Source organism: Dictyobacter kobayashii (assembly GCF_003967555.1).
GTDB classification, from domain to species: Bacteria; Chloroflexota; Ktedonobacteria; order Ktedonobacterales; family Ktedonobacteraceae; genus Dictyobacter; species Dictyobacter kobayashii.
Genome location: NZ_BIFS01000001.1, coordinates 3,861,317 through 4,092,002, shown reverse-complemented (window position 1 = coordinate 4,092,002; position 230,686 = coordinate 3,861,317). Strand labels below are relative to the sequence as shown.

The following is a 230,686-nucleotide window of genomic DNA, read 5'->3' as shown; positions in this document are numbered from 1 at the left end:
CAAAATGAAGGGCTATGGCGATGATCTGCAGGTCACCCATTTCTGGTATCATGACATCCAGGGTCGCTACCTGCTACTAGAATGGTTCGCCCGCCATATCGATCATGTTAAAACTATTGAGATCACCCTGCCATCATTTGAGCAGCCCGAAACCTGGTGGACCGATCTAAATATCACGGCAACCTCCATTGGCGCTCCGATGGGCCGCGTCGTTGATATTAGTCGACTCAATGGTATGCACACCGGCCCCGGTAGCTTTACAGCCTATGTACATGATGAGCATTGTCCCTGGAACAGTGGCAACTACCGCTTTGAGAGCAATGATGGTCTCCTGCAGATCAGTAGTAGCGCTACCGCAGAGTGTGAGCTCACTATCCAGGCCATCTCAGCCCTCATTTATGGTACCCATGAGCCCGCGACCTTCGCGTTCCGCGACTGGGGCAACCCATCGGCGCAACTACAAACAACCATGCAGAGCATGTTCCCACCACAGCAGCCTTTCCTGCACGAGGTATTTTAGCCTGCTCCCCAGGAAAAAAGCCCGGCGGCCTTGAATTTAGCTTTTAAGGCCGCCGGGCTTTTTTCCTGGGGATTACCTATTTCTGGTCAACTGGTTCTTCCAGAGCACGTTTGGCGAGGCCGGACAGCGCAACGTCATCCATGGGAGGATTGTGCAGACCAGCTCGGATGTCGCGATAATAGCGCTGTAGGGGCGAGCTAAGGATAAGCTGCACTCGCTACCGCAGGATAAGCTGGCAGCTCCGGCTACCCGCATGGATAGATCGATGATCTCAATAGCATTGTTGGTAGACAGATATTTAACGGCTCCAACCAGGCAGACTCGACATTATCACTGTTTTCAGTGTAGTGTTCGGCCAGACCAAAGAGAGAAGCCTTGCTTTCCAGGAGCAGGACCTCGATTTTGCCGATCTTGTCCTGGATATGGGGAACGGTGGCAATGGATTGCTTGAGCGAGTTGGGGCGACGAGTGCGGGCAAAACGCACCGCTTCATCACGGGCAGCCTGCGCGATGCCCAGATAAACAGCTGCCAGGACCAGACCCCATACTCCCTGTTTGGTCTGGATACTGGGGATAACCGGCACCTGTTCATCGAGGTAAGCTTCAGAACCAAGATGGACATCTTCCAGGATCAAATCGTTACTGCCAGTCTCACGCATCCCGACTGTGTTCCAGGTGTCTTCAATGCGGACCCCTTCGGCGCTTTTGGGTACCAGGAAGTTACCGCGCTCAGACTTCAATGGTGGTAGTCCAGCTTCTACGCCGCCGGCGTCTTCAATGCTACAGCCGACAATAAAATAACTGAGGGCATGGCTACCAGTGGTAAAGGTTTTGCGGCCACTGATACGCCAGCTGCCATCTGGCTGCCGGCGAGCAGTAGTCTGTGGGCGGCCACCACGACTCGGGCTACCAGTTGCCGGCTCGCTCACCGCGCTATTGATCATCGCTCCGTGTTCAACTATATCCTGACACAACTTCTTGATAACCGGCGGCAGCTCCTGGCGTCCCTCAACCAGGCGACCACTATGCATCAGATGCATCGTCACGACCAGCGCCGTTGAGGCATCCCCTGAGCCAGGCGATACTGGGCGTGCACGAGATCCAGTAGCGAAGCCCCCTGTCCACCCAACTCCCGTGGCAACGAGAGTGTGAGATAGCCCGCCTCATGTAAATCTTTAAAGTTCTCTATTGGGAAATGGCCTTCCCAATCATAGCGGGCCGCTCGCTCCGCAAAACGATCAGCCAATTCGGCAGCGGTAGTGAGCAGTTTTTCTTGTTCGGCAGTGGTTGGATACGAGAGGAAGCTCATGGATACTCCTTTAATTTAAATGGCCTTCAATGGTTCAGGGAATGCTCAATCCCTCGGGAACAGATAGATGACAGGAGATTGAGACATAACGACATAGCGGCATTCCTCGCGGAGACCACCTGAGCCTTGTTAATGGCCAACTGATAGGTGGTTGAGAGGGTCCCCGCGAGGGGCGCCGCTATGCAGATTCCATCAATCGAGGGAACGTTCCCTCTATGATAGAGACTTCTACGAATATCATATCATACACGAAACAAAACGTTGGTGCCTTCTCACATTCCCTTTAAAGAAACACAGAAACGTCTCAGTCCATGAGGGTCCCACCATTGACAGAGGCGGTGGTTCCAGTCATGAAGCCACTGTCGTCACTGGAATAAAAGGCAATCACACGGGCGATATCAGTGGGTCGAGCCACGCGCTTGAGGGAGTCATGGCCGCAATTTGTTGTCGCATCTGTGGTGGAGTCTGAGCGCTCAAATCAGTTTCAACCAGGGATGGCGAGACCAGGTTGGCAGTGATGCCCTGGGACCCAGTTCCTGCGCCACATATTTAACAAAGGCAATCAGACCCGCCTTCGCCGTACCAACGGCACAGCCACCCGGAAAACTCGGTTGTCTGGCCATGTTACTGGCAGTATAGATTAAACGGCCATAATGCTGCGCAATCATCGAAGGGACAACGGCCTTTGTCAGCTCAAAGGCGGCTTTCAATTCGCCCTCAACTGGTTGGAAAAACTCATCCCAACTCATCTGAAGGATAGGCTTGGGATGAAAGCTCGTAGGCGCATTGCTCACCAGAATATCAATGTGCCCATAAGCTTCCTGGGCGCGAGCAATGAGTTGCTGAATCTGCTCTCTATCCTGGACATCGGCCTGCAGGGCAATAGCATTGCCATTGGCCACACGAATCTCAGCCACCAGTTGTTCCGCAGCCTCATGGTTGCGCAGATAGTTAATCACCACATGCACGCCACGCGTCGCCAGAATTTTCGCGGTCGCCGCGCCAATACCACGGCTCACACCAGTAATTAAGGCCACTCGCTCCGCAGAAATTTTCATAACCTTCAATGCTCCTGTTGGCCTTCAAGTGAAACACACGTCTCATCCATAAAAACTGTATGTAATCCATGCCATCGCTAGTCGGCCCTCAACTCTAGCAATGAATAAGGTACATCAGATTAAAGCAATGGGGGCTAAGGGATCGAGGTATGGTCACCCTCTACAGCACCCGGTAAGAGAGTCGCAATGAGATTAGGAACAAACTGTTCCTCGCTAAACGGGAGCGGATTGCCCCGATAAAATGCTTTAAGAAGACATATTGGAAACAGGCACCCAGTAAGAGCACTGCCACACTCTGTGCATCCACATCGGCACGGATAGTTCCCAGTGCCTGCTCCTCCTCGATATACAGTGCAACACGCTCATAGATGCGCTGAGGTCCCCCCTGACCTTGTTTCACCACCAGTTGGAAACGAGCCAGTAATTCAGTATCAGCAAAAAAAGACGCCGCCAGCGGAATGATATGTTCATAATATTTGATCGAAGCATTAGCAATCGCACCTAACCGGACAGCCAGAGATTGATCGCGATTAGCCTCCCCAGTTCCTCGATCAACGTCGGCAGGTGTTCCTGAATAATTGTCAAGAACAGATCTTCTTTATGTTCAAAATGCTTATAGAGGGTTCCTTCAGCACAGCCAGCTTCGCGCGCAATTTCTTTGGTTGTGGCACGAGATAGACCCTTGAGACGAATGAGCCGTTCAGTCGCCTCTAAAATTAACCTTCGCGTATTCATAAACAGTGGAACTCCTGTGGGCCGGTTGTCCCATTGCGCGAATGCAGTGGGACAACATATTCACATCGATAAAGATAAAGAGCCACGTCACAAGCAGTTGGGGAAGAGTGGCAACGAACAACAAGAGAAGATTATGCTTCCTCATGCTTCAATTGCTCTAGAATTTTAAGGGCCTCTTCAATATGTTTTTCGGCCGCCAGTAAGGCCGAGAAGATATGGCGCACGACACCTTTTTTATCAATAATATACGTAACACGGCCAGGAATCAGACCCAGCGTGGCCGGAACGCCATAAAGCTTTCTGACGGCACTATTCTCATCGCTGAGGAGCGGAAAAGGCAAACGATTTTTACTGGCAAACTGCTGGTGCGATGCAACAGAGCCTGAATTAATCCCGATGACCGCAGCCCCCGCATCGGAAAAGACTTCATAGCTATCCCGGAACGCACAGGCTTCAGCCGTACAGGCAGGAGAGTTATCGCGCGGATAAAAGTACAGGACAACGTTTTTTTTGCCCAGATACGTCCCCAGTTGAACCGATTTACCATCCTGTGAAGGTAGGGTAAAATCAGGAGCTTTATCCCCAACCTGCACTTTACCTTTGACTTGCTGATTTCCACTTTGTACACTCATGAAAGGATCCTCCTTATAATAGATAAGCACAAAGAAAAACGCATCCTGAACCAGCGCTACCTTTATTTATAGATCCACAAATGCGTTCCTGGTGAGTGAGTACCCACATATTTATTATAGTGAGCACTCACTCATTTGTCAAGCCAAAGCTGAGATAGTGATGGTCATCTCCACCATACTAAGGCAGAATCTTGCTTGAGCTTGATGCAGCTAATTTATTATCTTCTCAACATAAGCAATAAAAAAACATGATATAGTAGCAAGAGAAAATTATATATATATCTATGCAAATGTAAGGAGATTGACTGGTGAAGGCAATTGCAATCTTTCCAGCAACAAAAGAGATACAACTAATCGAGCATCCAGAGCCCCACATTGAGCATCCCGAACAGGTAAAGCTGCGGCTGCTGGAAGTGGGCGTGTGCGGCACCGATCGACATATCTGTGCCCTGGCCTTTGGCAATCCACCTGCAAACTACAACTATCTCATTCTGGGACATGAAGCGCTGGCTGAAGTGGCCGCCGTGGGATCGGCGGTCACCCATCTACAACCTGGAGACCTGGTCGTACCAGAGGTACGCCGTCCCTGTACTGACTCTACCTGTCGAGCCTGCCAGGCAGCTCACCAAGATTTTTGCCAGACAGGCAACTATACAGAGCGGGGCATTCAGGGGTTACATGGATATATGGCTGAATATGTGGTGGATGATGCTCGCTTCCTACACCCTGCTCCAGCGGCACTACGCCAGGTAGCGGTATTAACCGAGCCACTAACAATTGCCGAAAAAGCTCTGGTGCAGGCTTTACAGATTCAGCAGCGTCTACCCTGGCAGACCAGTGCCGCGACCATTGAGGAACCTGGCCGTGGCTTGACAGCAGTCGTGCTGGGGGCTGGACCAATCGGGCTGCTGGGTGCCATGCTTTTTGTCACACAGGGCTTCGATACCTATGTCTATTCCCGCGCCCAAACACCCAACGATAAAGCTGACATCGTTGAAGCTATTGGCGCCACTTATATTTCGGCTGAGACTACCCCTATCGCGAAATTCAAAGAGCGTGTGGGTCAGATCGACCTGGTTTATGAGGCCATGGATGCCGCTCCTCTGGCGATTGAAGTACTACAGAACCTCAGTCGCAACGGCATCTTTATCTTTACCAGCGGCACCAATCCCAGCCAACCGTTTGGTATCGATAGCGCGGCCTCCTTCCATAACCTGACATCTCAGAATCAGGTGGTTATTGGTACCGTCAATGCCGGACCAGCTACCTTTCAATCTGCCATTGAGCATCTGGAGGTCTTCCAGCAACGCTGGCCTACAGTCTTACCGAAACTCATTACTGAGCGTTATCCCATGAAGCGTGCGGCAGAGGTTCTGCTACACAAACCTGGTGGCATTAAACATATCGTGACTATCGCCTAGTGTGGCCCAATGACCTGGCAGCAGGTTTACTGCTGCCGGGCCGCCACCAGTTCACTGGCCTCCATACAAAGCCGCAGGAGCTGTGCCATGCCTTTGCCAAGGGGGGAAACATGCATACATTCCTCGGTGGTATGGGCTTTCTCACCTTTTGTGACGCCAATACAGACGGATGGAATATTCAGGCTAATAGGAATATTAGCATCCGTACTCGAGGCCACACAGCGCGGCTGATAACCAACCCAGCGCAGTGTTTCCTTTGATAATTGCACCAGGGGATCATTCTCGCTACGACTTCCAGCAGGTCGATCGCCAAGCACCTCGATCTCAACCTTCAAACCGGCTCCCGCCTGGTGCAGCACTACCGCGCGCGCCTGCTCCATCAGATTATCTAACGCATCCACATCTGTGGAGCGCATATCCAGGAGCGCCGAGGCCTGGGCAGCAATAGTATTCACCGATGTTCCACCCTCGATAACCCCGACGTTAAAGGTGGTTTTCGGCTCTTTTGGCACCTGGAGAGCCGCCAGACCCGCGATAATCCGACCCAGCCCATGGATGGCACTGGGCACACCAAAAGAGCCGAAGGAATGGCCGCCAGGCCCCTTGACGGTAATCTTCCAGCGCTTTGAGCCGACTGCCACATTTACAATACTTCCCAGGCTACCATCCACTACCAGTACCGCCCCTAAATCTTCACTATAGCGCTCTACGGCAGCCCTGGCTCCACGCAAGTCTCCTAAGCCCTCTTCACCCACATTGGCCACTGCCAGCAAATCTACGGCCGTCTCCCAGCCATAGGCATCCAACATCTCAAACGCTGTCAACACGGCCGCTACACTGACGCTGTTATCTCCAATACCCGGACCATACACCATGTCTCCTTCTCGACGAATGGTCAAAGGAGTCGTCACGGGGAAAACGGTATCGATATGCGACAACAACATCAGCAATGGCTTCTGCGCTCCCTGTTTGCCACGCCGTACATACACATTCCCGATCTCGTCAATCTCAGGGGTATAGCCACGCTCCCGCCAGAGCTCTGCCACAAATTCAGCCCGCCGCCGCTCATCACCGGTAGGAGCCGCTACGGCACAAATACGCTGTGCCAGCGCTGCAACATCCTCAGTCCGCGCTACTGCATCCTTTAACAGGTGGTTCAAATCCTCAGTGGAAAGCGCCATTGATCACTCCTTTTACCGTCTCAAAAAATAATAGCGGGCATAGTCAGATACAGTTCTATGCACCCTCTACAATGTATTGATGTTATTTTAAAATAAGCGGAAACATTGCTGGCTCACGGATTGCTTCGTTGCTACAACTCAGCAGTTATTACGTCATAGCATGGAAGAAACCTCTCAACCGTCCAGATGGTTGTGCGCATCCCATTGAGTGACATCCCGTTCAAGCGCATGAGCACAGCTGCCTGACAGGCGCACCCTCTTGCTCGCCACTGATCAAGTTGAATTGCTAAGCCAGTGGCAGTGGAGCTAGCCGCGTCCAAGCGGCGTTTACGATTGCTTTTAAATAGCATATTATAAAAAGCATTATAATACGTTAAGAGATCCATCACAAAACTGATGGACGCATTCATCCGTATCACCTCTATAGATGGGTGCCAGCATGAAGAACATTGACGAACATTCATGCGACGTGAACAATCGATTGTATGTCTCTCAAAGTCTCTCTATGCAGCCCTCACCGCGACACACTACATTGGCTGGCCCTGGATTTCATGTGCGAAATAAGGCATAATCGAAGGGGCAAAACAATCTTTGGCCATTCAGACCAATGCAATGTATGTGCCACATTCGTCTTCTTATTGAAAAAGCATAGAAGCAGGAGAATGTATTTATGACTATCGCAAAGCAGCCTTTTGGTCGTACAGGGCACAACAGTACCCGCACACTATTTGGTGCCGCCGCGCTGGGATCTGTAACACAGGCGGAAGCAGATCAGACGCTGGAGGTACTGCTAAAATACGGAGTAAACCACATCGATGTGGCGGCCAGCTATGGTGATGCTGAATTGCGCATCGCTCCCTGGATGGCTCAGCATCGTTCTGATTTCTTTGTGGCAACTAAGACGGGCGAGCGCACCGCACCTAAAGCGATGGAAGAGCTACAACGCTCACTGGAACGGATGAAGATTGATCATGTCGATCTCTGGCAATTCCATAACCTGGCCGATCCTATCGAGTGGGATATCGCGCTCAGCCCGGGCGGAGTAATCGAGGCAGCCATCGAGGCCAAAAAGCAGGGCCTGGTCCGTGCAATCGGTGTAACCGGCCATGGACTCCAGATCGCCGCGACCCATCGACGCAGCCTGGAACGCTATGATTTCGATTCGGTGCTTCTGCCCTGTAACTATGTTACATTGCAAAATCCCTATTATGCTGAAAACTTCAATGCGCTGGTAGAAACCTGCAAACAGCGCAATATAGCGGTTCAGACCATTAAATCAATCGCCTATAAACCCTGGCTGGGCGATGAACATACTCATAGCACCTGGTATGCTCCTCTGGAAGATCAAGCCGACATTGATCGTGCTGTCCATTGGGTCCTGGGCCATGAAGGAGTCTTCTTGAATACCGTTGGCGATATCCATCTATTACCAAAAGTATTAGATGCCGCCAGCCGCTTTGAAAAGAAAACTCCTGATGAAGAAATGGCGAAAATGGTTGCTGGCCTCGGTATGCAGCCACTCTTTGTCTAATAAGGGCAAAAGCTTTTTCTCAGTATAAAAGACATAGAGAAACCGCGGCGCTGATCCTTAATTATTCTATTCATAGGATCAGCGCCGCGGCTTCTTTAGCAATATCACCGGGCATCTAGAAGATAAACGAACCTCATAGAAGAGTTGGACTACTAGAGACCAGCGTAGTTGCTATGGGCTTCTTTCTCGTTCATGTAAAGAGCTTCGTTGATACCATCACTATTGCGGCTCAACAGCTCCAACAGTCCACGCGTCTCTTCAGCGCTCAGCGTGCAATACATGCCGCTGGGATTGCCAAACTCATGGTAGTACAGTTTCAGCTTGCCATCCTCTAACCAGGACTGGTAACGGCCGATTTTCATGTGATCTTTGTGATTATGTGGTGTGTTCATGTTTGCTCCTCCTTGAGGTTATCTCTGGCTTACAACTTTACGTGAAATTTTTATATTTTTTGGCTAACTGAGAAGAAGACTCAGCGTAGAATCTTCACACCCCAGTGATGATTTTTGCTGTGTGTTTCGCTCTCGCTCACATAGATATAATACGGCATAATCCAGCGTTTGGGGGCCAAAAAACGACCAAAAAAAGAGGCCCAAAAAATCTTTATGCACTTCTATACATAGGCCCCAGATAAACCCAACCATTCAACCCGTTCATCACATCTTTACGAACAAAAAAAGCCTTTGATTTGTGCATATTGCACAAAAAATTATGGTATTTTATTTGTACAAAGTGACAAAATGCCATAAGTCTTTATAGGTATACTGGTTCCTCCTCACATTCTTTCCCTTTAGTACCTGCGAAGGCAAACAAAAAAGGGCCACCCTCATGTATGAAGGTGGCCCGGCTGAATTGAACTTTAGAGCTGCGCTAACAGACTGTTTAGGCGGTTGACAAAGGTAACTGGATTATCCAGTTGCTCGCCACTGCTCAGAACCGATTGATCAAAAAGCACATGGGCCCAATCGGAGAAGAGCTGTTCGTCCGCTTCATTCTTGATACGCACTACAATCGGATGCTGGGGGTTGATCTCCAGAATCGGTTTGTCGTTAGGAATCTTCTGTCCAGCAGACTGCAGCAGGCGTTTCAGGCTGGGGTCAATACCATATTCGTCGACCACCAGACAGGCTGGCGAAGTCGTCAGACGGTTAGTGGTACGCACCTCTTTAACCTGCTCGCCCAGGACCTTCTTGAGGCGCTCCAGCAGATCTTTGGCCTCGTCGGCGCTCTTCTGCTGTTCCGCTTTCTCTTCCTGATCCTCCAGGTTGCTCAGGTCAACCTCACCCTTGGAGACCGACTGCAGTTGCTTGCCATCGAACTCACGCAGCTCTGGTATTGCCAGGTGGTCCACCGGATCAGACAGCAAGAGGACCTCGATACCCTTCTTTTTGAAGATCTCCAGTAGAGGGCTATCCTTGGCCGCCGCATAGCTATCAGCCACGATATAGTAAATCTTGTCCTGTCCCTCTTTCATGCGTCCCACGTATTCTTCCAATGAGACGTTCTGGGTCTCGCTGCCAGAGGTAGAGGTAGCAAAACGTAAGAGTTTTGCCAGGGTGTCACGGTTGTTTTGATCTTCCAGCAGGCCTTCTTTGACGACGCGCCCAAACTCTGTCCAGAAGGTAGCGTACTTCTCCGGCGAGTTTTTGGCCAGGTCGGTGAACAGCCCCAACACCTTCTTGGTCGAGTTGGCGCGAATAGCGTCGATCATGCGGTTCTGCTGGAGAATCTCACGCGAGACATTCAAAGGCAGATCGTTGGAGTCAATGACACCACGGATGAAGCGCAGGTAGCGCGGCATCAGTTTCTCGGCATCGTCCATGATAAAGACGCGGCGCACATACAGCTTGACGCCATGGTGGACCTCGCGTGTATACAGATCGAAGGGGGCCTGCGCTGGTACATAGAGCAGCAGTGTATATTCCTGCGTCCCCTCCATACGACTGTGTACATAGGCCAGGGGATCACTGAAATCATGCGAGATATGTTTGTAGAATTCGTTGTATTCTTCCTCGCTGATCTCATTGCGTGAACGCGTCCACAGTGCGGACGCCGTGTTCACAACCTCCCATTCATCTTCTTTATCTTTTTCTTCTGACTTCATCACAATCGGCAATGTAACATGGTCAGAGTATTTGCGAATAATTGAGCGTAAGCGATAGCCACTCAGTAGCTCATCTTCGTCTTCACGCAGGTGCAGGATAACTTCGGTACCACGGGTAGGTCTCTCAATTGGCTCCACTGAGTACTCACCCTGGCCCTCTGACTCCCAGCGCACACCATGATCTTCTGGCGAGCCAGCATGGCGCGTCAGCACCGTCACACGGTCAGCGACCACAAATGAAGAGTAAAAACCGACACCGAACTGACCGATCAGATTAGCGTCCTTCTGCTGATCCCCGGTCAGGGCCTGGAAAAACTCACGGGTACCCGATTTAGCAATGGTACCCAGATGCTCAATGACCTCTTCGCGGTTCATGCCAATACCATTATCCGCGACGGTGATCGTACGAGCATCTTTATCAAATGAGACACGGATCTTGAAATCAGTATCATGCTCATACAATGATGCATCTGAAAGTGCATCAAAGCGCAGGCGATCAATCGCATCCGATGCATTCGAAATTAATTCACGAAGAAATATTTCTTTGTTACTGTACAGCGAATGGATCATCAGATCCAGTAGCTGCTTTACTTCAGCCTGGAAACCAAGCGTTTCCTTATGTGTATCTGTCGACATAAACCAAACCTCACTAGCAACAGGTATTTAAGAGAGAAGAATAGCGCGCAAAGAGGCATTTATTTCAATTGTTACTGTACCAAAACTCACCCGGTTTTTCAACCGATCCCGCCCTCTAAATAGACCTTGTTAAACATTTCTGCCAACAAATTACCACAAAATCAATAATAAAGTGAAGGAAGAGTGCAGCTAATCTCTGGGATCATCTGCTGACTCTTCCTTCACTATTGATCTTTTCAACGATCTTGCTCGTTTAGAAATCTTTTAAGCGATACATCACTCCCCAGACAGCCAGGAGGCCCAGGCTGATAAAAAGAAAAAGGCTGAGCAAGCTGTATAGACTGAGGGTATTTTGTGTGGCCTGCACTGTGGTGGTGTAGTGACCAGCGTTGGCTTGCCGCAAATGATCGACGGCAGTAGTGAAATTGCTAAAAGTAGCATTGGAATCACCGGTACTTATCTGCTCCGCTTGCAATAGATGGGTGGGACTGGCAATGCCGTCAGTGACCTGGGCAGTACTACGCATCGAGCCATCGATACTATAATATTTTGCCCACTGCGTATGCATATCTTGCAGAGGTTGGTCTTCCTCAGGCCAGGTACGATTGGCCTGGGCATGGTCTATCAGACTTTGTACCTGTTGCGTGCTGGTCTGCCAATCTGCCTGCCAGTGCGCGATCCCAGCCTGATCATGAAAGGTCAGGGCAACTAACCAGCGCGACTCATCGGCATTAGCGTTAGTGGCATTGCGCTTAAGCTGGGCTGCATAGTATATGCTATCATAATCATCCTGCACGATTTGCCCATAGGCCCCATGCCGACCAGAGAAGTTCAAGAAATTACCAATCACAGTCAGGCTAAACACGATACCTACCACCAGCGCCAGTGAGAGGCCAATATTGATGATACGATGGGTTATACGCGCCATACGCCAGGTGGTAAAGGCTAGCAAGGCACAAAAGGCTAGACAAAGCAAAATCGCCAGTATCACATCGCGTGTCAGAGAACCACTGACATTAGTGTAGGCATCATCCAGATGTTGCTTATTGATGGTATTTAAACAATCAACATTGGTTTCGATGCCAGCAAAGACCCATTCGTTTGGGGAGAGGTTACGTGAGCCAATTGTACAATTGGGCAAATTCGACTCATCCAGTGCATAGGTTCCATCTGCGTTACGTTGCGGTACCCGTTGAATTCTGGTATGCAAGATATTCCCGGCGGCCTGATAAGCTGCATAGGCCCGGGCCAGGTGTTCATCCTGCGGATCAGTCATGCTCTTCGCTAAACTAAATTCGTGCTGCATAATAGCGATGTTAGAGCTATATTCTTCAGCTCCGGCAATGATACGCTCAATAGAGGTCTGCTCGCCAGGATAGGTGACATTGTGCGCGGCCAGGTAGATCTGCTGGTTCATCAAGATGAGCTCAGCATTGATATTTTTAGCATCACAATCATGCACGGTCAGGGTACCGCCGTCAATCGTGGTGTTGCCTGCACCTACTACCGAACAGGGAACCGTCTCTTTCAACGCGGCTGTCGCTAGATAATCAGCGGATTTAGCATCGATATCTCCGCTATATTGCGCGATCGCCTGCGCGGCATTGACACTGGGCACACTCCCGCTGACGATGGTGTTGAGGTCGTCGTTGGCCTGGCGAAATTGTTGCGTAATCAAGAGTGACAGGATCAGGGCCGCCAGCATACAGCCAGCGGCCAGCAGCACAAATTGCCCTTTAAGGGTTTGATAGGCCTGCCGCACCAACCTATGCCATATACTAACCACCGGGGCAGATTGTTGTTTCGCAGCCATAACCTGCAGAGGGCTGCTGGGTGCTACCTGTTTCCCTATCTGTTTAGCCATACGAAAGTCTCTTCTTTCACTCACGCCTATTTCAATTTTGAGGTTCGGCCTGTATTGATTGCCAGTGTCTTGCGCGCGACTGCATCGGCACGCTGGCTCAAATGAATAGTCCCCCTGGCATCGCGTTCAACAATATCATTGAGCAGGCGCGTAATACGCTCATTATTTGTACTCTCACTGATCTCTAGCGCCCGTCCCAGGAGTCGAGTAGCTTTTTCGCTATCACCAGCCGCCAGGGCTTCCTGTCCCTCTTTAATGCTGCGTGACAGTTCTTCCTGGTTAGTGTAATGCGCGATATGCTCCTCGATCTGGGCTGCCTGCGCCGCGTTCTCGGTCCATTGCACAAAGACCCAGCCGCTACGCGCACTCTTCTCTTCGAGCTCCTGCATTCCTCCGGCTTGAAAACGCAGGGTCGGTCGGATCAGCATAAACTGCTGCCCAATCGGATAAGCAGGCATCTCTAGATGTAGCAGGTAATCGCGCTGATCTCCAGCCGCCAACGAACCCAGCGAGGCCACAACCTGGCGCGGGTTGCCAGCATCAGGCTCTAATCCCAGGGGCACGATAGATGGATAGACCTGCTCAATACGTGTGATGCGTACTCCATTGGGGCTCCAGAGCAAGAGCCGTGCGTTGGAGATGGCTGTTTTGCGCATCTCCTGGAATGCTTGCGTAAAGGCGGCTTCAACCTGCCTGGGAGTGGGAATGATATCTGCGCTACCATGTGTGGCATCGGCAATATGGCGCAGTTCGGCGGCGTCCCAATCCGTACCAACTCCCCATGCACTGATACTGATATGCACCTCTGCACAACGGGCCACAGCCTTGTTTAATTGCGCCCGTGTTTCTCCTTCGTTCCTGCCATCGGTTAGAAAGAGGATCTTGAGGGCACGTGCTTGCTCGTGCTGTAGTTTGTCGGCAATCAGATTGAGGGCCGCACTCATACGCGTTCCACCAGCCGGTCGGACCCTTTGTAGAGCGGCAATGGCCTGTTTTTTATTCTCAGTGGTTGCCAGTACAGGACCAGCCAGGACGCTCCCAGAATCATTGAAAGTTACGACCATGAATAGCATACTCTCATCCAGGGCCTGCACGATCTTTATCGCACCTTCACGGGCCGCGCTGATCTTGGCACCATCCATTGAGCCAGATCGATCCAGGGCAATCGCCAGGGCCTGGGGGGTGGGGCCCACCGCCAATTGCTCATCTACTTTTACCGAGAGGACCGCTTGCATGGCGGTTTGATTGACGCGTAGAAAAGGATTGTGATAGGCAGTGATTGTAAACATAGCTTTGCGCTTCTTTCTTTAAAGAGATTTGATAATATCGCTTTACTCAGGGGTAGAACAATAACGCATACATTTTTAGGGATAATGATGGAACCTCAGACCCAATGCCAGGGTGCTACCTCAAAACGACGTCGTACCACTGCTTCACGCTGGATAGGATGTCGCTCGCGACGCAGGTATTCGCTATAGCTCTCTTCGGCTGCCTGACCCAGGCTACGGGGCTCGATTTTGGAGATACCGGCAATACTGATATTCGAGGGGAGTTGTTTGTTCCTGGCCATCAACCAGGCTGCCCGGTAAATGTCTCCGCGCATCAGGTAGTAACGTGGATCTTCGGTACGTCCCAATAAGCCCTGGATGGCTTCGGCTGCGTTCTGTACATTTTGTGGAGTTAAGGGTACCATGCGTTGCAAATAGAGTTCGCACAGTAGCAGTTGGGCATCCACATACCTGGCCGCCGCTTCGTTGACTCCACGCAGAATAACGGCCGCTTCATTCCAGCGTTGCAGCTGAATCAACGCATCTGTAACACCCAGGATGACTTCGGTATTGCCCGGATCGGCTTTTAGGACCCTGGTGTAGAGCTCGACCGCGCTGACCGTATCACCCATACGCGCACACACCCTGGCCAGAGACTGCTGGGGTGGTAACTCACCAGGTAGATCCGCCATTAGTTCACGATACTGATCAGCGGCCTCTTGATATTTTCCCTGCGCCTCTAATAAGCGCCCGGTGTACCAGGCCACCTTCCAATGTCCAGGAGATCTACGCTGTACCTGCGTGATTTCAGCCAGGGCCTGGGTATACTCTCCCTGGTCCATCGCGATTTCCGCCAGGCGTAGGTGTGCATCGACACTGTTGGGATTAACCTTAACGGCCTGCTGATAAAAGTTGCGCGCACTGCTGTAGCTACCAGCTCGTAAGGCCTGATCACCATAGCGCAACATATCAATGGCCTTATCCGCTTCGTCCAGAATAGCCTCGCCTCGTAGTCCGAGCTTGCCTGTTGTCGTCAGAATACCAGCGACAAACATATTTGAGCCTGTGGGAACCCCTGGTCGACCACCAACGATCTGCCGCAAGACTCCTGTCAATTGGTCGCGTAACTCTTCAGCGTTTTGAAAGCGCAGAGCGGCCCTGGTATTCGTCCCTTTGGTCAATAGCCGATAGAGGCCGGGATGGTCCCGAAATACTTTGTAGTACTCAGATGAAGGCATTCCAAAGATGGGGTTGGCCAGATCCATTCGCGTTACCAGGTATGCCAGGGTGCGGCAAATAGAATAAAGATCTGTCGCTGGTGAGGGATTCTTAACCGCTTCTGGTGCATAAAAACCATGCGTGCCATAAACATCCTTTGGATGCGGCTCATACTTGATGACCGTTCCCAGGTCGATCAGCTTGACGATCTTTGTGCCGTCTTTAAGTTGCTCCAACATGACATTCTGAGGCTTAAAATCACAATAGACCAGGCCCAGTTTGGCGAGATATGAGAAGGCAGGTAAAATCCCTAGCACATAACCGATTGCTTCCTCTACGCCAAGCGGCTCCCTGCGCTCTTCAAGCAGATCTTCCAGCGTTTTACCATGCACATACTCCATTACAATATAGCCTTGCGTTCCGACAGTGATAAAGTCATAGATCGAAACGATATTGGCATGTTTGACGGCAGCCAGGAACTCACGTTCTTTGACACTTTGTTCCACCAGATCTGGATCATCTTCACTGAGAAGAGCCTTTATTACCACCTGGCGCTTTAAGACCTGGTCATCAGCCAGGTAGACGGCACCCATACCACCCGCACCAATAGTTCGTGTCACTTTATATTTAGAGTTGAGCAGACTACCAATCTGCAAACTTGCTGGTACCGCGGCTGGCTCCCGTACGGCAGGGCTGCTGGCTGGTCCGGTGGTGGTTGCTGTAAAGTTGTAGCCGCAGCGCCCGCAAAACTTTACCCCAGAAGTCCTTTTATTACCGCAATTAGGACAGCTATCCCCATTAGTGACCGCCTGCGCCTGGTTTACCGCTGCTGAAGCTGGCACGGATGAGACCTGTACATCAACTACCATGCCGCACTGTTCACAGATATCATCGCCTGCATGCAGGGGCTGATGGCAATTTGGACAGGTTTGAGGTAAAGACTGCCCGGGAAGATTACTTGGCTGGGGTACAATGGATGCCTCCACAAAGGTGGCCGGGGCAAGCAGTGAAGAGAGGACGGCACCGCAGTTCTCGCAAATATCATCATCCTTTCCTACTGGCTGATGACAATTTGGGCAGGAAGACATTTATTTCCTCCATGAAAAAACTGAATATAAAGCCCGATCACAGGCTATTTCGCATTCATTATTTACAATATCAATAGAATTTTTTCATTCATTATTCGCTATTATATGCCTGAAAACCTCAAAAAACGCTCAAGAATTTGGCCTTTATTGATTTGCAGCTTGCATCCAATCACATACCTCCTATATAGAGAGCAATCTCTAATATACCATCCCAAATTGGCTATCTTTTTCACTTATTTCGGTTGATATGTATCCTGGGGCAAACAACATTCGTATCAACTTGTAACACCCGTAGTTACTATAGAGATCAATAAATGTCAGTGACATCTGTTTTTCCTGAGCATCTCAAGAAAAGCTTTTAGATAATACCGCTTATTTGAACTTTTGTCCTTCAGAAAGCTAGCAAAAAATTATTCGTTTTAACTGCTATAGAATCTAAAAAATAGCAAAAACACAATGGAATAGCCAGATAGTTCTATCTATTCTTTACTTAGGCGCGTATTTGTAACAAAGTTGTTGGGAGCTATACAAGCAAAAAACTTTGTTGGCCGCTACACTCCTTGTATTACTAAAAGTTACTCCCCTCTTTACTTAGCTGATACATTGTTGTACAATGCACATACAATGTTTTCTTGTGTATTTCTACGTCGCAGTGAGCACACGCCGGGCGTTGGGCATATTTAGCACACAGATTACTGGCATAAGTGTATCAGTAGAAATTGCACATATATCCAAACTAACTTTAAAGAGGAGATATATCACATGAGCGAGCTATTAACCGTATCCGAAGTTGCAGACATCCTACGTGTAGATGACACCACCGTTCGTCGCTGGGTGAAACAAGGTGCCCTGGAAGCTGTCATCCTGCCTCACGTCAATGAGCGTCAGGCCTATCGCATTAAACGCGAGACCCTTGATCGTGTTCTGGGTGACGCAGCTAATCAACTGGGTGCGGAATAAGGAATAAGGCGCATATAGTATTCATCACATGCTTCTATTCCAATATATAATGGATACTATTGCATGAGTGTGATGGTACTGAACAAATATTTGCGCTTTCCAATTTTGCTACGATCTAATGATGAATAAAAGAGAGGTTGGCTTCTTTTAGCTTATAAGAAGTCAGCCTCTCTTTTATTCTGCTATAATGAAGTACATACGCTACCCATAGCGACCAGGGGCATTTGCTTCTCTTCTTTGCCGCCTGCGGCGGCGAGGGGAGGGATTTAGTGGGGAACACCCCACACCCCGGCAGGAGGACTAGCCGTCCTCCTGCACCTCCTGCCTGTTAGAACTTGCTGGAGCGGTACGCGAAAAAATGTAGAATGACAAAATTCATGGGACAAGCTCATCTAGAATGGAGCAAAGATTCTCTCGCGGAAAACGGTTGACAGCCTATTGACTTAAATGTATTATCAATAACAGACGCATAAATAAATATGTAACTCGATTGCTTTTTGCTCTAATACTAGCAATTTGCTTTCGATATTTCCCGACCAGGAATAGTAAAATTGAAAACACGTATTTTGCCACCCTCGCGTGAGTTTTCTACTCTGGTCAATCTCCTTCGTTGGAGGGCAGTCCAACAGCCCGAACAGCGCATCTACACTTTTTTGACTGATGGAGACAAAGAAAAAGATGCCCTCACATTCGCGGAGCTTGATCACCAAGCAAGAATTATCGGTGCCTCTTTGCAAGAGCGCATCCCTCGCGGAAGCCGCGCCTTGCTCATCTACCCATCCGGGTTAGACTTTATCGTCGCATTCTTTGGTTGCTTATACAGTGGAATTATTGCAGTCCCGGTGTACCCACCTTCTGCGGTTCGCTCTGATCGTACACTGACAAAATTTCGAGCGATAGCGCAAAATGTTGATGCACAGGTCGTTATGACTTCTACTGCACTTTCTTCAAAAGTTTCTAGTCTACTTAACCAAACTCCTGAACTTCAATCTGCACCTGTTCTCGTCACTGACACCCTCACCGACATTGCTTCCCAATGGCAGATGCCTGAGGTTGCCAGTGAAACATTGGCATTTTTGCAGTATACTTCAGGCTCAACCGGGGTTCCTAAAGGAGTAATGGTGACCCATGGCAATTTATTACATAATTTATCTTTAGTAGAACGCTATTGCCAGCATCCCGAGAACGCCCATGGTGTAACCTGGTTGCCACTTTATCACGATCTTGGTCTTATTGGTGGTGTTCTTCAACCACTCTATGCGGGCTACGAATCTACGATTATGGCCCCCACTACATTTTTACAACGCCCTTATCGTTGGCTACAGGCAGTCTCGCGTACCCAGGCTACTATCAGTGGTGCCCCTAATTTCGCGTATGATCTCTGTGTACGCAAGGTTACAGCTGAGCAAAAAGAAACTCTTGATTTGAGTCATTGGGAGATCGTTGCCAATGGTGCGGAACCGGTGCGCGCTGATACGATGGAGCGCTTTGCGGAGGCTTTTGCTTCCTGTGGTTTCCGCCGCAATTATTTCTATCCTTGCTATGGTCTGGCCGAGGCTACGTTGGTAGTGAGTGCCGGGACCAAAGGTGTCTTCCCAACCGTACGTTCATTCCAGGGCGAGGCCCTGAAACAAAATCTGGCTCAGGAAGTTGCTGCCGCTGATGATGCCAGGACGCTGGTGAGTATCGGGCACAGCCACGACGATCAAACTGTCTTGATTGTAGACCCTGAAACCAATACGCCATGTGCCCCTGATCACGTTGGAGAGATCTGGGTGGCGGGACCCAGTGTCGCTCAGGGCTACTGGCAGCGGCCTGTGGAGACGGCTGAGACTTTTCAAGCATATCTGTCCAATGGAGAGGGTCCTTTCCTGCGTACCGGGGATCTGGGCTTCTCAGATCATGATGAGCTCTTTATTACGGGCCGCCTCAAGGATCTGATTATTATTCGCGGTAGCAATCATTATCCTCAAGATATTGAGAAGACGGTAGAATCCTGCCATGCCGCCCTGCGCTTAAATGGTGGGGCTGCATTTTCAATTGAGGCTGACGGCGAGGAGCGCCTGGTGATTGTGCATGAGGTAGAGCGTACCGCCCTGTCCTCAAATCTGGATCTGGTGATTGCCGCTATTCGGCAGGCCATCGCCCTGCAGCATGAGGTCCAGGTTTCCGCGATTGCCCTGATTAAGCCTGGCAGCCTGCCTAAAACATCGAGTGGCAAGGTGCAACGCCGGGGTAGTAAAGAACATTATTTAGATGGCACCCTCGATGTGGTTCTTGCCTGGCAACAAGATGCCAGTGAAAATATTATTTCTCAATCCGTTCCTGAGATACCTCCAACCGAACAGTCACAACGAGTACAGGAAGAACAACCTGTTGAACCAGCGGTGGATGTGGCGATGCTGCGCTCGTGGCTGGTAGAACATGTGGCTGAGGCGCTAAAGGTCGCACCAGGTGCAGTCAATATAAACACGCCCTTTGCTTACTATGGTATGGATTCAGCCCAGGCGGTTAGCCTTTCAGCCGATCTGGAAGATTTGCTGCATCGTTCGCTGGCACCCACGCTGGCCTATGATTATCCAACCATCGATGCCCTGGCCCGCTATCTAGCTAATGGGGAACAAGTAGCCGAAGAGGTTGCTGAGACACCAGGACAAAGTTCTTTTGACCAGGATGCTATTGCGATCATCGGTCTGGGCTGCCGCTTTCCAGGCGCCAGAAATCCCGATGAGTTCTGGCATCTATTGCGCAATGGTATTGATGGTATCTCTGAAGTGCCGGCCGAGCGCTGGAATAGCCAGGATTACTACGCTGAGGCACCAGCCACTCCCGGCAAAATGAATACGCGCTGGGGCGGTTTCCTGCCCGAGGTGGACAAATTTGATCCAAGCTTCTTTGGCATCTCACCCCGTGAGGCCGATGGTATGGACCCACAGCAGCGTCTGTTACTGGAAGTGGCCTGGGAGACTTTAGAATATGCTGGCGTGGCCCCGAGAAACTGGCCGGAAGCCAGACCGGGGTCTTTGTTGGGATCAGCAGTGACGATTATTCACGCCTACAGTTTCGCCGTCCAGAGGATGCTGATGCCTATGCCGGTACAGGCAATGCCCATAGTATCGCGGCCAATCGTATCTCGTATGTGCTGGATCTGCGCGGACCGAGTATGGCAATGGATACCGCATGCTCTTCGTCTTTGCTGGCCGTACATCAGGCCTGTCAGAGTCTGCGCAACCATGAATCTACACTGGCCCTGGCTGGTGGCGTCAATCTGATCCTGACCCCCGAGTTGACGATTACTTTTTCCCAGGCTCGCATGATGTCTTCGGACGGTCGCTGCAAGACGTTTGATGATAGCGCCGATGGCTATGTGCGCGGCGAGGGCTGCGGGCTGGTTCTGCTCAAGCCGCTATCAGAAGCTCAGCGCGATGGAGACACGGTGCTGGCAGTCATTCGCGGCTCAGCGGTGAACCAGGATGGGCGCAGTAATGGGCTAACGGCCCCCAATGGTCCATCCCAGGAGGCGGTTATTCGCCAGGCTCTGAGTAATGCGAAAGTACATCCCAGCCTGGTTAGCTATGTCGAGACCCATGGTTCCAGCACCCCGCTGGGTGATCCCATCGAGGTGGCCTCGCTCAAATCTGTTTTGATGTCACAACGCACACCGGAGCAGAGCTGTCTATTAGGTGCGGTCAAAACGAATGTCGGACACCTGGAATCGGCCGCTGGTATCGCTGGTCTGATGAAGACGGTGCTCAGCCTGCAAAAGGGTGAGATCGTTCCTAACCTGCATTTCCAGAAGCTGAATTCGCATATCTCTTTCGAGGATACAACCTTCGCGATTCCAACCCGGCCCCAGCCCTGGCCCGCCGAACGACGGATCGCCGGTGTGAGTGCCTTTGGTTTCGGTGGCACGAATGTCCATATGATCCTTGAAGCGGCCCCTGCCACCCGCACTGTGACCAATGAGGCCGAGCGTTCACAGCATCTGCTCACGCTGTCAGCACATAGTGACGAGGCATTGCTGCAACTGGTACGCCAGTATCAAGCTTTCTTAAAAGAATATCCAGCTACAACTGTCGCCGATCTCTGCTATACAGCCAACACTGGTCGCACGCATTTTGCGTCACGATTGGCCATTACAACGACGACTACAGAGCGGCTACGTGGACAACTGGCGACCTTTATGCAAGGTAAAGCCGCCCCGACCATTCAGCAGGGACGTAAAACAGCTAACACACAGCATAAAATCGCCTTCCTGTTTACCGGTCAGGGCTCACAATATATAGGTATGGCCCGGCAACTCTATGATACCCAGCCCACCTTCCGCCAGGCCCTTGACCGTTGCGAGCAGATCCTACAAAACTATCTGGAGCAACCGTTAATCTCGGTCCTCTATCCTTCTCTGGAGAATCCTTCTCTGGATGAGACCGCCTATACCCAACCAGCCCTGTTCGCCCTGGAGTATGCACTGGCCGAACTCTGGAAATCCTGGGGCATTACGCCAGATGTTGTGCTGGGACACAGCGTTGGCGAGTATGTGGCGGCCTGTGTGGCCGGGATGCTTAGCCTGGAAGATGGCTTGAAACTGATCAGTGCCCGTGGACGGCTGATGCAGGCGTTACAGCAACAGGGTAGTATGATAGTAGCCTTTGCCACCCCTGAACAATTGCAACCATTCATTGAACCGGTACAACATTTGGTATCAGTGGCCGCTATTAATGGTCCTCAGAATACGGTACTCTCGGGGGATGCGGCGGCGGTGCAGGAAATTGTTAAGCAGTTGGAGGCGGCGGGTATCAATACCCATCCGATGACGGTCTCCCATGCCTTCCATTCGCCGTTAATTGAGCCGATGCTGGATGACTTTGAACAGGTAGCCAGCGAGGTCGCGCTTGCGCCACTTCGCTTACCCCTGGTCAGCAATGTTACTGGCCAGTTGCTGAGCGTTGGTGAAACGGTGGATGCCCATTATTGGCGCACCCAGACACGCGGTGCGGTCCAGTTCGTCAGGGGTATGACCACTCTGGCGGAGCAAGGCTGCGATATCTTTATTGAGGTAGGCCCTGCGGCCACCTTGATCAATATGGGGAAACGCTGTCTGCCTGCAACAGATAATTACTGGTTGCCTTCCCTGCACAAAGAACATGGCAACTGGCAAACATTGCTGGAAGATATGGGTAAACTCTTTACGCTGGGCATCAATATTGACTGGGCTGGTTTTGAGCATGATTATCAACGTCAGGTGATAGCCTTGCCGACCTATCCATTTGAACGCCAGCGATGCTGGTTCAAGCCAAAGGATAGCCCTGGAGTCCAACAGGTAGCGAAACATCCGGTAGCAACACCACCAGTAGAGCGTTCAGCGCAACGCCATCCTTTACTGGATACCCATGTCGCCCTGGTTCATCCAGTGCGTATGCATGTATGGGAGAGCACATTAGATGTACAACGCTTGCCCTATCTAAAAGGCCATCGCATCCAGGGCTCGACCGCCCTTTCGATGTCGGCTTATATTGAGATGGCCCAGGCGGCAACTAGAGAAGCTCTGGGTACTCAAACATATAGCCTGAAAGAGATAGAGCTCAAGAAACTTCTTCTCTTACCTGAGGAGGGTTCCCAGAAGGTTCAAGTTGTTCTTTCTGCCGACGCCCAGGATCAGGCAACATTTAACATTTATAGCCATGCTGTCGGTGCACCAGATCAACCACACGACCACTGGACGCTCCATGCAACTGGTAAAATTCAAACTCATTGAGGAACTAGTCTGGAGGATATTGTGGCATCACCAACGACATCCAGAGGTGGCCAGAACATTGACTTTGGTCTGATATTCTTTTCGAGCAGTGAGACTCCATTTCACTCCGACAAGTATCGTCTGGTAATCGAGAGCACAAAGTTTGCTGATCAACATGCGTTTTCATCGGTCTGGATTCCTGAGCGCCATTTTACCAAGGATGGCTGGCTTTATCCGAATCCAGCTATTTTACAGGCCGCTCTGGCGCGAGAGACACACCAGATACAGCTACGTGCGGGTAGCGTGGTTCTACCCCTGCACAATCCTATTCGCGTCGCTGAAGAATGGGCCATGGTCGATAATCTATCGGGCGGCCGCGTAGGGATCGCGTTTGCTTCCGGCTGGCATCCCAATGATTTCTCGCTGGCACCTGAGAACTATCAGCAGCGTCATGAGGTAATGTATCGGGGTATTGAAACCGTTAAACAACTCTGGCGCGGCGAGAAGATCCAGGTCAAAAGTGGCGATGGCAATCTTACTGAGATTCAAACCTATCCTCCTCCGATCCAGCGCGAGCTACCTTATTGGGTTACGGCAGCGGGTAATCCTAATACATTCGCGAAGGCGGGTGAGATCGGCGCCAACCTGCTGACCCATATGTATAATCAGAGTGTCTCTGAACTGGCGGAGAAGATAAGTATCTATCGCAGTGCACGCGCAGAACATGGCTATGATCCAGCGACCGGACTGGTTTCGGTTATGTTACATACCTTTATCGGCAAAGATGAAGCGACGGTGCGCGAGCAGATTCAGGGACCTTTCAGCGAGTATTTGAAGTCCGCATCCTACCTGGTCAATGCCATTGCCTACAGCCGTGGCCAGCAGGTTGATCTAAAGACACTTTCAGAGCAAGATCTCCATGATTACCTGCTCTTTGTGACCGATCGCTTGATCACTACCCGGCGTGTCCTCTTTGGTACACCAGAACAATGCGTGGATCTAATTGTTCAGCTTAAAGAGGCTGGCGTCAGCGAGATCGCCTGTCAGATGGATTTTGGTGTCCCGGTCGATCTGGTGCTGGATAGTATGCCTTACCTGAATCAGTTAAAAGATCTGGCCAATACGCGGCTCCAGGCCCGTACGCCAGTCACGCTAGAGAGGGTTTCGGCCGTCACCGAGTTGCATCAGACCAATGGACATACACCAGAAAAGGGACCGGCTACCCTGGCTACGGCAACTACGACGGAAGTCGCGCCCACTGACCTATCGTTGGGAGCCATCCGTCAGCGTTGTCGCCAGCAGTTAGATACAACCGATTTTTATCAGCAGCTCCAGCAGCATGGCATCCAATTGGAGGAGGGATTTCAGGGCATTGGCCGCCTCTGGAAACGCGATGGCGAGGCCCTGGGACAAATCAATCTATCGGCGGAACTGGTACAAGAGGCCGGTGACTATGTGATCCACCCGACCTTGCTGGATGCCGCGCTACAGGTTTTGATTGCTACGCTGCCACAGGAACTGCTTACCAGTGCAACCGATCTTTATTTACCGACCGGCATCCGTAGTTTCCAGGCCTATCGGCCGCTCGGCACATCGGTCTGGAGCCACGCGCAGCTGACGACCGAGGCCACACAAAGCATTGACGTCATTGAGGGTACGGTCCGTATCCTCGACGACCAGGGCAACTTATTGGCCGAGGCCAGCGGGCTGCAATTGCAACATACGGTACTGGCGCCGTCTGAGTCAGCACCATCTGCCCGACCTACGACAGAGCCGACGGCGTTACAGGATTGGCTATATGAGTTACGCTGGGAGCCAAACGCGCTCCAGCCAGCAAAAACCACTACCCTGACGGGTCGCTGGCTGGTCTTCACCGATAAAAGTAGTGTCGGACAGAAGTTGATTACACAATTGGAGCAACAGGGCGCCAGTTGTATCCGGGTGGTGGCTGGCAGCCGCTACCGTGTCCTCTCTCCTGGACACTATCAGATCGATCCATCTCAGAGCGATGATACACGGCGCGTCGTCCAGGAAGCGTTGCAGGATCAAGCACTCACTGGTGTGATCCATCTGTGGAGTCTGGATACGACTCCCGCCGCAGCAACCAGTGTAGCTTCACTAGAAGAAGACCAGCAGATCAGCACCGGCCATGCGCTGCAACTTATTCAATCCCTGGTCGAATATGGTGGGACACAGCCACCCCAGTTGTGGTTTGTGACGCGCGGTGCTCAGGCAGTGAACGCCGAGCAGGAGGCACAACTTGAAATTAGCCAGGCTCCCCTCTGGGGACTGGGCAAGACCTGCGCCATGGAGCATCCAGAACTCTGGGGCGGCTTGATCGATCTGGACCCCGAAGAGACGGGCCGCACTTCAGCCACCCAGCTTTTCAATGCCTTGCTCAAGCATAGCGTTGAAGATCAGATCGCCTTCCGGGGTGGTCAGGGCTATGTCGCGCGTATGCTACATAGCCAGTCTACCGCCGCTAAATCCTTGACCCTTTATAAGGAAGGGAGTTATTTGATCACAGGCGGCCTATGGGGATTGGGCCTGGAGGTTGCCCGGCATTTCGCCGAGCGGGGAGCCGGACATTTGATCCTGCTGGGGCGTAGCACACTACCCGCACGTGAAAAGTGGGATGGGCTGCCAGCTGGTAGTCGCCAGGCGTATCAAGTCGCCGGTATACGCGAGCTGGAACGCCTGGGAGCACATGTCCACTACGCAGCAGTCGATGTGACTGATGAGACCCAGCTCACCAATTTCTTAACCACCTATTCACAACAGGGTCATCCCTCCCTTAAAGGTGTCATCCATGCCGCATCGGTCTGGCAGGACGCTCAGGGGAAATCCCTGGTACGGCCACTGATCCAGTTAACACCTGAAGACCTGACGGCCGTCTTCCGACCCAAAGTCATTGGGAGCTGGCTACTCTATAGCCTGCTCAAGCATCAAACACTGGACTTCTTTGTTTCTTTCTCGTCAGGCGCTTCACTCTTTGGCTCAGCGGCCCAGGGCAACTATGCCGCGGCCGGTGAATTTCTGGATATCCTGGCGCATTACCAACGCGCCCATGGCCAGCCTGCCCTGAGTATCGACTGGGGAGCGATTTCGGAGATTGGCTTCGGAGCGACCAGCGAGGGGTTACGGGTGCATGAGTATTGGGAGTCACGCGGCATTCAACGCATCACCCCACAACAGGTGTTGGCGGCGCTGGAACTGCTCATCCCACAGCAGGTTGCTCGAATCGGCGTGCTTAAGTTGGACTGGCAACTGTTGGCCCAATATTATCCACAGATTACCAGTCTACCATTGGTACGCCAGCTAATTGAAAAGGCTCCAGACACTGCTTCGAACAATGGTTCCACCACAACGTCCAGTTCCATTCTGGATACTATCCGTACCACACATGGTGAGCAGTGGCAGGCCATTCTTGAAGATTATTTAAGTACCCAGGTAGCCAATGTGCTCCGGCTCCCGGTTGAAAGACTGGATCGCGAGCAGCCGTTGACGACCCTTGGATTGGACTCTTTGATGGCCATCGAGCTCAAAAACCGCCTTGAGGGTGAACTGGCCATCCGCATTCCGATCGTGACCTTCTTACAAGGTCCCAGTATTGTACAATTTGCCTATCAGGTACGTCAGCAATTGGCGGAAACGATTGTGGTTCCACCTGCTGCTATCAATGCCACGGTGCCTGTACCAGCCGAGCGTTATACAGAGGCAGTCGTACCGGCCCATGAGGCGGCACACCTGTTGGCCCAACTGGATCAACTCTCAGATCAAGACGTCGATGCCCTCCTCGCACAAATGATGCCCGAGGAACATAAGCAGGAGCCCAATGGACATGCCGAGGAACGCCCGAACCTCAACGCCCAGGATGCTGCAGCATTGTTGGCACAAATCGACCAACTCTCTGATGAGCAGGTAGATGCATTGCTCAACGAAATAGCACAGAAAGAGGATTTAAATCGATGAGCGATTCCTCAAAAAATATTTCTAATCTGTCGCCCGAGGCCAAACGCGCGCTACTGGCTCGCCTGTTGCGCGAAAAGGCCAAAGGCCAGGAAACCTGGGTGCCTATCTCGCATAATCAGAAGGCACTCTGGTTTCTCTCGCGTTTAGCTCCCGATAGTGCCGCCTATAATCTTTTGTATGCGGCACATATCAGTTCGAGCTTGAATGTGCAGGCGCTGCAAAGCGCCCTGCGCACCCTGGCCCAGCGCTATCCCATACTCACGGCTACCTACGCTCTCCATGACGGTGAGCCAGCCCAGCAGAGCGCCAGCGGCCACACACTGCCATTCGAACAGGTCGCTGCCACGCATTTGGGCCTGGAAGAGATCAAACAGCAACTACAAAGGGAAAGTAATCAGCCAATCAACCTGGGTACCGGGCCGGTGTTACGCGTGAAACTTTATCAGCGCTCACCTACCGATTATGTGCTGGCCCTGATCGCGCATCATATCGCCGTTGATTTCTGGGCCCTCGATATCTTTGTCGATGAACTCTTTCTGCTCTACGCGGCCGAGCAGGCGGGACTTCCCAATCCGCTCGTGGCACCAGGGCCACAACATACAGAGTATGTCCAATGGCAGCAGGCGATGCTGAACAGTCCTGAGGGTGAGGCTCACTGGCACTACTGGCAACAAACCCTACAAGGGGAGTTGCCAGTCTTAAATCTACCCCTGGACCATAGCCGCCCACCGGTACAAACATATAAAGGGGCCTCCCATAGTTTTGCGCTTCCAGGTGAGCTGACCAGAAAACTGCGCGCACTGGCCAGCTCTGAAAAAGTGACCCTGTTCACCTTGATGCTGACTGCATATCAGACCTTGCTCTATCGCTATACCAGCCAGGAAGATATCATTGTGGGTACACCAGCCCTGGGTCGCACCCGGTCCGAGTGGGAGCGGGTAGTGGATTATCTGGCCAATCCAATCCTGGTGCGCGCCAATCTGGCCAATAACCCTACCTTTAAAGAGCTACTAAGCCAGACACGTCTGTGTGTGTTGAATGGACTGGAGCATCAGGATTTCCCTTTTCCTTTGCTGGTTGAACGCCTGCAGCCGAAACGAGATCCCAGTTATTCACCCCTTTATCAGACCTTATTTATCTGGGATCGCCCGCGCACACGCAGCCCCCAGGACCTAGAGCGCCTGGGCCAGGATGCCCTGGCTCAACAGCTTGGGCAAACGGGCCTCTCCTTTGAGCCTTTCGCCTATGGGCAACAGGGCGCTCCTTTTGATCTGACACTGACCGTCTTTGAAATCGATGGCGCCCTGAGCGCTGATTTCCGCTATAATAGTGACCTGTTTGAGCCCTCAACGATTGCGCGCATGGAACAGCACTTCCAGACCTTATTGAGCGCGCTAGTTGAGTATCCCGACCAGAGGTTGCTGCAATTGCCTCTGCTTACCGCTGCCGAACGCCAGCAAATACTGGTCGATTGGAATGCAACCGCGCAAAGCTATCCAGACCAGGCTACACTGCAAGAATTGATTGAGGCCCAGGTCGAGCGGACACCCGATGCGGTGGCCTTAATCTTTGAGGGCCAGAGCAAAACCTATCGGGAGATCAACTATGCCGCCAATCACCTGGCTTATCGCCTGCAAGAGCTTGGCGTAACACAAAATGTGCTGGTTGGGGTCAGCATGGAACGCTCTTTTGAGATGGTCATGGCGTTGCTGGCTATTCTTAAAGCTGGCGGTGCTTATGTTCCCCTGGACCCCAGCTATCCAGCTGAGCGCCTGGCTTATATGCTGGAAGATGCACAGGTACCCGTACTCATAACCCAGACCCATCTCAAGGAACAGCTACCAGCCACTCAGGCCCAGTTGATCTGTCTCGATCCCGATTGGAATAGTGCTCAGACCGAAGCAGTGGCAAATCCTATCAGTTGGAGCGGACCAGCCGACCTGGCCTATATGATCTACACGTCGGGCTCGACGGGCAAACCCAAGGGCGTAATGAATACCCAGCAGGGTATCTGTAACCGACTGAACTGGATGCAACAGACCTATCAGCTCACAGCAAGCGATCGCGTCCTGCAAAAAACGCCTTTTAGCTTTGATGTCTCGGTCTGGGAGTTCTTCTGGCCCTTGCTCACAGGGGCTGGCCTGGTCATTGCGCGACCAGGTGGACATCAGGACCCGGCCTACCTGGCTCGCTTGATTGGGGAGCAGCAGATAACGACCTTGCATTTTGTGCCTTCAATGCTCCAGGCCTTCCTTTCAGAACCAGACCTGAGCCACTGTCGGCAACTTCGCCATGTAATCTGCAGTGGTGAAGCCCTGGCACCTGAATTGCAAGAACGCTTTTTCGAGCGCTTCCCCAACAATGTTCGCCTGCATAATCTCTATGGACCAACTGAGGCGGCTATCGATGTTACTTCCTGGGAATGTCAGCGCGGCGACAAAGCAACCAACGTCCCGATTGGACGCCCGATTGCCAACACACAGATCTATATCTTGAATCCAGCCCTGCAGCCGGTACCAGTTAATCTTCCGGGAGAACTGCACATTGGTGGCATTGGCCTGGCCAGCGGCTATTACCAGCGTCCAGAACTGACCGCCGAAAGATTCATTGAAGACCCTTTTAGCACGCAAGCAGGTGCACGCCTCTTTAAGACTGGCGACCTGGCCCGCTATCGCGCGGATGGGGCTATTGAATTCCTGGGCCGTATCGATTACCAGGTCAAAATCCGTGGCTTCCGCATTGAGCTGGGTGAGATCGAGACCACGCTCAATCAGCACGCCGCGCTTGCAGAGTCAGTTGTGACCGCCCGCGAAGATACACCGGGCAACAAACGTCTGGTTGCCTATCTGGTACCCGAACAAAGCGGTATCCGGCCCTCGATTGAGGAATTGCGTAGCTTCTTGAAAGAACAACTGCCCGATTATATGGTGCCAGCGGCGTTCGTTTTTATGGATGCCCTGCCACTCTCGCCCAATGGGAAGGTCAATCGCAATGAGCTTCCCGAGCCAGATAATAGCCGTCCCGATCTTGAGGTGGCTTATGTGGCGCCCCGCACCACAACTGAGCAGTACCTGGCGGATATCTGGATGCAGATCCTGGGTATTTCCCGCGTCGGCATTCACGATAATTATTTTGACCTGGGAGGAGCCTCCATCCAGAGCCTGGAAATTGTGGCTAAAGCCAATGCGGCTGGCTTGCCGCTGGTACTGGAGATGCTCTTTGAATTTCAAACGGTCGCCGAGCTGGCCTCTGCTATCGATGCCAGGCTGGCCGCACCAGAAGTGGTTGAGCAAACACAACCAGCAAAAACCATGTCACAAACGCCGGTCGCGACAATTGCCCCTGCCACTACCCAGTCCGCGGCACTTGAGCTAGACAATACGCTGATTGAGAGCCTGGGGACCTATCTACCGCCAAAGGTTGTCAGCAGTGAGGAGATTCTCGCGGGCTGTGCCCGGCCGATTCGCTTCCCGCTGGCGAAGCTCACTGGCATCAAAACGCGGCGTATGGCGGGCGAGAGCGAGTTCTCGCTAGAAATTGCCATTCAGGCGGTGGCTGATTGTCTGGCCAATTCCAAATATCAACCAGGTGATATCGATCTTATCGTCTGCGGCAATATTTCACGCTGTAATGCCCCGCTCCAGTTCGCCTTTGAGCCCAGCACCTCAGTTCAGATCAAGCAACACTTTGGCTTTACCAATGCCGTCGTGCTGGATGTCTCAAATGCCTGCACAGGACTTTTTACCGCCGCCTATGTCGTGGATGCCTTTATCCGCACCGGCCTGATCCGGCGTGGTATGGCGGTCAGTGGCGAATATATCAGCCACCTATCATTAACGGCCCAGAAAGAGATCGAGAGCTACATGGATTCGCGCCTGGCCTGTCTGACGGTGGGCGATGGCGGCGCGGCCTTGATCCTGGAGCGATCACCCAATCAAAAGTTGGGCTTCCATGAATTTGAAATGTATACCCTGGGTCACTATAGTGAGGCCTGTATCGGCAAAGCCACAGACCAGGCCCACGGCGGCGCCATTATGTATACAGATGCCGTTACGGTCTCGGCAGTTAATCTGAAGCAGGCAGTTTCGCACGCTGGCATGATTATGGAGCGCACCCAATGGCCGAAAGATTCCTTCCAGCATATCATTGTGCACCAGACCTCTAATACCACCATCAATGATGTGCCACGCGAGATCAATAAATACTTCGGTGAGGAGATCTGTAAGCAGGATAGCGTGATCAACAATATTGCTGAACGTGGCAATACGGCCACCACTACGCATATGATCGCGCTGATGGATAGCATTCGCTCCAACCGTATCCAGTCAGGGGATAATGCGATCTTCGGCATCACCGGTTCGGGCGCCACCATCGGTACGGCGATCTATACATTCGATGATCTACCTGATCGCATCCGTCAGCGCGAAGCAGGCACCTACACACCGACCAAAATTGCACCAGAAGCTCCTTTTGTTTCTCGCCTACCAGCGAACAGGCGTGTACAGATTGCCCGCGTCGGCACCATCCCGCCAACCAGCCGCGTAGAGAAGAAGACATTGGAACTGATTCAGGTCGCGGCCGAGCGCTGCCTGGCCGATATTCCCTACGACCGCAGCGAGATCGACCTGTTGATCTACTCAGGCGTCTATCGGGATGACTTTTTGTGTGAGCCAGCAGTAGCTGCCCTGGTTGAGGGGAGACTCGGTATTAATGCTGATATCGAGACCCAGCAGGACAAAAAGACCTTTGCCCTGGATGTTTTAAACGGCGGTCTGGGTACTTTAAATGCCTGCCATGCATCTATCGGCTTGATCCAGGCCCGGCGGGCTCATAAAGCCTTGATCGTGGCCTCCGAAGTAGAAAACAATCGTGAAAGTGATCCTGCTGAACTGGCAGGAGTTGAAGAAACGGGTTCGGCCCTCTTACTCGAAGAGAGTCCTGATGGCACAACCGGCTTTGGCCATTTTGTCTTCAAGTCCTTTACAGAACATCTGGATGCCTTGAAGTCGCACTCACTGGTACGCAATGGCAAAACTATGATGCACTTTGAGCGCGATCCGCAGCTAGAGCAGTACTACCAACACTGCATCCATGAGACGGTGAGCGAGCTGCTACAACAGGAGCAGTTATCACTATCTCAGATCCAGCTCATCTTGCCGCCTCAAATCTCAGCGGACTTCATTGGTCGCCTGAGCGCTACCCTTGAGGTTGATCCTAAAAAAGTAGTCGCAGTGTCAGCCCAGCATGATCTCTTTACATCATCGTTAGCTTACACATTGCAACAAGCCTATGATCAACACCTGGTCTCGCGAGGAGATATTGGCTTAATTATTCAGGTTGGCTCGGGCCTCCAGGTTGGTTGTGCCACCTATTACTTCTAGTTAGAACAGGTTCAAGAAACATGTTACATTCGTCCTGGATCGTGTCTAAGCAGGCACATCCCAAAAACAGGCTCTTCTGCTTTCCTTATGCAGGCGGAGGAGCCAGTATCTACCGCCTCTGGTCGCAAACCTTGCCACCAGAGGTGGTAGAGGTCTGTCCCATCTATCTCCCTGGCCGCGAAACGAGAATCCGTGAAGAACCATTCTATAGTCTGGACGCCTTAATACCTCCATTGGTTCAGGCACTCAACCCATATCTGCATGAACCATTTCAAATCTTTGGGCATAGCATGGGAGCATTGATCGGATTTGAGCTTACCCGGCAACTGCGACGTCAGCAATTGCCCACTCCGACGCATCTCTTCGTCTCGGGTCATCGCGCGCCCCAAATACCGCGCCCGGGTAGCCAGACCTGGCAAAAACCAGACCCGGAATTCATCGAGTCGCTCAAAACCCTGGGAGGCACCCCTGATGCCGTGCTACAAAACGCAGAGCTCATGCAACTACTCCTCCCCACCCTACGCGCCGACTTTGCCCTCAACGAAACCTACCAATACCAACCAGAGCCACCGCTCAAAATCCTCATGACAGTTTTCGGAGGCAGCGAAGACAAAGAGGTCGACCCAACCAAACTACAAGAGTGGCAAAAGCAAACCCACTATCCCATCACAAAAAAAATCTTCCCCGGAGGACACTTCTACCTGCACACCCACCAACCCCTCCTCACCCAGGCCATCGCCTCACACTACATCTAAAAAAGCGGGGATGCAAAGGGGCCGCAGCCCCTCGCTTGGAGACCTGACGTGTAGCATCGCCACCTTCTCAAGCGAGGATGCAAGAGGCAGCCAGCTCCTCGCTCGAGGGCCTAGCGCACAGCATCGCCACCTTCTCAAGCGAGGATGCAAGGGTAGCAGCCTCTTGACTGGGGTTCGCATGTAGCATCGCCACCTTCTCAAGCAGGGACGCAAAACGCGGCAGCCTCTTGACTGGGGGTTCGCATGTAGCATCGCCACCTTCTCAAGCAGGGATGCAAGGGGCGGCGAGCCCCTTGACTGGGGTTCGCATGTAGCATCGCCACCTTCTCAAGCAGGGATGCAAGGGGCGGCGAGCCCCTTGACTGGGGGTTTGGGGGCTGTGCCCCCAACATCTTCCTCCTCCCCCGTGCCGCCGTCAGGCGGCACACCACAAAAAAGCACAAAACTTAGAGGCTAAACTCAGCCTCTAAGTTTTGACAACAACCCTTTGGCCTGGACCAAAGCCTGATCACTTTTACAAAAAGAGAAACGCACATAATTTTTACCGATATGTACATGCCCCTTACTATACATACTTTCCGGAGGGATACAGGCCACACCAATCTCCTTGATCAGGTAGCGCGTAAAATCCCGCGGCATCCCATCAAAAACAGCCGAGAAATCAGCCATAATAAAGTAAGTGCCTTCAGGAGCACGATAAGTAAGGCCGCTACCATCCAAAGCATCCATCAACAAGTGCAGCTTGGATTGGTACATAGTACGAAAATTGTTATAATAACTATCTGGCTGATTTAAAGCGTAGGCCACCGCTTCTTGAGTAGGATGATGAACCGCAAAGATAGTAAATTGATGGGCCCGCGCCACGCCATCTAAAACGTCTGGATGCCCATAAGCCCAACCTATCTTCCAGCCGGTAGCACTAAAGGTCTTACCGGCACTGCTCACAGTCACAGTGCGCTCAAACATACCCGGTAAAGTAGCGATTGGAATATAGGTCGAGCCACCCAGCGTCAGGTGCTCATAGACCTCATCATTAATCACAATGACATTGTGCTCTATACACAGTTCAGCCACCAGAGACAATTCTTCGCGCGAGAAGACACGCCCGCTAGGATTATGGGGAGAATTTAAAATCAAAACCCGCGTCCGGGGTGTGAAGGCCGCCCGTAACTCATCAGGATCAAAAGTCCAGGTTGGAGGATGCAAAGGAACAAAAACGGGGGTAGCACCCGCCATCAAGATATTCGGCACATACGAATCGTAAAAAGGCTCGATAACAATTACTTCATCTCCCGGATCAACCAGGCCAAGCACACATGAAAGGATACCTTCGGTCGCGCCGGCAGTGACAATTACCCCTTGATCGGGATCGATATCCAATCCATAGAAACGGGCTGCATGATTGGCTACAGCATGGCGCAAAGAAGCGATCCCGGGTCCAGGAGCATACTGATTGTGCTGTCCTGATTGCGCAGCTTTAATCATTTCCGCCACAATATCGGCGGGCGTATCAAAATCAGGTTTTCCCTGCCCCAGGTTCAAGGCGCTATATTGTTGCGCCAACTGGTTAATTTCCGTAAAAATAGTGGTGCCAAAGGTTTCAACACGGCGAGCAGAAATAGACATGCAACATACTCCCATCAGATTGGATATAGTGCGCTCTGATACGCCTTTCTGGACTTCAAAGACGACTCTCCCAACGCATCAGAATACTTTCTTATCGACGCAATCTTCATTTTGCTTATTATATACACATCGTAGATGTCGAGCAATAAAAGCCATGCAGCCTCAGAGCTTTTTCATGTTCCTCTTTGGCGCCTGCGGTGCCGGGTTGGGAGTGTGGAGTGTGTGGTGAGCGGTTTGCCCACCACACACTCCACCTCTGAAAGAATGGACATCGTATCGCTTGCTCGTGATCTCCATATTTGCAGGTAGGAGGAGGCTGCGGCCGCCCACCACACACACTTCACCTCTGAAAGAATAGACATCGTATCGCTTGCTCGTGATCTCTGGACGAACATGAAAAAGCCCTGATGTACTTGCATGAAAATCCCAATACAGTGCACATGCGCTATACGCTAAAACTGATCACAAAAAGCCGCAGTATGGAACTTATTGACATAATATGGAACACAAAGACATACAATCCTGGCTTCCAAAATGGTATACTAGTAGTGAATTCAGCTCAACAATACAAAAGATGTCTAATATTTGCATACAACAAAGGAGGGGATAGAAAAGAGGCATTCTACAACCAAAACATTTCAGGGAATATGAGTCAAGCAAAATTATCGATCCTGTCCATATCCCTGGGGCATAATGAGCAAAAAAACTTCCAACTCCTGCTTGTAAGGACGCAAGCGATCAAGCAATTTCGGCACGGCATCATTTTTAATATACAAGTATCGTGGAACATAGGCCGCAGGTCATTCGTGCTACTTGTATTAAAAAAAACCAGACGTTGACACTGTAGTACAACGTTTTAGAGGAGGAATTTTCAATGGCTCGCTTTGTGCTAAGTTTAGATCAAGGTACCACCAGCTCCCGGGCAATCCTCTTCAACCATGACGGCAATATTGTAAGTGTAGCGCAACAAGAATTTCCTCAAATCTATCCAGCACCTGGATTGGTCGAGCACAATCCCGAGGACATCTGGTCAAGCCAGCTTAAAGTGGCGAAAGAAGCCTTAAAAAAGGCAGGTGCCTCGGCCTCAGATGTCGTAGCGTTGGGTATTACTAATCAACGCGAAACGACGATTGTCTGGGAAAAAAGCACGGGCCGACCGGTGTTTAATGCCATTGTCTGGCAAAGCCGCTTAACTGTACCAATTTGTGATGCCTTGAAGAACAAAGGCTTCGACAAAGTTATCCGTGAACGTACGGGTCTGGTGACCGATGCCTACTTCTCTGGCACCAAAGTCAAATGGATTCTTGATAATGTTGAAGGTGCACGCCAGAAAGCTGAGCGGGGCGAACTGCTTTTTGGCACTATCGATACCTTCCTCATCTGGCGCCTGACTAAAGGCAAGATCCATGTCACTGACTATACCAATGCTTCTCGTACTCTCCTCTTTAATATCTATGAGGGAAAGTGGGATGATGTGATCCTGAAGGAGTTGGGGATTCCTCATTCTATGTTACCGCAGGTCATGCCTTCCAGTGCTGTCTATGGCGAAACCGCCACAGAGTTCTTCAACACCCCCATCCGTATTGCTGGCATCGCAGGTGATCAGCAGGCAGCGACCTTTGGACAGGTCTGTTACCAGATTGGTATGGCTAAAAACACATATGGTACAGGCTGTTTTATGCTTATGAATACGGGAGAGAAAGCTATAGCCTCTCAACACGGTCTCCTCACCACTATTGCCTGGGGACTGGGCACTAAAGAGAAGCCAAAGCTCACATATGCGCTTGAAGGCAGTATCTTTGTGACCGGGGCCGCGGTCCAGTGGCTACGCGACGGCTTAAAGGCCATTAGTTCAAGCATTGAGGTAGAAAGTCTGGCCCGGACAGTGACCGATAATGGTGGCGTCTATATGGTTCCGGCCTTTGTGGGCCTGGGTGCTCCCCATTGGGACCCGTATGCCCGTGGGATCATTGTGGGACTGACGCGTGGCTCTACGATTGGACATATCGCTCGGGCAACCCTCGAGAGTATGTGCTATCAAACACGCGAGGTTCTGGAGGCAATGACTGCTGATAGCAACATCACTGCCACTACGTTGCGTGTCGATGGTGGCGCGGTCGTCAATAATCTCTTGATGCAATTCCAGGCTGATATTCTGGGCATACCAGTCCAACGACCCAGCATCGCAGAGACTACTGCTCTGGGTGCTGCCTATCTGGCAGGGTTGGCTGTCGGCTTCTGGAAAGATCAACACGAGCTGAGCGGTCTGTGGTCCATCGATCGTACCTTTGAGCCAAAGATGAACAAGGATCAACGTGAAAGCCTGTACGCTAACTGGAAGCGCGCAGTGGAGCGTTCTCTCGGCTGGGCAAAAGAATAATCTTCATCCAACAGTACAAAACATTCATAGCATGCTGTTGAGCTATTTCTCTGGGACCATCAGGGAATACAGCTCAACCATATATGCGGTTGTCGGTATAAATATGTAATAGGATTGGAGAAAAATTCATGGAAAGGCCCGTTGTTAGTCAGACACCAGCGCTAGCTGGTACCCTGGGTGAGTGCGTTGCTGAATTTTTCGGCACTATGGTTCTTTTGCTTTTTGGCGATGGTTGCGTTGCTTCATTCGCGCTTTTCAACAATCTCGGTCCTAATGGCGGCCCAACGCTTCCTACTCCATTCGCGAATCAATGGATTCTGATTGTCTTTGGTTGGGGCTTCGCCGTTATGCTTGGTATCTATGTAGCGGGTGCCATTAGTGGTGCGCATCTCAATCCAGCGGTGACACTAGGATTTGCATCCAGAGGCAAGTTCCCCTGGAACAAGGTTCTTCCCTATATGGGCTCACAAGTGTTGGGAGCATTTATAGCCGCCGCCATCCTTTTCTTCGTGTATAAAGGAGCGATTGATCACGCAGTCGGCCTGGCAGCAGCAAAAGGTGGTACAATTACCAGTGAAGTGGGTGGTGTCTTCTACACCAGTCCCAAAGCTTTTGTTGGAACCTTCGGCGCCTTCTGCGATGAGTTCGTAGGCACTGCTCTGCTGGTTGGTTTGATCTTTGCGATTGTTGATGCACGCAACCAGCCAGTACAGGCCAATCTAAACCCAATGATCATTGGCTTCCTGATTGTAGCAATCGGTGCTTCATTCGGACTCAACACGGGGTATGCAATCAATCCAGCGCGTGACTTTGGTCCTCGCCTGTGGATTGCCCTGGTCGATGGTGGAAGAAGCCTGAATTCCTATACCTGGATTCCAATTGTTGCTCCACTCCTGGGAGGTGTCGCAGGAGCCTATATCTATGACTTTACAATTGGCAAAGTCATAGAAGCTAGAAAGCTCCATCAATCTGGCGCAGCAATCTCTCGTGGTGAAGCTGTTCGTGAACCGGCAGTAGATTAGCGCTTTATCATAGTTTTTGGATGAAAGGACGAAAATGCAGCATGTGATCGAAAAAACAAAATAACAAAATCACTGATCTCTTGCTGCATTTTCGTAAAATAGCACTTATGCAACCCCTATCCTCACGCGAACGTGCGTACAATTTTAACGAACTTGCGAATAATTCTTTCGATATCCTGGTCATTGGCGGCGGTATCACCGGCGCGGGCGTCGCTCTGGATGCCGTCTCACGCGGCTACTCGGTCGCCCTGGTCGAGAAGGCAGATTTTGCCAGCGGCACCAGTAGTAAATCAACCAAGCTTGTTCATGGCGGAATTCGCTATCTGCCAAACTTTGATATCGCACTGGTCCATGAAGCCCTGGTTGAACGCGGCCTGCTGCTACAGAATGCGCCATTTCTGGTTAATCCAGTTGCCTTTGTTTTGCCTATCTATGAGGGAGATAAGCATCCGGTTGGCATGCCTTTCACGACCCCAAAGGGTATCGGCCTCAATCGTCTATTAGATGCTGGCCTCTGGATGTATGATGGCCTGGCCGGGCGACGCAATATCTCTCGCCACCACCATATTAGCCGTCAGGAAGTCTTAGAACGAGCTCCAACGCTGATTTCAGAGGGGCTTAAAGAAGGCTTCATTTATTACGATGGTCAGACAAATGATGTGCGTCTGACGATGACTGTTCTACGTACAGCGGCACGCTCTGGGGCGGTGATTGCTAATTACGCTGAGGTGACCGGCTTTGAGATGTCGCATGACCATATTACAGGCGCGGTGGTACACGATAACATTGGCGATCAACAGTTCACGGTACGAGCCCGTCATGTTGTCAATGCCACAGGCGTCTTCTCTGAGCAGGTTGAGTCTTTAACCGGGCACACACCAGAAATTCAGGTTGAGCCCAGTAAAGGAGTCCACCTGGTCCTATCGCGCGAACAACTGCAACTGGGTGATGATGCGATTGTCCTGCCCGAGACCGAGGATAAACGTATCCTGTTTATTGTCCCCTGGGAGTCACGGGCCATCTATGGCACAACCGATACTGGTACAGGCGATCTCAACCATCCAAATGCTTCTCAGGATGATATTACATACCTGTTGAAATATTTGAATCGCTATCTCTCGGTTAATGTGACTGAGGATGATATTATCAGTACTTATGCTGGCTATCGACCGTTGGTCAAACCACGGCAAAAGAATGCCTCAACCGCCAAACTGTCACGTACCCATGCTGTTATTGAGAGTCCGTCAGGCCTGGTGACCATTACAGGTGGCAAGTTAACCACCTACCGTCGTATGGCACAGGATACACTCGATCTCATTAGCCGCCGCGATAGTATGAAACCAGTTCATCCAACTGAGTCGCTCCCACTACAGGGTAGCGCGGCCTGGCCACTTACCCAGCATGAGCTGCAGAAGCGCGGTACCAGCCTGGGCCTGAGCTCGAGTATTATTCAACATCTTGGTGGAGCCTATGGTTCTAATGCCAATGCGGTCTTTGACTTGATAGAACAGGATGCTTCGCTGGGCCAGCAACTCATCAGTGACCTGCCCTATATTAAGGCAGAGGTGATTTATGCCTGCCGCTATGAAATGGCAATGAAGCCCTCCGATATTCTGGCACGACGCACATCAATTGTGCTGGAAGATCGCGAGCGTGGTCAGGGTGTAGTTGATGAGGTTACACGGTTGATGGCTCAGGAATTTCACTGGCCGTCAACAGAGCAGCAAGCATTGATGCAGACGTATCGCTCAAATATCCAGAATCAAGTGCTGGCAGAGAAACACTAAGCTCAAGGAGCGCTCATTCAAACTCTTTCGCAATTATAAGGAAGAAACGCGATAGGAGTCTTTCCTATCTGCTCACATGCACGAGAGGAAACGCGATGAAAAAGCTCATTAATAAACCGGAAGATGTGGTGCGAGAAGCCCTGGCGGGTATGGCTGCGGTCCACGCCGATCTGATCAATGTCGATATTGAGCAACAAATTATTGTGCGCAGGGATGCGCCGATAAAAAATAAGGTTGGCGTTATTTCTGGCGGCGGCAGTGGGCATGAGCCTATGCATGGAGGCTATGTCGGATATGGTATGCTCGATGCTGCCTGTCCAGGTGCGGTGTTTACCTCTCCTGTCCCAGATCAGATGCTGGCCGCGACCCGGGCCGTCAATGGGGGCGCCGGAGTTTTACATATTGTCAAAAACTATACTGGCGATGTGATGAACTTTGAGATGGCGGCTGAGCTGGCGGCGGCTGAAGATATTGAGGTGGTCAGCGTTGTCACTAATGATGATGTGGCGGTACAGGATAGCCTGTACACTGCCGGTCGTCGTGGTGTTGGTGTGACGGTGTTGCTCGAAAAGATTGTCGGCGCACTGGCGGAGACGGGAGCTCCTCTGGCCCAGGTGGCCGAGCTGGCCCGGCAGGTTAATAATCAGGGGCGCAGCATGGGGATGGCCCTGACCTCCTGCACCGTACCGGCCGCCGGTAAACCAACGTTTGAGCTGGGCGAGGACGAGATGGAGATCGGCATCGGCATCCATGGTGAACCGGGTCGGCGCCGCGCTAAGCTGGCTACCGCTGCGGAGATCACTGAGACGCTAACCAATCCTATCGTTGATGATCTGAGACTTAAAGCGGGTGAACAGGTTCTGGCCATGGTCAATGGCATGGGCGGTACACCTCTGATTGAGCTCTATATCGTTTTTAACGAGCTGGAACGTATCCTTAAAGGAAAGTCGATTTCTATTACTCGTTCCCTGGTCGGGAATTATATTACGTCTCTAGAGATGGCTGGCTGTTCTATTACCCTGGTGCGCCTCAATGATGAATTCGTTAAGTACTGGGATGCGCCAGTCCATACGCCTGCATTGCGCTGGGGTCGTTAGTCAAAAACTGCCGGTAAGATTGGGAGGAGACCATGCCTGTCACACATGAGGATATCCTGCATTGGTTGCAGCGGTCAGCACAGGTATTGCATGAGAACAGTGCATTCCTGACAGAACTGGACTCCGCGATCGGGGATGCCGATCATGGCATCAATATGGATCGTGGCTTTACCGCTGTAAGCACAAAAATCGCAGGTGTAAGCGATGCTGATATTGGGGCGCTGCTTAAAACCGTTGGTAGCACCCTGGTCTCTACGGTTGGCGGGGCCAGCGGTCCCCTGTATGGAACCGCATTCCTACGGGCAGGCATGGCAACCTCCGGCAAGCAAGTTCTGGAAACGCCTGAGCTGATCGCTATGTTTGATGCTGCGCTTGAGGGCATTAAAGCTCGGGGCAAGGCTCAGGCTGGTGAGAAGACGATGTTAGACGCATTTATACCTGCTGTCGATGCCGCTCAACAAGCAGCAAAAGATCAGTTGCCTGTACCGCAGTTACTGCAAAGCATGGCTGCGGCCGCCGAAGTTGGTATGAATGCCACCATCGAAATGATCGCGACCAAAGGGCGAGCCAGTTATCTGGGTGAACGTAGCGTGGGACACCAGGACCCGGGGGCAACCTCTTGCTGGCTGATCTTGCAGGCTCTCTCAGATACCGTATCACCAGAAATACCACACGAAGAGTAATACTTATTGTAAGCTTCCGCTATCTGCGTGGATCTTGCTGCGGGATGAAGTTCCCTGGAAAGAAGAGGAAATATTTTGTCTGTTGGCATTGTAATTGTTTCGCATAGTGCTCGCCTGGCAGAAGGCGTTGCTGAACTGGCCGAACAGATGTCGATGGGAGAAGTAACTATTGCCGTCGCCGGAGGCACTGACGATGGCTCTATTGGTACCTCCATTGATAAAGTGATCGCCGCCCTCCAGAAGGCTTCCAATCCCGAAGGGACACTGGTTTTGCTTGATCTGGGTAGCGCGGTGATGGTTACAGAGATGGCGCTGGAGCAATTGGATCCGATTGAACGGGAACGGGTCATTATTAGCACGGCTCCGCTTGTCGAGGGAGCCGTGCTGGCAGCGGTTGAGGCCTCCGCCGGCAGTACACTGGCAGAAGTCGCGGAAGCCGCGAATAATGGCCATGAGATGCCAAAGGGACAGCAGGCATAATACCTGCTGCTATTTCTTATTCCTGTTGCTTGTTTGCCTCACGGAACTGCTTAATCTGTTCGCAGTGCTGTTGCATATGCTGTGATAAACGCTCTACCAGGTCAGCAATGCTTGCCTCACCTGAACGATACCAGGATATAGCCCCTTTTTTTTCTACCAGTTCGGCAGGTAAAGATGACAGGGCATCTGCCGATCTGACCTGGGCATCCTGGTACTCGTTCATCACCTGCTGCGCCGTTTGATAACGCCTGGCTTCGACAGCTTCAGTATTAAATGCTTGTAGATCACTTCTCCACCTCATCAGATAAGGGGATGGCGTTTCTCCGTGCACCGTTTGAAAGGCGTCGATCAATAGCAACTCATAGGAGGTCAGATGGGCGACAATATCTTTAGCAGACCATTCTCCACTGACACCCGGCATATCCCACATTGGCTCCGGTAGATCATCAAGCGCTTGAATAACCATTAGATGGCTATTCTCCAACATTTCAGTCGCTGACATAAGACATTCTCCAATCTTTACAATAGCTATCCTATGTTCATATTACTGATCTACCGGTAGTTTCGTTTCTAATTCAACCTTATCCATGCTGCCCTAATCAGAGATGTTTTCTAGGAAGATGACTTTTGTGGGCGTGAGCCTTACCAGCATCTCACCCTCAACACCGTTGCGGGCTCCGTACTCTTCGGCCCGGTCCTCACCCATATAACGAGCGGCAATCCTGGTCGCCCAGTATCTGACATCTGTCAGATTTTCGGAACATTCAGTCGTTCCTTCAATCATAGCATAGGCATATGGGACGGTCTCTTCATCGACACAGATAGCTGCCTTCCCAGTACGCAACAGGTTGGCACCTTTAACGGTTGCACGCCCGGTATTGAACACCAGCGTATCTCCATCCAGCACAAACCAGATGGGGGCGACATGTGGACGCCCATCGGCCCGCACAGTAGCGAGTTTGCCGGTACGAGTATCTTTGAGCAAAAATGCACGACATTCTGCTGTTAATGAAGCAACCATGATTCTACCTTCTTTCATAGGCTCTGACAATATTCAAGGGATATATAACTCGCTTTCATTTTATCATCAGTTACATGTCGCCCATACCTGTACTCAGCTTCTCTATTGAGGCTGAGTACAGGTATACCTGAAAATTGATTTCCTCAAGGTAGAACAGAGCTTACTTGCACCGCGTTAATAGCAGCGCGAATAACTATTACTTGCTGCGTTACACTTGGAGCATTGAATCCCTGGCAGGCATAATGAATTGTGGTTGGCACCGCAGTAGTCAGGGTGGCTATGACCACCAACGGAGCGTCCTCGACTGAACCAGCAGTAGTACCCTCATTAGCGAGCCTACCATCCAGAGCGGTGGTGGGATTGATCTGGCAAATGATTATTTGGCCAGAATACAATTGTACATCTGCCAACGCAGTGATACTATAACTGCCTGCTGGAACATCTACAGTTGAAACATCTACAGCAGAACCATCGAGTGGTAAGAAGGTTCCATCTCCAATTGGTCCACCTGCATACACAGGTCCCTCCGGCCCCGGGTTCCCCTGCGGCCCTGGATTGCCTATCGGACCCTGGGGTCCCGGAGGTCCTGACGGCCCTTGGGGTCCCGTATTGCCTATTGGACCACGCGGCCCTGGATTCCCCTTCGGCCCTTGTGGTCCCGTATTGCCTATTGGACCGCGCGGCCCCGGATTCCCTTTCGGCCCCTGGGGTCCCGGAGGTCCTGGAGGCCCTTGCTGTCCTCTAGAGCCACTGTGACCTGTATAAATCTGGTTACACCCCCCATAGTGACAACGATAGGCCAATGGAGTGATCAAGCCCGACTGAGCTTCCACTCCAGTGGAAAACATTGACATGCAAACAATCACGCAAAGAATAAAAGTTGGGCCACCACACTTCAGCCACTTTATCATATGCTATAACCTCTATTTCATAATATGATGCGCAATATGTAGACGGAAATCTACTTATAGCACACCACAAGCTTTATGATGTTTCCCTCACACATACCTATTCGTCGAAAAGATTTATACGCTGAGGCATCAGGAATACATAGATATTTTCGATCATATCAACGTTTAATAGGTCACGCAACCTGAAGTTTTCTACATTTTTTTGATGTTCTTCGCTCATACAGGTGCGTGATATGCACACATCTGTATGAGCGTCACCCGGGGAGTACCAATCCTGCGGGCCCTCATCCAAAACCATCAGGACGCCCCGACCCATCTAGACTGGTCCCCAGGATGATCTGTTATATCCCCTGGAAAGCGCTGACATTGCCATCAATCTGCTGGCGGGCAGGGGGGACATGGCCAGCACCAAAGGGCGGATGCTCCAACCACAGATTGCCATCGCTGCCCAGCACTTTTCCTCTCTCCATTTTTCTCATTCCACCCGCAAAAATAGAAGATCAGCCATGCTTCTGCGACAAAAATTACGCGCTGCTATAATGATGAAAGTATAACTATGCTCTCTTCCAAAATTAATTTGGATAGTAAAGAAGGAAATGTCTTATGATTACAAGGAAAGTTGGACGCACAGAACTACAAGTATCGGCACTATGTTTTGGTGGCAATGTGTTTGGCTGGACCTGTGATGAACCGACCTCGTTCAGCGTGCTGGATACCTTTGTGGAAGGCGGCGGAAACTTTGTTGATACAGCTGATGTCTATTCCGCCTGGGTAGCTGGCCATAGCGGTGGAGAATCCGAGACGATCCTGGGCAAGTGGCTCAACCAGCGCAAGAATCGCGAACAGATAATTATCGCCACCAAAGTTGGTAGCCGCATGGGCAACGGTGCACAGGGTCTCTCCCGGCATAATATTACGAAAGGTGTAGAAGATTCGCTGCGCCGCTTACAAACAGATTATATCGATCTCTATCAGGCCCATATTGATGATCAAGATGTCCCCCTGGAAGAGACACTGGAAGCCTTTAATTCATTAATCAAGGCTGGCAAAGTACGCTATATCGGCGCCTCGAACTATACCGCGGAGCGCCTTACTGAAGCGCTAAAAGTTAGCTTACAACAGGGTTATGGCCGCTATGAATGTATTCAACCTCCCTATCATCTACTTAATCGAGCGACCTATGAGCGCGAGCTTGAGCCTTTATGTCTAGAGCAAGAAATTGGTGTGATTACTTACTCATCACTGGCCAGCGGCTTTCTAACTGGTAAATATCGGGCCAACCAGGATCTACCTTCCAGCCCGCGACAAAACATTCAAAAAAATTATATGAATGAGAAGGGTTTCGCAATAATTGATCAGCTTGATCGCATTGCACAGGCGCACGAGGCTACCATTGCACAGGTTGCCCTCGCCTGGACTATTGCTCGACCTGGCATTACCGCTCCTATCGTTAGTGCCACCTCGGTAGAACAAACGCAGGAGCTACTCCAATCAGTCTCTCTACGACTCACCCAGGAAGAAGGAGAAACCCTGGACCAGATCAGTAGCTGGCAATAACACAACAAGATGTAAGAAGGCCTAAAGTTGCAGGAGGGGCGGCCAGCCCCTCCTGCCGGGGTGTGGGGTGTTCCCCACCAACCCTCCACCCGACCGCCACCGAAAGCAGGGAGGTGCAGGAGGGCGGCCAGCCCCTCCTGCCGGGGTGTGGGGTGTTCCCCACCAACCCTCCACCCAACCGCCACCGAAAGCAGGGAGGTGCAGGAGGGCGGCCAGCCCCTCCTGCCGGGGTGTGGGGTGTTCCCCACCAACCCTCCACCCAACCGCCGCCGTAGGCGGCAAAAGCAAAGAATTGAAAATAACACAAAAAGGTGCAGCAAAGCCTGGCCGTATGGTACGATAGCAGATAGATGAGATCCAGGCAATGAATTATTGCCTGGATCTCACAATATCTTCTTTTTTGTGACTCATGAAACTCTTCTGTCTGGACAGTATTGATAAGAAAGAAAGGATATCACGATGAGGAGTAAAAAACAGATTGGCATGTATTCGATCAGCATCGATGACGATGGCGCACTACAGATCCAGGCTCCAACCCTGTTGCGCCCTTTACAGTTGGATGCACAGCAGGCACAAGAACTACAACATTGGCTCAATGGCATTAACCCCTCAGCTGGCACTCAAGCTGCCTCCAGTTCTGTAACCGCTCCAGTTGAGGCCCCAACTAATGCCGCTTCCCCGTCGCTCCTGCGGCCACGCCTGCAGTCACCACCCCACCGATTGCGCCAGAGCCTGTCGCTACTCCCGCTGATGTAGCTCCTGAAGCTATTGCACAACAGATTATCCAGGAAATGATCGCCAATGCCAGTGCCCAGTATCCAGCCAGTCTGGCACCAGAGAATCGTGACCGCTTTATTGACCAGATAACACGCCATCCAGCCATCAGACCATTGGTGTCTCAGGGCAAGGTTTCATTTAAGCAGATCATGCTCTGGGTTGAACAGGATATTGCCTCAGAACAATAAGTGCCAGGGATGGTCGGAGAGATACAGTAAAAGGCAAAGAGCGGGAAATATTCCCCGCTCTCGCGCTATTTAAATGATACTGCATCCACACCTTCATTGGTTCCAATAAACAGGCTACGCCCTGAAAGTGTTGGGGTGGTAAAATGGGGCACACCTTCTGATAAACTGATACTGGTACGAAGCTTCCCGGTTGCCAGATCAACCGCGTACAGGGTGCCACCGGTATCCAGTCCATACACCGTATGCCCACCAACGATGGCTGGCAGTTTCATATCGGCCATATGCCAATCGATGGATAAATGGCCATCCGAACCAACCGTGAGCAGGCGAACTCCATCGTTACACGGGACCAGGATTTGCGAGCCGACCAGTGAGCCTCCCCCCATAGCCTGGCCGTCACAGATGTTTGTTTCAGAAATCTGTCCACCAACACCGCCTAATGCATTAGCATGCAACACATATCCATTGCCCGATTTGCCAGCTATAAATACCTGATTGTTGGGTAGTAGCATCGGTCCCATAGAACCAAGATCGGCATCACTGCTATTCTCTTGCTGCCAGTTTGACGGCGCAAAGGCATCTTCTAACTTTAATTGTGGCGAGAGACGCAACACAGAGTCGCTGTGATCCCAATCACCACTGGTTGCGGCGCCATTACCGACTGAGACAAACACATTGCCCGCTGCATCAATAGAGGGACCCGGCGTTGTCCAGATGCCACCTTCACGAGCGGTAGGTACACGGTATGAGAGGAGGCTACCATGTCCATCCGTGCGTGCAGCAACCACCGTACCACGGTAATTGCCACAATCTCCTGCCAGTCCTCCATAAGCGATATATACCAGGCCATTGGAAACCGCTAAGGCTGAGCGCTGCTGATGGACAGTTGGGTCCATCCCATCTACATCCACCACGCGCCGCATCTGTACTTTTCCGGAATCGGCATTAATTCCGACCAGAATATGCTGCGGGCCACTGATCTCGGCAACCGCAAAAATAATACCAGTTGCCGGGTCATATACTGGCGTGCCAGTGATTCCCAATGGATCAATATCTCCACAGGGTAGGGTAGAGCGTTGTACAGGTGTTCCGGCATTGGTTTGCCAGTTAACCTTACCAGTTTGGGGATCGAGTGAATAAAGGGTGTCGCCCTCAGTAGCCACAATAAGGTGACCTTTAACGACCAGTGGTTCCGCATAGACCGCGCCATCCAGTTTTGTTTTCCAGGCCTGGACCAGTTGTTGCGGATCAGGAGTCCCCGGCAAATAGCCACTATGGGTTGCATCATGATGATATGTAAACCAATCATCCCAGGTATGGGATGCAGAGGATAATGCATCAGAAGTTTTAGTGGTGGCAGGGGTAGAATTCGAACTGACTGGGGGCGTAGCTACGCCCCCTCGATCACAGCCAGCCAACACCAGGGCCAGCAGGCATACCAGACTAATACACCAGTAGTGAAGAGGATAAAAACGATAATGATGGGTAGTTCCCCAGGCCGCACGCAATAGAATTAATCCTGCGCCTGAGGCACAAACAAATACAATCGCCCCGAACATTATAAAATAACTCCCTCAGTCATCTTAACTGAACTACTACATTGAACGGAGTTGCCATACCTGGGATTTAATCATGAAGAGGATGTGAACGCAATTGTTTGCGCTGGCTATGCAAGCGTTTGGCCCCCAATCGTCTCTCACGACTGGCTGTGGTAGGACGTGTAGCCTTACGTATAATACGAGGCCGCTGCAAATCTTGTAAGCGCAAAGCCATACGTTCAAAGGCGATATCGCGATTTGTATGCTGTGAACGGCGTTCCGTCGCTGTCACAACCAGCCCGGTGGGACGATGGGTTAGCCGTACACCTGACTCAACTTTGTTGCGATGTTGCCCCCGGGACCACTGCCAATAAAAAACTCTAAGTCGCAATCGCGTTCCAGAGATTCTCGATCAGTCGGATACACTTTGAATATTCTCCACTCTCATCTTTATTTTGCGAAGGTTTTCTTTCTCTATCATATTCTAAATAAGCCCACTTTGCATGCTTTAATTTGTATACTTTTTAAATAAATAGCGACCCTCCAACGGATAAAAATGTGGAGGATCGCTGAAAAGAGTCTTTATGCTCTACGATACTGCGTCTGGTTTTGTTAGAGCGTGCTGCGGCGCGTACCACCGGAAACAGCACGCAAGATGGCGATAAAAACACAAGCGCCAATAAATGCGATGATGATTGAGCCGACAAAACCATTGGCACCCAGACCAATCAGGCCAGCTACAAAACCACCAACTAACGCACCAACTAAACCAACTATGATGTCACCAACGATACCATAACCGCCACCCCGCATGACCAGCCCTGCCAGTGCACCAGCAATCAAGCCAACTACTAACCACCAGATGATGGCACCAAGTTGTACGGCTGCGAATGTCGTCAAACTTGCAAACAACATAACACTCACTCCTTCCATGTAACAACCAGCATATAACACCAAAATGTTTCGTTACGAAAAAATTAGTCAGCGTGGAGAGTTGTTTTTTTGCGTTCTCTCCGTTCTGATCTTATATACGATTTCGATAGCAAGGGAGGATACACTTTCGGGGTTTTGCCAGCATAGTTAAGCATTTTGGAAAATCTTCCTCAGGATTCTCAAGCGAATTTCCCACTTAAGCTGGTGGCCTTTTATTTTTAGCCGAACCCGTTTATACTCTTCTTAAAGATTTATTCACACCGGAAGAAAAGATGAAAAGCCACCTTGACAGTTATATTCTGCACTTCTAAAATTAGAATGAGGAGTGTACAGAGATAATGTTGAAGAACAAGGGAGTTGTTCGTCCTGGGAAGTTTTTGTATGCCTGACCGGAGCGGTCAACAAATTGGCCATTATCGCCTCACCCGTTTACTCGGGCATGGGGGCTTTGCTGATGTCTATTTAGGCGAACATATTTATTTAGGGACACGCGCCGCCATTAAGATTCTCGATACACAGCTCTCACACGATGAGATTGAGCATTTTCGCCACGAGGCGCGTATCATTGCGCAATTAGAACATCCACACATTGTGCGTGTGCTCGATTTTGGCGTCGAGGACGATGTGCCGTTTCTGGTGATGAGCTACGCCCCCCACGGCTCGCTCCGGCAACATTATCCCAGAGGCACTAAATTACCACCTGGCCTGGTCGTTTCTTTTGTGAAACAGATCGCCAGTGCGTTACATTTCGCTCATAGCGCAAAACTTATTCATCGCGATATTAAACCCGAAAATATCTTGCTCGATCGCAATGATGAGATTCTATTGAGTGATTTCGGCCTGGCGGTTGTCACACAGAGTTCATCGCGCAATCAGTTACGTGATGTGTCGGGGACGATCGCATATATGGCTCCCGAACAGGCCAGAGGTAAACCACTACCGGCCAGCGACCAGTACGCCCTGGCTATCATGGCCTATGAATGGCTCAGCAGTAAACGCCCATTTAATGGTACCTACGAGGAGCTGGTGGTGCAGCATGCCTTCACGCGTCCCGCCTCTCTGACAGAATGTCTCCCTACGATTACGCCTGCACTTGAAGCGGTAATTATGCGCGCGCTGGAAAAGGAACCACATTTGCGCTATAGCAGTGTATTGGACTTCGCGCGCACGCTTGAAGAAACCTATCTTTCAGAGCAAGGTATTACGATGCTACCATCACCGGTAGCCTCCAAACCAGCAATATCAGTGGCTCCAAATACAAGTCCTTTACCAGCTGAGCACACCCACACTACAGCCGAGCAGAGTAATGGCGATGTAATCTACACCGTCGCCTGGTCCCCTGATAAGCGACGCATCGCCTATGGCGGTCGCGAGCGCGTCATTCAAGTGCGTGGTGCAACGACGGGGGATAGTACACTCCTCTATAAAGAGCATACCAGCAGCGTTACAAGCATTGTCTGGTCACCCGATGGCCGCTGGATCGCTTCTGCCAGCCTGGATCGAACAATTCATATCTGGAATACCACCACGGGTCAATGTAAAGCTATTTATAGTGGCCATCCCGGTATGGTGCTTGCTCTGGCCTGGTCGCCTGATAGCCAGTATCTGGCCTCGGCTAGTAATGGGCCAGATAACCATGTTCATATTTGGGATGCCAGCACGGGACAACTCAAGCTCCTTTATCCAGGTCATTCTCACTGGGTACGCGCGCTTGCCTGGTCTCCCAATGGTAAAGCCATGGCCTCAGGTGCCTGGCATGATATCCATATCTGGGATTGCCAGCAAGGCAAAAAATATTTTAGCTATCGCGGCCATCCTAGCTGGGTACGCGCTATTCATTGGTCCACCCATGGTACCCGCATCGCGTCGGCTGGCGAGGATAATACAGTTCAGGTCTGGGAACCACTAAATAAAGGGCACCAGATCTGCCAGTATCGTGGTCATAGTAGCTGGATCGGCAGTATTCTCTGGTCACCAGATAGTGCCTGGATCGCCTCGGCCAGCAAGGATCAACAGGTACATATCTGGGATGCGAATAGCGCTTGCAACGCTTCTATCCACCATGTTCGCTCTACCCCTACCTATGCCATTACCTGGCTATCTGACAGCACACACATGGTATCCGTCAATGGCAATGGCTCAGTTCAAGTCTGGCAAGTTAAAAACGATCAGCCATAAATAATAAAGGCATTAATATTGAGGTGCTGCAAGGAGCCGTGCATTGCGCGGCTCCTTGCAGCACCTCAATAAGTTCGGGCGCGTCAGCGCACATACATAAGAACTTACTTAGATGGCTGCGCTAACAACGGTATCAGGAAATCAGTCTTAGGTGTTCCCCAACCCGTTACAGCATCCCAACCAACCATCGCACTATAACCACTGACATTCCCTTGCTTGTTATCACCAGTGGTAATATCATGGAATGCCTGGCTATAGAGGAGCGGATTGGAACCAATTTTGTACAGGGCATCGTTCAGAAAGCCCAGTGGATGGCCCGCCATCTGGTTAGCGTCGGCAATCAGGCCCGCCCATTGTGGAGCACCGGCACTGGTGCCGCCAAACATAAAGTATCCTGGCTGCGGCATAAAGCCCAGGTAGACAGGTACACTGGTTACTGGATCACCATTGAAGGCGACATCGGGCACGCCACGATAACCATGCGATTGGCTATACAATGAGGATGGCAAATACCGCTTCTGGTATGCAGGCTCTCTATAATATTGACTATATCCCCCACCAGTCGCATTGCCAGCTCCTTCATTCCAGACTGTTTCAGACTGATAGTTACCAGAGACATCAGCATTGAGGGTAGTGCCACCGATAGAGGTTACCCATGGAGAATCAGCTGGAAAACCAACGGTAGGAAAAGTATAGTTGTTGCCATTGACATCTGGATTGGCTGAGCCGCTATCACCAGCCGAGGCGAGCAAAGTAACATGCTGCCTGGTAGCCTCACGATAAAAGTTGTCAAAATCACTCAGCACTTTTTTGCCAGCTGGCATAAACAGGGTCTCTTCTGTAGCTCCCCAGCTCTGAGAGAAGATTTTGCCCAGGTGATGATCCAGCGCATATTGTTCCAACTTCAGGAACTCAGGCAGTCCCTGGACGCCCTGCGTCTCAGATACCGGGCTGGTGAGTAAAACGATATTGGCACCAGGTGCCAGGGCATGGGCCCATTGCACATCGAGGTTGGTTTCCTGTTCCCAGCCTACTTGATCGCTATTGTTCTGATCTAATTTGACTGTACCCAATGGATGGAGGACCTTAAAGGATGGAGGATCGGGCAGGCCATAGTCTGCATCAAATTGTTGTAAATCCTTAAAGGGGTCCGGGCTTCCGAAAGAGTCAATTATGACAATCGTTTGACCTGTACCAGTAAAACCTGCATTTAAAATTGGATTTAAACCATACGCTGTGCGAATTTCGTTTGGACTAAAGCAGGACAACTGCATCTCTGATCGGCAATCTGCATCCGCCGGTGGGCTTTTTAATTTCCAGCGTATTACCTGCCTGCCTCTAGCAACATGGGTCAGTGCTCCTAATGAAGCATGCCTCTGAATAGCGACACTCATTAATGGCGCTGCGCAACATAGCAGTATCAATAAAAACACCAAAGATCGACTTAGACGCGAAATATATTGCATGGATTCACTCACTACATACATCCTTTCAACCATACGACACACCCTATCGGGCGCTTACATATCATCCATCCCAATTTCCCTTAAGGTCATTATATAGACTGCCCTTTTACACTTCATTACCCTTTTCTTGTTTTTCAATCTTTTCACATTCTTATTGAACAAGCACAGAGTGATGGGGATAGCAGGTCAATAGAATACCAGTTGCTCACGACAAAGGAGACAAAAGTCCTGCTATTCCAGAGCCATCTGGCACAGAAACAAGACCAATAGTCGCCCATAAAACCGGAATTGCCCGCAAGTGAGGCTGGGAGATTTTGAGAACAGATGCATTGACAGTACAAAGGGAGATATGCTAGAGTTCCATTCGGCTCCTTTTCTTTCTATAAGTCAAAGTAATAGTTATGTTACGTTATACACTAACCCGATTAGGATGGAAAACACCAATGATTGCAGATCAAACCCTCGTTTCAAATTGGCATGTACAGGAAGACGAACTCGTACAGACAGAGCTCTCTCATGGCGAGCATACAATGCTGAAAGGTTCTGCACTGGAACAGTTCGAGTTTGGAGCCACCTTGCGCCTGAGCAAGCATAATGCGGAGGCATTGCCCTCCCTGGGTATCCTGGTCCAATATAGTGAACAGGAAAAACTCTATGTGTTCCTGTTCAAACAGCAGGAGCGCTGGGCCCTGGCCGTAGAGACCACAGGCGTTGCTCCGGTCGTCAATCGTGTCATCGCCTTGCCTGAGACCTTTGATCCTGCTGAATGGCATACCTTACACCTGATTCAAGACCAGGAGCAGTCCCATATTCACCTGGATGGTACAAAGGTATTAATGATCAGTGAGGCAAACCGGGCCGCTCAACCTGGCCTTATAACCGTCAATGCCGCGGCAGAGTTCTCTCGTGTCTGGCAAAAAGGCAGCAATGCCTAACAAAATATATAAAAAATAACGCCACAAGACAAAGTAACTCCAGTCTCCCTATACAAAGATGAGAGACTGGAGTTATTTTGTCCTGTGGGCATATAGTCGATACCTATTTGTTAGTAAACATTAGCATTATTATTTCACTGTTCCCTGCATATTGTTATTAGCAAAACGTTCGGCCCAGTCTCCTACGAATGGCAATTTTACGTATTTACCGCTCAGGGCACCGATTACCCCTACAAACCAGCCAATGGCAGCAATAATATGCATTAATACAAAAGCAAAGATGGCGAAGCCGCTCAAGAAGAAGATGTGCGCATGAATGATATTAAGAAAAGCAATAAAAAAGACTGTGTAGCCTCCAAAGAAGAGCAGAGACTGCATGGCATGAAAACGAATAAAGCGATTCTGTTTGATGAAGAGGAGCAATAACATTCCAGTTAACCAACCGGCTACGTAAGAGAGTACAGCCACCAGCTTAGACTCACCCGTTGGTTCCAGGGATATGAATGCAAAGTTGGGGGAAAACAAAGGAGTTCCAGCGCTAAAGGGTTGCTGTGGCGGATAAGGTTGTGAAGTTGCGCCACTCTGATTGCCTGGCTGCCGGGTGTAAAATTGCTGCTCATAGCGCTGGGGATCAGGCTGTGGAGCGGCATAATCAGTTGTATAGTATTGCTCCTGCTGCCCGCCTTCGTGCAGAGGATGATAAGGTTGCTGCATGGGACTGATTCCTTTCTCACTTGTTTTTATAGATCCGATAGTGAGAGTATAGAAGCAAGATGTGGAGAAATTATCGCAAATTTGTCACAAATTTGTCGCAATTAAAGTGCTTCTCCCAATAAACGGCATCATAATACAAAAAGCCGCCAGCTTCTCGGCTGGCGGCCAAATGTTGAGCTCGGATCAGGAATTGAGGCGACCCAGGCGTGGACGCTCACCGGGTTTGGGTTCGAGCGTCGGATACTCGTCCGCCAGGCGCAATGCCTCCGCAATCGCCCGCTCCAATTGCGGGTCCGTATCCTGGACAAAATCCTGGGGCGCAATATCTACTTCAATATCTGGATCGGTACCATAGTTCTCAACATTCCAGCCCACATCTTTGAACCAGAAAGAGAACTCTGGCTGGGTAGTAACCGTTCCATCTACCAGTTTATGCCGTGGATGGATGCCGATAACTCCACCCCAGGTACGTTTGCCGATCAAGGGACCCAGGCCCATCAGTTTAAAACTATGGCTAAAGATATCGCCGTCTGAACCAGCATGCTCATTGGTTAAGGCTACCATCGGCCCCGAGGCGATCCACCAGGATATGGCTCTGGCTGACCCCAGCGCGGGAAGTCGTAACCGATGCGTCGACGCGCCAGTTTCTCAAGCAACAACCCCGATACATTACCCCCGCCATTCCAACGTACATCTACCAGCAAAGCAGGATAATCATACTCGGCCAGGTAGCCACGATGGAACTCGGCATATCCATTGCCTCCCATGTCAGGGATATGGATATAGCCTACGCGGTTATTGGATACTTCATGGACAGTACGGCGATTGCTCTCGACCCACTCACGATAGCGAGCGGGGGTCTCACTGGCCAGTGCCTTTACGACCACAATACGAGTCTCTTTGGTCTCAGCATCCTCAATCGTCAACTGTACCTCATTGCCAGCCTGGTTCACCAGCAATTCCTGGGGGCCTCGATCTGGTCCAACCCGTTGACCATTGATGGCCAGGACGGCATCATTAACCTTGACGTTCAATCCAGGACCAGTAAATGGAGAGGTTGCCTGGCTCTCTGAGGGATCTCCCTTTACGATGCGCGCGATGCGATATCGCTCCTGCTCCCCATCATAGGCCCAATCAACGCCCAGGAAACCCTGGCGATAGTGGGGGCCGTTTCGCACATCACCGCCCATTTCGTACGCATGTGAGGTACCCAGTTCGCCATGCAGCTCCCATAAGAGATCGGATAATTCTGAACGTGAACTAATACGCTCAATGAGTGGGGCATATTGTTGATAGATAGCCTCCCAATCAATGCCGGACATATCTTCAGCCCAGAACTGCTCTCGCTGCAAGCGCCAGGCCTCGGCAAACATTTGTTTCCATTCAGCCGACGGCTGGACCGAAATCTTGACGCGTTGCAGGTCAAGCCAGCCACTATCACGATTAGGACGCTCATTGTTATTGTGCTCAGGCTTCAACTTCTCGCCAGCTTTGACCACGCGGAGCCGATGGTGATTATTATAGATCAGGAACTTGTTATCGCGCGAAAGGTCAAAATCGCTCACGCCATCGAACAATTTCTCGGTTTTATAATTCTCAAAATCATAGTATTCTAGCGTGCCTTTTCCGTGCACTGTATGCTGCAACACCCCTTCAACAGGATAAGACAGGAAGAGGGCCTTGCCTTTGATGCCACGAACTCGGGCATAGCGCCCTTCAGCCACCGGGAATGGCAAGATGCGCTCTCTGATACCGTCCAGGTCAATACTAATGGCAGCGACCTTCCTGGTCCCCTCGTCTTTCTTCTCTTTGTTCTCCTGATTGCCATCTTTGGGGGTCTCAGCTTCGGCCTGAGCTTTTTTCTCGCTACTATCTTCTTTCTCTTTTTCCTTTTCTTTTTCGTCAGGAACTTTCGCTTCAGGAATAAAAGGAGAGCGTAGATCTTTGCGTAAGAGAATCACATATGGCTTGACGCCACGTGGAAAACTCAGATCAAAATGCAGATTATCATGCACAGGATTGAAGATACGATGGCCCAGGAAATAGATATATTTGCCCTCTGGATCAAAGGCGGGCTCGCTATCCTCCAGAATAGGATCGGTTATCTGATGCGTCTCGCCCGTCTCAATTTTGCACAGTTTGATGGCGGTCTTATTCGGTGAGATCGCAAAGCCATAGGCGATCCAGGCGCCATCTGGCGACCAGGCCAGCCCTTCAATGCGCCCCGAGTCACTGCGATCCAGTACCTGCGAAGTGCCTTTATCCAGGTTCGCCAGGATTAATTCATTGCGATGATTAGCAATGGCGACCGCATTCTCTGTGGGGGAAACTTCGAGCCTGGTAACACGCCCGAACTCAATATCAGGAAAGGTTCTGGGCTCAACCGAGGCATCAGGCGTAAAAATGATCAATTCTTCGCGGCCAGGGGCATCGTGAATGGCTACGAGACGCTTTCCGTCAGCAAGCCATTCTAAGTAGCGATAGCGTACGCCATCGGCCTCTCCATACTGTAAAACAGGGCCTTCCCAGTTACCAAATGTAAAAGCTTTACCACGAGAGGTCAGACCTACCATGTGCCCCTGGGGATGCAGGGCATAGGTGTCAACGTAATTGGCTGCCTGCACAAATTTGCGGCTGCGTTGGGTACGAATACTGGGTAAGGTAATTTCTAAATGCTGCAGCTCTTCATTGCCTGGATCAAACAGGTAGAGGTCAGCCGCCGCATGATAGACAAGGCGTTTACCATCGGTTGAAAGATGGCGAGCATAGAAATCAGTATGCCGTGTATGCTGGCGCAAATCTTCGCCTTCAGGTGTACAGGAGTAGATATTTCCAACGCCTTCATGATCAGACAAGAAGTAGATACGCTCACCAATCCAACAGGGGTCGGCTACATTACCATTCAACTGTAACAGGCGCTTAAAATTGCCATCACCCTGGCGGTCACACCATAAATGCCCGGCCGTACCACCACGATAGCGCTTCCAGTGCGAGAATTCACGAATATTAATATTGCGACCAATGACCACACCACCATTACGACTATAAGATATATCATTAGCCATGCCCAGCGGGAGTTGGCGCGGCATACCACCAGTTGGCTTGATGGCATAGATCACTTCAAAGCGTCCCGCGAACTGGGCCGAATTACTGGAATAGAGGATCTCTTCTCCATCAGGTGACCAGCCAAGCACACGACAATTGCCAGCCTGGAAAGTTAAGCGCTGTGCTGGCCCTCCCTGGGCCGGCATAACATAGACCTCACTGGGACCCTCTTCACGCCCAACAAAGGCTAATAGAGCGCCATCAGGAGAAAAATGGGGATATCTCACTTCTCCAACGCCCGCAGTTAAACGCTCGGCTCGCCCTCCTTCGGTCGAAACTAACCAGAGATCATCCTCAGCAACGAAGACAATCTGGTCCTGGAAAATGTTTGGAAAACGTACGTAACCCTGTGATGGCATGCTGACTCCTTACCTGAAGTGTACGTGAAGACATAAGTACACGGCTTTGCTATTCATCAATCATGTGAGACGCTAACCTGGAGGCCTGCGCCTTTTCAATTAACTGAAAATTATGAATAGGTGGAACATAGTAGCACCAGTTACGGTATCTCTTGGATGAACTATATTGTAGCATAGCAATAGCCAGATCGTCTAAGAATGTGTCTTATCCTCATGATCTCCGCGATCTTCACACCTGAGTTTGAGCGCCAAAGGCGCCCGAGCTTTTTTCTTGTGTGGTGCAAAAGTGCGCCCATCGCACTTTTTGCACCACACAAGAAAAAAGCTCGGGCGCACCAGCGCACGTCCGTACAAGGGCGGAACGTTTCCCATGCTGATAAGAGTAAGACACATGCTAAATATGTGCCTCGATGAGTATATAAACGGAGATAGCAGCATTTCTCTACGAATTATGACAACGATAAACAGCAATCTTGCTATCTAGCTACCACTGGCATAGAATAAAATCTGATAGGAAAAAGAGCCATGAGAGCTACTTTCATATGGAGAGACAGCGATGACTATTAATACACAGCATGGAAGCCCGCAATTTCCTTCTCCCAGCAGTACCATAGCTTCATCCAGCCGTGAAATTATGGATGCCTCTATCCAGACACTAGTTGAGCAAAAAGAAAACTGGATACACACTCCCGTAGCAACACGGATAGCAATCGTAGATGCGTTAATTGCAGATTTTTCCGCGCTAGCACCCCGCTGGGTAGCGGCCAGTCTGGAGGCGAAGGGACTTGAGGAGGATTCTCCGTACGCCGGCGACGAGTGGGTAGCCGGCACCTGGACCTTATTACATAGTTTGCGTCAATTGCGCCAGGCCCTGGTCGATATCCAAAAAGATGGGCATCCTCATATTCCTGGTCCCGTGCGTACACGCCCCGATGGCCAGGTTACAGCCCAGGTCTTCCCATTTCGCTCCTATGACCGGGTCCTCTTCCCTGGTATCAGGGCCGAGGTCTGGATGCAACCAGGAGTAACCGCGGAGACGCTAGCTTCAACCCAGGCGATCAACTATCAGTCACAGACATCAGAGGGTAAGGTGGCGCTGGTGCTTGGCGCTGGCAATGTCGCCAGTATCGGCCCGATGGATGTACTCTATAAGCTCTTTACAGATAACCAGGTCGTCCTCTTCAAAGCAAATCCTGTCAATGCATATCTGGGTCCTTTGCTGGAAGAAAGTTTTCGCTCCCTGATCCAACCAGGCTATTTAAGGATCGTTTATGGTGGGGCGACAGAAGGTAGCTATCTCTGCCAGCATCCTGACATCGACGAGATCCATATTACAGGTTCAGACAAAACCTTTGATGCCATTGTCTTTGGCCCAGGAGCTGAAGGCGCGGCCCGTAAAGCAGCGCGGCAGCCGCTGGTAACCAAACGTGTTACCGGCGAACTGGGCAATGTCAGCCCCGTTATCGTTGTGCCTGGTCCCTGGACTGAGCAAGATCTTGCTTATCAGGCCGAGCATATCGCTTCGATGCTGGCCAATAATGCTGGCTACAATTGTAACGCAACCCGTGTGATCATCCAGCAGAAAAGCTGGTCTCAGCGCCAGGCTTTGCTCCAGCAGATCCGAGACGTCCTTTCACACCTGTCTACACGCACAGCCTATTATCCGGGTGCTCGTGAGCGCTATCAAGCCTTTCTGGATGCACATCCAGAGGCAGAACAGTTCGGTACCAGTAATCCACAACATCTCCCCTGGACCCTGATTGCGGATGTCGACTCTACCAATGCAGATGATATTTGCTTTACCACCGAGGCTTTCTGCAGCTTATTCTCAGAAACAGCCCTCGAAGCCACCAGTGTGGTCGAGTATATAGAGCGCGCCGTACAGTTCGCCAATGAACAACTCTGGGGGACCCTCAATATTACCTTGCTGGTACATCCTGGCTCCTTAAAAGATCCGGCTATCGCGGCGGCTGTCGATAAAGCTGTCGCGCAACTCCGCTATGGCAGTATTGGTATCAATTATTGGGCCGGCACCAGTTTTGTACTTGGATCAACAACCTGGGGGGCCTTCCCCGGCCACGAGATCTATGACATCCAGTCTGGCAATGATGTTGTGCATAATTCTTTGATGTTCTCTCAACCCCAGAAAAGCGTGCTCTACGCCCCATTCAGGAGCAAGCCCGCCCCACCCTGGTTTACCAACCAGTCCCGTATCTCACGCAAGCTCTTCAAACAGATGGTGCAGTTTGAGACGGCTCCCTCCTGGTGGAAAATTCCGGCCATCATTAAAACAGCGTTGTCTGGCTAAAACCTCACTAGAGCAACCCACATAACTACATACAACCATAAGAATAATAAGGAGGCCTGGCGTACGTACGTTGGACCTCCTTATTATTCTGCGGTCAAAAGTGGATTGGAATAATACACAGCAGTACAGATGTTTGTTTGTATGTAAGAAATTAATCAGTGGTCCATCAGAGCCAGTGGATATATGGCTCCCTGGTGGTATCTAATAAAAAATCTTTTCACAAATAACATTCAAATAACAAGGAGTGTTTCAATATGACCACCCTCCCTATGAGCAATTCTCAAAATGCTTCATTAGGTGAGCAGATAAATACTGTTCCTTTGTTTCAACCATATACATTACGCGGCCTGACCTTACGCAACCGTATCGCGGTAGCACCAATGTGTCAGTATTCTTCGACCGATGGTTTTGCGACTGATTGGCACCTGGTCCATTTAGGCTCATTTGCCGTTGGAGGCGCAGCCCTCGTCATGACCGAGGCCACCGCAGTGGAGGCCCGGGGACGCATTTCTCCCAGGATCTAGGCATCTATCGCGATGAGCATATAGAGATGCTGTCCCGCATTACCGCTTTCATTAAGTCCCAGGGCGCAATTCCAGCCATACAGTTGGCGCATGCAGGCAGAAAAGCCAGCACCTTTAGACCCTGGAGTGGTAATGGCGAGGTTGCTCGTGAAGACGGCGGTTGGGAAACAGTTGCGCCAAGCGCGATCCGCTTTGCTCAGAACTATCCTTTGCCTGTTGAACTTTCCAGCAGCGAGATCGCGAAAGTGGTACACAGCTTCCAGGAAGGGGCCCGTAGGGCGCTCAAGGCAGGTTTCCAGGTGCTTGAAATTCATGCCGCTCACGGTTACCTAGTCCATGAGTTCCTCTCACCTTACTCTAACCACCGCACCGATGAATATGGTGGCTCGCTCCAGAATCGTATGCGTTTCCTCCTGGAGGTTACAGATGCTATCCGCCAGGTCATGCCTGCCGAATTGCCTTTGTTGGTGCGTATATCGGCTAGCGATTGGATCGAGGGAGGATTGACCATCGAAGAGAGCGTTGAGATAGGCCGTGCGCTCAAAGAACATGGGGTAGACCTGGTCGATGTTTCCTCAGGAGGTAACGTTGAGAAAGTGAAAATCCCTGTTGCTCCTGGTTATCAGGTGCCTTTCGCCGAAGCTATTCGTCAACAGGCAGATATTGCGACGGGTGCAGTTGGTTTGATTACCGAAGCGACACAGGCCAATCAGATTGTAAGTCAACACCAGGCAGATATGGTCTTCCTGGCACGTGAGCTCTTACGCGATCCACATTGGCCATTAAGAGCCGCCCGAGAACTGTCACAGGATGTTACCTGGCCGAAACAGTACGAGCGGGCTAAGCTCTAAAAGCGCTTAAGGGGTTTACTTCTTTCAAAAAATGATCAGTCAGGACCATATCCAATGCTGCTCTCCCGTTATTGCTGAACATGATCCTGGCTGGTATAACGCCGTTGGTGCTCCTGCCTTGCTTCACGCAAGAGCGTCAGCGGCTTCACCAGAAAACCTACACATGCACCGTATTCATGCAGGATTGTCACCGTTTCGTGGGTCATAAAGTATTTACCATTCCCCACTACGCAATCGTTGATCACTAGCAACACACTAAAGCTGGTCTCGGCAGGCATCGAGACTAACACCTCCAGTAATTCTTGCGTCCCTACGACATCTATGCGCTGTGGTGACGAGATCCGATCATGCGGCGTCACCTTTTCTGGATAGATATATAGTTCTGCATGTCCAATAGCCATCGCATTCATAAACCAATCCTCCAACACAAACAATAATGTTCTTTGTATGTAATAGGCTTCACCAGCTTGTTTCGCTTCACTCTGTTACTCAGACAGGACAGCTTACCTATGCGGATAGAGTAAAAACGAGGCGGCACGTTCATAATCGAAGAGTAAACGCTGCATATCAACCAACAATTGTGTCACATTTGTAAGTTGTATGGCGATCTCATCACCTTTACTTGTACCAGTACCAATGTTTTCTTTTAAAAATTCCAGAAAGGCGGTACTATCTGCAACACGACTGGTGAGATGCTTTTTGACTTTATCCAGTTGCTGATGGCTGGCATAAACTTGTGCCAGAGGCGTAAAGTTATGCTGCTCCTCCATGCTCTCATCTTCAAAGATCTCGCGATAGGGATTTAATAATTGCACATCAGCTTCTCCTTGCATTGAAGAAAGCTTTTCGGTATCCAGGTGTACATTGTTCTGCTGCAATACCTCGGAAAGCAGGCGCACAAATTCCATGAAAATATAGTAGAGATCCGCGATGAATACACGGACACGTTGTAGAGGATCATCAGGCGAAATCTGATGCACAAAGGCCTCATAGGACCCATAGCTCGTCTCAATCAAGCGTTGTAGATTGTTAATAATCGTCATGATATCGTTAAAACGATTCACAAAGGTACCGATATTGGTTGCCTGCTGAGTATCCAGATAGACGTGGTACATGCGGTAGAGTGCCTGTAATGTTTGATCGACACTGCTAATTTCTTTTTGCTGGGCAACCGGTTCTGTACCGGTTATAGGTACCAGGATACCTTTGCTCTGCACTTTGGGAACCACCACGTTTTCGATCTCAGGAGATGTATTGGTAATCAATTGCGTCCGTAATGCCTCCAGTGCAGTGTCAATATCGTCTAACAATTCACCCTTTTGCGCTTCACTTAAGGTCAGGTTATACTTGACAACACTGCGACAGGTAAAGATGGTCGCAATGATATGTTCAAACTGATGCGATTGATGCCTTGATGCATCGTACGACATACGGGTTCCTTTCCCTCACTACCTATGCCACCTATCCAAAAACATTCAACGTTACAGTAACGGTCTGGGGAATAGCTTGTAATGTATTTTTGCTGGTATCACTGGCTGTAAACGTAATTTGACTATGATAAACATTCAAGAGCATGCCGTCTGCGTTTGCACTGACAAAGATCATACATCCATTAGCGTCGACGCTACCTGCAGAAGTTGAGAGTGAAAGCCAGTTGCTCGTATGGGCATCAATTTGTGCGCTCCAATTGATAGCTTGCCCATTACAGTCGCCAGTAGCACGTAAGGTGATGGCCTGAGCAGGAGGGGCAGTTTGCAGCAAGGACGCATCAAATGATAGAGATGAAGGAGCTACTTGCAATGTACAAGGCTGCACCACATTTATGACAACAGGAATGGTTTGAGGGCTCCCCGCCACAGCGCTACCTGCCGTGGTGGCCAAAGTAATTAAGATATGGGCACTGTAATTTCCAGCAGGCAGAAAATCTGTGCTGCTATGCACGACCAGGCCAATCGTCTGCCCCCCCTCAACAGTTCCTTGAGCAGGGCTAATAGCTACCAGGTTAGCATTATCACTGTTTGCTTGCCAGGATAGGGTTTGATCACTCATATTGGTCAGGTTGAGTAGCTGGTCATTAGGATCTCCATTCCCCTGAAAAGATTGGAAGCTCAACTGAGATGGAGAGAGCCGGAATTGCATATTCGACATACTCGTCCTGCTGCTTGCGCCACCAGAATTCGTATTAGTACTGGTCTCATTTGTCTTCTGCACCTGGCTATTTCTGACGGTAGGTGCAGTACTTTCATTACCCTGTATTGAAATGGGCGTATTTATAGCTGCGCTTTCAGAGGAGAGAACCGAAAGCTGTACATAGACGGTTTGTGTGCGACGTTCAGTAAAAAATATAATATATCCGTCATAAGTGCCCGGCTGTAAGGCAGTTGCAGCCACTGACACAGTCAGAGTCGCCGCTTGATTGATCGAGACCTGACCATGATCTGGGAAAACTTTGAGCCATGACGTCTGCGAAAATGCCTGCCAGGCCAACGGCCCTGGACAGTCCGCGGATAGACTCAGGCTGACATCCTGTTGGAGAGCGTTAGTCTGTCCTGAGACGCCGGAAAAGGCCAGATTCCCTACACTCGGAGTCACACCACAACGAGGTTGAATAGTTAAAGAAATCGCCACAGGCTGAGGGTTCTTGATTGTGTCTTGCCCTCCCACAAATGAGAGCACGCTACTATAAACACCTGGCAACAGGGTATTGGTATGGACAATTAAGCGAAGATTAGTTGTCTCTCTGGGCGCAAGTTCACCAGCAGAGGCATTGGTAGTTAGCCAGTTCATATTGGAGGATGATAGCATATTCTGATCGTCGCTGGTCATAGGAATCATGTTATTCAATGACCAGTGTAAAGGTACTGTACCGGGATTACTGATTGTAATTTGTTGTTCAGTTGGATTGGCTCCTCCGTCAATGGCAACGAATGAACGAACCGCGGGAGTTACAACCAGAGAAGACATGCCTTTTCCAGGCGCGGCTTGTACTTCCATTCTGACATGTATATTTACCGATTTTCCAGTGTTAGAAACAATCGTTACATTCCCCTGATAAGCACCTGGCAACAGATTAGCACGGCTGACGGCAAGAATAATACGTTGATGGTTACTGAACGTCCCTTGCATCGGTGTCAGGGTCAACCAGGATTGATCACTATTAGCCGTCCAACTCACAAATCCTCCGCCAGTGTTGGTGAATTGGATGGGTTGCAGGGCATTGGTATCAGGAATATCTTTTCCCATATCAAACCGGGTCTGCATGACATTTAAATGCGCTGACAATTCCTGGCCGGTCCCAATTACCTGCACCATAGTGGTCGCTACATAGTGCTCTCTCAGTTCTTCAGCTCCAAAGTAATGGGTACCAGCCCCCCAGTTATCCTCGACTAGAACATGCACATCAGCCATCCCTGAGGCTCCTACCACAATAAGGGACGATGGAGTATCCAGGCGGACCGCATCGGCCAGGTCGCGCGTTAGTAAAACGTGGGAGGCGGCTGGAAAATTACTTAAATGCAATAAAGCTACCTGGCCAGGATAGACCACGCCTGGTGAGATGGTCAGGACGGGCATGCTCGGGTAGGCGACTGGTGAGCAACATGAGAGGTAAAGACAAAAGAAAATAATAGGCTATCCAGCAGGAAAACGAACAGCGAGATTATAGTCAAGGTAATAAATAAGTGTCGTGAGTGGGTGAAGATATAAGAGCTATACCAGCGCAAAAAATGTTTCGCGCGTGAGCCTGGTCGCTTCGATGGCTGTGCATGCAAGGGCAGCAGACGCTGATTGCCCTCCATTTCCTCCTGATCCTGTACTACTAATTCAGCGCTTATAGATATTTCTATGTCATTTACTTGTTGAAATGCTAGCAAAGGTACAGAATCTACAGTAGGAGCAGAAATAGAGCGCGCGGGAGATTGTACACGCGAGAAAAAATCATTCTCAGCATCCAGTGAAACGCGATGGATTAATGATAATTGGCAAGCATCACAAAATACGGCACTTCCACAGCTTTTACCACATCGTAGGCATTCTTTCATGCTTATATATCCTGCACTCTCTACTTTATTCGCCACACCCGTGAAAACCTATGACTATATTTTAAATGTCCTGTATAAGGATAGCACTTAATCGCCATTTTATGCACCATATTCTATTCAAAATAGCCTATTTGTCTCGTAAATACATATCGATGTTTCACCAATATTTTCTTGTGCAAAACGCAAGCAACCGTTATACTTGAAAAAAGAAAAAAGGGAGGCGCAACCTGAAGGATCAGGTTGCGCCTCCCTTTTTGTTGCACTGCATGTGCGGACGTGCGCTGACGCGCCCGAATCTGTTTTATTATGAGTTGTAGGACATGTGCATCGCACATGTCCTACAACTCATAATAAAATATTATAAGCTTTCACGCATAGGAACTCATATGAATTTTCTTATGTGGTGCACATGTGCACATGTCCTATAACTCATAATAAAATATTATAAGCTTTCACGCATAGGAACTCATATGAATTTTCTTATGTGGTGCACATGTGCACATGTCCTATAACTCATAATAAAGTATTATGAGCTTTCACGCATAGGAACTCATATGAATTTTCTTATGTGGTGCACATGTGCACCACATAAGATGACCGTTTGAGTGCCGGAGGTGTAAGAGCTCAGGCATGGAGAGCGCGGCGATCACGAGGATCAGCTACACTCTCACATATGTAGTGCGGTGATCTTGAAGATCAGCTACACGCTTACATATGTCAGGGAAAAGAATATTAACCCAGCAACAGGTAGATATTCTGCAATAAACGCTTGACCTCTTGTAGGAAACGCGCCACAGTCGCACCGTATAGAATACGATGATCGGCTGACAATGTGACGTGCATGATATCCCGAATGACCGGCTGATTATCGATCGGAACAAAAGTTTTGCGCGCTGCTGCCACAGCCAGGATCGCAGATTGTGGAGGATTAATTACTGCCGCAAAGTCGGTAACATCCATCATGCCCAGATTTGAAATTGAGAATGTGCCGCCATCAAGGTCAGCTGGAGTGAGCTTGCCTGCCTGGGCTTTTGCCACCAGAGCTTTAGCTTCACGCGCAATGGTGCGCAACCCCTTGATATTGGCATCGCGAATGACTGGAACAACCAGGCCAGCTGGCACATCAACGGCAATACCGATATTGACATGTTTATGCAATATAAACTGTCCATCGCGATATGAGCCATTAACTTCAGGGAACTTTTCCAGGGCCAGGGCACAGGCTTTAATGATCAAATCATTCACACTGACCTTGACACCGCCTTCACCAGCATTCGCGTTGAGCTTCTGGCGCATTTCAAGCGCATCCGTCAGATCGATATCATTCCCAATATAGAAATGAGGCACACTCTGCTTAGACTCAGTCAGACGGCGTGCGATGGTTTTCTGCATAGTGGAAAGTGTGACGACCTCGGCATCCTCTGTAGATACCGGTGGTAGGCTGGTCACGGCAGGCGCAACCTGTGAAACCGTTGCGGCTGGAGCAACCTGTGGTGCAGTTCCCCCTGATGTGCGCTGCTGCTCGATATAATCTTCAATATCATCACGCACAATGCGACCACCAGGGCCAGTGCCTTTAATCTGCTGCAGATCGATTCCATGCTCTTCAGCCATGCGCCGCGCGAGTGGTGAGGACTTAATGGGTCCACCATTAACACGAGCATTCTGCACCAGATTAGGCTCAGCAGTAAGAGGCGCCTGGACGTTACTACTGCTTGCCTCACTCACAGCTGCAACCTTCTGCGAAGGCGCGAACACGGTCTGAGAGGCCGGAGACTGCTGCTGTGACTGTACGTTCGCGCCAGTCCCTAAGATCGCAATTGGCTGTCCAATAGGAGCCGTCTCGCCCTCAGAAACCAGAATCTGTTCCAATACGCCAGCATTAAATGACTCGATCTCCATATTGGCTTTATCGGTCTCAACCTCAGCAACCACCTCGCCCTTTTTTACCTCATCGCCAGGCTTCTTCAGCCAACGCGTGATTGTGCCTTCCTGCATAGTGTCACTGAGTCGGGGCATATTCACTTCGGGCATAATTATTTATCTCCTCCGGCGGGGCGCAAGTTCGTTGATGGCGTCTATTAGCTGCTTGGCGCCAGTCAGGGCAGCTGACTCCAGGGGCTTGGAATATGGCAAAGGTACTTCAACATTAGCTACGCGCTTGACAGGAGCATCCAAATAATCAAAGGCATCTTCCTGGATAGTCGCTGCGATTTCAGCACCAATACCATATGAGCGCCAATCTTCTTCAAAGATGATAGCTCGCCCGGTCTTTTTAACTGAATTAACAATAGTTTCTTTATCCAATGGGCGCAGTGAGCGAAGGTCAACCACCTCAACGCTCCATTTATTTTCCTGCTCCAGGCGGCGTGCTACATCTAAAGCCATAGATGCCATACGTGAGTAACTAATCACAGTCAGGTCTTTACCCTCTTTAGCAATTTTTGCTTTGCCAAAGGGAACCAGATAATCTTCTTCGGGGACATCGCCTTTTGTATTATAGAGCCCCAGGTGTTCAATAAAAATAACTGGATTGTTGTTACGAATCGCCGTCTTTAACATGCCTTTGGCATCCGCGGGCGTAGATGGTGCTACAACGTGCAAGCCAGGAATGTGGGCAAACCAGGTTTCAAGGTTCTGCGAGTGGGTCGCCGATAGCTGTTGGCCACCACCACCAGGAGTACGAATAACCATGGGGACCGGGGTTTGGCCGCCAAACATGTAGTGGATTTTGGCTGCGTGGTTCAGGATCTCGTCCATGGCCAGTACGATAAAATTAAAGGTCATGATCTCGACAACGGGGCGCAGGCCTAACATGGCTGCGCCTACAGCCATCCCAACAAATCCATTCTCGGCAATCGGGGTGTCTACGATACGCCTGGGCCCAAATTCTTTGAGCAAGCCAGCCGTGATTTTATATGAACCCTCAAAAACACCAATCTCTTCACCCATTAAAAAGACATTTTCGTCGCGCTTGAGTTCCTCACGCAATGTATCATTCAGGGCCTGTCGAAAACTTATTTCGGCCATTATTACTTACTCTCCTGTAGATGTTCGTCAGATGCATAGATATGGTCAAAGAGGGTCTCAACCGCTGGGAAGGGGCTTTCTTCGGCAAATCTGACGGATTCAGTTACCACTTGCTCAACCTGCTCTTCGATCGCGCTTAAACCCTGTTCGTCGATCAGGTGCGCATCTAACAGGCGCTTCGCAAAGGCTGGCACGGGATCGAAGGAGCGGCCACGCTTAACCAGTTCTTCGTCACGATAGCGATCCGGATCAATGACCGAGTGTCCACGATGGCGGAAGCTCACAGCCTCCACGATGTATGGCTCGTGCTCCTCACGGGCGGCACGGGCGGCACGGCGTACTGCATCGCGAACTGCGATGACATCGTTACCATCTACGCGCTCTCCACGCACATCAAAGGCACAACCCTTGCGATACAGTTCGGCCACCGCCGAGCCTTTTTCTACAGGTAGGCCCATGCCATACTGGTTGTTGACGATAAAGAAAATAACCGGTAGCTTGTAAATCTTAGCCAGGTTCAATGACTCATAGAACGGACCACCATTGGTTGCACCATCACCCATCTGAACGGCAACAACTTCATCTGATCCACGATATGCTACCGCGAACGCTGCTCCTACCGCTAACGGTACCTGCCCACCAACAATGCCATATCCACCCAACAAGCGATGTTCGAGGCTAAACATGTGCATAGAACCGCCACGACCATAGGAACAACCTGTCTCTTTGCCAAACAATTCAGCCATCACAGCATTTGCTGAGATGCCGCGGCCCAGTGCATATCCATGCTCTCGATAATTTGTATAGAGGTAATCTTTCTCTTCCAAGCCTGCACAGAATCCGACAACAGTGGCCTCTTCACCCAGGTTCAGATGACAATAGCCGCCAATACGGGCCATCTTGTACATCTCATCCGATTTTTCCTCAAAGCGACGGACAAGTAACATCTGGTGATAGTAGTTTACCAACGTCTCTCGATTTTCGTCTTCAGGCAGCGTGACGACACGAGGCTTATCTGTAGTGGTGGCGTCGCGTCCATCCGGTCGCTTTTGCTGCTCAGTACTCATGATGTCTCCTGATTTTTTTTTACTATTTGCTGGAGTTGGAGAATGTTCGTTTGTCTTAGGATAATTCTGACTCGTCTGGTGTGTGTACCCAAATACTCAGTGTTTTAACAGTCATATCCCACATAATTGTAACACGTATTGAAAAGTTTACCATGCTGTTTGTGGGTAAGTGACCTTCCAATAGGTAGAAGATACTGTTAGCTAGCTATCAAATCTTACACATGTTGGCTTTCACTAACAGGACAAACCATTCGTTATCATATCACAAGGCCAATTTCTCTGCCTATATGTCTTTTGTCTGTGTTCTTAGTTTTAAGGTAGACACTACAATATAGCAGGAAGCGATAAAAAAACAGCAGCACCGGATATCCCGGTGCTGCTGTTTTTTTATCGCTTCTTCAGTTCACGCCAATCGTTCTCTTGTACATCTACATCAAACTTTTTGGCCGCACGCTTGATACGTTTCCAGGCTTCGTCCTTCTCTGCATCGCTGACCCCTTCCACCTGGTCGAAGCGAGCCACTGCGTTGCGCACATGCGAGGCATCATTTAATGGCTCTTTGCGCTCCTTAGGGAAGGCAAAATCGCTATCAGAGAGCGTATCTCGTTTATGTGTATTTAAGTCTGCCATAGTGTCTTTCCTTTCGTGTAGAAGAGAAAGTAATCTCGCTTTTATGTTACACGAATGAGCGTTGAGACGAGATGAACCACCTTATGGCTGCATGGTGACCGCTTCTCTGGTCGCCGTATCCTTCACTGGCTGCATAGCTTTCTTGGATCTGGTATAGTACGCCCCCAGCTTTACACCAGGCAATTCGATACAGCGATAGAAGAGATAACACAAGGGTACCAGCAGACCAAATACGCAGAGCCAGTATAGTCCATAGCGCGCGCCAGCCGACCAGGAGACGAAATGTTGAAAGACATTATCCATCAACCAGAACAACGCTGGCTCATGCCAGATATAAAGCCCATAGGATAACATGCCCATCTTACACAGTGGAGCGCTTTCCCATAACCAGGTAATCACAGGAGGTCCAAAGAGCACACCAAGGATACATAGGCCAAAACTGATGGAGAAGCCAAGCTCACAGAGCCAGTTATGCGCTCCAATATAGGGCACCAAAGCTGAATACAAAGGAGTAATATACCAGAATGTCATGAAACAGAAACAGATTACACCGCTTAACCAGATACACCAGCTATAGCGCTTGATGAGCAGACTCATCGTTAACTCTGGCCGCCTCTGGGTCAGCAGGTAGCAGGAGCAGATGATCATTCCGATGGCAAAGTCCTCGAGATACTTTCCACTCTGTCCATAAATCACAAATCTGATGGCAGAATGCACATAAGATGGTACCCATAACTGCTGCTGAGGATTTATGTCCCAGGAATGTCCCCAGGCTCGCGTTGTGAGACCCCATAGTATCATTGCCAGCAAGCAGGTAAATAGCGTGGGCACCCTCCACTTATCATCACTTCTCGATACAAACCAGCGCATACCCAGAGCAATAAATGGTAAGAGCATATAATATTGCCACTCGACCGCCAGGGTCCAGAAAGGACCGTTGATAGCTTGATATGTATGGCTAGAGGAATCCATTAAAAAGGTAAGGAAGAAAGCAAGCTGTGGCCAATGATCGATATGTAAATAGATTGGCGCAGCAAATATGATCAGGAAAAAGAGCGCGAAATAATAACCCGGCCAGATGCGGCAGATACGCCGTATGTAAAAAGTACGCATTGAGGGCCAGGGCTCTTGAAAAATCATTGCTTTGGCATAGGGCAAAAAGAGCAGGAAACCGGACAACACAAAAAAGAGTGTTACACCATAACTACCAACCAGGGTTATGGCGCTAACAATATTCCCGACATCATTAAAGCTCCAGATGTGTTTCACACGAGTAAAGGTATTAACATGATAGAAAATCACCAGTAAACAGGCAAAACCACGCACACCATCTAACACAGTAATCGTGTTTTTTTTCGGGATAACTTTTGACGAAGCGATCAAGGCCATATATTCAATCCATATTATTATCTGATAGAACGATCATTCATTCACCTCCATTTATTGGCTCGTCACAATCTTTGTTGGAGGCATTTAAGCAACCCTAGCATACTTTTACGGCACTCGTCAAATTTCACAGACAAATTTCGCATCCCGGATACCCTATAGCTGCGCATGAGCCATTCCAGCAGCAAGCAAGGGTGGTACAATATAAATGTTTACAATCAATGTATTTTTCTATCTTGCCAGGCGGCACAAAGGGGTTGACGCATGAAAGATGATCAGAAAAGTATTCCATCCTATGGCCTCGGGCGGCAGATGCAGGTCTATACGCAAGGGCTGCAGGGACAACTTCCCTCGCTTCCCGTCTCTCCAGAGGCGTTGGAGCAACAGGCGATCGCGCATCTGAGCCAGCAAGCCAGTGGATATCTGGCGGGCATGGATGATACGATGCAAGCCAATCTGAGAGCATTTCAGCATTGGAGCATTCTTCCACGCATGCTGCGCGATGTCTCACAGCGCCAATTAAGCACCTCTATTCTGGGCATGAAGCTCCCTGTACCACTCTTGCTGGCCCCCATCGGCGTACAGTCCATTATCCATCCGGAAGCCGAGGTTGCGGTTGCCAGGGCGGCCCATGCAATGGGCGTACCAATGATTCTCAGTACCGCTTCATCGCGTAGTATCGAGGTTGTGGCACAAGCGCTTGGAGAGACTCCACGCTGGTTTCAGCTGTATTGGAGTAAGAACCCAGAGCTCAATGCCAGCTTTGTACGCCGGGCTGAACAGGCGGGCTATAGTGCTATTGTGGTGACTCTGGATACGCGGCTCCTCAGCTGGCGTGAACAAGATATCCAAAATGCCTACCTGCCCTTTTTATTAGGTGAAGGATTGGCTAATTACTTTAGCGATCCGGTCTTTCGCCAGGCCCTGGCCCAACCACCCGAGGAAAATCCAGCGGCCGCTATTCGCTATTTTATCGATATCTTCCTGAATCCCTCCTTGACCTGGGATCAGCTCAGCTTCTTAAGGCAACACACCAGCCTCCCTATCTTCCTCAAGGGCATTCTACATCCAGATGATGCACGCCAGACTATCGATGCCGGTATGGATGGCATTATCGTTTCCAACCATGGGGGACGCCAGGTGGGAGGGTCGCGAGCCGCATTAGATGCCTTGCCAGCTGTGGTCAGCGCGGTCAATGCACAGCTACCAATCCTCTTTGATAGTGGCATACGCCGGGGATCAGATATCCTGAAGGCGCTAGCATTGGGAGCACAGGCGGTACTCCTCGGTCGACCATATATCTGGGGATTGGCCCTGGACGGAGAAGCGGGCGTCCAGCAGGTATTGCAGAATCTGCTCGCCGATCTGGATCTGACGCTGGCAGTGAGTGGCTATTCCTCGCTGAGCGAACTGGATACTTCAAGCCTGGTCAATGAACAGACAGGCAGATAAATGTTATAAGATTAAAGCCTATCATTGTTGTGTAACCCAGGGAGAAAACACTGTATGTCTCAGCTTGAGTTGACACCTGATCAACTATTGACAACGACACGCACTGTGCGTAAACGTTTGGATCTCTCACGTCCGGTTGAACCCGATATCGTGAAAGAGTGCATCGAGATTGCTGTTCAGGCACCCAGTGGCAGCAATAGTCAGCAGTGGCATTTCGTGGTGGTAACAGACGCCGAGAAGCGCCAGGGACTGGCTGACCTATATCGTAAGAGCTTTAATCAGTATCGCGTTGGCTCTAACGAGGGTATTGAAAAGCTCAAAACTTTCAATCCTGAGGCCGCCTTGATCCAACAGCGGGTTGCCACTTCCGCCGACTACTTATCTGAACATATGCAAGAAGTGCCCGTTCACGTTGTTCCTTGCATACAAGGTCGCTTAGAGGGGGCTTCTAACCAGCAACAAGCAGGTGCATGGGGCTCAATCTTGCCTGCCGTCTGGAGCTTTATGCTAGCCGCCAGGGCGCGCGGGCTGGGAACCGCCTGGACCACTCTGCACCTGGCTTATGAAAAAGAGGCCGCTGAATTGCTCGGCATTCCTTTTGAGAAGATTACCCAGACCTCGTTGATTCCTGTCGCCTATACACTTGGTACCGATTTTAAGCCCGGTCCTCGCAAATCATTAGAGAAAGTTATTCACTGGAATAACTGGTAAGAATCAGGATAGCTACTGTGGTACTCGCTCCTTACTACTAGTACTACAGTAGCTATTTTATCCCCTCATGCAACAAATAATCATCTCCAGCGTATTCCTATAGATGTATACCTTTTTATATCTTTTTATGCCTTTCTAGAAACTATCCACCCTACTAAAAGAGGAGATTTGCATGTTTTACCCTTTCAGTGGCTTAATGTATCTCATCGGTATCGGCTCCCCTGGCTTGATTACACTGGCTGCGATCTTTTGGATCTGGGTCATCGTGGACTGTATTACTAAAGAGCCTTCCAACACGAACGACAAGGTTGCCTGGCTGAGCTTTATTCTGTGCGTCCCCTTCTTTGGGGCCCTGCTCTACTATTTCATTCGTCGCCCGGAGCGCATCAAAGCTGTCGGACGTTAATTGGACGTTAAATAGTGAAGAGCGAGGGCCGGGTAAGCGTTGTGCCCTCGCTCAACCTGTAATACTTCTCATACTATCTTTTATCCACCTTCCCGTCGCTTAAATACTCATACAGAATGAGTCATTTGACATGGACCTCCTGGCACACATTTTACTATAATGTGAGGGTGAAATATTACATAGCGCGCTATTTTGGAATAGATAGAGGACACATGGAGCAGTTAGAGATGTATTGTTCCCATTGCGGGGCTAGCAATCCTAAAGAGGAGCTACAATGTTTTGCCTGTGGCCATAAGCTTTCCATTAATGAAGAGCCAATCATCGATACCTCCTCATCGGTGACGCTGTTACAGGAGCGTTACCGCCTTTTAAATAAAGTAGGTGAGGGAGGGTTTAGCATTGTCTATCGGGCAGAGGATTGCCATACTCAGCAAATTGTTGCGGTAAAGGCTGTGAGCCTGCGCGGACTTTCGACCCAGGAGAAGATCGAGGCAACAGATGCCTTTAATCGTGAAGTTAAGATCTTAACAAAATTGGCTCATCCCCATCTGCCGCGCCTCTACCAGCATTTTTCTGATGCCGAATGCTGGTATATGGTCATGGATTATATAGAAGGCGAGACACTGGAAAAATATCTGGAACGTCAGCAACAAACACCTTTCAGGCTGGAAGAAGTGCTGGATATAGGTTTTATTTTGTGCAACGTTCTCAACTATTTACATTCCAGTCAGCCAGCTATTATTTTTCGCGATCTTAAACCTGCTAATATTATGCTTACCTCAAGTGGGTATATCTATGTGATTGATTTTGGAATCGCACGACAATTTAAACCAGGCCAGATCAAGGATACTATTCCCTTTGGCTCACCCGGCTATGCCGCACCAGAACAATATGGCAAGGCCCAGACAACGCCACGCTCAGATATTTATAGCCTGGGAGCTATTCTGCATCAATTGATAACAGGAACAGATCCCAGCCAATCCCCGTTTGCTTTTGCCTCTCTCCCTAATCGCCATCAACGCGCCATCGATAAATTAGATGCACTCTTGCAACGGATGGTCGCGCTGGACAGTCAGCTGCGCCCGGCCTCTCTGGCAGAGGTGCGGCAAGCCCTACAAGAAATTTCTGACCTTCACTATCATCAGCAAGGTATCTATAGTCAATATTATCAGCCGGCAGCCGGCAGGTCGTTTCGCGCGACGACTTCTGCCCAACCCGCTCTACCAGGCTATGCGCAGGCCAGTGGAGGTTTTTTTAGCTCTTCCTCTCAACAGCAACAGCAGATTTTTCAGGCCATTCCACAGCCCACGCAGAGTCCGCCACCGCGCAATACTTATCAGTTATATAGCATTCTCTCCAGCTTGCTTGGCATATGTATACCACCATTCTTATGTCTATTTTCAGTTCAATTTTTTCATTTATTCCAGAGTAATATTGTCGTCATTCTATTTTTCTATAGTCTTATTTTATTGCCATCGATCCTGAGCATTATTTTCGGGCATAAAGGTCGAGCCTTCGCCCGGCGTACACATACCAGTGCAGGCACTGCGACCATTGGGCTGACACTTGGCTACATATTCATATCCATCTATCTCATTTTGGGACTCTGCATTTTTTCAGCAGCGTCATTCAACCCTTTCTTTTTTGGCTAATCCCACCGGCGTAATCCTGTTAAGCAAGCAAAAATGCCACATCGCAATCTTAAATTTGAAATGTGGCATCTCAGCAAAATTACAGCAGTAGGAGGCTATATGGTTCCGCTCCTTTTGGAGAAGCGTGCGATCAATGCTTCCGCGTAATCACCTACAATCGGTAACTTAAATCTGACGCCTCGGTAAGCTTGCAACATCAAGAAAATCCAGAGTACAAAGCCTACCGCCAGCACCAGAAAGGTAATACAACCAATAATGGGTGCGAGCAGCGAGCCGATTATCCAGATACCTGAGATTAAGCGTAACGCCACATAGACGATGACAAGTGGAGTAAACACAACGATAGATTGTGCAGCATGGAAGCGTACAAAACTATTTTTTCGCTCGATAAAAAAGAATACAATACCTGTAAAACAGAGTCCCAGATAACTCAACAGTGCCGCTCGCTTTGAACTCGGACCGGTCGTGCTCTGGCCCTGGTCTCCACGTCCCTGTCTCACGCTACTTGGAGGTATATAGGCGTTCGATTGTTGTTGCTGTTGATATTGCTGCTGTTGATATTGCTGCTGTTGCTGTCCGGCTGTATATTGCTGGCCACCTTGACCATAAGTATAGTTCGGATCACTCTGCTGAAAACCCGCACCAGGCTGCGGCTGATTTGCTCCATAGGGATCATCAGCGGGATTGGATGGGTTATACCCACCATAACCGCCATATGGCCGGGATGGATCGGGTTGTTGACCTTGATTAGGATTTGTACTCATGGGAGCATTCCTCCGTCCATAAAGAAAAACTTTTCTATCATGTATTACGCCACTGCACCAGAAAGGTTAGAGACTGGCAAAAAGATGTTTACTATATTTCCACAATTCGGACAAGATCTGTATAATCGTCAAAACCATATTACAACGTTGCTTCTTAATAAAGATTATGCTAAAAATGTGCATTTTGACTCATCCTGCCAAAATTGATGGCGTAAATATACATCTAGTGGCCCTCAAATTTCGTATTCGAAGTAGGAACCCCGCATACAGTAAAACGACAAAATTTTGGTTAAGGAGACGCATATGTTTCATTATATGGATCACAAGGAAGCAATTGCAGCATTACGTAAAGCGGGCTTTAACCATGCAGAGATTGAGCGTATCACCAGACTTCGTAAGCAATTTGTACATAATGAGCTAGATCAATCCCATAATGATCATCGCCGCCTCGAATTTATGCGCTGGCTCTTTCAAAAAGGCAGATTGACGGATTTTGCCAGCTAATCGGTATTTAATTCATAGCAGGCTATTCATCTGGATGAGCAAAGCTGCCTGACAGGCGAAACTGTTTGCTTATACTGATCACTTCGAATGGCTGAGCCAGCGGCAGCGGAGCGAGCCGCGTTCAAGCGGCATTTCCAAATGCTTTTTATAGCAGGCCAGCGGTGATAAACCTATCGAGGAGCTCCCCGCTGATAGGTTTAATTTGTATATAATTAAGATAAGGTTTTCTTTAACTAAATTCCCCTCACCTGATCTCTTCCGCGTAAATAGAAAAAATTTTGCAACACAAGAGTAAAGAGTCTATAATGAGTATCAAGTCAACAAATTATCAGAGTTAAATGGAGGCAACAATGACACTACCACCTCAGTTGACAAAGGAAAGCACCAGTGACCAATTTACCCCCAAAAAAGAGGATAAATTCACTTTTGGACTCTGGACTGTTGCAAATCAGGGTCGCGATCCGTTTGGCGATGTGGTTCGCCCGGTTCTAGATCCTGTACGCAGTGTGCAGAAGCTCTCAGAGTTAGGTGCCTGGGGCGTCAACTTCCACGATAATGACCTGGTGCCTTTCGATGCTACGCCAGCAGAGCGCGATCGGATCGTAAGGGACTTTAAGCAGGCTTTGAATGACTACGGTATGGTTGTTCCCATGGCTACGACTAACCTTTTCTTCCATCCGGCCTTCAAAGACGGTGCATTTACAGCTGTTGATCCCAGCGTTCGTGCATTTGCACTGCAAAAAACGATGCGCGCAATCGATCTGGGCGTTGAGCTAGGGCTCAAACTTATGTATTCTGGGGTGGCCGTGAAGGTGTTGATAGCGAGGCCAGTAAGGATCCGGTTGAGGCCTTAAAACGCATGCGCGATGCGATCAATTTCCTGTGTGAGTATGCGATAGATAATGGCTATAATCTACGCTTCGCCCTTGAACCAAAACCGAATGAGCCACGCTCCGATACATATTTCGCTACCATTGGCCATATGCTTGCCTTCATTTACACATTGGATCATCCCGAGATGATTGGTGTAAATCCAGAGGTGGCACACGAGCATATGTCTGGCCTTAACTTTGTGCATGGCGTTGCCCAGGCTCTGGAGGCAGGCAAGCTCTTCCACATTGATCTCAATGATCAGAAGGGTCCACGTTATGATCAGGACCTGCGCTTCGGTAGTGAGAATATCAAGAGTATGTTCTTCCTGGTGCGCTTGCTAGAGAACAATGGCTATAGCGGTCCTCGTCACTTTGATGCCCATGCCTATCGTACTGAAGATGAGCAAGGTGTCTGGGATTTTGCTGCCGGCTGTATGCGCACGTATAATATTCTGCGTGAAAAGGCTCGTCGCTTTGATGCTGATCCCGCTGTGCAGGAACTCCTGGCCACTGTCAATGGCGGCAATAGCGAACATATCTCCTGGCTGGGTGAAGTGCGCAATGGCTATAGCAAGGAACTGGCTAATAAGTTGAAAGAGGCGGATTTCAATCCGACTGCTCTGGGCCAGCGTGGCTACCAGTATGAGAAACTGGATCAAATGGCGATTGAACATATCCTCGGTATTCGCTAAAGTGTTTTATCAGACTAAAAAGAACAGATCAGACATAGTGGATGCCTGATCTGTTCTTTTTAGTTTATTCTTTGTGTTTTTTTCTACGTCGGTAATCTTTCTTTGCTGAGCTTCTCTTCGAGGGTTGCGAGGTAGCTTTCAGGAGCTTTGCGGAAACGATGCTGCAGACGCCGTGCCTCGTGACGATGATGCAGTTCACTCCGCAAAGCTCGCCATTGCGTGAGATCAGCGGGACAAAGCTCTGTTCCAGAAAAGGGATACAGGCGGGAGGCAACGGAGGCAACCACCCGAACGGCCCACGGACGACAAGGCTGGGGGCTTGTTTTCTTCCCGTGATTCGCCGTTCATGATACCGCGCCAAGCCAAAATACTGCTCCAACGCATTGTTGGTACGCGGGAGATCAGCATGATCGTAGCAGTGAAACAGGCCAGGCCAATAACCAGCTACAAGACGGAGCACAATGAGCAGGAGCAGGCCCACAAAAGCGAGCACTTGAGGGACGATGGCGGCGACCAGCCTCACTGTCCCTTGTGCCGGACCCAGATACGCTCCCAAGATTCCAAGTGCAGAGATGACGGTGAGCAGGAGGAAGGAGGAGTAGAACCAACGTCCCCGCCCGGCGGGTCGCCTGTAGTAGAGTGGACTCTCAGGAAAAAAGAACATTCCCAGCACGATCGCGCTGAATGCCGGGAAGAGCATTTGTAGTTGCACGACGCTCAGGCTTCCCGGCGTGCCCAGACCGCCGTGCCAGTAAATGAGCAGATCGAGTAGCCAGGTGAAACCGAAGGTGAGGCCGAGAAATGCTCCGATATGGCGCCAGTTGGGTCTCCCTGTGAGGTGTTCTGGTGTGGTTGGAGGTATTTCAAGCATCTTTTGTTTCCTTCTTTCTACGGGATGCGCAACGAGAGAAATCCTAGGCAAAATGATGTGAGATCATTCTGGCTTCCATCCATCATGTACCGATTGGTGTGTTCGCTTTTTCCTTGAAGATGTGCTACGGCAGGCATCCAAAAGTGTGACAGCCAGATGGGTGCATGCTCCCACCTCCGAAAAGAGCCACCATCAGAGGCAGCGCCACCCCCAGCAGTAACAGCAGCCCCAGGAGCGTGATCAGGAACAGTTTGGCCTGAGGGTGGCCGAAATTCAAGGTCCACCCGAAACCGAAACGCTTGGGAACAAACAAAGCAGGATCGTCGGGATTGTTGTAAAAGGAGCCTGCATACCAGTATCGATCATCATCGCGGAAAACGGGATGGGTGCGTTCCCAATCAGAGGATGTCCTCATGGGTGTCCTCAACAACTTCGGATGCCAGAACAGGACGAGCATGATGGCAAACAACGTCCCACAGATGAGGAAGAAAAGGGGCCAAGCTATATTCATCTCTGCAACTCTTTCAAGAACAAGTAAAAACCAAACATTTGGATCTCTGAACACAGAGACTCCTCACCATTTCCTCCATTACGCCATATCGAAGCCGGGTACACATTTTCGGAGGAACTCCCACTCATCCCTGCGCTCTTGCCTCCGCTGCACGTATTGCTTTCGCAATGGAATCTCCAATGATGTGCAGCACGAGATCAGCGGTGAAGTGGGCCAGCATCGCCGCTTCGAGGCCATACTGCCAGAAGAGATAGCCGAAGGCGACTCCAGTGACGCCGTTGAGGAGAATGGCACGCCCGACCAACAAGGGCGTCAGCTTGACCAACGAGGCCGTAGTCGGCAGGTGACCCAGGCCAAAAATGACCGCCGCCAGGATGTTGGCGAGCCACAATGCCCCCAGCGCTGGTTTGCCGTCAGGCATATGCCAGGCCAGGCCGATGAGCCAGGCCAAGAGCGAGAGCAAGAACAAGCGGCACAGCAGCTCCTCAGCGATGCCGCCGTAGAAGCACGCCAGGAAGCGTTTCCACAGGGCGGGGATCGGAAACGTGGTGCGCATGACCTGCGGCAGGCGTGGCCAGAATACGGTGATCTCCAACAACAGTAGGACCGCAGCGGGAGCTACACCCAAGATCAGTGCTGGCACGATGATCGCCTGTGCCTGAGCCGTCACCGACTTGCCTGCAAGCAGACCCTCAAGCAACGGCACGCTCAGGCCGATATGATGCGCGAGGAGCAATCCCAGGCCGGTCGCGGCTCCCATCAGGACGAAGCTCTGCGCACCCTGAAGAAGCGCGAGCACCCACAGGGGCCGGTGCATCCGCTCTTGCGCCTTTTTGAGCGCATCACGGCTCAGCTCTAGTGTGTAGGGCGTGACGCAGACGATGCCCAGCAACGCTGCGCCGCACAAAAGAGCATATTCAGACCAGGAGAAACTGAACATCCTGTCGCCTCATTTCTGTCTTTCAAGAGATGCTGATGGGGTGGTTCTCATCGTTTTCGGGCCTTTCACTTTCCAGTTCGGGAATAAGAATGGTGGTAAGCAGATGTCGGCGGCGACCAGGAGCAGGCTCTTGTTTGAGCCAGGGCAACAGGGCAGCGTTGATCTCCTGACTAAATTGGACAAACTCTTCATCGCTTAAGTAGACAACGTTCTGGTGATATCCGGCATCTGTATAATAGCTGCCTTCTTTGAGATCGAGGTAACGAGCATGGTCACCGATGATCTTCGAAACAAAGGTGAGAAAGCATTGCTGCAACTCGTCTTTCGAGGCATGAGCGATCTCATCAGGATTCAGGAGATCTGGGGCTTCTGCGAGCGTATAGACCTTTTCTCGTAAGGTGCCACGGACAAGACGCTCTTCAACGACCTGTGTGACCCCGGCATCGGTGAGCAGGTTGAGATGATGATAGAGGGTCGCCGGAGCCACATCTTTCAACTCAGCAGCAAGTTGTTTGGGTGTGAGTGTTCGGCTGTTTAAAGCGAGAATCACGCGCATCCTGACCGGATGGAGAATCAAGTCAGCTCTCGTCATAAAAACGCCCTTCGCTACAAAATTTTAGAACGATCTTGAATATGGTGATACCATAAAAATTTGAAAAATGCAAGAAAAGGAGACCTTTAGCCCTCTCCCCTACCAGCGTTTGGAGAAGCGCTGAAACCGGCGAGAGGCAGGCGTGCCCATATTGAGAGGGTGTCGGTGCGCGTTTCCACCATTCCGCTGGCCATGTAGACCTGCAGAAGCCAGCAGCGCGTGAAGCGATGAGGCTGTTCTCCCGGTCTTGCCTCCATCAGTGAGGTATCGTTCTGAAAGAAGCGGGACATCCTCTTTTCAAGCGCGGGATGGAAGAAGCGGATAGAGAGCCGGGAGCCATTTTCCCAAGCAGAGTTCCGCTGGTGTTTACCCGTCATGCTTCCTACCCTGGCCTCTCGAGGAAAAGCTCAGCAAGGAAAGATTCCCGCCGTAGTTTTTTTGCGGGCGTGCGCTGACGTGCCCGATCTATTATTATATGGTGCACAAAGTGCGCGCTGCGCACTTTGTGCACCATATAATAATAGATCGGGCACGATTTTTGTACCATATGATCGTGGATTTTCGAATGCTCTCGGGTGTTAATCGATGGGTAGTTTTATGTGATGGCCACGAAGTTGTGAGCGGACGAGGCGGATCTCGTCGTATGAGTAGTCGTCCCGAGGTGCTCTTTGATTGGTTTGAGTTTGTCATCGCCAATCTCTTGTAGGGCTTCTACGATGGCGTTATAGTGGCCAGCATCAACCAGGTTGGTCAGGTCGATCTGTTCACCTTCTTCTAGCGCTACACTCAGGTATTCTAAAACGGTGGAGGGATGGCGGTCACAAGCCTGGGCGATCTCTCGTAAGTTAAAGCCTTGTAGGGCCAAACCAACGGCGTTACGACGCATATGTAGAGCTGAAGACGAGCGTGCGGTGGATTTGGCTGGTTCAGATGACTTTTGAACAGGGGGCTTCTGAACCGGCACCATTTCAGGATGCTGCTGGAGATAGGCTTTGATCTCTTCAGTGAAAGGGGTAAAGTAAGATGCTAGCTTTTGCTGGCCTACACCTGGAATCTTTAAGAAGTCAGCCTGGCTGGTTGGTAGGCTCTGCACCATTGCGTGTAGGGCGATATCAGTAAAGACTACATAAGGCGCCACAGCCCGTTCGTCGGCCAGGCGTTTACGCAGGGTACGCAGGTTCTGTAGCAGTGCAATCTGGTCAGCATTCAATGGATTGCTAGTAGTGGAACCTGCAGCAGTGGCGACCTGGCCATGGGCCGGCCGCGTTGTTACCTTGAGGCGGAACTCGGCCTGTCCTTTGAGCAATTTCACCGCGTTGGCATTTAAGTGATAGGTAGGATAACCATCATGGTGTTCGGTCAAAAAGCCTTGCTGCAATAGTGTATGGGCAATTGTTCCCCATTCATCACGGCTATATTGTTTACCACACCCGTAGGTTGTAAGTTGGTTATGGCGATAATCACGAATTTTCTGGGTATTTGCACCACGCAAGATATCAATTATATGAGTGAAGCCAAAGCGCTCACGCGTCTGATAGACACAGGTCAAAAATTTCCGTGCATCCTCTGTCCGGTCCTCTGTCTCTAGCGGCTGCACACAGTTATCACAATTGCCGCAGTTCTCTTCAAGAAAATCCTCGCTAAAATAGCCGAGTAAGAGACGGCGGCGGCACTGGGAGCTCTCACTGTATTTTATTACCTGTTGCAACTGTTTTAGTGCGATGGCCTGCTGTTGTTCATTTTCTTTCTGCGCAATAAAGTATTCTGTGCGCATGCGATCTGAGTAGCTAAAAAAGAGGATACATTCAGCCGGTTCTCCATCACGACCAGCACGACCCGACTCCTGATAATAGCCTTCTAGATTTTTAGGTAGGTCGTAGTGGATGACCGCCCGTACGTCAGGCTTGGCGATACCCATACCAAAGGCAATTGTGGCAACCAGCACAGGTACATCGTCGCGGATAAAGCGCTCTTGATGCTCTGAGCGTACCTTAGCAGATAGGCCAGCATGGTAGGGTAGATTAGGGATACCATCGTCATTTAAATCAGTGCTCAGCTTTTCTACTCCTGAGCGGCTCAAACAATAGATGATGATCGACTCGCCTGGTTTCTGGCGTAGGATCTGTACCAGTTCCGCGTATGATCCCTTATGCTTGCTGCGTACTTCGTAAGAAAGGTTGGGACGGTTAAAACTGGCAAGATAGACAGTAGGCTGACGTAGCTTTAATTGGTCCAGGATATCTTGCCGTACACGTTCAGTGGCCGTTGCGGTAAGAGCCAATATAGGCAATTGCGGAAAACGATCGCGCAGCGTACCAATTTGACGATACTCGGGCCGGAAATCATGACCCCACTCACTGACACAATGGGCCTCATCGACAGCCAGTAAGGCCAGACCATTGGTCTTATTGATATGTTCAAGTAAGGCCAGGAAACTGGGCTTTAATAAGCGTTCAGGAGCCACATATAACAATTTGACCTTGCCATTGATCGCCGCTCGCTCGCGGCGGGCACATTCTTCATACGGCAACGAGCTATTCACAAATGTCGCTTCAATACCATTAGCCTGTAAGCGGCTCACCTGGTCCTGCATTAAAGCAATCAGGGGGGATACAACAATGGTCAATCCTGGTAATAAAAGGGCTGGCAACTGGTAGGTTAGAGATTTGCCTCCACCAGTCGGCATTAGCACTAACATATCTTGCTGCTCTAAAACCGCTTCGACAATCTCTTTTTGTCCTGGTCGAAATGAGTCATATCCAAAATACTGTTTTAGGGCTTGTTCAACATGCAACAATTTCAATATACTCCCTGCTACTTATAAATTCTCCGCACTCCCAACCACATATTTATCTGATGTCTTAGAGACGCTAGCATGCCGCTGCGCAAATCATAGTATCGCACACTGAGCCATATTTTATCAAATCATGTCAAAAAGTCAATTTCATCAAACATATTTTTTATTACGTGGTGCAGAAGTCTGCACCACGTAATAAAAAATATGTTTGCACGGAGGCGTGTTGCTCCTATGTGTACGTGCGCTGACGCGCACGTACTTTAATATCTTAAGTGGTACAAAGAGTGCGCTGGGTGCACTCTTTGTACCACTTAAGATATTAAAGTATAAGCTTTCGCGCATTGAGACTCATGTTTGTTTTATGATGTGCTGTAGAAAATGTGCATCTAACATTTTCTACAGCACATCATAAAGCTGGCGTCCAACATATTTCCTTAAGTGGTGCAAAAAAGTGCGCTGGCGCACTTTTTTGCACCACTTAAGGAAATATGCGCGGGCGCGTCAGCGCACGCACGCCCAAGAGCCGCACGCTTCCCATAATGATGGGAGTAAAACACATTCTGTTATATCCTTAAGGAGGGTATAGATTATAGAAAGGAGCTATCTACCAGGCGACCACCTGGTTCATAAAGGAGAATACGTTGTTGAAGAATAAGAATGCGTAGAGCACTGATTATTTCTTCTTTGTTCATCTGGACAGAGACAGAGAGTTCCTCGATATTTTTTTGTCCATCAATAGCCTGGTAGAGCTGACGCAACTGGTAATCCGCAACGGACTGGTGCTCCAGATTACTAATCTGCGGTCCATCAGTGCCCTCAACCCGGCGAGGTATCAGTAGGGGTAACCCACGCATAGAATGCATCCTGATGGGCTGCTGAGGACCTGTCTCACTTAATGGACTCTGTGGCTGCTGGCCTGGAACTTGAACATTGTTGCCTTGAGGATATGGATTAGGCGTACCAGCTGCTCTCATCGTGCTATATCGAAAAGAAGCAAACTGTGGGTTTTGGGGACCTCGTTCTTGAACATTGCCGGTATCCTGTACGTTATTGACCTGCATTGGTGGCGGCGTCTGAGGTCTGAGGGGCTGCTGGGAGCCTTTTCCTCCCCAGCCGGAGGCTGGCAATGGCGTATTGGGATTTACAGGCCGCTGCGGACCCGTTACGCTACCAGTATTTGGCCGTATCGATGTGTTTGGTTGGCGAGGAGCCTCTGGCACGACATTCATTACTGCCTGTACCAGTTCTTCGCCCTTGAATGGCTTGACAAGATAGAAATTCGCTCCTTGACGCATAGCCCAGAAACGATCAGAAGATGCGTTCTTTGAGCTGATTATAATGATGGGGAGAGAGCGCAATGCTTCTTGTGAGCGTAGATGGCGACATACTTCGAAACCATTCATGCCAGGCAAAATGATATCCAGTACTAAACATTGGGGAGGGTCTTGCGCAATCATACGCAATCCCTGCGGTCCATCATTGGCAACTAACACTTGATAACCAGCACCTTGCAAAGCTTGTTGCATGTACAAACACTGGGTAGGACTATCGTCAATTATCAGCACTTTGGGCGTAGTTACCATATGCACACCCCTATTTTACCGATTGTTCACCTGGAACAATCGCTACATGCAGTGATCTCTCAACTTCTGTTTGAGAATAAGATACCCTTATAGACTGAAAAGAGCACTCTGCATAAATGACTTAGATGAACCTGGCCGATAACATACCTGCATCAATGCAAGTGAGAACAATCGGTAACTATACAAGATCAGTAAAATCCATATTACCATCCTGATAAGCATTTAAGCAAATATATACAGCTCGCTCCACCAAAATGTACCTTTCCAACTTCTATCTATCCGTTTTCCCTTTGTCGCCTCCGCTTTTAATGATTCTATCCTCAATATAATAACGAACAACTAGCCCTGATTTTCACCTCATTATGCGCTGGCCGGGCAAACTTGAACCATCGCTTCTCCTTAATACCTGTTTGATGAAACAAGGGGCAGCTACTAAATTTTACGCTTCTCTAGCCGTGAAAATGTTAAACTGCACTTAACATTTATTTAATAATTCGATAATGTGCCATAGCGACAATGTATATAGAGCATTTCTGACTTGCGATAGTAGAAGGTCAACACTAATAAAGTAATATGCTCATAATGTGAAAAAGCCGGTAAAAACAAATGAATAATACACCTCCTATACGCATTTGTGGTAACTGTGACACAGTTAATACATCTAATGACGAATTCTGTTCGCGCTGTGGCTATTCTTTAGATGCTAATGGCAATGCAGCAACCATGCAAGGATCACCTCCTACCATCGCTGCAGGCCAGGGATCACCTCCTACCATGCTCGCTAATCGCCGAGTTACCGGCGCACTGACGGGAGGGAACCTGCTGGCAGGTCGTTATCGGATCGTCAAACTCATCGGCAAAGGTGGCTTTGGAGCTGTATATCAGGCAACCGATGAACACTTTCAAACACAATATAGTGTCGCAATCAAAGAGATGAGCGATGGTCAGTTAAGCGCGCAGGAAAAGGCCAGTGCCATCCAGGATTTTCGCAATGAGGCAGAGCTACTGATCAAGTTAAAACATCCCAACCTTCCCAATGTCAGTGATTTTTTTGAAGAAGCCGGGAAAGTCTACCTGGTAATGGAGTTCATTGAGGGGAAGACACTTGAAGAGATTCAAAGTGATGCCAAAGGGCCATTGGATCAGAGTCTGGTGATGGGTTGGGCGTTACAGCTCTGTACAGTACTGCACTACCTGCATACACGGCCGCAGCCAATTATCTTCCGCGACATGAAACCATCCAATGTGATGGTGACGGCTGATGGCGAGATCAAGCTGATCGACTTTGGAATTGCTCGCGTCTTTAAAAAGACGGCTAATCGCGATACCACTCTGCTAGGTTCACGGGGCTATGCTCCAATAGAACAACATGGGCGCGGACAGAGTGATACTCGCTCTGATATCTACGCTCTGGGAGCCACTCTTTATGATCTTTTAACCAATGAATTACCAACCGATGCTGTTACACGCATGGTCAATCCTCAACTGTTCGTCAAACCCCGCCAGTTAAATCCAACGCTTTCACCGGTCGTTGAAGAGATCATATTAAAAGCTATGGCCAGCGATGCCAAAGATCGCTACCAATCTGCCAGGGAAATGGCCCAGGCTATCGCTGCCAGTGGTGCGGCTCCGATCGATATGACAGCGCTACCTATCAGTAATTCATTGTCCGGCATCACAGCAACTTCTAGTGCGCCTGTAACGCCGCAAACACTGGCTGCGCCCACAGGTGGGGCCGCGGCCTCGGTTATGGCTCCGCCCATTCCACAGACAGCTTCACCCGCTCAACCTCGTCTTTCACGCCGTAGCTTACTTATTGGTGGAGCGGTCGCAGCCGGTGCCATAGTTATTGGTGGGGGCGCCCTCTACTTCTCACAACAACGTCCTATTATTAATCCACCTCGACCCACAGGCAATGCACTGACAGTGAACTTCGTCTATAGCACTGAAAAAGAGAGCTGGATGCAGAAAGCGATCAACGATTTCAATGCCAGTAATCAGCAGGTGGGGAATAAAAGCGTTCAAATTGCGGCTACATCTCAGGGGTCGGTTGAGGCGACAGATCAGATTCTCAAAGGCAGTCTCAAACCCGTAGCATGGAGCCCGGCCAGTTTTCTGGAACTTAATCAGCTCAATACCGCCTGGAATACGCAACATGGGCAGATTCTGACATACACCTCTGGTGATTACATTGCTAAATCGTTGGTCTTTACCCCGCTCGTCTTTGCTGTCTGGCAAGAGCGTGCCGATCTGCTACGCAAAAAATATAGCCGCATCGATTGGCAAAGCATCCATCAGGCGGTGCTCCTAAGCAGCTGGTCAGAGATCGGCGGTCAGGCCGCTTGGGGTCAGGTCAAATTGGGTCAAACCCGTCCCACCGAGTCAAATAGTGGCTTGCTGAGTATTACCTTGATGGCATATTCCTTTTACCAGACTCAGCGTGGCCTGACAAAAGCCCAGATTACAGATAGTAAATTCCAAAAATACTTTCAGGATCTTGAAAGCGCAGTCCAACTATTCGGACATAGTAGCGGAACATACCTTACTAATGAAGTGATCAGCAGGGGGCCGGCTGCCTATGATATTATCCCCATTTATGAGAGTCTGGTCCTGACAAATGAGCAAACCGCTAAAAGCCGCTGGCAAGTATTACAACCCATTTATCCGGACTTAAACATTTTGAGCGATAATCCATTCGCCATCTTTAATGCTAGCTGGGTGACGGAAGAAGAGAAAAAAGCAGCTCAGCTTTTCAGAGATTTCCTGCTCTCTGACCAGCAACAGCGTAATGCGCTGGTCAGTGGTTTTCGGCCAACAGCGCCCACAATTTCAATTATGGATTCAATTGCCAATAATCCATTTAAAGCTCACGCTGCCGACTTTAATATTCCAACTAACATCCAGAACCAGGCTCAACCGCCAAATGGCGATGTCGTTGACGAATTATTAAACCAATGGACGGCACAATATGGAAGTGCCCCATCTGCGCTTTCGCTCACACCTTCTGATATCAAAGGACCTTACACTAATGAGACTAGACTTTAAATCTGCCCATACTGTCAAGCAATATGGCCTGACAGTGTTTACCTGGAGCCTTCTCTGTCTGCTTATGCTGACAGCCTGTAGTGGCCAGGATACAACCAATAAGCCGGCTAGTCCAACTAAAACTACGTCCAGCACAGCCTCTTTCCAGTGCACCAGCAAATCCAGCACGCCGGTGACACTCAACATGGCATATAGCAGCGAGAAACAGACCTGGATGGATGCGGTGGTGGCGGATTTCAATCGGCAGAATATCACGGCCTGCGATGGACCAATTACGGTTAAAGCGACGCCCATGGGCTCGGGACAATCAATGCAGCAAATCGTCGATGGCACTATCCAGCCGGATATCTGGAGCCCGGCTGGCAATGTGTGGATCACGTTGATCAATGCTAAGTGGCGTGAAAAACATGGTACAGACTTAATCTCCACCGGTGCCAACGATACACCATCTCTGGTCAGTAGCCCGGTAGTTATTGCGATGTGGAAGCCGCAGGCAGAGGCACTCGGCTGGCCAAATAAAGCTATTGGCTGGTCTGATATCGCCAGATTGAGTACAGATCCCCAGGGTTGGCGCGCCTATGGACATCCAGAGTTTGGCGACTTCAAGTTTGGACATACCCATCCCGATTATTCCAACTCTGGCCTGGATGCGGTGATCGCTATGAATTATGCGGCCGTCAATAAGACACGCGCCCTGACAGCCGGTGATATTGCTAATGCAAAAACCAGGGCATTTGTTACTAACGTTGAGAGCTCGGTTATTCACTATGGAGATAGCACTGGTTTCTTCGCGGATAACATGTTTAAGAACGGTCCCGGCTATCTGAGCGCGGCCGTAATGTATGAGAATCTCGTCGTCGAGGCCAATAGCGGCCAGATCTATAAGAATCTGGCTTATCCGGTGGTAGCTATCTATCCCAAAGAAGGTACCTTCTATAGTGATCATCCATTTACTATCCTGCAAAACAGCGGCATGACTCCCGCCAAGAAAGCCGCGGCCCTGGCCTTTCGCAGCTTTTTACTGGCTCCGGCACAACAACAAAAAGCCTTGCAAGATGGCTTCAGGCCTGCCAACCCTCAAGTCCAGCTAACCGCTCCATTGGACAGCGCCCACGGCATTGATACCAGTCAACCCAAAACGCTGCTCCAGGTACCAAATGCTGACCTGGTAAGCGCTATCCAGGATAACTGGAACCAGCAGCGCCGCCTCGTGGATGTCATGCTGGTGCTGGACAGATCAGGCAGTATGAATGATCAGATCAATGGGGCCTCTAAGATCGATGGGGCAAAACAGGGATTGACAGAATTTGTAAAGCTGGTAGGGGATCAGGATCAGTTGGGACTGACAATTTTCAGCACCCAGACCGATATACTATCACCTGTCTCAATCCTGGCTCCTAAACGGCAAGATATATTATCGAGAATCAATGGTATACTGGCTATAGGCTCAACACGGCTCTATGACACCATCTCTGAACAGGTGCAAAAGCTACAAGCCATGCCATCTAAACACATTAAAGCAGTGGTCGTCTTAACAGATGGACAGGATACCAGTAGCCAGCTCAATGAAGATCAGTTGGTGCGGCAGATCACTGCCCGGGGAGAAAATGCGGGCAATAGCGTCAAAGTGTTCACCATCGCCTATGGCAGCGATGCGGACCAAACAGCCCTGACTCGCATCGCAACGGCCACCGGTGGCCAGGAATACGCGGGCAACCCACAAAACATTCGCGAGGTCTACAATCAGATCAGTGAATTCTTCTAAACTTCCCTCCAACACAAACATACAGCACCTTTTTAACCAGGGTGCTGTATGTTTCCCTACCACTAAACATAGGGTTTTCTAATGTTCGTCCAGAGATCGCAGGGAGATCACCAGCAAGCAAGAAGATGGACCTTCTTTCAGGTATGGAGTGTGGGTGCCGGGCGGCCACAGACCCTCCCTCCTGCAAACACAGTGATCACCAGCAAGCTATACAATGAACCTTCTTCCAGGCGTGGAGTGTGGGTAGTGGGCGGCTGCGGCCACCCACTACCCACACTCCCAACCCGGCGCCGCAGGCGCCAAAGAGAAATATGAAAAAGCCCTGCTTTAAACAGGCCAGTTTGAAAGGATTGATACAGCGATAGTATAATAAAAAATCATATGATACTATAAAATACAAAAGGTTAAATACACATCAGATGTTTAACCTGAAAGGGCCTACGAAAAGTATATTCATTCATATAAGTAAGTAGGCAAACAGACATCAACCTTTTACATCGTCATTATTTATGCTTTATCATTGTTCTTTTATTGGATAGGAGACCGCTGTATGGCTCGCTCAGAAGTCCATTCAACGCCATCTAGTACACTGCATACGCTGGCGCAGACTCCCCAGGGTATACAGGAACGCCAGTTACGTCGTATCAGTGCCTGGCTACTACTCTTTTTTTTGCTACAGGGTGAACTGGGAGCTGTTTGGGATCGTGAGTGGCATGCCTATGTGGGACGCGATCAGTTTTGGACTCCTCCACATACACTGATCTATTCCTGTGTAGCTGGTGCGGGTTTATTGGCTCTGGCGGTTGTGCTGATAGAGACGTTTCGCTACCGCCTCCATAGTCCAGGAGTAGATGATAGCTCAACCGTATCTATTTTCCGCTTCTTTCATGCGCCACTGGGCTTTAGTGTGCTCGGCTTTGGGGCACTGCTAGCCTTGATCGCGGCCCCATTGGATAACTACTGGCACGAATTATATGGCATCGATATTGCGCTATGGGCTCCATTCCATATGATGGGCGTGACCGGCGGCTTAATTGGTATGCTGGGTATGGTCTATGTCTTTGCCTCCGAGGCGGCCATTGAACGCCAGGCAGGCACCGCGAAAAAGCGTTTTCTGGGCCTGACGGTCCTCGAACTTGGCATTGTCATGACCATGGGCAGTATCCTAAATTATGTGCTGACCGGCTTTTTGCAGTTTCCGATCATCACCATTGGTACGATCCATATCTCTACTTATCCGCTACCCCTGGTAGCCGGGTGTGTGATGTTTATGCTGGCAGTAATTCGTACGACACAAAAACCTGGCATGGCCACATTATTGACGTTTGTACTTTTTCTGCATACTCTTGTTGTAGAGCTCTTTGTGCCCTGGGCAATTCGTACCGCTGTTGCGCAACAGAACCTACCTTATCGCTTGCCTGATCAGGTTCCAACCTTCCGCCTGGACTACGCGCTGCTACCGATAGCCTTTTTGCTTTCTGCTGTGATTATCGATGTAGTAGCCTACCGCCGCTTCAAAAAGACTGGTAGCCCGAACAGTAGTATGTTACAAACTATCATTCAAGGTGCGGTGATTACCTTGCCAATCGTGTTCTTCACACCTTTTATCCTGCGCGATTATACTCCCTATGCACCGATTTTCTTGCCTGAAAAAGGGGTTCCATTTGAACCAGCTCAAATGGCGGGCGTTATTATCATTTCTATCGTAATTGCCATGGCTATAGGAGCGCTGGGCGCGTGGTTAGGGGAAGATTTTGGCGATATCTGGCGTTGGAGCAAGCGCTAAGAAATAAGAGGTTTGCTATGTATAATATTCTTCGTACACTTGGGCTCCTCAGTTTGATCTGGATCAGCCTGGTCTTTCTAACAGCTGGCAGCGCCAATGCAGCAGGCAAGCCGGCACGCACCGATACGGTGGCCGCCGGTACATATATCATCAACGTCAACTTATCTAAGGATCCACCATATGTAGATGAAGCCTTTGATGTGACCATTGTGCCCCGCAATAGCGCCCTGAAATTGAGCGGGAAGGTAATCATGCGCCCGGGTTCGGGCACCAACGGCACAGATCTACCGACTACCCTACAAGCGGTTAGAGATGGCCAGGGTAGTTTGCGTGCCAATGTCCACATTCCAGTCCAGGGAGCGTGGAATATCGTGGTCCAGCTGGATGGTCCCCAGGGACCCGGGCAGGCCAGTATACCGGTAACGGTAGGGGCGCCTGGAGCCATGCAACCCTGGTTAGCCTGGCTAATCGGAGCATCACCGCTCGTCTTCATAGCTATCTGGATCGCCACCCAGCATCGCTATCGCCGTTCCCTCCTTACTCCAAAAACGGCAGAAGCAGCAGAAGCAGCTGGATAAAAAAAAGATGGCAGTGATGGCCGCTTGAGGGCCATCACTGCCATCTTTTTTTATTCTCATCAATTACTCGCGGACTTGCGTTTGTTTAAGGATGGCAACACGCTGGGCAACATCCAGGAAGTAGTTGAAAGCGTGGGGATTGCTGAGGGCATCGATACTGACAGCTTTCTCGGCCGGAATGCCCATCAACAATTTTTTGACGGGTACCTCTAATTTTTTGCCACTGAGGGTGCGGGGAACTTCCTGTATGACAAGGATTTCATCAGGTACATGATGAGGCGAGATATGGGTACGCAGGGTCTGTTTGATTTTCACCTTGAGCGCATCATCTAACTGAACGCCATCACGCAGGACCACGAAGAGGGGCAGGTAGTAGTTTCCGTGCGGCAATTCAACACCAACAATCAAACTATCCATGATTTCTGGCAACCCCTCGACGATACGATAGATTTCACTACTCCCCATACGAATGCCCATGCGGTTAATAGTAGAATCGGAGCGCCCATAGATGACGGCACTGCCTTCGGGGGTGATACGAATCCAATCACCATGGCGCCAGATACCAGGATATTGAGCAAAATAGCTCTCAAGGTAGCGCTGCCGCTCGGGATCACTCCAGAAATAGAGTGGCATTGAAGGCATAGGCTCGGTCACAACAAGCTCGCCCACCTCATCAATCAGTGAATTCCCATCCTCATCAAATGCCAGAACGTTAGCTCCCAGGGAACGACACTGCAATTCTCCCGCATGGACCGGAAGCAGTATCGAGCCAGTAATGAACGCTGAACAGACATCGGTTCCTCCACTGACAGAGGCCACCCAGAGATCTGTTTTGACATGCTCATAGATCCAATGAAAACCCTCGGGAGGTAATGGCGAACCGGTTGAGCCTAAACCACGCAGACGGCTAAGATCATAGCTCTGCCCCGGTTCGATCCCGGCCTTCATGCAGGATGCAATATAGCTGGCACTGGTACCAAAGAAGGTCATCCGGCTCTCCTGCGCAAAGCGCCACAGGGTCTCAACATTGGGATAGGCAGGACTACCATCGTAGAGCAGCGTGACCGCACCCACCAGCAGGCCGCCAACCAGGAAGTTCCACATCATCCAGCCGGTAGTGGTAAACCAGAAGAAACGATCCCCTTCTTTGAGATCTACATCCAAAGCCAGGGCCTTGAGATGTTCCAGTAAGATGCCACCTTGCCCTTGCACAATGGCTTTGGGCAGCCCGGTCGTACCTGATGAGTAGAGAATCCAGAGCGGATGCGCAAATGGCACCTGCTCAAAATCCAATGCGGCTTCTTCTTTTAAGAGTTCTTGCCAGAGCATTCCATTAGTGATGCCCTCAGGCTCTGCGTCGGCCCGCAAGTAAGGGACAAGGACTATTTTCTGCAGGGTCGGCAACTCGCGCTCTAATTCTCTTACCACCCCCAGACGATCAAAGGCTTTGCCATTATATTGATAACCATCCACCGCAAAGAGGACGGTTGGCTCAATCTGTTTAAAACGATCTATGACACTGCTGGTCCCAAAATCAGGGGAACAACTGGACCAGGTGGCTCCAATACTGGCACAGGCCAGGAAGGCCGTAATCGCCTGCGGTATATTGGGCAGATAGGCGACCACGCGATCGCCCGGTCTCACACCCATAGCACGTAACGCGTGGGCTACAGCGCCCACATTACGTGTGAGCTCCTGCCAGGAGATTTCGGTCAACGGCTGACGTTCAGATTGAAATAAGATAGCCGGTCGTTCAGTGGTGGCATGGCGAAAAACATGCTCGGCATAATTGAGCTGTGACCCGGAAAACCAGTCTGCCCCGGGCATCTTGCGCTCAGAGAGAACCTGGGTGTATGGCTGCGATGCCTGGATCTGAAAATAAGACCAGATAGATTCCCAGAAGTCTTCCAGCTGCTCAACCGACCAGCGCCAGAGCTCTTCACGGCTCTCAAAGTGCAGGCCTCGGTGTTGGGTAAGCCAATGCATATATTGCGATATATTTGCGTCGCGTTTGTCTTTTTCAGATGGGGACCAGAGAGGCTGATCTTTGCCAAATGGGATTTCCATAATCATGCTGCCTTTCTTTATAAAACATTGCAGTATGGGTGGCTCTGGTAAATTAAAATAATAGGAACGAGGAAAAGCGCTGCTTTCACTCATTCCTATTATATCTTATCTGGATTAATTGGCTTCAATGGCTTGCTTTAAAGCGTTAACCTGAGTTTCCAGTTGCTTTTTGACGATGGGTGTCACAAAGGGGCCAACAAAGCTGAGCGCGCTGCCGGGCTCCGCCTCTCCAACCATGGTCAGGATAGTGCCACCATTCTGAGTCGGTGTGAGCGTCATTGTGTTTGTCAGTGGAAAGGGACCTTTGATCATTTTGAAGGCGAAAAGACGCGTGGGCTCATAGTGGGTAACTTCGATAGTAGAATCAAACTGTCGACCCATGAACATAGCTGTCTGAGCATAGGTAGCTCCTACTCCCATGGAGCATCCCGCGATAGCATGGATATCTTTAACGGGCAACCAGGATTTGACTTTGTTCATATCGGTCACATACGCAAAGACGGCATCTATTGGTTTGGCAATAGTGATACTTCGCTCCAAACGGATCATAATACCCCTCCTTCTATAGAATTCTACAATGCTATTATCCCACATACTATTTATAAGCATTTGGAAACGCCGCTTGGACGCTGCTAGCTCTGCTGCCATTGGCTCAGCCATTCGAATTGATCAGTATCAAGCAAACAGTTTCGCCTGTCGGGCAGCTTCGCTCATCCAAATGAATGGCATACTATTTATAAGCATTTGGAAACGCTGCTCATATGATGAGTGGCATGCTTACTTGACTCCGCGAGGAACTTATAACAATTTCTGAGCTGCACACGCTGGAAACCCCGTGGTACAATTATATACATAACTATTTAATCACCCATCAGCGGCGAATAAAGTACTCATCCCTAGATAGTCACTACTGTCTGGAAAGTTATAGAGAAATAAATCATGAAAAGATTTCTGATGCTTTTAATGCGTGGCTTACTCCTGCGTTGTCCGGTATGTGGGCAGGGGAAGTTATTCTGTGGTGTGTTCAAGATGAACGAGCATTGCCCGGTATGCCAGTTTAAGTTTGAGCGTGAGGAAGGCTACTATACCAGTTCAATGGCGATAAATCTGGTTGTTAGTGAGTTTATTGCTGCAGCCATTGTGCTACCGCTGGCCGCCACGCCCAGTATTCCAGTTCTGCCGGTACTGCTAATTGGTTGCCCGTTCGCTTTGATATTGCCTTTTTTGTTTTTCCGTCCCAGTCGCGGCCTCTGGTTGTCCATGGATCACTATTTGAATCCCACATCAGGTAATGATCTCCCCGATGAGTCCCCGCTTCTCCAGCGTTCACGTGGCATTCGAGATGTGAAATAAATCAGGATAGCTGGCATTCCAATCATTCGGATTGCCAACCTGCTTTATCGCAGCTTAATGTGGGAAAAAAGGGGTGCAACAGCTTAAGAACTTGCTTATCCCTGGCATTCTATGGTTAAATGCCAGGAGCATGACTGACAAATATTCACATGAGGCAGCCCAAAAACGTATCTACCAGGCATTCGCGGCCCTGGTTAGCAGAGATGAGCGTACGATCGACCTCGCGCAGGCAGCATTGTTGATTGCGAGCGTAGCCTATCCAGATTTAGATCCCGTTCCCTCTTACAACTACCTCGACGTATTAGCACGGCGAGTTATGCAGTTGCGCCCACAAACTTCGTTAGAAGATATCGAACAGCCAAATCCGCTAGAATTGGTCAGTTCCCTCAATCATGTCCTCTTTGAGGAAGAACACTTCCATGGTAATGAAGATGATTACTATAATCCCGATAATAGTTTCCTCAATAAGGTTATCGAAGAGCGGACGGGACTACCAATCACTCTTTCATTACTCTATATGGAAGTAGGGAGGCGGGCCGGTATTCCATTAGAAGGTATCGGTCTGCCATACCATTTTATGGTGCGCTATGCATGGCCAGACGGAAAAATCTATATAGATCCTTTTGCCAGCGGCCTGCTTCTCAATGAAGCGGAGTGCCTGGAGCGTTTGCAACAAAAAACTCATCATCGTGGACCACTCCATGCACGCTGGTTGGACCCCATAAAACCTAAACAGATGTTGGTTCGCATTCTGAATAATTTGAAAAGCACCTATATTCGCCGCGAAGACTTCAGACATGCCCTGGCTATCAGCGATCTGCTGCTTCTATTACTGCCCGATGCCGGAGTAGAGCAACGAGATCGGGGCTTATTACATCTGGAGTTGAAACACTATGGGCGAGCGATGCATGATCTAGATGCTTATTTAGAGTTGCATCCCCAGGCCAGTGATCGCTATGAGATCCGCAACCACATTAAACAGATTCGCCAGACGATCGCTCAGCTCAATTAGGAAGTTACCTCCCTATTAAAGAGAGCTTCTCAGCCTCAAGAACATGCTCCAAAACTATTCTTGCTTCTACCTTATTTATTGAAGGATACAGGTAGAAGTCGCATCTTCACTTGCATCAGAGCTTTTAATCTGATACCATACAATAATATTAATCTATAAGTGCGCTCTATTTTTCAGGCAAATGGTAAAACGATTGTATATAATCATAATTCTACTTATTGCTGAGTTAGAGCTGCTTCGTCATTCCAGCCAACAGTCATTTTAACCCATTTATATTAGCGGCTGCACGCTGGACCAGTATTACTTGACAGGGAGGTTGTATCTTGGCAGGTAGCTTGTTTTCTTCTCGCCATTATCGTTCAAAACGTTTTTTAGTCTTAGTTATAGTTTGTCTCCTGGCATTAGGATGCAGTTTCCTTATCAATGCCAGTACATCCGCCTCTTCAGCAGTTGACAAAGCCGTCACAGGAATCTTTGTAGGCAAGGCAGAGGTTGGTGGAGAAGATACAGCTAATCACGACTATTATCTCTCCTTCACCATCAATCAGGGAAAGGCACTGATAGCTGTAGCTACCCTGACAGAAATCTATTCCAACAAGGTCCTGGTACAAAACCACACGATGAAATCCGACCTGGGCTTTGTAAGGCCTTCTTTACAGAATAAGCAAGCCTGGGAAGTAGATGTCAAAGTTGCCTCAGACAAAGTATATGGGCAATTTATTGTGCATGGAAAAGGTCAGGATAAGAAATATAATGTGACGGCCACCAGGGCTACAGGCAATGCTGGCCTGTATTGGACCAAAACCCGCAGCGAGAACTCTACCTATGTTGGTGGTTGGATTCTACTCGCAGATGAGCGCGAACAGGGTGGAGGAGTGCTCAAAGATGGCCAAAAGTCTGAAAGTCGACCAGTACTGCGATCACAACAGATCCACTCTCAGCAGGCTAGCCTGGATGAAAATACTATCTTGTTGGTCAAAAAAGTTGAGCCATCAATGATCGATAGTGTCGATCTCTCTTTCCCTGCCCGATACTAACATAACAACAAAAAAGAGCCCCGGAGCAACCGGGGCTCTTTTTGTAATATTTCACTTAGAGAGTGTGTCAGACCCTCATCTTACCGGGACGCTCGAGCGCTCCCACACGGGCGTCCGCATGCGCGGCCGCGCTGGTTTTCTATGTTGGTGCAACAGGGGCGCGGATGCGCCCCTGTTGCACCAACATAGAAAACGCCTTTCTGAGCACCTGCGGCACTCAAAATCATTTTTATAATGTAGTGTAGAAAACGCATACCATTTTTATAATGTAGTGTAGAAAACGCATACCATTTTTATAATGTAGTGTAGAAAACGCATACCATTTTTATAATGTAGTGTAGAAAACGCATACCATTTTTATAATGTAGTGTAGAAAATGCGCTGTGCGCATTTTCTACACTACATTATAAAAATGGTCGGGCGCGCCAGCGCACGTCCGCACAGAACCGATTTGATTCCCATAGGTATGGGAATCGAACACATCCCTAGCCATTTATGGGCAAGCCTTCCATGGCCATAATTTTCAGTGCATTAGTAGTCGGACAGGGTCCTTCGCGCAAGATGTAGTCAAAAGCCATCTGTCCCTCAATCACTTCTTCGCGGAAGTGATTGTTGCGTACCTGTGGCACGCTCTCGGCCAGGGTTACCAGCTCTAAATCATGGGTAGAGATCAAGCCAACACAGTTATGTCCCACCAGTGATTTAACGAAAGAGCGGCTTCCAATCAGGCGTTCACGATTATTGGTGCCCTTGAAGATTTCATCCACCAGGAAGAAGAGAGGTAGTTGCCCTGGCTCCTTCAGCGCTTCGAGCAGGGCATGGAGACGGCGAACCTCAGCATAGAAATACGAATAGCCGTCAGTTACCGAATCAGTGACGCGAATACAGGTAAAGAGCCGGAAGAGGGTGGTTTGGAAAGCACTGGCACAGACAGGGCCACCAGCGTAGGCCAGGCATAGATTCACACCCAGGGTGCGCAGAAACGTACTTTTACCAGCCATATTAGAGCCGGTGATGATGATGACCTCACCCAGTTCATTCAACCTAAAACTGTTGGTGACCTTCTTTTCAACGGGAATCATGGGATGGCCCAGATGCTCAACGCGGAAAAGAGGATCTCCCTCTTGCTGCTTCTGCTGCTGCCCTGAAATCTCAGGCAGAATATATTCGGGATTGAGATAGGCAAAGGCTGCCAGAGAGCAGATGGCTTCCAGTTCAAACCAGGTATCTAACCAGATGGGAAGGCGAGCTCGCAGTTGTGCTTTATACTGCAATAACTTTTGGGCACAGTAAAGATCCCAGGGTACAAAGGCGTTGACAACGAACCAGAGGATACCGTTGTTTTTGAGGGTTGCCGCGGCAGAGATACGTGCCGTCCCTTTTAGCAAGGCCGATGGACCACTCTCCCGCTGCCGGGTAAAGGGCTCGCAAAGCGTCTGTAACTGTGAATGGGCCCGGTAAGGATACGTCTCCAGGTAGGAGAAGATAGAGCTAAGTGTGCCAAAGCCATAGCGCAGGTAGGAGGCATCCTCGAAGATATCACCACGCTGGTTGGCGGTGGCAAAAAAGAGGATCACGCTGGCTCCCAGCGACCAACCCCAGAGGGGAGGAAGAGAGGTAAAAAGTGAGAGCAGGAAGAGAACGACGGTCAGGATATTAAGGGCTGAAGAGAACCAGAACAGGGGACGCAGAGACGCGGTTGACTCCTGTTGCTCCAGCCAGCGCATTAAACGCTTACCTTCCAGTTGCTCCGATTTGCCACCAGCAGCTAATAAAGAATTGAGGATCAGCCGATCCCGAAAACGTGTCAGCGGTATCAATTCACGAACCAGGGCCTGGCGCTGCTGAACCGTCTCTAAATGTGGTGAGGTCTGCAAAAGCCAATCACGCAGGCGTCCCATCCCTTCACGCGACACCCCTGTATTTACCAGTCGATGAATCGAGCGTGGACCAGTCATGTCCAGGTCGACTTCAAACGGATGCCCCTCCACCGGAGGCTCAGAAATAACCGCCGGCATGCGCTCCCAATCTAGCTTCATACGTGCGATATGGGCGGATTTAATATGCATCCAGAGGGTATGGCGAGCAATGCTATGGTCAATCAAACCATGATAATGGGCAACCACCCCGAACAATACCATGGAAACGACAAACACTGGAATAGCCAGCCACCAGAGCGACGCAATGAACAGCAATACGGTAAGCGCTATCCCCACAAAGAAAATAGCGACCCGTGACCACGAATAGATATTGCTACGCGGCGTCAAAACATCTATGCGACGTTGCAGGCGTCCAACCTGGGACTCCAACAACTGAATTCGTTCTTGCTTTTTATCCACTCTACTGTTGTATCCTTTAATTGTATGGGTACGACTGTCATGATTATGTTAGAGTCTAACACTTCAGGCAGCGATAGACAAGAGAGAAGGCACCTTGTAAGCATCTCTTGCTACGAGGTATGATGAAATGTGTAGGCAAAAAAGACAGGCGTATCTTTAGCGATTATCTATCCATACGCCACACTTTTCGACAATTCCGATGCGACTATAAACTGCACTATTTACTCCATTCAATGAAGAAAGGTAATGCAAGATGCAAGTAGAGAACAAAACATTTTTTATCACCGGAGGGGCATCCGGCCTGGGAGCGGCCTGCGCTCGGCTATTGGCAAAGTCAGGAGCCCGGGTGGTCCTGGCGGATCTCAATCAGGAAACAGGATCGGCGTTAGCCCGTGAGCTGGCTGAGGCGGCCCTCTTTGTCCCGACTAATGTGGTAGACGAACAAAGCGTTCAACAGGCTCTCCAGGCGGCCAGGGACCATTTTGGGACCCTGCATGGCGTTATCAACTGTGCTGGTATCGGGTCCGCCGAAAAAGTGATCGGCAAAAATGGCCCGAGCAGCCTGGAAAGTTTTACGCGCGTCATCAATATCAACCTGATTGGTACCTTTAACGTAATCCGCCTGGCAGGAGAAATCATCAGCCAGAATACGCCTGAGGAGAGTGGTGAGCGAGGAGTAATTATTAATACTGCTTCAGTGGCCGCCTTCGATGGGCAGATCGGCCAGGCCGCCTACTCTGCCTCCAAAGGCGGCATTGTTGGTATGACGCTCCCTATTGCGCGCGAGTTTGCCCGCTATGGTATCCGCGTTATGACGATCGCTCCCGGTATCTTCGACACCCCTCTGCTGGCGGGATTGCCGGAACCAGCTCGCATCTCGCTGGGACAACAGGTCCCCTTTCCGCCGCGCCTGGGACGCCCGGATGAGTATGCGGCCCTGGCCAAACATATCATTGAAAATGAAATGCTCAACGGCGAGGTGATCCGTCTGGATGGTGCTATAAGAATGCAGCCTCGTTAAGCGATTCTATTAGACAGGGAGAATAGTTCAAGCATAGCACTATTCTCCCGCGCCATAATCAATCATAACTATTGTGGCTTATCGCCCTGATCCCAGTCGAGGGCCATTTTGGCGGTGGTGCCCCCGTCGATATAAAGAATCTGGCCGGTGATAAAGTCTGCGGCATCCGAAGCCAGGAAGGCGACTGTGGGGGCAATATCTTTCGGGCGGCCTACACGCCCCAGGGGAATAAGACTATTGCCAAAGTCGGTGGTATAGTTAGGAATGTCGGCATAACGTGGGACCTCAATCAGTCCAGGACCAACCGCGTTAACACGGATATGGCGGGGTGCCAGCTCAATGGCAAGCTCACGTGTGAAGGCGATAATGGCCCTTTGGTCGCCGCATAGACCGAGTGACGGGTAAAGCCTGCATAGCCATGGACGGAGGTGATATTGATAATTGAGCCCCCTCCACGCTTTTCCATGGATTTGACAGCTTGCTGGGCACAAAAGAAATAGCCTCGAATATTGAGGTGGAAAACATCATCAAAGAGCTCTTCGGTAATATTTTCAAAGTGGTCGGCCCTGGTGACGCCGGCATTATTCACCAGAATGTCGATGCCACCAAAATGCTCGATCACTTCATCAACCACGCGACGGCACTCTTCAACTACACCTAGCTTGCCTGAGACGGTCATCGCACTGCCACCCAATTTATTAATCTCTGCTGCCGCCTCATGCGCTCCGGCAGCGCTACTGGCATAATGCAGCGCCACTTTCGCTCCCTGGCGACCTAGCTCAATGGCGATGGCCTGCCCGATACCAACGCCCGCACCTGTTACCAGCGCAACCTGACCAGATAGTGCACCCATGCTCACAACTCCTTTTCTCCATTATTAATTCATACCCTGTACAGTTAATTATGCTTAAATCCGGCTGATTGGTTCCATAAATCAGTGTATCACGCAGAGTATAAGGAAAGAAACGCAGAGCTAGCAATGCTTGACTTGATAGAAATACCTTGTAAGGGATTGCTTAACCAGTACATGCGTGCGATAATCCAGGCAACTAGAAATAATCTATTCTATATGCATAATGTCACGCCACAAAAAGAAATACCATAAGGCAGCATGTTACACTTCCACAACAAGGTAAGGAGAATAACAGTGCAATTAGTACGTTACCGATCCACGACAGGTACAATCGTCCTCGGGCTGATGGCCAATAATCGCCTGGTTGGTACCTTTCCGGCGCCCAATACGACTTTGTCTGATCTCTTGCGGCTGCATATCGATGAATTACGTATGCTGATCGAATACGCCTTGCAGGGAAATAAGGAGATTGCGCTTGAAAAGGTTCTGGCACCGATAGATGGCAGTACAGAAGTCTGGGCGGCTGGCGTGACATATAAACGATCAGAGGAAGCGCGCAGAGAGGAGAGCGATACCCCCAACATTTATGCGCGGGTCTACCAGGCCGAGCGCCCTGAGCTCTTTTTTAAAGCCACAGCGCGCCGCGTCAGCGGGCCCGGTGAACTGATCGCCGTTCGCTCCGATTCTCATTGGGATGTGCCCGAGCCTGAATTGGCCGTGGTCGCGAACGCTCACGGGGAGATTGTGGGCTATACCATTGCCAATGACGTCAGTTCGCGTAGCATTGAGGGCGAGAATCCTCTCTATCTCCCTCAGGCCAAAGTCTACTCCGGCAGTTGCGCACTGGGACCAACCATCACGCTGGCCTGGACGATGCCAGATCCGCGCCAGCTCAAAATACAGATGCAGATCGAACGCGGCGGTAAAACCTACTGGGAAGGTGAAACCAACACGAATGGGCTCAAGCGCAGCATGGAAGAACTGATTTCGTATCTCTACCGCGATAATGATTTTCCCGGAGGAGCTATCCTGTGCACCGGCACCGCACTGGTCCCAGAACATCCCTTTACACTTGAGCAGGACGATGTGGTGCACATTGATATTGAGCAGCTTGGTATACTCCATAATCCAGTGGTCAGGGGTAAAGCAGCTCTACTACATCGATTGTAGTGGTTGTTTATAAATCTTTGTGCCGATTGGATTTCTGGATATAACTAATACCAAGCGCAAAACCTACCACAACCAGGAAGATGAACAAGAAGCCACGTATATTCTCTGCGGGACTATATTCTTTGCCCTGTATGGCCGTAACTTCTTCATCAGAGACCCCCAGCAGATCAATCAGAGAATCAAGCATACTACCGTAGATCCGGCGCAGGCCCAGAGGTGCAAAAGTGCGCTCAAAAAAGCCTCCGACACCTGTGCCGCCCTCCCATTCGCTAGCCACGCTGACCCTGGTTTTATTACCTCCCATTAGAGGAGAGAGTACCCAGGTCGTTACCAGGGAGGAATTACTATCGCGCTCAGTCAGCACCCGACCTTGACCGCTTCATCAACGCGCATCCGATAGGCACGCTCCCGATTAGCCGCCTGTAACAGGTAGCTAATAACGGTCCCACTACCTTTGCCGCCTTTTTCTACCGTATAATCAATAAAATTAGGCGTCAACATCCTGGGTCGCTGCTCTTTATAATCAGATAAAACGGAATAGATCTTTTCTGGGCGCGCATTTATAACGCGCTCTTTTTGTACAACTATTCTACTCATACCATTCCTCACATTCTACTTGGACATTCTCAGAATATGCCTCACTCTCATCATAACACGAAACACGAAGAAAAGTTTTGCGGGATACAACTAAGGCAAGGAGATCACGAGCAAGCGAGAAGATGTCCATTCTTTCAGGTGTGGAGTGTGTTTGATGGGCGGCCGCAGTCCCCATCAAACACACTCCACACTCTCAACCCGGCGCCGCAGGCGCCAAAGAGGAGTATGAAAAAAACCTACCATTAAGGGGTATATGATGCGTGAAGCTGCTTTATAGGAGGGAATAATCAGTAAATAGCAGGTCTGCTATCCTGTAAGCGCGACACCTGGAAGGCGACATTGCCCTCAACTATGCACCGGTGCTTATCTGCTAAGGCAAGAGCCGCGCTTGAACAACCTTCTTCAGGCTTACACAGGCCTAAAGAAGAAGTACTATCTAGAAGGATTTATATAAAGGTCGTCCCCCTGCAAACAGGCGTAGACATCAAGAGTATCAGCTACAACAATTTTCGTCCAGGATTTTAAAGCCACAGGTATTTTTGCATTATCCTGCGCGCTCTGAACGTTACACTCACTATGCTTCTCTATAGACGTAGCGCTAGACGATTGACAACCAGCGCTCTTTGCCGGCACGTAAATAAAGAACTCGTGGGCGGGCAAAACAGAATTATTCATCTGGCAACTCCTTCCCTTTCGGAAGAGACATATATTCTCATCTTTAGTATGCCAGCTAAGTGTGAAGAGACAATAAAGAGAATGTTATGAATTTGTCACAATTATGTATTTGTTAACATATCCGGGGGCATAAAAAAAGGGAGCCGATCCATGATCAGCCCCCTGAATTAATAGTACTATTTTAACGTGCGGCGAACTGTTGATCTTTCTTTGCGCTGCCATCATCCACTGAAGGGGTTAGCAGTTGTTTGGCACGCTCCAGGCCAATAGAGAGCAACAGGGTTGGAATACGTGGGCCCGTATCACTGCCACAGATCAAGGTATACAGTGAGATGAAGAAGGAGCGTTGTGCCTGCTTCAATTCGTCATTGGGGGGAGTATCCACCGCCAGACCACGCACAACCTTTGGAATACTATACATCAGCTCGGTCAGGCCGGTCAGGTTCCAGGAAGCATCCAGGCGCTCGGACAGCATCTGTATACTTGCCTGATCCATAGCGGAGAAAGCCGCGAAAGCCTCGCTATCAAAGCTGCTGCGAATCTGGGTACGCTCATCATCGGGCAGGTAGTTGTTAACCCAGTTAAGGGCACAGGTGAAGCGCGGCTCCAGCTCGGTGCGCAATGTATCCAGATCCTCCAGCTCAGGCAGGGTCTGTGAGATGATACGCAAGACCTGTTTTTCATTGGCCTGCGTCACATCAATGACCGAGGTCAGCAATGGGAACGGCACAGCCTTATGGGTATACACGATCTCTTCGCTACTGGTTCTGGTCGCGCGCTCAAACAGGCGCTGGTTCACCTCATTGGCGGCGCCTTTGTTGATCTGGCGCACCAGGGCATCCCACTCCTCATAAAGGCGTAGTAGACCCTGACCATAGTCGATATCAAAGGCCTGGTTATTGGCACGACGGGCATAGAGCCAGCGCAGGATGGCGGGCTCCACAATATCAAGCGCCGAAGAGACGGTCGCGGTGGTACCAGCCGAGCTCGAAATCTTCGAACGACCGCCCATACCGACGAAAGCATAGCCAATAAACTGCGGTGCCACAGCGCCATATACCTTCTGTATGATGCGCTGTCCCACGGTATAGCTACTACCAGGAGAGGCGTGATCCTCACCAGCTGGCTCAAAGTCGACCTGCTCATAGCTCCAGCGCATCGGCCAGTCAACTTTCCAGACCAGCTTGCCGTCGATGCGCTCGTTCAGACTATAGCCCGCCTCGTGCCCACAGTTATCGCAGACATAGGTGAGGTAGGAATCTTCCTCGCGATACGAGGTCAGGTGTGTCATATCCTTATGGCAATTCTCACAATAGGGTTTGAAGGGATAATAGGCGACGCGTCGCTCATCCACGGTATCTTTCTGGCCCTCAAGATTCTGATACTCGGCCAGAATATCAAAAATCTCGGCACGCTGGTGAATGGCTTCTTTAATCTGTTCGCGATAGTCACCACGGCGATAAGCCTCCGACTGGCGAATATAGCGAGGATGGATACCCAGGCGGCTCAAGCCAGCAGTAAAATCAGTGATATAGCGGGTGGCATACGAATCATACTCCCCAAATGGATCGGGGATATCCGCGTAAGGCATACCAATATAATTGGCATATTCAGCAGGAATACCGGCTGGCACCTTACGCAACCGATCATAATCATCCCAGGAATGGAGATGATCCACTTTCCAACCACGGCCACGCAGTTCTTCAGCCACCAGGTGAACCGTGAACGGCTCACGTAAATTTCCCAGGTGAATAGGACCCGAAGGGCTAATACCAGAAGCACACACGATGGTGGCATCCTCGCCCTTACGCTGCCGCACCCTGGCTTCTACACGGTCAGCTACTTTTGTTACCCAATCAGCTTTCATTGTCACTATCTCCAGCAATATAGCTCGCTTTATAATCTTTTGTAATTTTCGATGCTCATTATTGTATCAGTTTAGCTTGCAATAGTCTTTATGACAGGGCAAGAATTGCTATAGGGGATAGCCTGAATAAACCACACATCTACATCTTGAGCAATTTCTGCTCGTAACAGCGAGCCTCACAACCAATTCTTAAGATCAATATAATTCATCCCGACTCTTTCGGGCCGCCTGCTTAGCGGTATAAGTAAGCACGAGACGCTCTTGATTGGATGCAGAGTTAACCCCTGCATCCTTGAGGATGAGATTTCAGCAATTATTGCTTATTCATGTCTCGGTAAATGTGCTCGGATGGCCCGGACAAATTCATTCGTTCCGGCCTGACCGCCTTGATCAACAGGGAGCAGAGTGCCTTCCTGATAGGTCTGTTCGATGGCGGACGTTAAAGCACGCGCTTGTTTATTATACCCCAGGTAATCAAGCAGCAGTGCTCCCGATAAAAGCATGGCGGTAGGATTGATGATACCTTTACCAGCCAGGTCAGGGGCGGAGCCATGCACCGGCTCAAAGTAGGCATAGTCCTCGCCATAGCAGGCACTGGGAGAGAGTCCCAGTCCCCCGATGGTACCACTGGAGACATCGGCCAGAATATCGCCGTGTTCATTGCCCAGCACTACCACATCCAGGCTTTCCGGAGAGGCGACGAGGCGGCGAGCCATATCATCAACCAGGAACTCCTGGTAAGTCAGGCTGGGATGCTGACTGACCGTATCCTTTACAATGGTGCGAAAACGCCCGTCGGTGCGTGGCTGGATCGAATATTTGGCGCCCAGCGTTACCCGACCGGGATAGCCTGCCGCCTGGCGCTGCAGGGCCAGCTCACAGGCATGGTTTGCCACACGCTGCATCTGCTCATCTGTACTGACTTTAATTGAATAAGCTCCTACCTTTTCCACCGGGGGAGCCATCCACCAGGAACTGCTGCTTGGCAGGGCCGCCAGTTCAGAGACATCGCCCTCACGCGGAGGATACATCCCTTCCAGATTATCACGCGCAATCACATAATCAATGCGCTCTGGATGCTGCATTGGACTGTTATAACCTGGAATCCAGCGCACCGGGCGCACATTGATATAGGTTTCTTTGTTCCAGCGCAAGTACCAGAGAATCGGACGGCTGGGTCCGCCGCTGGCACCAAACAAGGTGCAATCCGCCGCGTCGATCGCTTCCCGCGTTACATCTGGAAATGGCGTCCCATATTGCGCCTGCGCCTCCCGACCACAGGGCGCCTCCGTAAACCGGATCTCTGGCGCCAACTCTCGCAGGATCTCTACGGTAGGTCGCATCACCTCCGGAGCCGCGTCATCCCCAGAAATTACACACACCAACGGCGGATTATGCAATTGTCGATTACCCATAATTATCATCTCTTCCTTCATGCTCTTATCATAAAAAACAAAGCGACAAAAAAGAGATAGCTGCTGGCGCGGCTATTGCAGCCGCATCAATCCTCGCTACCTCTTTTTTGTCGCCAGGCAATAGCTTTTCTTAGTAAACGAGTTGGCCCTGATTGGCTTCAATATAATTGATGATGCCGCCGGCGGCTACGATACGGGCAACGAATGGATCGAGCGGCTCCGCCTGGAAGGTCTGGCCGGTGGTGAGATTGCGGATCTCGCCGGTCTCCAGGTTTACATCTAACTGTTGGCCATCTTCGCTATTGAGCACGGCTTCCTCACAGACCAGTACAGGCAGTCCAATGTTGACGGCGTTGCGATAGAAGATGCGCGCAAAGCTACGGGCAACCACAACCTTGACCTGGTTGGCCAGGATCGAGGTTGGAGCGTGCTCACGTGAGGAGCCACAACCAAAGTTATGGCCTCCCATTAAGATATCACCGGGCTGGACGCCCTGAGAAAATTCAGGATAGGCCTCATAGAGGCAATATTTTGCCAGCTGGGCATGATCGGTCGTAACATTGTAACGTCCAGGAATGATCAGATCGGTATTGATATTGTCACCGACTTTCCAGATGCGTCCCATTGTAGTTTTCTCCTTTTGTCTATTTCTGTTTAATTCTCTTCGCTAGCTTTAAGCAGGATTTTCAGCCAGTAAGACGCTGCGTGGATCGGTGATGTGGCCAGTCAGGGCGGTTGCAGCGACGGTCGCGGGGCTGCCCAGATAGATTTCTGCGGTGGGATCACCCATGCGGCCGGTAAAGTTTCGATTCATGGTGGTCAGTGCGCGCTCGCCAGGAGCCAGGACCCCAAAGTGGCGTCCGATGCAGGGTCCACAACCAGGTGTACCAACGGAGGCGCCGGCCTGGGCAAAGATCTCCAGGTAGCCACGGCGCATGGCCTCCAGATAGATCTCACGCGAAGCTGGAATAACAACCATACGCAGGTCCGGGCTAATCGTGCGGCCGCGCAGGATGTTAGCGGCAATCTCCAGATCATCCAGACGGCCATTGGTGCAGGTACCCAGGAAGACCTGGTCAATTTTAACATCCTCAACTTCTTCAGCTGGATGCACGATATTGACATCAGGCGGACAGGCAACCAGGGGTCTCATATTAGTGACATCGATCTCAATCACCTGCTCATAGCGTGGATTGTGCGCACGCAACAAGGGATATTCTTTGTCGGTACGACCTCGTAGCCATTCCTGAGTAGTCGCATCGGCCGCAATCAAGCCGGCTTTACCACCCATTTCAATCGCCATATTAGAGAAGGTCATGCGCTCACTCATTGAGAAGTTTTCGATCACCTCACCGGTATATTCGATAGCGCGATAATTGGCACCATCGACACCCAGGCGGCGCACAATTTCTAGCGAGATATCTTTGGCAAAAACACCCGCCGGCAAGGTACCAGTGATATTTACATTGATGGTCTCTGGCACCCGGAACCAGCTACGACCGGTTGCATAGGCCACACCGATATCGGTTGAACCCATGCCAGTACCAAAGGCGCCAAAGGCTCCGTAAGTACATGAATGGCTGTCTGCCCCTACAATGATGCTGCCCGGCAAGACAAATCCCTTCTCTGGCATTACCTGGTGGCAGATACCTTCCTGCAAGATAGGGATCTCTTGTTCCTGCGCGAATGAGCGTACCTCGCGATGCAGGGTAGCGGCCGCAATGGTGGCGGCAGGAATGATATGGTCAAAAACGATATGCGAGCGCTTCTGATCAAAGACACGGCCATTATTCTGTTTTGCCAGTTTGCGGAAAGCTTTAATGGCCAGCGGAGTCGTAGTATCATGACTCATTACATGATCGACATCTACCACAACTGTATCTCCTGCGTGAACAGGACGACCTAATTTATAACTAAAAATCTCTTCGGCTAGCGTTCCCATACCAGGCTTCCTTTCTCTTCATACCAGGCAAGAATAAATGTATTAACCTCTTCATCATTGAGGGAGCCACGCTCCGCACGCTCTTTCAGGGCCTGCGTCAGTTGCGCGATCTCCTCAGAGGTAAGTTGTAATCCTAATGAAACGGCTCGATGTCCAACAGCGTAGCGTCCGGTAAAGCGTGAGCCAACATCGACGTGGCGCACAACGCCGAAATCAGTGGGATTAAGAATTTCATACGCATGTGGATTGCGCAGTACCGCTTTGGTGTGCACACCGGCGCGATGCGTGAACGCACTGGGAGCGGTAATCGGCATATTATAAGGAATGTTTATATTCAGGCAGTCCGCGACATACTGATCCAGCTCCACCAGTTGCGTTAGATCGTAAGCAGCCAGCAGGTCGGGATAGTGGATATAGAGCTGTGAGATGATGCCGCTCAGTGAGGCGATACCATTGCGCTCCCCGATCCCCATAACTGTGACATCCAGACAATCTGCGCCAGCCTCGAAGGCAGAGATGGTATTGGCAATGGCACAACCGGTGTCGTTATGGCCATGGAATTCAATGCCGACATTGGGATAGCGATTAGCGATCAGACTAACCAACCGGTCAACCTGACGTGGGGTTGCTATACCTACGGTGTCCGGCAAACCGATGCGTTCGACGCCGGCATCCACCACCGCATCAAAAACCGTCAGCAGATCAACCAGGTCACTGCGAAAGGCATCTTCGGCCGAGAAACGCACATAGCGCCCGGCCTCGCGAATACGGCGGATCAAAGGGACCGCGTCATGGGCGATCTGTTCTATCTTGCGTCCATGGCTATATGAGCGCAGTTCATTGGAGGTACCAAAGAACAGGTTCAAACCATAGACGCCAGTATCCAGTGCAGCCTGTACATCGGCCTCAACACAGCGTACGTGAGCCACTACATGTGAGCGTAAATTCAGCGCGCAGATGGCCTCAATAGCTTCGCGCGTCTCAGGCGAAGAAACGGGCGAGGGGACCTCTATAAATGTTACCCCGAGACGATCAAGCAAGCGCACGATCATCACACGCTGCTCCAGGGTGAAAAAGGTTTTAATGAATTGCTCCCCCTCGCGCAGAGTGCTATCCAGAATAGCCAGTGATCTCATAATGCTGTTTCCCTTTGCGATGCAATATCTTGCAGAACACGTTCGAGCACATCAATCGCATGGGTATATTCGGCCAGGCGTATATGCTCGTTGGGCGTATGATCAAGGCGCGAGTCACCAGGCCCATAGGCGACGATGTTCTGTCCCCAGATCGGCCCCACAACATTCATGTCTGATGTTCCCGTTTTATGTTTAAAGGTCGGTTGCTCTCCAGTGGCTCGAATAGCGGCGATAAAGGCTCGGGCCAGGGGAATGGCGCGGGTTGTCTGATAGGCAACCTCTTCACCTGAAAAGATCAGGTGGATCTCGTCTTCATAAGCCCAGCGCTGCAACTGCTCACGCAGGGCGGCGATATCGAAATTGGGCGGGAGACGATAGCCGATGGTAAAGCTGGTACGTTCCTCCAGACCATCCTGCGCGCTGTTAATGCTACGCAGGGACGGCAGCAGGGCGGCGAAGGTTGAATTACCAGCGTGTTCCTGATTCCATGCTTCGGCGTGGCGGCGCACACATTCCCAGAACGCGGCAGCCACTTCATTGCTACTCTGCAAAGGTCCAGCACTGTGACTTGATTGGTGCGTGACACAGCCATCCAGCAAGAGGCGTCCTTTGTAACCGATGGTTACAGCCTGGCTGCTGCTTGGCTCGCCAATGATACAAGCCGATGGCTGATAGCGGTTAACAACTCCACGCGCACCACGCGAGGTCGCCGCTTCTTCTTCAACTGCTCCTACAACAACAATGGGATGGGCCGGGGAAGACGTACGGGCCACACGGGCGGCTGCACAGATAAAGGCGGCCAGCGGCCCTTTAGCATCGACGGCCCCCGGCCATAGAGTAGTCCGTTCTCGATACGCACCGGAATATTTCCCGGCACGGTATCCATATGTCCAAGTAAAACGACTGGCTGCCGGGCATCCAGTTCAGCATGGGTGCTGGCTATAAAATTACCGACCTCATCAACATAGGCGTGTAGACCCAGTTGTTGTGCCTGCTCAACCAGGTGGTGGGCCAGCGCACCCTCCTGCCGAGAGAGGCTAGGGATCGTCAGCATACTCTGTAAGAGGGCAACCTCGGGGTTCTCTGCTGGAGCCTGCTCAGCTGTCTGATTAGAACGTGAGGTGCCTGTCAATACGTCTGTAATAATATCCAGGGCCTGGTCGAGCTGCGCTTCGCTAATCACCAGCGGTGGCAGCAGGCGCAGGACATTGGGTCCGGCAGGTAAGGCCAGCACACCACGCTCGCACAACTCTTCCAGGTAAGGCTGGACGCGTTTGGTCAGTTCAATACCAATTAACAGGCCACGGCCGCGCACCTCACGAATAAGGGGTGATTGAATGGCCCGCAGGCGCTCCACGGCATGAGCTCCCAGATCGGCTGCGCGGGCCGGCAGATCTTCTTGCGCTAAGATATCCAGTGTTGCCAGCGCGGCCGCACAGGCGAGAGGATTGCCGCCGAAGGTGCTGCCATGGGCTCCACGTGTGATGCGGCCACTCTCCATTACCCGTGTGCCCAGACAAATGGCCCCCATTGGGACGCCACCCGCCAGGGATTTGGCCAGACAGAGGATATCTGGCTCTACAGCATACTGTTCACAGGCGAAGAGGCTACCCGTACGCCCAAATCCCGTCTGAACTTCATCAATGATGAGCAGAGCCCCGCGCTCACGACAGAGGGCAGCCAATCCCTGAACATAGGCCTCCTGAGCGCTATGCACGCCACCTTCAGCCTGTACCAGTTCGATAATCACGGCCGCTGTATCCTCTGTAATCGCCGCCTCAGCAGCTTTTAGATCGTTATAGCGAATATGCGAGACACCCGGAATTAGCGGCGCAAATGGCTCGCGATAATGCTTCTCCCAGGTGGCGGAGAGTGCGCCCATGCTGCGACCATGAAAGCCGCGCAAGGTCGCGATGATACCGGTGCGGCCAGTAGCCAGGCGAGCAAACTTGAAAGCTCCCTCAATCGCTTCTGTACCACTGTTACAGAGGAAGAAATGCTCAAGCCCGGCCGGGGTAATCTGTGCCAGTCGCTCTAACAGGCGTGCCCGCACATCGTTATAGACAATTTCAGGACAGGTAATCAGTCGCTGTGCCTGGGCGGCCAGGGCAGCGGCAATCTCGCTGCGCCCATGTCCAATATTGGCCACACCATGGCCCGCCATACAATCGATATAGCTACGTCCCTCAGCGTCCCACAATGTGGCACCCTGGCCGCGCACAATAGCTACGGGTCGCTTCCCGTAGACACCGCTCGTATATGTGTTTTCCAAATCAACTAAAGTTGTGCCCATCTGGGACCTCCTTCCTCATTCTTCCTTTATATTTAGCCTAACGACACCATCTCGCGGATCGGGGTGTGCACTATTGCTGTTGATTGCTCACTGACATTTGCGACAGGCGCGGTAGTAATAGTGGTGCCAGCGCCATTAACTACAGCCCCTAACGAGGCGCTACCAATGCATACGCGTTTTACACCACCCTGCAGTGCCTCCTGGGCCCCTAACAATTTTTTGCGCATTCGCCCTTTGGCAAAACTCATGTATGTATCTAATTGATCAGCTGGAATGGTCTGGATCAAAGTCGAAGCGTCCTGTGGATCAGCCAGCAGACCCGGTACATTGGTCATGATAACCAGTGCATCGGCATGCAAGGCGGCAGCAACGGCGGCGGCGGCCCGATCGCCATCTACATTCAAGCGCTCTCCTTGATGGCTCAGAGCCAGGGGCGCAATCACCGGTGTATAGCCAGCCGACAGCAATTGCTCCACCAATGCACTGTTAACCTGCTCGATCTGTCCGGTGTAATCATCACGTAAGATCTGCACTCGACCCTCGGGTGTCATCGAGCGTACTACCGCCTTGCGCCGTGCCACCAGCAGGCGACCATCCACACCAGCCATCCCAAAGGCATTCACGCCCTGCTGCTGCAGTTGCGCCACCAGGTCGGTATTAATCTGCCCGGCCACGGCCATCGCAAAGATCTGCAGGGTCTCGATATCGGTATAGCGGCTCGTCATGCCGCTGGGAGAAGTAATCATACGCATCGGATGTCCCAGTCGCTCTGATAGCGTATTGGTCAGATCAGAACCACCATGCAGGAGTACCACACGCTCTCCTTCAGCGACCAGGCGGGCGATTTCTTGCACAATAGCTGTGGTGGCGACACCCGCGCCTCCGCCAATTTTTACTACCAGTGTCATCATATGCTCCGTTTCTCTTCTTCAGTATACTTTGCTAAAATGTATTGGCCTGTTATGTCAGTTCGTCTTCAAGAATATAAGAAACACAATGTGCAAACCACATCTTACACTGGATGCAGGCCAGGAAAGGTTAAGCCCAATGTTTCGTCCCACCCAAACATACAGTTCAAGGCCTGGACACCGTTGCCTGCGGCCCCCTTCATCAGATTGTCCAGGGCGGCAATAACAACGACGCGCTGCTGCTCAACGTCCAATTCAAATCCGACATCGCAGTAGTTGCTGCCGGCCAGAATTTTTGGTTCTGGATAGCGATAGACGCCGTTGCGCTCTTTGACCAGGCGTATAAATGGCTCACGCTGATAGGCCTCACGATAAATGCGCCAGATAGCTCGCTCGTCCAGACGCTCGTTCAGAAAGACATGGGCCGTTACCAGGATGCCGCGCACCAGTTCAATCGCGGTCGCCGAGAAGGCTACCAGTTGCTGCAGCTCACTACCCGGCTGTCCCAATTCCTGAATAAGCTCGGCTGTATGCCGATGGCCGGTCGGCTCAAAGGAGCGTACCGCCCCACTGCGATCTGGATGGTGGCTGGCGGGTCCCGCTTTAGCGCCAGCGGCTGAAGAGCCGACTTTTGCCTCCAGGACCAGCGGAATAGACTGCTTCACAATGCCTGCCCGATACAATGGTGCCAGGCCAAGGATCGAGGTGGTGGCCATACAGCCAGTACCACTTACCAGGGCGGCCTCTGAGAGCTCAGAGCGATGCAACTCTGGCAAACCATAAACGGCCTCGGATAAGAGCGCTGGCGCTTTATGTTCATGTCCATACCAGCGGCGATACAATTCAGGTGAACGCAGTCGAAAATCTCCAGAGAGATCAATGACGCGTGGCGCCAGCGTCCGATAGCGTTCAATTTCCCCTGAAGAAACGCCATGCGGCAAACATAAAAACAGAACATCGCAAGACGTCAGGTCGTCGGGATAACAGAAACGCAGCGTGCTAATCTTGCGCAGATTCGGGTGGGCGCTGTGTACAAAATGGCCCGCCTGGCTGCCTGACGCTACCTGGGTAATCTCAACCAGCGGATGGAAGAGGAGCAGGCGGATCAGTTCGCCACCGGTATAGCCGGACCCTCCGACGATGGCAACACGCACTCGGCTCATAGCGCTATCCCTTCCCGCACATTGCTCAAGACATACTCGATCATCTCTTGTGGAATGTTGACACCCGTGGGAGCAATGCTATTGCGAAACTCCATGGTGCCATTGATTTCATTGACCAGCAATCCCTGTTCAGGATCTTCAAAGACATCTACCGCCAGGATGCCACCGCCAACGGCTTGCGCGGCACGGCTACACAGGCTATCAAGTTCAGGAGTCACGGGACAATTGTCGGTCACAGCTCCACGAGCCGTATTTGTCACCCAGTGGGCACTGGTGCGGTAGATCGCACAGATGGTCTGGTTGCCGATGACAAATGCTCGAATATCGCGGTTTGGCTTATCTACATGCTGCTGAATATAATGGATATGATGTTGGTACGACCCCAATGTTTCCTGGTGTTCAAGCACTGCTTCAGCGGCATCGCGGTCATTGACGCGCGCCAGCAGGCGTCCCCAGGAACCGGTAACCGGTTTTAAGACGGCCGGGTAGCCGATGGATTCAATGCCTTCCAGGGCCCGCTCAGCATCAAATGCCAGCATGGTACGTGGAACCGGCAGGCCGGCACGTAACAGCGCCAGGGTCGTCAACAATTTGTCGTTACAAAGAGCGGTTACGGCCGCCGAATTAAACACCGGGATGCCCCAGTGCTCCAGCACGTGTAAGACAGCCAGGCCACGGGACTGACTCACGCTGCGGCAGAGCACGGCATCATATTTGTGCCAGCGCTCCTGCGGCTGCGCTAGATCGAATAGCAACTCACCATCATCAATCAGGTCAAATTCGATCGCACGCTGTCGCAACGCTTCCACCAACAATTTCTCTTCCACGCGAACTCGCGATGTCAGGATAGCCAGGCGCATAGGGTTATTCTCCCCAATCTTCCTCGACCTCAGGGGCCAGGGCTACTTCAGGTTGCTCTACGTTAATGACTTCAAGTTCTGCATTACAGTCAGGGCAAAATGTAATTTCACCGACCATCAAACCCTGGACCTCTACATCAGCTTCGCATTCTGGACAATGTGCTGCCATTTCTTTAACTCCTCTTTTGTTCTTTATTGCTGTATTTACAGCCAGATTTTTGCTGCAAAAAAAGCCCTTCATCCTCCTTGCAAGGACGAAGAGCAATTAACTCTCGTGGTACCACCCTCATTCGCCCATATCTTACGATATGAACCTCAGTGTACAGAACGCTTTCAGGTTCTGTAACAACCCGCTAACGAGGGTTAGACGACAAAGTTCTACTTTCGCTGCTGCAATTTCTTCTTTGTTGCTTCAGGGTCTTATTCACGGGCCGGTCATACGAACATTCCACCAACAGTTCGCTCTCTGGATGCCCCAGGTGTCCGTTACTTGTCCCTACACTGCTTGTCATTCTTTATTGTTTATGTACGTATCGATCAAGGACAAACAAAAAAGCCCTTCATCCTACTACTCAGGACGAAGAGCGCTATACTCTCGTGTTGCCACCTGCATTCGTCAATATCTCACAATATTAACCTCAGCAAGTATGTATGGATTATATAGATCATACATACTCTGACCCGATTACGGTGGTCACCGGCGTAGTTCTACTCTCGCTGACGCGATTTCTTCTCGCAGCTCCAGGGTCTTATTCACGATCGGTTAGCGTGTAGACTTCTCACCAGTTATCTACTCTCTGTCCGTAACAACTAATCGTTACTCGTCCTGTCAAAGCTTTTTTCGTTATGCGGTTGTGTGCTTTCCTTGTTGAAATTTATAACATGCCCATTTCTGAATGTCAATGGCTACATGGCGAGAATTCTAACTGCGCCAGTAAACCGGCAGTTCTCTACAAGAGAAACGCTATCTCTATAGACAAAATCACCACGTCGCTAATTGCCTGCAAATGTCTGCCAGAACAATATAAATTGTCCACCATATCAATCTAACTATAGATCCTTTTTTATTGACAAGTGTTCTATCAAATTTATATACTACATTCGTTCTTTTCAAGGAAGAAAGATCCTGCGCTAAAAACGTGTAGTCACATAATGGGAATGAAGTATGGCACAACTTGCAACGATCGGCAATTACCGTCTGTTAGAGCCAATCTCTAGCGGCACGTTCGGACGTGTCTATCGCGCTGAACACCTGGTACTAAGTAATCGCATCGTCGCCATTAAAATATTACACGGGATGCTTATTCAGACTCAATCCGATAAAGAAAGCTTTTTTCGCGAAGCTAAACTGCTTGAGATGCTCCAACATCCCTTTATTTTGCGTGTCATTGACGTTGGCCTGCAAGATTTTACTCCTTATCTGGTTACCGAGCTAGCCACTGGCGGTTCGCTACGCCAGCTTTTACGTAGCAGCATGACTCAACCGTTCTCATTCGAGCAGGTTAAACAGATTTTGCAGCAGATTGCACAGGCATTACAATTTGCCCATCAGCATAATATTATTCATCGCGACCTCAAACCTGAAAATATTTTATTCAGTGAACATGGGGATATACTGATTGCCGACTTCGGGATGTCTCAAACACTGCAATCTAAAAGCTTTCAACAGGGGAGTATCGCAGGCACACCTCCTTACATGGCCCCCGAACAATTTAAAGGCATTATCAGCAAAGAGAGTGATCAGTATGCCCTGGGCTGTATCGCCTATGAACTGTTGACTGGCAAAACCCCCTTTCCCAGCGCCGATATTTATACCATGGCCTTCAAACATCTCTCTGAACAGCCGCCACCACCGCATGTTGTCAATCCACAGATCCCTGAACATGTTTCGCAAGCAGTCATGAAAGCATTGGCGAAGGAACGTACTAAACGCCATAGCGATGTATTGGGCTTTGTTAATTCGATCGATAAGTCGCCCCGTGAGTGGTTAAATGAGGGCAATCAGCTGTTTAGCAATCAGGAATATGAGAAAGCGGCCACCTGCTATGCACAGGCACTACGCCTGACACCAAATAATGCGCGCCTTTACCACAGTAAAGCGGTTGCCCTGACCAATCTACAACGCTATGAAGAAGCGCTGGAAGCATATGAGCGCACGATTCAGTTGGAGCCTGCTTTTGCCCTGGCCTATAACAATAAAGGGACCGTCTTACGACAACTCAAGCGCTATCAAGATGCGCTACGTGCATACAAACAGGCTACCATTATCGACCCACACTATGCGCTGGCATATTATAATACCGGTCTGATCCTGGAGATTCTGCAACACCATGAGGAGGCTCTGGCCGCCTATCGACAGGCGACGCGCATGCATGCGGTGCGCCTGGACCCCAGTTATGCCTTGGTCTATCGCAAAACCGGGATCATCTCATTGAAACTATTGCGCTACGATGTGGCCCTCAATGCTTATGAACAGGCTATCAGGATCGATCCAAATGTCTCCAGAGCCTATATTGGACGAGGTGTGGCACTGCTCTACCTCCAGCGCAATGAAGAGGCTCTAACCTCTTTTGAGCAGGCTCTGAGTACCAATAGTGATACCACCCTTGCGCTCACGGGTAAGATTATCGCTTTACAAAGGTTGCAAGAAGATGCACTGGCCAGGGAGGTCTTTGAGCAAGCCCTCTTAAGTGAGACCCATTATGCCCTCATGTACACGATTAAAGATGATGCAGATGACAATCTTGCACGTTTCAAAAAAACCTTTGCCGCCTACGAAAATACGATCGATTTTGAACTCAACCACTATGGACCCAAGCGTATCCCCGCCTCTATCGATCAAGCATAGAGTTAGATATCCGATACCTCGATTTGCTGCCATCATTGCACTTTTGTAACCTACTCAAGCTCATGGACAGATGCGTCTATGTATCTGTACAATAGAGTAAAGCCTGTGTGGGATACATAGAAGAGATATGCACAGGAGTTCGATAGCTAGCAAAACAAAGAGGGATCAATGCAACAGGAGCAAGATGCATCCATTAGCACTATATCCACACCAGTAGTGCCAATTATTAAAGTTGAAAAACTGGTGAAGCGTTATAAAAAAGCTGAGATGAATGCCGTCAATGAGATTTCGTTCAGTGTGGCCCCAGGCTCGCTTTTCTCTTTACTAGGACCCAATGGGGCGGGCAAAACCACGACGATATCGATACTCACGACCACACTTCAACCAACATCAGGGTCAGTCATGATCGCTGGCTACGATGTGGCCAGGCAGGCCAGTGCGGTCCGCAAAAATATTGGCATCATCTTTCAAAAACCCAGTCTGGATCTCAACTTGACCGCTGAAGAGAATGTGCGCTTCCATGCCACACTCTATGGGCTCTATCCATTTCGACCATCCTATAAAACGATGCCCAGGGCCTATCAGCAGCGCATCGATGAACTGGCAACCATTCTGGGCATCCATGAAGATCTGTTTAAACCAGTCAAAAAATTTTCGGGTGGTATGAAACGCAAGCTTGAAATTCTGCGCAGCCTGCTCCACAATCCCAGGGTTTTGTTTTTAGATGAGCCGACGACAGGCCTGGACCCCTCCAGTCGGCGTAGCCTGTGGGAGTATTTGAGCAAGGTACGCCTTGAGCAACAAACCACGATCTTCTTGACTACTCATTACCTGGAAGAGGCCGAGAGGGCCGATGATATCTGTATTATCAATAAGGGTAATATTGTATCCCGTGGCACGCCAGCCAGGGTCAAAGCAGATCTGGTCGAAGAATTTGTATTGCTCGATGCTGAGGATCGCTCCAGCTTACTGGCAGAGCTACAGCACCTGGGATATGCGGTTAGCGAGCAGGCTCCCTTTAAAGTTTTGGTTGAGCAACCTCAGTTACATACCCTGCTCAAATCTATTACGACCCCACTCACTTTGATCGAAACTCACACACCCTCGTTAGAGGATGCCTATATGGAAATTGTTGGTGAATAAGATGATCAGCATGTTAGGGATTACCCGTAGCGTCAATGCGATTTTGACCATAGCTTACCGAGATATACTGCGTTTTATACGTGATCCAGCCCGTTTGATCGGTACTATTATCCTGCCCATCCTCTTTGTTGGCGTACTAGGGGCTGGCTTTCAAAGTGGCTATGGCAATAGTATCGGTTATAATGTGCTGCAATTTATCTTTACGGGCGTATTAGCCCAGACGGTCTTTCTCTCGACCAGTTCAGGGATTGTTTCCCTGATTGAAGATCGCGAAAATGATTTTAGCCAGGAGATCTTTATCTCTCCAATCTCACGCTATACTATTGTGTTCGGCAAGATCTTTGGGGAGTCCATGGTCGCAATGGTACAGGCAATGGTGGTATTGATCTTTGGTTTGATCATTGGCCTGCCATTAACACCACTTATGTTTATTGCCTTGCTGCTGACGTCGCTGGTCATCTGCCTCTTTGGCGGCTCTTTCGGGCTGATTATGCTCTCACTCTTTAGCAATCAGCGCGCAGCCAATCAGATCATGCCCTTTCTGATCTTTCCACAATTTTTTCTGGCTGGTATTTTCAGCCCCATCAACCATCTGCCCTGGTATCTGGATATCATCTCCAGAATTGCACCCTTGCGCTATGCGGCTGACCTTATACGCAGTGTGTATTTTCTGGGCTCCCCCGCCTATGGAAAAATCGTACTCATCAACCCTATCCTAAATTTCATAGTGATAGCTGTTCTATTTACCCTCTTTTTAATCTTTGGTACCATCGTGTTTGTACGTAGCGAGCGCAATAAATAACGCTTAATCATCCCAATCAGTACAATTTAGTTGAGTTTCCAGCCTATATTTGATAGATTGTATACATCACGTCTGCTTATTATCCAGGTGCAATTAAACGAATATGCACTCTCATGTAGGTATGGATTTTAGATGAATATAAACGTAACACGATTGAATACGAGCTCCCCCTTTCCTGGCCAGCGGCAACCAACGTCAATGCGAGAGAAAACAAAAAACTTTTTTAGCCGCACCCAAATATCCGAAGGCGATGCCCTTGCGAATGAGAAAAAAGCATCGCCGGTTGTCGGGCGCTCGCGCTTTACCTGGTCAAGCCTCTGGCGACCATCAGTCGTTGTGGGGCTCCTCTATATACTTTTTTTTGCTCTGGTCACCGTTACATTTCATTATCACCTTACGCATTATGTGCATATTGGCACATATTTTTCGGCAGGTATTCAGGGCGCTGCTCAGCCCGGCAGATTAAATGGCGCGGGTGGTTATGATGGGCAGTTCTATTATTTTATTGCGCGCGATCCTTTTCACGCGGCCAGCTTGATGGACAATGCGCCCTACCGTTACCAACGGATCGTCTATCCGCTGCTCGCACTTTTACTCAGCTTTAATCAGTCTGTTTTACTCACTCCCGTACTACTCTTGATCAATTTTGTCTCAATCGTGTTAAGTGTAGAAATAATTGCGCAGTTACTAACCCGGCATCAACTCTCGCCATGGTATAGCCTGGCGATCGGACTTTATTTTGGCCAGATGACTGCCCTCCTCTTCGACACTACGGAACCATTAACCTATCTCTTGCTCTGCGTCGGTCTGTTACTGATCGATAAGAAACATATGACCTGGGCAGCGATTTGGATGGGCCTGGCAGTGCTATCACGCGAGACCGCTGCCCTCTTTCCAATCGGTTTCATGGTATACTATCTGTTCCACAAACGTTGGTTGGAAGTCTTGCGCTTCGGGCTGATATCACTTCTGCCAACCGCCATCTGGTATGCACTTATAGTTGTCATCTTTGGCAAAACCGGGCTTACCTACGCACCAACATTTCAACTTATTCCCTTTAAGGGGTTATTTATCTTCAGCTCAGATCTCCCTCGCTTTATCCCGTTGCTTATCCTTATGTTTATTCCTGTTATAGTTGGCTGGCTACTCTTTGCCAGTGCAACGTACCGGCGACAATGGGGAGGGGCGAGCTGGTTTATCTGGTTCATTAACCTGGCATTGGTCACCTGTATGGCGCCGGGATCGTACAAAGAACTTGTTTCGGCCGGACGTCTCTCGATGGGTATTGTGCTAGCGATCTTGTTCTATGGCTGGCAGAGCAAGAATAAATGGGTACTATGGGGAGCCCAAATCTATGCATTGACCGGCTTTATCTACGCCCTGGGCATATTGAATATCCTCGGTCATTATCCCAGCTAAGAAAACGACCCGACCACAAAAGCTAGCGATAAGATGAACATTTTTTCAGGTGTGGAGTGTGTGGAGTGGGCGGCTGCGGTCGCCCACTCCACACACTCCACACCCCCCACCCGGCGCCACAGGCGCCAAAGAGAAACATTAAATAGCCCTGAAGAAGCAGTTTGATCTTTGACAGGGAAACGGTAGGAATGGTAGAATTATTCTGATGCATACAGAAGCAACTTTGAGAGAGAGGAAAGGTATCCAGGGATTTATGTCCTCGGATGCGGAAAGCTATGAAAACAAGCGGGTGTAGTGTTATCACACTGAATAATCAGCTTTTCGCCCAGGGCCGCATTGTGTCCTTTTTGAGGTACCTGCAAACGCGCTTTTGAGCTGAGAGGCTGGAAAAACGCAACCAGGGAACGACAGGCTGTGGGCGAGAGATCATGAACGCCCACAGCCTGTTTGTTTTTCCCGTTAGTTCAGGCCGTGAGTGCTCGCTCACGGCCTTTTTGTGTCCTTGCCAGGGCAGTAACGACATCATACAGAAAAAAGGAGAACATCACATGGGTGAGAAAGCTGACCAGGCCCTTTTTGATTCCCTCACCGCCGAGTACAATCGTCCCTTCCATGGTTGGGATTTCTCGTATCTGAGCGGGAGAATGATAAGTATCAAAACAACCCCTACCTGGGATTACACAAACGCCGTGATTGGGGCAATGAACCAGGCTCATACGATGCTCGATATGCATACTGGTGGAGGGGAAGTACTTGCGCAGTTGCTTTCGCTCCGACCAGTCCCTGAAGTGTATGCCACCGAGTTGTATGCCCCTAACGTCATTGCAGCACGGCAACGGCTCACGCCGCTTGCTGTCACCGTTTACACGGCTCGCGATGAGTGTTTGCCCTTTCCAGATAATACGCTTGATCTTGTCATCAACCGTCATGGAAGCTACAACCCGGCGGAAGTGTTGCGTGTGCTCAAGCCAGAACAGGTGTTTATCACACAGCAAGTCGGTGATCAGACCAATCGCACATTGCATGAGTTGCTTGGTCGTGAGAAGCTGCTAGAACACGCATGGAATATGGACTACGCAGCACAAGAGATGGAAGATGCGGGCTGGCATATCATCGAACGCAAAGAGGAATTCTTCACTACGCGCTTTCACGATGTGGGAGCCATTGTCTACTACCTCAAGGCCGTCCCGTGGGAAGTACCTGATTTCTCGGTTGAGAGGTATTGGCATCAGCTTGTAGAAATTCATCATCTCCTCCAAAAGGAGGGGCAGGTTGATATTCCCTTCCACTCGTTCTTCCTCATAGCCAGGAAACCTTAGCTCTACAAGGAGGGCTGTGAGCTGCAAGTATGCATCCCATTTCGCAGCCCTCTCTTCTTTTCGCATGCCTAATAACTTAGACTGTGCAGATGGCGATAGATCGACCAACCCATGGCACTGGCAGGTGTTCCCCGGGCATCCTTGACCAGTCGCGGATAGGTACAGGCCTGATTGCCACCCGGTACCCAGGCCCAACCAATCCAGCTAATATGGCGAGCATCCAGATAAGTCAGAAGTTGATCCATATAGTTTGAGCCACAATCATATTGGCCATTCTCGGCCGAGATCAGGGCATACCTTTCGCTGAATTGCCCAAAGGCTGTATCCCAGGAAGAGGCTTGTTTGTCAGCATAAGGATAGGGATGTGTATCATAGATTAGATTGGTCGTTTCGAAAGGATAATGTTCAAGCTGGCTGAGATCAAAACCCCAGTTCATCCCTGCGATCAACACCAGATTGTTCGCGCCAGTCGCCCGAATAGCCCTTACGATAGTGCTCAACCCTATCCCTGGATAAGAAAGGGTCTTTTTACATTGGCAATCGTTAGAAGATACAGTATCAGTAAGCTTTGAGCAATTAGCAGCCCAGCACGACCAGGATAGGGGATGTGGTTCATTGTAGGCTTCAAAGAGGACGTTAGGAGCATGTTTGTATAGTGAGGCGAGCTGCGTCCAGAATATAAGACTATCCACGTCAGGCATTGGCCATGGCCCACCCCCTTCGGTCGATTGCCCACCAGCATCTACCCAATGCAGATCCAGTATGACATTGAAACGTAGTGCCGTGAGGATTGCCACCACCCGTTTTACCACCGTCTGATAGTGCCGGGCCGTACATTGGGCCCGCTTTGAACCATTGAGCCAGAAACCTTCGGATAATGGTAAACGCACTGTATTGGCTTCCCAGTATGTCTCGGTGCTGGTATTTCTCCCGGCCCCCAGATATGCCAGATGTTGCCTATCCAGATCAGCTGGCCCCTGACAATCATATTCCAAGCCATCCAGGGAAATACCATGAAAGAGATAGGGATGCCCATATCTATCAATAATCTGGTTGCCATTAACGCTATAAGGAGCCGTCAGCGGTGGATTCTGTACGCCAGATTTAGGGGGTGTCGGTGACATAGCCTGGACTTTTTGTGCTGAAGAGATGGCTACTGGCGCTAGCCAGATACAGCCTGTTAGAAACAGTATCACTAAGCCCGCCAGGCTGGTCATAAACACTTTTTTTTGCATCGGCATAAACTCCCCCCCTACCATACAACATCTTTAATGCAAATACACCAATCATACAGCAACAAGCAGAATACATTTAGATACTTGCTCACTATAATTATACCGCTGCATCCAAATTTTCCGGAAAGTATACGCTGTGCATGCATTTATTCCCATAGCAGCTAGTCAGATTCAGCGTAAGGTCCTACGCCAGGCAACACAACCCTCTAGAGCAACGTAATATATGCAGAACTTCCTTATTTTGCGACCATACGAGAGAAAAGAATCAGGCTTTTTGGCTTGTATAAGCCATAGTAAGGTTACAAGGTTGAACATGCGTACACGGAAAAAATATTTTTATCTTAGCAATATCTGGCTATATCTGAGCTTGTTGTGCTGTCTGAGCGCCTGTCAACTAACCCCCACGGCTGTGACACCGCAACCGTCCAGGGCGCCATCCAAGGCTACGCCCCCGAGTACTAACAGCTCGAATGAACTTCATTTTCCACCGCAGCCGACGCAAGCTGGCTCAACCATAACGCCCCTACCAACCAATACCCCAACGCAGCCAGCCAATCAGCTTACCATCCAGCCCATGGCCGACGATCATGGCCGCCCTGTACTGGCCTTCTACTATCCCTGGTATAATCAGCAATCCTGGAATAGAGCACAGATGTCTGATCTACCTACAATCCAATACAATTCAGGGGACGATATTACCATCGATCGGCAGCTTGACTATGCCGCTGGCGCCGGCATCACCGGCTTTATCAGTTCCTGGTGGGGACCCGCAGACAAGACAGATGTGAATTTTGGCAAGCTGCTCACCCATGCGGCTACTCTGGATACACAATATCACTATCACTTTGCTTCCAGCCTCTATATTGAGAGCGATGCCCCTAATCTTAATAGTTCAGACAAATTGGTCACTGCGCTCAGCTACATCAATAACCACTATAGCAATAGTCCATATTTCTTTCATTGGCAGGGCAAACCGGTACTTTTCTTCTGGGACCCGCTGGGCAACGGTCGTACGTTAACCCAATGGTCCTCTATCCGCCAGCAGGTTGACCCTAACCGACAAATGATCTGGTCCGCCGAGGGGGTCAACACCGATCTCCTCAGTGTATTCGACGGCATCCATCTCTTCAGCGCTGGCTGGTGGGGGCTTCAGAATAATACGATGCCACAGGTGGATCAAGGTTTTCGTAATCAGATCAATGCGTATAATCAAGCGCACAATACACAGAAAATCTGGGCCGCTGGCGTTATGCCTGGCTATGACGATACCCGTGTCCCTGGCCGTAAGGGAACATTTATCGTTCCTCGTAACAATGGCGCTACCTACACCACCAGTTGGAACGCGGCTATCGCCAGCACTCCTGATTGGATCACTATTACCAGCTTTAACGAATGGTTTGAGGGAGCCATGATCGAGCCCAGCGTCACCTATGGCAATCAGTACCTCGACCTCACGCGCCAGTTCGCCCAAAGATGGCATGGCTAACGCACACGTGTCTCTTCTAGACGCTTATTTGCCTGTACTTAAAAGAAGCAGTTACCTCCTTACAAGAAGGAAGTAACTGCTTCTCAAAGTTTCCCCTTCCATGAGGAGAATCTCTCAAGCGAACTATGTTGATTATCTGCTTTAGTTAATCGCTATAGCTCCCTTACTGAGATCACTCGAAGAGCGCATGCCGAGGGAAGGCCGTGGATCGCTGCCAGTCAAAGGCATGCCAGGGAAACCACCATAGCCGAATGCATGGCCAAAACTATGATTATTATTGTTGTTGTTGTTGTTATTGTTGTTGTGCTGGTTGTTGTTGTTGTTGTTGTTGTTGTTGTGCTGGTGATGGTTGTTGTTGTGCTGGTGATGATTGTGATGATCATCATTTTGACAGTCGGAGAGAATTTTTATTTGACATTCGGTGGCATTTTGACAATCGACATCAACCTGACAGTTGGAGTCATTTTGACAGTCGCTAATGGTCTGGTTGACATCACTGTTGTCATCAGTCTGGTTCACGTTGTCCTGTCCAGCGCTGGTCACATCTGTAGCCTGAGGAGCCCCGACACTATCGAGGGACGGCGTGGCTGTCGCTAATCCCACAGGCGGGGTTACATCTGTAGTCGTAGCCTGAGGTACCACAGGTGTATCTGTTGCTGGTACGACAGGTGAAGCTACCTGTACTGGTGTGGTATCAAGGGGGCGGGCAGCATGAATACCGCCACCACTCGCGGCCCTGACAGATGAGACATCTGTAAAGGCTGTAGCCAGCACAGTTGACACACTCCCCAGGAGGAGTATACCAAATAGCAATCCCCGAATGGTTAAACTGGTTCGTGCTAGGAATTTTCTAACACATTTTTTTTGATGCATTACCTAATCCTTCTTTCATCCTTTATATGTACTATCACAGAAAGCAACATATGCTAAACTATTCTTCACAGTTTTTAAGCACTAGAATAGGACTAAATCAGATATACCAGCTTTAAAACTCACATACTAAAAGCTAATACAAAGGCCAGGTATTATCTAATATAGCTACATTTCCTTTTCATCTTGTTGCTTTAAACTTATTATAGATATGCAATATATACAAAAAACAAAATATGCTTGCTTATATCGTTTAATATATTTAATACAATCGACTATCCAATTACTTGTAATAGAGCAGAGCAGGCAGTAAAGCTATGTTGGAAAAATTGAAGAGGATGAAGTAAGGGTGATTGCGTAGGGAAAGGGAGAAGCGGGATTTTATTGTGTGGTATGCGCTGCTGGCAGGCGCTTTTTCTGATCATGAATTGCCCGATATACTAGCAGAAACGTCTCAGCCAGCCTGGATACGCACTTGACATCTTATGTATTGGATGGTACCATTTGTCACGGACACGGAAAAATCATAGATTAAGGTTTTACGATGAAAAGGGCTTTACCACTCGCAGTTTATAACGCCGCATGAGCGACCACGCCTGGGTTTATGCGGCAGGAATTGGCGCTTATGATGCTTGCTCACCCTCCGTTTGTGTGGGCACTTATAAGTATGCCCTTTGCATCCTCTTCGCCCTTTTCCTTCCTGAACGGGTCATCACAACATCGCCTACCTTTTGATTTGCGTGTGTCGCCAAACAACGATTCTCTCGTCGCTGTTTGCCTGCGGCACTGTGTGCTTCCCGTTTGCATTGAGTTACGAGAGTGCTCGTATACTCCCGCAGGTCGCCGCCTTTGCCCGTCTATCACAAATCAATATCACTGTTTTTATTCATAAGCACTCAAAATGAGAAGCACACAGGGAGAACATCCACGTTATGTTACAGGTTAATCATATCTTTCTTTCATATGGCCCACGTATTATTCTCGATGATGTGTCGCTAACCGTGGCTCCTGGTGAGAAGGCAGGGCTGATCGGCGTAAATGGTGCCGGAAAAAGTTCATTGCTAAAGATCATTGGTAGTTATCAAAGTGCTGATCGCGGCCATATTATGCGTCCAAAGACGTATGGCTATCTCTCACAGGATGTCGCGCACGAGACGCCCGTGGCGGCAGGTGGTACGGTCCGGGATTTCATTTATAGTGGCACCGGACTGGATCAGGCGATTACCAGATATGAAGAGTTATCCTTGAAAATTGCTGATCCCAACGTTGACGATCTGGAACTGGCCCTGCAGCATTTTGAAGAGGCTCAAAATGAGTTGGAAAATCTAGGCTACTATGATGCCGATGCTCGTAGTGAACAGTTGATCAGTGGTCTGAATATCGGTGGCGTCACGCTGGATCGCGAGGTTAGTACTTTGAGCGGCGGTCAGAAAACCAAACTGGCCCTGGTTCGTCTGCTCTTCCAGAGCCCCGAATTGCTGCTCCTGGACGAGCCAACTAACTTCCTGGACGTTGAGGCAACGATCTGGCTGATGGAGTTTCTGGAAAGCTATAAAGGCGCTCTCTTGATCATTTCGCACGACCTGGATCTACTGGATCGTAGCATCAATAAGGTTCTGCGCCTCAATGAGTTTACCCATAAGCTGGAAGAATATAAAGGCACCTATACCAATTATCTCAATGTCATTGGTGATGCCCAGGCATTGATCGAGCGCACAAAGAAGCAGCAAGAACGAGAAATTGCACGCTTGCGTAAGACCTCTGATCGTCTGCGTGGCTTCGGTGCAACACGTGTAAAGCAACGTATCGCGATGGACAGGCGTATCGCCGATCTAGAGGAGAGCAAACCACAGATCGCGCAGGCCAGTCGTCGCATGAAGATCGACTTTCCTGTTCGCCAGCAGAGCAGCCAATTGGTGGTTGAGGCTAAGGGACTCTCAAAAAGTTATGGTACCAAGCAGATCTTCCACAACATTAACTTTGAGGTTGATCGTGGTGAGCGCCTGGTGATCGTTGGTCTTAATGGTGTTGGTAAAACGACTTTGTTACGTACTATACTGAACATCGTTCCATTAAATGCTGGTAAGGTCGTGATCGGGGACCGCGTACAGATTGGTTATTATGCCCAGGAAAGCGAAGGACTCGACTACGATAATACCGTGCTCAATGAGGCTAATGACATCTTACCAACCGATGCCAAACGTGTACGTAGCGTCCTGGGTCGCTTCCTTTTCAGTGGTGATCGCGTCTTTCAAAAGATTGGCACTCTGAGTGGTGGTGAAAAGACCCGGCTGGCCCTGGCCAAGATGGTACTTGAGGGTCCTAACGTACTGGTCCTCGACGAGCCAACTTCTCACCTGGATATTATCTCAAAGGAGATCATTGGTGAGGCGCTCGGTAATTATCGAGGTACCATCCTGACAGTCACCCACGATGTTGAGTTTGTGCGCTTACTCAAACCGACCACAATGCTACTCATGCCCGAAGGTCGGCTCGTGCCATACGATACCAAATATGATGATTTGTTGGAGCGTGCTTAATCTTTTTCGCCTTTCAGGGACACGCGTGCCACTGGCACACGTGTCCCCGGACCCCCTCAACTGGCTTCTCCCCTGCTATCAGACTTTCTTCTCCCCATCGTTTCTACTTCCTTGCAGACAAGTGGTGGTGTGGTGTGCTATAAATAGATTGGTCATGTGTATAAATAAAATTTGCCTCCACGTCCTCTTACTTTGCAGCGTAGACGCCGAACTCATAATAATAGACAGTAAAAATACCTGCATTTATTATTTTTAGTAGTTGCCGCATGAAGCCAAGCAGATACGAAAGGATGTGCCCGGGCATGACATTTCTCTCGCTCCTCACCAAAGAGCTGCGCTTACGCTTACGCCGAGAACGGACAATCTGGGTTATTATCACCTATGTGCTATTGATGGGGTTCATCGGCTGGCTGTTCCTTAGTAATACCGATACGAGCAGTTACTCAGGCTCAGGCGGCAGTGGACTAAGTGATGTAGGTGCTAACCTCTATTCACTCCTCGCTCAGGTCCAGCTCTTTCTGATTATATTTATTACGCCCTCACTAACAGCTACAGCAATCAATGGGGAAAAAGAACGGCAAACTTACGAGATGCTCCTCTGTTCGCGGCTCTCGGCTTTTTCGCTGATTATGGGGAAACTGGGCGCAGGCTTGATCAATGCACTGTTGCTGATCGCGGCGGCGATACCACTCTTTAGTCTGGTCTTTTTCTTCGGCGGAGTTGGACCGGCACAGGTAGGTAGCGCGCTGGTAATCTATCTCGTGACCGCGCTCTGGCTGGGCACACTCGGAATCTTCTGCTCGACCGCCTTCCAACGTCCCGCGCTCTCTACCGCCCTGGCCTACATGGTCAGCTTAATCTGGATGGTGTTCCCACTCTTACTCTCTATCATTCTGATCACCTCTGGCCAGGGATATCATTTCTTTCAACTCTATCCCAACAAATCTAAACTCTTCTTCGTCTGGAATCCGATTGTAGCTTTAACCACTACCACTCCCAACAACAGTACGTTTTCACCCTTTATGTTCTTCGTCGATTTTGGCTATGGCACTGGCTATGGGGGCACTGCCAGTAGCGCCACACCAGTGACAATTGGCTCCTGGCACCTGTCCTATTGGGCCACTTATACCATCATCAGTGTGGCCATGGCACTTATCTTCATCCTGCTCAGTATGCTGATGGTCAAACCACGCCACTATCGTGCCTCACGCCGCCATCTCATACGCCGAACAAATAAAACACCCATCACAGCCTGAGCCAGTGGCAGCGGCTCTAGCCACATTTACAATTACTTTCAATAGCATGGCAGGGCTTTTTTACTGTTTGTCCAGAGATCACAAGCAAGCAAGCAAGAAGATGTCCATTCTTTCATGAGTGGAGTGTGTGGTGGGCGGCCGCAGCCACCACACACTCAACACTCCCAACCCTATTGACATGTAACAAGGTGGGGAGATATCTCTTAAGGGATAGAGTTATTCATGTAGATGTGGTAGAGGTTGCATGTATCACTCATGAATAGCCCTACGTGACTATAATATGGATAGGGTAAAAGGCGATAGTATTTGATTTAGTATAAAGGAGTCTATTTTATGACTGTAGTACGTAATTCAAAAGTGGATCTACATGTGAATGGCAATGGGGCCTATGCATTTATCGCACAACCCGATGATGATCAGCAACATCCCGGTATTGTGCTTATACAGGAATGGTGGGGGATCGAGCCACATATATTAGATCTGGCCAATAAGCTGGCGGCGGCTGGCTTTGTGGTCGCGGTTCCTGATCTCTACCATGGCAAGGTGGCGACTGAACCAAATGATGCCATGCGTATGATGATGCTGGTGCAAAAAAATGTTGATGTGGCGGCCCGCGAAATTATCGGGGCGCTGGATACGATCAAACAACTTCCCAATGTCCAACCCAAAAAGCTGGGCTTGATCGGCTTCTGCCTGGGTGGTTTCCTGGCTTATACCGTTGCCTCGCGCTACCCTGACCTGGGAGCCGTCGTAGCATTCTATGGCGCGGGTTATGATCCAACACCGGAAGATGTAGCCAGAATTAACGCGCCAGTGCTGGCAATCTATGGTAAACAGGACGATAGCGTTCCCCCGGAACAGATTCAAAAGATCGAGCAGCTTTTCAAGTCAGCTGGCAAAGACTTTACCGTCAAAGTCTATGATGCCGGACATGCCTTTATCAATCCAGAGCATGGTATGGGCAATAAAGCAGCCGCTGATGATGCCTGGCCCCGCGCGGTCTCCTTCTTGAAAGAACACCTGCGCTAAAACATTTCTGCAAAAAAGACACCATGCTGGCGGGAGCCGATGCAGTCCCTGGTTAAAGGGCTACTAAATATGTGTTCCCTGCCAGCACTTTTATCTTTCTCAGTAGTAAAAAGGTGAAGATACTGGCTTATGACGTTTACTGATCGCGAACTCCTACGTCTGCATGTAGAAGCTGTCTGGGGGGTTTCCCTGCCTGCTTTGACCACTACCACTATTGAACTCTCAAGCCAGGGGATACAACCTGACTGGGTGCTATACATTGGCAAGTTGGCAGCAGAGACAACATATATCTGGCGCCCTGATATAACGCTCACTCAGCGACAACAGCTAGAGGACTGGTGGGAGCGTGGCCAGATCACACCTGCGAACTACAAGGTCCACCATGAAAAGGCGCTTGCCCCCTCTCATTCACCTGCGATGAGCCTGGCAACCGTCCAGGATATTGCCAGGCCACTTACACAGGACGATTATCCATTGCTAGAAGCTTATAGCACGGGCCAGGGAAATTATTTCCTCCAACCTGCCTGTGCTCCACTCATAGGTGTGATAAAAGAGCAACAGATTCTCTCTATCGCGCATAGTTCACGACGAACCACGCAGGCCTGTGAATTAGGAGTTGAGACACATCCACAGGCTCGTCGCCAGGGTTTTGCACTGGCTGCAACTATCCTCTGGGCCAATAGTGTCAGCCAGGAAGGCTTACTACCACTCTATAGTGCTCTGGCCGAGAATAGCGCCTCCATTCGGTTAGCCCATGCCGCCGGCTATCGACCTTTTGTCGCGGGTACAACGATAAGTTTGTCGTAAAATCCATTGCTTGTCTGGCCCATCAGACCCGTGAAAAGCATAAAAATTGGCGTTTATAAATACAGAAAAAGCAATAATAGTATGCATCTTATATTGTACTTATTCAATCTGTGTCTTTATTGGTGAGGAGCCCGCTATGTGCCAGAGTGAAGTCGCCCTGCTGAGAAAAAAAATTTTAGAAGAATATGAAGCAATGAAAAATGGTTTAACAGGGCTGGCCAGTGGTACAGCTCAGCATGCTTTTATTGATGCCCGTATGAGATATGTCGATATGTATCATGAGCAGCTTATACATCGTGTAGGGGAACAGGAAGCCGCCTTAACCGTGTGTGAGCTCTATACCCAGGTCATCGGTTAAGCCACAGATACAGTGGAAGGAGATCTGCTTTTCCTTCCACTGTGCTATTTTTGGAATCCTCTAGTCCTGATTCGCTCTTACCGCCATTTTACCCTGTGCTCCTTTCCTCTGATATAATATTCGTGCAAAGACAAATTCGACAGCTAAAGGAGCTTCTTATGCGCCTCAGACGATCAGAGCTTTCAACCCCCGGTAGTAATGAACGCATGATGGAAAAAGCGGTCGCCAGCGCCGCTGACCTGGTCCTTCTCGATTTGGAAGACGCTGTTGCCCCCAATGAAAAAGTATCAGCCCGCGCTAAAGTTATCCATAGTCTCAAGACGCTGGATTGGGGACAGAAAACACGCGCAGTACGGGTCAACGATCTGGAAAGCGAATTCGCCTACCAGGATATTATTTCGGTAGTCGAAGAGGCTGGTGAGTATCTCGATATCGTAATTATCCCCAAAGTAAAATCAGCCCGCGATGTCTGGTGGGTCGATACCTTGCTTGCGCAGATCGAAAAACACCGCTGCCTCTCGCGACGTATCGGATTAGAAGTATTGATTGAAGAGGTCGAGGCAATGCTCAATGTAGAAGAGATAGCCCGGGCCAGTAGCCGCCTGGAGGCGCTGATCTTTGGGCCGGGAGACTATAGTGCCTCGCAAGGTGTCGATAGCAAGGGTATCGAAGGGACCATTAATTATTACCCAGGGGACCTATGGCATTATGCGCGCAATAAAATTGCCATCGCCGCACGAGCGGCTGGCATCGATGCCATCGATGGGGCTTACGCTGATTTTAAAAATAGCGCAGGTTATGAGGGAGAGTGCATTCGTGCACGCACGCTGGGCTTTGTCGGCAAATGGGCCATCCATCCCGCCCAACTCCCCATCACCAACCAGGTCTTCTCTCCCGATCCAGAAGAGGTTGCGTATGCCCGGCGCCTGGATGCCGCCTATAAGCAGGCTCTAGACCAGGGACAGGGCGCCATCGCCTTTGAAGGCAAGATGGTCGATGCGGCCATTGTTAGAAGCGTACAGAATATTATTGCCAGGGCAGATCTAATTGGAATGTAGATCCTTTGCGGACGAAAACGTATCTTCCAGGGACTCCTTACACGTAAGATAGTTAGATGCATAATTACAATACGCAAGAGTTCCCCCTCTGACCAGACATCCAGATTGGAAATGCGAGAGCTTAATTTCAAGGAGAGCACGTGTCGAACAGAGGTTCAGTTTGAGAGATCCCATTCTTGCAGAGAGTTAACACACGTTGTAGGATATAAGAAACATCATGAAATGTTTCTTTACATAAAGGATCATGCTGATGAAAGATATGCTGCATGGAGATGCTCAAAAACTCCAAAAGAAGAAAAAATTAAGTGAGACACGCGTACTCCCTGAAACGGCCATGGCAGCTGATCCAATGCCTTCGGGAATTCCCCCCCAGGGATCGGTGGTGGTGACAATCTCACGCCAGTTTGGTAGTGGGGGTTCAGATATAGCACACATGGTAGCCCAGGAGGCTGGCCTCAATTATGTCGATCAAAAGATTATTACTGAGGTCGCCCGGCGCTTAAATGTGGATATGGAATATGCAACGCGACAGGATGAGCAGACCACTGGCCTTTCTAGTAATATTTTAGAAGCATTGCGCTCCAGCAATCCTTTTAATGTTCACTATATGTATCCGGCCTCTAAAGCTCAATCTCAATCTCAAGAATTGGCGTACTTTCATTTAACACAGCGCGTTATTCTGGAGTTAGCCACCCAGGGAAACGCCATTATTGTTGGGCGTGGCTCGCAATTCTTATTGCACAATAATCCACGTACCCTGCATATTCATATTTTCGCGCCTCTGGAATATCGCATCGACTATGTAATGAGACAGTATCAACTCAACCGCCTTGCAGCGAGAGAGATGATTGAGCAACGGGATGATGAGCAAGCTAGTTATCTACGTCGCTACTATGGCGTAGATGGACGGCGATCAAACTTTTACCATCTCCTTATCAATACTGGCTTGTTCTCATTTGAGAGTGCAACAAACTTCATCTGCCAGGCGCTCCCTGTCGTTAAAGCCATGGAGTAATTAAGGAAAGAAGAATAATATGAGCATCCAATCAATCAATCCTGCAACCGAAGAAGTCCTGGAAACATTTGAGCCTTATAGCTCGGAACAGATCGATGAGGCTTTGCAACAGGCCCATACGGCCTTTAGCAGCTGGCGCCGCACCAGCTTTGCCGAGCGGAGCGCCCTCTTCCATCGGCTGGCCAGCTATCTTCGTGAGCACAAAGCCCGCCTGGCACGGATCGCGACGCTGGAAATGGGAAAACCCATCGTTGAGGCTGAGTCCGAGGTGGAGAAGTGTGCTTTAAATTGTGAATATTACGCCGATAATGCAGAAAAGTTCTTGTCACCGCAAGTACTACCCAGCAATGCCACAAAGAGCTATATAGCGTTCCGACCCCTGGGAGTGGTGCTGGCTTTAATGCCCTGGAACTTTCCTTACTGGCAGGTGATGCGCTTCGCCGCCCCCGGTTTGATGGCTGGCAATACGGCCGTCCTCAAACATGCATCTAACGTCTCACAGGTGGCCCTGGAGATCGAGCGTATGTTTGAGGCCTGTGGTTTCCCCCAGGGCGTCTTCCGCACTGTGCTGGTCCCTGGAGCGGAGACTGAGGCCTTGATCAAGGACCCGCGCATTGCTGCAGTCACCTTAACTGGCAGCGAACAGGCTGGCATAAAGGTTGCTTCCACCAGTGGCGGTGAGATCAAAAAACATGTGTTGGAACTGGGCGGTGCAGATGCCTATATCGTCCTGGCCGACGCCGACCTGGATGCCGCAGCCAAAACAGCGGTCCAGGCCCGCAATCAGAACAATGGGCAGAGCTGTATCGCCGCCAAGCGCTTCATCGTAGTTGATCAGGTCTATGACGCATTCACAGAAAAATTCGTGAAATATACACAGCAGTTGCGCATAGGAGATCCTCTGGAGCGCGAGACGAAGATAGGGCCGCTGGCACGCAAGGATCTACGTGAGACGTTGGAAAAACAGGTACAGGATTCTCTGGCCCAGGGAGCTAAGCTGGCGACAGGTGGTAAACGGGTTGGAGATAAGGGATATTACTATGAGCCGACCATCCTGGCGGATGTCACGCCTGAAATGACTGCCTTCAAAGAAGAGACCTTTGGTCCTCTGGCTGCGGTAATCCGCGCACGCGATGCTGAGCATGCTATAGAGCTGGCTAATGACTCAATCTTTGGCCTGAGCAGCAATCTCTGGACGCGCGATCTTGAGCTGGCACAACAACTGGCGGCCCGCATCGAAGCCGGTGGTGTCTTTATCAATGGCATGACCGCTTCAACGCCCAGCCTGCCCTTTGGTGGCGTCAAACACAGTGGCTATGGCCGCGAGCTCTCGCACTTTGGTATTCAGGAATTCGTCAACATCCAGACGATCTGGATTGGCCCTAAAACCGATGAGACTCCCACCCAATCACCTGCTGAATAATAGCAGCAGCAAAAAATCACCACAAAGGCGAATGGGGATATTCCCATTCGCCTTTGTGGTGATGTGCATGTAAGCAGGTGCAATTATCAGTCCTTTGAACGTGGATCGAACGCATCACGTAAACCATCACCAAGGAATGAGAAGGCCAGTACAATGATGACCAGTACAAACGACGGCATCAAGGCCTCCCAGGGATGATTCTGCAGGAAGTCAGTCGCATCCGAAATCATCAATCCGATACTGGATCCTGGAGGTTGAACACCCAGACCCAGCAAGCTGATACCTGCTTCACTGATAATGGTGTTAGCAATGTTCAAGGTTGAAGCAATGATTACAATGCTGAACAGGTTGGGAATCAGGTGGCGCAGGATAATTGTAAAGTCGGTCGCACCCGAGGTGCGGGCAGCTTCAATAAACTGTTGCTCCTTCAACTGCAGGGTCTGACCACGTACATAACGGGCCATCAATGGCCAGACGGTCAGCGCTAGTCCAACAGAGACAAAGAGCAAGCGTGCGTTACCATTGGCACCGATAACTGGAATATTTCCCAACATATCATTGGCCTTCGAACCCAGAATACCTACCAGCAAAATGATAAATAGCAATCCAGGGAAGGCAAAGATAACATCGGTAAAACGCGCCAGGAAGAAATCTATCCAACCGCCATAATAACCGGCCAGTACGCCAATCGTCACACCCAGAAAAATGTCGATTATCTCTACCACAGTTGCCACCGCGATGGAGATCAACATACCTTGCATTAAGCGCGATAATAAATCGCGGCCAATAGAATCAGTGCCCAACCAGTATTGCGCAGATGGTCCCTCGTGCTTGCGGTCCGCTTCCTGATGTGTAAAATCTCGATAGACGGATGCAGGGATCGTTGTATTCGTCATGTCACTCTTATAGTTGGGGCCCGCCAGTTTATAGATTGGTGTGCCAAAGATCGCAATCAGAACGTAGAGCACAATCACGGCCAGACAGAACATGGCGCGCTTATCCCTGCGCAAACGCCGAATAGACTCCTGAAAAGGAGTGGCCGTTTTCTTCTTTTTCTCCTCATCGCTGACCGGCTTGCCTTCGATGACCTCAGTCGATAAGGCGGGAGCTTCCTCTATTAATAGCTCCTGAGGAGATGGTGGGGGCACCATAGCCTCATCAGGCTGCACAAACTTGGGCTTCGAAAATTTCGGTCCTCTATCGTTTTCCATTTTCAATACTCACCTTCTCGACTTACTCAGCTTTGATGCGGGGATCGACAATTGTGTAGCAGATATCAGACAGTAGATTGCCGAAGACAACTCCGATGGCCAATATAACAGTTGTTGCCTGTACGACGGGGTAGTCCAGGTTATCAATCGAGTCCAATGTAATGCCAGCAATGCCAGGAATGGAGAAGATTCTTTCAATGAAGAAGGCGCCCGCTACCAGGAAACCTATCGACAAACCTATAACGGTAATGAGAGGAATCAATGCATTGCGGAAAGCGTGGCGATAGATCACGGCCCGCTCATATAAGCCTTTAGCGCGGGCGGTACGCACATAGTCCTGACGTAAGATTTCTAACATGCTGGTACGCGACAGGCGCGCGAAATATGCCATACCGGTGGCACCATAAACCAGGATCGGGGCCAGTTTATATTGAATATCCATCCAACTATATTGCCAGGGTGTTCCCCACTGGGTATTAGGCCAGCTCCAACCAAAAGTATTATCCAGCCAGATAATCAAAAACTGGACCAGGATAGCTAAAACGAAGGATGGCAGGGCATAAATAACCAGCGAAGCACCCATGCTGATGGTGTCGGTCCAGCTGTTCGCTCGAATAGCTGAGATAATACCAACCGGAACACCGATACCAAGCTGGATTACCAGTGCCCAGAAGCCGAGCTCCAACGATATTGGTAGGCCATCTCCAATAATATCCTTAACTGGTCGGCCAATTGTTTTAAACGAGGTTCCTAGATCAAAGTGCAGCAAACGTACAACGAAATTAGCATATTGCTGGTACCATGGCAGATCCAATCCGTAGGCATGCATCAATTGTAATTCCAATGTATGATTGGGGTGATCTCCCATCATAATCTGAACTGGATTGCTGGGAGAGTAAAAACCTATAATAAACGTGAGAAATGTCACGCAAAAGATTACGAAAAGGAGCCCAATGAATCTTTTTATTAAGAATTTAAGCATACCAAGCTCCGTCCTCCTTCTTCTCTACAAAGGTGCCTGTGTCATAATGGGAATGTACGAATTGTATGAGTAGAGGATTATCTCCTTCAATGCCACATAACTTACGCGTTCTACTCTGTTCTAGCTGGAGATAAAAATGTAGATGGCTAAAAAAGGAAAATATCCGCAACGTCTGAATCAATCGAGAGGGCCATACGTCACGGATACCTACAACTAACTGATAAAGGAAGTCACCTGCCATACATCGTTGATAGGAAGATGACAGATGACCCACCTAAACTTACGTTTTAATCAGTTATGCCGACATGTAGATGTTGCTCCAGTCGTCAGGCGGAATCAACTGCTGAGAGTTGAGTTTCAGATTGTGCACCTTCAGGCTGGTCAGAGAGTGAACTTTCTCCTGCCACAGAGGGATCCAACCCACATCATTGATGATCTTCTGCTCAGCATCGTTATACATTTTCATGCGGGCATCCTGGTCAGGTGTAACGTCAGCTTTGCGCAGTTCCTGCTGAACCTGCTGCTGCTCGGCGGCTGCAGTAGAATGATTCTGACCATAGTTGAACTGGTTGTAGTCCGAACCCTGATCGAAGAAGGTTGTCAGCCAGTCCTGTGGATCTGGATAGTCAGCATTCCAGCCCGCCTGCCATAGTGGCAGTGAAGCATTGTTCTGAGTAGCGTTCTCCAGGTCCAACAAACGAGCGCGAGCTACAGTGTTAACATTGACCTTCACGCCCAGGTTGGTCTGCCACATCGAAACGATCTGGGACATTGCATCTTTGAAGCTCTGCTCACGTGGGTAGTAGGTCAGGGTCAGAGAAGGCAGGGTTGTGATACCCTCTTCCTTCATACCATCAGCCAGCAATTGTTTGGCCTTAGCAGGATCACCCTGGGTGGTGGTTCCTTCGGGGCCGGTCAAGGCTGCATCGTAACCAGGCATTCCACTAGGAATGATGTGATTGGTGGCCGTAAAGGCATTGTTGATAGCAGTCTTAACAATGAGATCTTTGTTGATAGCCAGAGCAAAGGCCTCACGAATTTTGATGTTATCAAAAGGCTTGGCCAGATAGTTCAAGCTGAGGTAACGAATCGTCAATACATCGGTTGAGCTGTAGTCGGGTTTTCCGACCACATCACCCACGTTTGCGGTTGGAACATAGGTGAAGTCCAACTGCTTGGCCTGATAAGCTTTGTACATGCCATCTTCGTCTTTGTAGAAGACAACCGACAGAGTTTTCAGTTTTGGCTTAGGACCATAGTAGCTATCGTTGCGTACCAGTTGAATACCAGTGGTGTGCGAGTAAGACTGAACTTTGAATGGGCCATCACCGGCACCCTCTTGAATATGATCAGTCCAGGGGCTACTGCCACCTTTGTACTTCTCAACAATCTTCTGGTTCACTACATAAGATGTAGGATAAGAAAGGGCTTCCAGGAAATAAGCGGCGGGTTTGCTGATTTTGATCACCACAGTAGTAGGATCAGGCGTCAGCAGGCTATCGCCAATCAAGGTTGGGATCTTTCCTGAATTGACTTTGTCATAATCCTTCAAAAGGTTCAAATAGTAGCTCACAGGTGAATTGAGGCTCTTAGAGACGGCGCGGTTGATGCTATATACGACATCAGCGGACGTCAGAGGATCACCATTGCTAAACTTGAGGCCTGGGCGTAATTTGAAAGTGTATGTCATACCATCTTTTGAGATGGTTGGCAGCTCAGCAGCCAGCTGGGCTTCACTTTCAGATCTTTGTCCAGAGTTACCAGACCAGTAAAGACGGCCTGCTGAATGGGAAAATTGGAGTCGGTATCCTGTACGGTACCAGGATCAAAGCTGTTGATGTCACCAACAACAGGGTAACGTAACACCTGCTTGTCATCAGAAACGGCAGCAGAGGAACTGCCCGAGCCACCGCTGCTACCACATGAGGCCATAAATATGGCCATCAAGCAGACGAGGCTGGTCAAGAACTGCAAAGAAAGTTTCTTACCGGCTTTCACAATAATTCTCCTTGTATAAACCCAAAGAGGTAGAACGATAATTCAGCACACGATCAACGCAATAGATATGTCACGACAGAAAAATAAAAGTAAATGTATCTCTGGCCCTTTTTTGTGTCACACCTCTGGCATTTTTGTCTCACCACCAACTGGTGTGTGCTGATAAAAGTCTTCGATATATTTAACTACGTCATCCTGGAATCTAAATCTCTCATCAATATCGACAAAAAGAAAAAAATGGTTAGAAGATAGTCACTTTGTCACCTCTACAGTCCTTTATCAAGTATCATTACTTAAGCACATAATTTTTTAGAGGGGGTGCAATTATAAGCATGTATAGTGAGTCAAAGGAAATCACAGCAACCGATTGGTGGGCCCTTGGAGACACACCTGTCCGTCGCGATTCGCGGGTGACGTATTTTATAGATGGGCAGGCCACATTTCTAGAAATGTGTCTGTGTTTTTATGCGTGCGACACGCTCTATTTACCTGGCCAATTGGGGCATGGAACCGGATATACTCCTGGTACGAGGCGAGGATATACTGCCTGAGCAGCCTGAGGATCAGGTCCGCACAGCCTATATTGAGGACTTACGTGAACAGGGCTTGCAAGATGCTGATATTGAGTTCTGGCTGACACATAAGCTTTCTGTGAAAGAAGTACTGGTATATGCGCAAAGTAAGGGAGTCGAGGTTAAGGTGCTGCTCTGGAAAGCAAAGAAGGCCTTCGCGGTCTATGATCCAGAGGGGGCGCGAGATAAATTAACGGAGGCTGGTATTACCTGTCTGCTGGATGATAGCGCGGAGGGCATTCTACACCATCAGATTGAATCGTTGCATCAAAAAGTGACCGTGGTCGATCATGAGATTGCCTTTGTGGGTGGCCTCGATCCCCTCATTGAGAAGGAAGATGACTTTGATCGCTGGGATACGTCTGAACATGTTTTTGATACCCCTTTGCGGCGGACAACGTCGGGCAAGACACCTCATGGCTGGCATGATACACATGCTAAAATTGAAGGTCTGGCGGCTGGCGATGTCGAATTGAACTTCCGCCAGCGCTGGAATGATCTTGTCGCTCGTCATCACATGGATACGCAGTTGCATATTCCAGAACATCCTTTACCAGCCCCGATAGAAAGTCAGAGCGTTGTTCAGATCGCGCGTACCGTGCCACAGCATACCTATTCCTTCGATAAAGAGGCCATCCTGGGCATTACACAGCTTTATGACCATGCCTTGAGCAATGCGCAACAATCGATCTACTTAGAAAATCAGTATTTCTGGCTACGCGCTTATTATGGCGTGGACATTCCATTTCTGGGTAAAGATAGTGGGGAGATGGAGGATCATATCCAACAAATTATTGCGGCACTACGCCGGGCGCCACTATGAGTATCCTACTCCCTGATCATCCCAATGTGGGGCGCGCCTTTAGTGATGCAGGTCTGACCATACTGCGAACCGCAGTACCTGAAGCGGTACAGGAAGGAAGGTTGCGCGCATTCTGCCTGGCCACCTCACACTATAGTATGGATGATGGCCTGCTTCATTATCGCCCGATCTATGTCCATTCTAAAACCGCGATTATTGATGATACCTGGTCGACTGTGGGATCAGGCAACCTGAACAATCGTGGTATGCATGATGATACCGAGATCAATGTGGCTACGCTGGACCCTTTTCTGGCCCATGGATTACGTCTGCTGCTGCAGGCCGAGCACATTGGATTGCTCAGTCTGGAAGAACTGAATGCGGCCTCGCGACTCTATCGAGAACAGAGCCTGAAAACAGCGGAACGGGCAATGGCGGAAAAAGTCTTTCAAAAACTGGAAGAGGCCCTGCACGATCCCTTCCAGGCTGTGCAGCTGATGCAACAACGCGCGGAGGAAAATTTGGAGCACTATAAAGCACGTCAGCCTCTGGTTGGCCACCTGTTGCCATATTTGACCGCTGAGGAAGCCAACCATCAGGGTTTAAACTTTCGTGAAGAGCATGGCTGGATTGAGGAACCCGAAAATTAGATCAGTTCCAGGTAACGACGACGCTCCCAGTTGGTCACTGCTTTCTCGTATTCCTGAACCTCCCAGCGACGCGTAATTACAAAGTGCTCAACAAAATCAGCACCCAGATATTCTCTGGCCACCTCACTCTTCTCAAACAGATCAGTGGCGGTGGTCAGATTGCGGGCCAGGGGATACATATGACCATGGGCAATGGCCTGCTCGATCTTCTCCTGACTATAAGCATTACCATCCAGGCGCGGAGGAAGCTCCAATTGATGGTCAATGCCATAGAGTCCACTGGCCAGCATGCCAGCAAACACCAGGTAGAAATTGGCATCGGCGCCCGGCACGCGATTTTCCAGCCGAATCGACTTACGGCCGCTATTGATGACACGTACGGCGCAGGTTCGATTGTCCATTCCCCACGCGGTATTGAGTGGTGTCCAGGTCCCCTCAATGTAGCGCTTATAAGAATTGATGGTAGGAGCATAGAGGGCCATAAAATCAGGCATCTTCTGTAACACCCCCGCCAGGAAATGGCGCATGGTGGCGGACATATGCCCTTCGGCATCATCATCCCAGAAGGCGTTGCGCTCACCATCAACATCCCATAAACTCATATGGGTATGCCCGCTACTACCATCTTCTTGATCATTCCACTTGGCCATAAATGTCGGGGTAAAACCACTCTGGTGGCAGATCTCTTTTACCCCGCTCTTAAAGAGCATTGTGCGGTCAGCCGCGGTCAAGGCCGCACTATAATGCATATTGATCTCATACATCCCCGGACCATGCTCACGATTATAGCCCTCAATATCAATGCCGTAGGCGCGCATCTGGCGTACAACCTGTCCAATCAAATAATCATCGGCCGTCGCATGGCTAATTACGTAGCAGTTTGTACCTGGATTCAAGGGGGTCAGGTCAGGACCAAAGTCTTTGGTGCGCAATGAGACCTGGTCTTCGCGAAAAAAACGCATCTCTAATTCAGAGGCTGCCATGGGGGCTAAACCCAGATTACGCGCGCGCTCTAACAGGGAATTCAATACATAACGAGGTGAAACGGTAATCGGCTCTCCATGCTCGGTCCACAGATCACAGACACAGGAGGCCACCTTTTCTTCCCAGGGCACCAGTGCAAAAGTATCGAGATCGGGAACCATTACAAAATCCCCAAATCCACGATTGATATTACTCACCTTCAGATTGGGAAGTACATTCTCTGCAATATCCCACCCGAATAGCACATCTGACTGGGCAAAACCAGCCTCGATAGATTCCAGGAAGAATGGCGCTGTTACGCGCTTACCACGGAAGACGCCATCAATATCAGGCACGCCAAGCTTGATATATTCAACTTTCCCTTCCTCAATGAGTGATTTCACCTCGACGAGATTCATATAATTTTTCCCTTTCTCAGTAGATGTACAGCGCGTTCTGCCAGCGGCAACAGGATATTTATTTTATGTTACAAGCCAGGTTTTGTCAGTATAAGGTGTGCTTGTTTAACGTCCGCAGGTTAGCATGCACCTGCCAACACGTCAAGTAGCCACCTTGCTTATAGAATGTTAGACTCGCATGTTTATGGGAAATGTGTCACTCCTTTACGGGCGGGCGCTGGCGCGCCCGCGCCTGTTTTCTTGTGTGATGCAAAAATTGCGCTTAGGCGCAATTTTTGCATCACACAAGAAATTCAGTATGAGCTCCTCAAACACAAAAGCTCATACACAAACAGCGCGGTAGTGACGGAAGTCTGACGCTTTCTGAGCTCTTGCGCGGACGTGCGCTGGCACGCCCGCGCTTTTTTTATTATGTGGTGCAAAAATTGCGCTAGGCGCAATTTTTGCACCACATAATAAAACTTCTTGAACGCCTTTGGCGCTCAAAGATATGGCATGGCAGTGGCAGCGAAGCTAGCCGCGACTGAGCGGCATTTACGATTGCTTTTAGATGGCTCGCTGCAAGGCAGAGCGCAAAAGTGGGCGAGCGCGCTGAAAATAGGTCTTGGCAGTATTCTCAGGCATATTTAATAAACGTCCAATCTCGCCAAAACTGAGTTCCTGGGTGTAGCGTAACATAACAACTGAGCGAAAGTGAGAAGGGAGGTGGCGAATAGCTTTACGCAGGACCACGCGCAATTCTTGTTGTTCCGCGATTATATCTGGTTGCGGATCTCCATCGGGAATAATACTTATAAAGGAAAATTCGTCACGCTCATCGTTCTCCTCTAACTCGGAAAAGAGCAATGAACGTTGCTTGCGGCGCTCATCAATGCAGCGGTTCCAGGCCACCTGGAATAGCCACGCTTTTAAAGGGGCATTTGTGTGCTCAGAATACAGGGTATCGCGCAAACGCGGCAATGAAGTATAGAGTTGCAAAAACACGAATTGCAGCACATCGTTAGCCCACTCGGTCTCTCTCAAGCTACGCTGAATAAAATTATACAAAGGCAATTGATAACGCTGAACCAGGGTCGGAAATGCGCACTCGTCACCTGCAAGAGTCGCGACAATCAATGCATGATCAGAACAATCTGTAGCACAGATAGAAGTATCAAATTGCACAAACATCGCCAAAATCCTGTTTTTCTCTATTTCATATCCAGCATAAAAGTCTTAGTCCACACAACATCAACTTTTGCAATCCGTATTGCGTATAACAACAGAAGATGTGGAAACCAGAAACATCGGTTTGCACAAAACCAAGACATTGAATGATGCAATTACGTTGAGTACTATATGATATGTATTGGAAAGAAGATGGTTTCTTTTCTTTACCTATCTACTATAGCAAAAAAAATGGGGCGAAACTTCAAAATTGTGTAAAGTTTGCATCAATAGTCCATCAATTTATCATTGAGTGCCAGCAAACACACCAGCTGGAGAATGGTTAATAGCCTGCGAGCAGCCTTTAAGGTTAAATCTACCTGATTGCTACGCAAAAAGCAGCAATACGCTGAGTTCATTACCATAATAACAGGCTCCGCAGGGCTTTTTACTGTTCGTCCAGAGAGCGCAGGGAGATCACGAGCAAGCGATATGATGGACCTTCTTTCAGGTGTGGAGAGTGTGTGGTGGGCGGCCGCCCACCACACACTCTCCACACTCCCAACCCGACGCCGCAGGCGCCAAAGAGGAACATGAAAAAGTCCTGCAGGCTCCGCACATAAAGTTGACAATAATGAAATTCGCTGAGTAAGATAGATGAAAGCAATTGGTAATTAAAAAAGACCATAAAGCAATACATTCATATCTTCTTTTTGCCTGACTACTGAATGGAGAGGATTGGCGGATGCGCAGAACGCCATCGCATGAAAACGATCATCTGGATGGAGAGAGAACAGTACGCGATTTAAAGCGTCCTGGCACGAGCCGTAGGCCTCCACAACCTATGGATGAGGATGAAAATTATCAACTCGATGAACATCCTGAAATTCCTAGAATCAGGCGAGCTTCACGCTTTTTAGAGCTTGATCCTGATCAGGAAGCAGCCCCAACCACCCACTCTCCAGTTAGATCCACTCAGAGGGCACGTCTGGCTCGCCCACAGGCAGGCACGCGTATTAATACTGAGCAGTTGATGAAGCGACGCTTAAAACGGCGCGAAGAGCAGGCTCCGCAAGACCAGACAACCACACGGCGTCCACGTACCTATGTGCGCGAACAGCCTGAGGATCAGACTATACGTGAGAGACCTCTGGATCAGACGAAAACGCGTCGTCCCAAACCCCGTGTCTACATTGAAGATATCCCGGATAATCGCCCAGAGCAGGTACAAAAGAGTGTCAGGCCGGTCAAAAATCCAACCCGGCCCAAACAGCCACCGGCTGCCTATAATATACCCACTGTACAGCAATCTTATACACGTATCGGACGCCGCGAACGGCATGCGCAAAACCTGATCTTTGATATATTTCATACTATTATTCATAATCGACCGGTGGCACTGACAATTAGCGGCGCTTTAATCCTGTTAATCGTTTTGCCCTTGCTATTCAATCTGTTGCTGCACCCATCAACCAATATTACGGCCCGCTATCCTGGCTCAACCAGCGACCAATCGGCCACCGCCACGACTGTCTTGAAACCGGCCAATCCGGCCAATCCACATGAGCTTGTTATTCAGCCACCAAATAATAATCATCCTGCTCCACCCGTACTGGCAACCTCTGCTTATCTGCTCGATGCCGATACTGGTGTTACGCTCTATGCCCGGAACCCATTTATGCATATCCCGATGATGAGCACGACAAAATTAATGACGGCCCTGCTCACCATAGAACAAGGTGGTAAACTGGATCGAGAGATAACTATTACACCGTCTATCACCAGGGATCTCAATCAGCTTTCGGCTGATAGTTCCGTTATGGGGATAAAGCCCGGTGAGACATATAGTATCCGTGAGCTGCTCTATGGTCTGTTCCTCGTATCTGGCAATGATGCAGCGATCGTCATCGCCGATGCAGATGCCGGTAGTGTGCCTAAATTTGTGGATCAAATGAATCAGCGCGCCCTGCAATTGGGGATGCATGACACCCACTTTCTCAATCCACATGGCTTGATGGAGGATGGCCATTATTCCAGTGCCCATGACCTCGCGATAATGGGTCAGCATGTCTTTAGCAATGCACTCATTCATCAGATCAGTTCGACCAGAGAGTATCATATCGTGGGCAACAAGCAGCATGCCGAACACTATTTAGAGAACGGCGACCAATTTATGTACTGGTATCCCGGCGTCGATGGCGGTAAAACCGGCTGGGATGCAGCCTCCAACTTTTTACAGGTGATCTCGTGTACACGCAATGGCCATCACTTGATCGGAGTAGTAATGCATACAGTGGATTGGTGGACCGATATGCGAGATCTGATGAACTATGGTTTCAGCGACTTTACCTGGATCTCGCCGCGTGAGATCAATGCCAATGTGCATCCAATCCCCTACGCCGCTGAATGGACCTACTTCCATAGTGATACGCGTGAGCGAACGATCCCCATGGGCACCAATGGGCGTTTCTACGTCTATACTGAGTACGCTATTTCGGGGTTGATCATGAACTATTTTGATAAAAATCATGGCTTGAGTAAGTTTGGATATCCTATTGGGCCCGCCAACACCAGCACGACAACCGCACTGAGTCAACGCTTTGAACATGCAACCATACAGTGCGATCTGCAGTCAAAGGAATGTAAAACAGTTTAAAGTATTGCTGAAACCTTTTATTTGACATAGGATCAAGCCAGATGTATCGTCGATCATGAGGAGCCGCAAAATTTATCGCCACACACAGCATCTAGCAACACTCGCACAATCCTCAATAATCGGAAGAAGAAACCATAATAGAATGTAGCACGTTGTTTTTATGAAACGGTATTGCCGTGACCATGTGCCTAATTCACTTGCTCGCTATACTCATGTTTGTTATACTTCAAACGGCGTACCTGTAGAAGGTATTAGACAAAAAAGAGTACCTCTACACACATGCCCTCGAGCAATAAAAGTACATGACAAGGGCATTGCGCTCACTTTCATTTTTACGCGGCGTGATCCAGCGGGACCACCTCCCATCGGTACGCCCTACAGCATTTTTAGTCAGGGTATGGGTTTCTATGCAAACAGATAATTCAAACAATGACAGCACTACGCCGTCTGGATTACGCAAAGCACGTCTGGCTTTCGCGATATCCGCAGGCAAGCTAGCTGGCGCATCCGGGCGTTTGTTTCATATCGGAGGCGGCACCAGTTTACCAGGTATGATTGCACGCCGCATTGATCCAAATGTGCTGAAATCAGTCGTTGGTGGCAGTAAAGCCAAGAAAATTGTAATTACCGGTAGTAACGGAAAAACAACCACTGCACGTATGACGGCAGCCATCGCTGACGCAGCGGGCCATCGCGTTTCCCAGAACCGCACAGGCTCTAACCTGCTTCAGGGCGTCACCTCCGTAGCAGTGAACTTCTCCGATTTATTTGGACGCCTGGAGAGCGATGTCCTGCTCTTCGAGATCGACGAAGCAACCATTCCCCTGGCTGTTCCAGAAATTCAGCCCGATGTGGTGGTAATTACTAACATTTTCCGCGATCAATTGGACCGTTATGGAGAGCTCTACGCGGTGGCACGTGCCCTCAACGAGATGTTAGAGAGCCTGCCAGAGACCGCGACCATTCTGCTCAACGGCAATGATCCTCAGGTAGCCAATTTCGGCGTCAATGCTAAAGCCAAGCGCCTCTTCTTTGGTCTGGAAACCAAAGATATTGGTACTCCAGTGCCAGAACAATCAGCCGATATTATCCGCTGTATCCACTGTAATAGCGATTTCAACTACGAGGTGGCCTATCTGTCACACCTGGGTTTATATCGCTGCCCTGAGTGCGGCTATACATTGCCAAATCTCGATATTGCAGTTACCTCGGCGGCACTGGCTGAAAATGGTGAAGGTCCCAGCCATATCAAATTGCGCACACCCAAAGGCGAAATGAAGCTGGAGATTCCGCTGCCTGGCGTCCATAACATTTATAATGCCGCCGCCGCCATTGGCGCCGCGATGGCCGCCGGGTTCCCGCTGGATACCGTTCAGACGGCGATGACCAATATTCGCACAGCCTTTGGACGTATGGAGAAGATTCAGGCTGGGGATAAAACTATCTATCTCTCCTTCGTCAAAAATCCAACATCTTTCAATTTGATGTTGCGCCTGATCGCCCAGCATCCCGGCAAGAAGCATCTCTTGCTCGCTATGAGCCATACCGTCGTCGATGGCCAGGACTTCGGCTGGCTATGGGATGTTGAACTCGAAGATCTGGCACCCGATATTCTGGATGCGGTCTGTAGTGGCAATAAAACTGAAGAGCTCGCCATGCGCCTGAAATATGCCGAGGTATCAACCGATAAGATCTCGCTGGTCGAGGACCGTGAAGCGGCCCTGGATGCGGCAATCAAACAGGTTGAACCGGGTGGCACACTCTACATTATGAGCGGTTACACTCCAACCCAGGAGTTACGTCGAGTTATGCAGAAGCGCGGCTGGGTCAAGCACTTCTGGGAGGAATAAGAGACATGAGCGAGAACAATACTGAGACAGGCATGGTGATCCGGATTGGACATCTCTATCCAACCCTGATGAGTGTGGCAGCTGACCGGGGAAACCTCTTTTCGATCGAGCGCCGCTGTAAATGGCGCGGCATCTCGACCGAGGTTGAGCAGATTTTCGTGAAGCAGACGCCGGATTTCACCAAATATGATCTGGTGCTTATCCATGGGGCCGCTGACCGCGAGATGGAGATCGCCTCGAAAGATATCCAGCACAAGGCTCCCTCTTTGCTTGAAGCTGCGGAGTCCAATACGGTATTCTTAAGCGTATGCGCCGGCTACCAGCTACTTGGACACTACTACAAGCCATTCAATGGTCCTGAATTAAAAGGTGTCGGTCTGTTCGACATGTATACTGAAGGTGGGTCTACACGTTTTATGACCCACATGGCCCTCGAATGTAATTTTGAGGAGACCGGGACCAAGGTTCTGGTCGGCTACGAAAACCATAGCGGACGCACGTATCTTGGCCCCAAGACACAGCCATTGGGAAAAGTGCTGGCGGGCTGGGGCAATAATGGCAAGGATGGCGTTGAAGGAGCAGTCTACCGCAATGCCTTTGGCACCTATACCCATGGGCCTGTCCTGCCAAAAAATCCCTGGCTTACCGACTTGCTGATCCAGCGTGCACTTGAGCACCGCTATGGGAAAGTAAAATTGTTGCCCTTGGATGATAGCACCGAGAACGCCGCCCATGACGCTGCTCTTAAGCTGGCCATGGAGTTCAAGGGCACCATGTCGGCCATTGAAGCAACACCCTGGAAACGCTAGCAACTAGCATAGCAAGGATATAAATCGTCATGCCAGCAAAACATGCCCTTAAGCTTACGTTATTGATTGCTCTTCTGGTCTGTTCATTGCTGGCCTGCGATGTGGTGCCCAGCATCACATTTAATGGAACTCCAGTTACGGCCCCATCAAAAGCTGGTGGTTCCGATACATTGAATACCTGGACCCAGACTCAACCGGGCGTCGAGTTGCGACGAGAACTTTGGAAAAGCGCGGGTGGAAATGAAGATACCGTGACCATCACGCGCTTTGATCTCCATAAGGTACATATAAGTATCGGCTATCAACCAGATAAACCCTTGCAATTAAAAGATTGGATGCAGCAGACCAATGCCATTGCTATCATCAATGGCGGTTACTTTGATCAACATAATCAAGCGACCGCCCTGCTGATTTCAAATGGACAGGCCAGCGGCAGTTCGTACCAGGGTTGTTGCGGCATGCTCGCGGTGGATGCGCAAAATAATGTGAGCATTCAATCCTTACGGGATCAACCCTACGATCCAAATACCCAGCAATTGCAGCAGGCGACGCAGAGCAGGCCAATGTTACTGATAGATGGGAAACGCACCCAGTTTGAGGAGACGGCCGCTGCAAGCCCTCGTAGCGTCGTAGCGATGGATAATCAGGGAAGGCTCTTGTTTATTGTGAGTCCCGCTCAAACATTTTCCATCGATGAAATGGCGGACCTGCTCGTCCAATCAGATCTTTCATTGAAAACCGCGTTGAACCTGGATGGTGGCAGCTCGACTGGACTCTATCTGCGCTCCGGTGGGCAGCAGGTCAGCCTCGACTCTGTCTCGGCTCTTCCTATCGTAATTATCGTCAAGTAAAAACGACATTCAAGCCCCCCAAAAAGAAGAGTGGACTTGCCTCATGACAAGTCCACTCTTCTTTTTGGCAATCTGGATCTTCTATATCTATTGCTCAACCTTAACGGCCCGCCGCCAGGCGCCGTTCCGTGGTACGTGCAATGAGGGAGAGTGGATAACACATCGCCAGATAGAGCAGGGCCCCCAGAATAAACACAAACATCTTACTGTTGGGATCAGTCTGCGGCAGCGCCAGACCGGTGGTGACATATTCCAGTTCTACGACGGCGATGACCGACAGGAATGCGCTATCCTGAATCAAGGTAATAAAATTGTTGGTCAGGGGTGGAATCGTGACCCTGACTGCCTGTGGCAGTATAATATGCCGCATCGTCTGGCGTGAGTCCATTCCCAGGCTCAAGGCGGCCTCTGTCTGACCCTGCTCGACCGAGAGTATACCCGAGCGGAAAACCTCGGTCATATAGGCCCCATAATTGAAGCTCAGGCCCAGCACACCATAGAAATAACTATTGAAAGCATCCGGTACCAGGCTATTGCTCTGCAGGACAGTCATGGCCTTGAAAGTTAATACATATGGATCGAAACCCAGATTGGATAAGACGATACGAACGCCAAAGTACCATAGAAAGAGCTGTACCAGTAGCGGGGTGCCTCGAATCACTTCCACATATACCAGTGAGAGCCAGCGCCATATACGGAAGCGGGATAGGCTTCCGAAGGCTCCTAGCAACCCAAACATGATAGCAAAGATGGCACTGATCACCGACATGATCAGCGTTACCAGGGTACCACCAAGCAAAGAGGGTAGATAGACAATCGCTAAATCTTTATAGGTGTATAGATAATAGACAAACGCCCCGATAGCTACTAAGAGCAGGATATAGTAGAGGTAATCAGCTCCTACCATACGATTGCGCGGCCAGAGATTACGCTTTATATCGGGCGGCTTATCTGAATGTTGTAGGGATTCGGAAATCATGGCTCCATTCCTTCCTCATTATGAATATTTCTGATGGGTTCACGCGGCTTAGATTACAGAGCGGCGCGCAAACGGCGCTCCAGTCGCTTGGCTATGTAGGAGACTGGCAAGCTCATCAAAAGATACAGGATAATCGCCAGGAGGAAGAATGGCATGGGATTACTGGCATTCTTTCTCACATAGAAGTTTAAGACAGATGTTAGCTCGGTTCCGGCAATAACACTAATAATAGCGGAGTCTTTGAGCAAATAAATAAAATCATTGACAAAAGGCGGGATCATCAACGGTATCGCCTGCGGCAACTGGATACGGAAAAAGTCTTGCGCAGGGGTGAGTCCCAGAGAGAGGGCCGCTTCTGCCTGACCTTTATCAACCGAGAGGAAACCGGCGCGATAGATCTCTGCCTCATAAGCGGCATAGTTTAAAGCTAGCGTCCCAATGCCGGCGGTCCAGTTATTAATCCAGAGCGCCCAGGCAGGATTCACACTGGCTAAGATCGCCCCCAGGCCGTAGTAGACGATGAATATCTGCGCTACAATTGGAGTTCCACGCACTACTTCAATAAAAATGCGGGCTGGATTACGCAGCCAGATATACTGAGAACCATCCATCAATGCCAGAAACAATCCCAGAACCAGAGCCAGGGGGAATGAGACAATACAATAGAGAAGCGTATTGCGGGCGCCCACCAGGAAACTGGGTAAGACTGGCCAGATCACATCCATTTTGTCACTCCATACAACATAAAAAGTAAACGCCGCTCAAGAGCGGCCAGGCTGGCCCCTGGAGCATGAACACGCTCCAGGGGCCACATCTATCCATATCTTCTACAGGTCTTTCTTACTTGATGCCAATCGCAGGCTGCTGATCGGTCCACAGGCCCCAGCGTTGGTAAATCGCTTTTAAGGTGCCATTATTTTTCAGCTGGGTTAATGCCTGGTCAACCTCTTTCTGCAGGGTGACTGCATTTGGATTCTTCTGATTAAAGGCAATTACATAATCACTATCATCAAAGGCTTTGCCAATCAACTTGAGGTCTTTGTTGACCGCACCACCAGAGCCAAAGCCCAATACATAGTATGTCACGGTTGAGAAGTCAATCAGGACAGCGTCGATACGGCCCAGGGCCAGATCGTTGAAGGGCAGGTCGGGATCATAGGATTTAAGCTTGATTTTTTTATCGGCCGCCAACAGTTCTTCAGCTTTAAAGCCTGCACCAGTACCAACCGTCAGGCCTTCCAGATCCGTCAGGGACAAATTATCACTGGTGGTCTTGCCGGCAAAACGACTATCATTGGCACGGACGACAATCTGCTGGCCATTGCGATAATAGGGCTGCGAAAATATTTCGGTCTTTTTGCGATCCTCGGTAATCTCCCAACCGTTAAGGATGACATCAAAAGCATTGGCCTGCAACGACTGGTCCAACTGTGCATAGTCGGTCTCAACTTGCTTCTGGGTAACACCCATCAAGTTGGCGATGGCAACCGCGATCTCCAATTCGAAACCTACCAATTTACTGGTTTTAGGATCGCGATAAACATATGGAGCACCGTTATCAGAGGTGGAGCCCCATTGGAAAAAGCCCGGCAGTTTTAAACCACCGCTCGCAATTTTGGCGGTTTTACTATTGCTCTGCGGAGCGGTTGGAACATTGCCGCCACAGGCTGCCAGTACAGATTCGAGAGCACTACCAGTGATCACGAGACCACCAATTTGACCTGCGCGCTGCAAAAAGACGCGTCGATTTACATCATGAGCCATTATTATGCCTTTCTAAAGACACCTTTAGTCTAGATAAGAAAAAGAAACAGGAAGAATGATGAGAGCGTGGCTGCTTATGGCAACACTGAAAGCACACGCTCAAGGAAAAGCTGAGTACGCTTCTCTTTGGGTCGCCGGAATAACTCGTCTGGATCGCCCTGTTCAACAATCGATCCATCAGACATAAAAACTACACGGTCGGAGACATCCCGAGCAAATTGCATTTCATGGGTAACAACAACCATGGTGCTGCCTTCGTATGCGAGGTCTTTCATAACCCTGAGAACTTCACCAACTAACTCAGGGTCCAGTGCAGAGGTCGGCTCATCGAAGAGTAGGGCGCGGGGCTGCATCGCCAGAGCACGCGCGATAGCGACACGTTGTTTTTGACCACCAGAAAGGCGGCCGGGATAGACATCCCGTTTCTCTAACAGCCCCACTTTGGCCAGCAAGCTCTCACCTAAAGCGACCGCCTGGTCTTTGGAGAGCTTACGCACTAATAAGGGAGCTTCAATCACGTTTTGTAAGACCGTCATATGAGGAAAAAGATTGAAGTTCTGGAAAACCATTCCCAGTTCACGGCGCATAGGGCTCAGTTGTTTCGCCGGCAGATTGGGATTCAACCTCTCACCCTGAATATAAATTTCGCCGCTCGTACCCTTTTCCAGGGCATTCAGACAGCGGATCAGTGTGCTTTTACCAGAACCACTAGGACCAATCAAGGCGACGACTTCTCGCCTTTTAACCTCAAAGTTGATATCTTTGAGTACGTGTTTGTCGCCAAAATATTTATTGAGTTTCTCGGTGCGGATAACAATATCACCCTCAACTGGAGTGAGATCCTGCAATGACGCATTTTCAACAGCTTGAGATTGCTCTTGTTCGGGGTTCATGCGCCAGCCCTCCTTAGGCATTAGTCCTTGATACAATTCAGCGCGTATCCTCACTTGTCAGTACTATAGACGCCTTTCTGCCAACGGCGCTCTGGGGTATATGCGATGGTTCATCGGCTGGCAGATTCCATGCAAAAAAAATTGCACCATTTGTGATTACGAATATTGTTGGCCTTTGATAACAACCAAACGAATATTCAATCAAAGATTATACACGATCCTGACTGAAACTGTGCATTTGGCTATGACTATAGGACTGTCTGGATATTCTTCTTCTTTTTTAGAGACGAATAAGCTATCAAATATTCAAGGCTCTGATGAAGAGGATAATAGTGATTTTATTATCAGAGCCCTGAATATTTGATGGCCTACAGATCTTAATTTTCTTCTTGAACAGCAAAGGGATCATTGGTGCCCAGATTTACTATCGCTGGTGCAACCGGGGATGCCAACAAACGCCGAGCCAGCAGATGGTTGTCAAGCGAGTATGTTTCCGCTTCGACCTGTGCCTTCAACTGCTCTACTAATATAGTACGGGCTTCCCCATCGGTTCGTGCCAGCACCAGTGCTTTCAAATAGGCAATATTGACTTCCTGCTCGGGCGCAGTATTTTTTAATTGTGGGTATGTAGTCTTATAACATGGATCCGTTTGAGCTATGTGCTCTACGACATGGCTTTGCTTTCGTTGTACATTCATTATTGGCGGCCTCCACCTACTTCTTCTTGTTACCTCTCCAGCCTCTTCTATAACCCCTCAGACAGAAGCATCGGTGCAAGGCGAGAGGAGGACCCGAGGTACCCACATCCCCAACCCCTCATACCTACTCTCCAAACCATTCCATTGCCACATCTTCCAACCGACCCCGTCCTCTCTCGACTTACATAGAGAGCATAACCCAGTTTTTTCGGCACCAGTAGAGATATTTGTCACCTAATAAGTGGTCAAAAGGTCCCAAAACGAAAAACAGGCAAGCACATTGTGAAAGTCTTACCTGCTTTCTTTTAAGCATTCTCATATAAGTTTGGAGAATAATTACTTATCATTCATGATCTGATGAAAGCTGGACAGGAGTTTTTCTACTGGCTTTCAAATACCGACGCCGCTGCTCGAGGCGCTGCATTCCTTTGTCACGCTTAATATAGCGGCGCAAACGGAATAGTAGCAAGCCACCCATGATAATAGCTTCTGAACCGGCTGCGATAGCCAGTGCCAGTGGTACCACCAGGATTGCCGTGGTTCCATGCAGGAATTGGAATAAAAAGTACAGCATAAACCAGCGTACCAGGAGTGCATAGGTGTTGGTTATAAATGGGGTCCAGGCATCTTTAAGCGCAAAGAAGCCTCCGGATAGAAGATTCCCAGCCGCGAGACCGGGCAGGGCACAGGCATAGCCGAGCAGGGCCAGATTGGTCAGATCAGAGGCGTGTGGATCAAAGGCTCCATGCTGGAAAAGCAGATGGATCATTGGTTTGCCAAAGAGGGCCAGTAATAAAGCAGCCGGTACCGTCAGAGCAATTGAGGCGCCAATTACTTTCAAGGCCATCTGACGCATACGTATATAACGTCCCGCAGCAGCCTGCATTGCTAGATGTGGCAATAGAGATTGGCCAACTGCCTGTCCAATTAAGGCCACAGGCAAAGCCTGCAACATTTCGGCATTATGCAAAGCGGCCAGACTGGCGCTATCTGGTAGATAAGATGTGAAGTGGGTGTCAATAATGTTGCCAATATAAGCAACACCGATGGCCAGGGAATTTGGCAGTAATAAAATTCCTACCTGGCGCAAACCTGGATGACGAAGATCCCAGATAAATGAATAGCGCACATGTTGCTTGGATAAACCCGGCAATTGTACGACCAATTGTAACAGGACTGCGACCAGGGTACCGTATGTCGGACCATAAATACCGACCCCGGGCACAAATTTGGCGACCAGCAAACCTCCGATCAGCCCTACATTATAAACAGCCAGTGAAACTGCCGGGAGGAGAAACTGGCGCCGGCTATTCAAAATAGCCGTCACGACTGTACCTAATCCCAGAATCAATGGCTGCACCAGCATAATGCGCGTCAAGGTAATGGTCAGATCTTTTTCGGCCGGCGAATAACCAGGAATCAAGATGTTATTGACAAAAGCAGGGGCGATAAATTCACCAACCAGCAAGACCGCGGTCATAAGTACCAGTAGTAGATTAAACACCAGACTGGTTAAACGCCAGGCTTCGCTATCCCCTTTTTCTTTTTCATACGCTAGAAAAACTGGTATAAAAGCGCTGATCAGGGCACCGCCGGCGATCAAATTGTAGAGGGTATCGGGCAAACGGGCTGCCGCATAGTATGCATTTGCATTGGGACCAACACCGAAGAGGGCATTAAAAATCACCTGGCGTACTACGCCTAAAACACGGGAAGCCATGAGAGCAAGCATTAATAAGAATGCACCCTCAAGCACGCTGAAACGACGCAGAGAGAGGCCTCCACCCGGGCGAAAATTGCTCAGATTAAAGCGGAATATGCGCCCTCCCCAGATCAAACGGCGCTTTTGAGGCGCTTTATCTGGGGCTGTTGACCAGAATCGTGCTGCGGTTCCGCATCGGTAAGCACCGATGATGAAGTATCAACCGTGTTGCGTGGTTCGTACGAGATAAGAATCCCTCCTCTCGGCCTGCAAAGAACTGCTGAGCTCTAATGAGGTCGATTATACCAGTCCATTAGCTTTAATGGCTAGAAAGTACTCAAAAAGTACTGCCAGGTTTATGCTACAGACAACATAGCGTAAAAGTATATTCAAGATAAACAATAACCTTTGTTCATCTTAACACACTTATTCCTTTGTGGGTACTAAACGCTAGCACTACGAACTTTTGGGGCGGGGTTTATAGATATTTAATCCTATCTTGAACTCTTCACAGCCCGGTATAGCAATATTCCCTTCGGTGCTGGCAATGGTAATAGATTTTCCACTAGAGGATGGGCCATATTCTTGCCCCAGATCGACAGCGATAATCAGCTTATTCCCCTCAATCTTCAGATCTACGTTCTTCATAAAAAACTCTCTCTCTCATCGAACCGAGTTTTACTCGGCCCGCCTAATCATAGAAGATTACACTCATCTATATTCCTCTACTAATGAATATACCCGAAAGGTCATAAAAAAAGGAAAAAAATAAAAAGTAGCTGGTACTACTTTGCCACAACCATTCTTATTGTAGAGTTGAAAAATAGCTAAAAAAATAAGGGAAAGGCCAGTTTAAACACCAGCCCTTCCCTTATTATTGAGATAACTTCTACGCCTGAACATTGTACTTTGAACGTCGGCGACTGATTGAACCGCCTTTACGCCCTGCAGCCTGCGCCTCTTCACTTGTCCACTTGTGTGCAGTGCCCAAAGCATGGGCTGCTTTTCCGCCTTTACTGGCGATCTCACGCTTCTTTTCTGGACTCATTGAAGCAAATCCACGGCCACGCCCTTTTTGTGTCTGCATTATCTTTCTCCTCCTAAGAGTGTGAGATTTTACACCCTTAACTCATTCAGGACGTAAGAGTACAGGGGCCATCCCCAGAACTCTCCTCCCTGCACATGATTTTCTCCCTGGTACTCATATTGAGGTCAAGATTGAGATCAAGTAGGACTCTCAACCTACTACTAACAACACGACTCATCTGATAGTTTAGATACACATGAGACGACCAATTTTTTCATTCATCCTTGAAACTCATAGTTCGACTATATAATATGACAGTCTTTACACTATGAGTTTCAAGAAATCATTTTTTACTTTTCCTCAAGACCAGCGAGCTTGCAGAGATTACTAATACGTTTTGAATATTTTAGAATGCAAAATCTTTACTACTTTTGCCCCTATCATCTGCCCTAACAGAAGATCCGGCATTCAATGAGTAAAGGATAACAGGTGATCTGGCGCCAGGACAACCCATGCATAAAAATTTTCAGCATTTTCTAAGGTATACTCATCTTTTTTTAAGCCAGGAGCAAAGATTGAAGCAATGCTTGAGCTCAATTTATTTTAAATTTTTTGCTTGCCAGGGCCAAAAAGCACATCCATTTCTAAGGGTTGATGAGGTTTGGTGGTAAACAGGTACTAGTACCTTATCAAGTAGTATGAAGACTGGTAGTTGTATAAGTTGTATAGGGTTTTTCGAGCTCATGAGTGTCTGGATATATAATCGCAATCTATACCATTAAGGCATTTTTCACAGCAAAACTTTATCTGTGGTTGATTGTGCCGTAGCTATCGATGTCGCAGCTGTGGCTATCGGAAGAGTTAGCGTGATACTGGTTCCCTGGCCAGAGCTGCTTTTCAGCGTAATAGTCCCATGCATGGCCTCTATAAGTTTGCGCGCAATATATAAGCCCAGACCCACGCCGCTGATCTGACGGCTGGCGGACTGTGGTAAACGCAAAAAAGGTTCGAAAACCATCGACTGTTGCCATTGTGGAATGCCGATACCATGGTCCCGCACCGTAATGCTGATCTGGGAAGCACCCTGCTCCTCAGTTGTGTCGATAATATTATCCTCCCAGGCGAGAGAACGATCAGTGGGATACACGAGAAGCTCGATGACACCGCCTTCAGGTGAGTATTTAATGGCGTTCTCCAATAGATTCTCTAAGACCTGCTGGACACGATGTTCATCAGCCCAGGCCATAGGAAGCCTGACATAACTCAGACATTGAATGGTAAAATGCGCCATAGCCTGTATCTCTACACGATCTTGCATCTGCCGGGCTACACGCTGACATAAGGACATGAGGTCTAATGGCCCGGGACGTAAAGTTATTTGCCCGATTGGACACGCGCCAGATCTAACAAGTCCTCAACCAGTATCTCCAGGTGCTGTACCTGTTCCATGATTGAGCGCAAATAGTGTTGCTGGCATTCAGCGGTCAGTGCTTCGGCTGCTTTTTCAGCTGTTTCAGGAAAGCCGTAGATTTGCAGCAGCCCGACGTAGCCTTTGATTACACTCAGTGGTGTGCGAAAATCGTGCCCTATCATAGAGAGCAGTGCGTCTTGCTCCGATGGTGCAGAGGGCCATTCGTCTGATCCAGTAAAGAAGAGAGTCGGAGAGGTTACAGGGGTATCGGGAAGCTGTGGTCTCAGCAGGCCATGCAAAGCCTGTTCTACTTTTATAGCCAATGAGAGTAAAAATTGAGATAAGAGTTGACCTTCACCCGGACCAAAGGTGTCTGAGCCGGCGGCAGTACAAATCACAACGCCAACAATGCCTTCGGGACGCTTAAGTGGGGCCACGACAATTTGTGCTGGCTCTTCAATTACTCCACGCCCTGCTGCCTCAACAAGTGACCAGGCTGAACCAGTCTGGATCGCCATGTCACATACAGCTCGTACACGTTCCTCCGCTAGCAAATACACATTGTTGATTGAACCATAACAGCGGGCAGAAAAATCTAGCGTAGAAATAGCTTGCGTTAAAAGTGGATGGCAGAGGGCTGAATCATGACAATATAAGAGAATGCAAACGTCCTCACAACACAGAAGATCGCGAATATATGCTGCCATTGTGTAGAAAATCCGGGAATTAAGCACACCCATCTCCTCCTTAGCTACTCTCTTATAGAATTCTTCTTCAGTATATAGAGGAAACCAAGAAGCAAACAGCATTATAGCTGCTTGAATAATTCGTAACACGAAGAAATAGGCTGCAATTCCCTTGACCAGCTTGATGCAGGACAGTACAATTAAACTACCAAAATCTTAAGCCATCAAACCTTTTTGCTCAAACATTGCTCACAGTAAAGAGGCGGGCAAGGGTATAACGGTCCTTCTCTTTACGATCCACCTTTAAAGTACTGCAATAGGTAGCTGTGTTATCATACTAATGTGTAGATGTAGAAAATGCAACCAAGGTAAGAGAGGGCCAAGTGTATGTCTGAGAGCGACAACGAACAGGCGCAACCTGTTTCCCCCTGGGGAAATGAAACGGAGTCTGAAGGCTTTCTGTATCTCGAAAAAGACAGTGACAGAAACCCTGCCGAAGCCGCACCCTCGGTATCTGAACAAATAGATGTCGAGCCAGCTACCTCATTGCCAACCAGAGCCCGGGAACGAGCGGGTACGATTGAACATATAGCAGCCCGCAAAGCATTTCCAGCCTTAGATAAAAATACGCCTGAGATGAAACAACGCTTAAGCACATTACGCACAGAGGTTACGCATATTCTTACCAGTCTACGCTGGGAAAATCAGTCGATTGAGGAGACGGCTCACCAGCTCACTCCATTGCTCAATATTGGCCCTATCCCTCAATGGAAAGATATTTTGCTCCCCTTTCTCTATGAAATAGATCGCGGGGGCATTTTAATTCCTACCTGGCTCACCATTATTGAACAAGGAGATCCCACCGATCTGGCTCCTGATACTAATCCCGGTGAGACAGAACAGGGGAGGGCCAGGCGGTATGCCATTCTTATGCTCGGCAATTACCGCACAATGGGTATTATAGGCAATGGGGCACAGACCCACTTCGCCAGTCGCAAAGACGATGGCAGCTTGATCTCTACCGATCTTACACAATATCTGGGTTCCCTGGCCACAGACCCGGATGTCTCTATGTATGCAACCCATTCTCTGGTCAAACATGCTACGGTTGCCTCTATGCAGGCGCTGATCAGCGCGCTAAAGGAGGCTCACGGATGGGCTAAGGTTGATGTGGTTGAAGGCTGCCTGGAATTTCAGCAAGAACGTTTTTATGATCTGCTGGTTGCCAGTGGGATGGAAAACGTATCTGGCCTGGAAAATTATGTGGCTGCACCACTGTATCGTGCGATTCCACTTGAACGCTACCTGGAAAATAAACAGGCTGATCCCTATTTAAAGGCAAATGCGGCCCTGATATTCCAACAGGCTCTGGCGGATAGCAATCATGCACCCCTTAACCAGACAGCTACGGAAACGCTGCCCCGATCTTCTCGCGCCATTTTCCCACGGTAGCCCAGGCACTGCTGAATAGCGCCACTTATGAGCCTCTCTGGCAACATGCTGTAGCATTGCATCAGCTGGGCATTTTCATGGGACGTTACTGGAGTGAGATCAGCAAAAACACGATCAAAGATCCACGTATCCTGGAACCAGTTTATCAGATTCTCCCTATGATGAATGAGGTAGAGCGCTGGATGAATGGGCCAGGACGCGATGTGCTGCTCCAAACCATCGCAGATCCACAGGAAGAGAATCTAATACCTGTGGCACGTACACTGGGAGACCTTAGAGATCCACGCGCGACGGCTCCCATTATTGAACGCCTGGAAACAACAAAGGTGTTGAAAGATCGTGCCCATGCCTTAACTATTGGGGCGCTCTGCGATACGCTAGCCCGACTTGGGGAGCGTCGGAGTGCCGCCCCATGTTTCAGTTACTGGCTCGCACGGTGGAGATTGATCGACGCAGACATCTACCCAAACGTGGTGAGACATTGCCTCAAGGTGAACCCAATATTCCGGGCAGCATTGTCTATGCCGCGGTCATCCATGCCTGCGGACAAATAGGGGATAGCAGCGTGATCAAGGGCGTATGGGATGCGACCAAAGATATTGATCCCTACGTACGCACCCAGGGACTGGAGGCCTTAAAACTATTGGACCCGCTGGGTGAACAGTCTCAGAGCAAAGCGATGGCGCGTGAAGCTCTCTATGATCCACGCGCCTCCGTGGTACGTACCGCCAGTGCTCTGGTGCTACAATACAAAGACTTTGAAGCGGTCCCGATCCTGCGCTATGTCGCTGATACGCGTCCTGATCTCGCTTACCCCCTGCAAGAAACGCTCAAACAGTTAACGTAATTTTTACCAGCATCATCGCTCATTCATCGGAGCGATGATGCTTCCCCTCAATCTTTATCAAGCTCCACTATTGGTAGCTCAGCAAAAATTGCGCGCCTTCGGCACACAAGTATTCTTCTGACGTGCAATCAATGCAAAAATAGCATTGATTGCACGTCAGAAGAATAAAAGTTCGGTCTTGCATGCGCCTGCCCGCAAGGGAACAAGGCACTTCCTATGTCCTTCGCACGCTCTGTCCATGTATATTCGCGCCTATGGTGCTCATAATTCTTGTGGTGTGGAAAATGCGCTTTGAGCATTTTCCACACCACAAAAAAAGCTCGGGCGCGCCAGCGCACGTTCACACAGGAGCGATTAATCACCCTCAGCTTCACATAATGAAACAGGTGCTACAATCAATTCTTTATCACGCCACTTGAAACGCTCAAGAGAAGACAATGTAGCACTATTGTCTTATTCCAACCTAAAACATTTATGGTCTTCCTGTATACTGAAAATAGGGAAGAGTATGATTTACTGGTTGAGAGTTCCTATCTTTCTTTGTTACTATACTCTCACCGTCTTAAAATCACAAAGGATTTTTGAGATGAACATGTTGGTGGGGAAACATCTCGGGGGTATCGCCTACAGCGACTCATCGAGAGTGGTGGTATGGGTGATATCTATCTGGCTCAACATGCACGCATAGGGCGACGAGTGGCCATCAAAGTGGTATGTGGGGATCTACGTGCCGTTCCCAATACTCCCGAAGGGAAACAGGCTGCACAGCGCTTTGAACGCGAGGCCAAAGCCGTAGCCGAATTGGAACATGAACATATTTTGCCTCTCTATCACTTCGGCGAAGAAAATCTAGATACGAGCATTGGTCCGATTACATACCTGGTGATGCCATACATTACAGAGGGATCGCTCTGGAACTGGCTACAACAACGTACGCAACAATTTGGCTTTGGCTGGCCTATTTCAGCTGAAGAGGCAGGCTACTATCTTCTACAGGCCGCTTCGGCACTTCAATATGCACATGATCATGGTATAATTCATCGCGATATCAAACCAACAAATTTTTTAATTCGCGTTGAACGCGGACCTCTAAAAAGTGATCAATATCCTTATCTTGCAAATATTTTTCCACATGGAAGACCACATCTTTTACTGGCTGATTTTGGTCTGGCTTCCTTCTATCGAGCTGGTCGTTCGCTCCATCGTTCGGTGGGAACGCCACTTTATATGGCCCCAGAACAATTCGATGATCCTTCACTGGCGACCTCAGTCCATGTTGGTCCATCGGCTGACCAATATGCCCTGGCGGTAATGATGTACCAGCTGATGACGGGGCGCGCCGTGTTTGAGGGGACTGCGGCACAATTACTGCACCACCATCATCATACACCTCCTGAGCCGCCCAGCAAATTTAATGCCGCCTTGCCCAAAGAATTGGATGAAGTATTCTTAAGGGCCCTGGCAAAAAAGCCCGAGCAGCGCTATCCCAATATCCTGGAGTTCGCGCAAACCTATGATGTGGCGCTGCAATCAGCGTTACGTAGCCGCCAGACCTATCAAAACGTCAGTCGACCGGCTACCATTCAGCGTGAGAATCCACGCGAAACCAGGACGATCGTGGCGCAAAAACAACGCGATGCCACTACGCTCCCGATGCCCCCACAGGAAAAAGTGGCGCGCCAGGATCAGCAGTCAGAAAATGAGTTGCAGGGAGGGGCAGTACAGGTCGCCACCCTGGAAGAACCAGAGCGCACCCAGCACAGGCAGGTCCCGACCTCACCACTGATCAGAAGCAGAGCTATTACTGACCATCCCGCCCTGCTCGCTGTTATCCCGACAATTACCGGGCTGCAAAAAACGATGCCCTTGCGCTTTGTGCGCTTATCACCAATCCTGGCCTTTGTCTTGATGGGCCTGGTAGTTTTGCTACTGATCACAGTGGCCATCCTGGCGGCGCTGCTGCTGATACTGCATGGACACTAATAAAGATAGGGAATAAGTCGGCTACTCAAGGTAGCAACCTATTCCCTGACTCTATGCTTCAGATCTTATCTGCTTTTATTCGGCCAGCGGGATAATCGGCAACGCAACAAAAGAGGGATGCGCTGCGTCATGTAAAATGGTCTGCTGGGCAATGGCCAGCTCGCTATCCGCACCAAAATCATGGCCGGTATTAGGATTGCGATCCCAGCGAGGGAAGTTGCTGCTGGTGATATCTAAACGGATACGATGCCCTTGCTTAAACACATTGCTGGTAGCCCAGAGGTCGATCACGTATTCATAAGCTTGCCCTGGCTCGATCAGTGTGGGCTCGGCTCCAGCTGCGAAATCTCGATAGCGGGCACGAACAATGCCATCTGTAAGATTCTGGGCATAGCCATCGGGATACACATCAACCAGGCGGGCAACAAAATCAGTATCAACGGCACTGGAAGTAGCCCAGAGGTGAACTAAAATGGGACCAGTTACCTCGATATCCTGCGTTAATACTGGAGTTGTATACACCAGTACATCCGAGCGTTGTTCAGTTGGCCGTTGGTCAAAGACACCACCGGGGAACTCTGGTGTCATGAGTAATGCTCCACCCCTGGTCATAACGGGATTGGCAGGATCATAGTTATAGGTGTCCGGCTGCTCACTCTCAGGAACATCTGGACTGAGCAGGCCATCTCCATCCAGGGTATTTGCCTGTCCCGCGCTATGCAGGTAGTAGCGTGTCTCAACCGCGCGGGCCAGTGGCCATTCGTGCTCATCGCGCCAGATATTGGCTCCCATCACAAACAACTTGATTGGTGCCTCGAACAGCATTCCGGTATCCTGCCCCTTCAGGAAGTGATCAAACCAGCGCAGCTGCATGCTCATAATATCGCTCTGCAGGTTAATCAGGCCGGGCATAGCAGCAAAGCCAAAGTTCTTTTCGCCAACAGGGTTTGAAGAGCCGCCGTGAGTCCATGGGCCAATCAAGAGCTTGCTCTGCTGGGCCTCTGGTGTGCTACCTTCCTGGTGCATGATACGGAAATTCTCCAGGGTGTCCTGCAAGAAAATATCATACCAGCCACCAATATTAAAGGTAGGCACCGTGACTTGTGCGTGCTTACCTAGAATAGTCATTGGCTCAGTCAGTTCACGGCTCATCGGCTCATCAAAAACTTCATAAAAAGCTGGTGCAATATCTTTATATTTCAATGGAGCAAATTCTTTGAGTGGCAGGTGCCAATAGCCCTCGGAACCCAGGCTATCTATTGCCTTTGCCCATGTATATAAATCGATACCAAGCTGGGCAGGATCACGCTCAAGCAGTTGCCGGCGCATCAATACGTTGGCGCCCATCGCCAGCTGCCAGGAAGCGGTCGTTCCAAATTCCAGCGCTCCCCCACGGAACGTAACACCATTGAGGGGATCATTCCAGGTGATATAAGGGACAAGGGTCTTTAAAGCTGGTGGTTGATGGACGGCCGCTGACCATTGCGTAAAGCCAAAATAAGAGGCGCCGAACATGCCTACTTCACCGGTACTATATGGAAGCTGGGCGGCCCAGGCGATCGTATCTACACCATCCAGGGCTTCGTTGCGCATAGGGGACCACTCGCCCTCGGAGGCAAAACGCCCGCGCGTGTCCTGCACAATTACAACATAACCGCGACGAGCTGCCTGGACGGCATCCAGTACACCAGCCGCGCCAGGCAAATCTTTGCCATACGGTAAACGTGTTAGAAGTACCGGCCATTGGCCTTCTCCCGCTGGTCGATAGATATTGGCGCGTAAGGTGACACCATCGCGCATTTGGGCGGGAACATCAAACTCTATCGTCACTGACAGACCCGACTGAACTGACATAGATGCGTTTCTCCTTGTTAATACATTTGCTTTGTTACAATGTTTTTAGAGGAAAGAACCAACAAACCCATCATACAACGTCAGAAAAAAGTGTGCTATAGAAAGTTTACTGGCATAAGCCAGAAAAAGTTTAGCCGTCTCATGGATAGCTGCCAGAAATGGGCAAGAAGCACCCATGGTTTCAAAGCATGATTCTTGACACACTAAGATCTCATTCGTTATACTCAGTCCAACGGTGGAAGAGAAACCCATCGATAAATCCTTGCAAGCCCGCTTCAGGCAGCAAAATAGAGTGGAGCCATATGCCGCAAGAACAAATATCGGGAGCATACCTTGTCATTCAGAAAGGCTCTCTAGCTGGCAAGCGTATTGAATTGTGGAAAGAGTGCACAACCATTGGAAGAAGCCGCGATAGTGATATCTTCCTGGAAGATATCACTGTTCATCGTAAGCAAGCCCGTATCCTATCTACGATGAACGGCTATGCATTACACGATGACCATGGAAGTGGAGATTGCTTTGTCAATGGGAGCCCTATTGTCGAACAATTACTCAATAGTGGGGATGAGCTTCAATTTGGTAACACTCAAATGACCTTCTTTGCCAATGAGGGAACTCGTCCCTTCCAACTTCCGTCCTCGCGTGGACGCGAACTCCACATGGGAAAGACGCCTGAACCCAGTTCAACCATTATTGCCCGTCTGCAATTCGCCAATAGTGGTACAAGTACCCGCAGCATTGAGCTGTTGTCTGGCATGACTATAGGACGAAGCCGCGAATGCGATATCTTCCTGGAAGATTTGACTGTTAGCCGACATCATGCCACCATTAATGAAGTCACCCAGGGCCAATATGAGATTGTGGATAATCACTCTGCCACCGGCACTTTCGTTAACGGAAAACCGGTCACAAAGTTTGTTCTGAGTGAGGGCGACCAGCTACAAATCGGTAATACCATTTTTACATTTCGCCTGGCACGCGCGTGATCAATTGATCACGCGCCACGGTCCTTGAGCGCTATCATTAAATGAATATAGCCCGGCTCGCAACGATTTACGTTGATCAAGAGACCGGCCCCAGGAGCTGGCTCAGGTACTTGATGCGCTCGTTGTAGATATCTACCTCACTGCCATCTACCCTCTTGACAGGCTGAGCATAAGCCCGTGTCCCCAGCATAAATCGGCGTACCTCATGCGTAATATCATGCAGATATCCAGCTGCTTGCTCTCGTACCAGGGTAGCTGAAATATCCCGATAGCTAGCATCAAAAGGCTGTGAGCGCACATAGCGCGCAAAGCGCTGATTCTGTGGCTGTTGGAGCAGTTTATTCAGCGCCTCTTCCCCATCGTTCCCACGCGGCACAACTAGCAGCTCGGCTAGATTAAACAGAGCCGCCAGTGAGGCGTCGCGATCCTTATAATAACGTGGATCAAAAATCTGTTCAATTTTATCAAAGCCCATTAAAAAAAGGATACGCTTCACTCTGGGGAATGAATGCCGTATCGCTTGTGCCTGCTCAACATAAAGTCCACGATTGAATAATAAGATGCCGGCTTGTGGTAAGCGGCGGCGTAAAATATCTTGTAGCAAGATGACACGATCTAACAGCAGAGGACGCTCGACACTCTCTTTATCTACCGTACGCTTGCTGAAGGCGGCATAGAGATGGACCGGCTCGCGCTGTGTTTCCGCATAGCGCGAGCCCTGTTTAAGCAGGGCTAGATGCGCGATGGTGGGGGGATTAAAAGAACCCGTAAAGATGATGACTGTATCATTTGGCTCTTTTGTGTCCGGGACGCAGACTACCTCTGGATCAGCAGTGGGTTGCAGGTGATCCAGCAAGCGTTGCACCCGTTTCAAGCGCTGAAGCTGTGTGGTTGAGATGTACATGGTAAACATCCAGATGTTTATTATTCTGCGAGCAGGTAATCAATCGCCGCTTGCGGCGCTCCCGGGCGGACGTGAGCTGGCGCCCCCTAATTGTTTTAGTATGTGGAGTAGAAAATGTGCGCTGCACATTTTCTACTCCACATACTAAAACAATTAGGGGGCAAGCGGGGTGCAGGGGCGGCAAGCCCCTGACGGAGCGCGATGGCAGGCATGCTGGGGCATGCCAGTTCTCGCAACCCTCCCTCTCCGTCCTTCCGGGGGAAGGACGGAGAGGAAAAATTAAGCCTGTAAGAGCCGGCGTAGAACGGTTGGCAGGATGCCGCCGTTTTCATAGTAGGTTACATCTATCGCACTATCCAGGCGCGCAATGGTCTGGAAGGAGAAGGTGGAACCATCCTCTCGTGTAGCCTTGACAGTAATTTCCTGGCGTGGCTTCAAGCCGTCGGCGATACCAACGATCTCATAGGTCTCACGTCCAGTTAGTTGGAGCGATTCTTTGTTTTCTCCCTGGCGGAACTGCAGGGGAAGAATACCCATGCCAACCAGGTTACTGCGGTGAATACGCTCAAAGCTTTCGGCAATGGCTGCACGCACACCCAGCAGTAAGGGTCCCTTGGCTGCCCAGTCACGTGAACTACCAGAACCATACTCTTTGCCAGCGATAACGATCAGCGGCACACCATCCTTCTGGTATTGCTCAGAAGCTTCGTAAATGGTGGTTTCGGCCCCATCAGGCAGGTGTACGGTATAGAAGCCCTCTTTACCTTCTACCAGGCGGTTACGCAAACGGATATTGCCAAAGGTGCCACGGACCATTACTTCATGGTTACCACGGCGGGCACCATATGTGTTGAAATCACGTCTGGCGACACCATGCTCGACCAGGTATTGGCCAGCCGGGCTCTTCTCGGCGAAGCTACCAGCAGGCGAGATATGGTCAGTGGTGATCGAGTCATCGACCATGACCAGTACTCGCGCACCGGTGATATCTTTCACGGGTGCTGGCTCGGGCGAGATATCTTTAAAGAACGGCGGCTCCTGAATATAAGTCGAGTTTGTATCCCACTCAAAGAGGGGTCCGGTCGAATTGGAGAGCGCCTGCCAGTGTTCGTCACCCTCAAAAACATGGGCATAGTTCTTTGAGAAGACTTCAGGGGTGACTGCCTTTTCAACCAGGCTGCGCACTTCTTCCTGGGAGGGCCAGATGTCGCGCAGGTAGACCTTGTCGCCATTGGCATCGGTTCCAATTGGATCTGTGGTCAGGTCGATGTCAACCGTTCCAGCCAGGGCGTAGGCTACGACCAGCGGCGGTGAGGCCAGGAAACTGGCACGTACTTGAGGGTGAATACGACCCTCAAAGTTGCGGTTTCCGCTCAGGACGGCCGCGACAACCAGGTCGTTATCCTGCACGGCTTCGGCGACCGGCTCGGCCAGTGGACCACTATTGCCGATGCAGGTTGTGCAGCCAAAGCCAACCAGGTGGAAACGCAATGCTTCCAGATAACCTACCAGGTCCGCATTTTCTAGATAATCAATGACGGCACGGGAACCTGGAGCCAGACTGGTTTTGACGGATGGATTAACGGAGAGACCGCGCTCTACCGCATGCTTGGCAACCAGGCCGGCGGCAATCATGACGGATGGATTCGAGGTATTGGTACAGCTGGTAATAGCGGCAATCGCGACTGAACCATTGGTCATATGGGTCTGTACACCACCAAATTCAACCAACACACCCTGATTGGTGGCTGGCTTTTCAGCCACTGCGGTCGCGGTCGCGGTCTGGCTGGCCTGAGGGGCCGTCTTAAAACGATCAGCATAAGCGGTACGGAACGTCTGAGACAGTGCGCTCATCGGCACACGATCTTGTGGACGCCGTGGACCCGCCAGGCTGGGTTCGATGGTGCTTAAGTCTAGCTCGATCAAATCATCAAACTGGGGCTCAACGGTCTCATCTGTACGGAAGAGGCCCTGTGCCTTGGTATAGTGCTCAACCAGTTCAACCAGCTTTGGATCGCGACCGGTATCGCGCATATAGCGCAATGTCTCAGCGTCCACCGGGAAGAGCGTGGCAGTCGCGCCAAACTCAGGTGACATGTTGGAGATGGTAGCGCGATCAGCCAGTCCGAGCTGGCTCAGACCAGGACCGGTAAACTCGACAAATTTTGCCACCACACCCCGCTTACGCAAGATCTGCGTTACCGTCAATACCAGGTCAGTCGCGGTCGCACCCTCCGGCAGGGCACCGGTCAGGCGCATCCCAATTACTTCGGGTGTCAAAAGATACAGCGGCTGTCCCAGCAATACTGCCTCTGCTTCAATACCGCCAACACCCCAACCCAGTACACCCAGGCCGTTGATCATGGTGGTATGTGAATCGGTACCCACCAATGAATCCGGGTAGGCCACAGTCTCGCCATTGTCGTCTCTGGTCATCACTACTGAAGCCAGGTATTCCAGGTTGACCTGGTGCACAATACCAGTTCCTGGAGGAACAACACGGAAATTACTGAATGCCTGCTGGCCCCAGCGTAACAGAGCATAACGTTCACTGTTGCGCTCATATTCACGTTCTACGTTGCGACCAAACGCCAGCGTAGAGCCAAAGGAATCTACCTGGACAGAATGGTCAATCACCAGGTCAGCAGGCACGAGTGGGTTAATTTTCTGTGGATCGCCATTCAAGCGCGCCACAGCAGAGCGCATCGCAGCCAGGTCGGCTACGGCAGGCACGCCAGTGAAGTCCTGTAAGAGGACACGCCCCGGTAAAAAGGGATACTCAGCCTCGTTGGCTGCGGACTTACCAGGCGTCCAGGCGGCTAATGAGCGTACATCTTCTTCAGTGACGAGCTCTCCGCCGGCATGGCGTAATAAATTTTCGAGAATAATTTTGACCGTAAATGGAAGTCGATCGAGACCCTGCACGCCACGCTCCGCCCAGAGCGGCGAGTCGATAGTAGTGGACTGTACCGTAAGCGCCCTCTAAAGTAGTACGGGCTCCAAATACATCTTTGTACATCGTCATATCAGGTCCTTTTGGGAGTATTTTTTGTAGGGAGACAGATGGCCACACCAAAGCGTGCGCGAGCCAAACCTACATTTTTAAACAGCTAACATTCCGTCTTTATTATATAGCATAGAAACACCTTTGTGGGCAGATATACAGCCATACAAAACGAGCATTACAGGCGCAAAAACACAGAAATATGGCGATTTACACAAAAATTTATGGAAACCAAAAAAAAGATGAATACATCGACACGTCGCCGTGCCGATGGCGGGAGCCTGCTTAGCTTAGTCGTGAATGCGATCGCCAACACCGATGGTGCCACCAGAAATAATTTTTGCGCCGAGTCCGCCGCGATGAATGAAGCCAACCGCGACTTTGTGACTGGTCTGTTCCATTAAATGAGGACATGGCTCGCATAAGGACTGGCCACGTAGCACCGTCTCACCAATACGGAACTCTCGATCTACCAGGTGATTGAGGGAAAAACCTCGCGTAACAATATTGCGCCGCATATCTGCCGCTGTCACCGCGACTTTGTTTTCTATCTGCACGCCCTCTAAGGCTTCACTTTCAATTAAAGTGACATCATAGGACTGCTCATCGGGCCAGAGTGGGTGCCAGTTTTCGCGTAATAGCGATCGCCGACAATGCCTTTGCCTTCTACTAATTGAACATTGGTGATCTCTTGCATCGGTTCGTCAGCGGCCGGTGCGATATACAAAGCCACTACGTCACCTTCCCACCATATTTTTTCAGCCATAGTTTTTCTTCCTTGCTAAAACTTCTTGTTGCCTAAACTATTTGCCCATCATATACGCTATTTAATAGTATTGCTATTAGCATACTATACCTGTGTAGATGGAGGCGATCAGTGTTCGGTCGCCAGATGGCACTCCGTTAAACACAAAAGCTGGCGATAATGCCCTATCCTGTAAAACAATAGATCAAAAGCGCTGTGATGAGCGTATATACAACAGAGAGTAAGTTTAAAATGCTGTGAGAAAGCTGGGAAATATATAAAATGTTCCATTCAAGGCCATCTACAGTGGGAGTATAGAAGATACATTTAACGAAGTCAATAGAAAACCTGGTTGGGCACGCTATACTACCTGAAACAAGATAAAAGGGCTAACAGAAGATCCAGAAGCACAGCAATGCATTGCGCTTGGTGGTACACTATGGGAAAACAATAATACTGATGTGCTCCAATCTCGCTCTTCCAGAGCTGGATAAGTGGGCACTACTTATATTGACAAGGCGGCAATACTTTCGCTACAGTAGAGAAACAATATATGCTATGCACAATATTTATGTGTAGGACAGGGAGGAAGGACGGTCATGGGGAAGTGTTTGGACTTCAAAAGTTGTGGATTTGACAATCGAGATGAGGCACGCTTCTGTTCACGTTGCGGTATTCCGGTCAAGGGTACCTTGCTACAGGGCCGTTACGAAATTCAATCCTTGATTGGCAAAGATCGTGGGACGGTCACCTTCCAGGCCACTGATCTGCAGACCCGCCACACAGTGACGGTACGCGCATTGATTCCTAAAGATACAAATACACAGGAGCAGAATGATTTTTTGCAGGATGCGGAGCTAGCGGTTTCGCTCTCTACCCATGTCAGTGATCCTGGTAGTATTCGAGTGATTGACTATGGACAGGATGGGCCAGTTGTCTATATGGTGAAAACGGCTCCGGACTCTACTCCACAGCCATCTTCCTTGTCCCGCTTTGTGAATCGTCTCTCCAGTGATTTATTTCCACAGACGCCATCGAATAGTGGCATTGAGGATGAAGATACAACGCGGATACGTATTGCTGTACCAGGCAACACACCCCAACCGACTCCGGCACCCTGGCCAACCCCGGGACCGGCCGTACGCGATTGGCTGGTGGAGGGGAACCTGGCCTATGAACATGGTAGCTATGAGCAGGCCCTGGCAGCTTATGAGATGGCAACCCGGCAAAATGGGGCCTCGGTCGAAGCATGGAGCGGAAAAGGGGCGACCCTGCTCCACCTGGGCAGGGCTGAAGAGGCATTACAGGCCTATGACCAGGCTATCTCTCTCAGTCCAAATGATCCCGAGCATTGGACCTCACGCGCTAGCGTACTCCACGATTTACAACGCTATGATGAGGAGATGTATTGTTATGATCAGGCCCTGACCTTTGATCCCGATTATGTCTATGCCTGGAGTGGACGTGGGATGGCCCTGGCGGAACAAGGCTATGCCGAAGATGCGCTGGTGGCTTTTGATCGAGCATTGCTCCTGGATCCCCAGCAGGGTACGGTCTGGCAGGCGATGGGCGATACCCTCTACAGCCTGCATCGCTATGATGAGGCGCTGATCGCCATCGATCGGGCTTTCGCATTGGATGATAGCCAGGCATCGCTCTGGGATACCAAAGGCAATATTCTGCGCCGCTTAAAACAGCCTGAACAGGCGCTGGTACTACACGAACAGGCGACACAAATTGAGCCCAACAGTGCAACAAGCTGGTTTGATAAGGCCAACGACCTGCGCGATATGCGTCGTTTTGGGGAAGCACTTAATGATTATGATAGAGCGTTAGCACTTGACCCAACATTAGCTGGCGCGTGGTATAATCGAGGCAATGTATTAGCAGCACTAAGAATGTTCGAAGATGCGCTTAATTCGTATGACCATGCTTTACAATATGATGACGGACTGATCTCGGCTTGGTATAATAAGGGAAGTCTGTTGCATGAGTTACAGCGCCACCAGGAAGCACTCGCCGCTTTTGACCGTGCCCTGGCTCTCGACGTACATTATATTGCCGCCTGGAATAATAAAGGACTTTCTCTCTTTGCACTTGGGCGGCTCGACGAAGCCCTGGCTGCGTTAGATCAAGCAACATCCTTTGCTCCCGAGGAACCAGATGCCTGGTACAATAAGGCAGTCGTTCTCGAAAAGCTAGGACGTAAGCAAGAAGCACTAACATGCCGCGATTGGGCACGCTCACTCGATCAACAAGCCAAACAAGCACAGGGACTCTAGCACAAAGATCACGTTTACGGCAAAGCTATCCTGGTGATAGTGGTCAATGCCGTACCAGTCAGGTTGTCCCCGTCCCTACAACCATCTCTAGAATAAAACAGCGGTGCCACTGACCAGGTGCCCTTAGATCTCGACACCTATGAAGGGTGTCTCGCGACACGGAGGAGGGAATGCGACGCTGCGCCGATCAGGTTGACTGCGGATATGACAACCGGGACAGCGATTTATTTTGTAGAGCATGTGCACTGCCGTTACTCGACACCGCTCTGGCTGGCCGTTATGTGGTGGAGGCTTTGTTAAGCAAAGGTGGCTACGCGGCAGTATTTCGTGGTATAGATCAAAATCTATCTCGTCACATTGCTATCAAGGTGCTGTTACCCAGTAAAACTACACCCAATGAACGCGATCATTTCCTGCGTGAAGCACGGATCGCTGCGACGCTGGATCACCCCAACATCGTTCCCATACTCGATTATGGCAAGGATGGCTCAAGCGTCTTTCTCGTCATGCCTTTGTATACGGTTGGCTCTTTACGAACCCGACTGGCACAGGTCAATGGCCCATTGCCGATTCAGGAGGTTACGCATAACTTCCATCAGCTCGCTCTGGCATTGTATTATGCTCATACCCGTCAACGCCCAATTATTCATCGTGATATTAAACCTGAAAATATTTTGATCCACCAGGAGGATTATCGCCTGGTGATTACTGACTTTGGCATTGCACGTTCTTTAGAACCAGGTGCCCGAGTCGGTAAGACTATTACTGTCCGCGGTACTGTGGGCTATATGGCCCCGGAACAAAGTAGCGGCATCGTTGATCCACGCAGCGATCAGTACGGTAGCGCGGTCGTGCTCTATGAGATGCTGACCGGTTACCATCCACTGGATCCAAGAGGTGGCTCTATCCCTGCGGTGACTTCTCTAAATCCTGAGTTGCCACCTATCCTGGATACTGTTATGCAGCGAGCGCTGGCAAGCCGCCCCGAAGATCGCTATGCAGATATGATGGAATTTATGCGCGCTTTTGACTATGCGTATCGACCCGGCCCTAAGTCGCGCAATTCTCTGTCTGGCTCTGCAATGGACGATGTGATTGTCTTGCCACGCCATGTAACGCATTCGTCCCAGGCCAATAACGGTACCAATTCACATCTAAGGAGCACAAATAAGGGCCAGGTACTACCCAGTAGTAGCTACAATCAGTTCAGCCAGAATATGCAGTATCAATCGCGCGCGAACGTCAGTACGGGCAGTATTCGAGAAAAGTGTCGCGAGGGTGATCAATATCTAAAACAACAGGCATACTCACAGGCCTTGATGGCTTATGAGGAGGCTCTACGTATGGATCCATTTAATTTCTATGCCTGGAATGGAAAGGGAACGGCACTCTATAATCAAGGCAATTATCGCAAGGCCCTTGAGTCCTATCAAAGAGCTACGGAGATCGAGCCAAATAATGCTGTGGTCTGGGTCAGCGCTGGCCTGGTACTAAATCGGCTGCAACGTTATCAACAGGCATTGGTCCATTTCGAAAGAGCCCTGTCGCTGGATCCTCTCTACGTCGCTGCCTGGAATGGCAAGGCTGATACACAGCTAGATATGAATATGCCTGAGGAGGCCTGGAACTCTTATGAGCAGGCACTTAAAATTGATGCTCGCAGCTTCCACGCCTGGAATGGATTGGGCAATGCTCGCTCTAGCTTGCACGATTTTAATGGGGCCGTCGATGCTTATACACGGGCGCTGTTGATCAATCCTCGCAGTGCGGTCGCCTGGTGTAATAAAGCGGAGGGATTGATCCGCCAGGGGCACAATAAAGCCGCGTTGGATGCTTTAAATGAAGCTACCGAAATGGATAAAAATTATGCTCGGGCCTGGCTATTAAAGGCTGAGGTCTATGAATCTCTGGGGAATTCGCAAGAAGCACAAAAGGCCCGTCGTCGTGCCAATCGCTGGGGCTTAAAAAATTAAGCCCCACACCCGGCAACCCGTTTTCTCATCAGCACTTGCAGCATCATTGTTGGCAGCGGAAAGCGGGTTGCCGGGTGTTTTCTGGCCTGCTTACTTGGGCAGAGCCATATGCTTGCTCTGGTTGAACTGCTCTTCACGCCTCCACTTACGGGCATAAACAAAGAGCTCACGTAAGGCACGAACAATAACCTGTGGCTTCGCGCCGGTGGCCTGCCCTTCCTGACGCGGCAAGTGCTTAACGCCAACCTGAGCATATGTATAGCCCTCGCGCTTAAACTTATACATGATCTCTGCATTAATCATGGCACCACGAGTCTCCAGATTCAGTGTCTGAAAGAATTCAGCATGATAGAGCTTAAAAGCACAGTCCAGGTCACGTACCCGCACGCCCAGGATCAGGCGCACCAGTTGTTTCCAGCCCCAGGCATTTAATTTACGCATCCAGTGATCATGGCGGGGATTGCGATAGCCCAGGACGGCGTCAAACTTTTCAATCAAGGGAAAAAAGTGTTCTAGATCGTCGATATCAAATTGCCCATCCGAGTCCATAAAAAAGACCAGATCTTTGCTGACGGTATGAAAACCGGTGACCAGGGCGGCACCATAGCCTCGGTTCTCGGAATGCTGCATCAGACGTATACGCGGCTCATCCCCGATTAAACGCTCGATAATATCGCGTGTATGATCTTTGCTTCCATCGTTCACTACCACAATCTCGAAGTCATCGGTCCACTTTTTCAAGGCAGCCACAACTGTCGTTATTGTTTTCTCAATGACAGCTTCTTCATTATAAGCTGGCAATACCACTGATAAGCTATGGGAGAGATGCACTTCATCAGCCCTGGTTGGCAGCGGTGCCACATGCTGCTCCGCTAACACACCAACCTGTGCCGGCTGGTTGTGCATAGATGACATTGCAAACATACCTGTAGCTATACTCACTAATGACATACGTTCTCCATTCCCTTCCACCACGTGAGGCAGCGCTTATATTAGACCTGCATGATCGCGCAAGGCACGAAAAGATATCATACATAATGCGTTTCATGTATCACACTATTAGTCTACCAGTGGATGCCAAAAAAACAGAACATCCTCTCTAACAGGTTCAACACACTTCCTGCCTTAGAGAGGATGGAATAGTATAATGCTTATTCAAAAATGATGTCATCTAATTGGGGCAATCCTGGCTTCAAATCTGACTTAGTATAAGGTCTATATCTGCGGGATCGATGAAATCCTAACCAGAGATGTACAAGAACAGCGCCAAGTAGCACTAAGAGGATAGTGAAGAATGTCACTAGATATGTACCCATAATGTCCCTTGCCTTCTAAGAATGACCGGAACGAGTTCTATTATATTTCCACCCACACTCACTTAGACGTAATATTTGGATTTCTATCAAACAGGATGAAATACAATGAAACACAATTATACAATATAATTGTGTTTCATGAAAATGACGCTATATTCTTTCGGGGCTTTTAAATGTTCCTCTTGGGCGCCTGCGGCGCCAGGTTGGGAGTGAGGAGAGAGTGTGAAGTGGGCGGCTGCGGCCGCCCAATACCGTTGAGAGCAGAAAAGCTCAAACATGGTGATTGCGATCGGACGACAAGCCCCTCCCTTTCATTGAGCATCCAGGCAACAAGAAAAGCGATGTCATAGGTTCGGGCCTCAGCGCCCGATTGCCGCCCCGGTAGGGCGGCCCGGTATCTGAAGCACCCCATGGTATTCGCCCTTCCTTCATGCGGTGCCCAAACACGGACCATGCGTTTGGGCACCGCGTGGGTCAAGGTAGCGGTGGCAAGAGACCGAGCGGCGAGGAGACCGGGCCCCTCTACCGGTGGGGCAATCGGGCGCTGAGGCCCGAACCTATGACATCGTCTTTCTTGTCGCTTTTTCGTACAGGAAGGGAAAAGGGGGAGCAAGCTCCCATCCCATGTTTGAGCTCAAATTCTTTTTCTCGCAACGGCATTGTGCGGCCGCCCACCACACTCTCTCCTCACCTCAAAAAATGGGCCTATTAGTGCTTGCCGGTCATCTCTATCTTTACAGGTGGGAGGAGGCTGCAGCCGCCCACCACACTTTCCACACCTGAAAGAAGGTTAGAGCCTATAGCGCTGACGCTACATCAGGATCAAGGCGTGGGAAGAGCAGGGGGCAGGGACGACCTGGCTGAGAGATACGCTCCCCCAGTCTGTGTCATGTTCCCACGCACCGGCTTGAAAAGGCGGCAATCCTAGTTGCTCATAGATACGGTGACTTGACCCGGGTATATATGAAGCCAGCAAGATGGCCAGGATGCGCGTCGCTTCAGCGGCTGAGTATAAAACAGTATCCAGGTGCTGCTCTTCGCCAGCCTGTTTAGCTAGCTTCCAGGGCTCGCTATGCTCAATATACTGGTTAACGCGGCGCACTAAACTCCAGATGGTATTCAGCCCTTGACCAATTTCCCAGTTCTCGATCGCTGCCTGAGCCTTCTGGCGTGTCGCGATAACCATATTTTGCAGTTCTACTTCAGGGATACCGGCTTCGCCAGCGCTGGGAATGTTGCCCTGACGATAGCGTTTAATCATCGAGACGACGCGGTTCAGCAGGTTTCCCAGGTCATTCCCCAGTTCATCATTATAGAAACGCAGTAAGCCAGCGCGCGAAAAGTCCCCATCCGAGGCAAACGAGAGGTTGCGCGCCAGATAGTAACGTACAGCATCGACACCAATCTTCTCAACAAGCTCAACAGGATCGATTACGTTGCCCAGGGTCTTGGAGATGCGCTGGTTTTCAATTGAGAGGAAACCATGCACGGGAATCTGCTTGGGCAGCGGCAAATCTGCTGAAAGCAGCATGGCGGGCCAGTAGAGACAATGAAAACGGGTGATATCTTTGCCGATTACATGCGCATCTGCGGGCCAGTAATGCTGAAATTTCTGCTCCTCATCAGGAAAACCTACGGCCGTTAGATAATTGGTGAGTGCATCAAACCAGACATAGATAACATGTTTAGGATCATCGGGAACTGGAATACCCCAGCCTTCAATGCCAGGGCGGACCAGGCGGGATACCGAGAAGTCACGCAGCCCCTGGTGAATCAAGGAGACTATCTCTGCTTTACGCGATGCCGGTACAATAAATTCTGGATTGGCCTCAATGTGGGCCAGTAAACGCTCGCCGTATCTGGACAATGCAAAAAAGTAGTTGTCTTCATGAAGCCATTCAGGCGACAACGAAGGGTGGTTGGGACAACGACCCCCGACTAATTCTTCGGTCGTGTAAAAAGTATTACAATTTGGACAGTACCAGCCGGAATAGGTGTCTTTATAGATATCCCCTTTGGCGACTGCGCGTCGGAACATCTCCTGCGAGGCTCGCAGGTGGCGTTCTTCGGTCGTGCGAATCCAATAATCATAAGAGATGTCCAATGCCTTCCAGGCGCGCCGGAATGTTTCATCCAGCATGTTAACCCACAGGTGCGGCTCTACCCCCTGCTCATTGGCTTTTAATAATACATGCAGGCTATTTTCATCAATGCCCATGCTAAAAAAAGTATCATGCCCACGCAATCGATGATAACGCGCCACGACATCAGCCGCGACCTTCTCCAATGCATGGCCGATATGGGGAGCGCCATTGGGATAATCGATAGCTGTCGTAATATAGTAGCTTTCTGGACTACTATTCTCCGCGCTTTCTTCTAGGTGTTGTTGTGTCATAATGCAACCCTCATCACAAATACTATGCCTCATTGCCCGCAAGCAAAAAACTCAAAAAGAAAGAGGAGCGTAGATGGTGTCATCTACGCTCCTCTTTAATATCTACACTTCTGTAGCAATCACCATCGCTGATACCCAGCATGTGGATAGTGGGAGGTAAATGACACTCTGCTGCATGCCATAGCCATCATCATCTGAGGCATAGACATCCAGAAACGCATTGCATCCATCATAGAAATAGAACCATGCTGCGTTTGTTGCAAAGTGAACTCACTCCTTATGTGACACGCTATTAACGAGTACAGCCAGGGACAGAAGATATGAATTGTAACTTCTATTGAACAGTACTTACCTTAAGTGTAGCTACAGCCGTCCTCTTTTGTCAAGTTTCTTGCCAGCCAGGTCAGGGCTTTTTCATTTTCCTCTTGGGCGCCTGCGGCGCCGGGTTGGGAGTGTGGAGTGTGTAGAGTGGGCGGCCGCGGCCGCCCACTCTATACCTGAAAAAATGTACAGTTTATCGCTTGCTCGTGATCTCTGGGCGACCATGAAAAAGCTCTGCAGCCAATAAGGATACCCATTTCTTCCATAGAAACTTGATCAACATTGTCATAAATAAACACCCAGTTAACCTCTATCATATGTTACAATAAAAAAAACCTGATCGTGTCCCCCTGGCGTCACGATCACAATGTGTATCGAGATGTGAACTATATTCTGAAGATACCAGCCCTACATAATTTCTCGCGAAAGGCTTCTAAACATGGAAGGTTCAAACACAACGATAAGGCCGGATAAGATACTTGACCTGGGGACAGAAGGCTGCAGTCGCCTGCTGGAAAATATCGCGGATGCCCTCGTCGATCTGGCCCCCGGCCAGGTTCTGCTTGTTATTGCGAATGATCCGGCCGCCCCCCTGGATATCAAGGTCTGGAGCCGTACGACGGGAAATACATTGTTACAAGCCAATCTAATCGAGAATCAATACCTTATTCAGAAAAAACGCTCCTGATAAAATTACCGGGGAATCATGAGCAAGCGAGACGATGGACATTCTTTCGGGTGTGGAGGGTGGCCGCAGCCGCCTACCACACCCTCCACACCCGGCGCCGCAGGCGCTAAAGAGGAGCAATCAAAAGCCCTGCGCAACCAGCTTCTGCCTTGTAAGGCACTACAATACTCTGGTATACTTAAGCTGTTAAATCGCGTTTTTCAAAGTTGAAAGGAGGTGCAAGTTATGAACAATATGATCATTTCTGCAATGAGGCTCTGCACTTCATTCGTTAGAGGCTGCTGCTGCTGATTCACTAATAGCTGTATATGGATTGATCTTTAGACATATAGCAAGTTCCACGCTTCTGATACAGTGTTTCTAAGGTAAGGCCTGCTGGTCAACAGACGCTCGTCGCCTTCATTTCTCTCAAGTGCATTGCCTCCATCTGTACAATCTCCATGCCTTTTTACAGAGCTGCGTGTGCTCTCTGTTTTTCACTGTTTCAAAAAAGAAGTAAGGAATAACATGCATGACCCAACCTACTTTTAAGCCCCTGTTGCTTGAGCTCTTACGCCAGGCTCAGAGCAGCCAGAATGCCTTTTTTCAGGCGTTGCCTGCTGCCGAACTGAATAATATCGGCGAACCGGACTACTGGTCTGCCAAAGACCATGTGGCCCACCTGACTTTCTGGCGGCAGCGCCTCGTACTCAAGTTGCAGGCCCTCTTGTGTCAGGAGCCACAGCCCGAGTCCTTAAACTTTGAGCAAATAAACCCTGTTGTCTTCGAAGAGAATCGCTATCGGAGCTGGTCAGAGATCCTTTCCGAATCTGATCAAGTTTATATAAACCTCATCACGATTGCCGGGCAGTTGACAGAAGAAGATCTAACAGCCTTTAATCGCTTCGACTGGGTACATGGTGGAGAGCCGCTCTATACTTCATTCATGGGCAATTGCTACGAACATACACAGATTCATCTGTCATACTACCTGAGCGAGCGTCATGAGCTTGAACGAGCTCAGGAAATATATGAAATTTGGACCAGTAGAGTCGTGGATGCTGAAGTGCCTGAAACCTTGAAAGGCTATATGCTGTATAATCTGGCCTGCTTTTACGCTACCCACACGCAATTGGAGAAGGTGGTCCCAACCTTGCAGCAAGCATTCGCACTCTATCCCGCAACCAGGGAATTCGCACGGACTGACTCAGACCTGGTTGCACTCCCACTCGATCAAATTGTGTAGTACTGCAGCCTGATTAAACAACAGGCAGGTAGCACCATAGAAACATTCTATACTGGTTACCTGCCTGTTGATGATTTAGTGGACACGCTCTACGCGCATGACGAACAGGATACCCTGAAACAGGAAGATGCAGGCGGCGAGTAAGAAGAGCGGACTGATTAGCTGCAGGAAGGTGCAGAGTAGTGCCAGCCCAAAGCAGAGCCAGAGAATGGTCTGTTCGGTGGGCAGAAATGCTCGCTTGAGCCAGAGCAGGGTTCCCAGGGCAATCATAACCAGCCCGGCGGTTGCCACATAGAAGGGCAGGATGATATGTGGCGCGGTAAACCAGGCGATGATACTGACGTGCTGGTCCATTCCACCCCCTCTACTATGGCCGAAGAAGAGTAGCGCCATCGTCAGGATGTTACAGAGCATATGCCAGCGATCCCAGCCACTAAATGGGCGCACCAGACGAAACAGTCCAACCACGAGCAGAAACAACAGGAACCACCAGACCAGTTGATTGATATCCACGGCCAGTATGCTGCCACCCAGAACAAATGAGAGCGGAGCAGAGGTAGCCCCGAAAAAGGGGAGGGCCAGTACCAGCATCAAGGTAGTGATCCAGATCATCAGGTGCTCCAGGCGCATGGCAATCAATGCCCAGTTCCAGCTCTGCAGCTTCCACCGATCTATATTATTCTCCTGCCTGGCCTGTTTGACACTGCGCCAGATTACACGCCCCAGTATGGCACCGCCGATGCCAATGATAAACCAGAGGAAAAGTACGGCCCCCACCTGATTCCCTACTACGATCTCCATCCCAACCTGCTGCGACACCATCCAGCCGGGTAAGACATGCGGATCTGCGGCTAATGCGGAGGGGGCATGGGACCAGATCGCAATCTGTAACAGGGCGGCCATCAGGGCAACCAGGTAGATGCTGATGCGTTCCAGCTGTGTGAAAAAACGGCGCGTTCGCAGGAATTGGATCAAGCCTAAAACCAGTAGCCCATAAACCACCAGCTGGTTGACATTGAGCAAAGAGACAAAAGGGGTCGCAAACAGGCTTGATAAGATCGGTACAGGAGATGCCGTCTGGGTGCTTCCTAATGTGTTTTGCAAGAGCATAGCAGGTAAGGAGAGCACAACCAGGGAAAGGCGTCCCAGGCGCGTAGAACTAGAAACGAGAAAGATCCATAATAGCGCGATGAATAGTGGTCCCCAGCCCAACAAGACATTGAATACCAGGTCTTGATTTCCCCCAGGCTTCCCTATCCAGTACATGATGGCGGCCAGCGGCGTCTGAGCCAGTTCATCAAGGCTACCCAGGTGGAGTTGCAATGCTGCTGCCGCGATAGCAACAATGAAGATCATTACGCGATCCAACCAGGCATAGGCTCTCCCCACCCGCATAAAAGAGCAGAGGGCACATCCAAATAAACATACAACCAGCAGGCCATTGATAAATTGCAGTGCCATAGCTGAGGCCCCTACAAAGAGAGCCCCCAGTGCGTCTCCACCGTGACTATACGCGAGACAGGCGTACACCAGCGCGATCAACCCAAGCGCCAGGTGGCTGGCCCAGATAGCGTATTTATCGTTGCGCCAGAGTGTGACACCAATCAATAGAAAGATGGCCGCGCCTACTACCTGGCCGAAACGGATCGAGTTTAATACCGACTGTACGTCTGAAGGCAGGAAGAGCCAGGCAGACGGCTAATAAGGCAATAATCAAGGCAGTCAATATATTGCGGGTCAGAGCATTGCGGATCATTTTATTAGTGCGCGCCAGAATAACAAGGCCCAGGAGCACTATACACAGGCACAGTAGCATCATATGTACCGAGGTATGTAGTCCGAGCAGAGCATAGATGCTGCCTCCAGTGAGGCCAATGGCGAGCGCCAGAAAGAGCAGGACAAAACGCCATGTCCAGATTGGCGGCCTGAAACTCAGGGGTAGATAGGTTGGGATGTTCTTTATCACATATAATAGCTGTGCCGGGAGGGCAACCAACCAGCGCTTGAAATGTGGAAGCGACAGCGGGGTCAGCCTGCTCTTTATGCTGCCATACAGCCGAGCCAGAAATGGAATTATGAGCAGACTTAACCAGAGACCCGGCTTGCCGGGCAGCTTATTATAACGCTGCATCCAGCCACCAAATTGCGCGGCATAGGCCGTCTTTGCATCATAAAATGGATTGCTGCTATGCATGGGTGTCGTGGTAGAAACACCATGTTGTTGCAAAGCATGCAGTTGCCAGTATACTTCATCAGCGCTGGCTGGACGTTTGGATGCGTCTGTCGCGACCAGTTGTTGGATCAGGTTGCTCAGTTCTACAGGAACCGATGGATTATAGTCCCTGACCGGCAAGAAGTGGAATGGAGTGGGTTGATTATCGCTAGGATAGCGGCCAGTCAGACAGGCAAACAGGGTAGCCCCCAGGCTATACAGGTCTGAACGTGGTGTGGTCTGACCATGACCAAACTGTTCCGGTGGCGCATAACCAACCGAACCAAATGACTCCGTATCAAAGCGCTGCCCCTGCTTAAACAGGCGCGCAATACCAAAATCGATCAGGTAGACACGCCCCTGGTTAGTAACCATCACATTGCCAGGCTTGAGGTCACGGAAAACGATCGGTGGCACATGCTCATGCAAATATCTCAAAACAGCACATAACTGCAGAGCATACCCAACAACCTGTCCGGCTGATAACCAGTCGGTCGGACTCTCTTGCAGCAATTCTAATAGCGTCTTGCCAGAGATAAATTCCATCACCAGGTATGAGCGACCATTCTCATTAAAAGCTGTATAGACCTGAGGCAGATTGGGATGTTGTAGTGAACCCAATAGACGGGCTTCGCCTTGAAAGCGTTGTTGCGCATCAGCGAGTTGCTCGGGTCGCAGGTTGATCTGGCTCATCTCCTTGATAGCCACGACACGATTATTCTCATAGGTATCAAGAGCCTGGTAGACCGCCCCCATGCCACCCTGACCAGCTAGAGCAATAATTTGATAGCGTTGGAATAAGAGAGACTGAGGTGCCAGGAACCCGGTATGGCTCAAACCAAACATGTGTTCCATCCCTTTATCTAAAACTATACCCTGACAATAACCCAGAGCATATGAATACTGTTAACTCCTGTGCGCCCCGACTCCCAGCGACAACCAGACAGGATCACACACTTATTTAGACGTACAATCCTGTGTATTTTCCAATTGCCTTTATCTCATCAATTGCACGCGCAAATGATGCTACTGCGCTACAATGTGTATACATAGGCGACACAGACCATGATAATATATATACGTCCTTGCCAGTGCTTACATTTACACATTATGATGTATCTGGGATTAAACAGGGCTTTTTCATATCCGTCCAGAGATCATTAACAAGCAATAAGATGGACATTCTTTCAGGTGTGGAGTGTGTGGTGGTGGGCGCCGCGGCCGCCCACCACCACACACTCCACACTCCCACTCCAGCACCACAGGCGTCAAAGAGGAACATGAAAAAGCCCTGCGGTTAAAAGGTTAAAATTGCTGCATTGACTTTTGAAGCATTCTCAGGTATAATTTATAGACTACATCTACAGGAGAAACGACGAGTGATAGTCTTTAATTAACCATGGATCAACCGTTTAGCACGTGTCAGGCTGTTTTTGTCTGCCCTTTCTGGCAATTCTGCCACGGAAGTTATGCTGCGGTACCTGGTGATGAAGACTTTCTTTGTTGTTAGCGACCTTTCAACCAAGAACTTCCCCTAAAAACAAGAGCACGCAGATTTTCTGCCATCATCAGTTCTCCACTCGCAGTATCATAAAACTAAAGAGCGCTTCTCAGACCTCTGGATGAGTGAATATCTGACAGCGCCCGGCAAGCCAGGACACAGCGATGCGACACACATAAACATACCCTTTACAGACAGATTTTATTCCGTCCATATGACGGAAAGGAGCCAATTTTGCCGGAACAAAATATTCCTCAACAGAGAAAAGATAATAACGAACAAAAACCGATGCGTGGTCTGCTGGCGGATGCTCCAATGCGTGCCATTCTGGTCAGCGTAGAAACCGTTGAAACCGATTGGCCGGTCAATGAGTCGCTGGACGAACTGGAGCAACTGGCATCCACGGCTGGCGTAAACTGCGTTGATCGCGTGGTCCAACGCATGGACCATCCCCATCCAGCGACCCTGCTTGGTTCAGGTAAGGTCAAAGAGTTGGCCGAACTGCTGCGCTTCCAGGACTGTGATGCAGTGATCTTTGATCTTGAGTTGCGGCCCAATCAGCATCGCAACCTGGAACGTGAGCTGGATATCCAGGTATTAGACCGTACGGCCTTGATCTTGATCATCTTCGGCCAGCGGGCCCGCACCCGCGAAGGTCGGCTACAGGTTGAACTGGCCCAGGTCGAATATGATCTACCTCGTCTGACGCGCCAGTGGTCCCACTTATCTCGACAGAGTGGTGGTGGCACCAACCAGCGTGGTGAAGGTGAGAAACAGATTGAGGTTGACCGCCGTATGCTGCGCCGGCAGAAGGATCAGCTGCAAGAAGAGTTGGAGCTGGTACGTAGCCAGCGTCAACTGCACCGTGAGCGCCGCAAATATGCGGGTGCCCCGGTAGTTGCCCTGGTCGGCTATACCAATGCTGGTAAATCTACCATGCTGAACCGGCTGGCAGGTTCTGACACGCTGGCAGAGGACAAGCTGTTCGCGACGCTGGACCCGACCACACGCCGGGTACGCCTGGCTGGTGGGCAAGAGATACTGTTCTCAGATACAGTAGGATTTGTCCAGCGCCTACCAACAACGCTGGTAGCGGCTTTCCGTGCTACCCTGGAAGAGGTGGCGGAAGCCGACCTGCTGGTACACGTGGTCGATGCATCCCACCCTCATGTACAGCATCAGATCGAGGCGGTCGAGCAGGTGCTGGAAGAGATCGGGGGCGGTGGCCTGCCCATGGTGCTGGCACTCAACAAAGCGGATCTCTTGCCTGAGGACCATCAGTTGGAGATCACAGGTATTGCCGCCACGCTACCCAAAGTAGAAGTCTCGGCCATGCAGGGAACCGGCGTGGAGAGCCTGCTGCGCTGTATTAGCGAGACCCTGGTAGAGCAATTTGTGGCCCTGGATGTGCTGATCCCGTATCAGCATGGTGAGCTGGTAGCTCAATTCCACCAGTATGGTACCATTGAGCTTGAGGAATATGAAGAGGGAGGCACCCACCTCCGTGGACATATGCCCCAGAATCACAGTGGTCCATTCGGTGCCTTCCAATTGGAAACCAAACCGGCCAAAAAGCCCAGGCTCTCCAGAAAATCTAAACTGGAAGAGTTTGAGCAGGGAGCATCCAAACAAGACGAGCCCGAACAAGAAGAGTCTATCGTTTCATAATTTTAAGGCTGTGTAGCCTGTTGTTACATAGCAAGCGGGTGAGCTTAGCTAGCTACAAGCAAGCGACGCTCACCCGCTTGCTTTTGAAGAGCTAGAAAGAACTAGACAATGACAGAGACACGAGATAGCTTTAATGGTCTGGGATTGGGATTGGGCAACCTTTCCCGCCTCTCACACGCGAAAACACGCTCGATCAGTGCTGAAAACTTTAGTGGCGAAAAAGGCCAGGCAGGTATGGCAACTGAAGGCACGGGCGCTTTCCATGCCCGCGACCTGGGTCGGGGTTGGAAGGTTTCGCCTTCGATTAAAATCGCGCCACACAGTACCTTTACCCTGGCTGAGATTGAGGGTTCAGGAGCCATCCAGCATATCTGGATGACAACCTATCCAGGCCACTGGCGACAATTGATCCTGCGCGCCTACTGGGATGGCGAAGAGGCCCCCTCGATCGAATGCCCCTACGGTGATTTCTTTGCCAGTGGTTGGGGTGAGCGCTGCAATATTAGCTCGCTACCCATCGCCGTCAATCCAGCTGGCGGCATGAACTCATACTGGGAAATGCCTTTCCGCCAGGGTGCACGCTGGACCATCGAGAACCTCAGCGATGCAGAGGCGGTCCTCTATTTTCAAATTACCTATACCTTGACCGAGGTCCCTGAGGATGCAGGCTATTTCCACACTCAGTGGCGGCGCAGTAATCCACTGGGCTATAAAGAGGTCCATACCCTGCTGGACAACGTCAAGGGCAGCGGACATTATGTGGGCACCTATCTGGCCTGGCAAGTCAATAATCGCGGCTGGTGGGGCGAGGGCGAGATCAAATTTTATCTGGATGGAGATCAGGAGTTCCCGACCATCTGCGGCACCGGGACCGAGGATTATTTTGGAGGGGCCTGGAACTTTGAGCATCCACAGGGTGAATATGGAACCTACTCCACCCCCTTCCTCGGACTCCCACAGGTCATCAAACCAGACGGACTCTATAGCAGCCAGCAGCGCTTTGGTATGTATCGCTGGCACATTATGGACCCGATCCGTTTTGATGAGGATCTGCGCGTAACCATTCAGGCGCTGGGCTGGCGTAGTGGTGGTCGCTATCTACCATTACAAGATGATATTGCCTCGGTCGCCTACTGGTACCAAAATGAACCCCATACACCCCATCCAGCCCTCCCCGAACTGGATGGACTGGAAATCATCTAAAACAGCACTGCTTAACGCGTCCACGGCGCTTTGCTTTCCTGGTTTGAGGTGGAGAGGCGGCTGGGATCGCCTCTCCACCTCAAACCAGGAAAGCATGATGTTATCTCAGAGTGCTCATGGCAATTTCAAACGTGCACGACGCTGGCGGGTCGCTTCGTATAATAGGATCGAGGTGGCGCAGGCAACATTAAATGAAGAGGCCGAGCCAGCCATAGGAATACTAACCACGGTATCGCACAACTCGCGATAGGCGGCACTCATCCCCCAGGTTTCATTGCCGACCACCAGCAAAGTCGGCTGCACAAAATCATGCTCAGTCAGCTCGCAATCACCTTTTTCATCGCTTCCCACCACATGGACACTCCCCAGTCGCTGCCGGATATTCTCGATCCAGGGCGACAACTCTTTTTGCGAAGGGAGACGCACCACAGGGAGCGCAAAGAAAGATCCCGTCGTAGCACTGATAGTCTCCGGATCATAGAGATCCACACTATGGCCAGTGATTACCATGCCATCCACCCCCAGGGCATCACACGAACGAATAATTGTACCCAGATTACCCGGACTAGAGGGACGATCGAAGACCACCACCAGCAGATCATCTTTCAACGGAATGCGCTCTAGATCATCCTCAGGCATCGTAACCAGGGCAATGAGCTCCGAAGGTTCAGCTTTATTGCTCAATTTAGCATGCAGGTACCAGGGCAATTCATAATGCACCTCAGCCTGCGAATCACGCAAAATATTTTCAGCCCAATCCGATAAAGGTTTATCGCGTGAATATAAGAAGGCGCGCACCGGCCATTTATACTGCAAAGCCTGATTAATGGGCCGCACCCCTTCAACAAAAAACTCCCGCTGCCGCAGCCGCTTCTCGCGCTTGCGCCGCAACGTCTCAGCATATTGAAAATCATTATTCTCAGAATGTATCTTAACAACACGTGGTCGTATACGCTGTTTCATCCCTTTACACACCCTCTCTCAATATGGCTGCCCATATCATACACTATCGCAACCCCAAAGCAAATTTGCTGGCTCTCCCCCACAAGGACGGAGAGAGTTTTTCTTTAATCATGCTGCACCTGATAAATTTTGCTTTAATTGTGCTGTTTCCGCTTATTTTTAATGAGGTGTGCTAAAAATGAGCACGGCGCATTTTTAGCACACCTCATTAAAAATAAGCGGGCGCGAATGCGCACGCCCACAAACACAAAAGTAGAGAAGCACCAGCCTCCCGGCTGATGCCTCTCTACTTCTCAAGTTCTTAAATTCTTAAGTTCTTATTCTACGTTGACCGGGAGGCCGGTTTTGGCTGATTCGATGGCAGCAAACATCAAGGCCAGTGTCTTGAGATTGTCTCTACCTGAGGTTTCAGGGATGCTGTTGGTATTGACAGCTTCGACAAACGCGGCCAGGCTACCAGAACGGTCCAGCGCCTCTAACGCAGGCAACTCAACGATATTCAGCTTGCTTTCGCCAAGTAAGCGTATCGCCGCTGCCTCGGGCAGCTCGCCACGACTGGTCCAGATCAATTCGCCCTTTTCGCCTTCCATGTGCCATTCGCCAGCCCAGTTGGTCTGGGGAGCGGTACTCACCCAGCTACCACGGTAGCTGACAACGGCACCACCATCAAACGTGATGGTCAAAGCACCTTCAGCAGGCTCATCATATTTGCTCCAGGGAGCATTCCAGGTTTTGCAAGTGACCTGTACTGGCTCCTGACCAATCACCAGGCGCATCAGATCGAAGTGGTGAATCGACATATCGGCCAGTAGAGGCTCCCAGATATGATAGTGGCGGTTCTCAGCCACCGGCGCGGTGTTATCATAGCGGCGGAAATCGATGTTGATACTACCAAGGCGACCGATTGTCTGGTCAGCAACCACTTTGGCCGCGGCCCGAGCCGCAGGCTCAAAACGATAATTCTGGCTGATCATTAAGATACGACCACGCTGCTCGGCCAGCTCTACTAATTCGCGGGCCTCGGCCACAGTAGGAGCAAATGGCTTCTCCATCAACACATGCTTATCAGCCAACAAGGCTGTGCGAGCACTGGGCACGTGACCCGGCAGGCTAGCCGTTACCAGCACAGCATCCGCCTCAACGGTCTTGAGTGCCTCATCCAGGGAAGTAAAACAACGCTCAGCAGGCAGTTCCAGACGCTCACGCGCCGCCTCCAGCGAAGGGGCGTCGATCTCAACCCACGCGGTAGTCTCGACATCTTCATTTTTAGCAACAACGGCACGGGCCCAATTTTGACCCCATCCACCAAGTCCAACCTGAATAATTCGTAGTGTCATGATTGTTATGATTCTCTCTAATTGCATTACAGCGAGGTAGCGATTAGTAAATCACTGTTGTGCCTGTGCACTGCTCGCCCAGTGAATATGACGATAGTTTCAAAAACAATCAACGGGGCCATTCACGTAGCTCAGCTGATTGCTATTAGGTGTGCCACTATTATCGCACCAAGCCCAGGCATTGTATAGACCTCAACCGATCTAAAAAGCAGGCATTATTTTCTTTGCCTGCCTTTTTAGATCGACAGATAATGCCCTAGCGGGTGAAGGCAGCGGGCACGCCCCATCTACGGTGATCATGCAACCGGTGGTTTTGGCGGATTTGGAGGAGGCCAGGAATGTAATCGATTGGGCGATATCGTCAGGGAAGATATTGACCAGCAGGGTCGTTCGCTTGCGGTAATATTCATCCAACTGGTCTGGCTTAATTCCATAGGCTGCGGCGCGCTCGTTGCGCCAGCGCGAGCTCCAGATGGTCGATCCTTGCAATACTGCATCGGGCAGGACAGAGTTGACGCGGATACCGAACTCGCCGCCTTCGGCAGCAATACAGCGGGCCAGGTGGGCCTCGGCGGCTTTGGCAGTGCTATAAGCGGCCGCGTTTTTCCCGGCATAGACGGCGTTTTTCGAAGTAATAAAGACCATACTGCCACCGGTACCCTGGGTTTTCATCAGGCGGAAGGCTTCGCGGGCAACCAGAAAATAGCCGGTGGCCAGGATGTTGATATTGAAATTCCAGTCCTTCAGTGAGGTTTCATCAAATGGGCTGGAGGCGGCAATGCCGGCGTTGTTCACCAGGTGGTCTACTCCACCATAAGCTAAAATTGTTTCGGCAAAACTAGCAATAACAGCATTTTCATCAGTGACGTCGACCTTGACAGAGAGGGCACGGCCCTCACCATATTTAGCATTAAGTTCATCAGCAACCTTCTGTGCCCCTTCCAGGTTGATATCGGCCAGGACTACATGGGCGCCTTGATCGAGGAAATGGCGCGCGGTAGCACTACCAATACCACCCGCGCCACCAGTAATCAGGACTACCTGGCGTGAAAATTCGGCTTCGGGCGGCTGCAAGGTCAGTTTGTAGAGTTCCAGGGGCCAGTACTCGATGGCGTAGGATTCTGCGGCATTCAACGAGGTGAAAGTTCCCAGGGCCTCGGTTCCCTTCATGACAGAGATGGCCCGCTGGTATAGGGCATCGCTGATCTGCGCCAGCGCGCGCGATTTTCCAGTATTGATCATGCCGACACCAGGGATCAAAATGACACGTGGGGCTGGCGTGGTCATAGTATCGCTAACACTTTTGTGTTGCTGGAAATACTCTACATAATCCTGCTTATACGCGGCAATGCCAGCTTTGACCTGCTCGATCAGGCCCGCTCCATCTTCGGCCCGGGGGCTCCAATCGACAAACAATGGTACACGCTTGGTATGGACTAAGTGATCGGGACAGGCGGCACCGATCTGGGAGAGTTGGGCTGCATTGGCGCTGTTAACGAACTGGAGAATTTCAGGACTATCATTATAGGTGGTCAGCATGCGTTGCTCGCGGCTGACTTCCCCACGGATTACGGGAAGGACCTGGACCAGCAGGTTGCGCCGCTCTTCGGCTGAGAGGGATTGGTATTTCTGGCCACCAAAGAGGGGTTGGTTGCGCGCGGCGGCCTGCGCTTCAATATAGCGCTGAGCCTCGTTGATAATCGAGATGGTATGGAAATAGCATTCTTCACTGGTATCACCCCAGGTCACCAGGCCATGTTTCTCCATCAGGACCAGTTCGGCGTTGGGATTACTGCTTACCGCGTCGGCGATCATCTTTGATAATGAAAAACCTGGACGGATATAAGGGACCCAGACAAAACGGTCGCCATAGATCTGTTGGGCGAGCTCTTTGCCACCTTCAGTACAACACAGGCTGATGATGGCGTCTGGATGGGTATGATCAACGTGCTTGTATGGTAAGAAGGCATGCAAGAGCGTCTCGATCGAAGGACGAGGATGTTTCGCATCTAACATGCAGTGTCCCAGATAAGCGACCATATCTTCGTCGGACATCTGCTCGCGCTCTAGCAGTGGATGAATGTCCTCCAAATTGAGGGCAGTAAAGTGCCGGGCCTCCATGGTTGCCAGGTCAGAGCCGCTGCCTTTTACCCATAAGACCTCCGCATCCCGGCCACGAAAATCCTTTTCGACCGTCTTAATTGAGGTGTTGCCACCACCCCAGTTGGCTACTGAGCGATCACTGCCCAGTAGATGAGAGCGATAAACCAGCTCTTCCAGAGCCGTATGGGCCTGCGCCGCTGCTGCTTTGTCCCAGGCATTTGTTACCATGTGCGTCTCCTTCTTCATACAAAAGTAAAAATAGTTCTGTGCATAAAAATAATCGGGCTGTGCTCAAAAATAAAATGGATCACAGTGCTCATACCCCAGCCCATTTGTTTCGTTTTATTTCATTTCGATACTTTTTGTAGCCATTTGACAACCACATTGGTTTCAAATCGCACACTTATTGGGTACCATATTAACCGCATCTTTGTCAAGTGACATTTCGTTCTTTTCTTGTACACAATTTCACGCGAGCTTTATTCTTTTATTTTGTTGTTGCACTTTCTTATGTTAACAACCTGGAATCTTACGTCAGCCCGAAGAGAAAGAGGGCATCTGTAGTGGGGATTTGAGGGGTAAAAATGTTGGGAACCCAACTTTTGCCCCTGCCATTCTCGAAAAAAATAGTGTACACTGCTCTTTAAATAGAGGCTCAGTGTATAAGCCTGGGCGTAAAATAGCATTAGAAGGACGGTTAGAGCATAATGCCCCGAACCAAGATAGGTATCATCGGTTGTGGCAAAATTAGCGGCATTTACCTGGAAGCCGGTAAACATTTTGAGAATATAGAGGTCGCCGCCTGCGCGGACATTGATATGAATCGTGCCCGCAGCCAGGCTGCTGCATATGGTATTCCTCGGGCATGTACAGTCGAAGAGATCCTGGCCGATCCCGAGATCGAAATTATTGTCAATCTTACGATTCCAAAGGTTCATGCCGAAGTGGCGCTGGCCGCGATTGAGGCTGGTAAATCTGTTTACGGCGAGAAGCCCCTGGCCGTTAATCGCGCGGAAGGCCGGCAGATTTTAGCTGCGGCCCGGACAAAAGGGGTGCGTGTAGGGAGTGCGCCCGATACGTTCCTGGGGGGCGGCCTGCAGACCTGCCGCAAATTGATCGATGACGGAGCGATTGGTGAGCCGGTCTCGGTCAGTGCCGCGATGCTGTGCCATGGTCATGAGAACTGGCATCCAGATCCTGAGTTCTACTATCAGCCAGGGGGTGGTCCACTTTTTGACATGGGACCTTATTATTTGACGGCCCTCGTTTCAATGCTTGGTCCAATTCGTCGGGTTACCGGATCGGCGCGGGTAACCTTCCCTGAACGGGTCATTACCAGCCAGCCTAAAAATGGCCAGAAGATCCAGGTCAAGACACCTACCCATATTGCGGGCGTGATGGATTTCGCGAGTGGCGCGGTGGGGACATTGGTGACCAGTTTCGATGTCTGGGCAGCCAATATCCCTTTAATCGAAATCTATGGAACGGAGGGCACATTGAGTGTGCCAGATCCAAATAGCTTCGGTGGGCCGGTCAAAATCTGGACCTTAAAAGATCGACAGTGGCACGATGTTGAGCTGACCCATGGCTATACTGAGAACAGTCGTGGATTAGGCGTGTCTGATATGGCCCAGGCACTGCGCAGCGGTCGAGCACACCGGGCCAATGGAGAGCTGGCCTATCATGTGCTGGATGCGATGCAAGCTTACCTGGATGCCTCGCTTGAGAATAAACATATTGAGCTGGAAAGCAGCTGTGAACGCCCTGCAGCCTTGCCCGTCGGGCTGGCCAATGGACAAATAGATCATTAGTAGATCGATAAAAGTATATGTGCACTGACGTGCCCGAACTTATTTTATTGTGTGTTACAGAAAATATGCTGCGCATATTTTCTGTAACACACAATAATCTTTAAAAGAGCTTAGAGCGGTAGGGCTTCGTATAAACGCCATTCGGGATTGAGTTCGATCTGGCCATAGGGTTTTTCGCCGGCGGCGCCTGAGCGCAAACCGATGCGCGTTTTTTTGCCGTCGACCAGCACCCAGAGATCGTTGCGATAATCGTAGGAACAATCCTGCAACCAGCTGGTTTGCGCGTCTACTTCCGCTTCAATCGTACCTTTAAGTCCTTTAATATTTACCAGCAGTCCACGTCCACGGCCGGTGTCGGCAATGGTGACGTAGTCTTCATTGAGAATACGCACCGAATGTGGATGATCCAGCCCATCGAGGACGACCTGCCAGTTACCACTTTCACGGTCGATGGCGATGACCGTTCCCTGGTGGAAAAGGGTGGCCAGGATCGTGCCATTGGGTAGCTCGGATACAGAGTTGACGTGTGTGGTCTGGGCTAAGGTACCAAATTTGACGCCGCGATAATCTTCATCTTTATTAAGATAGCGGGGCTCTCCATTTGGTGTCAGCTCAAAACCGTGCTCGACGGCCCACCAGTCCCAGAGGCGCTCTCCGTTCGGCGAGAACTCAACGATGACATCCAGGCCTGTACTGGCTACCAGGTAACCACGCTGGCTACGCGATAGGGAGTGCAATAAGTTAAAGGAAGGTAGACTAATTGTTGGAGACGCTACTAAGGAGAGGTCGCGCGCTACACGGTGTACGTCATACATGGTCGCGACAAGAAAGCCATCGTCTGCTGGCACTATACCTGCGGGCATCGACATATCCCGGGTGGCCTTGATCTCGCCTTTGTCGTTGAGTAAGCAGAGTAAACCACCCTGATCCTCCTTCGGCTTTTGCAGGCTACCCAGTACAGTGACGGGACATTCGGTCTGTTGCTCTTCCTGCGACTGCTTGTTGGCGGCCCAGTGATTTTTCAACAAAGAATGCTTCGTCGAGATGCAACTCAGGAGAAAATCCATGTGTTTACTCCTTACATATTTCCATGTAATTCAATGTCCAATTGCCATAAAAAGGTTGACAGAGTGATCCTCTGGCCTTATAGTAAATACAACTACTAGTTTGTTGATCTACTATATCAACATAATTGCTTGAAATGCAAGGATAAATCTGCCATATTTGACAGTATAAAGCGACTATAAGGGGATTTTTGTTTGGTGGTTGTTTTGCCGCCTGCGGCGGCGGGGAGGGAAGAGGGGATGGGCGGGGGCACAGCCCCCGGGCCCCCAGTCAAGGGGCTGGCCGCCCCTTGCATCCCCGCTCCTCGCCTGCGGATGCGGAAGAGAGAAGCGGAGACGCAGTCAAGGGGCTGGCCGCCCCTTGCATCCCCGCTCCTCAGTTTTTTTTACATCTCAAAGGAGATACGATGAGCACACCCGATCAGGATAAGAGCACGGAAGAAAAAACTCTCTTACACCTTGGCCCTGGTGAAGGTAGTAAGGTGGAACACATTAAGATTGAGAGTAATTATCTGCATGGACAGATTGTAGAGGAGTTGGCGCAGGATACTCCGCGTTTTACTGAGGATCAGGTGCAGCTCATTAAGTTCCATGGGATGTACCAGCAGGAGGATCGGGATGCGCGCCAGGCTCGTAAGGCGGCGGGAGCGGAGAAGGCGTATCAGTTTATGATCCGTTCGCGTATTCCGGGTGGGGCTTTGACGGCTGAGCAGTACCTGGTGCAGGATGATTTGTCGGAGCGCTATGGCAATCATACGATGCGCATTACGACACGCCAGAGTTTTCAGCTACATGGTATCCTTAAGGGCGATATCCATGCGACGATCCATGGCATTAATGAGTCGCTGCTATCGACGCTGGCTGCCTGTGGCGATGTGAACCGCAATGTGATGGCCTGTCCGGCGCCCGTTTCCACGCGTGCCCAGGCTCAGATTCAGGAAGTTGCGAATAAGCTGGCATTACACCTGGCACCTAAGAGTTCGGCCTATCATGAGATCTGGGTAGATGGTGAGAAGGTACATTCCAGTGAGGAGGCGGAAGAGGTTGTTGAGCCGATGTATGGTCAGACCTATCTGCCCCGCAAGTTTAAAATCGGGGTGGCCTATCCCGGCGATAACTGTGTCGATGCCTTTACGCAGGATATTGGCTTTGTGGCCCGCGTAGAAGACGAGCAGCTGGTTGGCTTTACAGTGGTCATTGGTGGCGGCATGGGTTCTACACATGGTAAGAAAGAGACCTTTCCGCGCCTGGCCAATCCTTTCGCCGATGTGACAGTCGAGCAGGTGCTTAAGGTGGCTGAGACGATCATTACGGTGCAGCGCGACTATGGCGATCGCACCAATCGTCGCCATGCGCGTATGAAGTATGTGGTTGAGGAGCGCGGCATTCCCTGGTTTCGTCAGCAGGTGGAGGAGCGCCTGGGCTATACGCTGAGCGATCCTAGCGAGGTGCATTTCCACGATGTGGATCACCACCTTGGCTGGCACCAGCAGGCAGATGGGAACTGGTTCCTGGGGCTGCATATTGAGAATGGTCGCTTGAAGGATACTGAGACGCAGCGCTTAAAGAGTGGTCTGCGCGCGGTGATCCAGGAGTTCAGCCCCAATGTTCGTCTTACGGGTCAGCAAAATATTCTGCTGATCGATATTCCAGAGGAGAAACGAGAGGCCCTGGAGGCGCGTCTACAGGAATTCGGGATCGCCACCGATCCGGCTGCCGCAGGCGCTTACCGCTATGCTATGGCCTGTCCCGCGCTGCCAACCTGTGGATTGGCGGTGGCCGAGGCCGAGCGTGCACTGCCCGGTGTAGTAAAGCTGCTGGAGTCCAGCCTGACCGAACTGGGACTGGATAGTGAGAAGATCAGTTTCCGCATGACGGGCTGCCCGAATGGGTGTGCGCGACCGTACATGGGTGATGTTGGTTTTGTTGGGCGCTCCAAAGATCTTTATAATGTGCATCTCGGCGGCGACTGGCAAAATACACGCCTCAATACGATCTATGCTCAGAATGTCAATGTGAAAGATATTCCAGGACTGCTGCACCCACTCTTTGTGCTATGGCGCGATGAGCGCCAGAGTGGTGAGGGCTTTGGAGATTTCTGCCATCGCCTTGGCGTTGAGCAACTTAAAGAGCGTACGGCGGCACAGGCAACCACAAGGTAAGGGACTATGCCAAACTACTATCCCATTATGCTGGATGTGCGCAACCGACCAGTACTGGTCGTAGGGGCAATGCGGTCGCGGCTGAGAAGGCCGCGGCCCTCAGTGCCGCCGGAGCGCATGTCACGGTACAGAATCCAGAGTTTTGCGAAGAGTTGCATGATCTGGCGCAGCAGCCGAATGTGAGCTTGCGCTATAAGGCCTATGAGCCTGGCGATCTGGCGGGAGCTTTTGTGGTAGTAGCGGCGGCAACCTATGAGCCCGAACTGACGGAAGCGATCTGGCACGAAGCCCAGCAAAACAATCAACTGGTAAATATCGTCGATGTCCCCGCACGCTGCAACTTTATTGTCCCCTCGATCCTGCGTCGCGGCCAACTGACCATCTCCGTCTCCACAGAAGGGCCAGTCCCAGCCTGGCAAAACGTATCCGCCAGCGCCTCGAAGAGCTCTTTCCGGCAGAATACGCAGCCTATATGCGCCTGGCAACGATCGCGCGTGCCTATCTACGCCAGGGCGGGCTGAGCTATGCACAGCGGGATGATTTCTTCGGGGAGTTCTTTGCCTCGGATATCCTGGACCTGCTCATTGAGCAGGATGAGGTTGAGGCGCTGGCCAGCACTGTGCGTTTACTCCGTCGCTACCAGGTCGATATCTCCGTGTCGAACATTATCCATGATATGAAAGAGGCAGAGGCACAGCATGAGCACTCCCACTGATTCTGCTTTTCAGACCCACAACACCATACCAACCGAGGTCAATGATGACTCTGCCGCTGCAGCCAATCCATCGGGAAAAGTCTATTTGATCGGGGCGGGTCCCGGCGATCCAGAATTGATGACGGTCAAGGGCCTGCGCTACCTGCGCAGCGCTGATGTCGTGCTCTATGATCGCTTGATCAATCCTAATCTACTAAAAGAGGCACGGCCTGATGCCAATTTAATCTATGTTGGCAAGGGACCCGGCTGCCATACGATGCCGCAGGAACAGATCAATACCATCCTGGTGAACCAGGCGCTCCAGGGCTTAACCGTGGCTCGCCTGAAAGGGGGGATCCCTTTGTTTTTGGGCGTGGTGGTGAAGAGGCGTTGGCATTGACCGAGGCGAAGATCGCTTTTGAGATTGTGCCCGGCATTACATCGGCCATCGCTGTGCCGGCCTATGCTGGTATTCCGGTGACCCACCGCGACTATACGACATCCTTCACGGTGGTGACGGGACATAAAGGTCGCTCGTCTTCGCCGGCTGTAAACTGGGAGGCGCTGGCCCGGCTGGGCGGGACGTTGATCGTACTCATGGGCGTTAAGGCCCTGCCGGATGTAACACGGCGCTTGATACAGGGAGGACTGGACCCCACGACGCCGGCGGCGGTGATTCAGGAAGGGACCACGCCCAACAGCGAATGGTGACGGCTCCCGTGGCTGAGATCGCGGAGCGGGCTGCCGAGGCGGAACTGGATGCGCCGGCCCTGACTATTATCGGCTCGGTGGTTAGTGTAGGAGAGGCTCTGGCCTGGTATCAACAGGCACACAGCTCTCAAGAAGCCGAATAAGTAATTTTGCCTACTTGCTCGCATATCACTTGATCTATGTGATACACTGATAGAAAGTACATAAGTCCTGTTACGACGTTGTGATGGGGCTTGTGTCTTTAGACCGTCTCGCCGCTCTTCTATTTAGCATCCGCTATGCTACCCCCCGCCAAAAATTCTACGCGCACACATTTCCTCATGCATCACACTGTTAAAGTATTGTACATACGTGACACTTTTTCTGCTATCTTCTCGTATGATACATAAACCACCAGCAAGCTATATGGATAGTAAAGTTCTCAACATTTTAACCAATTTAACAACTGCTTAACATTTAGATAACATAGAAACACTACAATGAGTGAGGGATAGTTGTGTTCGTTAAACCTATCCTAATGGAAATGTTAACAAGGAGACGACAATTTTATGATCGTCGAAGATAAGTCGGTAGATACGCATTCGACAAGTAGTGCCCATACGCACTCTGTGCTAGAACAATTAGATAACAGCACGCTCTCTGGCTTTCATTTAAAAGCTATGATCACTTCAGGCATGGGATTCTTTACAGATGCCTATGATCTTTTTATTATTGGTGTTGCCCTCGCTATCCTGACACCTCTGTGGCACCTCAATACATTTGAAGTGTCTCTTATTGGCAGCACATCCCTGATTGCGGCAGCACTCGGCTCTATCATCTTCGGTCGCATTGCAGATTTCGTTGGTCGGAAGGCCATCTATGGCTTTACCTTGATTGTCCTGGCCATTGGGGCCATCGCTTCAGCACTGGCACCTAACCTGATCTGTCTGCTAATCTTTCGCTTTATCCTGGGACTGGGCATCGGCGGAGATTATCCTTTGAGTGCGACACTGATGAGCGAATATGCTAATCGCAAAGATCGTGGTAAGTTGATTACGATGGTCTTCTCGATGCAAGGCGCTGGCCTGGTGCTGGCACCGCTGATCGCCATTGTGCTACTCAGCATACACCTGAATAATGATCTGGTCTGGCGCTTGATGCTGGGTATCGGTGCTGTTCCTGCATTGGCAACCTTCTATCTGCGTCGTCAGATTGCTGAAACCCGCGCTTCTCGCTGGCAATGAATGGCGATGTTGACGCAGCCACACGTACCATCGGGCAGGTCATTGGTTCTCCTAGTGACCCTCGGGTACAGGAAAAAAAGATTGAGAGCAGCGAGAGAAAGAAAAGCCAGAAGAAAAAATCCTGGCTCTACCTGCTCTTCACCCCTCGCTACTTGAAATGGTTAATCGGTACCGCCGGTACCTGGTTCTTGTTGGATATCGCTTACTACGGTACTACTATCTCAAGTCCTCTAGTTCTTAAGTTGCTCAATCCTCATGCGCAACTGATTACTAATACCTTCTATACATTGATCATCTTCCTGGTGGCGGCTGTACGGGCTATATCCTGGCCGCTTTTACGATCGACCGCCTGGGGCGCAAATGGATCCAGTGCGTTGGCTTCGGTGTAATGGCGATAGCCTACCTGCTGCTGGCTTTTGTGCCACAGCTTACCACGATCACCGCCCCATTCCTGCTAGCTTATGGTGTAAGCTACTTCTTCACCGAGTTTGGTCCGAACGTGACCACCTTCGTGTATCCAGCCGAGATATTCCCGGTGATGGTACGCAGTACGGCTCATGGCCTGGCTGCAGCCCTCGGTAAAGTTGGCGCCTTCATTGGTGCCCTGGCCTTCCGGTCATCCTGGCACAATATAAGCTGCCGGGAGCGATGCTGGTCGCGGGCATTGTCTCAGTCCTGGGACTCATCCTGACGGTGTTCACACTGCCTGAGCCCAAAGGACGCTCCCTTGAAGAGATCTCTGAGGAACACACCCTATTCAGCAAATAATAAAAACCAGAACAAAACGAGGATCAACGATCGCTGATCCTCGTTTTGTTCTGGTTGGTTTAAGATTAGAAGCGCACGGGTAGTAGCCAGCGTAGGAGTGGAAGGATCTGTTGAATGACTGCCAGGTGGTCATAGTAGCCACGCTGCTCGACAATCAGGCCCTCTTCAAGTTTGAAGACGCTGACACCATCCACCTGGAAGGGTCGCGAGAGCCAGCCTAACCAGGGTTTTCGGCCCGGTACCGGACTCTGGCCATGGGTGGTCCAGCTAACAACTGCTCTCTTTTCGCTGCTGCAGATATATTCGGTTGGCGTGTAGGTAATGGTGGGCATCGTTTGAAAGCGCTGTACAAACCAGTCTGTGATGGCCTGTTTGCCACGACGTGGATATTTCATACCCGCATCATAGAGTTCGGCATCTTCACGATAGAAGGCGACAATTGCCGCCACATCATGTGCATTGAAGGCCGCGATCCATTGCGGGGCCGGTGACTGAATGGTGTTACCTGGCTGATTTTCATCAATGATAGACATAGTTTTCCCCTCTCCAGTATTTTTTTCTTTATACCATATGCCGGGGCGCACTGGGCATTGCACTTGCTCTGGCTGAGAAACTTTCAGCGTAAACCACTCGTATCAAATAAGAATCGCGCCTGAACGACAACATCAGTTAGCTCTATACAAGCTTATCCACATAAAAAGAGCGCGGCTACTGGTAAGGCGATATCAAAATTTAACAAGATAAGGGAAAAGCTGAGGTGGAAGGGATTTCTCCATCATTAACGCTACTACACTAGAGGAGGTACTTCGTGGATCAAAATAAAGAGAAGCTGGAAAAAGTAAATGTTGAGCCGATCTCGGCCCAGGAAAAGCAGCATGAGAAAAAAGAGATAATGGATGCGGCAAAGCGGGCTTCTAAAGGGGCCAGCGCTAAATCTTCAGCGGGCGATGAACTGGATGGCGTGGAGACCATTTCACGCGAGCAGGCAATGGACGAGATGAGGAAGGCGGCCCAAAAGGTCAAGAATGCAAATAAGCGTCAGGCATAAATTATTCAAGCGCTGAACAGGCACCCGCGGATCTGTCGAACTCGATAGACGGCGGGTGCTTTTTTGTTACTGCGAGTATTATTTTTTATAGACACCTATTTGAACCTATCCAGTAACTCAGATACCACAAGTTCAGGTGACACAATAGGACATGGCGACCAGATAGGTGGCACTTAGGGTATGGGAGATGCCAATTCGGAGGCCAAAATGGTACAGTAATATGGTAGAGCATTCTATCTACCGAGCGCTAGCGTGGATTGGCTTGCACCAAACACACAGTATCCGGTCGGCAAGATCTTATGTTTCTTAATCCTGGTCCCATAGAATGGTATAGTGAAAACGTATAGTATAGTGTTCGTACAGTTTCTTCTGCTTCTTTCTTCAAAGAATTTATTTATAAAATTTATAAGCCGCCTGCGTAGAACCAGAATTAGCGTAGCAATGTTAAGGGGAGGCAACCATTGACCACTTCGATAGATCGCTGGATCGATGATGCAACATTTCATGAAGATGTAGATTATATAGAGTCGCTCTGGCAACAGCGGCCTCTTGGCACGCTCGAGTTGCCACTCATCGATATCGGTAGGGGTGAGCCGCTCGTCTTTGTGCCAATCCTTGAACAGCTTGAATTTGTCTATTCGCGCCAGGTGCGCAAGATGAGTCAGTCGCGACGCGTAATCCTCTATCGGCGCCAGGAGATGCGCACGAAGCCGTTTGGCCCCAATGATCGGGCGGAAGAGCTGCGCCAGGTACTGGATGGACTGGGATTAGAGTGCCCGGACCTGGTGGGGCATGGGGACGCGGCCATGGTGCTCTTTGAGTTCGCGCTGCGCTATCCACAGCGCTGCCGTTCGTTGACGATCATTGCGCAGGGGGCCGACTACCGCATCTCCCCACATCCCTTTATCTGGTTCTTGCATGAGCTATTCTATCGCCTACCGGTGGAATATGTACTACCGGCCCCTTTCTTGCGCGCCAATGTTATCAACTACATCATGTCGCACAGTATGGATAACCACACGATCCCCTCGCTACCACGCCACTTGATTGAGGAGCAGTTCAGCAAAATCTCTCAATGGCCTTTTGTCTATAAATGTTCGGTCCTCCCTATCATCCACAATTTCGATATCCGCAAGCGCCTCAGCGGCCTGACCATGCCGATCTTACTGATTAATCGCACCGATGACGCCCTATCGCCGGAAGCAAAAACGCGCTGGCTGGCTAAACACTTACCTAATTGTGCGGGCTATCACGTCGTTTCTGGTAGGGAACGTTTCTTTATGTATTCTCGCGCAGAGACAGTGACTCCACTAATGGAAGCGTTCCTGGCAGCAAGAAATACGAGAAGAGGTTCACTCAAGCAGCTACAGCAATAAAACAAGGGAGAAGCAAATGGATGCAACCCTGATCGAGCCATTACGGCGTGTGGTAATTACCGGGCTGGGCGTGATCGCCCCGAATGGCATTGGAAAAGAACCGTTCTGGCAATCCTGCCTGGCTGGGCGCTCAGGGCTGCAGCGCATCACACGCTTCGATGCCAGTCGTTTACCATCTCAGGTAGCCGGCGAGGTAAACGCTTTTGAGCCACTTGAACTGGGCCTGACCCCCTATGAGATCGCTGAAATGGATCGAGCCACGCAGTTTGCGCTGGCCGCCGCTAATCTGGCCCTGGAAGATTCCGGGATAACACCATATCTGACGGCCGCTATCCGTGAACGGACGGGGGTAATGATGGGGTTGGCACTGGCCAACCTGGAAGAGGGTGAGCGACAATGGGCCCGTATGACAGACCAGGGAGCGCACTCTCCCCAACTGGTCTCCTCTGAACCCTTGCCTTCGAGCCTGTTGATGTCACATGCGGCCGCCAGTAGTATTGCGGCCCACCACCATTTGCATGGTCCCAATCTGGTGATTGCTACCGGCTGTTCGGCTGGCGCGGATGCGATCGGGCAGGCTTTCTGGGCCATTCAGGAGCAGCAGGCAGAGCTCATGCTGGCCGGCGGGACAGATGCGGCCATTAGCTATGCGGTAATGGATGTTTTTTGCGTGATGGGGGCGCTCAGTACCAGTTATAATGAGACACCGACGCGGGCCTCACGACCCTATGATCGGGAGCGCGATGGCTTTGTAATGGCCGAAGGTGCCGGTGTCCTGCTATTGGAAGAGCGCGCACATGCCCTCGCCCGGGGAGCCCATATCTACGCTGAGATCCTGGTGTTTAGCTCAAATAGCAATGCCTATCATATGACCTCTTTGCCACCGGCTGGCCAGCCACTACAACAACTCTTGCGCCAGACTATGGAGGAAGGAGAGATTACGCCGCGCGAGCTCGACTATATTAATGCCCATGGCAGTTCTACCCTTCCCAATGAGCGGGCGGAGACGGCTGCTTATAAAGCGGTACTGGGAGAGTATGCGGACCGCATCCCGATCAGTGCCACTAAATCTATGATTGGTCATAGCCAGGGGGCGGCCAGCGCCATTGAGACAGTCATTACTGCCCTGGTACTGGATCGGCAGATTCTTCCTCCCACTATCAATCAGGAGGTACCCGATCCTGATTGTGATCTGGATTATGTGCCCAATAGTGCCCGTCCGGCCAGGGTGAGGTTGGCATTGACACATTCCAGTGGCTTTGGCGGGTCAATAGCGCCTTATTGTTAGGACAAGCGAATTGGGATGGGTTGCATGAATAAAAGACAACGAAGGCGCGTGGTGATCAGCGGCCTGGGTGTGGTAGCTCCTAATGGCATTGGGCAGGAGGCATTCTGGCAGGCTACCAGCGCGGGCGTCTCGGGGATCAGTGCGCTACACTACGAGGGTGAGTTGCCGATCCGCATGGCGGGCGTGGTGCATAATTTTCTGGCTGAAGATTATATTGAGCGCAAGCTGACCAATCGCACGGATCGCATGACCCATTTTGCGTTTGCCGCCATTCAGGAGGCGCTGCAGGATGCCAGTTTACACCTTGAGCAGGAAAATCCGGGGCGTGTGGGGGCGGTAATTGCCAATACGATGGGGGGCATCGACTTTGTCATGCAGCAGTTGCAGACGCTCTATACACGCGGGCCGCGCTTTATGAGCGCGTACACGGCCATCGCCTGGCTGCATGTGGCTACAATCGGACAGACGGCTATCCGCCATAATATCCAGGGCTACTGCAAGACACCCGTTAACGACACAACCGGTGGACTCGATGCCCTGGGTATGGCCTATCAAGCCATCCAGCGTGGCACGGCGGATGTGATCATTGCCGGTGGCTGTGAGGCCTTTCTTAATCCTTTTATCCTCCTCATCCTGGCGCAACAGAGCCAGTATGTTACCGGCGATGATCCTGCTGGCTATCGTCCTTTTGACCGTCGTGGCAGTGGTATGATGCTGGCCGAGGGCGCAGGAATCTGCATTCTTGAGGAATATGAGCATGCCCGGGCGCGTGGAGCGACTATCTATGGTGAAGTGCTTGGTTATGGGCAGGCCAACGATGCCCACGGCTTGCAACCGCCATCTGAAGATGGTATACGCTATGCCAGGGCTATCTGCCAGACTATCCAGGCCGGTAATATCGATCTTGAAGAGGTGGCCTATTTGAGCCTGGATGGTCGTGCCCTGCCAGCCTCGGACCGTGGGGAGAGCGAGGCGCTGCACCTGGTCTTTGGTTCACAGCTACCCCATATTCCCGCCAGCGTGCCGCGCAGTATGTTTGGGCATAGCTATGCGGCGGCCGGCGCCATCGACACGATCACGGCCCTGCTGGCCTTGAAACATGGCCGCGTTCCCCCTACCATGAACTGCGAGGAGTTTGATGCACACCATGAGTTCCACCTGGTGCGGGATAAAGCCTACCACCTGCCCACATCCCCGGAGCATGAACGGCCAGGGATAGCCATTGTGGGTGGACGGGGTACAGGAGGGACCAACGTCGCGCTGGCAGTACGGAAAGGGGTCTAGTGGTGCGGGTCGCTATAATTGGGGCGGGCCCCACGGGTCTGACAGCCGCCAACCTGCTGGGCCTGGCAGGCATCGAGACGTTGCTGCTGGAACGCAATACAACGATCAGTGAGCAGCCACGGGCAATTACCATCGATGACGAGGGGCTGCGTATCTGCCAGGCCATGGGATTGGCGGACGAGGTGTGCGCCCATGCGCTACTCAAGCGTGAGGCCCACTATGTCTCAGGGGGCCGCTACCTGGCCAGGATCGCCCCGACGCAGCAACCCTATGGCTATCCTCAGATCTCGACCTTCCACCAGCCAACTTTAGAGGCCATCTTTTTACAGGGACTGGATCGCTTCCCCTGTGTGCAAGTTAGCTTTGGCCAGGCGGTCGAGTCATTCACCCAGGATGAGCATGGTATCAGCCTGTGCCTACGCGACCAGCATGACGCCTCATCCCAGCTTATCAACTGTGATTATGTGCTGGCCTGCGATGGTGGACGTAGCAAGATACGGCAGCAGCTCCAGGTTTTGCTGCGTCCACCGCGCTTGCGCGAGCTGCTGCCGCTTCAGACATCAGGACAGCCAAAGCCCCCCGAAGCAGCCATTATCGGCGACGCCAGCGCACACAGCGCTGGCTGGTGGTGGATACCATTGACCACGAAGATAGTGCGACGGCCCCGATTATCTTCTTCTGCAATCCGGCTCGGCCAGCGGTTACCGTGCCAGCTCCGAATGGAGGGCGGCGCTGGGAGTTTATGTTGCAGGCCGATGAGCACGAAAAGGACCTGCTGGATGATGCTGCGATCGTGCGTTGCATCCGGCAAGCCCTGCAGACACTGCCAGCCTCGTCACCGGCCAGACAAGCAGGGGAGTCAATACACATCCTGCGTAAGACGGTATATACCTTCCATGCTACGCTCGCTACGACCTTCAGGGCGGATCGCATCTTTCTGCTCGGGGATGCGGCGCACCTGATGCCGCCCTTCGGGGGACAGGGTATGAACAGCGGGCTGCGCGACGCCTACAATCTGTGCTGGAAGATCGCGTTGCTAGGGCAACAGGATACCTCCCCACGGTTGCTGGAGAGCTACCAGCAGGAGCGCCAGCCACACGTCACCCAGATGATCTACTTCTCAGCTTCGCTCGGGGCCATCATCATGCCCACTCAGAGAGCGCTGGCCCTCCTGCGTGACTGCGCCTTCATAAGTATCCAGCGGAGCAAGCCCCTGCGACGCTGGCTGGCAGAGATGGAGGTCAAGCCCCGACCAGTCTATCGGGCAGGCTTCCTCCTCTCGGGCAGAAGCAGTGGTCAGCTGCTCCCACAACCCATGGTCACCAGCGCCAACGGGCAGCGCCTGCCGCTGGATCAGCTCATAGAGGGACGTTTTTGTGTCTTCACACTATATGAAAAGCAGGCTGAGATAAGTGACAGGTTTCAGGGAGCGCTCTGGCAGCGGCTCAAGCTCCAGCAGATCTGCCTCTGCCCTACACAGGAGGCCCTGGAGCTGGCAAAGGCAAACCTGCCAGCCCACATAAGCTTGATCGTCGATGAGAGTGGCCAGTTGGGCCGGCTATGGCGCCATCATCCCAACCAGCTTCTCCTCACGCGCCCGGACTGCTATATCCTGGCCGCTTTCCACAGCTCTCAACTGGCCAGCATCGAAGGCCAGTTGGAGCGCTACCTCTTCCCCACTATCTAATCAGCCAGCAGACGCTGGTAGAGATCATCCTGCCGGGCAACGGCCTGGCGATAGATCTCGCCAGTCTGGTGATCGGGCCGGATCGGGTCCATGACAGCGGGCTGGAGTTTAGCCAGGTCCGGAATAATTCCCATGGCTTCCAGGGCGAGCAAGGCGGCTCCACGGGCCGAGGCTTCTTGTTCACGCGAAGGATAGATGGCAGTGTCAGTGGTGTCTGCGATGATCTGGCACAAGAGATGCGAGTGGAAAAGGGCTCCTCCACTGGCCATCAGACGGTGGTCCGATGGCTGCATATGCAGGGCCTGCAGCAACTGGCCGTGGATGACGCTGAGGCGATAGGCAAGGGACTCCATGCCCGCACGCAGGATCTCTTCGGGAGCGGTATGGATGGAGATGCCTGAGATGGTCATGTGGGCCTCGGCATGCCAGCCAATACTGCGCTCACCCGAGATAAAGGGAAGGATGGTGAGGCCATGACTGTCGGGTTTCAGGGCGGCGACTTTGGGCTCGGCTTCTTGCAGGGTAGGCAATTTGAAGGAGTTGGTGAGCCACGCCAGCAGGTTGCCTCCTTCGCTCATAGCTCCGCCCAGGATGGCGCGTTTAGCGTCGATGAAGTAGAGCCAGAGGCCAAAGGGAGCGGCTGAAATCTGGGCCGGGTCAACCACGACACGGATAGCGCTGGAGGTCCCCATGGTCAGGGACCAGTTCTGGGTCGTAATACAGCTGGTGCCGAGGCAGGCAGAAGCCCCATCGCCGATGGCTGGATACCAGGGGACCTCGCGCAAAGCTGGCCAGCGTGAGGCGTACTCGCCCTGCAAACCCTTCAGGGCGTCACGCGCATCCCCGACATCAGGGAATTGCTCACGGCGCACTTTGAGGGCCTCGATCAGCTCGCTATCCCACTGCCTGGTTTTGGTGGTGAGCATACCGGTAGCCGAAGCCATGGAGAGGCTACAGACTGATTTGCCCAGCAGCTTGCGATGCAGGTATTCACCAAAGGAGATCCATTGTTTGACCTTCTGGAAGACCTCGGGCTGGTTCTCGGATAGCCAGCGCAGCTTGGCGGGCCAGTAACTGGCGTGGAAGCGTACCCCGACGCGATCATGGACCGCCTTTTCATCAAATTCTTTGCGCAGCTCACGGGCGGTACCAAAGGCCCGGGTATCCTCCCAGGTAATCACTGGTGTCAGGGGATGGTTGTTTTCATCCACACCCAGCAGGCTATGCCAGAAGGTATCGATGGCCACCGCCCGAATGGAACTGGCCCGTTTGTCGGCCTTCTTCAGAACCTCGTCGATGGTCTGGGCCACCACATCCACCAGGTGATCAGCATCCACAGAGACCTCGCCCTGCGCCGAAGTGGTCAGCTCATACGTGTGCTGAGAAACCATATCTGGTATAGCGCTCCCCTGAGCATCGAAGAGCAGGGCACGCGTCGATGAAGTGCCGACGTCCAGCGCTAAGATAGATAGCGATTGTGTATCATCAGCCATAAAATATCTCTCCCAATAAATTACTATAAGAACAGCAATGTTAGTTATCCGCTGCGGTGGCGGACTCCGTATCGACACTGCGATGGGCATACATTAGTGTACACGCATTGTCACCACATTGTCGCTCTTCCTGCTTTGCCTTTACTTTGCGGCGGCGCGATGGTACGGTCAGGGCGGCACAGAGCGAGCTGATAAAGGCCAGGCCGGCCCCCATTAGCATGGCAACGCGGAAGCTGAGCATGAACGATTCGGCAATTCCTTGCTGTAAGATCTTGCGGGTGCCTGCATCAATGCTAGCGGGTACTTCGGCGGCGGCCAGTTTGCTACGCTGCGCATCCAGCGCGTGGCTGGCGACGGCCGAGACATGTTGCGTAGCAATCTGGTTATCCAGGGCCAGATTGAAAATGGATATTACTATCAGGCTAAAGATGGCAATGGCAAACAGGTTGGCGATACGGGCCACGGCATTATTGACACCTGAGGCCGTACCGGCATATTGGTCCTCGACGGCCCCATGACGGTGGTGGTCAGGGGCGCTACGGTGATGGCCATACCCAGACCCAGCACCATGACGGCCGGGAAATAGGTGGTCCAATAGCTACCACCGATACCGGGGATGGCAAACAGGATATAGCCGATGCCAGCGATCAACGGGCCAATTACCAGCGGTGGGCGAGCGCCGAAGCGGACCACCAGGCCACCAGACCAGCGCGAGAGCGAGAACATGAGCAGCGTAAAGGGCAGGAGGGCGGAGCCGGCGGCGGTCGGCGAGTAGCCCTGGACCCGGATCAGGTTGAAGGGCAGGAAGTAGAGCGTGGCCCCCAGGGCGGCATACAGAAAGAAGGTCAGGAGGTTGGTGCCGCTAAAGATGCGTGAGCTAAATAGCTGCAAGGGCATCATGGGGGCCGGGCTGCGGCGCTCAACAAAGATGAAGCCTACCAGGGCTAAGATACCCGCCAGGACGCAGCCAATGACGAGGGGATGCGTGATGCCATAGCTGCTGGCTTCGATCAGGCCGAAGACGAGCAGGCCCAGTCCAAGCGTGGCCAGACACGCTCCGGCGATATCCAGGTGGCGGTTGGTCCCCTCGCTACGGCTCTCGGGCACAAAGATAAACAGCACTATCATCACGATCACGGCCAGCGGCAGATTAATAAAGAAGACCCAGCGCCAGGAGGCGTATTGGACCAGCCAGCCACCGAGCACGGGTCCCAGGGCCGAGGTGATGGCGGAGAAGGCGGACCAGAGGCCAATGGCTTTGCCGCGCTGGGACTCGTCAAAGGAGGCGCGCAGAATGGCCAGGCTTTCAGGGGTTAATAAGGCGCCACCGATACCCTGGACGGCGCGCGCTACCACTAGCTGCGTGATGTCGGTGGTCAGGCCACACCACAGGGAGGCCAGGGCGAAAATGACAATACCAACGGCAAACATGCGCTTGCGACCATAGAGGTCGCCCATTGAGCCGCCAACGAGAATTAATGAGCCCAGGAATAAAGCATAGGCTTCAACGACCCATTGCACGCTGGCGGCCGTGGCATTTAAATCAACCTGGATACGCGGCAAGGCCACATTGACCACACTACCGTCAATGAAGGCCATACTGGAGCCCAGTATCGTCGCGAGCAGGATCCAGAATCCCTTGTTCTTTGGCAACATAGATAGAGTTCTCTCTTGATAGCGAATAAAGAGGGATGGATAAGCGGACTTATGTAATCCATCCCTCACACATATGTATCTATACACTAGTGTACACGTTCGATTTTTCAAAAGAGAAGCAGCGGGGCAGAGTTTATTAAAGATTGGGTAACTGCCAATTGATCTCTGGTTTGCCAGCGGCACGCAGGGAGGCGTTGATTTTTGAGAATGGGCGGCTGCCAAAGAAGCCGTTGCGAGCCGAGAGGGGCGAGGGGTGAGCGGATTCAATGATGGTGTGGCGGCTGGTATCGATCAGGGCCTTTTTCTTCTGCGCATAGCCACCCCACAGGACAAAGATGACGGGGCTCTCTTTGGCGTTGACGACACGAATCACTTCGTCGGTGAAGACTTCCCAGCCGTGATTCTTGTGCGAATTGGCCTGGTGGGCGCGCACGGTCAAAACGGCATTTAACATCAGCATGCCCTGATCGGCCCAGGGAACCAGGTAGCCGTTATTCGGAATGCTGCACCCGAGATCTTCGCGCAGTTCCTTAAACATATTGACTAGCGAGGGCGGCGGCTTGATGCCGGGGCGCACCGAGAAGCAGAGGCCGTGGGCCTGATTATGATCATGATAAGGATCTTGCCCTAACAGAAAAACATTTACATTATCATAGGGCGTATGGCGAAACGCCGAGAAGACATCTACCTCGGGGGAAAGACTTCGTATTGCTGGCGCTCTGCATCCACAAAATGGGCCAGCTTCTGAAAATATGGTTTCTCTAGCTCGCCATTCAAATGGGCGTGCCAGCTCTCTGGAATATCAATCTGCATACATATTCCCTTATTTCTTTTTTTTGGTCACAGCTGCGGACATAACAATTTGCTGCGGCTACCTTTCTATTCTCTCTCAAGCACCCCAAAACGGCAACCTGCTGTGCCCCAGGGCGGACCATCCCAGCCATGCGGCCACGTATTTTTTGGTACGTGGCCGCACGGCGAGGTTCTTTGTAGGCTGGCGTTTCGCCTTGCTGGGACGTGCAGGTGCGGGATGGAAGCGACCGTTGAAGGTCGCACCTACGGGGTTTGCATTATTTTTCTTTTATATACCATGTTCCTTTCTTGTGTGGGTGATGCGGTTGAGGCCGGGGTTGAGGGGTTGGGTGGTGTTTTGGAGGGTGAGTTCTCCGGTAATGTTGGCGGGTAGGATGACTTCGATTTGGAAGGCGCTGTCCTGCTGGGTCCAGCTTACCTGGATGTCTCCGTGGGGTGTGGGGACGGTGCCACGAGCCCATTGGAGCCCGGAGGTTTGCGGGGCGATGCGTACCCGTTGGTAGCCGGGCTCGCTGGGTTGGATGCCCAGGACCTGTGTGGAGAGGAAGTAGGCGGGGGCCGCGGACCAGCCGTGACAGAGGCTGCGGCTCCAGTGCGGGCTGTTCAGGTTGGGGAAGGTTTCCCAGAAGGTGGTGGCCCCTTTTTCTAGCATGCGGCCCCATTGGTCGCGCATGAGGGTGATGACGGTGTCCAGCTTTTGGTAGTCAAAGAGCGTTTCGGCGGTGAAGAAGAGGAACCAGGGACTACCTACCGGGACGACCTGGTCGGCCGGGAATTTGCTGGCTTCGGCGGGCGAGCTGCCGATGAAGTTGCCTTGCTGGGCGGCCTCGACGAGCGGTAAGACGCGTTCGATGCGCTCGGAGGGGACGCAGTGGCAGAGCAGGACCAGGGTGTTGGTGTGCTCGCTGATACGGGTGCGCTGCAGGAAACTTTCGCGGCTGTCGAGGGCAGTCCCATATTCGGCGGCCAATGCTTGATGATAGGCATAACCCTGCTCGTCACGGACGGTGTCGACGTAGGCGCCGCGCTCCTCGGACCAGCAGTAGGCGTTGATGGCCTGGTAGATGCGCTCGGCGTTGTCGCGATAGCTGACCGCGTCGCTGCGCAGCTCGGCCTCCTGCTCGCTATTGGTAGCAGCAAGGATCTCGGCCAGGCTGGCGGCGCGGCGCAGGCTCTCGACCAGCAGGGCATTGGAGGAGGTGACCTCACCATCGCGCGTCAGGTCCATGGCGGACCAGTCCACCAGGTTCCAGACGTCGGGCAGGTTGAGCAGTCCACGCGGCGAGAGGAAGGCGAGGCAGCGCTGCAGGCATTCGCGCAGCGCTGGATAGAGCTGCGCCAGGATGGCGCGGTCGCCGGTAATATGATAATGTTCCTGCACATTCCAGATCCACAGGAAGGTCCACATCGGGATCTCGCTGAACCAGCCGCTCGCCACGTGATCGGTGGTCAGGTGGGCGCGCCTGGACAGGTGGGGCGGCTTGATGCTATCCAGTTTGCGCGATAGGGATTGATCGGTCAGCAGCAGGCAGCGTGTGGTCAGCTCATAAGCGCCAAAGGTGACGGCGTTGATCAGGGCTGAGTTGCGCGCATCCCCGACCCAGAAAACCTGCTCATAGGCGGGACAATCCACATAGGTGTCCTCCATACAGAGCTGGACCGTGTAGGCGGCGACATCCCAGATGTTGCTGAGGAGCGCATCGCTACAGGCAAAGCTACCGCGCCGCTCGACCGGATAGGTATTGAGGAGCGTGCGCACGTTATAGAGCTTTATGGGCGTGCTGGTGAAGGCGGGGAAGCGGAAGGTGAGGGAGGCGTAGCGGTAGCCACGGCGCTGGTGCGAGCGGAAGGTCTGGTGGCCAGCGCGACAGGTGTAGCGGAAGCTGTTGCGCAGCATGTCGGTCCAGAAGATACCGCTGGCGTCGATGCCCTCGAATAAGTTGGCATCCACAATCGTCCCCTCGGGCGCATCCAGTTCCAGGACCGGGAAGCCCACCAGCTCACGACCAAAATCGATGATCAGGTGCACGTCGCCTTCTTGCTGGGGATAGAGCAGGGTATAATTGGCGTCCTGGTGCAACAGGGCCGAGACGGACTCGACCAGCGGCGTGTCGGTCCGCTCTAGCTGCTCGCGTGGCTGGGGTATAGCGATGCTGGCCGCGCAAAAACCTTCTGTGGGCAAGATAAAGTGCTGGGCCCGCGTCACCAGGGTAATATCTTCCATATTCTCTGTGGCTGCTATGGCCACCCGTGGAACGGCAGGAAGCTGCTCAGGGCTGCTGGCCGCTAGGAGCTGGGAGTAGTTATCATTGCGTTCATCAAAGGGTCCTAAATAGGCCCAGACGGCCTCATTCTCTGTGGAGCCGATGGCCAGTAGTCGCGAGGCCTCAAAGGTAAGCTGCTCGTCGGTCTGGAAGGAGAGGGCGGGCCATTCGGTGCCGGCAATCACAAACAGGTTGCGGCCAGCGTGTAGCTCCAGCTCACCGGCCAGCGGCTGACCATTACAGCTCATACCACGTCCCTCATAATCGGCATTGCTGGCATTGGCCAGTCCCACCCGACAGGCGCGCTCAGCCACAATCTCGGTCGCGAAGGCCAGGCCACGTGTCCCCAGCGCATCGCCGCGCACGCCCTGCGTCAGGTCGCGCACCCGATGGCGCAGGTCAAAGCTCCAGCGATAACCGGGCCGCAGCTGTGCTATCTCGGCCGCCAGGACTTTGCTGGGCAGCACCACATCGCGCGTCAAAAAGGGGATGCTGCGCGGGATCAACTCTTGCCAGGGTGCAGTCCCGACCGGTCCGACGATGGTAGCCGCCTGCCAGCCATCTTCCTGATAGCCGGGAAGGTGCCAGCCATCTTCCTGCCGCGCATCATACTGTTCTTCAAAGCCCTGCTGGATAGAGATGCGCGGTGCATGGCGCTCGAAGACAGGATCGGCGGCGACCAGCCAGCTGGCATCGCTGCTGATGCGCTCACTATACCCATCGGCGTATTCCAGTACCAGCTCACAAAGCAGGCCGCCACGACCACGAATATATTGAAAGGTCTGATCGCCCCAATGCACCACACGGGCCGCCAGCACATTCTCCTCGCCCGCCCGTAGCCAGCCAGTCACATCATACTCATCATAGCTATAAGCCCACGGAAACGAGCGCACCGGCCCATTCCCAACATCCTCACCATTGACAAATAGCTCATAGCGGCTATCCGCCGTAATCAATAAGCTGGCCCGCCTCACCTCGGCCGCCTCAAGCCGAAACGCCCGCCGCACCCGCAGCCAGAAATTGCGTGGCGACACCTCGCCCTGCTGCCAGATCCAATTCGCCCCAGAAGTAAAATCCATAACAGCCTCTGCTCCTTCGCAAAAATATATACATAAATATTTCTGTTTCAATCTAGTATAAAACCAAACAAAACAAAATGTAACCCTCGTAAGGCAACTTCTGGCATATTTTTGGTAAGAGAGCTATCTGGGACAACAAAAAAGAGCCTGCCGGGATGGCAGGCTCTTTCGTTTGGTTTTTTGACGGTGTGACCGCTCGCCGCTTAGCCGACGCTGCCGGACATTTCCAGCTGGATCAGGCGGTTGAGTTCGACGGCGTATTCCATCGGGAGCTCTTTGGTGATTGGCTCGATGAAACCGTTAACGATCAGTGAGTAGGCCTCAGACTCGTCCAGACCACGGCTCATCAGGTAGAAGAGCTGGTCCTCACCGACTTTGGAGACGGTGGCTTCGTGGCCGATCTCGGTCTGGTTCTCTTCAACACGAATGGTTGGATAGGTGTCGGTACGGGCATTCTCGTCGAGCAAGAGCGCGTCACAACGAACGCTGGACTTGGTGTGGTGCGCACCTGGATTGATGCGGACCAGTCCTCGATAGGAGGCGCGACCGGTACCCTTGGAGACGGACTTCGACAGGATCTGGGACGTGGTGTGTGGTGCCAGATGGGTGATCTTGGCGCCGGCGTCCTGGTGCATGCCGTCGTTCGCGAAGGCGACTGAGAGCACATCACCGCGAGCTCCTGGCTCCATCAATAAGACGGCCGGGTACTTCATGGTGACCTTTGAGCCGAGGTTGCCATCAACCCATTCCATGGTGGCGTCGCGATAGGCGGCGGCACGCTTGGTGACCAGGTTGTAGACGTTCTTCGACCAGTTCTGGATGGTAGTGTAACGTACACGCGCACCTTCCATGGCTTTGATCTCTACGACTGCACTGTGCAGGCTGTCACTGCTATAGCTTGGCGCGGTACAACCCTCAACGTAGTGGACATAGGAGCCTGGCTCGGCGATAATCAGTGTGCGCTCGAACTGGCCCATGTTCTGGGCGTTGATACGGAAGTAGGCCTGCAGCGGGATCTCGACGCGCACGTTGCGTGGCACGTAGACGAAGCTTCCACCACTCCAGACGGCGCTATTCAATGAAGCGAACTTGTTGTCGGATGGCGGGATGATCGAGCCAAAGTGCTCTTTAATGATATCTGGATATTCACGTAGCGCGGTATCCATATCGGTAAAGATCACGCCTAGCTTCTCGAGGTCTTCGCGCATCTTGTGGTAGACGGCCTCACTCTCGTACTGAGCGGTGACACCGGCCAGGTACTTCTGCTCAGCCTGCGGAATGCCCAGGCGATCAAAGGTATCCTTGATCTCTAAAGGAATATCATCCCAGTTCTTACCCTGCTGGGCAACTGGCTTGATATAATAAAAGATATTGTCGAAATCAATGCCCGACAGATCAGCTCCCCAGGTAGGCATGGGACGCTTCTCATAGAGATCAAAGCTCTTGAGGCGGAAGTCGCGCATCCAACTGGGTTCGCCCTTCATTTCGGAAATCTGCTCGACGACCTTGCGGGTCAGCCCTCTCTCGGACTTATATGTATAGTTTTCTTTAACATGGAACCCAGCACTGTAGTTACCCTGTTCCAATTCAAATGCTTGACTCATGATTCACTCCACTTGCTGGCTGATTCTATCTGAGACACAGAAAGCCACGTGCTTTCTTAGTAGTTTAATCCTTACTTCTGGACTCGGATTTAATTGTATTATATGTGGTTTCCCCATCAATGTCAAGGCTGAAGAGGGTCAGCGGGGCTCTTATGACCCCCTTGCGAGCTGCAGCTGCGCCCCGAAAATAGCTGAATGCCTGCTTTGTTGGACAATACCCTTTGCAACGTTCTGCCGGTATGTCAAAATAGGAGGAAGGTGCAATTGATGGTAATGCTCAGTATAGCATAAAGCGGTTGCATCCAGCTATCTTTAGAAAATAGAGAGCCAGGAGTTGCTATGATCAATCACCTGCTGCTGCGGCTGTGGAAGCTACTACGCGGCAAGCCACAATGGTACTTTCTCTGGTTGATGCATCCCAAGTTTATCGTCGGGGTGTCCGGGGTGATCTTCGATGAGCAGGGGCGCATCCTGTTGTTGCGCCACCGCTTCTGGATGCAGGCCACCTGGGGACTGCCCGGCGGCTATGCCAACAAAAATGAACGCCTGGAAGATACGCTGCGCCGCGAGGTGCGCGAAGAGACCGGCTACAACATTCAAGTGACGTCCCTGATCCGCGTTGTCAGCGGCTACCGCCTGCGCCTCGAAGCCAGCTATCGCGGCACCTTCCTCGGTGGCGAAGAACGGCTCGATAACCGCGAGGTGATGGAGGCGCGCTTCTTCCACCCCAACGAGCTCCCAGCTGGCCTGCTCCCCTCACAACGCGAGATCATCAGGCTCTCCCTGGCCACCCCCGACCAGGCGCGCACACCATGATACGATACGCACCGACCCGCGACAAAGCGGAAACAGGCCACAAAAGTGGTGCCAAAGGTACTTGACAATCCGCAAGAATCCTTGCTATCATGGAATTATAGAGGATGTATTGCATCCTCAACACGCGCCCATAGCTCAGTGGATAGAGCAACCGCCTTCTAAGCGGTTGGCCGCAGGTTCGAACCCTGCTGGGCGCGCCCCTTCCTTCTTAAAACCATCCGTGATCTTATAATAAATCACATGTCGTATGCATCACCGAGAGGCACAAAATCTGGCCGCAACCAATACCAATATTGCCCTTCATTGTTATAGAGACGTGAAAGAAGATCCGTAAAAGAGGTCGCTATAACTGGACAATCCCCACTTAATCCATGCGTTTCATGAAAACTATCATAGCATCTACCAAATCTTTCCTTACTAAAATCAATGGTCAAGTAATCACTACCTGTATCATCACCAATGATATACCAGCTAGCAGTTATGTCGTCCTCAACAGTCTCACCTATGATTACCGGGTTAGCAAGAACACAACACGTAGGTGGCACAATAATTAATGGAGAATATTCTCCATCTGGTCCATTAAACAGGCTTATACCCCCACATATGGTATAGAACTGTTTCAAATATTCCGGTAAAACATGATTCAGATCTAAAATTGGAAGTCCTACAGGATCGTAAACCTGACAGTTTGGCGTCGCACGAATTTTATGAGCTAAACTGTCTTTTTACATCAAAACCTTCTATTAAGTGTGAATTCGGATTTAAAAGAGGGTTAAGGATACAGGGTACCAATCATAAGTAATAAGAATGTATAGCAAAGACCAAAGTTAAGGTTGAATGCGACAAATTCAAGCCATTTGCGTAGTGTAGCCTTTGGCCGCGTGGCATACTCGCGCAAACTCAAATTAAAGGTATCCCCAGCTTTTGCCATAATATGCATAAACGAGCCCATCCAATATATGAGTAAAACTCCGATGAGAGAATGCCCAAATTCGTTTTGTCCATCAATCATTGGTAAGAAAAATTCCAGGAGTGCCAGGATAAAAGACACTGCGTAGCCTAAATATGCAAGCCCTATTAACCTTGATTCTAAGTTTCGATATGAGTAATCCCCAAGGCTACCTTCCTCAGCCTCAGTAATACATTTATCATGAGCCATTTGTACCTCTTTTTTACCTTCTATGTTTCTTGCTATGTACATACAGTCTGGCTGCCGTTAGCCTCGAGTATTAATATTTATATGTTTTTTTTATTAATATAGACGAGGTTAAATTTTCAATCTTCAATATGGTTTTGTTTTGGATCGGTCTGTCTAGATGACATAGGTGACATATAAGAGATCCTGGGGAGGATAGGAATCTAACATGAGCGGGCTACATTGAAATAAGGAGGCCTCAACAATTTATTTATCTGTTGAGACCTCTTTATCAGCAAGTGAGAGGGGATTTCCGGCGTATGGATCTGCCATACACATACACACACCAATACAATTATGTTATTCCATGCCAATTTGTTGGAGCAAACCGATGGTGTCATAGATGAAGCGGAACTCGATCACCTTGTTCTGCGCCAGGCGGAAACACTCAACACCTTTAAAGGACACACGTTTGTTGGTCGCTGGCACATTCCTCCATGGCCCTGAGTGGGTAACATACTCCGTGAGCCAGACCATGACCGTATCCCCTTCCGCGACAATCTTCTCCACGGTATGATGTCTCTCAGTAAAAGTCGTGCTCAAAGCCGATAAGAGTTGTTTATGGCCTTCGAGCGTTGGCGGGAAACCAGACGGAGCCAGATCAGGGTAGCTACATGCGGGATCAAAAAACGAAAACATGCTTTCCATATCGCCCCGATTTAAGGCCTCAAACGCTTGCAGGACAAGAGCTTTGTTCTCCTCTGCAGACATAGAGCTACTCCTCTCATCATACGCTTAAAATATGACAATCCTCTTCCGCTGAGTGCCAGCCACCCCGAAAAGGGATAGCGCTTTATATTCGGCCATCCCTTTAACACCTCTACTTCGCTTTGCGTTTGCCCAGATAGGCGTTGACGCTGGCAACCTTGATCTTGTTGCTCTCGTCGGTGAGCAGCACGCCCTGGCTGCGCAGCTCGCGCACCCGGCGTTCGGAGAGTGCCAGCACCTCGGCGGCTTCAGAGACGCTCATCGGCTTGCGGCGCGTCAGTTTGCCGGTGGCCGACGATATCTTCGACATAGAGGCGGTATCACCGGATGGGATGTAGGGCGCCATATCTTCCATGGTCAGGAAGGTGTTGACATCTTCCCCACCAGCCCAGGCGGGCAGGAAGGCATTGCCCTCAGCGCCGTTCCTCAAGCCAGCGGTGATGGCACTAGCTTCAAGCTCGCCGCTCTTCTGGCTACTATCAATGATGTACTGTGTCGCCTCCATCGAGAGCGGCTCGGTAATATGCTTCAGCTCATCCTCGCTACTTTGCAGCTCCTCTTCGGCCAGCTCTTCATCGTCCAGGGGCTGGGTGACAACCAGCGACTCATCTGATTGCTGGAACGAGGTAGGCGCGGGCGTCTCCATCACGAGCTCAGCCGCCTGTTCTACCTCGGCTGGCTCTGGCTGCTCAACCACCACAGACTCCTCTATCTCCTCCACAGCTGCCTGCTCATGCAGAACCACCGTCTGTGCTGGTAGCTGTGCGCCATTAATGGAGGCCACAGCCCGCGTGGATGACACTTCGGCGCCGGTCGCCAGCGCGGCTTGATTGGCGGCCTGCTCAGTCGTCAAGACCTCGTTAACCGCGGCGCGGGCCTCTAAGGCCGTATTTTTCACGCGCTGGATCACACTTGGCTGCCGCGTGCGCGCTTTATATTCAGCCAGGCGGCGCTGCTGCTCTTCGAGCTGTTCCAGCTCATCCACTTTCGCCGCCAGTTCGGCCGCGCTCTCATTTCTCGAACTAAAGAATTCCGCCACCACCGAATAGGCCAGATTGAGGAAGGCGAACGACGAGGCTAGAATAGGATTCAGCATCCTCAATGTATCGTTTACGCGCAGCTCATTGCCCTGGTAGGTCATGGCATATTCCCAGTTGACAAACCAGCTAAAGGCGGTCAGGGCCACAATAAAGACCCAGGTAAAGCTCTGGGCATACCAGGGCATATTTCCACGGAAGAACATCACCCCAACGGTCAACACCAGTGCCGTCAGGTCAATACTCACCGCCAGTGTATAAGGGTTAACCCAATCGGAGGGGTCGGCCTCAAAATTATGAAAAAAGGTGGCCACGTGCCGGATCGATGCAGCCAGGAAGGCGATATACGCAAAAATAAAAATTACCCGGATAATAACGCGAAAAGCTCCTTGCCAGGTCATGAGCGGTCCTCTCTATACAATGCTATACGTGCGTTCAAGCTCTTTTATCCTATCAGCTAAATGCAATGCTTTTCTACTGCCTGGTGAATGATCCGCAGCGATTACTTCAGTCTATGCAATCCCTCAACAATGCAACACACGACAACTATAACATGTTTTTCGTGCTTAAACTTTCGGGGGATTAGAGATTGGAGCGACTTGAGAACGCCGGTGAAACGGCCCCCACCGCGTCTTTTACGCTCTAGAAAATTCGTTTGAGAATAGCCCGAAGGTCACTTTTGTCTCCCCTCATGGATTGATGGAAAGGTGCATGCCCCACAGAAAAAATCTGTCGCTGGCCCGGATAGCCTTGAGAGAGAAATCGTGCATCGAAACGACATAGACGATGCCATTCTCGACATGGGCCACAAAGCCCAGCACATCAAGCTGAGGGCCATCGTTGGCGGCGATGTTGTAGGACCAGCGCGTCTGGCCGTTGCGAGCGTTGAGGGCGATCACAATGCCGTTGGTGAGGGAATTGATATAGAGACTACCATCGCTGACCTGGATGTCGGGATCAGAGAAGGTAGAGGGACTGTGCCAGAGCAGGTGACCATCGCTGGCGCGCAGGGCGCTAATGCTGGTGTGCGCGCTGACATAGACGATACCATTCTGCACATCGGAGAAGGCGGCATAGCCATATTGGTAGCGCCACAGCGAGCGGCCGTCAGTTGCATTCCAGACATCGATCCAGTTGTTGAGTCCTTGATCGTAGACATTGAAGTAGATGCGACCAGCGGCGATGCGTGCCAGCGAGGCATTCTGTTCCAGCGGACGCTCCCAGAGCAGGCTCCGATCGGCTACGCGCACAGCGGTCATCACCAGGTCATTGCGCACGGTATAAATGATCCCCTGCTGCACGATAATATCACGCGGAGGACCACTGGAAATCGCATAGCTCTGGAAGAGCCTGCCATCGCTGACATGGAACGCGAACAGCGTGCCCCCGGTAGTGCCACTGATAAAGGTATACACCAGGCCAGCATCGGCCTGCAGCAGCCAGCCGGAATTTGGGCGGCTCCAGGCTATACCACCATCATTCAGCCGATAGGCCACCAGCGTCCCGTCGTTAGAAACCACCAGCAACAGACCGTCAGCTTGCGCGGCTACCGCCGCGCCACTCCCCAGTTTTCGCTGCCAGAGCTGAGTGCCATTGCGTACATCCAACACATGTAACGTGTCATCGAGCTTATGGAGATAGACCTTGCCATCAGCCACGCCGAAATCACGCACATCCTGGGTGGTGCGCCACAGCAGATGACCCGTGGCCGTATCAAAGGCAGAGACGCGCCCATGGTCAGCATTATAGCCCGGGGCGGCCTTCATCACAGTAATCCCACCCCAGGTGAGCATGGTGAGCAAGGGCGGGGCCTGCTGGCCGCCAGCGTTGGTGCTGGTAGCCAGCGGCGAAGGCACACGGGTCACAGGCCGGGGGAAGAGCAAGGCGACATCAGGCCACAGCAGAACCAGCACCACACCCACGCCCAGCAGCGTCAGAGCGGAGAGCAAGAAACGGCCGCGGCCCGAGAAATGCTGCCCCTGCAGTAAGCGCGGCCGCGCCCCGGATCGCCCCTCATCCAGGCTATCCAGATCTACAATCTCAAACTCACTGGCGGCCAGATCGTCCGGCTCAGGCTCGCGCACGCCTCACCTCTCGCTCCTCTCAATCAATAGCAATCAATCGCATAGAACAAGCTACATCTTTAATGCAGTATCAGGCTTGTATGCCACAGTATCTCTCTATCTAAGACGCTCAACGCATTCAAAGATGTATCATTATGCAGTACCAGGTAGACCACCCCTTGATCAATCTGCACCACATACCCCCGCGCATTAGAGTAGGAATGGCCGGGATCGCCGATATCATAATGCCACAGCAGATTCCCATTCCTGCCATTGACAGCATTGACCACCCCATCCTGCTCCGAAACCACATAGATACTCCCACCCTGCAGCTGCACATCCGAGATCGCGATGCTGGTCTCATACAGCCAGACCAGAGAACCATTCCTCGTGTTCAGGGCCGTAATGCCCTGCGTATCCCGCAGGTACACCATCTGCGGTTGAACAGCCACCACCGAGGCGTTGCCCGATAGATAACGCCAGGCCGGCGCCCCGGTCTGAGCATTGAGCACCACAAGCTCACTAATCTGGGCATTTTCGATATAGACCAGCCCACCAGCTACCTCAATCAGGCTCTCCTGCGGACCCATAGGGCGCCGCCAGAGCAGCCGATTATCGCTCACCCGGATCGCCGTCAGCACCGCGCTGGCCCCATAGCTATACACCACCCCATTCGCGATCTTCACCGCCAGTGGCATTGATTTCAAGCTCGTTGCCACCCATACACTATGCCCATCGCTCACACGCAAAGCCATCAAATACTTACTCGCGGATGCCTGCTTCTTAGAGGGAACCGCGACCAGCCCCTGATAGGTATAGACCAGGCCCTGATCAACTTTTAGCAGCTGGCCCGCATCCGCTGCCTGCCATTGCAACAACCCATCCGCCACCCGATAAGCCATCAGATCCTGCCGACTATTCTGCACATACAGCAGCGCGCCCTCCTCCGACACCACCTGTGTATCCGCCCCTAGTTGTGTGTGCCAGACCAGCGACCCATCCCGCTCGCTAATCCCATTCAACGAATGATCGGTCTCCATCACCCATAGCTTCCCATCCAACGCCCCCGCATCCAGAATCGTTGCCTGCGACTCCCACACCACCTGGCCGCTCTCACGGCGCACCGCCACCAGATGGGCTGCCGTCCCACTACCAGGCACCAGGACCTTAGCCACCACCATATCCCCAGCGAGAAGGCCGACACCACCGGAGACTGTCCGGGCACCGGCAATGCGTTCATATCCACAGCTTTGATCTGCACCTGAGGCCCGGCGGGTCGCGCCACCAACGACTGCGACAACTGCACCAGGTTCGGCCACAACAATCCACTCACCACCAGCAACCCCATCACACTCAACACCAACAACCCCAAACTCAACTTACGCGACAAACGCTGCCCCTGCAGCACCCGATCCCACCATCGCCCCCGGCCACCGCCGGCCGGCCTCTCATCTAAATCAACCACCTCAAACTCATCATCAAACAGATCCTTCTGCTCATCATAGCCCAAAATACACCTCGCAAAAACATCCGAAGCGCCAACAAAAAAAACAACCAGACACACACAAATAAAGTGTAATCAACCCACCCCCCTTTGTAAAGCATTCCACTCCTCATACTCAATTGCCCCATTAAACAGGAGGTGCAGGAGGACGGCTAGTCCTCCTGCCGGGGGCTGACTTTTTATCACAAATCTAGTTGATTCGAAAGGAGGGAAGCGAGTTGCATTCCCTGCAACACGTTCTGGATATACATCCACCCCAACCACAAGGTTTTCCATCCAGGTGGGCCATCGCCTTTGCGACCCAAGTAGCCACCATGACGTGCAATGCCATGCCAGCATTGCTGCACCGTCATGGTTTTTGCTGGATGCCCACTCAAATGAGCCACCACCAGGACAATATCAGTGGGTATCACTGCCCGTGCCAGCTCGTCAGGACATTGACGCGAAAGCACACGCAATTGCAACAAGCGCACGGCAATGGGGGCAATGATGCCCAGCAACGTTCGCAACCCCTCGTAATCCCGAATCTCTCGTTCTTCCATATGGCATCCCGTCTTGAGACCTTGGTGATAGTCCTCAACAATCCAACGCCTGCGATACCACTCGACCCGCTCTTGGGCTTGAGTTGCCGTGTGGGTGGGGACCGAGGTCAACAAGATCCAGTCCAAGGCTTCAACCCCTTCTGGGGGATCAGGTTCCCACACACGGATGACCCAGATCACCAGCGGACGCCACTGGTTGGCTTCCCGTGTGCGGGGAGGCAACAGACGCACGGGCTGCCAACTCACGGCCAAAAGGGCCTTGCGGGCCGGGTGTTTCTGGCTACTCTTGAGTTCCAGCCACATGCTCGACCGAATGGGCATCTGCTTGACCACCTCCAGCAAATGCAGCGTGGGGCTACGATGATGATGCGATCGTGGGGCACCGGTGTCTCTCCTTGTTCCACCAACAGATCAATACAGCGATCTTCATAGGCCCGGACGAGAAAATCACACCCCTGCTCTCGACATTGGCGCATGAACGCAAAGATGTCACTGTAGCGGTCGCCCATATGAATCCATTGACTGCCAGCAGGAGGCGAGCCCAGGATGCGCACACTGCGCTCCCATACCTCCGATTCCCGTTCGCGTTTCCAGCGTTGTTGCTTGCTCTCTTTCTCAGGGGCTGGCTGGCGCAAAAAGGGTTCTTGATGAGCCAATCCCAACAACTGATCGTGCTGAGGTACAACAGCCAGGACGCTTTGCAACAGAAAGCCGTGATGCGTTCCGTTGCCAATGGGCCCCAGTCCACGCGTCGTAGGATGAGCCTGGTAATCCATCTCTGTGGTATCCTGAATCAACAAGACCTGTGCCTGCTGGTGGCATGCTTGCCGTGTGTGTTGCAGGTGGGGAGCAACCAGATGTTCATACGAGGTATGCGACGAATGCACAAATCGATAGGCCGCTTCCAAGCCCGCCGGGCTCAACACACCGGGCAGAGACGCTTGTGGATGCTGCGCAAGGTGGAACGCAAGATCGACGGCACGCTGCACACGACGTGGATCGCCCAGTTGGACCGAGCCAAAGGTGGCTTGAGCCCACTGCTGAGACGACAACAAGATTGCTGGAGACAACATCACCTTCTCCTTTCTTTTCGTTCTTGGTCGTTCCAATGGCATGTGCACCAAGAACCGTGGTTTTTCTGCTTCCACGATTCAACGACTAAAAATGTGATAAAAAGTCAGGCCGGGGGTGGGGTGTCCCCACAATCTTCCTTTTTTCCCCGGGCCGCCGCCGCAGGCGGCAAAGAATCCCACACGATTGATTACCTTGAACCAATATGCTATACTAAGAAATCCTTAGTACTGTTAGTGGAATACCAGATCTGTCAACATTCAAAAACAACGGCTACTGTGACATAGTAAGCATTGTAACAAAGTAGAACGTCACATCTTAGAATGTACATCTCCCTTCTAAAAAGGAGAACAGCTATGGTAGAACATTCTGCATCGGTTATCGTGAAAGCTCCCATTCACCAGGTCTATGAACTCTTTACACACTTCAATGATTTTCCTAAATTCATGAGCTTTGTTAAAGAGGTTACCTACCACGATGAACAGCGCAGCCACTGGGTCGTCAAGGTCATAGGGCAATATGATTGGGATGCTGTCAACGAAGATTGGATTCCGGATCAACAGATTGGCTGGCGTTCCACGCGCGGACTCAAAAATTCTGGCCGGGTCAAATTCCGTGCCCTGGGCCCTGAGCGTACCTCGGTCGATGTCTATATTCGCTATACCCCTCCCACAGGCCCACTGGGCAACCTGGGCGAACAATTTGGCGTCAATGCTTACTTTGATAGTGTACTCAAAAAAGATATGTCCAATTTCGCACGGATGGTTGAAGAGGCTCCGGCTGGCGCACTCGATCCCATGTCTTCCCATTATCTTTTCCACCAGGAGAGCGCGACCCAGAAGGGTGAGATTACTCCTCGACAGAAAGCTGCAATGGCAAGAGATCCGATGATGAGCCCACAGGCCCTGGCCGAGCGACAGGCGAAGATAGCGCAGGAAGCTGAGCGTCGTCAACGTCTGAAAGCCGAGCAGGAGGCCGAGCAACAGCGCAAGGTGCAGCAGGAACGCGAACTGCAACGGGAGCGCGAGATCATCCTGGCCCAGGAGGCGCAGAAACGCCGCCAGGAAGAGCGGGAGCGGGAAGCGGCGCTGCGCAAGGCAGCCACGGTTCCACTCGATCCACGCCATACCTATGCGGCCTGGGCGCGCGGACTGGGCGATCGCGATGGCTCACGGGTACGCGATCCCAATATCGGACAAGATCCCATGACGGCGCGCCGGCGCAGTAAACCCGGCATCTCAGCCAAACCCCCTACGGCCGAATAAGTTACAGATGGCAACCGTTTTGGCGCCTATTTCGTGTACAGGGTAGACGTGATTGCCCAGGACGGCCGGCCATCGTATGCTGAAAAAGTTTTATGACCAGGCATGCTCGCCCATATCCAATACAATCAAGCATGCCTGGTCACTTCGTTCTTTATCGAGCTACACCCCGACCATCTGACAAACAGTACATATGTTATGTGGGCGAAGGAGGAGTAAGTAAGTTATGTCAGAACATCATGCATCAGTAATAGTCCATGCGCCAGTAGAACAGGTCTATTCGTTCTTCACGCATTTCAATGATTTCCCCAAATTCATGAGCTTTGTTAAAGAAGTGACCTACTATGATGATCAGCGCAGCCACTGGGTCGCCCAACTGGCTGGCAGCCATGAATGGGATGCCGTTAACGAGGGCTGGATCCCTAACCAGCAGATCGGCTGGCGCTCCACCAATGGTCTGGAGAATACAGGGCTGGTACGCTTTGAGGCCCTGGGACCCGACCGCACACGGGTCGATGTCTACATCTCCTATACCCCACCAGCCGGCGTCATAGGCCAGGTGGTCAATAGTATGGGAATCGATCAGCGCTTCCAGGAATCGCTACAACAGGATCTGGAACACTTCGCCCGCATGGTTGAGGAGGCTCCCGCCGGAGCACTTGATCCGATGCAGTCGCACTACCTGTTCAATAAGCAGAGCGCGGTCGCACAGAATAAAGCCACGGAGCGGCAGGCCGCTTCTATGCAGTCCGATCCGATGATGAGCTCGGAGTCGTTGCAGTCGCGTGAGCAGCATGTGCAGCAAGAAGAGGCCCAGCAGCAGCACCTGCAGCAACATGAGCAGACGGCCCGCCAGGAGCAGCAGGATCGCGAGCGTCAGGTCGCGCAACAACAGGCCGACCAGCTGCGAGCACAGGCCGAGCACGACCGCGCAGCCTATCAAGAACAGGCCGCCAAGCGCAACGCACCCGCCGAACGTCCGCTGGACCCCGTCTACGACACCATTGGTGGCCGTAATGCCTCTATGGATCGGGCCGCCATCGGTGACCAGGATGCGCGCTCTGAACGCTATCCACAGTCTCATGAGGATCCGATGCTGGCTCGCTCGCCCAAACAGCAGGCGGCCTCCGATCAGCCCTCCGTCTCAGATGTGGAGGTTGAATCTCCCTGGCGCGCCAGCATGCATGGCACCACCACGCCCGAGCCGCCAGAAGAAGAGGATCGCCATCCAGAAAAGTAAAGCTGACAAAAAAAATACGGCACCGCACTGGTGCCGTATTTGTATTTATGCCTCCTCGGAGGCAGTTGAGGCCAGGGGAAGCATAAACCAGAAGCTCGATCCCTTCCCTACCTCACTATCTACCCCGACCTGTCCCCCATGTCGTTCAATAATCGTCCGGCAGATATACAAACCTAATCCCAGGCCAACACCCGAACCGCTCTGCACCACAATCCCTGCCACACGATAGAAACGCTCCCAGAGCCGCGCCTTCTCTTCAGGCGGCAAGCCAGGTCCCTCATCCAGCACCGAAACTTTAGCCGCGTGGTTTATCAATTCGATGCGCGCCTCAACCGGTCGATCCCCGGCCGAATATTTCAGCGCATTAGTCAAAAAGTTGGTGACCACCTGCCCGA

At 50.8% G+C, this 230,686-nt stretch carries 181 protein-coding genes, 1 tRNA gene, 12 pseudogenes and 1 other annotated feature (2 of these 195 cut by a window edge); of the genes and pseudogenes, 87 read left to right on the top strand and 107 right to left on the bottom strand.

Annotated elements, in window-relative coordinates:
• On the top strand, positions 1 to 520 hold the 3' portion of the coding sequence (locus tag EL645_RS17935; protein ID WP_126551782.1) for a sterol carrier protein domain-containing protein. 182 nt of this gene lie to the left of the window's left edge; 520 of the gene's 702 nt are visible here — the last part of the coding sequence; its start codon lies off the left edge, out of view; its stop codon occupies positions 518 to 520.
• A gap of 245 nt (positions 521 to 765) precedes the next feature.
• Here the strand turns inward: EL645_RS17935 and EL645_RS17930 are convergent, their stop codons facing one another.
• From EL645_RS17930 to EL645_RS17905, 7 genes are all read right to left on the bottom strand, one after another.
• Positions 766 to 1,560, bottom strand: coding sequence for an acyl-CoA dehydrogenase family protein (locus tag EL645_RS17930; protein ID WP_246035557.1), 795 nt, complete (start codon positions 1,558 to 1,560; stop codon positions 766 to 768).
• Positions 1,561 to 1,562: 2 nt separating this feature from the next.
• Positions 1,563 to 1,829, bottom strand: a complete 267-nt coding sequence (locus EL645_RS17925) for an acyl-CoA dehydrogenase family protein (RefSeq protein WP_126551780.1) — start codon at positions 1,827 to 1,829, stop codon at positions 1,563 to 1,565.
• Positions 1,830 to 2,133: 304 nt separating this feature from the next.
• The gene (locus EL645_RS45515) at positions 2,134 to 2,217 is read right to left on the bottom strand and encodes a hypothetical protein (RefSeq protein WP_371865739.1); all 84 of its coding nucleotides are present in this window, start codon (positions 2,215 to 2,217) and stop codon (positions 2,134 to 2,136) included.
• A gap of 85 nt (positions 2,218 to 2,302) precedes the next feature.
• Positions 2,303 to 2,887: an SDR family NAD(P)-dependent oxidoreductase gene (locus EL645_RS17920; protein ID WP_218031903.1), complete on the bottom strand. Its 585-nt coding sequence runs from the start codon at positions 2,885 to 2,887 to the stop codon at positions 2,303 to 2,305.
• 160 nt (positions 2,888 to 3,047) lie between these two features.
• The gene (locus EL645_RS17915; protein WP_126551779.1) at positions 3,048 to 3,287 is read right to left on the bottom strand and encodes a hypothetical protein; all 240 of its coding nucleotides are present in this window, start codon (positions 3,285 to 3,287) and stop codon (positions 3,048 to 3,050) included.
• Positions 3,288 to 3,388: 101 nt separating this feature from the next.
• The gene (locus EL645_RS17910) at positions 3,389 to 3,622 is read right to left on the bottom strand and encodes a TetR/AcrR family transcriptional regulator (protein ID WP_126551778.1); all 234 of its coding nucleotides are present in this window, start codon (positions 3,620 to 3,622) and stop codon (positions 3,389 to 3,391) included.
• 131 nt (positions 3,623 to 3,753) lie between these two features.
• The gene (locus EL645_RS17905) at positions 3,754 to 4,254 is read right to left on the bottom strand and encodes a peroxiredoxin (RefSeq protein WP_126551777.1); all 501 of its coding nucleotides are present in this window, start codon (positions 4,252 to 4,254) and stop codon (positions 3,754 to 3,756) included.
• 308 nt (positions 4,255 to 4,562) lie between these two features.
• Between EL645_RS17905 and EL645_RS17900 the strand changes: the two genes are divergently transcribed.
• A complete protein-coding gene (locus tag EL645_RS17900) occupies positions 4,563 to 5,675 on the top strand; it encodes a glucose 1-dehydrogenase (protein ID WP_126551776.1) in 1,113 nt (370 codons plus the stop codon).
• A gap of 26 nt (positions 5,676 to 5,701) precedes the next feature.
• Here the strand turns inward: EL645_RS17900 and EL645_RS17895 are convergent, their stop codons facing one another.
• Together EL645_RS17895 and EL645_RS17890 are read right to left on the bottom strand one after the other, a co-directional pair.
• Complete coding sequence (locus tag EL645_RS17895) at positions 5,702 to 6,856, bottom strand: M20/M25/M40 family metallo-hydrolase (protein WP_126551775.1); 1,155 nt, start codon at positions 6,854 to 6,856, stop codon at positions 5,702 to 5,704.
• Positions 6,857 to 6,987: 131 nt separating this feature from the next.
• Positions 6,988 to 7,266, bottom strand: a complete 279-nt coding sequence (locus tag EL645_RS17890; RefSeq protein ID WP_126551774.1) for a hypothetical protein — start codon at positions 7,264 to 7,266, stop codon at positions 6,988 to 6,990.
• Positions 7,267 to 7,526: 260 nt separating this feature from the next.
• Between EL645_RS17890 and EL645_RS17885 the strand changes: the two genes are divergently transcribed.
• Positions 7,527 to 8,387: an aldo/keto reductase gene (locus EL645_RS17885; protein WP_126551773.1), complete on the top strand. Its 861-nt coding sequence runs from the start codon at positions 7,527 to 7,529 to the stop codon at positions 8,385 to 8,387.
• A gap of 152 nt (positions 8,388 to 8,539) precedes the next feature.
• On the opposite strand, the gene EL645_RS17880 is transcribed toward EL645_RS17885, so the two are convergent.
• The 5 genes from EL645_RS17880 to EL645_RS17860 all read right to left on the bottom strand — a co-directional run bounded on the left by EL645_RS17880 (position 8,540) and on the right by EL645_RS17860 (position 16,565).
• Positions 8,540 to 8,779, bottom strand: a complete 240-nt coding sequence (locus EL645_RS17880) for a hypothetical protein (RefSeq protein WP_126551772.1) — start codon at positions 8,777 to 8,779, stop codon at positions 8,540 to 8,542.
• Between the two features lie 467 nt (positions 8,780 to 9,246).
• Positions 9,247 to 11,127 carry a molecular chaperone HtpG gene (gene htpG, locus EL645_RS17875; protein ID WP_126551771.1) on the bottom strand — a complete coding sequence of 627 codons (1,881 nt, stop codon included), beginning with the start codon at positions 11,125 to 11,127 and terminating at the stop codon, positions 9,247 to 9,249.
• 253 nt (positions 11,128 to 11,380) lie between these two features.
• Positions 11,381 to 12,991 carry a tetratricopeptide repeat protein gene (locus EL645_RS17870; RefSeq protein WP_126551770.1) on the bottom strand — a complete coding sequence of 537 codons (1,611 nt, stop codon included), beginning with the start codon at positions 12,989 to 12,991 and terminating at the stop codon, positions 11,381 to 11,383.
• Positions 12,992 to 13,017: 26 nt separating this feature from the next.
• Positions 13,018 to 14,280, bottom strand: a complete 1,263-nt coding sequence (locus EL645_RS17865; RefSeq protein WP_126551769.1) for a vWA domain-containing protein — start codon at positions 14,278 to 14,280, stop codon at positions 13,018 to 13,020.
• Between the two features lie 95 nt (positions 14,281 to 14,375).
• A complete protein-coding gene (locus EL645_RS17860; RefSeq protein WP_126551768.1) occupies positions 14,376 to 16,565 on the bottom strand; it encodes a protein kinase domain-containing protein in 2,190 nt (729 codons plus the stop codon).
• A gap of 708 nt (positions 16,566 to 17,273) precedes the next feature.
• Here EL645_RS17860 and EL645_RS17855 point away from each other — a divergent pair.
• The 6 genes and pseudogenes from EL645_RS17855 (at position 17,274) to EL645_RS17835 (ending at position 33,367) form a co-directional block, all read left to right on the top strand.
• Positions 17,274 to 17,525 (top strand): helix-turn-helix domain-containing protein, encoded by a 252-nt coding sequence (locus tag EL645_RS17855; RefSeq protein ID WP_371865738.1) that lies wholly within the window; start codon positions 17,274 to 17,276, stop codon positions 17,523 to 17,525.
• A 551-nt stretch (positions 17,526 to 18,076) separates the two neighbouring features.
• Positions 18,077 to 21,808 (top strand): annotated as a pseudogene (locus EL645_RS41105) (type I polyketide synthase); the annotation flags it as partial.
• Between the two features lie 5 nt (positions 21,809 to 21,813).
• Positions 21,814 to 23,280, top strand: coding sequence for an acyltransferase domain-containing protein (locus EL645_RS45510; RefSeq protein ID WP_371865737.1), 1,467 nt, complete (start codon positions 21,814 to 21,816; stop codon positions 23,278 to 23,280).
• A 21-nt stretch (positions 23,281 to 23,301) separates the two neighbouring features.
• Positions 23,302 to 27,231 (top strand): type I polyketide synthase, encoded by a 3,930-nt coding sequence (locus EL645_RS17845; protein WP_126551766.1) that lies wholly within the window; start codon positions 23,302 to 23,304, stop codon positions 27,229 to 27,231.
• Entirely contained in the window at positions 27,228 to 32,612 is a 5,385-nt protein-coding gene (locus EL645_RS17840) for a non-ribosomal peptide synthetase (protein ID WP_126551765.1), read from the top strand. The genes EL645_RS17845 and EL645_RS17840 overlap by 4 nt, the downstream gene beginning before the upstream one ends.
• 20 nt (positions 32,613 to 32,632) lie before the next feature.
• Positions 32,633 to 33,367, top strand: a complete 735-nt coding sequence (locus EL645_RS17835; protein WP_126551764.1) for a thioesterase II family protein — start codon at positions 32,633 to 32,635, stop codon at positions 33,365 to 33,367.
• Between the two features lie 459 nt (positions 33,368 to 33,826).
• Here the strand turns inward: EL645_RS17835 and EL645_RS17830 are convergent, their stop codons facing one another.
• The gene (locus EL645_RS17830; protein ID WP_126551763.1) at positions 33,827 to 34,993 is read right to left on the bottom strand and encodes an aminotransferase class I/II-fold pyridoxal phosphate-dependent enzyme; all 1,167 of its coding nucleotides are present in this window, start codon (positions 34,991 to 34,993) and stop codon (positions 33,827 to 33,829) included.
• Between the two features lie 185 nt (positions 34,994 to 35,178).
• Here EL645_RS17830 and EL645_RS45505 point away from each other — a divergent pair, with 185 nt between their 5' ends.
• The 7 genes from EL645_RS45505 (at position 35,179) to dhaM (ending at position 42,442) form a co-directional block, all read left to right on the top strand.
• Entirely contained in the window at positions 35,179 to 35,253 is a 75-nt protein-coding gene (locus tag EL645_RS45505; protein WP_126554253.1) for a YgiT-type zinc finger protein, read from the top strand.
• A 614-nt stretch (positions 35,254 to 35,867) separates the two neighbouring features.
• Complete coding sequence (gene glpK, locus EL645_RS17820) at positions 35,868 to 37,373, top strand: glycerol kinase GlpK (protein ID WP_126551762.1); 1,506 nt, start codon at positions 35,868 to 35,870, stop codon at positions 37,371 to 37,373.
• 128 nt (positions 37,374 to 37,501) lie between these two features.
• Positions 37,502 to 38,395: an MIP/aquaporin family protein gene (locus tag EL645_RS17815; protein ID WP_126551761.1), complete on the top strand. Its 894-nt coding sequence runs from the start codon at positions 37,502 to 37,504 to the stop codon at positions 38,393 to 38,395.
• 107 nt (positions 38,396 to 38,502) lie between these two features.
• Positions 38,503 to 40,182 carry a glycerol-3-phosphate dehydrogenase/oxidase gene (locus tag EL645_RS17810; RefSeq protein ID WP_126551760.1) on the top strand — a complete coding sequence of 560 codons (1,680 nt, stop codon included), beginning with the start codon at positions 38,503 to 38,505 and terminating at the stop codon, positions 40,180 to 40,182.
• A gap of 95 nt (positions 40,183 to 40,277) precedes the next feature.
• Complete coding sequence (dhaK, locus tag EL645_RS17805; RefSeq protein ID WP_126551759.1) at positions 40,278 to 41,279, top strand: dihydroxyacetone kinase subunit DhaK; 1,002 nt, start codon at positions 40,278 to 40,280, stop codon at positions 41,277 to 41,279.
• A 32-nt stretch (positions 41,280 to 41,311) separates the two neighbouring features.
• Positions 41,312 to 41,962, top strand: a complete 651-nt coding sequence (dhaL, locus tag EL645_RS17800; RefSeq protein WP_126551758.1) for a dihydroxyacetone kinase subunit DhaL — start codon at positions 41,312 to 41,314, stop codon at positions 41,960 to 41,962.
• A gap of 75 nt (positions 41,963 to 42,037) precedes the next feature.
• Positions 42,038 to 42,442 (top strand): dihydroxyacetone kinase phosphoryl donor subunit DhaM, encoded by a 405-nt coding sequence (gene dhaM, locus EL645_RS17795; RefSeq protein WP_126551757.1) that lies wholly within the window; start codon positions 42,038 to 42,040, stop codon positions 42,440 to 42,442.
• Positions 42,443 to 42,458: 16 nt separating this feature from the next.
• Here the strand turns inward: dhaM and EL645_RS17790 are convergent, their stop codons facing one another.
• The 4 genes from EL645_RS17790 to EL645_RS44290 form a co-directional block, all read right to left on the bottom strand.
• The gene (locus tag EL645_RS17790) at positions 42,459 to 42,944 is read right to left on the bottom strand and encodes a DinB family protein (protein WP_126551756.1); all 486 of its coding nucleotides are present in this window, start codon (positions 42,942 to 42,944) and stop codon (positions 42,459 to 42,461) included.
• 93 nt (positions 42,945 to 43,037) lie between these two features.
• Positions 43,038 to 43,463, bottom strand: coding sequence for a PPOX class F420-dependent oxidoreductase (locus EL645_RS17785; protein ID WP_126551755.1), 426 nt, complete (start codon positions 43,461 to 43,463; stop codon positions 43,038 to 43,040).
• Between the two features lie 143 nt (positions 43,464 to 43,606).
• Positions 43,607 to 44,317, bottom strand: a complete 711-nt coding sequence (locus EL645_RS44295) for a hypothetical protein (protein WP_218031900.1) — start codon at positions 44,315 to 44,317, stop codon at positions 43,607 to 43,609.
• Between the two features lie 398 nt (positions 44,318 to 44,715).
• On the bottom strand, positions 44,716 to 44,844 hold the full coding sequence (locus EL645_RS44290; RefSeq protein WP_281276321.1) for a hypothetical protein: 129 nt from the start codon (positions 44,842 to 44,844) through the stop codon (positions 44,716 to 44,718).
• A gap of 133 nt (positions 44,845 to 44,977) precedes the next feature.
• Between EL645_RS44290 and EL645_RS17775 the strand changes: the two genes are divergently transcribed.
• The 3 genes from EL645_RS17775 (at position 44,978) to EL645_RS39355 (ending at position 46,896) form a co-directional block, all read left to right on the top strand.
• Positions 44,978 to 45,931, top strand: coding sequence for an aldo/keto reductase (locus EL645_RS17775; protein ID WP_126551753.1), 954 nt, complete (start codon positions 44,978 to 44,980; stop codon positions 45,929 to 45,931).
• A gap of 459 nt (positions 45,932 to 46,390) precedes the next feature.
• Entirely contained in the window at positions 46,391 to 46,687 is a 297-nt protein-coding gene (locus EL645_RS17770) for a hypothetical protein (protein WP_126551752.1), read from the top strand.
• A 35-nt stretch (positions 46,688 to 46,722) separates the two neighbouring features.
• A complete protein-coding gene (locus EL645_RS39355; RefSeq protein ID WP_161977454.1) occupies positions 46,723 to 46,896 on the top strand; it encodes a hypothetical protein in 174 nt (57 codons plus the stop codon).
• Between the two features lie 65 nt (positions 46,897 to 46,961).
• Here EL645_RS39355 and EL645_RS17765 read toward each other — a convergent pair whose 3' ends face one another.
• From EL645_RS17765 to EL645_RS17755, 3 genes are all read right to left on the bottom strand, one after another.
• A complete protein-coding gene (locus EL645_RS17765) occupies positions 46,962 to 48,455 on the bottom strand; it encodes an outer membrane protein assembly factor BamB family protein (RefSeq protein WP_126551751.1) in 1,494 nt (497 codons plus the stop codon).
• 67 nt (positions 48,456 to 48,522) lie between these two features.
• Complete coding sequence (locus tag EL645_RS17760; protein WP_218031899.1) at positions 48,523 to 48,825, bottom strand: peptide chain release factor family protein; 303 nt, start codon at positions 48,823 to 48,825, stop codon at positions 48,523 to 48,525.
• Between the two features lie 221 nt (positions 48,826 to 49,046).
• Positions 49,047 to 49,349, bottom strand: a complete 303-nt coding sequence (locus tag EL645_RS17755; RefSeq protein ID WP_126551750.1) for a GlsB/YeaQ/YmgE family stress response membrane protein — start codon at positions 49,347 to 49,349, stop codon at positions 49,047 to 49,049.
• Between the two features lie 399 nt (positions 49,350 to 49,748).
• On the opposite strand from EL645_RS17755, the gene EL645_RS17750 reads away from it, so the two are divergent.
• Positions 49,749 to 51,545 carry a WD40 repeat domain-containing serine/threonine protein kinase gene (locus tag EL645_RS17750; protein WP_126551749.1) on the top strand — a complete coding sequence of 599 codons (1,797 nt, stop codon included), beginning with the start codon at positions 49,749 to 49,751 and terminating at the stop codon, positions 51,543 to 51,545.
• A gap of 104 nt (positions 51,546 to 51,649) precedes the next feature.
• On the opposite strand, the gene EL645_RS17745 is transcribed toward EL645_RS17750, so the two are convergent.
• Positions 51,650 to 52,939 (bottom strand): S53 family peptidase, encoded by a 1,290-nt coding sequence (locus EL645_RS17745; RefSeq protein WP_161977453.1) that lies wholly within the window; start codon positions 52,937 to 52,939, stop codon positions 51,650 to 51,652.
• A 515-nt stretch (positions 52,940 to 53,454) separates the two neighbouring features.
• Here EL645_RS17745 and EL645_RS17740 point away from each other — a divergent pair.
• Positions 53,455 to 53,946, top strand: coding sequence for a hypothetical protein (locus EL645_RS17740; RefSeq protein ID WP_126551747.1), 492 nt, complete (start codon positions 53,455 to 53,457; stop codon positions 53,944 to 53,946).
• Between the two features lie 129 nt (positions 53,947 to 54,075).
• Here EL645_RS17740 and EL645_RS17735 read toward each other — a convergent pair whose 3' ends face one another.
• The 3 genes from EL645_RS17735 to EL645_RS44280 form a co-directional block, all read right to left on the bottom strand.
• The gene (locus EL645_RS17735) at positions 54,076 to 54,660 is read right to left on the bottom strand and encodes a DUF4870 domain-containing protein (RefSeq protein ID WP_126551746.1); all 585 of its coding nucleotides are present in this window, start codon (positions 54,658 to 54,660) and stop codon (positions 54,076 to 54,078) included.
• 183 nt (positions 54,661 to 54,843) lie between these two features.
• Entirely contained in the window at positions 54,844 to 55,224 is a 381-nt protein-coding gene (locus EL645_RS44285) for a S41 family peptidase (protein WP_281276320.1), read from the bottom strand.
• Entirely contained in the window at positions 55,218 to 58,124 is a 2,907-nt protein-coding gene (locus tag EL645_RS44280) for a S41 family peptidase (protein WP_281276319.1), read from the bottom strand. Before EL645_RS44280 ends, EL645_RS44285 begins: the two co-directional genes overlap by 7 nt.
• Before the next feature lie 556 nt (positions 58,125 to 58,680).
• Between EL645_RS44280 and EL645_RS17725 the strand changes: the two genes are divergently transcribed.
• Both EL645_RS17725 and namA read left to right on the top strand, forming a co-directional pair.
• On the top strand, positions 58,681 to 60,432 hold the full coding sequence (locus EL645_RS17725) for an aldehyde dehydrogenase family protein (RefSeq protein WP_126551745.1): 1,752 nt from the start codon (positions 58,681 to 58,683) through the stop codon (positions 60,430 to 60,432).
• A 269-nt stretch (positions 60,433 to 60,701) separates the two neighbouring features.
• Positions 60,702 to 61,807 (top strand): annotated as a pseudogene (gene namA / locus EL645_RS17720) (NADPH dehydrogenase NamA).
• 68 nt (positions 61,808 to 61,875) lie between these two features.
• Here the strand turns inward: namA and EL645_RS17715 are convergent.
• From EL645_RS17715 to EL645_RS17680, 8 genes are all read right to left on the bottom strand, one after another.
• Positions 61,876 to 62,217 carry a hypothetical protein gene (locus EL645_RS17715; protein ID WP_126551744.1) on the bottom strand — a complete coding sequence of 114 codons (342 nt, stop codon included), beginning with the start codon at positions 62,215 to 62,217 and terminating at the stop codon, positions 61,876 to 61,878.
• A gap of 93 nt (positions 62,218 to 62,310) precedes the next feature.
• Positions 62,311 to 63,237 (bottom strand): hypothetical protein, encoded by a 927-nt coding sequence (locus EL645_RS17710; RefSeq protein ID WP_126551743.1) that lies wholly within the window; start codon positions 63,235 to 63,237, stop codon positions 62,311 to 62,313.
• 31 nt (positions 63,238 to 63,268) lie between these two features.
• Positions 63,269 to 65,380 (bottom strand): BACON domain-containing protein, encoded by a 2,112-nt coding sequence (locus EL645_RS17705; RefSeq protein ID WP_126551742.1) that lies wholly within the window; start codon positions 65,378 to 65,380, stop codon positions 63,269 to 63,271.
• Between the two features lie 1,199 nt (positions 65,381 to 66,579).
• Entirely contained in the window at positions 66,580 to 67,881 is a 1,302-nt protein-coding gene (locus tag EL645_RS17700) for a dihydrolipoamide acetyltransferase family protein (RefSeq protein ID WP_126551741.1), read from the bottom strand.
• 6 nt (positions 67,882 to 67,887) lie between these two features.
• Complete coding sequence (locus tag EL645_RS17695) at positions 67,888 to 68,877, bottom strand: alpha-ketoacid dehydrogenase subunit beta (RefSeq protein WP_126551740.1); 990 nt, start codon at positions 68,875 to 68,877, stop codon at positions 67,888 to 67,890.
• A gap of 2 nt (positions 68,878 to 68,879) precedes the next feature.
• Positions 68,880 to 69,944 (bottom strand): pyruvate dehydrogenase (acetyl-transferring) E1 component subunit alpha, encoded by a 1,065-nt coding sequence (gene pdhA, locus EL645_RS17690; protein WP_126551739.1) that lies wholly within the window; start codon positions 69,942 to 69,944, stop codon positions 68,880 to 68,882.
• A gap of 387 nt (positions 69,945 to 70,331) precedes the next feature.
• On the bottom strand, positions 70,332 to 70,574 hold the full coding sequence (locus EL645_RS17685; RefSeq protein ID WP_126551738.1) for a DUF6582 domain-containing protein: 243 nt from the start codon (positions 70,572 to 70,574) through the stop codon (positions 70,332 to 70,334).
• Positions 70,575 to 70,655: 81 nt separating this feature from the next.
• Positions 70,656 to 71,963, bottom strand: coding sequence for an acyltransferase family protein (locus EL645_RS17680; RefSeq protein WP_126551737.1), 1,308 nt, complete (start codon positions 71,961 to 71,963; stop codon positions 70,656 to 70,658).
• 261 nt (positions 71,964 to 72,224) lie between these two features.
• Here EL645_RS17680 and EL645_RS17675 point away from each other — a divergent pair, with 261 nt between their 5' ends.
• The 4 genes from EL645_RS17675 to EL645_RS17660 all read left to right on the top strand — a co-directional run bounded on the left by EL645_RS17675 (position 72,225) and on the right by EL645_RS17660 (position 76,181).
• Positions 72,225 to 73,412: an alpha-hydroxy-acid oxidizing protein gene (locus EL645_RS17675; RefSeq protein WP_126551736.1), complete on the top strand. Its 1,188-nt coding sequence runs from the start codon at positions 72,225 to 72,227 to the stop codon at positions 73,410 to 73,412.
• A gap of 54 nt (positions 73,413 to 73,466) precedes the next feature.
• Positions 73,467 to 74,123, top strand: a complete 657-nt coding sequence (locus EL645_RS17670; protein ID WP_126551735.1) for a nitroreductase family protein — start codon at positions 73,467 to 73,469, stop codon at positions 74,121 to 74,123.
• 172 nt (positions 74,124 to 74,295) lie between these two features.
• Complete coding sequence (locus tag EL645_RS17665; RefSeq protein WP_126551734.1) at positions 74,296 to 74,529, top strand: PLD nuclease N-terminal domain-containing protein; 234 nt, start codon at positions 74,296 to 74,298, stop codon at positions 74,527 to 74,529.
• Between the two features lie 212 nt (positions 74,530 to 74,741).
• Positions 74,742 to 76,181 carry a serine/threonine protein kinase gene (locus EL645_RS17660; RefSeq protein ID WP_161977452.1) on the top strand — a complete coding sequence of 480 codons (1,440 nt, stop codon included), beginning with the start codon at positions 74,742 to 74,744 and terminating at the stop codon, positions 76,179 to 76,181.
• A gap of 95 nt (positions 76,182 to 76,276) precedes the next feature.
• On the opposite strand, the gene EL645_RS41090 is transcribed toward EL645_RS17660, so the two are convergent.
• Positions 76,277 to 76,945, bottom strand: a complete 669-nt coding sequence (locus EL645_RS41090; protein ID WP_218031896.1) for a DUF4870 domain-containing protein — start codon at positions 76,943 to 76,945, stop codon at positions 76,277 to 76,279.
• 303 nt (positions 76,946 to 77,248) lie between these two features.
• Between EL645_RS41090 and EL645_RS17650 the strand changes: the two genes are divergently transcribed.
• Positions 77,249 to 77,449, top strand: coding sequence for a hypothetical protein (locus EL645_RS17650; RefSeq protein ID WP_126551732.1), 201 nt, complete (start codon positions 77,249 to 77,251; stop codon positions 77,447 to 77,449).
• A 350-nt stretch (positions 77,450 to 77,799) separates the two neighbouring features.
• Positions 77,800 to 79,013, top strand: a pseudogene (gene xylA / locus EL645_RS45500) (xylose isomerase).
• Between the two features lie 83 nt (positions 79,014 to 79,096).
• On the opposite strand, the pseudogene EL645_RS42740 reads toward xylA, so the two are convergent.
• The 7 genes and pseudogenes from EL645_RS42740 to EL645_RS17610 form a co-directional block, all read right to left on the bottom strand.
• Positions 79,097 to 79,452 (bottom strand): annotated as a pseudogene (locus EL645_RS42740) (ISNCY family transposase); the annotation flags it as partial.
• A gap of 556 nt (positions 79,453 to 80,008) precedes the next feature.
• Entirely contained in the window at positions 80,009 to 80,395 is a 387-nt protein-coding gene (locus EL645_RS40035) for a DUF5808 domain-containing protein (RefSeq protein ID WP_126551730.1), read from the bottom strand.
• A gap of 124 nt (positions 80,396 to 80,519) precedes the next feature.
• The gene (locus tag EL645_RS17630; RefSeq protein ID WP_126551729.1) at positions 80,520 to 81,335 is read right to left on the bottom strand and encodes a CPBP family glutamic-type intramembrane protease; all 816 of its coding nucleotides are present in this window, start codon (positions 81,333 to 81,335) and stop codon (positions 80,520 to 80,522) included.
• Positions 81,336 to 81,357: 22 nt separating this feature from the next.
• The gene (locus EL645_RS17625; RefSeq protein ID WP_126551728.1) at positions 81,358 to 81,927 is read right to left on the bottom strand and encodes a helix-turn-helix domain-containing protein; all 570 of its coding nucleotides are present in this window, start codon (positions 81,925 to 81,927) and stop codon (positions 81,358 to 81,360) included.
• 86 nt (positions 81,928 to 82,013) lie between these two features.
• Entirely contained in the window at positions 82,014 to 82,304 is a 291-nt protein-coding gene (locus EL645_RS17620) for a hypothetical protein (RefSeq protein WP_126551727.1), read from the bottom strand.
• Between the two features lie 218 nt (positions 82,305 to 82,522).
• A complete protein-coding gene (gene recQ / locus EL645_RS17615) occupies positions 82,523 to 84,724 on the bottom strand; it encodes a DNA helicase RecQ (RefSeq protein WP_218031895.1) in 2,202 nt (733 codons plus the stop codon).
• 587 nt (positions 84,725 to 85,311) lie between these two features.
• The gene (locus EL645_RS17610; RefSeq protein ID WP_126551726.1) at positions 85,312 to 86,307 is read right to left on the bottom strand and encodes a response regulator; all 996 of its coding nucleotides are present in this window, start codon (positions 86,305 to 86,307) and stop codon (positions 85,312 to 85,314) included.
• Positions 86,308 to 86,913: 606 nt separating this feature from the next.
• Here EL645_RS17610 and EL645_RS17605 point away from each other — a divergent pair.
• The 4 genes from EL645_RS17605 to EL645_RS17590 all read left to right on the top strand — a co-directional run bounded on the left by EL645_RS17605 (position 86,914) and on the right by EL645_RS17590 (position 93,481).
• On the top strand, positions 86,914 to 89,352 hold the full coding sequence (locus EL645_RS17605; protein ID WP_126551725.1) for a serine/threonine-protein kinase: 2,439 nt from the start codon (positions 86,914 to 86,916) through the stop codon (positions 89,350 to 89,352).
• On the top strand, positions 89,336 to 91,117 hold the full coding sequence (locus EL645_RS17600) for a substrate-binding and vWA domain-containing protein (RefSeq protein ID WP_161977451.1): 1,782 nt from the start codon (positions 89,336 to 89,338) through the stop codon (positions 91,115 to 91,117). The genes EL645_RS17605 and EL645_RS17600 overlap by 17 nt, the downstream gene beginning before the upstream one ends.
• 550 nt (positions 91,118 to 91,667) lie before the next feature.
• The gene (locus EL645_RS17595) at positions 91,668 to 92,903 is read left to right on the top strand and encodes a hypothetical protein (RefSeq protein WP_126551723.1); all 1,236 of its coding nucleotides are present in this window, start codon (positions 91,668 to 91,670) and stop codon (positions 92,901 to 92,903) included.
• 17 nt (positions 92,904 to 92,920) lie between these two features.
• The gene (locus EL645_RS17590) at positions 92,921 to 93,481 is read left to right on the top strand and encodes a hypothetical protein (protein WP_126551722.1); all 561 of its coding nucleotides are present in this window, start codon (positions 92,921 to 92,923) and stop codon (positions 93,479 to 93,481) included.
• Between the two features lie 63 nt (positions 93,482 to 93,544).
• On the opposite strand, the gene EL645_RS17585 is transcribed toward EL645_RS17590, so the two are convergent.
• On the bottom strand, positions 93,545 to 95,554 hold the full coding sequence (locus EL645_RS17585; RefSeq protein WP_246035394.1) for an acetoacetate--CoA ligase: 2,010 nt from the start codon (positions 95,552 to 95,554) through the stop codon (positions 93,545 to 93,547).
• A 108-nt stretch (positions 95,555 to 95,662) separates the two neighbouring features.
• A complete protein-coding gene (locus EL645_RS17580) occupies positions 95,663 to 96,097 on the bottom strand; it encodes an SRPBCC family protein (RefSeq protein ID WP_161977450.1) in 435 nt (144 codons plus the stop codon).
• A 390-nt stretch (positions 96,098 to 96,487) separates the two neighbouring features.
• Here EL645_RS17580 and EL645_RS17575 point away from each other — a divergent pair, with 390 nt between their 5' ends.
• The 3 genes from EL645_RS17575 (at position 96,488) to EL645_RS17565 (ending at position 98,950) form a co-directional block, all read left to right on the top strand.
• On the top strand, positions 96,488 to 96,901 hold the full coding sequence (locus EL645_RS17575) for a DUF983 domain-containing protein (protein ID WP_126551720.1): 414 nt from the start codon (positions 96,488 to 96,490) through the stop codon (positions 96,899 to 96,901).
• Between the two features lie 130 nt (positions 96,902 to 97,031).
• Entirely contained in the window at positions 97,032 to 97,913 is an 882-nt protein-coding gene (locus tag EL645_RS17570) for a SirB1 family protein (RefSeq protein WP_126551719.1), read from the top strand.
• Between the two features lie 323 nt (positions 97,914 to 98,236).
• Positions 98,237 to 98,950, top strand: coding sequence for a hypothetical protein (locus EL645_RS17565; RefSeq protein WP_126551718.1), 714 nt, complete (start codon positions 98,237 to 98,239; stop codon positions 98,948 to 98,950).
• Positions 98,951 to 99,435: 485 nt separating this feature from the next.
• Here EL645_RS17565 and EL645_RS17560 read toward each other — a convergent pair whose 3' ends face one another.
• Positions 99,436 to 101,289 (bottom strand): MutS family DNA mismatch repair protein, encoded by a 1,854-nt coding sequence (locus tag EL645_RS17560; protein WP_126551717.1) that lies wholly within the window; start codon positions 101,287 to 101,289, stop codon positions 99,436 to 99,438.
• A 253-nt stretch (positions 101,290 to 101,542) separates the two neighbouring features.
• On the opposite strand from EL645_RS17560, the gene EL645_RS17555 reads away from it, so the two are divergent.
• A complete protein-coding gene (locus EL645_RS17555; protein WP_126551716.1) occupies positions 101,543 to 102,310 on the top strand; it encodes a 3-hydroxyacyl-CoA dehydrogenase in 768 nt (255 codons plus the stop codon).
• A gap of 68 nt (positions 102,311 to 102,378) precedes the next feature.
• On the opposite strand, the pseudogene EL645_RS17550 reads toward EL645_RS17555, so the two are convergent.
• A pseudogene (locus EL645_RS17550) lies at positions 102,379 to 103,163 on the bottom strand (SDR family NAD(P)-dependent oxidoreductase).
• A gap of 294 nt (positions 103,164 to 103,457) precedes the next feature.
• Here EL645_RS17550 and EL645_RS17545 point away from each other — a divergent pair.
• Positions 103,458 to 104,333, top strand: coding sequence for a fumarylacetoacetate hydrolase family protein (locus EL645_RS17545; protein WP_218031893.1), 876 nt, complete (start codon positions 103,458 to 103,460; stop codon positions 104,331 to 104,333).
• Positions 104,334 to 104,340: 7 nt separating this feature from the next.
• On the opposite strand, the gene EL645_RS40250 is transcribed toward EL645_RS17545, so the two are convergent.
• The 13 genes from EL645_RS40250 to EL645_RS17485 form a co-directional block, all read right to left on the bottom strand.
• Entirely contained in the window at positions 104,341 to 104,697 is a 357-nt protein-coding gene (locus EL645_RS40250) for a hypothetical protein (RefSeq protein WP_174845305.1), read from the bottom strand.
• Positions 104,691 to 104,930, bottom strand: a complete 240-nt coding sequence (locus EL645_RS40245; protein ID WP_174845304.1) for an SRPBCC family protein — start codon at positions 104,928 to 104,930, stop codon at positions 104,691 to 104,693. The genes EL645_RS40250 and EL645_RS40245 overlap by 7 nt, the downstream gene beginning before the upstream one ends.
• 856 nt (positions 104,931 to 105,786) lie before the next feature.
• The gene (gene lysS, locus EL645_RS17535) at positions 105,787 to 107,472 is read right to left on the bottom strand and encodes a lysine--tRNA ligase (protein ID WP_126551715.1); all 1,686 of its coding nucleotides are present in this window, start codon (positions 107,470 to 107,472) and stop codon (positions 105,787 to 105,789) included.
• A 320-nt stretch (positions 107,473 to 107,792) separates the two neighbouring features.
• On the bottom strand, positions 107,793 to 108,887 hold the full coding sequence (locus EL645_RS17530) for an isocitrate/isopropylmalate family dehydrogenase (RefSeq protein WP_161977448.1): 1,095 nt from the start codon (positions 108,885 to 108,887) through the stop codon (positions 107,793 to 107,795).
• A 130-nt stretch (positions 108,888 to 109,017) separates the two neighbouring features.
• Positions 109,018 to 109,512 carry a 3-isopropylmalate dehydratase small subunit gene (locus EL645_RS17525; protein ID WP_126551713.1) on the bottom strand — a complete coding sequence of 165 codons (495 nt, stop codon included), beginning with the start codon at positions 109,510 to 109,512 and terminating at the stop codon, positions 109,018 to 109,020.
• A 48-nt stretch (positions 109,513 to 109,560) separates the two neighbouring features.
• Positions 109,561 to 110,829, bottom strand: coding sequence for a 3-isopropylmalate dehydratase large subunit (locus tag EL645_RS17520; protein ID WP_126551712.1), 1,269 nt, complete (start codon positions 110,827 to 110,829; stop codon positions 109,561 to 109,563).
• Positions 110,817 to 111,965, bottom strand: coding sequence for a LeuA family protein (locus tag EL645_RS17515; protein WP_126551711.1), 1,149 nt, complete (start codon positions 111,963 to 111,965; stop codon positions 110,817 to 110,819). Before EL645_RS17515 ends, EL645_RS17520 begins: the two co-directional genes overlap by 13 nt.
• Positions 111,962 to 112,738, bottom strand: a complete 777-nt coding sequence (locus tag EL645_RS17510) for a M20/M25/M40 family metallo-hydrolase (protein WP_246035393.1) — start codon at positions 112,736 to 112,738, stop codon at positions 111,962 to 111,964. The genes EL645_RS17515 and EL645_RS17510 overlap by 4 nt, the downstream gene beginning before the upstream one ends.
• Entirely contained in the window at positions 112,696 to 114,258 is a 1,563-nt protein-coding gene (locus EL645_RS17505; RefSeq protein ID WP_218031892.1) for an aspartate aminotransferase family protein, read from the bottom strand. Before EL645_RS17505 ends, EL645_RS17510 begins: the two co-directional genes overlap by 43 nt.
• 32 nt (positions 114,259 to 114,290) lie before the next feature.
• On the bottom strand, positions 114,291 to 115,166 hold the full coding sequence (locus EL645_RS17500) for a [LysW]-aminoadipate kinase (protein WP_126554245.1): 876 nt from the start codon (positions 115,164 to 115,166) through the stop codon (positions 114,291 to 114,293).
• A gap of 104 nt (positions 115,167 to 115,270) precedes the next feature.
• Entirely contained in the window at positions 115,271 to 116,329 is a 1,059-nt protein-coding gene (gene argC, locus EL645_RS17495; protein ID WP_126551710.1) for an N-acetyl-gamma-glutamyl-phosphate reductase, read from the bottom strand.
• Positions 116,326 to 117,189 (bottom strand): lysine biosynthesis protein LysX, encoded by an 864-nt coding sequence (gene lysX, locus EL645_RS17490; protein WP_126551709.1) that lies wholly within the window; start codon positions 117,187 to 117,189, stop codon positions 116,326 to 116,328. Before lysX ends, argC begins: the two co-directional genes overlap by 4 nt.
• 4 nt (positions 117,190 to 117,193) lie before the next feature.
• Positions 117,194 to 117,358: a lysine biosynthesis protein LysW gene (locus EL645_RS17485; RefSeq protein WP_126551708.1), complete on the bottom strand. Its 165-nt coding sequence runs from the start codon at positions 117,356 to 117,358 to the stop codon at positions 117,194 to 117,196.
• Between the two features lie 401 nt (positions 117,359 to 117,759).
• Positions 117,760 to 118,031: a binding site (T-box leader), on the bottom strand.
• A 323-nt stretch (positions 118,032 to 118,354) separates the two neighbouring features.
• On the opposite strand from EL645_RS17485, the gene EL645_RS17480 reads away from it, so the two are divergent.
• The 5 genes from EL645_RS17480 to EL645_RS17460 all read left to right on the top strand — a co-directional run bounded on the left by EL645_RS17480 (position 118,355) and on the right by EL645_RS17460 (position 124,720).
• Entirely contained in the window at positions 118,355 to 120,037 is a 1,683-nt protein-coding gene (locus EL645_RS17480; RefSeq protein ID WP_126551707.1) for a serine/threonine-protein kinase, read from the top strand.
• A gap of 216 nt (positions 120,038 to 120,253) precedes the next feature.
• Positions 120,254 to 121,180 (top strand): ABC transporter ATP-binding protein, encoded by a 927-nt coding sequence (locus tag EL645_RS17475; RefSeq protein WP_126554243.1) that lies wholly within the window; start codon positions 120,254 to 120,256, stop codon positions 121,178 to 121,180.
• A 1-nt stretch (position 121,181) separates the two neighbouring features.
• Positions 121,182 to 121,982: an ABC transporter permease gene (locus tag EL645_RS17470; RefSeq protein WP_246035555.1), complete on the top strand. Its 801-nt coding sequence runs from the start codon at positions 121,182 to 121,184 to the stop codon at positions 121,980 to 121,982.
• A 132-nt stretch (positions 121,983 to 122,114) separates the two neighbouring features.
• Complete coding sequence (locus EL645_RS17465) at positions 122,115 to 123,401, top strand: AZOBR_p60025 family cell surface glycopolymer formation protein (protein ID WP_136625232.1); 1,287 nt, start codon at positions 122,115 to 122,117, stop codon at positions 123,399 to 123,401.
• Between the two features lie 548 nt (positions 123,402 to 123,949).
• Positions 123,950 to 124,720: a class I SAM-dependent methyltransferase gene (locus EL645_RS17460; RefSeq protein WP_161977446.1), complete on the top strand. Its 771-nt coding sequence runs from the start codon at positions 123,950 to 123,952 to the stop codon at positions 124,718 to 124,720.
• 68 nt (positions 124,721 to 124,788) lie between these two features.
• Here the strand turns inward: EL645_RS17460 and EL645_RS17455 are convergent, their stop codons facing one another.
• A complete protein-coding gene (locus tag EL645_RS17455) occupies positions 124,789 to 125,955 on the bottom strand; it encodes a glycoside hydrolase family 5 protein (protein WP_161977445.1) in 1,167 nt (388 codons plus the stop codon).
• Between the two features lie 313 nt (positions 125,956 to 126,268).
• On the opposite strand from EL645_RS17455, the gene EL645_RS17450 reads away from it, so the two are divergent.
• Positions 126,269 to 127,441, top strand: coding sequence for a DUF5010 domain-containing protein (locus EL645_RS17450; protein ID WP_161977444.1), 1,173 nt, complete (start codon positions 126,269 to 126,271; stop codon positions 127,439 to 127,441).
• A 141-nt stretch (positions 127,442 to 127,582) separates the two neighbouring features.
• Here the strand turns inward: EL645_RS17450 and EL645_RS17445 are convergent, their stop codons facing one another.
• The gene (locus EL645_RS17445; protein WP_126551701.1) at positions 127,583 to 128,215 is read right to left on the bottom strand and encodes a hypothetical protein; all 633 of its coding nucleotides are present in this window, start codon (positions 128,213 to 128,215) and stop codon (positions 127,583 to 127,585) included.
• Between the two features lie 1,028 nt (positions 128,216 to 129,243).
• Between EL645_RS17445 and EL645_RS17440 the strand changes: the two genes are divergently transcribed.
• From EL645_RS17440 to EL645_RS17405, 8 genes are all read left to right on the top strand, one after another.
• Positions 129,244 to 130,851: an ABC-F family ATP-binding cassette domain-containing protein gene (locus tag EL645_RS17440; protein ID WP_126551700.1), complete on the top strand. Its 1,608-nt coding sequence runs from the start codon at positions 129,244 to 129,246 to the stop codon at positions 130,849 to 130,851.
• A 302-nt stretch (positions 130,852 to 131,153) separates the two neighbouring features.
• The gene (locus EL645_RS17435) at positions 131,154 to 132,107 is read left to right on the top strand and encodes an ABC transporter permease (protein WP_161977443.1); all 954 of its coding nucleotides are present in this window, start codon (positions 131,154 to 131,156) and stop codon (positions 132,105 to 132,107) included.
• A 333-nt stretch (positions 132,108 to 132,440) separates the two neighbouring features.
• Positions 132,441 to 133,136, top strand: a complete 696-nt coding sequence (locus tag EL645_RS17430; protein WP_126551698.1) for a dienelactone hydrolase family protein — start codon at positions 132,441 to 132,443, stop codon at positions 133,134 to 133,136.
• A 129-nt stretch (positions 133,137 to 133,265) separates the two neighbouring features.
• Positions 133,266 to 133,943: a GNAT family N-acetyltransferase gene (locus tag EL645_RS17425; RefSeq protein ID WP_126551697.1), complete on the top strand. Its 678-nt coding sequence runs from the start codon at positions 133,266 to 133,268 to the stop codon at positions 133,941 to 133,943.
• A gap of 136 nt (positions 133,944 to 134,079) precedes the next feature.
• On the top strand, positions 134,080 to 134,301 hold the full coding sequence (locus EL645_RS17420) for a hypothetical protein (RefSeq protein ID WP_126551696.1): 222 nt from the start codon (positions 134,080 to 134,082) through the stop codon (positions 134,299 to 134,301).
• A 158-nt stretch (positions 134,302 to 134,459) separates the two neighbouring features.
• A complete protein-coding gene (locus EL645_RS17415; protein WP_126551695.1) occupies positions 134,460 to 135,359 on the top strand; it encodes an HpcH/HpaI aldolase/citrate lyase family protein in 900 nt (299 codons plus the stop codon).
• 250 nt (positions 135,360 to 135,609) lie between these two features.
• Complete coding sequence (locus EL645_RS17410) at positions 135,610 to 136,374, top strand: cytidylate kinase-like family protein (protein WP_161977442.1); 765 nt, start codon at positions 135,610 to 135,612, stop codon at positions 136,372 to 136,374.
• A gap of 19 nt (positions 136,375 to 136,393) precedes the next feature.
• On the top strand, positions 136,394 to 137,797 hold the full coding sequence (locus EL645_RS17405) for an NAD-dependent succinate-semialdehyde dehydrogenase (RefSeq protein ID WP_126551693.1): 1,404 nt from the start codon (positions 136,394 to 136,396) through the stop codon (positions 137,795 to 137,797).
• An 86-nt stretch (positions 137,798 to 137,883) separates the two neighbouring features.
• Here EL645_RS17405 and EL645_RS17400 read toward each other — a convergent pair whose 3' ends face one another.
• From EL645_RS17400 to EL645_RS17385, 4 genes are all read right to left on the bottom strand, one after another.
• Complete coding sequence (locus EL645_RS17400) at positions 137,884 to 139,008, bottom strand: ABC transporter permease (RefSeq protein ID WP_246035391.1); 1,125 nt, start codon at positions 139,006 to 139,008, stop codon at positions 137,884 to 137,886.
• A gap of 22 nt (positions 139,009 to 139,030) precedes the next feature.
• Positions 139,031 to 139,990 (bottom strand): ABC transporter permease, encoded by a 960-nt coding sequence (locus EL645_RS17395; RefSeq protein WP_126551692.1) that lies wholly within the window; start codon positions 139,988 to 139,990, stop codon positions 139,031 to 139,033.
• Positions 139,991 to 140,285: 295 nt separating this feature from the next.
• Positions 140,286 to 141,680: a peptide ABC transporter substrate-binding protein gene (locus tag EL645_RS17390; protein WP_126551691.1), complete on the bottom strand. Its 1,395-nt coding sequence runs from the start codon at positions 141,678 to 141,680 to the stop codon at positions 140,286 to 140,288.
• Positions 141,677 to 141,988 carry a hypothetical protein gene (locus EL645_RS17385; protein ID WP_126551690.1) on the bottom strand — a complete coding sequence of 104 codons (312 nt, stop codon included), beginning with the start codon at positions 141,986 to 141,988 and terminating at the stop codon, positions 141,677 to 141,679. Before EL645_RS17385 ends, EL645_RS17390 begins: the two co-directional genes overlap by 4 nt.
• 465 nt (positions 141,989 to 142,453) lie before the next feature.
• On the opposite strand from EL645_RS17385, the gene EL645_RS17380 reads away from it, so the two are divergent.
• The gene (locus tag EL645_RS17380) at positions 142,454 to 143,383 is read left to right on the top strand and encodes a phospholipase D-like domain-containing protein (protein ID WP_126551689.1); all 930 of its coding nucleotides are present in this window, start codon (positions 142,454 to 142,456) and stop codon (positions 143,381 to 143,383) included.
• Entirely contained in the window at positions 143,380 to 144,012 is a 633-nt protein-coding gene (locus tag EL645_RS17375) for a phospholipase D-like domain-containing protein (protein ID WP_126551688.1), read from the top strand. Before EL645_RS17380 ends, EL645_RS17375 begins: the two co-directional genes overlap by 4 nt.
• Here EL645_RS17375 and EL645_RS17370 read toward each other — a convergent pair.
• From EL645_RS17370 to EL645_RS39350, 3 genes are all read right to left on the bottom strand, one after another.
• Positions 144,009 to 145,394: a glutamine synthetase family protein gene (locus tag EL645_RS17370; protein ID WP_126551687.1), complete on the bottom strand. Its 1,386-nt coding sequence runs from the start codon at positions 145,392 to 145,394 to the stop codon at positions 144,009 to 144,011. The two genes, EL645_RS17375 and EL645_RS17370, sit on opposite strands and share 4 nt — an antisense overlap.
• Before the next feature lie 546 nt (positions 145,395 to 145,940).
• Positions 145,941 to 146,564, bottom strand: coding sequence for an RNA polymerase sigma factor (locus tag EL645_RS17365; RefSeq protein WP_126554240.1), 624 nt, complete (start codon positions 146,562 to 146,564; stop codon positions 145,941 to 145,943).
• A 263-nt stretch (positions 146,565 to 146,827) separates the two neighbouring features.
• Positions 146,828 to 146,965 (bottom strand): hypothetical protein, encoded by a 138-nt coding sequence (locus EL645_RS39350; RefSeq protein WP_161977441.1) that lies wholly within the window; start codon positions 146,963 to 146,965, stop codon positions 146,828 to 146,830.
• Between the two features lie 320 nt (positions 146,966 to 147,285).
• Here EL645_RS39350 and EL645_RS17360 point away from each other — a divergent pair, with 320 nt between their 5' ends.
• From EL645_RS17360 to EL645_RS17345, 4 genes are all read left to right on the top strand, one after another.
• Positions 147,286 to 149,196: a D-alanyl-D-alanine carboxypeptidase family protein gene (locus EL645_RS17360; RefSeq protein WP_126551686.1), complete on the top strand. Its 1,911-nt coding sequence runs from the start codon at positions 147,286 to 147,288 to the stop codon at positions 149,194 to 149,196.
• Between the two features lie 407 nt (positions 149,197 to 149,603).
• The gene (locus EL645_RS17355) at positions 149,604 to 151,046 is read left to right on the top strand and encodes a MurT ligase domain-containing protein (RefSeq protein ID WP_161977440.1); all 1,443 of its coding nucleotides are present in this window, start codon (positions 149,604 to 149,606) and stop codon (positions 151,044 to 151,046) included.
• A 5-nt stretch (positions 151,047 to 151,051) separates the two neighbouring features.
• Entirely contained in the window at positions 151,052 to 151,855 is an 804-nt protein-coding gene (locus EL645_RS17350) for a type 1 glutamine amidotransferase (protein ID WP_218031890.1), read from the top strand.
• Positions 151,856 to 151,884: 29 nt separating this feature from the next.
• Positions 151,885 to 152,706 carry a phosphodiester glycosidase family protein gene (locus EL645_RS17345; RefSeq protein ID WP_126551684.1) on the top strand — a complete coding sequence of 274 codons (822 nt, stop codon included), beginning with the start codon at positions 151,885 to 151,887 and terminating at the stop codon, positions 152,704 to 152,706.
• Positions 152,707 to 152,806: 100 nt separating this feature from the next.
• On the opposite strand, the gene EL645_RS17340 is transcribed toward EL645_RS17345, so the two are convergent.
• The 10 genes from EL645_RS17340 to EL645_RS17295 all read right to left on the bottom strand — a co-directional run bounded on the left by EL645_RS17340 (position 152,807) and on the right by EL645_RS17295 (position 161,698).
• The gene (locus EL645_RS17340) at positions 152,807 to 153,685 is read right to left on the bottom strand and encodes an amino acid ABC transporter permease (protein WP_218031889.1); all 879 of its coding nucleotides are present in this window, start codon (positions 153,683 to 153,685) and stop codon (positions 152,807 to 152,809) included.
• Positions 153,686 to 153,738: 53 nt separating this feature from the next.
• Positions 153,739 to 154,410 carry an amino acid ABC transporter permease gene (locus EL645_RS17335; protein ID WP_126551683.1) on the bottom strand — a complete coding sequence of 224 codons (672 nt, stop codon included), beginning with the start codon at positions 154,408 to 154,410 and terminating at the stop codon, positions 153,739 to 153,741.
• A 115-nt stretch (positions 154,411 to 154,525) separates the two neighbouring features.
• The gene (locus EL645_RS17330; protein ID WP_126551682.1) at positions 154,526 to 155,449 is read right to left on the bottom strand and encodes an ABC transporter substrate-binding protein; all 924 of its coding nucleotides are present in this window, start codon (positions 155,447 to 155,449) and stop codon (positions 154,526 to 154,528) included.
• Positions 155,450 to 155,523: 74 nt separating this feature from the next.
• Complete coding sequence (locus EL645_RS17325) at positions 155,524 to 156,342, bottom strand: amino acid ABC transporter ATP-binding protein (protein ID WP_126551681.1); 819 nt, start codon at positions 156,340 to 156,342, stop codon at positions 155,524 to 155,526.
• A 377-nt stretch (positions 156,343 to 156,719) separates the two neighbouring features.
• Positions 156,720 to 157,040 carry a flagellar biosynthesis anti-sigma factor FlgM gene (locus tag EL645_RS17320; protein ID WP_126551680.1) on the bottom strand — a complete coding sequence of 107 codons (321 nt, stop codon included), beginning with the start codon at positions 157,038 to 157,040 and terminating at the stop codon, positions 156,720 to 156,722.
• A 343-nt stretch (positions 157,041 to 157,383) separates the two neighbouring features.
• On the bottom strand, positions 157,384 to 158,796 hold the full coding sequence (gene murJ / locus EL645_RS17315) for a murein biosynthesis integral membrane protein MurJ (RefSeq protein WP_281276395.1): 1,413 nt from the start codon (positions 158,794 to 158,796) through the stop codon (positions 157,384 to 157,386).
• Positions 158,797 to 159,198: 402 nt separating this feature from the next.
• On the bottom strand, positions 159,199 to 159,390 hold the full coding sequence (locus tag EL645_RS17310) for a hypothetical protein (protein WP_126551678.1): 192 nt from the start codon (positions 159,388 to 159,390) through the stop codon (positions 159,199 to 159,201).
• A gap of 241 nt (positions 159,391 to 159,631) precedes the next feature.
• Complete coding sequence (locus EL645_RS17305) at positions 159,632 to 159,829, bottom strand: KGG domain-containing protein (protein WP_126551677.1); 198 nt, start codon at positions 159,827 to 159,829, stop codon at positions 159,632 to 159,634.
• 730 nt (positions 159,830 to 160,559) lie between these two features.
• Positions 160,560 to 161,087 (bottom strand): sensor histidine kinase, encoded by a 528-nt coding sequence (locus EL645_RS17300; protein WP_161977439.1) that lies wholly within the window; start codon positions 161,085 to 161,087, stop codon positions 160,560 to 160,562.
• A 56-nt stretch (positions 161,088 to 161,143) separates the two neighbouring features.
• Positions 161,144 to 161,698, bottom strand: coding sequence for a sensor histidine kinase (locus EL645_RS17295; RefSeq protein WP_161977438.1), 555 nt, complete (start codon positions 161,696 to 161,698; stop codon positions 161,144 to 161,146).
• Between the two features lie 555 nt (positions 161,699 to 162,253).
• On the opposite strand from EL645_RS17295, the gene EL645_RS17290 reads away from it, so the two are divergent.
• The 3 genes and pseudogenes from EL645_RS17290 to EL645_RS17275 all read left to right on the top strand — a co-directional run.
• Complete coding sequence (locus EL645_RS17290; RefSeq protein WP_126551674.1) at positions 162,254 to 163,318, top strand: hypothetical protein; 1,065 nt, start codon at positions 162,254 to 162,256, stop codon at positions 163,316 to 163,318.
• A gap of 412 nt (positions 163,319 to 163,730) precedes the next feature.
• On the top strand, positions 163,731 to 164,165 hold the full coding sequence (locus tag EL645_RS17280) for a HEAT repeat domain-containing protein (RefSeq protein ID WP_161977437.1): 435 nt from the start codon (positions 163,731 to 163,733) through the stop codon (positions 164,163 to 164,165).
• Positions 164,166 to 164,795: 630 nt separating this feature from the next.
• A pseudogene (locus EL645_RS17275) lies at positions 164,796 to 166,148 on the top strand (serine/threonine protein kinase); the annotation flags it as partial.
• A 75-nt stretch (positions 166,149 to 166,223) separates the two neighbouring features.
• Here EL645_RS17275 and EL645_RS17270 read toward each other — a convergent pair.
• Complete coding sequence (locus EL645_RS17270; RefSeq protein ID WP_126551670.1) at positions 166,224 to 168,002, bottom strand: CocE/NonD family hydrolase; 1,779 nt, start codon at positions 168,000 to 168,002, stop codon at positions 166,224 to 166,226.
• Positions 168,003 to 168,304: 302 nt separating this feature from the next.
• Here EL645_RS17270 and EL645_RS17265 point away from each other — a divergent pair, with 302 nt between their 5' ends.
• Positions 168,305 to 168,988 (top strand): FHA domain-containing protein, encoded by a 684-nt coding sequence (locus tag EL645_RS17265; RefSeq protein WP_161977436.1) that lies wholly within the window; start codon positions 168,305 to 168,307, stop codon positions 168,986 to 168,988.
• A 76-nt stretch (positions 168,989 to 169,064) separates the two neighbouring features.
• Here EL645_RS17265 and EL645_RS17260 read toward each other — a convergent pair whose 3' ends face one another.
• The 4 genes and pseudogenes from EL645_RS17260 to EL645_RS39345 all read right to left on the bottom strand — a co-directional run bounded on the left by EL645_RS17260 (position 169,065) and on the right by EL645_RS39345 (position 173,662).
• On the bottom strand, positions 169,065 to 169,892 hold the full coding sequence (locus tag EL645_RS17260; RefSeq protein WP_126551668.1) for a nucleotidyl transferase family protein: 828 nt from the start codon (positions 169,890 to 169,892) through the stop codon (positions 169,065 to 169,067).
• A 279-nt stretch (positions 169,893 to 170,171) separates the two neighbouring features.
• Positions 170,172 to 172,917 (bottom strand): annotated as a pseudogene (acnA, locus tag EL645_RS17255) (aconitate hydratase AcnA).
• A 269-nt stretch (positions 172,918 to 173,186) separates the two neighbouring features.
• Positions 173,187 to 173,453, bottom strand: a complete 267-nt coding sequence (locus tag EL645_RS17250; protein WP_161977435.1) for an MOSC domain-containing protein — start codon at positions 173,451 to 173,453, stop codon at positions 173,187 to 173,189.
• 23 nt (positions 173,454 to 173,476) lie between these two features.
• A complete protein-coding gene (locus tag EL645_RS39345) occupies positions 173,477 to 173,662 on the bottom strand; it encodes a hypothetical protein (RefSeq protein WP_161977434.1) in 186 nt (61 codons plus the stop codon).
• Positions 173,663 to 174,240: 578 nt separating this feature from the next.
• Between EL645_RS39345 and EL645_RS17245 the strand changes: the two genes are divergently transcribed.
• A complete protein-coding gene (locus EL645_RS17245; RefSeq protein WP_126551666.1) occupies positions 174,241 to 175,923 on the top strand; it encodes a tetratricopeptide repeat protein in 1,683 nt (560 codons plus the stop codon).
• Positions 175,924 to 176,093: 170 nt separating this feature from the next.
• A complete protein-coding gene (locus tag EL645_RS17240) occupies positions 176,094 to 177,896 on the top strand; it encodes a serine/threonine-protein kinase (protein WP_126551665.1) in 1,803 nt (600 codons plus the stop codon).
• Positions 177,897 to 177,986: 90 nt separating this feature from the next.
• Here the strand turns inward: EL645_RS17240 and EL645_RS17235 are convergent, their stop codons facing one another.
• Both EL645_RS17235 and metG read right to left on the bottom strand, forming a co-directional pair.
• Positions 177,987 to 178,847 (bottom strand): glycosyltransferase family 2 protein, encoded by an 861-nt coding sequence (locus EL645_RS17235; protein WP_246035390.1) that lies wholly within the window; start codon positions 178,845 to 178,847, stop codon positions 177,987 to 177,989.
• 1,176 nt (positions 178,848 to 180,023) lie between these two features.
• A complete protein-coding gene (gene metG / locus EL645_RS17230; protein ID WP_161977433.1) occupies positions 180,024 to 181,607 on the bottom strand; it encodes a methionine--tRNA ligase in 1,584 nt (527 codons plus the stop codon).
• Between the two features lie 760 nt (positions 181,608 to 182,367).
• Between metG and EL645_RS17225 the strand changes: the two genes are divergently transcribed.
• Both EL645_RS17225 and EL645_RS17220 read left to right on the top strand, forming a co-directional pair.
• On the top strand, positions 182,368 to 182,616 hold the full coding sequence (locus EL645_RS17225; protein ID WP_126551663.1) for a sulfurtransferase TusA family protein: 249 nt from the start codon (positions 182,368 to 182,370) through the stop codon (positions 182,614 to 182,616).
• A gap of 511 nt (positions 182,617 to 183,127) precedes the next feature.
• The gene (locus tag EL645_RS17220) at positions 183,128 to 183,841 is read left to right on the top strand and encodes a TPR end-of-group domain-containing protein (protein ID WP_126551662.1); all 714 of its coding nucleotides are present in this window, start codon (positions 183,128 to 183,130) and stop codon (positions 183,839 to 183,841) included.
• Positions 183,842 to 183,916: 75 nt separating this feature from the next.
• On the opposite strand, the gene EL645_RS17215 is transcribed toward EL645_RS17220, so the two are convergent.
• Both EL645_RS17215 and EL645_RS17210 read right to left on the bottom strand, forming a co-directional pair.
• Complete coding sequence (locus tag EL645_RS17215) at positions 183,917 to 185,449, bottom strand: hypothetical protein (protein WP_126551661.1); 1,533 nt, start codon at positions 185,447 to 185,449, stop codon at positions 183,917 to 183,919.
• Positions 185,418 to 186,899 (bottom strand): serine/threonine-protein kinase, encoded by a 1,482-nt coding sequence (locus tag EL645_RS17210; protein WP_161977432.1) that lies wholly within the window; start codon positions 186,897 to 186,899, stop codon positions 185,418 to 185,420. Before EL645_RS17210 ends, EL645_RS17215 begins: the two co-directional genes overlap by 32 nt.
• A gap of 889 nt (positions 186,900 to 187,788) precedes the next feature.
• Here EL645_RS17210 and hflX point away from each other — a divergent pair.
• Together hflX and EL645_RS17200 are read left to right on the top strand one after the other, a co-directional pair.
• Positions 187,789 to 189,222: a GTPase HflX gene (gene hflX, locus EL645_RS17205; protein ID WP_218031888.1), complete on the top strand. Its 1,434-nt coding sequence runs from the start codon at positions 187,789 to 187,791 to the stop codon at positions 189,220 to 189,222.
• Between the two features lie 108 nt (positions 189,223 to 189,330).
• Entirely contained in the window at positions 189,331 to 190,425 is a 1,095-nt protein-coding gene (locus EL645_RS17200; RefSeq protein ID WP_126551659.1) for a glycoside hydrolase family 172 protein, read from the top strand.
• Between the two features lie 114 nt (positions 190,426 to 190,539).
• On the opposite strand, the gene EL645_RS17195 is transcribed toward EL645_RS17200, so the two are convergent.
• The 3 genes and pseudogenes from EL645_RS17195 to EL645_RS17185 form a co-directional block, all read right to left on the bottom strand.
• Positions 190,540 to 191,388 (bottom strand): RNA methyltransferase, encoded by an 849-nt coding sequence (locus EL645_RS17195; RefSeq protein WP_126551658.1) that lies wholly within the window; start codon positions 191,386 to 191,388, stop codon positions 190,540 to 190,542.
• Between the two features lie 317 nt (positions 191,389 to 191,705).
• Positions 191,706 to 192,725: a Gfo/Idh/MocA family protein gene (locus EL645_RS17190; RefSeq protein WP_126551657.1), complete on the bottom strand. Its 1,020-nt coding sequence runs from the start codon at positions 192,723 to 192,725 to the stop codon at positions 191,706 to 191,708.
• A 256-nt stretch (positions 192,726 to 192,981) separates the two neighbouring features.
• Positions 192,982 to 195,056: pseudogene (locus EL645_RS17185) on the bottom strand (bifunctional aldolase/short-chain dehydrogenase).
• 479 nt (positions 195,057 to 195,535) lie between these two features.
• Here EL645_RS17185 and EL645_RS17180 point away from each other — a divergent pair.
• Positions 195,536 to 196,639, top strand: coding sequence for a Gfo/Idh/MocA family protein (locus EL645_RS17180; RefSeq protein WP_174845303.1), 1,104 nt, complete (start codon positions 195,536 to 195,538; stop codon positions 196,637 to 196,639).
• A gap of 110 nt (positions 196,640 to 196,749) precedes the next feature.
• On the opposite strand, the gene EL645_RS17175 is transcribed toward EL645_RS17180, so the two are convergent.
• Entirely contained in the window at positions 196,750 to 197,706 is a 957-nt protein-coding gene (locus tag EL645_RS17175) for an aryl-sulfate sulfotransferase (RefSeq protein WP_126551655.1), read from the bottom strand.
• 404 nt (positions 197,707 to 198,110) lie between these two features.
• Here EL645_RS17175 and EL645_RS17170 point away from each other — a divergent pair, with 404 nt between their 5' ends.
• The 8 genes and pseudogenes from EL645_RS17170 (at position 198,111) to EL645_RS41065 (ending at position 203,184) form a co-directional block, all read left to right on the top strand.
• On the top strand, positions 198,111 to 199,865 hold the full coding sequence (locus tag EL645_RS17170) for an NADPH-dependent assimilatory sulfite reductase hemoprotein subunit (RefSeq protein ID WP_126551654.1): 1,755 nt from the start codon (positions 198,111 to 198,113) through the stop codon (positions 199,863 to 199,865).
• A gap of 77 nt (positions 199,866 to 199,942) precedes the next feature.
• A pseudogene (locus EL645_RS17165) lies at positions 199,943 to 200,386 on the top strand (precorrin-2 dehydrogenase/sirohydrochlorin ferrochelatase family protein); the annotation flags it as partial.
• Positions 200,338 to 200,580: a hypothetical protein gene (locus EL645_RS17160; protein WP_126551652.1), complete on the top strand. Its 243-nt coding sequence runs from the start codon at positions 200,338 to 200,340 to the stop codon at positions 200,578 to 200,580. The pseudogene EL645_RS17165 and the gene EL645_RS17160, both read left to right, overlap by 49 nt.
• A pseudogene (gene cobA, locus EL645_RS45495) lies at positions 200,564 to 201,270 on the top strand (uroporphyrinogen-III C-methyltransferase). The gene EL645_RS17160 and the pseudogene cobA overlap by 17 nt, the downstream one beginning before the upstream one ends.
• A gap of 8 nt (positions 201,271 to 201,278) precedes the next feature.
• Positions 201,279 to 201,413, top strand: coding sequence for a hypothetical protein (locus tag EL645_RS44275; protein ID WP_281276317.1), 135 nt, complete (start codon positions 201,279 to 201,281; stop codon positions 201,411 to 201,413).
• 405 nt (positions 201,414 to 201,818) lie between these two features.
• A complete protein-coding gene (locus EL645_RS41075) occupies positions 201,819 to 202,493 on the top strand; it encodes an MFS transporter (RefSeq protein WP_218031884.1) in 675 nt (224 codons plus the stop codon).
• Positions 202,490 to 202,882, top strand: coding sequence for a hypothetical protein (locus EL645_RS41070; RefSeq protein ID WP_218031883.1), 393 nt, complete (start codon positions 202,490 to 202,492; stop codon positions 202,880 to 202,882). Before EL645_RS41075 ends, EL645_RS41070 begins: the two co-directional genes overlap by 4 nt.
• Positions 202,780 to 203,184 carry an MFS transporter gene (locus EL645_RS41065; protein WP_218032052.1) on the top strand — a complete coding sequence of 135 codons (405 nt, stop codon included), beginning with the start codon at positions 202,780 to 202,782 and terminating at the stop codon, positions 203,182 to 203,184. The genes EL645_RS41070 and EL645_RS41065 overlap by 103 nt, the downstream gene beginning before the upstream one ends.
• A 142-nt stretch (positions 203,185 to 203,326) precedes the next feature.
• On the opposite strand, the gene EL645_RS17145 is transcribed toward EL645_RS41065, so the two are convergent.
• The gene (locus EL645_RS17145; RefSeq protein WP_126551651.1) at positions 203,327 to 203,794 is read right to left on the bottom strand and encodes a nuclear transport factor 2 family protein; all 468 of its coding nucleotides are present in this window, start codon (positions 203,792 to 203,794) and stop codon (positions 203,327 to 203,329) included.
• A 275-nt stretch (positions 203,795 to 204,069) separates the two neighbouring features.
• Here EL645_RS17145 and EL645_RS17140 point away from each other — a divergent pair, with 275 nt between their 5' ends.
• The 6 genes and pseudogenes from EL645_RS17140 (at position 204,070) to EL645_RS44265 (ending at position 209,944) form a co-directional block, all read left to right on the top strand.
• Entirely contained in the window at positions 204,070 to 204,309 is a 240-nt protein-coding gene (locus EL645_RS17140; RefSeq protein ID WP_126551650.1) for a hypothetical protein, read from the top strand.
• 461 nt (positions 204,310 to 204,770) lie between these two features.
• The gene (locus EL645_RS17135; RefSeq protein WP_126551649.1) at positions 204,771 to 205,685 is read left to right on the top strand and encodes an alpha/beta fold hydrolase; all 915 of its coding nucleotides are present in this window, start codon (positions 204,771 to 204,773) and stop codon (positions 205,683 to 205,685) included.
• 16 nt (positions 205,686 to 205,701) lie between these two features.
• The gene (locus tag EL645_RS17130; RefSeq protein ID WP_126551648.1) at positions 205,702 to 206,973 is read left to right on the top strand and encodes a beta-ketoacyl-[acyl-carrier-protein] synthase family protein; all 1,272 of its coding nucleotides are present in this window, start codon (positions 205,702 to 205,704) and stop codon (positions 206,971 to 206,973) included.
• 24 nt (positions 206,974 to 206,997) lie between these two features.
• A complete protein-coding gene (locus tag EL645_RS17125; protein ID WP_161977431.1) occupies positions 206,998 to 208,257 on the top strand; it encodes a beta-ketoacyl-[acyl-carrier-protein] synthase family protein in 1,260 nt (419 codons plus the stop codon).
• Positions 208,257 to 208,760, top strand: a pseudogene (locus EL645_RS44270) (FAD-dependent monooxygenase); the annotation flags it as partial. The gene EL645_RS17125 and the pseudogene EL645_RS44270, both read left to right, overlap by 1 nt.
• Positions 208,761 to 208,999: 239 nt before the next feature.
• Positions 209,000 to 209,944 carry an FAD-dependent monooxygenase gene (locus EL645_RS44265; RefSeq protein ID WP_371865736.1) on the top strand — a complete coding sequence of 315 codons (945 nt, stop codon included), beginning with the start codon at positions 209,000 to 209,002 and terminating at the stop codon, positions 209,942 to 209,944.
• Here EL645_RS44265 and EL645_RS17110 read toward each other — a convergent pair.
• The 6 genes and pseudogenes from EL645_RS17110 to sufB form a co-directional block, all read right to left on the bottom strand.
• The gene (locus EL645_RS17110) at positions 209,941 to 211,437 is read right to left on the bottom strand and encodes a gluconokinase (protein ID WP_126551644.1); all 1,497 of its coding nucleotides are present in this window, start codon (positions 211,435 to 211,437) and stop codon (positions 209,941 to 209,943) included. The two genes, EL645_RS44265 and EL645_RS17110, sit on opposite strands and share 4 nt — an antisense overlap.
• 40 nt (positions 211,438 to 211,477) lie before the next feature.
• Complete coding sequence (locus tag EL645_RS41060; protein ID WP_218031882.1) at positions 211,478 to 211,900, bottom strand: hypothetical protein; 423 nt, start codon at positions 211,898 to 211,900, stop codon at positions 211,478 to 211,480.
• Positions 211,855 to 213,093, bottom strand: a complete 1,239-nt coding sequence (locus tag EL645_RS17105; protein ID WP_218031881.1) for an MFS transporter — start codon at positions 213,091 to 213,093, stop codon at positions 211,855 to 211,857. The genes EL645_RS41060 and EL645_RS17105 overlap by 46 nt, the downstream gene beginning before the upstream one ends.
• A 136-nt stretch (positions 213,094 to 213,229) precedes the next feature.
• Positions 213,230 to 213,906 (bottom strand): annotated as a pseudogene (gene ung / locus EL645_RS17100) (uracil-DNA glycosylase).
• 268 nt (positions 213,907 to 214,174) lie between these two features.
• Positions 214,175 to 217,249 (bottom strand): family 78 glycoside hydrolase catalytic domain, encoded by a 3,075-nt coding sequence (locus EL645_RS17095; RefSeq protein WP_126551643.1) that lies wholly within the window; start codon positions 217,247 to 217,249, stop codon positions 214,175 to 214,177.
• Positions 217,250 to 217,452: 203 nt separating this feature from the next.
• Positions 217,453 to 218,853, bottom strand: a complete 1,401-nt coding sequence (gene sufB, locus EL645_RS17090) for a Fe-S cluster assembly protein SufB (RefSeq protein ID WP_126551642.1) — start codon at positions 218,851 to 218,853, stop codon at positions 217,453 to 217,455.
• A gap of 339 nt (positions 218,854 to 219,192) precedes the next feature.
• Between sufB and EL645_RS17085 the strand changes: the two genes are divergently transcribed.
• Positions 219,193 to 219,669 (top strand): NUDIX domain-containing protein, encoded by a 477-nt coding sequence (locus EL645_RS17085; RefSeq protein WP_126551641.1) that lies wholly within the window; start codon positions 219,193 to 219,195, stop codon positions 219,667 to 219,669.
• Positions 219,670 to 219,793: 124 nt separating this feature from the next.
• Positions 219,794 to 219,866: transfer RNA gene (locus EL645_RS17080), tRNA-Arg, on the top strand.
• Positions 219,867 to 219,905: 39 nt separating this feature from the next.
• Here the strand turns inward: EL645_RS17080 and EL645_RS45490 are convergent.
• From EL645_RS45490 to EL645_RS17040, 8 genes are all read right to left on the bottom strand, one after another.
• On the bottom strand, positions 219,906 to 220,373 hold the full coding sequence (locus EL645_RS45490) for an SMI1/KNR4 family protein (protein WP_126554230.1): 468 nt from the start codon (positions 220,371 to 220,373) through the stop codon (positions 219,906 to 219,908).
• 68 nt (positions 220,374 to 220,441) lie between these two features.
• Positions 220,442 to 220,828: a hypothetical protein gene (locus EL645_RS17070; RefSeq protein ID WP_136625230.1), complete on the bottom strand. Its 387-nt coding sequence runs from the start codon at positions 220,826 to 220,828 to the stop codon at positions 220,442 to 220,444.
• Positions 220,829 to 221,164: 336 nt separating this feature from the next.
• Entirely contained in the window at positions 221,165 to 221,575 is a 411-nt protein-coding gene (locus EL645_RS17065; protein WP_126551639.1) for an ester cyclase, read from the bottom strand.
• A 109-nt stretch (positions 221,576 to 221,684) separates the two neighbouring features.
• Complete coding sequence (locus tag EL645_RS17060; RefSeq protein WP_126551638.1) at positions 221,685 to 223,010, bottom strand: cytochrome c oxidase subunit 3 family protein; 1,326 nt, start codon at positions 223,008 to 223,010, stop codon at positions 221,685 to 221,687.
• Positions 223,011 to 223,298: 288 nt separating this feature from the next.
• Positions 223,299 to 224,693: an outer membrane protein assembly factor BamB family protein gene (locus tag EL645_RS17055; protein ID WP_126551637.1), complete on the bottom strand. Its 1,395-nt coding sequence runs from the start codon at positions 224,691 to 224,693 to the stop codon at positions 223,299 to 223,301.
• Positions 224,694 to 224,752: 59 nt separating this feature from the next.
• The gene (locus EL645_RS17050; protein WP_126551636.1) at positions 224,753 to 225,847 is read right to left on the bottom strand and encodes an outer membrane protein assembly factor BamB family protein; all 1,095 of its coding nucleotides are present in this window, start codon (positions 225,845 to 225,847) and stop codon (positions 224,753 to 224,755) included.
• Positions 225,848 to 226,358: 511 nt separating this feature from the next.
• Complete coding sequence (locus EL645_RS17045; RefSeq protein ID WP_246035552.1) at positions 226,359 to 227,021, bottom strand: IS4 family transposase; 663 nt, start codon at positions 227,019 to 227,021, stop codon at positions 226,359 to 226,361.
• Positions 226,961 to 227,791, bottom strand: coding sequence for an IS4/Tn5 family transposase DNA-binding protein (locus EL645_RS17040; protein WP_161977428.1), 831 nt, complete (start codon positions 227,789 to 227,791; stop codon positions 226,961 to 226,963). Before EL645_RS17040 ends, EL645_RS17045 begins: the two co-directional genes overlap by 61 nt.
• Before the next feature lie 354 nt (positions 227,792 to 228,145).
• Here EL645_RS17040 and EL645_RS17035 point away from each other — a divergent pair, with 354 nt between their 5' ends.
• Both EL645_RS17035 and EL645_RS17030 read left to right on the top strand, forming a co-directional pair.
• Positions 228,146 to 229,054 (top strand): SRPBCC family protein, encoded by a 909-nt coding sequence (locus EL645_RS17035; RefSeq protein WP_161977427.1) that lies wholly within the window; start codon positions 228,146 to 228,148, stop codon positions 229,052 to 229,054.
• Positions 229,055 to 229,277: 223 nt separating this feature from the next.
• Positions 229,278 to 230,291 (top strand): SRPBCC family protein, encoded by a 1,014-nt coding sequence (locus EL645_RS17030; protein ID WP_126551632.1) that lies wholly within the window; start codon positions 229,278 to 229,280, stop codon positions 230,289 to 230,291.
• Between the two features lie 45 nt (positions 230,292 to 230,336).
• Here EL645_RS17030 and EL645_RS17025 read toward each other — a convergent pair whose 3' ends face one another.
• Positions 230,337 to 230,686: the end of a sensor histidine kinase gene (locus EL645_RS17025; RefSeq protein ID WP_161977426.1), read on the bottom strand. The gene runs 1,561 nt beyond the window's last position; 350 of the gene's 1,911 nt are visible here — the last part of the coding sequence; its start codon lies off the right edge, out of view; the stop codon is at positions 230,337 to 230,339.

Bases quoted from the DNA above. Each gene is read 5' to 3' on its own strand.
- EL645_RS17220 (WP_126551662.1), top strand. From the start codon at position 183,128: ATGACCCAACCTACTTTTAAGCCCCTGTTGCTTGAGCTCTTACGCCAG.
- EL645_RS17380 (WP_126551689.1), top strand. From the start codon at position 142,454: ATGCGTGCGACACGCTCTATTTACCTGGCCAATTGGGGCATGGAACCG.
- EL645_RS17035 (WP_161977427.1), top strand. From the start codon at position 228,146: ATGGTAGAACATTCTGCATCGGTTATCGTGAAAGCTCCCATTCACCAG.
- EL645_RS17905 (WP_126551777.1), bottom strand. From the start codon at position 4,254: ATGAGTGTACAAAGTGGAAATCAGCAAGTCAAAGGTAAAGTGCAGGTT.
- EL645_RS17060 (WP_126551638.1), bottom strand. From the start codon at position 223,010: ATGACCTGGCAAGGAGCTTTTCGCGTTATTATCCGGGTAATTTTTATT.
- EL645_RS17570 (WP_126551719.1), top strand. From the start codon at position 97,032: ATGACTGACAAATATTCACATGAGGCAGCCCAAAAACGTATCTACCAG.
- EL645_RS39350 (WP_161977441.1), bottom strand. From the start codon at position 146,965: ATGGTAATGAACTCAGCGTATTGCTGCTTTTTGCGTAGCAATCAGGTA.
- EL645_RS17295 (WP_161977438.1), bottom strand. From the start codon at position 161,698: ATGGCGATCCAGACTGGTTCAGCCTGGTCACTTGTTGAGGCAGCAGGG.
- EL645_RS17865 (WP_126551769.1), bottom strand. From the start codon at position 14,280: ATGTTTACAATCACTGCCTATCACAATCCTTTTCTACGCGTCAATCAA.
- EL645_RS17335 (WP_126551683.1), bottom strand. From the start codon at position 154,410: ATGGATGTGATCTGGCCAGTCTTACCCAGTTTCCTGGTGGGCGCCCGC.
- EL645_RS17880 (WP_126551772.1), bottom strand. From the start codon at position 8,779: ATGAACACACCACATAATCACAAAGATCACATGAAAATCGGCCGTTAC.
- EL645_RS17890 (WP_126551774.1), bottom strand. From the start codon at position 7,266: ATGAATGCGTCCATCAGTTTTGTGATGGATCTCTTAACGTATTATAAT.
- argC (WP_126551710.1), bottom strand. From the start codon at position 116,329: ATGAGCCGAGTGCGTGTTGCCATCGTCGGAGGGTCCGGCTATACCGGT.
- EL645_RS17030 (WP_126551632.1), top strand. From the start codon at position 229,278: ATGTCAGAACATCATGCATCAGTAATAGTCCATGCGCCAGTAGAACAG.
- EL645_RS17740 (WP_126551747.1), top strand. From the start codon at position 53,455: ATGATTGCAGATCAAACCCTCGTTTCAAATTGGCATGTACAGGAAGAC.
- metG (WP_161977433.1), bottom strand. From the start codon at position 181,607: ATGACACAACAACACCTAGAAGAAAGCGCGGAGAATAGTAGTCCAGAA.
- EL645_RS17745 (WP_161977453.1), bottom strand. From the start codon at position 52,939: ATGAGTGTCGCTATTCAGAGGCATGCTTCATTAGGAGCACTGACCCAT.
- EL645_RS17895 (WP_126551775.1), bottom strand. From the start codon at position 6,856: ATGGCGCTTTCCACTGAGGATTTGAACCACCTGTTAAAGGATGCAGTA.
- EL645_RS17710 (WP_126551743.1), bottom strand. From the start codon at position 63,237: ATGTCGTACGATGCATCAAGGCATCAATCGCATCAGTTTGAACATATC.
- EL645_RS17180 (WP_174845303.1), top strand. From the start codon at position 195,536: ATGCCCCGAACCAAGATAGGTATCATCGGTTGTGGCAAAATTAGCGGC.
- EL645_RS17770 (WP_126551752.1), top strand. From the start codon at position 46,391: ATGAGGAGTAAAAAACAGATTGGCATGTATTCGATCAGCATCGATGAC.
- EL645_RS17375 (WP_126551688.1), top strand. From the start codon at position 143,380: ATGAGTATCCTACTCCCTGATCATCCCAATGTGGGGCGCGCCTTTAGT.
- EL645_RS17605 (WP_126551725.1), top strand. From the start codon at position 86,914: ATGAATAATACACCTCCTATACGCATTTGTGGTAACTGTGACACAGTT.
- EL645_RS17145 (WP_126551651.1), bottom strand. From the start codon at position 203,794: ATGTCTATCATTGATGAAAATCAGCCAGGTAACACCATTCAGTCACCG.
- EL645_RS17415 (WP_126551695.1), top strand. From the start codon at position 134,460: ATGCGCCTCAGACGATCAGAGCTTTCAACCCCCGGTAGTAATGAACGC.
- EL645_RS17410 (WP_161977442.1), top strand. From the start codon at position 135,610: ATGAAAGATATGCTGCATGGAGATGCTCAAAAACTCCAAAAGAAGAAA.
- EL645_RS17130 (WP_126551648.1), top strand. From the start codon at position 205,702: ATGGATGCAACCCTGATCGAGCCATTACGGCGTGTGGTAATTACCGGG.
- EL645_RS17505 (WP_218031892.1), bottom strand. From the start codon at position 114,258: ATGGGCACAACTTTAGTTGATTTGGAAAACACATATACGAGCGGTGTC.
- EL645_RS17325 (WP_126551681.1), bottom strand. From the start codon at position 156,342: ATGAACCCCGAACAAGAGCAATCTCAAGCTGTTGAAAATGCGTCATTG.
- EL645_RS44285 (WP_281276320.1), bottom strand. From the start codon at position 55,224: ATGGTAGCCTTAACCAATGAGCATGCTGGTTCAGACGGCGATATCTTT.
- EL645_RS17330 (WP_126551682.1), bottom strand. From the start codon at position 155,449: ATGGCTCATGATGTAAATCGACGCGTCTTTTTGCAGCGCGCAGGTCAA.
- EL645_RS17480 (WP_126551707.1), top strand. From the start codon at position 118,355: ATGGCACAACTTGCAACGATCGGCAATTACCGTCTGTTAGAGCCAATC.
- EL645_RS17395 (WP_126551692.1), bottom strand. From the start codon at position 139,990: ATGCTTAAATTCTTAATAAAAAGATTCATTGGGCTCCTTTTCGTAATC.
- EL645_RS39345 (WP_161977434.1), bottom strand. From the start codon at position 173,662: ATGGCTGAAAAAATATGGTGGGAAGGTGACGTAGTGGCTTTGTATATC.
- EL645_RS17200 (WP_126551659.1), top strand. From the start codon at position 189,331: ATGACAGAGACACGAGATAGCTTTAATGGTCTGGGATTGGGATTGGGC.
- EL645_RS17045 (WP_246035552.1), bottom strand. From the start codon at position 227,021: ATGTGGCTGGAACTCAAGAGTAGCCAGAAACACCCGGCCCGCAAGGCC.
- EL645_RS17650 (WP_126551732.1), top strand. From the start codon at position 77,249: ATGTTTCATTATATGGATCACAAGGAAGCAATTGCAGCATTACGTAAA.
- glpK (WP_126551762.1), top strand. From the start codon at position 35,868: ATGGCTCGCTTTGTGCTAAGTTTAGATCAAGGTACCACCAGCTCCCGG.
- EL645_RS17070 (WP_136625230.1), bottom strand. From the start codon at position 220,828: ATGGCTCATGATAAATGTATTACTGAGGCTGAGGAAGGTAGCCTTGGG.
- EL645_RS17620 (WP_126551727.1), bottom strand. From the start codon at position 82,304: ATGACGGGTAAACACCAGCGGAACTCTGCTTGGGAAAATGGCTCCCGG.
- EL645_RS17775 (WP_126551753.1), top strand. From the start codon at position 44,978: ATGATTACAAGGAAAGTTGGACGCACAGAACTACAAGTATCGGCACTA.
- EL645_RS17830 (WP_126551763.1), bottom strand. From the start codon at position 34,993: ATGTCTATTTCTGCTCGCCGTGTTGAAACCTTTGGCACCACTATTTTT.
- EL645_RS40035 (WP_126551730.1), bottom strand. From the start codon at position 80,395: ATGAATATAGCTTGGCCCCTTTTCTTCCTCATCTGTGGGACGTTGTTT.
- EL645_RS17785 (WP_126551755.1), bottom strand. From the start codon at position 43,463: ATGGTTGCTTCATTAACAGCAGAATGTCGTGCATTTTTGCTCAAAGAT.
- EL645_RS17365 (WP_126554240.1), bottom strand. From the start codon at position 146,564: ATGTTTGTGCAATTTGATACTTCTATCTGTGCTACAGATTGTTCTGAT.
- EL645_RS17680 (WP_126551737.1), bottom strand. From the start codon at position 71,963: ATGGCCTTGATCGCTTCGTCAAAAGTTATCCCGAAAAAAAACACGATT.
- EL645_RS17580 (WP_161977450.1), bottom strand. From the start codon at position 96,097: ATGATCCGTTTGGAGCGAAGTATCACTATTGCCAAACCAATAGATGCC.
- EL645_RS17840 (WP_126551765.1), top strand. From the start codon at position 27,228: ATGAGCGATTCCTCAAAAAATATTTCTAATCTGTCGCCCGAGGCCAAA.
- dhaL (WP_126551758.1), top strand. From the start codon at position 41,312: ATGCCTGTCACACATGAGGATATCCTGCATTGGTTGCAGCGGTCAGCA.
- EL645_RS44280 (WP_281276319.1), bottom strand. From the start codon at position 58,124: ATGCCATCACAGGGTTACGTACGTTTTCCAAACATTTTCCAGGACCAG.
- EL645_RS17270 (WP_126551670.1), bottom strand. From the start codon at position 168,002: ATGTCAGTTCAGTCGGGTCTGTCAGTGACGATAGAGTTTGATGTTCCC.
- EL645_RS17465 (WP_136625232.1), top strand. From the start codon at position 122,115: ATGAATATAAACGTAACACGATTGAATACGAGCTCCCCCTTTCCTGGC.
- EL645_RS17370 (WP_126551687.1), bottom strand. From the start codon at position 145,394: ATGAATCTCGTCGAGGTGAAATCACTCATTGAGGAAGGGAAAGTTGAA.
- EL645_RS17520 (WP_126551712.1), bottom strand. From the start codon at position 110,829: ATGGGAACGCTAGCCGAAGAGATTTTTAGTTATAAATTAGGTCGTCCT.
- EL645_RS17630 (WP_126551729.1), bottom strand. From the start codon at position 81,335: ATGTTCAGTTTCTCCTGGTCTGAATATGCTCTTTTGTGCGGCGCAGCG.
- EL645_RS17435 (WP_161977443.1), top strand. From the start codon at position 131,154: ATGACATTTCTCTCGCTCCTCACCAAAGAGCTGCGCTTACGCTTACGC.
- EL645_RS17350 (WP_218031890.1), top strand. From the start codon at position 151,052: ATGAGCGAGAACAATACTGAGACAGGCATGGTGATCCGGATTGGACAT.
- EL645_RS17675 (WP_126551736.1), top strand. From the start codon at position 72,225: ATGAAAGATGATCAGAAAAGTATTCCATCCTATGGCCTCGGGCGGCAG.
- lysX (WP_126551709.1), bottom strand. From the start codon at position 117,189: ATGCGCCTGGCTATCCTGACATCGCGAGTTCGCGTGGAAGAGAAATTG.
- EL645_RS17305 (WP_126551677.1), bottom strand. From the start codon at position 159,829: ATGCAGACACAAAAAGGGCGTGGCCGTGGATTTGCTTCAATGAGTCCA.
- EL645_RS41075 (WP_218031884.1), top strand. From the start codon at position 201,819: ATGATCGTCGAAGATAAGTCGGTAGATACGCATTCGACAAGTAGTGCC.
- EL645_RS17660 (WP_161977452.1), top strand. From the start codon at position 74,742: ATGGAGCAGTTAGAGATGTATTGTTCCCATTGCGGGGCTAGCAATCCT.
- EL645_RS17515 (WP_126551711.1), bottom strand. From the start codon at position 111,965: ATGAGATCACTGGCTATTCTGGATAGCACTCTGCGCGAGGGGGAGCAA.
- EL645_RS44290 (WP_281276321.1), bottom strand. From the start codon at position 44,844: ATGGAGAGAGGAAAAGTGCTGGGCAGCGATGGCAATCTGTGGTTGGAG.
- htpG (WP_126551771.1), bottom strand. From the start codon at position 11,127: ATGTCGACAGATACACATAAGGAAACGCTTGGTTTCCAGGCTGAAGTA.
- EL645_RS17815 (WP_126551761.1), top strand. From the start codon at position 37,502: ATGGAAAGGCCCGTTGTTAGTCAGACACCAGCGCTAGCTGGTACCCTG.
- EL645_RS17340 (WP_218031889.1), bottom strand. From the start codon at position 153,685: ATGATTTCCGAATCCCTACAACATTCAGATAAGCCGCCCGATATAAAG.
- EL645_RS17590 (WP_126551722.1), top strand. From the start codon at position 92,921: ATGTATAATATTCTTCGTACACTTGGGCTCCTCAGTTTGATCTGGATC.
- EL645_RS17750 (WP_126551749.1), top strand. From the start codon at position 49,749: ATGCCTGACCGGAGCGGTCAACAAATTGGCCATTATCGCCTCACCCGT.
- EL645_RS17755 (WP_126551750.1), bottom strand. From the start codon at position 49,349: ATGTTGTTTGCAAGTTTGACGACATTCGCAGCCGTACAACTTGGTGCC.
- EL645_RS17625 (WP_126551728.1), bottom strand. From the start codon at position 81,927: ATGACGAGAGCTGACTTGATTCTCCATCCGGTCAGGATGCGCGTGATT.
- EL645_RS17280 (WP_161977437.1), top strand. From the start codon at position 163,731: ATGTTTCAGTTACTGGCTCGCACGGTGGAGATTGATCGACGCAGACAT.
- EL645_RS17610 (WP_126551726.1), bottom strand. From the start codon at position 86,307: ATGGTAACTACGCCCAAAGTGCTGATAATTGACGATAGTCCTACCCAG.
- EL645_RS17930 (WP_246035557.1), bottom strand. From the start codon at position 1,560: ATGCATCTGATGCATAGTGGTCGCCTGGTTGAGGGACGCCAGGAGCTG.
- EL645_RS17175 (WP_126551655.1), bottom strand. From the start codon at position 197,706: ATGGATTTTCTCCTGAGTTGCATCTCGACGAAGCATTCTTTGTTGAAA.
- EL645_RS17525 (WP_126551713.1), bottom strand. From the start codon at position 109,512: ATGGGACGCATCTGGAAAGTCGGTGACAATATCAATACCGATCTGATC.
- EL645_RS17455 (WP_161977445.1), bottom strand. From the start codon at position 125,955: ATGCAAAAAAAAGTGTTTATGACCAGCCTGGCGGGCTTAGTGATACTG.
- EL645_RS17835 (WP_126551764.1), top strand. From the start codon at position 32,633: ATGTTACATTCGTCCTGGATCGTGTCTAAGCAGGCACATCCCAAAAAC.
- EL645_RS17235 (WP_246035390.1), bottom strand. From the start codon at position 178,847: ATGTCATTAGTGAGTATAGCTACAGGTATGTTTGCAATGTCATCTATG.
- EL645_RS17240 (WP_126551665.1), top strand. From the start codon at position 176,094: ATGCGACGCTGCGCCGATCAGGTTGACTGCGGATATGACAACCGGGAC.
- dhaK (WP_126551759.1), top strand. From the start codon at position 40,278: ATGAAAAAGCTCATTAATAAACCGGAAGATGTGGTGCGAGAAGCCCTG.
- EL645_RS44295 (WP_218031900.1), bottom strand. From the start codon at position 44,317: ATGTCAATGTTTTCCACTGGAGTGGAAGCTCAGTCGGGCTTGATCACT.
- pdhA (WP_126551739.1), bottom strand. From the start codon at position 69,944: ATGAGTACTGAGCAGCAAAAGCGACCGGATGGACGCGACGCCACCACT.
- EL645_RS17700 (WP_126551741.1), bottom strand. From the start codon at position 67,881: ATGCCCGAAGTGAATATGCCCCGACTCAGTGACACTATGCAGGAAGGC.
- EL645_RS17310 (WP_126551678.1), bottom strand. From the start codon at position 159,390: ATGAAGAACGTAGATCTGAAGATTGAGGGGAATAAGCTGATTATCGCT.
- EL645_RS17345 (WP_126551684.1), top strand. From the start codon at position 151,885: ATGCCAGCAAAACATGCCCTTAAGCTTACGTTATTGATTGCTCTTCTG.
- EL645_RS17585 (WP_246035394.1), bottom strand. From the start codon at position 95,554: ATGATTATGGAAATCCCATTTGGCAAAGATCAGCCTCTCTGGTCCCCA.
- EL645_RS17320 (WP_126551680.1), bottom strand. From the start codon at position 157,040: ATGAATGTACAACGAAAGCAAAGCCATGTCGTAGAGCACATAGCTCAA.
- EL645_RS17040 (WP_161977428.1), bottom strand. From the start codon at position 227,791: ATGTTGTCTCCAGCAATCTTGTTGTCGTCTCAGCAGTGGGCTCAAGCC.
- EL645_RS17260 (WP_126551668.1), bottom strand. From the start codon at position 169,892: ATGTACATCTCAACCACACAGCTTCAGCGCTTGAAACGGGTGCAACGC.
- EL645_RS17555 (WP_126551716.1), top strand. From the start codon at position 101,543: ATGCAAGTAGAGAACAAAACATTTTTTATCACCGGAGGGGCATCCGGC.
- EL645_RS17485 (WP_126551708.1), bottom strand. From the start codon at position 117,358: ATGGCAGCACATTGTCCAGAATGCGAAGCTGATGTAGAGGTCCAGGGT.
- EL645_RS17685 (WP_126551738.1), bottom strand. From the start codon at position 70,574: ATGGCAGACTTAAATACACATAAACGAGATACGCTCTCTGATAGCGAT.
- EL645_RS17500 (WP_126554245.1), bottom strand. From the start codon at position 115,166: ATGACACTGGTAGTAAAAATTGGCGGAGGCGCGGGTGTCGCCACCACA.
- EL645_RS17110 (WP_126551644.1), bottom strand. From the start codon at position 211,437: ATGGCTGATGATACACAATCGCTATCTATCTTAGCGCTGGACGTCGGC.
- EL645_RS41090 (WP_218031896.1), bottom strand. From the start codon at position 76,945: ATGAGTACAAATCCTAATCAAGGTCAACAACCCGATCCATCCCGGCCA.
- EL645_RS44265 (WP_371865736.1), top strand. From the start codon at position 209,000: ATGTTGCAGGCCGATGAGCACGAAAAGGACCTGCTGGATGATGCTGCG.
- EL645_RS17095 (WP_126551643.1), bottom strand. From the start codon at position 217,249: ATGGATTTTACTTCTGGGGCGAATTGGATCTGGCAGCAGGGCGAGGTG.
- EL645_RS17735 (WP_126551746.1), bottom strand. From the start codon at position 54,660: ATGCAGCAACCTTATCATCCTCTGCACGAAGGCGGGCAGCAGGAGCAA.
- EL645_RS17400 (WP_246035391.1), bottom strand. From the start codon at position 139,008: ATGGAAAACGATAGAGGACCGAAATTTTCGAAGCCCAAGTTTGTGCAG.
- EL645_RS17470 (WP_246035555.1), top strand. From the start codon at position 121,182: ATGATCAGCATGTTAGGGATTACCCGTAGCGTCAATGCGATTTTGACC.
- EL645_RS17290 (WP_126551674.1), top strand. From the start codon at position 162,254: ATGTCTGAGAGCGACAACGAACAGGCGCAACCTGTTTCCCCCTGGGGA.
- EL645_RS17695 (WP_126551740.1), bottom strand. From the start codon at position 68,877: ATGGCCGAAATAAGTTTTCGACAGGCCCTGAATGATACATTGCGTGAG.
- EL645_RS17530 (WP_161977448.1), bottom strand. From the start codon at position 108,887: ATGGGTAATCGACAATTGCATAATCCGCCGTTGGTGTGTGTAATTTCT.
- EL645_RS17405 (WP_126551693.1), top strand. From the start codon at position 136,394: ATGAGCATCCAATCAATCAATCCTGCAACCGAAGAAGTCCTGGAAACA.
- EL645_RS17715 (WP_126551744.1), bottom strand. From the start codon at position 62,217: ATGAATGCGATGGCTATTGGACATGCAGAACTATATATCTATCCAGAA.
- EL645_RS17190 (WP_126551657.1), bottom strand. From the start codon at position 192,725: ATGACACTACGAATTATTCAGGTTGGACTTGGTGGATGGGGTCAAAAT.
- EL645_RS17225 (WP_126551663.1), top strand. From the start codon at position 182,368: ATGGAAGGTTCAAACACAACGATAAGGCCGGATAAGATACTTGACCTG.
- EL645_RS17595 (WP_126551723.1), top strand. From the start codon at position 91,668: ATGGCTCGCTCAGAAGTCCATTCAACGCCATCTAGTACACTGCATACG.
- EL645_RS39355 (WP_161977454.1), top strand. From the start codon at position 46,723: ATGATCGCCAATGCCAGTGCCCAGTATCCAGCCAGTCTGGCACCAGAG.
- EL645_RS17065 (WP_126551639.1), bottom strand. From the start codon at position 221,575: ATGTCTGCAGAGGAGAACAAAGCTCTTGTCCTGCAAGCGTTTGAGGCC.
- EL645_RS17860 (WP_126551768.1), bottom strand. From the start codon at position 16,565: ATGTCTTCCTGCCCAAATTGTCATCAGCCAGTAGGAAAGGATGATGAT.
- EL645_RS17910 (WP_126551778.1), bottom strand. From the start codon at position 3,622: ATGAATACGCGAAGGTTAATTTTAGAGGCGACTGAACGGCTCATTCGT.
- EL645_RS17575 (WP_126551720.1), top strand. From the start codon at position 96,488: ATGAAAAGATTTCTGATGCTTTTAATGCGTGGCTTACTCCTGCGTTGT.
- EL645_RS17210 (WP_161977432.1), bottom strand. From the start codon at position 186,899: ATGTTTGGTTTGAGCCATACCGGGTTCCTGGCACCTCAGTCTCTCTTA.
- EL645_RS17265 (WP_161977436.1), top strand. From the start codon at position 168,305: ATGCCGCAAGAACAAATATCGGGAGCATACCTTGTCATTCAGAAAGGC.
- EL645_RS17870 (WP_126551770.1), bottom strand. From the start codon at position 12,991: ATGGCTAAACAGATAGGGAAACAGGTAGCACCCAGCAGCCCTCTGCAG.
- EL645_RS17810 (WP_126551760.1), top strand. From the start codon at position 38,503: ATGCAACCCCTATCCTCACGCGAACGTGCGTACAATTTTAACGAACTT.
- EL645_RS17105 (WP_218031881.1), bottom strand. From the start codon at position 213,093: ATGTTGCCAAAGAACAAGGGATTCTGGATCCTGCTCGCGACGATACTG.
- EL645_RS17425 (WP_126551697.1), top strand. From the start codon at position 133,266: ATGACGTTTACTGATCGCGAACTCCTACGTCTGCATGTAGAAGCTGTC.
- EL645_RS45510 (WP_371865737.1), top strand. From the start codon at position 21,814: ATGGCCCGGCAACTCTATGATACCCAGCCCACCTTCCGCCAGGCCCTT.
- EL645_RS17430 (WP_126551698.1), top strand. From the start codon at position 132,441: ATGACTGTAGTACGTAATTCAAAAGTGGATCTACATGTGAATGGCAAT.
- EL645_RS17355 (WP_161977440.1), top strand. From the start codon at position 149,604: ATGCAAACAGATAATTCAAACAATGACAGCACTACGCCGTCTGGATTA.
- EL645_RS17170 (WP_126551654.1), top strand. From the start codon at position 198,111: ATGAGCACACCCGATCAGGATAAGAGCACGGAAGAAAAAACTCTCTTA.
- EL645_RS17300 (WP_161977439.1), bottom strand. From the start codon at position 161,087: ATGCAAGATCGTGTAGAGATACAGGCTATGGCGCATTTTACCATTCAA.
- EL645_RS17665 (WP_126551734.1), top strand. From the start codon at position 74,296: ATGTTTTACCCTTTCAGTGGCTTAATGTATCTCATCGGTATCGGCTCC.
- EL645_RS17765 (WP_126551751.1), bottom strand. From the start codon at position 48,455: ATGTTCGGGGCGATTGTATTTGTTTGTGCCTCAGGCGCAGGATTAATT.
- lysS (WP_126551715.1), bottom strand. From the start codon at position 107,472: ATGAAAGCTGATTGGGTAACAAAAGTAGCTGACCGTGTAGAAGCCAGG.
- EL645_RS17885 (WP_126551773.1), top strand. From the start codon at position 7,527: ATGACTATCGCAAAGCAGCCTTTTGGTCGTACAGGGCACAACAGTACC.
- EL645_RS17920 (WP_218031903.1), bottom strand. From the start codon at position 2,887: ATGAAAATTTCTGCGGAGCGAGTGGCCTTAATTACTGGTGTGAGCCGT.
- EL645_RS17705 (WP_126551742.1), bottom strand. From the start codon at position 65,380: ATGCCCGTCCTGACCATCTCACCAGGCGTGGTCTATCCTGGCCAGGTA.
- EL645_RS17600 (WP_161977451.1), top strand. From the start codon at position 89,336: ATGAGACTAGACTTTAAATCTGCCCATACTGTCAAGCAATATGGCCTG.
- EL645_RS17440 (WP_126551700.1), top strand. From the start codon at position 129,244: ATGTTACAGGTTAATCATATCTTTCTTTCATATGGCCCACGTATTATT.
- EL645_RS17160 (WP_126551652.1), top strand. From the start codon at position 200,338: ATGCGCCTGGCAACGATCGCGCGTGCCTATCTACGCCAGGGCGGGCTG.
- EL645_RS17245 (WP_126551666.1), top strand. From the start codon at position 174,241: ATGGGGAAGTGTTTGGACTTCAAAAGTTGTGGATTTGACAATCGAGAT.
- EL645_RS17085 (WP_126551641.1), top strand. From the start codon at position 219,193: ATGATCAATCACCTGCTGCTGCGGCTGTGGAAGCTACTACGCGGCAAG.
- EL645_RS17360 (WP_126551686.1), top strand. From the start codon at position 147,286: ATGCGCAGAACGCCATCGCATGAAAACGATCATCTGGATGGAGAGAGA.
- sufB (WP_126551642.1), bottom strand. From the start codon at position 218,853: ATGAGTCAAGCATTTGAATTGGAACAGGGTAACTACAGTGCTGGGTTC.
- EL645_RS17195 (WP_126551658.1), bottom strand. From the start codon at position 191,388: ATGAAACAGCGTATACGACCACGTGTTGTTAAGATACATTCTGAGAAT.
- EL645_RS17790 (WP_126551756.1), bottom strand. From the start codon at position 42,944: ATGTCAGCGACTGAAATGTTGGAGAATAGCCATCTAATGGTTATTCAA.
- EL645_RS17420 (WP_126551696.1), top strand. From the start codon at position 134,080: ATGTGCCAGAGTGAAGTCGCCCTGCTGAGAAAAAAAATTTTAGAAGAA.
- EL645_RS17670 (WP_126551735.1), top strand. From the start codon at position 73,467: ATGTCTCAGCTTGAGTTGACACCTGATCAACTATTGACAACGACACGC.
- EL645_RS17725 (WP_126551745.1), top strand. From the start codon at position 58,681: ATGACTATTAATACACAGCATGGAAGCCCGCAATTTCCTTCTCCCAGC.
- EL645_RS17925 (WP_126551780.1), bottom strand. From the start codon at position 1,829: ATGAGCTTCCTCTCGTATCCAACCACTGCCGAACAAGAAAAACTGCTC.
- EL645_RS41070 (WP_218031883.1), top strand. From the start codon at position 202,490: ATGAATGGCGATGTTGACGCAGCCACACGTACCATCGGGCAGGTCATT.
- EL645_RS17390 (WP_126551691.1), bottom strand. From the start codon at position 141,680: ATGACATACACTTTCAAATTACGCCCAGGCCTCAAGTTTAGCAATGGT.
- EL645_RS17125 (WP_161977431.1), top strand. From the start codon at position 206,998: ATGAATAAAAGACAACGAAGGCGCGTGGTGATCAGCGGCCTGGGTGTG.
- EL645_RS17450 (WP_161977444.1), top strand. From the start codon at position 126,269: ATGCGTACACGGAAAAAATATTTTTATCTTAGCAATATCTGGCTATAT.
- EL645_RS17460 (WP_161977446.1), top strand. From the start codon at position 123,950: ATGGGTGAGAAAGCTGACCAGGCCCTTTTTGATTCCCTCACCGCCGAG.
- EL645_RS40245 (WP_174845304.1), bottom strand. From the start codon at position 104,930: ATGAGTAGAATAGTTGTACAAAAAGAGCGCGTTATAAATGCGCGCCCA.